Source organism: Acetobacter ghanensis, assembly GCF_001499675.1.
GTDB classification, from domain to species: Bacteria; Pseudomonadota; Alphaproteobacteria; order Acetobacterales; family Acetobacteraceae; genus Acetobacter; species Acetobacter ghanensis.
Window position 1 is genome coordinate 1,196,435 of record NZ_LN609302.1, and the last position, 230,686, is coordinate 1,427,120.

General features: G+C 58.1%; 201 protein-coding genes, 1 tRNA gene and 8 pseudogenes (2 of these 210 cut by a window edge). 129 read left to right on the forward strand and 81 right to left on the reverse strand.

The features are described from left to right. Both AGA_RS05805 and gltX read right to left on the reverse strand, forming a co-directional pair. On the reverse strand, positions 1 to 616 hold the 5' portion of the coding sequence (locus AGA_RS05805; RefSeq protein WP_025827260.1) for an aspartate carbamoyltransferase catalytic subunit. The gene continues 326 nt to the left of window position 1, outside the view; the window shows 616 of its 942 coding nt (coding positions 1-616); the start codon lies at positions 614 to 616; the stop codon falls past the left edge of the window. Further along, a complete protein-coding gene (gltX, locus tag AGA_RS05810) occupies positions 609 to 2,015 on the reverse strand; it encodes a glutamate--tRNA ligase (RefSeq protein ID WP_059023445.1) in 1,407 nt (468 codons plus the stop codon). The genes AGA_RS05805 and gltX overlap by 8 nt, the downstream gene beginning before the upstream one ends. Positions 2,016 to 2,053: 38 nt before the next feature. Between gltX and AGA_RS05815 the strand changes: the two genes are divergently transcribed. Then, positions 2,054 to 4,249, forward strand: coding sequence for a ComEC/Rec2 family competence protein (locus tag AGA_RS05815; RefSeq protein WP_059023446.1), 2,196 nt, complete (start codon positions 2,054 to 2,056; stop codon positions 4,247 to 4,249). A gap of 117 nt (positions 4,250 to 4,366) precedes the next feature. Then, positions 4,367 to 4,933, forward strand: coding sequence for a cupin domain-containing protein (locus tag AGA_RS05820; RefSeq protein ID WP_373319890.1), 567 nt, complete (start codon positions 4,367 to 4,369; stop codon positions 4,931 to 4,933). Between the two features lie 35 nt (positions 4,934 to 4,968). Here the strand turns inward: AGA_RS05820 and AGA_RS05825 are convergent, their stop codons facing one another. Next, positions 4,969 to 5,307: a carboxymuconolactone decarboxylase family protein gene (locus tag AGA_RS05825; RefSeq protein ID WP_059023447.1), complete on the reverse strand. Its 339-nt coding sequence runs from the start codon at positions 5,305 to 5,307 to the stop codon at positions 4,969 to 4,971. Positions 5,308 to 5,391: 84 nt separating this feature from the next. On the opposite strand from AGA_RS05825, the gene zapE reads away from it, so the two are divergent. The 5 genes from zapE (at position 5,392) to AGA_RS05850 (ending at position 13,962) form a co-directional block, all read left to right on the forward strand. Further along, the gene (zapE, locus tag AGA_RS05830) at positions 5,392 to 6,660 is read left to right on the forward strand and encodes a cell division protein ZapE (RefSeq protein WP_408735968.1); all 1,269 of its coding nucleotides are present in this window, start codon (positions 5,392 to 5,394) and stop codon (positions 6,658 to 6,660) included. A 204-nt stretch (positions 6,661 to 6,864) separates the two neighbouring features. Further along, the gene (locus tag AGA_RS05835) at positions 6,865 to 9,732 is read left to right on the forward strand and encodes a 2-oxoglutarate dehydrogenase E1 component (RefSeq protein ID WP_059023448.1); all 2,868 of its coding nucleotides are present in this window, start codon (positions 6,865 to 6,867) and stop codon (positions 9,730 to 9,732) included. Between the two features lie 109 nt (positions 9,733 to 9,841). Continuing rightward, positions 9,842 to 11,059, forward strand: a complete 1,218-nt coding sequence (gene odhB / locus AGA_RS05840; protein WP_059023449.1) for a 2-oxoglutarate dehydrogenase complex dihydrolipoyllysine-residue succinyltransferase — start codon at positions 9,842 to 9,844, stop codon at positions 11,057 to 11,059. An 89-nt stretch (positions 11,060 to 11,148) separates the two neighbouring features. Next, positions 11,149 to 12,867: a dihydrolipoyl dehydrogenase gene (lpdA, locus tag AGA_RS05845; protein ID WP_059023450.1), complete on the forward strand. Its 1,719-nt coding sequence runs from the start codon at positions 11,149 to 11,151 to the stop codon at positions 12,865 to 12,867. A 63-nt stretch (positions 12,868 to 12,930) separates the two neighbouring features. Next, positions 12,931 to 13,962, forward strand: coding sequence for a L,D-transpeptidase (locus AGA_RS05850; RefSeq protein WP_231946067.1), 1,032 nt, complete (start codon positions 12,931 to 12,933; stop codon positions 13,960 to 13,962). 96 nt (positions 13,963 to 14,058) lie between these two features. On the opposite strand, the gene AGA_RS05855 is transcribed toward AGA_RS05850, so the two are convergent. Further along, positions 14,059 to 14,454, reverse strand: coding sequence for a DUF3597 domain-containing protein (locus AGA_RS05855; protein ID WP_059023451.1), 396 nt, complete (start codon positions 14,452 to 14,454; stop codon positions 14,059 to 14,061). A gap of 296 nt (positions 14,455 to 14,750) precedes the next feature. Next, positions 14,751 to 16,040: an adenosylhomocysteinase gene (ahcY, locus tag AGA_RS05860; protein WP_059023452.1), complete on the reverse strand. Its 1,290-nt coding sequence runs from the start codon at positions 16,038 to 16,040 to the stop codon at positions 14,751 to 14,753. 181 nt (positions 16,041 to 16,221) lie between these two features. On the opposite strand from ahcY, the gene AGA_RS05865 reads away from it, so the two are divergent. Continuing rightward, complete coding sequence (locus tag AGA_RS05865; RefSeq protein WP_059023453.1) at positions 16,222 to 16,926, forward strand: lysophospholipid acyltransferase family protein; 705 nt, start codon at positions 16,222 to 16,224, stop codon at positions 16,924 to 16,926. Positions 16,927 to 17,277: 351 nt separating this feature from the next. Next, on the forward strand, positions 17,278 to 18,348 hold the full coding sequence (locus AGA_RS05870) for a DUF2125 domain-containing protein (RefSeq protein ID WP_059023454.1): 1,071 nt from the start codon (positions 17,278 to 17,280) through the stop codon (positions 18,346 to 18,348). Positions 18,349 to 18,357: 9 nt separating this feature from the next. Here the strand turns inward: AGA_RS05870 and gloB are convergent, their stop codons facing one another. Next, positions 18,358 to 19,083 (reverse strand): hydroxyacylglutathione hydrolase, encoded by a 726-nt coding sequence (gene gloB / locus AGA_RS05875; protein ID WP_059023455.1) that lies wholly within the window; start codon positions 19,081 to 19,083, stop codon positions 18,358 to 18,360. A 72-nt stretch (positions 19,084 to 19,155) separates the two neighbouring features. Between gloB and AGA_RS05880 the strand changes: the two genes are divergently transcribed. From AGA_RS05880 to AGA_RS05915, 8 genes are read left to right on the forward strand one after another with little or no spacing between them, the layout of a single operon-like run. Continuing rightward, the gene (locus AGA_RS05880; protein WP_059023456.1) at positions 19,156 to 19,905 is read left to right on the forward strand and encodes a class I SAM-dependent methyltransferase; all 750 of its coding nucleotides are present in this window, start codon (positions 19,156 to 19,158) and stop codon (positions 19,903 to 19,905) included. Between the two features lie 44 nt (positions 19,906 to 19,949). Continuing rightward, on the forward strand, positions 19,950 to 21,686 hold the full coding sequence (locus AGA_RS05885; RefSeq protein ID WP_059023457.1) for a hypothetical protein: 1,737 nt from the start codon (positions 19,950 to 19,952) through the stop codon (positions 21,684 to 21,686). Further along, entirely contained in the window at positions 21,683 to 21,901 is a 219-nt protein-coding gene (locus tag AGA_RS05890) for a hypothetical protein (protein WP_059023458.1), read from the forward strand. The genes AGA_RS05885 and AGA_RS05890 overlap by 4 nt, the downstream gene beginning before the upstream one ends. Further along, entirely contained in the window at positions 21,853 to 22,695 is an 843-nt protein-coding gene (locus AGA_RS05895; RefSeq protein ID WP_157065312.1) for a hypothetical protein, read from the forward strand. The genes AGA_RS05890 and AGA_RS05895 overlap by 49 nt, the downstream gene beginning before the upstream one ends. Further along, positions 22,692 to 23,276 carry a hypothetical protein gene (locus tag AGA_RS05900; RefSeq protein ID WP_059023460.1) on the forward strand — a complete coding sequence of 195 codons (585 nt, stop codon included), beginning with the start codon at positions 22,692 to 22,694 and terminating at the stop codon, positions 23,274 to 23,276. The genes AGA_RS05895 and AGA_RS05900 overlap by 4 nt, the downstream gene beginning before the upstream one ends. After that, positions 23,273 to 24,406: a hypothetical protein gene (locus AGA_RS05905; RefSeq protein ID WP_059023461.1), complete on the forward strand. Its 1,134-nt coding sequence runs from the start codon at positions 23,273 to 23,275 to the stop codon at positions 24,404 to 24,406. The genes AGA_RS05900 and AGA_RS05905 overlap by 4 nt, the downstream gene beginning before the upstream one ends. Beyond that, a complete protein-coding gene (locus AGA_RS05910; RefSeq protein ID WP_231946069.1) occupies positions 24,343 to 25,902 on the forward strand; it encodes an NADH-quinone oxidoreductase subunit D-related protein in 1,560 nt (519 codons plus the stop codon). Before AGA_RS05905 ends, AGA_RS05910 begins: the two co-directional genes overlap by 64 nt. Before the next feature lie 38 nt (positions 25,903 to 25,940). Then, entirely contained in the window at positions 25,941 to 26,438 is a 498-nt protein-coding gene (locus AGA_RS05915; protein ID WP_059023463.1) for an NADH-quinone oxidoreductase subunit B family protein, read from the forward strand. Here the strand turns inward: AGA_RS05915 and AGA_RS05920 are convergent. From AGA_RS05920 to aroB, 7 genes and pseudogenes are all read right to left on the reverse strand, one after another. Then, the gene (locus AGA_RS05920) at positions 26,427 to 27,317 is read right to left on the reverse strand and encodes a CDP-alcohol phosphatidyltransferase family protein (protein ID WP_083503563.1); all 891 of its coding nucleotides are present in this window, start codon (positions 27,315 to 27,317) and stop codon (positions 26,427 to 26,429) included. The genes AGA_RS05915 and AGA_RS05920 overlap by 12 nt on opposite strands. A gap of 8 nt (positions 27,318 to 27,325) precedes the next feature. Beyond that, positions 27,326 to 28,015 (reverse strand): phosphatidylserine decarboxylase, encoded by a 690-nt coding sequence (locus tag AGA_RS05925; RefSeq protein WP_059023464.1) that lies wholly within the window; start codon positions 28,013 to 28,015, stop codon positions 27,326 to 27,328. Positions 28,016 to 28,107: 92 nt separating this feature from the next. Continuing rightward, entirely contained in the window at positions 28,108 to 30,753 is a 2,646-nt protein-coding gene (gene alaS / locus AGA_RS05930) for an alanine--tRNA ligase (protein ID WP_059023465.1), read from the reverse strand. Between the two features lie 152 nt (positions 30,754 to 30,905). Further along, on the reverse strand, positions 30,906 to 31,403 hold the full coding sequence (locus AGA_RS05935) for a GtrA family protein (RefSeq protein ID WP_059023466.1): 498 nt from the start codon (positions 31,401 to 31,403) through the stop codon (positions 30,906 to 30,908). Between the two features lie 96 nt (positions 31,404 to 31,499). After that, positions 31,500 to 32,637: pseudogene (locus tag AGA_RS05940) on the reverse strand (OmpA family protein). A gap of 521 nt (positions 32,638 to 33,158) precedes the next feature. Further along, positions 33,159 to 34,262: an OmpA family protein gene (locus AGA_RS05945; RefSeq protein ID WP_059023467.1), complete on the reverse strand. Its 1,104-nt coding sequence runs from the start codon at positions 34,260 to 34,262 to the stop codon at positions 33,159 to 33,161. Between the two features lie 348 nt (positions 34,263 to 34,610). Continuing rightward, a pseudogene (gene aroB / locus AGA_RS05950) lies at positions 34,611 to 36,343 on the reverse strand (3-dehydroquinate synthase). A gap of 65 nt (positions 36,344 to 36,408) precedes the next feature. On the opposite strand from aroB, the gene AGA_RS05955 reads away from it, so the two are divergent. The 3 genes from AGA_RS05955 (at position 36,409) to AGA_RS05965 (ending at position 38,636) form a co-directional block, all read left to right on the forward strand. Continuing rightward, entirely contained in the window at positions 36,409 to 36,669 is a 261-nt protein-coding gene (locus AGA_RS05955; protein ID WP_059023468.1) for a hypothetical protein, read from the forward strand. A gap of 17 nt (positions 36,670 to 36,686) precedes the next feature. Next, positions 36,687 to 37,598 carry a site-specific tyrosine recombinase XerD gene (locus AGA_RS05960; protein ID WP_264811420.1) on the forward strand — a complete coding sequence of 304 codons (912 nt, stop codon included), beginning with the start codon at positions 36,687 to 36,689 and terminating at the stop codon, positions 37,596 to 37,598. Between the two features lie 81 nt (positions 37,599 to 37,679). Beyond that, positions 37,680 to 38,636, forward strand: a complete 957-nt coding sequence (locus AGA_RS05965; protein ID WP_059024691.1) for an acetyl-CoA carboxylase carboxyltransferase subunit alpha — start codon at positions 37,680 to 37,682, stop codon at positions 38,634 to 38,636. Positions 38,637 to 38,695: 59 nt separating this feature from the next. Here AGA_RS05965 and AGA_RS05970 read toward each other — a convergent pair whose 3' ends face one another. After that, complete coding sequence (locus AGA_RS05970) at positions 38,696 to 39,451, reverse strand: competence/damage-inducible protein A (RefSeq protein WP_059023469.1); 756 nt, start codon at positions 39,449 to 39,451, stop codon at positions 38,696 to 38,698. A 155-nt stretch (positions 39,452 to 39,606) separates the two neighbouring features. On the opposite strand from AGA_RS05970, the gene AGA_RS05975 reads away from it, so the two are divergent. Genes AGA_RS05975 through AGA_RS05985 form a run of 3 tightly spaced genes read left to right on the forward strand, consistent with a single transcriptional unit; the run spans position 39,607 to position 44,100 of the window. Continuing rightward, complete coding sequence (locus AGA_RS05975) at positions 39,607 to 41,226, forward strand: lysine--tRNA ligase (protein ID WP_059024692.1); 1,620 nt, start codon at positions 39,607 to 39,609, stop codon at positions 41,224 to 41,226. Positions 41,227 to 41,246: 20 nt separating this feature from the next. After that, positions 41,247 to 43,313: a lysylphosphatidylglycerol synthase domain-containing protein gene (locus AGA_RS05980; protein WP_059023470.1), complete on the forward strand. Its 2,067-nt coding sequence runs from the start codon at positions 41,247 to 41,249 to the stop codon at positions 43,311 to 43,313. Between the two features lie 52 nt (positions 43,314 to 43,365). Beyond that, the gene (locus tag AGA_RS05985) at positions 43,366 to 44,100 is read left to right on the forward strand and encodes a MarC family protein (RefSeq protein WP_059023471.1); all 735 of its coding nucleotides are present in this window, start codon (positions 43,366 to 43,368) and stop codon (positions 44,098 to 44,100) included. 51 nt (positions 44,101 to 44,151) lie between these two features. Here the strand turns inward: AGA_RS05985 and AGA_RS05990 are convergent, their stop codons facing one another. Beyond that, a complete protein-coding gene (locus AGA_RS05990; protein ID WP_059023472.1) occupies positions 44,152 to 44,973 on the reverse strand; it encodes a 23S rRNA (adenine(2030)-N(6))-methyltransferase RlmJ in 822 nt (273 codons plus the stop codon). Beyond that, a pseudogene (gene tsaD / locus AGA_RS05995) lies at positions 44,970 to 46,075 on the reverse strand (tRNA (adenosine(37)-N6)-threonylcarbamoyltransferase complex transferase subunit TsaD). The gene AGA_RS05990 and the pseudogene tsaD overlap by 4 nt, the downstream one beginning before the upstream one ends. A 146-nt stretch (positions 46,076 to 46,221) precedes the next feature. Between tsaD and hemC the strand changes: the two are divergent. Both hemC and AGA_RS06005 read left to right on the forward strand, forming a co-directional pair. After that, a complete protein-coding gene (gene hemC / locus AGA_RS06000; RefSeq protein WP_059023473.1) occupies positions 46,222 to 47,298 on the forward strand; it encodes a hydroxymethylbilane synthase in 1,077 nt (358 codons plus the stop codon). Positions 47,299 to 47,312: 14 nt separating this feature from the next. After that, positions 47,313 to 48,032 carry a uroporphyrinogen-III synthase gene (locus AGA_RS06005; protein WP_083503564.1) on the forward strand — a complete coding sequence of 240 codons (720 nt, stop codon included), beginning with the start codon at positions 47,313 to 47,315 and terminating at the stop codon, positions 48,030 to 48,032. Between the two features lie 64 nt (positions 48,033 to 48,096). On the opposite strand, the gene secB is transcribed toward AGA_RS06005, so the two are convergent. Further along, positions 48,097 to 48,594: a protein-export chaperone SecB gene (secB, locus tag AGA_RS06010; protein ID WP_059023474.1), complete on the reverse strand. Its 498-nt coding sequence runs from the start codon at positions 48,592 to 48,594 to the stop codon at positions 48,097 to 48,099. Positions 48,595 to 48,731: 137 nt separating this feature from the next. Continuing rightward, the gene (locus AGA_RS06015; RefSeq protein WP_059023475.1) at positions 48,732 to 49,250 is read right to left on the reverse strand and encodes a histidine phosphatase family protein; all 519 of its coding nucleotides are present in this window, start codon (positions 49,248 to 49,250) and stop codon (positions 48,732 to 48,734) included. Positions 49,251 to 49,432: 182 nt separating this feature from the next. On the opposite strand from AGA_RS06015, the gene AGA_RS06020 reads away from it, so the two are divergent. The 4 genes and pseudogenes from AGA_RS06020 to AGA_RS06035 all read left to right on the forward strand — a co-directional run bounded on the left by AGA_RS06020 (position 49,433) and on the right by AGA_RS06035 (position 53,293). Further along, positions 49,433 to 50,113 carry a Tim44/TimA family putative adaptor protein gene (locus AGA_RS06020; RefSeq protein ID WP_059023476.1) on the forward strand — a complete coding sequence of 227 codons (681 nt, stop codon included), beginning with the start codon at positions 49,433 to 49,435 and terminating at the stop codon, positions 50,111 to 50,113. Further along, a complete protein-coding gene (locus AGA_RS06025) occupies positions 50,110 to 50,964 on the forward strand; it encodes a DNA-methyltransferase (RefSeq protein ID WP_059023477.1) in 855 nt (284 codons plus the stop codon). Before AGA_RS06020 ends, AGA_RS06025 begins: the two co-directional genes overlap by 4 nt. A gap of 122 nt (positions 50,965 to 51,086) precedes the next feature. Beyond that, entirely contained in the window at positions 51,087 to 52,505 is a 1,419-nt protein-coding gene (locus tag AGA_RS06030; protein WP_059023478.1) for a cytochrome-c peroxidase, read from the forward strand. A gap of 160 nt (positions 52,506 to 52,665) precedes the next feature. Next, a pseudogene (locus AGA_RS06035) lies at positions 52,666 to 53,293 on the forward strand (Smr/MutS family protein). On the opposite strand, the gene AGA_RS06040 reads toward AGA_RS06035, so the two are convergent. Together AGA_RS06040 and hemF are read right to left on the reverse strand one after the other, a co-directional pair. After that, positions 53,270 to 54,400 (reverse strand): hypothetical protein, encoded by a 1,131-nt coding sequence (locus tag AGA_RS06040; protein ID WP_157065313.1) that lies wholly within the window; start codon positions 54,398 to 54,400, stop codon positions 53,270 to 53,272. The pseudogene AGA_RS06035 and the gene AGA_RS06040 overlap by 24 nt on opposite strands. Before the next feature lie 101 nt (positions 54,401 to 54,501). After that, on the reverse strand, positions 54,502 to 55,416 hold the full coding sequence (hemF, locus tag AGA_RS06045) for an oxygen-dependent coproporphyrinogen oxidase (RefSeq protein ID WP_059024694.1): 915 nt from the start codon (positions 55,414 to 55,416) through the stop codon (positions 54,502 to 54,504). Positions 55,417 to 55,581: 165 nt separating this feature from the next. Here hemF and AGA_RS06050 point away from each other — a divergent pair, with 165 nt between their 5' ends. Genes AGA_RS06050 through AGA_RS06060 form a run of 3 tightly spaced genes read left to right on the forward strand, consistent with a single transcriptional unit; the run spans position 55,582 to position 58,389 of the window. Continuing rightward, positions 55,582 to 56,760, forward strand: coding sequence for a cytochrome b (locus AGA_RS06050; protein WP_059023480.1), 1,179 nt, complete (start codon positions 55,582 to 55,584; stop codon positions 56,758 to 56,760). Then, positions 56,727 to 57,515, forward strand: coding sequence for a cytochrome c1 (locus AGA_RS06055; protein ID WP_231946073.1), 789 nt, complete (start codon positions 56,727 to 56,729; stop codon positions 57,513 to 57,515). Before AGA_RS06050 ends, AGA_RS06055 begins: the two co-directional genes overlap by 34 nt. Beyond that, complete coding sequence (locus AGA_RS06060) at positions 57,502 to 58,389, forward strand: S-methyl-5'-thioadenosine phosphorylase (RefSeq protein WP_059023482.1); 888 nt, start codon at positions 57,502 to 57,504, stop codon at positions 58,387 to 58,389. The genes AGA_RS06055 and AGA_RS06060 overlap by 14 nt, the downstream gene beginning before the upstream one ends. A gap of 354 nt (positions 58,390 to 58,743) precedes the next feature. Here AGA_RS06060 and AGA_RS06065 read toward each other — a convergent pair. Next, a tRNA-Tyr gene (locus AGA_RS06065) sits at positions 58,744 to 58,829 on the reverse strand. Between the two features lie 213 nt (positions 58,830 to 59,042). On the opposite strand from AGA_RS06065, the gene panB reads away from it, so the two are divergent. Next, on the forward strand, positions 59,043 to 59,861 hold the full coding sequence (gene panB, locus AGA_RS06070) for a 3-methyl-2-oxobutanoate hydroxymethyltransferase (RefSeq protein WP_083503565.1): 819 nt from the start codon (positions 59,043 to 59,045) through the stop codon (positions 59,859 to 59,861). 74 nt (positions 59,862 to 59,935) lie between these two features. Here panB and AGA_RS06075 read toward each other — a convergent pair whose 3' ends face one another. Continuing rightward, positions 59,936 to 61,027: an NADH:flavin oxidoreductase/NADH oxidase gene (locus tag AGA_RS06075; protein ID WP_059023484.1), complete on the reverse strand. Its 1,092-nt coding sequence runs from the start codon at positions 61,025 to 61,027 to the stop codon at positions 59,936 to 59,938. A gap of 96 nt (positions 61,028 to 61,123) precedes the next feature. On the opposite strand from AGA_RS06075, the gene AGA_RS06080 reads away from it, so the two are divergent. After that, on the forward strand, positions 61,124 to 61,444 hold the full coding sequence (locus tag AGA_RS06080) for an ArsR/SmtB family transcription factor (RefSeq protein WP_059023485.1): 321 nt from the start codon (positions 61,124 to 61,126) through the stop codon (positions 61,442 to 61,444). Here AGA_RS06080 and AGA_RS06085 read toward each other — a convergent pair. The 5 genes and pseudogenes from AGA_RS06085 to argH all read right to left on the reverse strand — a co-directional run bounded on the left by AGA_RS06085 (position 61,441) and on the right by argH (position 68,439). After that, positions 61,441 to 62,423 (reverse strand): annotated as a pseudogene (locus AGA_RS06085) (zinc-dependent alcohol dehydrogenase family protein). The gene AGA_RS06080 and the pseudogene AGA_RS06085 sit on opposite strands and share 4 nt — an antisense overlap. 192 nt (positions 62,424 to 62,615) lie before the next feature. Next, positions 62,616 to 65,405, reverse strand: coding sequence for a DUF4175 domain-containing protein (locus tag AGA_RS06090; protein WP_059023486.1), 2,790 nt, complete (start codon positions 65,403 to 65,405; stop codon positions 62,616 to 62,618). Between the two features lie 3 nt (positions 65,406 to 65,408). Beyond that, positions 65,409 to 66,752, reverse strand: coding sequence for a diaminopimelate decarboxylase (lysA, locus tag AGA_RS06095; protein WP_059023487.1), 1,344 nt, complete (start codon positions 66,750 to 66,752; stop codon positions 65,409 to 65,411). 95 nt (positions 66,753 to 66,847) lie between these two features. Further along, the gene (locus AGA_RS13820; protein ID WP_172793722.1) at positions 66,848 to 66,988 is read right to left on the reverse strand and encodes a hypothetical protein; all 141 of its coding nucleotides are present in this window, start codon (positions 66,986 to 66,988) and stop codon (positions 66,848 to 66,850) included. Positions 66,989 to 66,993: 5 nt separating this feature from the next. Beyond that, positions 66,994 to 68,439 (reverse strand): argininosuccinate lyase, encoded by a 1,446-nt coding sequence (gene argH / locus AGA_RS06100; RefSeq protein WP_059023488.1) that lies wholly within the window; start codon positions 68,437 to 68,439, stop codon positions 66,994 to 66,996. 246 nt (positions 68,440 to 68,685) lie between these two features. On the opposite strand from argH, the gene AGA_RS06105 reads away from it, so the two are divergent. The 6 genes from AGA_RS06105 to AGA_RS06130 all read left to right on the forward strand — a co-directional run bounded on the left by AGA_RS06105 (position 68,686) and on the right by AGA_RS06130 (position 72,598). Then, the gene (locus tag AGA_RS06105; protein WP_059024695.1) at positions 68,686 to 68,994 is read left to right on the forward strand and encodes a hypothetical protein; all 309 of its coding nucleotides are present in this window, start codon (positions 68,686 to 68,688) and stop codon (positions 68,992 to 68,994) included. Between the two features lie 87 nt (positions 68,995 to 69,081). Next, on the forward strand, positions 69,082 to 69,852 hold the full coding sequence (locus AGA_RS06110) for an N-formylglutamate amidohydrolase (protein WP_059023489.1): 771 nt from the start codon (positions 69,082 to 69,084) through the stop codon (positions 69,850 to 69,852). Then, positions 69,849 to 70,718 (forward strand): shikimate dehydrogenase, encoded by an 870-nt coding sequence (locus AGA_RS06115; RefSeq protein ID WP_059023490.1) that lies wholly within the window; start codon positions 69,849 to 69,851, stop codon positions 70,716 to 70,718. Before AGA_RS06110 ends, AGA_RS06115 begins: the two co-directional genes overlap by 4 nt. A 38-nt stretch (positions 70,719 to 70,756) precedes the next feature. Next, positions 70,757 to 71,344 carry a dephospho-CoA kinase gene (gene coaE / locus AGA_RS06120; protein ID WP_059023491.1) on the forward strand — a complete coding sequence of 196 codons (588 nt, stop codon included), beginning with the start codon at positions 70,757 to 70,759 and terminating at the stop codon, positions 71,342 to 71,344. Then, complete coding sequence (gene dnaQ, locus AGA_RS06125; RefSeq protein ID WP_059023492.1) at positions 71,341 to 72,015, forward strand: DNA polymerase III subunit epsilon; 675 nt, start codon at positions 71,341 to 71,343, stop codon at positions 72,013 to 72,015. The genes coaE and dnaQ overlap by 4 nt, the downstream gene beginning before the upstream one ends. 94 nt (positions 72,016 to 72,109) lie before the next feature. Beyond that, positions 72,110 to 72,598 carry a hypothetical protein gene (locus AGA_RS06130; protein WP_059023493.1) on the forward strand — a complete coding sequence of 163 codons (489 nt, stop codon included), beginning with the start codon at positions 72,110 to 72,112 and terminating at the stop codon, positions 72,596 to 72,598. A 13-nt stretch (positions 72,599 to 72,611) separates the two neighbouring features. On the opposite strand, the gene AGA_RS06135 is transcribed toward AGA_RS06130, so the two are convergent. From AGA_RS06135 to purM, 6 genes are all read right to left on the reverse strand, one after another. After that, entirely contained in the window at positions 72,612 to 73,742 is a 1,131-nt protein-coding gene (locus tag AGA_RS06135; protein ID WP_059023494.1) for a glycosyltransferase family 4 protein, read from the reverse strand. An 8-nt stretch (positions 73,743 to 73,750) separates the two neighbouring features. Continuing rightward, positions 73,751 to 75,628, reverse strand: coding sequence for a heparinase II/III family protein (locus AGA_RS06140; RefSeq protein WP_172793723.1), 1,878 nt, complete (start codon positions 75,626 to 75,628; stop codon positions 73,751 to 73,753). A gap of 103 nt (positions 75,629 to 75,731) precedes the next feature. Beyond that, a complete protein-coding gene (gene rpe / locus AGA_RS06145; protein WP_059023495.1) occupies positions 75,732 to 76,394 on the reverse strand; it encodes a ribulose-phosphate 3-epimerase in 663 nt (220 codons plus the stop codon). Between the two features lie 93 nt (positions 76,395 to 76,487). Continuing rightward, positions 76,488 to 77,813, reverse strand: a complete 1,326-nt coding sequence (locus tag AGA_RS06150) for an RsmB/NOP family class I SAM-dependent RNA methyltransferase (RefSeq protein ID WP_059023496.1) — start codon at positions 77,811 to 77,813, stop codon at positions 76,488 to 76,490. A 41-nt stretch (positions 77,814 to 77,854) separates the two neighbouring features. Continuing rightward, a complete protein-coding gene (gene purN, locus AGA_RS06155) occupies positions 77,855 to 78,478 on the reverse strand; it encodes a phosphoribosylglycinamide formyltransferase (RefSeq protein ID WP_059023497.1) in 624 nt (207 codons plus the stop codon). Beyond that, entirely contained in the window at positions 78,475 to 79,557 is a 1,083-nt protein-coding gene (purM, locus tag AGA_RS06160; RefSeq protein WP_059023498.1) for a phosphoribosylformylglycinamidine cyclo-ligase, read from the reverse strand. The genes purN and purM overlap by 4 nt, the downstream gene beginning before the upstream one ends. A gap of 106 nt (positions 79,558 to 79,663) precedes the next feature. On the opposite strand from purM, the gene AGA_RS06165 reads away from it, so the two are divergent. From AGA_RS06165 to AGA_RS06205, 9 genes and pseudogenes are all read left to right on the forward strand, one after another. Beyond that, the gene (locus tag AGA_RS06165; protein ID WP_059023499.1) at positions 79,664 to 80,440 is read left to right on the forward strand and encodes a P-loop NTPase family protein; all 777 of its coding nucleotides are present in this window, start codon (positions 79,664 to 79,666) and stop codon (positions 80,438 to 80,440) included. Positions 80,441 to 80,572: 132 nt separating this feature from the next. Beyond that, positions 80,573 to 82,882: an RNA degradosome polyphosphate kinase gene (locus AGA_RS06170; protein WP_083503566.1), complete on the forward strand. Its 2,310-nt coding sequence runs from the start codon at positions 80,573 to 80,575 to the stop codon at positions 82,880 to 82,882. A 90-nt stretch (positions 82,883 to 82,972) separates the two neighbouring features. Further along, positions 82,973 to 84,463 carry a Ppx/GppA family phosphatase gene (locus AGA_RS06175; RefSeq protein WP_059023501.1) on the forward strand — a complete coding sequence of 497 codons (1,491 nt, stop codon included), beginning with the start codon at positions 82,973 to 82,975 and terminating at the stop codon, positions 84,461 to 84,463. Positions 84,464 to 84,634: 171 nt separating this feature from the next. Next, a complete protein-coding gene (locus AGA_RS06180) occupies positions 84,635 to 86,953 on the forward strand; it encodes an adenylate/guanylate cyclase domain-containing protein (RefSeq protein ID WP_059023502.1) in 2,319 nt (772 codons plus the stop codon). After that, complete coding sequence (locus AGA_RS06185; RefSeq protein ID WP_059023503.1) at positions 86,950 to 87,849, forward strand: MlaE family ABC transporter permease; 900 nt, start codon at positions 86,950 to 86,952, stop codon at positions 87,847 to 87,849. The genes AGA_RS06180 and AGA_RS06185 overlap by 4 nt, the downstream gene beginning before the upstream one ends. A 1-nt stretch (position 87,850) precedes the next feature. Next, positions 87,851 to 88,552 carry a P-loop NTPase family protein gene (locus tag AGA_RS06190; RefSeq protein ID WP_059023504.1) on the forward strand — a complete coding sequence of 234 codons (702 nt, stop codon included), beginning with the start codon at positions 87,851 to 87,853 and terminating at the stop codon, positions 88,550 to 88,552. Further along, positions 88,552 to 89,501 (forward strand): annotated as a pseudogene (locus tag AGA_RS06195) (MlaD family protein). The gene AGA_RS06190 and the pseudogene AGA_RS06195 overlap by 1 nt, the downstream one beginning before the upstream one ends. Further along, entirely contained in the window at positions 89,498 to 90,433 is a 936-nt protein-coding gene (locus AGA_RS06200; RefSeq protein WP_059023505.1) for a tetratricopeptide repeat protein, read from the forward strand. The pseudogene AGA_RS06195 and the gene AGA_RS06200 overlap by 4 nt, the downstream one beginning before the upstream one ends. 248 nt (positions 90,434 to 90,681) lie before the next feature. After that, entirely contained in the window at positions 90,682 to 91,689 is a 1,008-nt protein-coding gene (locus tag AGA_RS06205; RefSeq protein ID WP_083503567.1) for an ion channel, read from the forward strand. Positions 91,690 to 91,699: 10 nt separating this feature from the next. On the opposite strand, the gene AGA_RS14445 is transcribed toward AGA_RS06205, so the two are convergent. The 3 genes from AGA_RS14445 to AGA_RS06220 form a co-directional block, all read right to left on the reverse strand. Further along, positions 91,700 to 92,782, reverse strand: a complete 1,083-nt coding sequence (locus AGA_RS14445) for an FUSC family protein (RefSeq protein ID WP_059023507.1) — start codon at positions 92,780 to 92,782, stop codon at positions 91,700 to 91,702. Further along, complete coding sequence (locus AGA_RS14450) at positions 92,671 to 93,903, reverse strand: FUSC family protein (RefSeq protein WP_059023508.1); 1,233 nt, start codon at positions 93,901 to 93,903, stop codon at positions 92,671 to 92,673. The genes AGA_RS14445 and AGA_RS14450 overlap by 112 nt, the downstream gene beginning before the upstream one ends. Positions 93,904 to 93,986: 83 nt before the next feature. Then, positions 93,987 to 96,170 carry an FUSC family protein gene (locus AGA_RS06220; protein ID WP_059023509.1) on the reverse strand — a complete coding sequence of 728 codons (2,184 nt, stop codon included), beginning with the start codon at positions 96,168 to 96,170 and terminating at the stop codon, positions 93,987 to 93,989. A gap of 240 nt (positions 96,171 to 96,410) precedes the next feature. On the opposite strand from AGA_RS06220, the gene AGA_RS06225 reads away from it, so the two are divergent. Together AGA_RS06225 and AGA_RS06230 are read left to right on the forward strand one after the other, a co-directional pair. After that, entirely contained in the window at positions 96,411 to 96,782 is a 372-nt protein-coding gene (locus AGA_RS06225) for a YidB family protein (RefSeq protein ID WP_059024696.1), read from the forward strand. Positions 96,783 to 96,858: 76 nt separating this feature from the next. Continuing rightward, positions 96,859 to 97,389, forward strand: coding sequence for a hypothetical protein (locus AGA_RS06230; protein WP_059024697.1), 531 nt, complete (start codon positions 96,859 to 96,861; stop codon positions 97,387 to 97,389). An 18-nt stretch (positions 97,390 to 97,407) separates the two neighbouring features. Here AGA_RS06230 and ccmI read toward each other — a convergent pair whose 3' ends face one another. From ccmI to AGA_RS06260, 6 genes are all read right to left on the reverse strand, one after another. Continuing rightward, complete coding sequence (ccmI, locus tag AGA_RS06235; RefSeq protein WP_059023510.1) at positions 97,408 to 98,139, reverse strand: c-type cytochrome biogenesis protein CcmI; 732 nt, start codon at positions 98,137 to 98,139, stop codon at positions 97,408 to 97,410. Between the two features lie 4 nt (positions 98,140 to 98,143). Then, positions 98,144 to 98,617 carry a cytochrome c-type biogenesis protein gene (locus AGA_RS06240; protein ID WP_059023511.1) on the reverse strand — a complete coding sequence of 158 codons (474 nt, stop codon included), beginning with the start codon at positions 98,615 to 98,617 and terminating at the stop codon, positions 98,144 to 98,146. Further along, the gene (locus tag AGA_RS06245; protein ID WP_059023512.1) at positions 98,614 to 99,189 is read right to left on the reverse strand and encodes a DsbE family thiol:disulfide interchange protein; all 576 of its coding nucleotides are present in this window, start codon (positions 99,187 to 99,189) and stop codon (positions 98,614 to 98,616) included. The genes AGA_RS06240 and AGA_RS06245 overlap by 4 nt, the downstream gene beginning before the upstream one ends. Beyond that, entirely contained in the window at positions 99,186 to 101,171 is a 1,986-nt protein-coding gene (locus AGA_RS06250) for a heme lyase CcmF/NrfE family subunit (protein ID WP_059023513.1), read from the reverse strand. Before AGA_RS06250 ends, AGA_RS06245 begins: the two co-directional genes overlap by 4 nt. Positions 101,172 to 101,205: 34 nt before the next feature. Continuing rightward, positions 101,206 to 101,736 (reverse strand): cytochrome c maturation protein CcmE, encoded by a 531-nt coding sequence (ccmE, locus tag AGA_RS06255; protein WP_059023514.1) that lies wholly within the window; start codon positions 101,734 to 101,736, stop codon positions 101,206 to 101,208. 63 nt (positions 101,737 to 101,799) lie between these two features. Beyond that, positions 101,800 to 102,663 carry a heme ABC transporter permease gene (locus tag AGA_RS06260; RefSeq protein WP_231946079.1) on the reverse strand — a complete coding sequence of 288 codons (864 nt, stop codon included), beginning with the start codon at positions 102,661 to 102,663 and terminating at the stop codon, positions 101,800 to 101,802. A gap of 183 nt (positions 102,664 to 102,846) precedes the next feature. On the opposite strand from AGA_RS06260, the gene AGA_RS06265 reads away from it, so the two are divergent. Both AGA_RS06265 and AGA_RS06270 read left to right on the forward strand, forming a co-directional pair. Beyond that, positions 102,847 to 103,140, forward strand: a complete 294-nt coding sequence (locus AGA_RS06265) for a YciI family protein (RefSeq protein ID WP_059023515.1) — start codon at positions 102,847 to 102,849, stop codon at positions 103,138 to 103,140. A 1-nt stretch (position 103,141) separates the two neighbouring features. Then, complete coding sequence (locus AGA_RS06270) at positions 103,142 to 103,561, forward strand: EVE domain-containing protein (RefSeq protein ID WP_059023516.1); 420 nt, start codon at positions 103,142 to 103,144, stop codon at positions 103,559 to 103,561. Between the two features lie 92 nt (positions 103,562 to 103,653). Here AGA_RS06270 and AGA_RS06275 read toward each other — a convergent pair whose 3' ends face one another. Both AGA_RS06275 and AGA_RS06280 read right to left on the reverse strand, forming a co-directional pair. After that, entirely contained in the window at positions 103,654 to 103,989 is a 336-nt protein-coding gene (locus tag AGA_RS06275) for a TIGR01244 family sulfur transferase (RefSeq protein WP_059023517.1), read from the reverse strand. Between the two features lie 107 nt (positions 103,990 to 104,096). Continuing rightward, the gene (locus AGA_RS06280) at positions 104,097 to 104,795 is read right to left on the reverse strand and encodes a hypothetical protein (protein ID WP_231946081.1); all 699 of its coding nucleotides are present in this window, start codon (positions 104,793 to 104,795) and stop codon (positions 104,097 to 104,099) included. Positions 104,796 to 105,042: 247 nt separating this feature from the next. On the opposite strand from AGA_RS06280, the gene AGA_RS06290 reads away from it, so the two are divergent. Beyond that, the gene (locus tag AGA_RS06290) at positions 105,043 to 105,867 is read left to right on the forward strand and encodes an EcsC family protein (RefSeq protein ID WP_059024699.1); all 825 of its coding nucleotides are present in this window, start codon (positions 105,043 to 105,045) and stop codon (positions 105,865 to 105,867) included. A 67-nt stretch (positions 105,868 to 105,934) separates the two neighbouring features. Here the strand turns inward: AGA_RS06290 and AGA_RS13705 are convergent, their stop codons facing one another. Both AGA_RS13705 and AGA_RS06295 read right to left on the reverse strand, forming a co-directional pair. Next, a complete protein-coding gene (locus AGA_RS13705) occupies positions 105,935 to 106,105 on the reverse strand; it encodes a hypothetical protein (protein WP_157065315.1) in 171 nt (56 codons plus the stop codon). 23 nt (positions 106,106 to 106,128) lie between these two features. Next, complete coding sequence (locus AGA_RS06295; protein ID WP_059023519.1) at positions 106,129 to 107,103, reverse strand: 2-hydroxyacid dehydrogenase; 975 nt, start codon at positions 107,101 to 107,103, stop codon at positions 106,129 to 106,131. 175 nt (positions 107,104 to 107,278) lie between these two features. On the opposite strand from AGA_RS06295, the gene aat reads away from it, so the two are divergent. The 4 genes from aat to AGA_RS06315 all read left to right on the forward strand — a co-directional run bounded on the left by aat (position 107,279) and on the right by AGA_RS06315 (position 110,184). After that, positions 107,279 to 107,920 (forward strand): leucyl/phenylalanyl-tRNA--protein transferase, encoded by a 642-nt coding sequence (gene aat, locus AGA_RS06300; protein WP_059023520.1) that lies wholly within the window; start codon positions 107,279 to 107,281, stop codon positions 107,918 to 107,920. Positions 107,921 to 108,001: 81 nt separating this feature from the next. Continuing rightward, entirely contained in the window at positions 108,002 to 108,784 is a 783-nt protein-coding gene (locus tag AGA_RS06305) for a DUF4412 domain-containing protein (RefSeq protein ID WP_231946083.1), read from the forward strand. After that, positions 108,784 to 109,449: a hypothetical protein gene (locus AGA_RS06310; protein ID WP_059023522.1), complete on the forward strand. Its 666-nt coding sequence runs from the start codon at positions 108,784 to 108,786 to the stop codon at positions 109,447 to 109,449. Before AGA_RS06305 ends, AGA_RS06310 begins: the two co-directional genes overlap by 1 nt. Positions 109,450 to 109,494: 45 nt before the next feature. Continuing rightward, the gene (locus AGA_RS06315) at positions 109,495 to 110,184 is read left to right on the forward strand and encodes a hypothetical protein (protein ID WP_157065316.1); all 690 of its coding nucleotides are present in this window, start codon (positions 109,495 to 109,497) and stop codon (positions 110,182 to 110,184) included. Here the strand turns inward: AGA_RS06315 and AGA_RS06320 are convergent. Next, on the reverse strand, positions 110,142 to 113,405 hold the full coding sequence (locus AGA_RS06320; protein WP_059023523.1) for an AsmA-like C-terminal region-containing protein: 3,264 nt from the start codon (positions 113,403 to 113,405) through the stop codon (positions 110,142 to 110,144). The two genes, AGA_RS06315 and AGA_RS06320, sit on opposite strands and share 43 nt — an antisense overlap. Positions 113,406 to 113,443: 38 nt before the next feature. On the opposite strand from AGA_RS06320, the gene AGA_RS06325 reads away from it, so the two are divergent. Then, positions 113,444 to 116,554, forward strand: coding sequence for a bifunctional [glutamine synthetase] adenylyltransferase/[glutamine synthetase]-adenylyl-L-tyrosine phosphorylase (locus AGA_RS06325; RefSeq protein ID WP_059024700.1), 3,111 nt, complete (start codon positions 113,444 to 113,446; stop codon positions 116,552 to 116,554). A gap of 38 nt (positions 116,555 to 116,592) precedes the next feature. Continuing rightward, complete coding sequence (gene bcp / locus AGA_RS06330) at positions 116,593 to 117,081, forward strand: thioredoxin-dependent thiol peroxidase (RefSeq protein WP_059023524.1); 489 nt, start codon at positions 116,593 to 116,595, stop codon at positions 117,079 to 117,081. A gap of 12 nt (positions 117,082 to 117,093) precedes the next feature. Here the strand turns inward: bcp and AGA_RS06335 are convergent, their stop codons facing one another. Both AGA_RS06335 and AGA_RS06340 read right to left on the reverse strand, forming a co-directional pair. After that, entirely contained in the window at positions 117,094 to 117,480 is a 387-nt protein-coding gene (locus AGA_RS06335) for a hypothetical protein (RefSeq protein ID WP_059023525.1), read from the reverse strand. A gap of 125 nt (positions 117,481 to 117,605) precedes the next feature. Further along, a complete protein-coding gene (locus tag AGA_RS06340; RefSeq protein ID WP_059024701.1) occupies positions 117,606 to 118,874 on the reverse strand; it encodes an MFS transporter in 1,269 nt (422 codons plus the stop codon). Between the two features lie 195 nt (positions 118,875 to 119,069). Between AGA_RS06340 and AGA_RS06345 the strand changes: the two genes are divergently transcribed. From AGA_RS06345 to AGA_RS13440, 47 genes are all read left to right on the forward strand, one after another. After that, positions 119,070 to 120,341, forward strand: a complete 1,272-nt coding sequence (locus tag AGA_RS06345; protein ID WP_059023526.1) for a DNA recombination protein RmuC — start codon at positions 119,070 to 119,072, stop codon at positions 120,339 to 120,341. 21 nt (positions 120,342 to 120,362) lie between these two features. Further along, positions 120,363 to 121,076 (forward strand): response regulator transcription factor, encoded by a 714-nt coding sequence (locus AGA_RS06350; protein ID WP_059023527.1) that lies wholly within the window; start codon positions 120,363 to 120,365, stop codon positions 121,074 to 121,076. Then, on the forward strand, positions 121,063 to 122,436 hold the full coding sequence (locus AGA_RS06355; RefSeq protein WP_059023528.1) for a sensor histidine kinase: 1,374 nt from the start codon (positions 121,063 to 121,065) through the stop codon (positions 122,434 to 122,436). Before AGA_RS06350 ends, AGA_RS06355 begins: the two co-directional genes overlap by 14 nt. A gap of 118 nt (positions 122,437 to 122,554) precedes the next feature. Then, a complete protein-coding gene (locus AGA_RS06360; protein WP_059023529.1) occupies positions 122,555 to 125,728 on the forward strand; it encodes an efflux RND transporter permease subunit in 3,174 nt (1,057 codons plus the stop codon). Next, positions 125,725 to 127,032: an efflux RND transporter periplasmic adaptor subunit gene (locus tag AGA_RS06365; protein WP_059023530.1), complete on the forward strand. Its 1,308-nt coding sequence runs from the start codon at positions 125,725 to 125,727 to the stop codon at positions 127,030 to 127,032. Before AGA_RS06360 ends, AGA_RS06365 begins: the two co-directional genes overlap by 4 nt. A 41-nt stretch (positions 127,033 to 127,073) precedes the next feature. After that, on the forward strand, positions 127,074 to 128,642 hold the full coding sequence (locus AGA_RS06370; RefSeq protein ID WP_231946085.1) for an efflux transporter outer membrane subunit: 1,569 nt from the start codon (positions 127,074 to 127,076) through the stop codon (positions 128,640 to 128,642). A gap of 106 nt (positions 128,643 to 128,748) precedes the next feature. Continuing rightward, a complete protein-coding gene (gene rplK, locus AGA_RS06375) occupies positions 128,749 to 129,183 on the forward strand; it encodes a 50S ribosomal protein L11 (protein ID WP_059023532.1) in 435 nt (144 codons plus the stop codon). Positions 129,184 to 129,187: 4 nt separating this feature from the next. Then, positions 129,188 to 129,880, forward strand: coding sequence for a 50S ribosomal protein L1 (gene rplA, locus AGA_RS06380; protein ID WP_059023533.1), 693 nt, complete (start codon positions 129,188 to 129,190; stop codon positions 129,878 to 129,880). 279 nt (positions 129,881 to 130,159) lie between these two features. Further along, complete coding sequence (rplJ, locus tag AGA_RS06385; RefSeq protein ID WP_059023534.1) at positions 130,160 to 130,678, forward strand: 50S ribosomal protein L10; 519 nt, start codon at positions 130,160 to 130,162, stop codon at positions 130,676 to 130,678. 99 nt (positions 130,679 to 130,777) lie between these two features. After that, positions 130,778 to 131,152 (forward strand): 50S ribosomal protein L7/L12, encoded by a 375-nt coding sequence (gene rplL / locus AGA_RS06390; protein WP_059023535.1) that lies wholly within the window; start codon positions 130,778 to 130,780, stop codon positions 131,150 to 131,152. A gap of 213 nt (positions 131,153 to 131,365) precedes the next feature. Then, positions 131,366 to 135,538 (forward strand): DNA-directed RNA polymerase subunit beta, encoded by a 4,173-nt coding sequence (rpoB, locus tag AGA_RS06395; RefSeq protein WP_059023536.1) that lies wholly within the window; start codon positions 131,366 to 131,368, stop codon positions 135,536 to 135,538. 93 nt (positions 135,539 to 135,631) lie between these two features. Beyond that, the gene (gene rpoC, locus AGA_RS06400; RefSeq protein WP_059024702.1) at positions 135,632 to 139,807 is read left to right on the forward strand and encodes a DNA-directed RNA polymerase subunit beta'; all 4,176 of its coding nucleotides are present in this window, start codon (positions 135,632 to 135,634) and stop codon (positions 139,805 to 139,807) included. 336 nt (positions 139,808 to 140,143) lie between these two features. Further along, positions 140,144 to 140,515 carry a 30S ribosomal protein S12 gene (rpsL, locus tag AGA_RS06405; protein ID WP_003622698.1) on the forward strand — a complete coding sequence of 124 codons (372 nt, stop codon included), beginning with the start codon at positions 140,144 to 140,146 and terminating at the stop codon, positions 140,513 to 140,515. Between the two features lie 14 nt (positions 140,516 to 140,529). Beyond that, entirely contained in the window at positions 140,530 to 141,006 is a 477-nt protein-coding gene (gene rpsG, locus AGA_RS06410) for a 30S ribosomal protein S7 (RefSeq protein WP_059023537.1), read from the forward strand. A gap of 90 nt (positions 141,007 to 141,096) precedes the next feature. Beyond that, entirely contained in the window at positions 141,097 to 142,287 is a 1,191-nt protein-coding gene (gene tuf / locus AGA_RS06415) for an elongation factor Tu (RefSeq protein ID WP_059023538.1), read from the forward strand. A 105-nt stretch (positions 142,288 to 142,392) separates the two neighbouring features. Further along, positions 142,393 to 142,701 carry a 30S ribosomal protein S10 gene (gene rpsJ / locus AGA_RS06420; protein WP_007282720.1) on the forward strand — a complete coding sequence of 103 codons (309 nt, stop codon included), beginning with the start codon at positions 142,393 to 142,395 and terminating at the stop codon, positions 142,699 to 142,701. A 10-nt stretch (positions 142,702 to 142,711) separates the two neighbouring features. Then, the gene (rplC, locus tag AGA_RS06425) at positions 142,712 to 143,392 is read left to right on the forward strand and encodes a 50S ribosomal protein L3 (RefSeq protein WP_059023539.1); all 681 of its coding nucleotides are present in this window, start codon (positions 142,712 to 142,714) and stop codon (positions 143,390 to 143,392) included. A gap of 4 nt (positions 143,393 to 143,396) precedes the next feature. Beyond that, on the forward strand, positions 143,397 to 144,011 hold the full coding sequence (gene rplD / locus AGA_RS06430; RefSeq protein WP_059023540.1) for a 50S ribosomal protein L4: 615 nt from the start codon (positions 143,397 to 143,399) through the stop codon (positions 144,009 to 144,011). Further along, the gene (locus AGA_RS06435; RefSeq protein WP_059023541.1) at positions 144,008 to 144,343 is read left to right on the forward strand and encodes a 50S ribosomal protein L23; all 336 of its coding nucleotides are present in this window, start codon (positions 144,008 to 144,010) and stop codon (positions 144,341 to 144,343) included. The genes rplD and AGA_RS06435 overlap by 4 nt, the downstream gene beginning before the upstream one ends. A 16-nt stretch (positions 144,344 to 144,359) precedes the next feature. Next, positions 144,360 to 145,190, forward strand: coding sequence for a 50S ribosomal protein L2 (gene rplB, locus AGA_RS06440; RefSeq protein WP_059023542.1), 831 nt, complete (start codon positions 144,360 to 144,362; stop codon positions 145,188 to 145,190). Between the two features lie 13 nt (positions 145,191 to 145,203). Beyond that, positions 145,204 to 145,482 carry a 30S ribosomal protein S19 gene (rpsS, locus tag AGA_RS06445; RefSeq protein ID WP_012812769.1) on the forward strand — a complete coding sequence of 93 codons (279 nt, stop codon included), beginning with the start codon at positions 145,204 to 145,206 and terminating at the stop codon, positions 145,480 to 145,482. Between the two features lie 8 nt (positions 145,483 to 145,490). Then, positions 145,491 to 145,901: a 50S ribosomal protein L22 gene (rplV, locus tag AGA_RS06450; RefSeq protein WP_048852981.1), complete on the forward strand. Its 411-nt coding sequence runs from the start codon at positions 145,491 to 145,493 to the stop codon at positions 145,899 to 145,901. Positions 145,902 to 145,904: 3 nt separating this feature from the next. After that, positions 145,905 to 146,582: a 30S ribosomal protein S3 gene (gene rpsC, locus AGA_RS06455; RefSeq protein WP_048852982.1), complete on the forward strand. Its 678-nt coding sequence runs from the start codon at positions 145,905 to 145,907 to the stop codon at positions 146,580 to 146,582. Positions 146,583 to 146,599: 17 nt separating this feature from the next. After that, positions 146,600 to 147,016 carry a 50S ribosomal protein L16 gene (gene rplP / locus AGA_RS06460; RefSeq protein WP_048852983.1) on the forward strand — a complete coding sequence of 139 codons (417 nt, stop codon included), beginning with the start codon at positions 146,600 to 146,602 and terminating at the stop codon, positions 147,014 to 147,016. 1 nt (position 147,017) lies between these two features. Then, the gene (rpmC, locus tag AGA_RS06465; RefSeq protein ID WP_059023543.1) at positions 147,018 to 147,254 is read left to right on the forward strand and encodes a 50S ribosomal protein L29; all 237 of its coding nucleotides are present in this window, start codon (positions 147,018 to 147,020) and stop codon (positions 147,252 to 147,254) included. A gap of 13 nt (positions 147,255 to 147,267) precedes the next feature. Then, positions 147,268 to 147,537, forward strand: a complete 270-nt coding sequence (gene rpsQ, locus AGA_RS06470) for a 30S ribosomal protein S17 (RefSeq protein ID WP_059023544.1) — start codon at positions 147,268 to 147,270, stop codon at positions 147,535 to 147,537. 18 nt (positions 147,538 to 147,555) lie between these two features. Continuing rightward, the gene (gene rplN, locus AGA_RS06475; protein WP_025826951.1) at positions 147,556 to 147,924 is read left to right on the forward strand and encodes a 50S ribosomal protein L14; all 369 of its coding nucleotides are present in this window, start codon (positions 147,556 to 147,558) and stop codon (positions 147,922 to 147,924) included. Then, complete coding sequence (gene rplX / locus AGA_RS06480) at positions 147,924 to 148,244, forward strand: 50S ribosomal protein L24 (protein ID WP_025826949.1); 321 nt, start codon at positions 147,924 to 147,926, stop codon at positions 148,242 to 148,244. Before rplN ends, rplX begins: the two co-directional genes overlap by 1 nt. Positions 148,245 to 148,254: 10 nt before the next feature. Next, entirely contained in the window at positions 148,255 to 148,824 is a 570-nt protein-coding gene (gene rplE, locus AGA_RS06485) for a 50S ribosomal protein L5 (protein ID WP_059023545.1), read from the forward strand. 71 nt (positions 148,825 to 148,895) lie between these two features. Then, entirely contained in the window at positions 148,896 to 149,201 is a 306-nt protein-coding gene (gene rpsN, locus AGA_RS06490) for a 30S ribosomal protein S14 (protein ID WP_059023546.1), read from the forward strand. 9 nt (positions 149,202 to 149,210) lie between these two features. Beyond that, entirely contained in the window at positions 149,211 to 149,609 is a 399-nt protein-coding gene (gene rpsH / locus AGA_RS06495; protein WP_025826943.1) for a 30S ribosomal protein S8, read from the forward strand. Positions 149,610 to 149,619: 10 nt separating this feature from the next. Further along, positions 149,620 to 150,153: a 50S ribosomal protein L6 gene (gene rplF, locus AGA_RS06500; protein WP_059023547.1), complete on the forward strand. Its 534-nt coding sequence runs from the start codon at positions 149,620 to 149,622 to the stop codon at positions 150,151 to 150,153. Continuing rightward, positions 150,153 to 150,515 (forward strand): 50S ribosomal protein L18, encoded by a 363-nt coding sequence (gene rplR, locus AGA_RS06505; protein ID WP_059023548.1) that lies wholly within the window; start codon positions 150,153 to 150,155, stop codon positions 150,513 to 150,515. The genes rplF and rplR overlap by 1 nt, the downstream gene beginning before the upstream one ends. Positions 150,516 to 150,530: 15 nt before the next feature. Further along, positions 150,531 to 151,106: a 30S ribosomal protein S5 gene (rpsE, locus tag AGA_RS06510; RefSeq protein WP_048852990.1), complete on the forward strand. Its 576-nt coding sequence runs from the start codon at positions 150,531 to 150,533 to the stop codon at positions 151,104 to 151,106. Continuing rightward, on the forward strand, positions 151,099 to 151,284 hold the full coding sequence (gene rpmD, locus AGA_RS06515) for a 50S ribosomal protein L30 (protein ID WP_059023549.1): 186 nt from the start codon (positions 151,099 to 151,101) through the stop codon (positions 151,282 to 151,284). The genes rpsE and rpmD overlap by 8 nt, the downstream gene beginning before the upstream one ends. Before the next feature lies 1 nt (position 151,285). Then, positions 151,286 to 151,774: a 50S ribosomal protein L15 gene (rplO, locus tag AGA_RS06520; protein WP_059023550.1), complete on the forward strand. Its 489-nt coding sequence runs from the start codon at positions 151,286 to 151,288 to the stop codon at positions 151,772 to 151,774. 139 nt (positions 151,775 to 151,913) lie between these two features. Continuing rightward, positions 151,914 to 153,266 carry a preprotein translocase subunit SecY gene (gene secY / locus AGA_RS06525; protein WP_059023551.1) on the forward strand — a complete coding sequence of 451 codons (1,353 nt, stop codon included), beginning with the start codon at positions 151,914 to 151,916 and terminating at the stop codon, positions 153,264 to 153,266. Next, positions 153,263 to 153,931 carry an adenylate kinase gene (locus tag AGA_RS06530; RefSeq protein WP_059023552.1) on the forward strand — a complete coding sequence of 223 codons (669 nt, stop codon included), beginning with the start codon at positions 153,263 to 153,265 and terminating at the stop codon, positions 153,929 to 153,931. The genes secY and AGA_RS06530 overlap by 4 nt, the downstream gene beginning before the upstream one ends. Positions 153,932 to 154,052: 121 nt before the next feature. Beyond that, the gene (gene rpsM / locus AGA_RS06535) at positions 154,053 to 154,430 is read left to right on the forward strand and encodes a 30S ribosomal protein S13 (protein ID WP_048852995.1); all 378 of its coding nucleotides are present in this window, start codon (positions 154,053 to 154,055) and stop codon (positions 154,428 to 154,430) included. Between the two features lie 63 nt (positions 154,431 to 154,493). Further along, a complete protein-coding gene (gene rpsK, locus AGA_RS06540; RefSeq protein ID WP_025826926.1) occupies positions 154,494 to 154,886 on the forward strand; it encodes a 30S ribosomal protein S11 in 393 nt (130 codons plus the stop codon). A gap of 110 nt (positions 154,887 to 154,996) precedes the next feature. Then, positions 154,997 to 156,016, forward strand: coding sequence for a DNA-directed RNA polymerase subunit alpha (locus AGA_RS06545; protein WP_025826924.1), 1,020 nt, complete (start codon positions 154,997 to 154,999; stop codon positions 156,014 to 156,016). A gap of 31 nt (positions 156,017 to 156,047) precedes the next feature. Next, positions 156,048 to 156,473 carry a 50S ribosomal protein L17 gene (rplQ, locus tag AGA_RS06550; RefSeq protein ID WP_025826922.1) on the forward strand — a complete coding sequence of 142 codons (426 nt, stop codon included), beginning with the start codon at positions 156,048 to 156,050 and terminating at the stop codon, positions 156,471 to 156,473. 195 nt (positions 156,474 to 156,668) lie between these two features. Further along, positions 156,669 to 157,709, forward strand: a complete 1,041-nt coding sequence (locus AGA_RS06555) for an ABC transporter substrate-binding protein (RefSeq protein ID WP_059023553.1) — start codon at positions 156,669 to 156,671, stop codon at positions 157,707 to 157,709. A 107-nt stretch (positions 157,710 to 157,816) separates the two neighbouring features. Beyond that, the gene (locus tag AGA_RS06560) at positions 157,817 to 158,470 is read left to right on the forward strand and encodes an ABC transporter permease (RefSeq protein WP_242008485.1); all 654 of its coding nucleotides are present in this window, start codon (positions 157,817 to 157,819) and stop codon (positions 158,468 to 158,470) included. Next, complete coding sequence (locus AGA_RS06565) at positions 158,458 to 159,276, forward strand: ABC transporter ATP-binding protein (RefSeq protein WP_083503568.1); 819 nt, start codon at positions 158,458 to 158,460, stop codon at positions 159,274 to 159,276. Before AGA_RS06560 ends, AGA_RS06565 begins: the two co-directional genes overlap by 13 nt. Positions 159,277 to 159,361: 85 nt before the next feature. Further along, the gene (locus tag AGA_RS06570; RefSeq protein ID WP_059023555.1) at positions 159,362 to 159,595 is read left to right on the forward strand and encodes a hypothetical protein; all 234 of its coding nucleotides are present in this window, start codon (positions 159,362 to 159,364) and stop codon (positions 159,593 to 159,595) included. Between the two features lie 54 nt (positions 159,596 to 159,649). Beyond that, a complete protein-coding gene (locus AGA_RS13440) occupies positions 159,650 to 159,826 on the forward strand; it encodes a DUF1328 domain-containing protein (RefSeq protein ID WP_083503569.1) in 177 nt (58 codons plus the stop codon). Between the two features lie 93 nt (positions 159,827 to 159,919). On the opposite strand, the gene AGA_RS06575 is transcribed toward AGA_RS13440, so the two are convergent. From AGA_RS06575 to AGA_RS06595, 5 genes are all read right to left on the reverse strand, one after another. Then, entirely contained in the window at positions 159,920 to 161,473 is a 1,554-nt protein-coding gene (locus AGA_RS06575) for an efflux transporter outer membrane subunit (protein WP_059023556.1), read from the reverse strand. Further along, on the reverse strand, positions 161,474 to 164,779 hold the full coding sequence (locus tag AGA_RS06580) for an efflux RND transporter permease subunit (RefSeq protein ID WP_059023557.1): 3,306 nt from the start codon (positions 164,777 to 164,779) through the stop codon (positions 161,474 to 161,476). Continuing rightward, complete coding sequence (locus tag AGA_RS06585; RefSeq protein ID WP_059023558.1) at positions 164,776 to 167,955, reverse strand: efflux RND transporter permease subunit; 3,180 nt, start codon at positions 167,953 to 167,955, stop codon at positions 164,776 to 164,778. Before AGA_RS06585 ends, AGA_RS06580 begins: the two co-directional genes overlap by 4 nt. Then, positions 167,952 to 169,160 (reverse strand): efflux RND transporter periplasmic adaptor subunit, encoded by a 1,209-nt coding sequence (locus AGA_RS06590; protein ID WP_059023559.1) that lies wholly within the window; start codon positions 169,158 to 169,160, stop codon positions 167,952 to 167,954. The genes AGA_RS06585 and AGA_RS06590 overlap by 4 nt, the downstream gene beginning before the upstream one ends. 179 nt (positions 169,161 to 169,339) lie before the next feature. Beyond that, on the reverse strand, positions 169,340 to 170,734 hold the full coding sequence (locus tag AGA_RS06595) for an MFS transporter (protein WP_059023560.1): 1,395 nt from the start codon (positions 170,732 to 170,734) through the stop codon (positions 169,340 to 169,342). 112 nt (positions 170,735 to 170,846) lie between these two features. Between AGA_RS06595 and AGA_RS06600 the strand changes: the two genes are divergently transcribed. From AGA_RS06600 to AGA_RS06610, 3 genes are all read left to right on the forward strand, one after another. Then, positions 170,847 to 171,152: a CsbD family protein gene (locus AGA_RS06600; RefSeq protein ID WP_059023561.1), complete on the forward strand. Its 306-nt coding sequence runs from the start codon at positions 170,847 to 170,849 to the stop codon at positions 171,150 to 171,152. Between the two features lie 124 nt (positions 171,153 to 171,276). Next, positions 171,277 to 171,906 carry a ribonuclease HII gene (locus tag AGA_RS06605; RefSeq protein ID WP_059023562.1) on the forward strand — a complete coding sequence of 210 codons (630 nt, stop codon included), beginning with the start codon at positions 171,277 to 171,279 and terminating at the stop codon, positions 171,904 to 171,906. Next, the gene (locus tag AGA_RS06610; protein ID WP_059023563.1) at positions 171,903 to 173,006 is read left to right on the forward strand and encodes a site-specific DNA-methyltransferase; all 1,104 of its coding nucleotides are present in this window, start codon (positions 171,903 to 171,905) and stop codon (positions 173,004 to 173,006) included. Before AGA_RS06605 ends, AGA_RS06610 begins: the two co-directional genes overlap by 4 nt. Before the next feature lie 79 nt (positions 173,007 to 173,085). On the opposite strand, the gene AGA_RS06615 is transcribed toward AGA_RS06610, so the two are convergent. From AGA_RS06615 to AGA_RS06635, 5 genes are all read right to left on the reverse strand, one after another. Continuing rightward, a complete protein-coding gene (locus tag AGA_RS06615) occupies positions 173,086 to 173,679 on the reverse strand; it encodes an ankyrin repeat domain-containing protein (RefSeq protein WP_083503570.1) in 594 nt (197 codons plus the stop codon). A 69-nt stretch (positions 173,680 to 173,748) separates the two neighbouring features. Then, on the reverse strand, positions 173,749 to 175,908 hold the full coding sequence (locus AGA_RS06620; protein WP_059023565.1) for a hypothetical protein: 2,160 nt from the start codon (positions 175,906 to 175,908) through the stop codon (positions 173,749 to 173,751). Continuing rightward, positions 175,905 to 178,670 carry a DUF4159 domain-containing protein gene (locus tag AGA_RS06625; RefSeq protein ID WP_059023566.1) on the reverse strand — a complete coding sequence of 922 codons (2,766 nt, stop codon included), beginning with the start codon at positions 178,668 to 178,670 and terminating at the stop codon, positions 175,905 to 175,907. Before AGA_RS06625 ends, AGA_RS06620 begins: the two co-directional genes overlap by 4 nt. Further along, the gene (locus tag AGA_RS06630) at positions 178,667 to 179,665 is read right to left on the reverse strand and encodes a DUF58 domain-containing protein (RefSeq protein ID WP_231945726.1); all 999 of its coding nucleotides are present in this window, start codon (positions 179,663 to 179,665) and stop codon (positions 178,667 to 178,669) included. Before AGA_RS06630 ends, AGA_RS06625 begins: the two co-directional genes overlap by 4 nt. A gap of 4 nt (positions 179,666 to 179,669) precedes the next feature. After that, a complete protein-coding gene (locus AGA_RS06635; protein ID WP_059023567.1) occupies positions 179,670 to 180,689 on the reverse strand; it encodes an AAA family ATPase in 1,020 nt (339 codons plus the stop codon). Positions 180,690 to 180,880: 191 nt separating this feature from the next. Between AGA_RS06635 and AGA_RS06640 the strand changes: the two genes are divergently transcribed. The 5 genes and pseudogenes from AGA_RS06640 (at position 180,881) to AGA_RS06660 (ending at position 187,357) form a co-directional block, all read left to right on the forward strand. Further along, on the forward strand, positions 180,881 to 181,390 hold the full coding sequence (locus AGA_RS06640) for a DUF1285 domain-containing protein (protein WP_408735971.1): 510 nt from the start codon (positions 180,881 to 180,883) through the stop codon (positions 181,388 to 181,390). Further along, positions 181,377 to 182,600 (forward strand): CCA tRNA nucleotidyltransferase, encoded by a 1,224-nt coding sequence (locus AGA_RS06645; protein ID WP_059023569.1) that lies wholly within the window; start codon positions 181,377 to 181,379, stop codon positions 182,598 to 182,600. Before AGA_RS06640 ends, AGA_RS06645 begins: the two co-directional genes overlap by 14 nt. A 47-nt stretch (positions 182,601 to 182,647) precedes the next feature. Continuing rightward, positions 182,648 to 184,431: pseudogene (locus AGA_RS06650) on the forward strand (ABC transporter ATP-binding protein). A gap of 332 nt (positions 184,432 to 184,763) precedes the next feature. Beyond that, complete coding sequence (locus tag AGA_RS06655) at positions 184,764 to 185,783, forward strand: efflux RND transporter periplasmic adaptor subunit (RefSeq protein WP_231945728.1); 1,020 nt, start codon at positions 184,764 to 184,766, stop codon at positions 185,781 to 185,783. Then, complete coding sequence (locus tag AGA_RS06660) at positions 185,780 to 187,357, forward strand: DHA2 family efflux MFS transporter permease subunit (RefSeq protein ID WP_059023570.1); 1,578 nt, start codon at positions 185,780 to 185,782, stop codon at positions 187,355 to 187,357. Before AGA_RS06655 ends, AGA_RS06660 begins: the two co-directional genes overlap by 4 nt. 79 nt (positions 187,358 to 187,436) lie before the next feature. Here AGA_RS06660 and AGA_RS06665 read toward each other — a convergent pair whose 3' ends face one another. From AGA_RS06665 to carA, 9 genes are all read right to left on the reverse strand, one after another. Further along, the gene (locus tag AGA_RS06665) at positions 187,437 to 187,943 is read right to left on the reverse strand and encodes an RNA pyrophosphohydrolase (RefSeq protein ID WP_059023571.1); all 507 of its coding nucleotides are present in this window, start codon (positions 187,941 to 187,943) and stop codon (positions 187,437 to 187,439) included. Beyond that, a complete protein-coding gene (locus AGA_RS06670; protein ID WP_059023572.1) occupies positions 187,943 to 189,058 on the reverse strand; it encodes a divergent polysaccharide deacetylase family protein in 1,116 nt (371 codons plus the stop codon). Before AGA_RS06670 ends, AGA_RS06665 begins: the two co-directional genes overlap by 1 nt. 26 nt (positions 189,059 to 189,084) lie before the next feature. Then, positions 189,085 to 190,533, reverse strand: coding sequence for a S41 family peptidase (locus tag AGA_RS06675; protein ID WP_059023573.1), 1,449 nt, complete (start codon positions 190,531 to 190,533; stop codon positions 189,085 to 189,087). 182 nt (positions 190,534 to 190,715) lie between these two features. Next, complete coding sequence (locus tag AGA_RS06680) at positions 190,716 to 192,134, reverse strand: murein hydrolase activator EnvC family protein (protein ID WP_083503571.1); 1,419 nt, start codon at positions 192,132 to 192,134, stop codon at positions 190,716 to 190,718. Further along, positions 192,135 to 193,673, reverse strand: a complete 1,539-nt coding sequence (gene gpmI, locus AGA_RS06685) for a 2,3-bisphosphoglycerate-independent phosphoglycerate mutase (protein ID WP_059023575.1) — start codon at positions 193,671 to 193,673, stop codon at positions 192,135 to 192,137. 166 nt (positions 193,674 to 193,839) lie between these two features. Continuing rightward, positions 193,840 to 195,036, reverse strand: a complete 1,197-nt coding sequence (locus tag AGA_RS06690) for a threonine ammonia-lyase (RefSeq protein ID WP_059023576.1) — start codon at positions 195,034 to 195,036, stop codon at positions 193,840 to 193,842. Between the two features lies 1 nt (position 195,037). Further along, a complete protein-coding gene (gene greA, locus AGA_RS06695; protein WP_059024705.1) occupies positions 195,038 to 195,511 on the reverse strand; it encodes a transcription elongation factor GreA in 474 nt (157 codons plus the stop codon). Positions 195,512 to 195,657: 146 nt separating this feature from the next. Further along, positions 195,658 to 198,912 (reverse strand): carbamoyl-phosphate synthase large subunit, encoded by a 3,255-nt coding sequence (carB, locus tag AGA_RS06700; protein WP_059023577.1) that lies wholly within the window; start codon positions 198,910 to 198,912, stop codon positions 195,658 to 195,660. A 16-nt stretch (positions 198,913 to 198,928) separates the two neighbouring features. Next, complete coding sequence (carA, locus tag AGA_RS06705; RefSeq protein WP_059023578.1) at positions 198,929 to 200,335, reverse strand: glutamine-hydrolyzing carbamoyl-phosphate synthase small subunit; 1,407 nt, start codon at positions 200,333 to 200,335, stop codon at positions 198,929 to 198,931. A gap of 212 nt (positions 200,336 to 200,547) precedes the next feature. On the opposite strand from carA, the gene AGA_RS06710 reads away from it, so the two are divergent. The 8 genes from AGA_RS06710 to AGA_RS06745 all read left to right on the forward strand — a co-directional run bounded on the left by AGA_RS06710 (position 200,548) and on the right by AGA_RS06745 (position 208,399). Next, the gene (locus AGA_RS06710; RefSeq protein ID WP_059023579.1) at positions 200,548 to 201,003 is read left to right on the forward strand and encodes a GatB/YqeY domain-containing protein; all 456 of its coding nucleotides are present in this window, start codon (positions 200,548 to 200,550) and stop codon (positions 201,001 to 201,003) included. Between the two features lie 24 nt (positions 201,004 to 201,027). Further along, positions 201,028 to 202,857 carry a DNA primase gene (gene dnaG, locus AGA_RS06715; RefSeq protein ID WP_059023580.1) on the forward strand — a complete coding sequence of 610 codons (1,830 nt, stop codon included), beginning with the start codon at positions 201,028 to 201,030 and terminating at the stop codon, positions 202,855 to 202,857. Positions 202,858 to 203,011: 154 nt separating this feature from the next. Further along, positions 203,012 to 204,991 (forward strand): RNA polymerase sigma factor RpoD, encoded by a 1,980-nt coding sequence (gene rpoD, locus AGA_RS06720; protein ID WP_059023581.1) that lies wholly within the window; start codon positions 203,012 to 203,014, stop codon positions 204,989 to 204,991. Continuing rightward, positions 204,981 to 205,559, forward strand: coding sequence for a GNAT family N-acetyltransferase (locus tag AGA_RS06725; RefSeq protein ID WP_059023582.1), 579 nt, complete (start codon positions 204,981 to 204,983; stop codon positions 205,557 to 205,559). Before rpoD ends, AGA_RS06725 begins: the two co-directional genes overlap by 11 nt. A gap of 158 nt (positions 205,560 to 205,717) precedes the next feature. Continuing rightward, a complete protein-coding gene (gene rpsF / locus AGA_RS06730; RefSeq protein WP_059023583.1) occupies positions 205,718 to 206,170 on the forward strand; it encodes a 30S ribosomal protein S6 in 453 nt (150 codons plus the stop codon). 5 nt (positions 206,171 to 206,175) lie between these two features. After that, positions 206,176 to 206,451, forward strand: a complete 276-nt coding sequence (gene rpsR / locus AGA_RS06735) for a 30S ribosomal protein S18 (RefSeq protein ID WP_025827191.1) — start codon at positions 206,176 to 206,178, stop codon at positions 206,449 to 206,451. 11 nt (positions 206,452 to 206,462) lie between these two features. Continuing rightward, complete coding sequence (gene rplI / locus AGA_RS06740; RefSeq protein ID WP_059023584.1) at positions 206,463 to 207,053, forward strand: 50S ribosomal protein L9; 591 nt, start codon at positions 206,463 to 206,465, stop codon at positions 207,051 to 207,053. A 119-nt stretch (positions 207,054 to 207,172) separates the two neighbouring features. Continuing rightward, positions 207,173 to 208,399 (forward strand): SAM-dependent methyltransferase, encoded by a 1,227-nt coding sequence (locus AGA_RS06745; protein WP_059023585.1) that lies wholly within the window; start codon positions 207,173 to 207,175, stop codon positions 208,397 to 208,399. Here AGA_RS06745 and rsmA read toward each other — a convergent pair. From rsmA to AGA_RS06775, 6 genes are all read right to left on the reverse strand, one after another. Continuing rightward, positions 208,389 to 209,204 carry a 16S rRNA (adenine(1518)-N(6)/adenine(1519)-N(6))-dimethyltransferase RsmA gene (rsmA, locus tag AGA_RS06750; RefSeq protein ID WP_231945729.1) on the reverse strand — a complete coding sequence of 272 codons (816 nt, stop codon included), beginning with the start codon at positions 209,202 to 209,204 and terminating at the stop codon, positions 208,389 to 208,391. The two genes, AGA_RS06745 and rsmA, sit on opposite strands and share 11 nt — an antisense overlap. A gap of 14 nt (positions 209,205 to 209,218) precedes the next feature. Further along, positions 209,219 to 210,583, reverse strand: a complete 1,365-nt coding sequence (locus AGA_RS06755) for a peptidylprolyl isomerase (RefSeq protein ID WP_059023587.1) — start codon at positions 210,581 to 210,583, stop codon at positions 209,219 to 209,221. Between the two features lie 81 nt (positions 210,584 to 210,664). After that, positions 210,665 to 212,992: an LPS-assembly protein LptD gene (locus AGA_RS06760; RefSeq protein WP_059024706.1), complete on the reverse strand. Its 2,328-nt coding sequence runs from the start codon at positions 212,990 to 212,992 to the stop codon at positions 210,665 to 210,667. 6 nt (positions 212,993 to 212,998) lie between these two features. Next, positions 212,999 to 214,111 (reverse strand): LPS export ABC transporter permease LptG, encoded by a 1,113-nt coding sequence (lptG, locus tag AGA_RS06765; protein ID WP_059023588.1) that lies wholly within the window; start codon positions 214,109 to 214,111, stop codon positions 212,999 to 213,001. A gap of 16 nt (positions 214,112 to 214,127) precedes the next feature. After that, entirely contained in the window at positions 214,128 to 215,276 is a 1,149-nt protein-coding gene (gene lptF / locus AGA_RS06770; RefSeq protein WP_059023589.1) for an LPS export ABC transporter permease LptF, read from the reverse strand. A 92-nt stretch (positions 215,277 to 215,368) separates the two neighbouring features. Further along, positions 215,369 to 217,063, reverse strand: a complete 1,695-nt coding sequence (locus AGA_RS06775; protein WP_059023590.1) for a porin family protein — start codon at positions 217,061 to 217,063, stop codon at positions 215,369 to 215,371. A 590-nt stretch (positions 217,064 to 217,653) separates the two neighbouring features. On the opposite strand from AGA_RS06775, the gene AGA_RS06780 reads away from it, so the two are divergent. Continuing rightward, positions 217,654 to 219,486 (forward strand): ABC transporter ATP-binding protein, encoded by a 1,833-nt coding sequence (locus tag AGA_RS06780; protein ID WP_059024707.1) that lies wholly within the window; start codon positions 217,654 to 217,656, stop codon positions 219,484 to 219,486. Next, positions 219,483 to 220,175, forward strand: coding sequence for a GntR family transcriptional regulator (locus tag AGA_RS06785; RefSeq protein WP_059023591.1), 693 nt, complete (start codon positions 219,483 to 219,485; stop codon positions 220,173 to 220,175). The genes AGA_RS06780 and AGA_RS06785 overlap by 4 nt, the downstream gene beginning before the upstream one ends. A gap of 116 nt (positions 220,176 to 220,291) precedes the next feature. Here the strand turns inward: AGA_RS06785 and minE are convergent, their stop codons facing one another. From minE to minC, 3 genes are all read right to left on the reverse strand, one after another. Beyond that, complete coding sequence (minE, locus tag AGA_RS06790; protein ID WP_059023592.1) at positions 220,292 to 220,576, reverse strand: cell division topological specificity factor MinE; 285 nt, start codon at positions 220,574 to 220,576, stop codon at positions 220,292 to 220,294. Continuing rightward, on the reverse strand, positions 220,573 to 221,388 hold the full coding sequence (gene minD, locus AGA_RS06795; protein ID WP_059023593.1) for a septum site-determining protein MinD: 816 nt from the start codon (positions 221,386 to 221,388) through the stop codon (positions 220,573 to 220,575). Before minD ends, minE begins: the two co-directional genes overlap by 4 nt. Before the next feature lie 148 nt (positions 221,389 to 221,536). Continuing rightward, positions 221,537 to 222,226 (reverse strand): septum site-determining protein MinC, encoded by a 690-nt coding sequence (minC, locus tag AGA_RS06800; protein ID WP_083503573.1) that lies wholly within the window; start codon positions 222,224 to 222,226, stop codon positions 221,537 to 221,539. Positions 222,227 to 222,409: 183 nt separating this feature from the next. Here minC and AGA_RS06805 point away from each other — a divergent pair, with 183 nt between their 5' ends. Both AGA_RS06805 and AGA_RS06810 read left to right on the forward strand, forming a co-directional pair. Continuing rightward, positions 222,410 to 223,078 carry a glutathione S-transferase family protein gene (locus AGA_RS06805; protein WP_059023595.1) on the forward strand — a complete coding sequence of 223 codons (669 nt, stop codon included), beginning with the start codon at positions 222,410 to 222,412 and terminating at the stop codon, positions 223,076 to 223,078. A gap of 28 nt (positions 223,079 to 223,106) precedes the next feature. After that, positions 223,107 to 224,284, forward strand: a pseudogene (locus tag AGA_RS06810) (NAD(P)/FAD-dependent oxidoreductase). Between the two features lie 39 nt (positions 224,285 to 224,323). Here AGA_RS06810 and rsmI read toward each other — a convergent pair. Beyond that, a complete protein-coding gene (gene rsmI / locus AGA_RS06815) occupies positions 224,324 to 225,289 on the reverse strand; it encodes a 16S rRNA (cytidine(1402)-2'-O)-methyltransferase (protein WP_059024708.1) in 966 nt (321 codons plus the stop codon). Between rsmI and AGA_RS06820 the strand changes: the two genes are divergently transcribed. Next, positions 225,277 to 226,695, forward strand: a complete 1,419-nt coding sequence (locus AGA_RS06820) for a penicillin-binding protein activator (protein WP_059024709.1) — start codon at positions 225,277 to 225,279, stop codon at positions 226,693 to 226,695. The genes rsmI and AGA_RS06820 overlap by 13 nt on opposite strands. Before the next feature lie 73 nt (positions 226,696 to 226,768). On the opposite strand, the gene AGA_RS06825 is transcribed toward AGA_RS06820, so the two are convergent. The 3 genes from AGA_RS06825 to AGA_RS06835 all read right to left on the reverse strand — a co-directional run bounded on the left by AGA_RS06825 (position 226,769) and on the right by AGA_RS06835 (position 230,048). Continuing rightward, positions 226,769 to 228,373 (reverse strand): tetratricopeptide repeat protein, encoded by a 1,605-nt coding sequence (locus AGA_RS06825; protein WP_059023596.1) that lies wholly within the window; start codon positions 228,371 to 228,373, stop codon positions 226,769 to 226,771. Between the two features lie 143 nt (positions 228,374 to 228,516). Further along, complete coding sequence (locus tag AGA_RS06830) at positions 228,517 to 229,107, reverse strand: CarD family transcriptional regulator (RefSeq protein ID WP_025827163.1); 591 nt, start codon at positions 229,105 to 229,107, stop codon at positions 228,517 to 228,519. 65 nt (positions 229,108 to 229,172) lie between these two features. Further along, complete coding sequence (locus AGA_RS06835; RefSeq protein WP_059023597.1) at positions 229,173 to 230,048, reverse strand: bestrophin family protein; 876 nt, start codon at positions 230,046 to 230,048, stop codon at positions 229,173 to 229,175. Positions 230,049 to 230,200: 152 nt separating this feature from the next. Here AGA_RS06835 and fghA point away from each other — a divergent pair, with 152 nt between their 5' ends. After that, on the forward strand, positions 230,201 to 230,686 hold the 5' portion of the coding sequence (gene fghA, locus AGA_RS06840) for an S-formylglutathione hydrolase (protein WP_059023598.1). The gene runs 378 nt beyond the window's last position; 486 of the gene's 864 nt are visible here — the first part of the coding sequence; it begins with the start codon at positions 230,201 to 230,203; its stop codon lies beyond the right edge, outside the window.

Below are 230,686 nucleotides of genomic sequence, written 5' to 3' on the forward strand. Positions count from 1 at the left end.
CAAGCTGGCCGAGGTTGCCCGGAACCAGTGTGGGCGGGCCCACAAGGCGCACGGAACTGCCCATTGTAGTGAGCAGATGAATATTGGAGCGCGCCACGCGGGAATGTGCGACATCCCCACAGATAGCGACTTTAAGCCCCCCCAGAGTGCCGTGGTGGCGGCGGATGGTCAGCGCATCCAGCAAGGCCTGCGTGGGGTGTTCGTGCATGCCATCGCCAGCATTCACGACCGAGGCTTCCACCTTGCGGGCCAGCAGGGCTGGTGCGCCCGACTGGGAGTGGCGGACCACAAGCAGGTCCGTACGCATGGCGTTAAGGGTCGCTGCGGTGTCCAGCAGGGTTTCCCCCTTGTTCACCGAGGACTGGGCGACGGACATGTTGATCACGTCCGCCCCCAGCCGCTTGCCTGCCAGTTCGAAGGAGGTACGCGTGCGCGTACTGTCTTCAAAAAACAGGTTGATCAAGGTGCGCCCGCGCAGCACATCGCGCGGGACCTTGCGGGAGCGGTTGAGCAGGGCATAGCTCTCGGCCAGATCCAGCAAAGGCTCGATCTGGTCTGGCGTCATGCCCTCCAGCCCGAGCAGATGCCGGGTGTGGCGGCCGGGAAAGCTAGCCATGCAGGACGGCTCCTATTCTGGCCAGTGTTTCATCCCGGCCCAGCGCTTGCAGGGTTGCATCAATCCCCGGAGAGGAGTTGGAGCCGGTTACGGCTGCGCGCAACGGCTGGGCAACCTGACCAAGCTTGTGGCCGCCACGCTCGGCAAAGGCGCGCAGGGCGGTGTCTATGTTTTCGGGGCTGAAGGGTTCCACCACGGCCAGATCCCGCGCCAGTTCACCCAAAAGGGCACGCCCTTCGGGGGTAAGCAGCTTTTCGGCCTTGGCGTTCATGGGCAGGGGCACATGGCGGCCAAGGAAGGCGGCATTCTCGGTCAGTTCAACCAGTGTGCGTGCGCGTTCCTTAAGGCCGGGCATAAGAGCCAGCACACGGGCACGGGTGGTTTCGTCCACATTAACGCCTTCAACTTTTTTCAGGCGTTCCATCACGTCATCCGTCAGGCGCACGTCATCTGCCTGCCGCAGCCATACGGCGTTGATGTGGTCGAGCTTGGCGTAATCCATGCGCGAGGGCGCGCGGCCCACACCATCAATGTCGAACAGCTTGATCTGTTCTTCGCGCGAGAGGATTTCCGCATCCCCATGCCCCCAACCCAGACGGAGCAGGTAGTTGCACAGGGCTTCGGGCAGGTAACCCATATCCCGGAATTCCACCACGGACTGCGCGCCATGGCGTTTGGACAGCTTGGCACCATCGGGGCCATGGATAAGCGGCAGGTGGCCAAAACGCGGCAGGTCCCAGCCCATGGCGCGGTAGATCATGGCCTGACGGAAGGTGTTGGTCAGGTGGTCATCACCACGGATCACGTGGGTAATGGCCATGTCGTGGTCATCCACCACCACGGCGTGCTGGTAGGTGGGGGTGCCATCGGAACGCAGGATGATCATGTCATCCAGTTCCACATTGGCCACGCGGACTTCGCCCTGCACCAGGTCGTCAATGACCGCATCCCCTTCACGCGGGGCTTTAATGCGGACGGCAAAAGGAGCGCCTTCGGGGGCTTCGGCCGGGTCCCGGTCACGCCAGAGGCCATTGTAGCGCGGGGGCTTGCCATTCTTCATGGCGTCCTCACGCATCTGCTTGAGTTCTTCTGGCGTGCAGTAGCACTTGTAGGCCAGACCTTTTTCAAGCAGTTCCAGTGCGACCTCGCGGTGGCGTGCCTCACGCGTGGACTGGAAGACGGGTTCCTCGTCCGGCGTAATGCCCATCCAGTCCAGTCCCGCAAAAATAACATCTACGGCCTGTTGGGTGGAGCGTTCGCGGTCGGTATCTTCAATACGCAGGAGGAATTGACCGCCATGGTGACGGGCAAAGAGGAAGTTGAACAGGGCTGCGCGGGCGTTGCCAATATGCAGCAGGCCTGTCGGACTCGGAGCAAAGCGTGTGCGGATGGTCGTCATGGGGCGTTTCTTTATCACGCGCGGGCGCAGGGAGCCATATGCTGAACCCGATGTCTGTCATGGTGTTGCTGGAGGGGGAGTTCCGGCGGCTTGTGCTGTGGGGGCCTGTGCTGCTGGCGCTGGGGGCTCTGGCCTATTTTGTATGGCCCTATGAGCCGGGGTACGGGGCAGGGTTACTGCTGCCTGCCTGCATTGCTGTGGTGGGTTTGGGGGCCTGTTTTTATTGGCGTGGCAGCCTTGCCGCGCGGCTGGGCGGTGGTGCAGGCGTGGCGTTGGCTGTTGGGTTTGCTGCGGCATGGCTGGCGGCCCACCGTCAGCCCCCCATGCCCGAATTGCCGCGTAGGGCCACTGAGCTTACGGGCATTGTGCAGGATGTGGCCTATTTTCCCGCCCTATCTGGGCAGGGAGGACCGGTGCGGCGCGTCACACTGGCGCATGGTGTGCTGCATGATTTTGTAGATGACGGCATGGCCCCGCTGCGCCGGAGTCTGAGCATCCGCCTTGCACCGCAGGACGAGGGGAGTGTGGCGCCGGGGGACGGGTTGCGTGTGCGCGTGGTTTTGCAACCTCCCCCTTTTCCTGCCTTACCGGGAGGGCGGGATAAACAGTTCGAAGCATGGTTTTCTGGTCAGGCTGGCGGTGGTTATGCCTTGGCAGGTGCGCAGGTGGAGCCGGGTCAGCCGCAGAAACTATTTGGGTATCAACATGCACTGACAATGCTGCGCCAGCGGGTGGATGCGCGGATACGCCAAATTCTGCCCGGTTCATCCGGCACGGTTGTGGCGACTCTGTTGGCGGGCAGGGCTGAGTCTGTGCCGCAAAATGTGCGGGAGGACTTTGCCGCATCCGGGCTTGCACACCTGCTGGCGGTTGCGGGGCTACACCTTGGCATTGTTATGGGGGCGGCCATGCTGGTCTGCCGTATGGGGCTGGCAGCGTGGGAGTATGCGGCCCTCCGGTGGCCGTGCAAGGCCATTGCCGCAGGTACCGCATGGGTGGTGGGAGGCGGATATGTGCTGCTGACGGGGGCACACCTGCCTGCCGAACGCAGTTGGATGATGTCCAGCGTTGTGGTGCTTGGGCTTGTGGTGGGGCGTAGGGCCGTGTCCATGCGGGGGCTGGCACTGGCTGCAACCATTATGCTGCTTGTGGCGCCACAGGTTGTGCTGGATGTGGCTTTTCAAATGTCCATGGCAGCGGTTATGGCGCTTGTGGCGGGGTATGAGGCCCTGCAACTGCGCATCTTACGCTGGGTTTCCGGTATGAGTGGTGCAAAGCACACACTTGCCCGGCATGGCGTCATGCTGGTGCTGACCAGCCTGCTAGCTGGCACGGCCACTCTACCGGTGGTCATGGCGCATTTTGGTGTTGTGCAGCCGTTTTTTGTTTTGGCCAATCTAGTTGCTGTGCCGTTAATGGCGCTGTGGATTATGCCGTTGGGGCTGGTCGCGCTGGTTGCCATGCCTTTGCATGTTGATGCGCCGTTTTTACATCTTATGAGTGGTGGCGTGCGCGTTGTGTTGTGGTTGGCGCACTGCGTGGCTGGCTGGCCGGGTGCGCGTATTGCCGTGCCCGCCATGCCGGGTTGGGGGCTGGCTGCCGTTTTGCTGGGGTTGTGCTGGCTGTGTCTCTGGCGAGGGGCATGGCGGTGGTGGGGAATGCCCGTTGTACTGTTAGGCACCATAACCCCGTGGCTGGTGACGCAACCTGATATTCTGATCAGCCCGGATGGGCAGTTGATGGGTGTCAAAGACGTGGCCACCCTGCGTGTTATGGGGCATGCGCGGGATGAGCGCGCCCTAAAGGCGGCATGGGCGCAGGCTTTGGCTCTGCCTGTATCCGATTTTTCCGGCACAGGTGAGAACAGGGCAGAAACAGCCGATGGCAGCCTGCTCTGTGGTGAAAGCGAAGTGGCAGGTACCTGCGCTCTGCTGCGTTACGGGCAGGAAGTGATTTTGCGCATTCATGATCCATCGGACGGGCGTATTCCCCTGCCGGATGATGTGTGTGCACAGGCTGCGGCGGTGGTGAGTGTTGCCCCGCTTCGGGTATCCTGCCCTCATGTGCCTGTCAGGCTGGATCGTTTTTCTGCGTGGCGTGGTGGGGCGCAGGCTGTTTTTCTGGCGCATGGTGTGCGGGTGACCAGCGACCGGCAAAAACAGGGAGAACGCTTGTGGGTGCTCAAACCCGGCGGCCACGGTATGCCTACGCTGCCCTTGGCACAGGCTGAATAGGGCGAACGCATGTCAGACAAACACGTTATGTAGAGTGCTAGACAGGGAACGTTGAGCAGGAGTTTTTAACTGTTTGCTCAACAGGTTTTTGGCTTCTCATAAATAAAAGGCCTGATCATGGACATCCCCCCAATTATTCCCGGAGTTTTGGCCAGAAAAGCTCGCAAGTCGCCTATGGCCCTGCTCTTGTGTTTGCTTGTGGGGTTGCCGTTGCTTTTGCCTCAGACCCATGCGCGGGCCGAGCAGGCTCCCACCATGTGGTACTGGCATAACTGGGCGGATAAATCCGGGATTAGCCACATGACCAAATGCCCAATACGGAATTTTGATCTCAAAACAATGTCGCGCCCGGCTGGGCCTCAATGGCAGGACCGACAGACCCCCGGTGCGGCGCAGATGATTTTTACCGTCCAGCCCGCGCATTGGAATGGCACGTGGCACCCCGACCCCAAGGTCCAGTGGATTATTCCCTTGAGCGGGTCATGGTATGTGACCGCCATGGATGGGACAAAGGTGGTCATGGGGCCGGGAGAAATATCGCTCGGCGAGGACCAGCGGAGCGTGCGCGACGGCGCTGGTCGCATTGGGCACTACGCCGGTAATGTGGGGGATGGACCGGTGCAGCTTCTGGTGATCCAGACGGATGAGGTGCCCACCATTGGGCAACCCTGCCGCTTTAGGTAGGAGGCACCCGGCTGCACGCACCCGCTTGGCGGGTTTTAGCCCTCCGCGCTGTCAAACGCTTCCATAACCCGGCTGGAGTAAACGAGGGCCGCGCCCGCGTTTAGCGCCACGGCGACACCCAGAGCCTCGGCAATTTCCTCCTTGCTTGCGCCAGCTTTGCGCGCGGCGGCGGAATGGACGGCAATGCACCCATCGCATCGGGTGGTTACGGCCACCGCCAGCGCAATGAGCTCACGCGTTTTAGCGTCCAGATGCTTCAGTTCGGGCAGTGGAGTTTCCAGCGTTTGCAACCCCTTGAGTGTATTGGGGGTCAATTGGGCCAGTGTTTTGACATTTTTTTGCATATTGGCGCGATAAGCGTTCCAGTCGGTCATGACGTGGACTCCGATATGGGTATGATGGACCCCAGAACAGCACCAGAGCACTTCGGCCTTGTCACGACACGGTTAGGAGAGGTGATGGCGCTTGCAGAAAGAGCCTTCAAGCCGTTATCGGGCAGAATTATGACAGATATGAACATGAGCGGGGCCTCCGCAGCGACCAGGCAGGGGCCTCTGGCAGTTTACCAGCAGCGTATTGCCACTGGTGACATAAAGAGTGATCCGGATCAGGCTCGTGTGGTCGAGCGCCTGGACCAGTTGTGGCGCGAACTGGCCGCCATGCCCGAACGCCCGCCACAGGCCGCAGCGCCCGCCAGCAAAGGGCGCGGTTTTCTGGCAGGGTTGGCCAAAAGGCTAATGAACCAGCCAGCCCAGACTGCGCAGCACCGCCCGCGCGGTCTTTATATTGTAGGGCGGGTCGGCCGTGGCAAAACCATGGTCATGGATCTGTTTTTCGGGTGTGCGCCTGTCAGGCTCAAGGAGCGTATTCACTTCCTGCGCTTCATGCAGGATGTGCATCAGAAGCTCCATGCCCTTAAGGCTGCCAACCCCGGTATGACGGACCCTATTCCGCCGCTGGCCAAAGCCATTGCAGCGCGTGTGCAGTTGCTGTGCTTTGACGAGTTCCAGGTCAACGACATTGCAGACGCCATGATTCTGGGGCGACTGTTTGAAGCTCTGTTTGCAGATGGGGTGGTTATTGTGGCCACCTCCAACACGGAACCCTCGCAACTGTTCCAGAACCGTCCGGGGGCAGACGCCTTTAAGCCCTTTATTGCCATTATCAAGCGCGAACTGGATACGATCGAGCTGGATTCGCCAAGGGATTACCGGCGTGGGCGCGAGCAGGACCGACAGACATGGCTTGTCCCGGCGGATGCGCAGGCCCATGCCACGCTGGACCGGATATTTGCGCATCAGGCGGGTTCCGCCAGCCCTGCGCCAGTCACGCTGGAATTTATTGGGCGCAGTTTTGTCGTGGAGCAGGCGGCAGGTCCGGTGTGCCGTTTCGATTTCAACTCTTTGTGTGGAAAACCGCTGGGTCCGAACGACTATCTGGCGTTGGCCAAGCGTTTTCCCGTTGTCGTGATCGATAACATACCCTGCATGGGGCAGGACGAAGCCAACCTCGCGCGGCGCTTCATCACGCTCATAGATGCCTTGTATGATAACGGAAATCTGCTGTTTGCCTCAGCTGCGGCCCCACCTGACAAACTGTTTACCGAGGGTGAAGGATCGGACGCTTTTGCCCGCACAGCCTCCCGTCTGGCTGAAATGGGCAGTGAAAGCTGGCTCGAACACGGTGCGCAGGCGGCACAGGCGGCGCACAGCCTCGCTAGAGCGTGACAGGTGGTGCCCTTGTTCCGGCCCCATGGCCGGTCTAGCTCTTGAGACAGAAAGAGGCCGGGGGCTGTCTGCTTCTGGCAAGGGATATCAAGGGCACTCCACGAATGGGTGGGGTGAAGGAAAAGATGGTCCGGCTTACGTTGGAGTGTGACACAACATCTGGTCTGCGGCGCGAGATCACCCCGCGACAGGGAGGAATGTGAGATGGCGGTATCTGATATGCTGGCAACCGCTCTGAACGGTGCCAATATCGCGTACCTTGCGGATTTGTATGCCCAGTGGGCCAAGGATCCAAAAAGTGTAGATCCCTCCTTCGATATTCTCTTCAGTTCGTTGGGGGATGATGAGACCGCCGTGCTGCATGATGCGCTGGGCGCATCATGGGCGCCGCGCCCATCCATTATTACGGGGGAAGAGCCGCCACCACCCGCCAAGGGTGGCCCGGCGGGTGGTCTGGCCGCGCAGGACAGTCTGGGTATTGCCCGTCTGGTGCGTGCCTACCGCGAGTACGGTCATCTGGAAGCCACGCTGGACCCGCTGGGCCTTAAGGTGCCAGCCAAGCGTGAGGAACTGGACCCACAGACTTACGGGTTTGGCCCCAAGGATATGGACCGTGAGGTCTTTATTGGCTCGCTGCTGGACCCTCTGCTCAAGGGGCGTAATACAGCCAAGGTCAAAGACGTGGTTGCGGCGCTGCGAGCCGTGTATTGCAGCAATATTGGCGCGGAATACCTGTATGCCCGTAATGCTGAGCAGCGCGAATGGTTCCGCCAGCGGCTGGAAGGGGACAACTGGCAACAGAATGTCAGTGTGGCAGAACGCAAGAGCATCCTGAAAAATCTGGCGGAAGCCGAAGGGTTCGAAGCCTTCTGCCAGAAGCGTTATGTGGGTGCCAAGCGTTTTGGTCTGGAAGGGGGCGAAATCTCCATTCCCGCCCTGCACGCTATTGTGGACCAGTCTGCTGCTCAGGGTGTTGGGTCTGTTACCATTGGTATGGCGCACCGTGGCCGCCTGAACACGCTGGTTAACGTGGTGCGCAAGCCTTACGTTGCAATCTTTAATGAATTTGCCGGTGGTTCTTTCAAACCTGACAATGTGGAAGGCTCGGGGGACGTTAAGTACCATCTGGGGTCTTCGGCTGATGTGGAAGTGGGCGGTCGTTCTGTCCATATTTCCCTCCTGCCTAACCCCTCCCATCTGGAAGCGGTCGATCCGGTTGTGCTGGGCAAGGTCCGCGCAACGCAGGATGATACCGGCGATACGGAAAACCGCAGTGGCAGCATGGGCATTATCATTCATGGTGATGCAGCGTTTGCCGGGCAGGGCATTGTTTACGAAACATTTGCCATGTCCCAGTTGCCGGGTTACCGCACGGGCGGCACCATTCATATGGTCGTCAACAACCAGATCGGGTTTACCACCAACCCCGAGTGCGGACATTCTGGCGTATATGGCACGGACCTTGCCAAATCCATTGAGGCACCGGTCCTGCATGTGAACGGGGATGACGCGGAGGCGGTTATTTACGTCTCCCGCCTTGCCGCAGATTACCGGCAGAAATTCGCCAGCGACATTGTGCTGGATATTGTCTGCTACCGGCGCCATGGCCATAACGAAACGGACGAACCGGTCTTTACCCAGCCCGTCATGTACAAGGCCATTGCCAGCCACGAAACACCACACACCCTGTATGCCCGCCGGGTTGTGGAAAGCGGCGTGATGACCGAAGCCGAAGCGCAGGCCCAGTGGGATGCGTTTCAGGAACGGCTGGAAGCTGATTACAAGGCGGCAGAGTCCTACAAGGTCAACAAGGCAGATTGGTTGGAAGGCGGCTGGAAAGGGTTAAGCGCGCCGGGGCAGAAGCCCGAGCAGGCATGGCCCGAAACCGGTGTGGCGCTGGATACGCTGCGCAAAATTGGTGCTGCAATCACCAAGGTTCCAGAAGGGTTTAACCTTAACTCCAAAATTGCCCGCCAGCTCAAGGCCAAGGCAGGCATGTTCAGTTCGGGCGAGGGTTTTGACTGGGCAACGGGGGAAGCGCTGGGCTTTGGCTCCCTGCTAGTGGAGGGGCACCGTGTGCGCCTGTCTGGTGAGGACTGCCAACGTGGTACGTTCAGCCAGCGCCATGCTACATGGACTGATCAGGTCAACCAGACCCCCTGCACACCTCTGAACCATATTCAGGCAGATCAGGCTCAGATTGAAATCTGGAACTCGCTGCTGTCCGAATACGGCGTGTTGGGTTTTGAGTATGGGTATTCCGTACGCAATCCGCAGACGCTGGTTCTGTGGGAAGCCCAGTTTGGTGATTTTGCCAACTGCGCACAGGTCATTATTGACCAGTTCATTGCATCGGGTGAGACCAAGTGGCTGCGTATGTCCGGTCTGGTGCTGCTTCTGCCCCACGGGTACGAAGGGCAGGGGCCGGAACATTCTTCCGCCCGTCTGGAGCGTTACCTCCAGCTCTGCGCTGAAGACAACATGTTCGTGTGCAACATCACCACGCCAGCCAACTACTTCCATGCGCTGCGCCGTCAGCTCAAGCTGGATTACCGCAAGCCGCTGGTGCTGATGGAGCCCAAGTCCCTGCTGCGGCACAAGCTGGCTGTTTCGTCTCTGGCAGATTTTGGGCCGGGCACGCGGTTCAGCCCCGTTCTGCCCGAAGCGGATGCGCTTGGGCCAGATGCCAAGGTCAAGCGCGTGGTGATCTGCTCCGGCAAGGTCTATTACGACCTGCTGGCAGCGCGTCGCGAAAAAGACATCAAGGATGTTGCCATCCTGCGTGTGGAGCAACTCTACCCCTTCCCCGAAGCAGCACTTGCAGCCGAGCTGAAGCGTTATCCTGATGCGGACATTGTCTGGTGTCAGGAGGAAACGGAAAATGGCGGTGCATGGCACTTTGTGGACCGGCGGATTGAAAAAGCTCTGGCACGGGCAGGCCATAAGGCAGGTCGTCCGCAGTATGTGGGGCGTGCGGCGGCTGCCAGCCCCGCTACTGGTCTGGCCCGCATTCATGCGGCCGAGCAGGCGGACCTTGTGGAACGGGCACTTGGGCTTAAGGCTGCACGCTGAGCACGGCCTGAAATTTTAGAAGAATTGTCCGCCTTACGCGGAAGAAAAACCCTGTGTGGAAAAACCATTGCCCCACACAGGAGATTTCTTGAGAAGAATGGGGAACAGGATGTCAGTCGAGATCAAGGTGCCAACACTGGGCGAGAGCGTGACCACGGCAACCATTGCCAAATGGCTGAAGCAGCCGGGCGATGCCGTAAAGGAAGATGAACCGGTCGTTGAACTTGAAACTGATAAGGTCAGTGTGGAAGTAGCCGCCCCGCAGGCTGGCGTGCTTGGCCCGCAGGCCGTGAAGGAAGGGGACGAGGTAGAAGTAGGTGCCCTGCTGGCTACCGTTGAACCCGGCAAGGCGGGGGCCGCCCCAGCAGCGCCCAAGGCCACAGCACCGGAAAAGAAGGTGGAAGCCCCCGCCGCCCCGGCAGCAAAACCAGCAGCGCCTGCAGTGGATTCCGCTGCGGCCCTGCCAGCAGCACGCAAGATCATGGCTGAAAATGGCCTGAATGCAGGGCAGGTTGGTCAGGGTACAGGCCTTGGCGGGCGTATTACCAAAGGCGATGTTCTGGGCTTTTTGTCCCAGCCGCAGGCAAGTGCGCCAGCAGCAGCACCAAAGCCCGCCCGTAAGGACGACCCGCGTGAAGAACGCGTGAAGATGACGCGCCTGCGCCGCACCATTGCCCGCCGCCTGAAGGAAGCGCAGAACACGGCGGCCATGCTGACCACGTTTAACGAAATCGACATGTCCGGTGCCATGGCGCTGCGTGCCGAGTTTCAGGAAAACTTTGTTAAAAAGCATGGTGTGAAGCTGGGTTATATGTCCATCTTCTCCCGCGCGGTTATTGCCGCCCTTAAAGAATTCCCGGCCATTAACGCCGAGATTGACGGGGAAGACGTGATTTACCGCGACTTCGTCAACCTTGGTATTGCCGTGGGTGGCCCCAACGGTCTGGTCGTGCCGGTTATTCGCGATGCGGATAAAATGAGCTTTGCCCAGATTGAAAAAACCATTGCCGGGTTTGGTAAGGCCGCGCGTGAAGGTACGCTTAAGCTGGATGAACTCTCCGGCGGTACGTTCTCCATTACCAACGGCGGCATCTATGGCTCGCTGCTGTCCACCCCGATCCTGAACTCCCCGCAGTCCGGTATTCTGGGCATGCACTCCATTCAGGAACGCCCGGTTGCCGTAAACGGGCAGGTGGTCATTCGCCCGATGATGTATGTGGCCCTGTCCTACGACCATCGCATCGTGGACGGTAAGGAGGCGGTCAGCTTCCTTGTAAGGCTCAAACAGAATGTGGAAGACCCCCGCCGCCTGCTGATTGACGTCTGATCTGACACTGGCACAGGCCGGAGGCTGCCTATGCGCTGCTCTCCGGCCTTTCCTTTTTTGCAGAACCCAACGTGAGCGAGACAATACCCATGCCGACCGAAATTAAAGTACCGACCCTTGGAGAAAGCGTAACCACCGCCACGGTAGGGAAGTGGCTCAAGCAGCCGGGTGAAGCGGTTAAGGAAGACGAACCGGTTGTAGAGCTGGAAACAGACAAGGTAAGCGTTGAAGTGCCTGCCCCAGCCGCCGGTCGGCTGGAAAACCATGCCGTGAAGGAAGGCGATGAGGTTGAAGTGGGTGCCGTGCTGGCCCTGCTGGAAGCCGGAGCCGCAGGCAAGGCCGCAGCCCCGGCAGCACAAGCCGCTCCCACGCAGGCTGCCCCTGCTCCCAAGGCGGAAGCACAGGCTACTCCCCCGGCTGAGACGGATTACGATGTTGTGGTCATTGGTGCGGGGCCGGGTGGGTATGTCTGCGCCATTCGCGCCGCCCAGCTCGGCTTCAAGGTTGCCTGCGTGGAAAAACGCGCAACCCTTGGTGGCACGTGCCTGAATGTCGGCTGCATTCCCTCCAAGGCGCTGCTTCAGTCCTCCGAAAATTATCACGCTGCGGGGCATGACTTTGCCGCCCATGGTGTGCTGATTGATAGCGTAAAGCTCGATCTGGCCAAGATGCAGGCCCGCAAGGCCGATATTGTTGGTGCTAACGTGAAGGGGGTTGAATTCCTTTTCAAGAAAAACGGCATCACATGGCTTAAAGGTCATGGCAAGGTGGAAGGCACGGGCCGCCTGAGCGTGGATGGTAAGCCGGTAACAGCCAAACACATCATAATTGCCAGTGGCAGCGACAGCGCAAACCTGCCGGGCATTGAGATTGATGAAAAAGTTATTGTCACCTCCACCGGTGCGCTGGAACTGTCCGAAGTGCCCAAGCGCCTGGTGGTTATTGGTGGCGGCGTAATCGGTCTGGAACTGGGCAGCGTATGGCACCGCCTTGGTGCGGAAGTGACCGTGGTTGAGTTCCTGGACCGTCTGGTGCCCGGTACGGATAACGAAGTGGCAGCACAGTTCCAGAAACTGCTGACAAAGCAGGGCTTCAAGATGAAGCTGGGCCACAAGGTGACCAAAGCCGAAAAAACCAAAAAAGGCGTTGTGCTCAGCATTGAACCCTCTGCCGGTGGTGCAGTGGAAACGCTGGAAGCCGATGTGGTTCTGGTTGCAGTTGGTCGTACAGCTGCCAGTAAAAACATGGGGCTGGAAGAAGCCGGTATTGCGCTGGACAAGCGTGGCCGTGTGGAAGTGGACGCCCATTACGCTACCAACGTGCCGGGTATTTACGCCATTGGGGACGTAATTGCTGGCCCCATGCTGGCCCACAAGGCGGAAGAGGAAGGTGTGGCTCTGGCCGAACTGCTGGCAGGGCAGGCCGGGCACGTCAATTACGATGCCATTCCCGGCGTTATTTATACATGGCCGGAAGTTGCTTCCGTCGGCTTTACGGAAGAGCAGCTCAAGGACAAAGGCGTTGCTTACAAGACTGGCAAGTTCCCCTTCCTTGCCAATGGCCGCGCACGTGCGCTGGGCATGACGGATGGCTTTGTTAAAGTGCTGGCCGACAAGCAGACAGACCGCGTGCTGGGTGTGCACATTATTGGCCCCGCAGCAGGTGAACTGATTGCCGAAGCAACGATGGCGATCGAATTTGGCGCCTCTGCGGAAGATATTGGCCGCGTCTGCCACGCGCATCCAACCCTGAGCGAAGCCGTAAAAGAAGCCGCGCTGGGTGCTGACAACCGCGCGATCAACATCTGATAATTTTCATCCTGTCAGAACTGGTGTCATACTCTCTCCCGTAGTTCCATACGGGAGAGCGTTATGTGCGCGACAAGGAATCTGGCAGTCTGGTCAGCCATGGCTGGCAGTTTTCTGGCTTTCCCCAGTATGGTCTGGGCACAGGCGGTATGGCAGCGCCCAGACCATACCGCCACCTTGCCCACGCCAGAGCAGACACGCCCTGCTCATGTAGATGATAGCGCTTTGGACCCTGCTTTTGCTGGTGTGTCCGGCGCGGCTCCCATACATTCCGATACCCCTGAAGAGCAGGCATTACCGCCCATTCCTGTTGTTTCGGAAGATGAAGCACGGCAGGAGGCGGAGGCCCTTACCAGAGCCTTCCGGCATGAGGTGCCGGTCGCTCTTCCTGTATCCTCTGCATATAAAACGGCATGGGTTGCATTAGCGCGCCAGCAGCTTGAGCAGGCGGGGTATGTGCTGGACCGACCACAGGTGCTTGTGGTGGTGGATCGTAACCCCAGAGTGCAGCGTCTGTGCCTGATTCTGGCTTTGCCTTCCAGCCCGGACTGGCAGGTTATTGGCAGCGCCAGAGTCTCTACCGGCACAACGGGGCGCAAATATTATTACATTACCCCCACGGGCGTTTTTCCCAATTCGGCAGATCGGCTTGGGTACCGTGCTTTAGGCACCAAGAATGAAAACGGCATTATGGGAAATGGTACAACAGGTATGCGCGTGTGGGATTTTGGCTGGCAGTGGGCGGAAAAAGGGTGGTTACTCAGCCACGATAAGGTGCAGATCCGTTTGGAAATGCACGCCACAGACCCTGTATATCTGGAACAGCGTTTGGGGCATACTGCATCGGAAGGATGTATCCGTATTCCGTCCTCGCTGAATGTGTTTATCGACAGGCACGGGCTGCTGGATGTGCAGTATGAGCAAAAAGCGGCCGTAGACCGTCGTTTTGCTGCCTTGTTACGCAAAGACCGCGTTGCCTCACCCATAGCCGGGTTGGTTGTTGTTGTGGTGGATACGGCTGATTATGCCTCTCCGCTGCCTTTGGCGGTGCTTAAAAACACCGATATGCTGCATAAGCATGATGCGCGTGGCTAGTGTGCGGATAGTACGTTGGCGAGCTGCATATAAATAAAGCGCAAGCTGTTGGGCTTGCGCTTTTGTTTGTCTGGAGTGTGGTTATCCAGCGGGGAGTTAGAGGTCCGCTGGAACTTTGCCACCGTTTTCGGCCAGTTTCTGACGCACTTCCTTAATCAGCCAGACATTCATGCTTGCGCTGTCTTCTGTGTTGCCTGTGTAGCCCAGTTCAGCCGCCAGTTTTTTGCGGGCATCCAGCGAGCTGTCCAGACCCAGTAGTTTGAGCAGGTCAACAATGGATTCTTTCCAGTTCAGGTTCTGTCCGTTCTGGGCGGCAAGGCTGCTCAGAACCGCATCAACATTCACTGGGGACCCTGCGGGGGGAACTGTGCCAGGTGCAGAAACTGCCGCAGCAGACGGCTGGGCGTTGGCATTGGCGGGGGAGGTCGTATCGGGCGTTGCGGCTTTAGCGTGATGAAAAATGGCGGATAGAATGGAACCAAAAATGCTCATGTGGAAATTCCCTTTCATAAGATGCCGTCGATGACTGTCTGCCAAGGTAACATGACAAATCTGTCAGAAAAGAGACAGTTCTGTGCAAAGCAGAGCCAGCGCGTTGCCATGTGCATGGTAACGGTTTGTCTGCCTGCGGGTTCAGACTAAAAAATATCCTGAACCGTTGATGTTTTTTTGGGGGGGGAGTGGGCAGCCCATGCCGTGGTTGCGCGCTGGCGCCAGCATGGGCTGAACCCGAAGGGATGCTGGAGGGTGCCCATGTGGCGCCCCCTCCAGCATCCGGTCATGGTAACTTAGTAACGGTATTCTTCGTGCTTGAAGGGACCGTTAACCGGAACGTCAATGTATTTGGCCTGTGTTTCGCTCAGCTTGCTCAGCTGCGCGCCAACTTTGGCCAGATGCAGGGCTGCAACTTTTTCGTCCAGCTTTTTGGGTAGGGTGTAAACCTTGACCTCATACTTACCTTCCGGCGCAGTCCACAGTTCGATCTGGGCCAGCGTCTGGTTGGTAAAGGAAGCGGACATAACAAAGGACGGATGACCGGTTGCGTTGCCCAGATTGACCAGACGGCCTTCGGACAGAACAATCAGGCGCTTGCCATCGGGGAAGATGACTTCATCAACCTGCGGTTTGATGTTTTCCCACGTGAAGTTACGCAGGCCGCCGATCTGGATTTCGGAGTCAAAGTGGCCGATGTTGCACACAATGGCGCGGTTCTTCATGGCGCGCATGTGGTCAACGGTAATCACGTCCACGTTGCCGGTTGCGGTCACAAAAATGTCCCCACGCGGTGCAGCGGCTTCCATGGTGACCACTTCGTAGCCTTCCATGGCGGCCTGCAGGGCGCAGATCGGGTCCACTTCCGTTACCAGCACGCGGCAGCCTGCATTGCGCAGGGAAGCAGCGGAGCCTTTGCCCACGTCACCATAACCGGCAACAACGGCAACCTTGCCGGCCATCATAACGTCGGTGCCACGGCGGATTGCGTCCACCAGGCTTTCGCGGCAGCCGTACAGGTTATCAAATTTGGATTTGGTAACGCTGTCGTTCACGTTGATGGCCGGAACCTTCAGCGTGCCTTTTTTCTGCATTTCCCACAGGCGGTGCACACCCGTTGTGGTTTCTTCCGACAGGCCTTTTACCTTGGCCAGCAGTTCGGGGTACTTGTCGTGCATCATGACGGTCAGGTCGCCGCCGTCATCCAGAATCATGTTCGGGGTCCAGCCATCGGGGCCCTGAATGGTCTGTTCAATACACCAGTTGAATTCGTCTTCCGTCAGGCCTTTCCATGCGAAGACGGGAATGCCAGCGGCGGCAATGGCGGCTGCGGCATGGTCCTGCGTGGAGAAAATGTTGCAAGAAGACCAGCGCACGGTTGCGCCCAGAGCGACCAGTGTTTCAATCAGAACAGCGGTCTGAATGGTCATGTGCAGGCAGCCTGCAATGCGCGCACCCTTGAGGGGCTGGCTTGCGCCGTATTCTTCGCGCAGCGCCATCAGGCCCGGCATTTCGCCTTCCGCAATGGAAATTTCCTTGCGACCCCAATCGGCCAGCGAGAGGTCCTTTACCTTATAGTCGCTCATATCATCCTGTTCTTTCTATGCAGAGTGCCGCTTTCTATACAGCCATAGCGGCCCATAGGCCAGTCAGAACAGGTCTGGCGGATTTGGGTGTGTGTTGTTTTCCTTGCAAGGATGGCTGTTTTCTGGTGTCCAGCATGACTGATCTAAAGACTGCTATGCTGGCTGTAACGGGTTTGTTCTGATGGCTGTTGTGCGTTCCGTTCTGTTTAATGTTGTGGCTTTTGTGCTGACCGGGGTTATGGGGGTTGGGGCATTGCCCATCCGCTGGTTCATGCCTGCGCAGGCGCTACCGTATGCCAAGTTGTGGTCGCGGTTGGTCCTGTGGCTGTTCCGCACCATTTGCGGGGTGCGCGTCAGCGTGAGTGGTCTGGAACATTTGCCCAGTTCGGGGGCGGCTCTTATTGCCTCACAGCATCAGTCTGCGTTCGATACGCTGGTATGGATGCTGCTGTTGCCTCGGCCGTGTTATGTGATGAAAGGGGAACTAACCCGCATTCCCCTGCTGGGCCCCATGCTGGTGCTGACGGGTATGATGCCGGTGGAACGGGCTGCTGGTGCGCGCGCCCTACGGCTGCTGTTGCAGGGTACGGACAAGGCTGTGGCCGACCAGCGGCAGATTATAATTTTTCCAGAAGGAACGCGCACCATGCCGGGCGAACATGTTGCGCTCAAACCCGGTATTGCGGCCATGTCCAACCATACCGGGTTGCCGGTTATTCCTGTGGCCACAAATTCCGGCCAGTTCTGGGGGCGCAATGCTTTTGTCAAACGCTCGGGCGTACTGCATGTGTGCATAGGCCCGGCCATAGGCCCTGCAAAGAGAGCCGTTCTGCTGGATGAGATTGAAAAAAGCTGGCGGACGCTGGAAGAGCATGCCGGTTTGTAAACCCATAGACCGGCTGGGCAGGGAAGGGGATAAAACGCACCGCGCTGTGGATAACTTTGTGGAGTATACGGCCCGTCATAAAAGGGTCATATTAGTAATGGTGCGTGATTTACTGCATTGTATGGAGTAAATTAGGGTCTCATGCCTGATTGATCTTGTGGGTTTTGTGATGTTGAATTTAAAAATATCCTTTGTTTGAAAGGATATTTTTTGTTTCATGTTGCTGGGTGTTTTACTGGAAAAACTGGCTGTGTCATGCAATAAGCGCTTGGCAAGAACGCGTTGCTGGTGAGGAAATCAGGCTGTGGATAATTTTACGCAGCAGGCGGAAGACAGCCATTTGGGGTGGGGATGACACGTTTTGTAAAGCAACTCCTCGGCGCAGTGGCAGGCACGGTCATGCTGGTTGGCGGCGGTGTAGAAGTCTTCCGTTGGCAGGGGCAGCATTACCTGAACCAACTGGTCACGCATCCAACCGGTTTATGCCAGATTACGTATCAGGGTAGGCAGAACGCTGGTGGTGTGCTGGCTGCCGGTGTGGTGTTACAGGGTGTGCATGTGGCCTGTACGCCTTCCACGCATGAAGGGACTACGCCACATGCTATAGAATACGCGGCCAGTCATGTGGTGCTGGAGGTGGTGCCGTGGCACCCATTGCAGGTTCATATGCGGCTGGATGGCCCGCAGTCTCTCGCCGTTCCGTATGAGCAGGATGGCGTGGAAGACAGGCGTTTTCTGGTGCTTGAAGGTAGCCCGGTCGAGGTTTTCTGGCCAGCGCGCGCCATGCCCGCAGGGAGAGCCGCCTTTACGGCCTCGTTTGTCCATTTGCGCGGGTTAGGCGTGAGCCTGAAAAATATGCAGGGTGAATGGCTATGGAACACACAGGCTACGTTTCAGGCCAGTGTGCTCGGGCTTTCCCTGTCGGTCGAGCAGGTCACCATGCCCGCGTGGCCCCAACATCTGGAAAACGTCAAAGCAGCCTTCTCCATGCCCGGCCCTTATGAACGTCTGCGGGTGTTGGAACAGGAGGAAGAAAGTGGGCAGGCCATCTGGCCCGAACTGCTTGTGCAAAAGGCATCGGGGGACTGGAATGGCCTCAAACTGGGCATAACCGGGCATGTGCGTGGCGGCCACGCCACCCGTGTTACTGGGGACTTCTGGCTGACGGTCAAAGACTGGCGGCCCTTTGTCGAGCGTCTGCAACCCGATAAAATTCTTCCTCCCCTACAGGCGGCAGCCTTTAAATCCACACTGGAAGATATGATTGCTCGAGGAGACAGGGCGGGCGGCAAGCTCGTGCTTTCACTGTCCGCGCGCAACGGGGCCGTGTATCTGGGGGCTGTGCCACTGGAGACCATTCTGCCCGTCATGCGGCTGGTGCAGCCAGAGGAACAACCCGTCGCAGCCGTGGCGACCCAGTAGCCGGGCCGTCTAGAACACGTCTTTCTGTTTGCGCAGGGTAGCTAGGACATCGGCATTGGCTGCCCGCAGGAACGGGTTTGTCGCCCGTTCAAGCCCTAGTGTGGAGGGCACGGTTGGCAACCCCTTATCCCGCAGGGCACTTACCTCCTCCGCCCGTGTCCTAAGAGCCGGGTTTTCGGGGTCCACATGTGTCGCGAACAGACTGTTGGATAACGTATATTCGTGCCCGCAGCAGACAAGTGTCTGGTCTGGCAGGTCGCGCAGTCTGGCAAGGCTTACAAACATCTGCTGCGCTGTTCCTTCAAACAGGCGGCCACAGCCAAGGCTGAACAGCGTATCTCCACAGAACAGGGCGGGAGGCTGATCAAAATAATAGCTGATGTGCCCCAGCGTATGCCCCGGCATGGCTATGACCCGCCCAGTACTCTGGCCAAGCTTAACGCGGTCATTGTCATTGAGGGGGAGGTCCAGATGAGGCATACGGTGTTGCTCTGCCGCGGGGCCTGCAACCGCGGCATGGTAGCGGGTCCGCAGGGTTTCGGTGCCCCCTATATGGTCATGGTGGTGGTGGGTTAGAAGAATAAAATCCAGCCCGCTTCCTTCCTGCTCCAGTGTGCGTTCTATGGGGGCAGCCTCTCCGGGGTCCACAACTGCCGTTATGCCGGTGGATTCATCCCGCAGGAGCCACGCGTAATTATCGCTTAGCACCGGAATGGCGCGCACGGTCAGGGGCATGGCAGGTCTCCTGCTGTTCTGGGGTATGGCAGGTCATGGCTTTGGCCTGTAAACTTATGATAGGCATGAACCATGCAGGATGCCATGTCGCGCGAAGAAAGTTTTTACAGGACTCCGTCGGGCAAGGTGTGCGTAGGCCTGTTGGGCGAGCGCATGCGCTGGTTCTGGCCGGAGTTAAAAAATCTGGCCGTTCTGGGGTTGGGTGGGGCCACGCCTTACCTCCATGCCATTGGGGATGAGACAACACTGCGGATAGGCGCATGTTTTGCGCGATCGCAGGCAGATACGTCTTTTTTGCCGGGGCGTTGCTGTGTGGCGGACCCTGCCAGCCTGCCGTTTGAACCGCAGAAGTTTGATCGCATCGTGCTGGTGCACACCTTGCAGGGGCGAGAAAACCCCGTATCACTCCTGCGTGCCGCAGCGCGTGTTTTAAAAGATGATGGACGCCTGCTTATGGTCGTGCCCAGCCGTCTGGGTGGCCGGGCACGGTTACGCCGAACACCTTTTGCGCGGGATATGGCTTTTACCCGGCCCAAGTTACGGCAAGTTCTGGCTGCTGCCATGCTGCGGGCCGAGCAGTGGGATGAGGCCGTGTTTTTGCCCGTCAGTCAGGCCTGCCGCACGATACGGAGGGGAAGGCAGATGGATATAGCGGGCAAGGTGCTATGCCCCGGAGGCGGAAGTCTGATTCTGGTGGAGGCGGTGCCAGATATGTATTCCGCCCTGCCTTTGTCCGTGCAGCGTAAAAAGGGGTGGCTGTCCCGTATGGGCATGTCCACGGCAGGTACAGCAGCGACCTCCCGCTCGGGAAAAGCGCTTTAGCCAGCACCCAGCAGAGCTGAACAGATTGTATTCAGCCCGCGCTCATGGTGTTATCCGCCGGTTTTGTGTTCACTGTCTTGGGGCCGGGTTCCATTCTTCTCTCTTCTGTTCTTTGTGGTCTGTTGCTGGTGCTGGTTGCGCTGGGTGTTTTTGCCGTGGTGCCGGATCGTATCCTGCGCGGTGTGGCATTCTGGCGGGCCGAAGTGCTGGTCAGTTTGTGGGCCATGGCAGGAGTGCTGGCCCTGACCGGGGCATCCTTCCGGGTGGAAGGGGAGTTGGGGTGGTTCCCCGTGTTTGGGGCGGATGGTCCATCTTTGCCCATGCTAGCTATTCTGGCCTGCGTAGGTGCACTGGTTGGCCGGGGCCGCGCAGGTGTTGCCTGTGTGCTGGCCTGCTTGGGGGTGTTGGCTCTCTCGCCTCTGGTTTTTGGCCTGTTTACCGGTACGGCCCTTGTTCTGCTGGCAGGGCGGGGTAAGCGCGGGCTGTGCCTGCCATTTGCGGTGCTGCCCGCCTGTATCCCAGCAGATAGCACTTTGTCCGTTCCGTTGCTGGGGGTCATGGTTCTGCTTATTGGCTGGGCGGTGTCCGTTCAGCGTGGACCGCTTGCGGTTTTGCCCGCCTGCATTGGCCTGTTTCTGCTTGGGCGTCTGCTGGCGGAAGTGGGAGAACTGCCCCTGTTCCCGCAGGCCGTGCTGTTGCTGTGCGGTGGCGTGGTGGCGTGTGCGGGGCTGGTGCAGGCCATGCGTAGCCCGCAGGGTACGTCTCTGGTCGCCGGGTTGGCGGCCGGATGGTACGGTATGCTGGTCTTTGCACTGGTGCTTGCTCTTTCTTCCCCTCTGGGCGGGGCAGATACGTTCCGTACAACGGTCATTCTGGGTATGGGGGCACCGGTGGTGGCGCTGCTGGGTGCGCTCTGGCTGGCCCGACGGTGGGAGCAGGAAGAGGGCGCTGGGCTGCACGCCCTTTCTGCCAGATGGTTAGCGGGCGTTGTGCTGGCGCAGTGTTCTGCTTTGCCGCCCTGTGGTGGCTTTTCGGTTTTATGGGCCGCGCTGGCAGGCGGGAATTATTCGGTCGAGGCCACGCAGCCTGTCATGGCTCTGCTTGCAGTTGTGCTGGTGGTGTTCTTTGTCGGTCTGGGTGTGGTGTTCAGTGCTGGGCTGTTACGTGCGGCCGTGCTGTTTCTGCCTGCTTCTGGTGGGGGAGGTGAAGCAACGCCGGCTATGGTTCTGCCTCTGTGGGTCTGCGCCGTGCTTGCGAGCGTGCTGGCTTTTTTGCCCGGTATCTGGCTGTTTGTCGCGGATCATCTGGTGGTGGGGCCGCCGTTACCGCCGACGACATGGCATGATGTAACAACCGTGCATTTTGTTGGGCACGTTGCCCGGTTGACGCCGCTTCTGGTTCTGCTGGGTGTTGCGCTGGCGCTGCTGGGGGTTGGCCTTTTGGTCCGGCTGTTTGGATTTGCGCCGTTTGCACCTCCTACCCGTACGGTTGCTGTGTGGCGGCAGGGTGCGCCTGTATGGAGCGGGGCCGAGACCAGCACCGAGGATGACGGTCTGCCGTTATGGTCTGCATGGAGCAATCTGTTTTCCACACCCGTGGTAGCTACGGTTTTGCGCAGGCCAGAGCGCGGCGGGGCTTTGCTGCGCAGGGGAACTGTTTTGTGGCGATATGCGCGCAGGTGTCTGTTTGTAAGCGTTGGCTGGTGCGAAGCGCAGGGCATGGTGCTTATTCTGGTTCTTATGGGGGTCGGTCTGCTTGCGGGACTGTTTGTGGGTAAATGACGCATTTTCTCACATGGAGTTGGATCCTTGCTTATCTGCCACTCATTGCGCTGCAAACGCTGGCTATGGTGTTTGCAGCGCCGTGGTTAAGCGGCTTGGTTGGGCGGGTGGCAGGGCGCCTGTCTGGCGTTTCGTCCTTTCCAGTTATGGGACGCTGGCAGGATATATGGCACCAGTTCCGTCGCCCGCGCCTGCGGTCGGAAGGGGGGCATTAGGGGGCGTTGCGTGTGCAGGCGCACTTGTGCTGGCTGTGCTAGGGTGTGCGCTGGTTCCCGCCTTTACGCTGGCTGTTCCGGGTTTTCCCGCACCGGGGTTGCTGCTGATCTGCTGTGTGCTGGTCATGGCGTTGGTGTTCCTGCACGTTCCTCTTTTGCTGAACGGAGGGCTGGGGGCGGAGCAGGGAGCACGTGGCGTGCTGGGTATTCTGCTGTTGCTGCCTGCGCTGGTGCCGGTGTTTTTGCTCGCCGGTGCGCGTGATTTTTCAGATTTTCTGGCTGTAGTGCATGGGCTTTCTCCCGTAACGGATGGAGCCCCTTTTGTGCTGGCTGGTGTGGCCCTGTTTTTGGTGCCTGCACTGGCATGGCCTGCACAGGACAGCAAGGTGGCAGCTTTGGCTGGGCCGAAACGCGCCATGTGGCTGTGGGCTGCAGATTGTGTGCAGATTGCATGGGTTATACTGGCGCTGGATATGGCATGGCCCGGTAGCCTTGCTCTGCCAGATGAAGGCGGCATTGAGCCGTGGTTGACCCAGTGCATGGCCGGGTTTGTCTTTTGGGGCGGTAAACTGCTGTTGGCCGCTGTTCTGCTGGCGTTGGTCAGGCTAGTGGTGTTGCCCCCCTTGCGGCTGCTGCGTGTTCAGTTGGTCAGCATTTTTTTGCTCGGAGTGCTTGCCTTGCAGGTTACATGGTCCGTCCACCCCCTTCAGGCGGGGTTGGATGATGGCAGCGTGTCGGCGGCAATGCCCTTGGGGTCACAGGTTTCCACTACGGGAATGGAGGAGGTGCAATGACCCTTGTTGCCATTCTGGTACCGTTGGTGGCGCTTTGCGTTGTTGCGCGTGGGGTGGGGTTTTTGCTGTTGACTGGCATTGTTACGGCACTTGCCATGCTGGTGGATGGTCTGACCCCTCTACAGGAGGCCGGGGCCGGTCTGGCATTGCTGTTTGCCGTGGTGCCGCCCGTGTTTTTAATGCGCTACCAGCATGATGGGGCGCATGAGCGGAGTGGTGTTGCCGTCCCATTTTTTGCGCTTGGGTTAATGGTTCTGCTCCTGCTGGCATGTGAGCGTGCGGGGAGTACGGTTTTTCCGGCCGGGTTGTGTGCCATGGTGGCAGGGCTGGTGGCTGTTGTGTGCCGCCAGAGCATGGTGTGGCAATGGGCTGGACTACTGACCTGTATAGAGGGCGTTCTGCTATCTGCCGTATTGGGGCGGCAGCCGGTGGTGCTGGGTGTTACAGCGTTGGCCGGGGTTGTGGTTCTGCTGCTTGGCGGAATGTGTATTCACCGGATTATGCCGCGGGTCGTAGCCGTACGGGCAGCAGGGCAGCGTGGCAGACGGGCAGGCCCGATTGATGGGGGAACAGACGCATGAGTGCGGGCACGGAAGTGGCCGTCTTTTTGGCCGCTCTTGCGTTTGTATGGCCTTTTGTGGGGGCTGTTGTGGTTGCGGTCCTGCCTGCTCTACGGAGCCGGGACGTTGCAATATGGATGGCAGGCATTGGTTGCCTGCTCTCGGTCGTGGTGTTCATGTTTCCCACATTAGGGGGAAATGCCAGTGGTTGGGATGATGACCCGGTGCAAAGGGCTGGCAGGGTCATGCTGGCATTTGGCCTGCTGTTGCTGGTATTGGAAAACGGTATTCTGCCAGACCGCCTGCTGCGTAGTCTGCCCCATGTGTGTACGGCACTGGCGGGCCTTGCCTGCGTTGCGCCCGAACCGGCTGTGGGGTTGGGTATTCTGGAACTGGCGCTGGCTTGGGGCGTGTTTGTATTTACGCGCCCTGCCGGACAGGCCAAGACTGGCTGGGGATTAATCCGCACGGGCTCGGTGGGCACAGTGCTTGTGCTCTCTGGCCTGCTGTTGCCTCAGGGAAGCGTTGTTTCTGGCCTGATGATGGCCTGCGGCCTTGTCATTCTGACCGGGCTGGCCCCGTTTGGTCAGTTCTGGCGGGATGAACAGGACAGTTTTCTGTTTCTGCCTTTTGCCGGGGCCTCCATTCTGCTGGCCATGCGTTTACGCGGGCATGGCGGTATGGCGTTTGAGATGGCTCTGGTGGCTGCCGGGCTTGTCTCGGTCTGGTTAACGGCCTGCGCGGGCCGCTCGCGCGATAGGCAGAGACTTTTCCGTACGTTTCCATCCGCTCTGGCGCTTATGGCGGTTGGGGTGGAAGCGGATGTTGCAGCTCTTCTCTTTTTGTGTGGTTGGTGCCTTGCCGGAGGGAACCGGAGCGGCCGGGGCTGGGCGGTTAATGTTCTGGCCTGTTTTCCGCCCGGTGCACCATTTGTGGGCTGCCTGCTCCTGCTGTCGGTTATGACCGACTGGTCATGGCTGGTTGCGGTGCTGACTGTGTGTGGAATTCTGGCTGCGGTGCTGCGTGCCGTGCCAGACCGGGAGGCCGCACGCCTGTTCTGGCCGGAGGACATGGCGGGCAGAGTGGCGTGTTCCGTCTTGACGGTCATGGGCTTTCTGGTGCCGCTGGCCATGATGCTGGGAGCGTTCTGATGGATGTTGTGTCCCTTATCTGCGCGGGCGAACAGACATCTACCCAATGGCGCTTTCGGCTGGATGAACTGGCATGGCGCGATATGGTGGATATGCTCCGCCAAGATGACCTGCCTTTTGTCGGCCTGTGGTGCGATGGGGCGGATGTCCATGCCCTGTTTCTGCCCGATGGGCAGCCTCTGGCCGCAACGTTAGGGCTTGAGGGGGGGCGTTATCCCGCTCTTTCTCCCGCGCGGGCTGTATCCAGCCTGTATGAGCGGGCGATTTATGACCTGTATGGCGCAGAGGCCATGTGGGCGGTTGATGTGCGGTCCCTGCTTGACCACGATGTCTGGTCGGCTTCTGCGCCCCTTTCGGCAGCGCCGGGGGCGGCAGGGCAGCACAAAGGTCTCATCACCTTTCAACCATCCGACGCCATGCAGGCGGCACAGGGACGGGTGGAAAGTATAGGCCCGGCAACAGGGAGCAGGGTTCCGCCTTTTTATACGCGGCTTGTTCTGTCCAACGGTCTTGTGGCCTGTGCGGAAACACAAACAGGCTATGCCCACCGGGGCATTGCCGCACGTGCACGCAACGCAAGGGTCGAAGATGTTTGCCGCCTGACAAGCCGTGTTGCCGCAGGCAGTTCTGTAGCGCATCAGGTCGCCTTCTGTCAGGCAGTCGAGAATGCGTGCGGTGAAAATGTGGGGACTGAGGTCTCGCTGCTCCGGGTAGCCCTGCTGGAGATGGAGCGGTTGTTCCACCATTTGTACAGGCTGGCAGATCTGGCGCGGCTGGCCGGGGCGCATCTGGTCGCATCGCACTGTATGGCGCTGCGTGAAAAACTGGTGGTGGAAGCGGCTCCAGTCACCGGCTCGCGGTTGCTTATGGATGTTTGCGTACCCGGTGGCGTATCCGTGCGGGAGGCAACCCAGATGGGTGACCTGTGCGCTCGGCTGTACGAGCTTGGTCAGCAGGCTTATCCACAACTGGTCTTGCTATGGCGGGAATACCCGGGGCTGGCCGCGTTATTGGGCGGCATAGGGCGTGTGCAGGCTGATGAACTGGAACGCGTAGGGCTGGATGGCCCGGCAGCCCGTGCTGCGGGGTGGGATTGTGATGGCCGACGCATTATTCCGGCTTATGAAGGGCTATGGCGTTACACGTCGGGCAGAACAGGTGGCACGGCGGAAGACCGTGCTTTGCTCCTGCTGGACGAAGTGGAAGAAAGCCTGCGGATGCTTGATCTGGCCTCTGCCCGTATTGGGCTAACTGCTGGTGGAACGGTGCCCTTGTCCATGCAGGATGGAGAAGGGGTGGGTTTGGTGGAAGGGCCGTGGGGTGGCGTGCTGTACTGGGTCCGCCTTGCGCATGGGCGTGTGGCCGAAGCCTTCTGCCGTAGGCCCGAAATCTCCGCCCTGCTGATGTTTGAGCAGACTCTGAACAACCATGCGGCGGAAGATGCGGCTCTGCTGGCCTGTTCTCTCGGCATGAATGCCGCAGCGTTGGACGGCTAAGGGGCTGGGATGAACAGGTATAAGGCAGGACGGCTGATATGGGGTTGATCCGCGCGGTCATGAATACGGTGTTCTGGAAAGAACGGCAGAAACGCAAACCACTTGGTCCGCGCTGGCCTTTGCTGCTTTTTCATGTGGACACAGGCGGCTGCGGTGGTTGCGGTATGGAACTACAGGCCATGACCAGCCTGCCTTACGATATGCAAGGGGCTGGCTTTGGGTTTGTCACCTCTCCCCGTGCAGCAGATGTGCTGCTGGTAACAGGCCCTCTTACACGCACCATGGCGCCGGTCTTGCAGGCGGCATGGGAGGCCATGCCAAACCCCAAAGGGATTATCAGCATAGGTGCCTGTGCGCTGGATGGTGGCGTGTTTAGCGAAAATTATGCCGTCATGGGGGGGCTGGAGCGCCGGGTATCTGTCGATCTGGCCATTACAGGTTGCCCCCCTAGCCCGCAGGAAATCCTGAACGGCCTGTGTTCCTTATTAGGAAGTGCAGCGCACGGCGGACAAAAGGAAACGCCCTCAAGGGGATGAGGGCGTTTCGATGTCTTCTTTCTGGAGGTCTTCAGCGGCTCTTTTCAGCTTGAGAAAGCTGCGCCGGCTAAGTGGCAGCAGAACCATGTAAATAATCCCGGCCGCTGCCAGTGCCGCCCAAGGGTCAGCAACCAGAATAACGGCATAGATGCCGGTTCCCAGCATAAGGGGCAGAACAAACTGGGCTGGCACCTTGAAGTTCTTGAACGACCACACTGGCAGGGTGGAAACAAGAAGCAGAGCCGTGCTGGTGAGCGTAAAGTCCGGCAGCCACGGCAGGCGGGTCAGGCGGTATAACCAGTCTATACCCAGCTTTTGCGCTTCAAGTCCCAGGAAGAGAGGGAAAAGTGCCAGACCTGCTCCAGCAGGCGCAGGTACGCCGGTAAAAAAGTTGCTGGCATATTTGGGTTTAAGCTCCTCCCCATCCAGATTGGCGTTAAAGCGGGCCAACCGGAGCGCCATGCAAACTGTAAACAGCAGGCAGGGCAGAAAAGCGTAGCGATTGCTGTCCTTAATGGCCCAGAAATACAGAAGGAATGACGGGGCAACGCCAAAGCACAAAAAGTCGGACAGGCTGTCAAATTCCGCGCCAAAACGCGTAGCGCCGCGCAACATGCGGGCAATACGCCCATCCAGCCCATCAATAAAAGCGGAAATAAGCAGCGCAGCCGCAGCAGCCTGAAAGCGCCCTTCAATGGCAAAGCGCATACCGGTCAGGCCTGCGCACAGCCCCAACATTGTCAGAATATTGGGGATTAGCCGGTTAAAGGAAGGACCACGGCTTTTGTTGCGCACCCGCCGCTTGCGGCGGCGACGGTGCTGGGGGTCCTTGGGTTCGGTCAGAACTGTCGGGGGGGATGTTGGTGCGGGAAGTGTCACGGTCTTGATCAGAGACGCGCCATGACGGTTTCACCGCCCACCATGGTCTGGCCAACAGCCACCAGCGGTTCAACGCCCGGTGGCAGGTACAGGTCGGTTCTGGAGCCAAAGCGGATCAGGCCAAAACGTTCACCGGCTTCCACTTTGGTTCCTTCATCAACAGAGCAGACGATCCGGCGCGCAACCAGCCCGGCAATCTGCACCACCGCCAGCATCCGGCCATCTGGCAGGGTCAGGCTGAGAGCGTTGCGTTCATTCTGTTCAGACGCCTTGTCCAGGCTGGCATTCAGGAACAGACCGGGGTGGTAGGCAATACGGGTGACCGTGCCTGCGGCGGGCATACGGTTAACGTGCACGTCCAGCACGGACAGGAACGTTGCAATCCGCCACACCGGAGTTTCATCCATTCCCAGTTCCTTGGGAGGTGCAATTTTTTCTATGGAGACAATGTGTCCGTCAGCCGGGGCAACCGCCACATCGTTGCGGGCAGGAGTGACGCGTTCCGGGTCGCGGAAAAAATAAAGACAGAAGCCAAAAAAAGCCAAGCTTGCATGGCCAAGCAGGCGCAGTTTTGGGCAGCGCAGCTTGCGGCCAAGCAGGTAGCTGACGGCGGAAGCCGCGCCAGATGCCAGCAGAAAGGGCCGGGCCTCCGGATGGGGGCGTGCTACGACAAGTTTAAGAGATGCAAGTAAAGACATAACGCAATCCTTACGCCAAAGGCCGACCAAGGGGAAGCGGCAGAACGGGAACACGCGCTCCTATTCTGCCCTTCGTTATCAGAGCGTCTGTGTCAGACTATCTCTTTAAGCACATCACGCACGGCGGCAAATGCAGCATCGGCTGCCTGCCCATCGGGGCCGCCAGCCTGAGCCATGTCGCGGCGGCCACCGCCACCTTTGCCACCCATGGCCACACTGGCCGCCTTGACCAATGCTACGGCATCCACCTTTTCGGTCAGGGTTGGGGCAACTGCTGCCACAACGCTCCCTTTGCCATCCACGCAGGAGATCAGCACGACCACATCGGCCTCACCCTGTTTAAGAATGGTTTCCGCCAGTCCTTTTAATTCACGCGCGGGGGTTTCACCCACATTGCGTGTGGCCAGACGGGCTGCGCCTACTTTTTCCACCCCTGCTGCGGCAACACTGCCTGTGGCCATCTGGCGTTGCAGGTTGGCAATCTGGCGTTCCATGGCGCGCCGTTCTTCCAGCAACGTTGCCAGACGTTCGGGCGCTTCGGCCACGCTAACCTTCATCATGCTGGCAATCTGGGCCAGCCTCTGCTCGTTTGTTGCCGTCAGGGCTTCAGCGGCCTTGCCTGCCACGGCCTCAATACGGCGCACCCCGGCGGAAACACCGTTTTCGGCCACAATGCGGAACTGGCCAATATCCCCCGTGCGGTTCACGTGTGTGCCCCCGCAGAGTTCCATGGACCATGCGCCTTTGCCATCCTCGGCAGGCCCCATGGCAACAACGCGGACTTCATCGCCATATTTTTCGCCGAACAGGGCTGTTGCCCCTTCAGCAATCGCTTCCTCCGGTGTCATCGACCGGGTGGTTACGGCGGCATTCTGGCGGATGCGGTGGTTTACCTCGGCTTCAATATCGGCCAGTTCTTCCGCCGTAATGGGGCGCGGCTGGCTGACGTCAAACCGCAGGCGGTCGGGTGTGTTCAGGCTGCCCTTCTGTGCGACATGCGCACCCAGTCGGCGGCGCATGGCCTCATGCAGCAGGTGCGTGGCGGAATGGTGCGCCCGTATGGCCGAGCGGCGGTCATGGTCCACTGTGGCTGTAACAGCCATGCCGGGTTTGACCGTGCCTTCGGTCACTGTGCCGTAATGCACAATCAGGTCCCCAGCTTTTTTCTGGGTATCACTAATCGCGATTTTCAGCCCTTTGGCGGTCAGAAAACCCGTATCTCCGGCCTGTCCACCGCTTTCGCCATAGAAGGGGGTCTGGTTCAGCAGAATGGCAACTTCCTGCCCGACGGTCGCTTCTGGCAGAAAAGCATTGCCTGCAATAACAGCCTGCACCTCACCATCGGCCTGCTCGGTTGAATAACCAAGGAACTCGGAGGCACCGAACTTGTCCCGGGCTTCAAACCAAACGGTTTCTACCGCGGTATCGCCCGAGCCGGTCCATGCTGCGCGGGCACGCTGGCGTTGGATGGTCATGGCTTCTTCAAAGCCAGTGACATCCACATCGTGGCCACTGCCGCGCAGGGCGTCCTGCGTTAGATCCAGCGGGAAGCCAAACGTGTCGTACAGACGGAAGGCCACATCGCCGGGAAGTGGCGCGCCAGAAGCCAGTTTGCTTTTTTCGTCCTCCAGCAGGTGGAGGCCACGGTCGAGCATGGCTTTGAAGCGTTCTTCTTCACCACGCATGGTTTCACGGATCAGCGCTTCGCCGTGAACCAGTTCTGGGTAAGCTGTGCCCATCTGCTGGATAAGGGCGGGAAGCAGTTTGTAAAAAACGGGGTCTTTGGTGCCCATCATGTGCAGGTGGCGCATGGCGCGGCGCATAATCCGGCGCAGGACGTAACCACGACCATCTTTGGCGGGCAGAACGCCATCGGCAATCAGGAAGGCGGTGGAGCGCAGGTGGTCAGCCACAACGCGGTGGCTGGCCTTGAACGGTCCATCCACGGCCTGATGGGTAAGCTCCGACGATGCATTGATGAGCGATACAAACGTGTCTGTATCGTAGTTGTCACGCTTGCCCTGCATAATGGCGGCAAAACGTTCCAGACCCATACCCGTATCAATGGACGGGCGCGGCAGGGGAGAGCGGGTGCCCGGCGGGTCTTCGAAATACTGCATGAACACGAGGTTCCAGATTTCGACAAACCGATCCCCGTCTTCATCTGGGGAGCCGGGAGGGCCACCGGGGACATCCGGTCCGTGGTCATAAAAAATTTCGGAGCATGGACCGCAGGGGCCGGTATCACCCATCCGCCAGAAGTTGTCGGAGGTGGGAATACGGATAATGCGGCTGTCATCCAGCCCGGCTATGGAGCGCCACAGGCTGGCGGCGTCCTCATCCTCGGCATAAACGGTAACAAGCAGCTTGTCTTTGGGCAGGCCAAAGCCTTTGGTAATCAGGTTCCACGCCAGTTCAATGGCCTGCGGCTTGAAATAATCCCCAAAGGAGAAATTCCCCATCATTTCAAAGAATGTATGGTGCCGGGCTGTATAGCCTACGTTGTCCAGATCGTTATGCTTGCCCCCAGCGCGTACAACTTTCTGTGCCGTTGTGGCGCGTGAGTAAGGGCGTGTTTCCTGCCCTGTAAACACGTTTTTGAACTGGACCATCCCTGCGTTTGTAAACAGCAGGGTTGGGTCGTTGCTTGGCACAAGCGACGACGAGGGAACGATCTGATGGCCCTTGCTGGCAAAATAGTCCAGAAAAGCGGTACGGATTTCATTTGTTGTCAGCATGGCGTGAGGCAGCAAAGTCCTGAAACTGGTTGGGCGCGCAACACCACCCCGCAAAGCGGAAAACGATGCCCACGGCCGGGTGAAACGCGCAGTATTCTCTTAACCTGAAGCCAAATGTAGCGCACCCCGCGTTTCTCTGAAAGAGGGCAGGATTAAGGCTCCGTATTGCGTGTGTGGTCTGTGGAGGGGATTTCCACAGTCATCTCCGCCAGTTCCAGTGCAGAGGTGGGTGGTTTTTCGCGAAAAACCATTTTTTGGCTGAGGTTGAAATTGGCTAGCGCCCCAGCCACGCAGCCCGCAGCGAGGGCCAGAACCGGGTAGTGGACACAGAGCGGAAAAGCGTAAAACAGGGTGTAAACCACACCACGGTTCAGAAAGAACCCCAGACTGTTGGCGGAGAGGAATCGTAACCATTGCAGGATTGGATGGTCATGGTGCCCCACGCCCCTGAATGTCCATAAACGGTTTAGAATCCATGTGAAGGTAGCGGCAACAAAGTAGGAAACCAGCGTAGCAGCACTTAGCCCGAGCACAGAGCGTAGGCCGTAAACCGTTCCCGTATCACATAAAAAACCAAAACCGCCGACAATGCCAAATTTTAAAAAGCGGCGTAGATGCTGGAGGAGTGTTGGTGGGGGTGTGGAGCACATATGCTGCACAATTCAGAAAAAAAGCGGCAGGGCAAGGGCGAAAAAGAGAGGTGCCCGAAGACACCTCCTTTTCTGCACCGTTGCTGTTCCGCGCACTTAGTGGAGAATGATTTCCACACGGCGGTTCTGCGGTTCGCGAGTGTTGGGGCCGGTTGGCACAAGCGGGTGGGCCTCGCCATATCCATGAATATCGATGGCAGAGGCCGGAACACCATCATGGACCAGTTCAGCCTTCACACTTTCAGCACGGCGTAGAGACAGCCCCAGATTGTATTTTTCGCCACGTGGGCCGGGGTGTGCAGCGGAGTTGTCGGTATAACCGTTAACCTCGATACGGGTGGTCTGCACATGGGTGGAGGCCTGAGCCGCCTGAGCCACAATCTGGCGTGCGCGTGCGCTTAGGACCGATTTGTCCCAGTCAAAAAAACACGAGGTAGGAACGCGCGGGCAGCGGAGCCGGCGCAGCCACAACAGGTGCGGGCGGTGGCGGAGGAGGGGCTGTGTCAAACGCATAGCGCAAACCCAGAATGAACTGATGGTTGAAGCGGTGGTCAAAACCCACATGCCCAGCATATTGCTGGCCCCCACCATTGGCTGTGTAATGGTAAGCACCATCCATAAAGGAACCCGGCTGGCCGATCATGCGGTATTCTGTGGTGACCTGAAAACCGGGAATGCCCGTGTCATAAGCAGCACCGACAATGCCTTGGTAGGCAAAGCCTCCGTTTGTGCCTGTAATGCGGCGCGATCCTTCATTGTTGGCATATACGGTCGTAACCGGGTTGTAATGCTGCCACAGGTAGCCAGCACCTACACCGACAAAGGGTGTAATTGGCGCGTCAATTCCAAACTGCTTCAGGTCAATGTCATACAGAACATTGATAAACCCACCATAAGACTGGTCTGAGCCATGCGTGCGACCGGGCGCGCTGCTCCCCGGATTATGGTCAATGTTGGAATAGTTATAAACGCCTTCTATTTCAGTGCGCAGGCCATTGCCAAAACCCCAGCCAAATGCACCAAAGCCAGTAAAACCGGTGTTGTGACGGAGCTGGGACGAGGTGCCGCCCGGTGGTGTTGCTCCCGGTGCAGCGGCAAAGTGCGCATGTTGGTTTTGAACCAGATTGTAGCCACCAGCTATGTTGACATACGGGCCTGTAATTGTGGTTGCAAATGCGGCCGCTGGAGCCGCCACGGTCAATGTCGTTGCAAGTAACGCCGAGCGGAAACGCATTGTAAGGTCCTCAACATTTCATCTGTTAGACTTGCCCGCCAACCGTTTGGCCTGCGCAGGGTTAGTCAGATGGCTAATACGAGGATGCATGGCTGGGGGTTTCAGAACGCGGGCCGTTGGCTATGCGTAAGGGAAGTATAGTGATGTATTTGCAACAATACGATGGAGGCGCTTGGTAAGGCCTGAAGGCCGAATGTGATGGAATGAGTTTTTATTTGGTTAAGTCAGGAAATACTTAACTTAGGGTGAGGCATCGCGGGATGTTTCTGAAAAAATCTTGAGAAAACAACCGCATCTAATTTTGGGTGTGGGGTTTTGCACGCCATATCCCGCAGGGAATTAAGTGACGTGAATGCCCTTTTCTTGGAAGCATTGTAATAAAGCGAAGGAAATAGTGGGGTAAAGTTCCCTCGGGAAATAACAAAATATGCGCAGCGGGAAATTAAGCTGCAAGGCATAAAAAAAGAGGTGCCCGAAGGCACCTCCCTTTTTTTGTTCCGAAGTAACCCGGAGCAGACCGATTAGTGGAGGATGATTTCCACGCGGCGGTTCTGCGGTTCGCGGGTGTTCGGGCCGGTCGGGACCAGCGGGTGAGCTTCACCGTAACCATGGATGTCGATGGCAGCAGCCGGAACACCGTCATGGATCAGTTCAGCCTTCACGCTTTCAGCACGATGCAGGGACAGGCCCAGATTGTACTTTTCGCCGCGCGGGCCGGGGTGTGCTGCGGAGTTATCGGTGTAACCGTTAACTTCGATGCGGGTCGTCTGAACGTGGGTGGAAGCCTGAGCAGCTTCAGCCACGATCTGGCGTGCACGTGCGCTCAGGACAGATTTGTCCCAATCGAAGAACACGAGGTAGGAACGTGCTGGCAGCGGAGCCGGAGCAGCAACGATCGGAGCAGCCGGCGGCGGGGGCGGCGGAGCCGTGTCGAACGCATAACGCAGGCCAACCATGAACAGGTGGTTGAAGCGATGGTCAACACTAGTTTCGTTGGTCGGTACGCTGGCGTCCGTGAACTGACCGTTACGGAAGGAGCCCGGCTGACCGATCATGCGGTACTGAGCGGTAACCTGGAAGCCAGGAATGCCCGTATCGAATGCTGCACCGACGATGGCCTGGTAAGCAAAGCCACCTTTTGTGCCACGGTAACCAGCAGCGGTTTCACCACCACCAGTGAAGCTGTGATGTTCCTGCGTCCACAGGTAACCAGCACCGGCACCAATGAACGGCGTAACCGGAACATTGTTGATGCCGAACTTCGTCAGGTCGAAGTCATACAGCACGTTGACGAAACCGCCGTAGGAAGAATCCTTACCACGGTTGCGGACGCCATCACCAAAGGAGCCGCTCAGGTTGGAACGCAGGTAGGTGCCTTCCACTTCAGCGCGCAGGCCGTTGCCGAAGCCCCAACCGAAGGAGCCGTAACCGGTCCAGCCGCTTTTGTGACCAACTTTGCCGGAATAAACATTGTCCGGAGCAGCTTTGGTTTTGAACGTCTGGGTCTGGGTCAGGTCGTAGCCGCCGCCAAGGTCGACATACGGGCCGGTAATGGTGGTGGCGGATGCGGCCGCCGGAGCCGCTGCCATCAGTGTTGTTGCGAGTAACGCCGTGCGGAGACGCATTTTTTGCCCTCAATATTTCATCTAGGTGATTCTGTTCTACCAACTACTGGCGAACAAAGCCACCCGATGCACCAAAATTCGTATCGAGCGATTGCTGTCCCCGAACTGGGTAAGCGAACCGCTCATACTCTTGTCGACTAAAAGACACAGCAGTGCTTTCGTTGCAACAGATCATTTCGCAGCATGAATATGAATTTGTTGCATGTGCCATGCTGCGGTTTTCGCCCATTGTGTCCAATAGCTCTGCAATAGCAGATGTGAGCCCTGCTCTCGCGCCAGAATAAGGCGGAATTGAGGCTAAGTTGCAAAAATGCAACTTGCCCGCAATAAAATTACAAACCCCAGATTTCAGGCCTGTGCACCGTCCTCAATGAGAATTTCCCTTACAGTATCGGCCGGTACATCCTGCGTTGTGAATGCTCGGCCGATTCCGTGGACAAGAACAAAAGATAGCCGCCCGTCCTGCATTTTTTTGTCACGCTGCATGTGAGCCATCAGATCGTCCACGCGGAAAGTCTGGGAAAGGTCGCGAATATGCGCAGGCATATTCAGATTCTCCAGATGCCGGGTTACGCGGAGTTGATCTTCTGCCGGGCAAAGACCAAGCCGGACGGAAAGAACAAAGGCCAAGTGTAACCCAATAGACACAGCTTCGCCGTGTAGCAGGCGGCCATCGTAACCCAGCTCTGCTTCCAGTGCGTGGCCAAAGGTGTGGCCGAGGTTGAGTAAGGCCCGGCCATTACTCTTCTGTTCCTCACGCTCATCCCCCGCCACAACGCGGGCCTTGAACGCGCAGGCCTGCCGGACGGCTTCGGCTAGTGCTTCAGGCTCCTGTTCCAGAACAGCGGCGCCGTGTTTTTCGCACCACTCAAACAGAGCGGGGTCGCCAATCAGGCCAGATTTAACAATTTCCGCATATCCTGCGACCAGTTCGCGCCGGGGGAGCGTGCTGAGGGTGGTGACATCCGCCAGCACACACAGAGGTTGGTGGAAGGCCCCAAGTAGGTTTTTGCCCCAGCGCGTGTTGATGCCGGTTTTGCCGCCGACCGAAGAATCGACCTGCGAGAGCAAGGTGGTGGGAATTTGTACAAAGGGCAGGCCGCGCAGGGTGGTGGCCGCCACAAATCCGGCAAGGTCACCTACTACGCCACCGCCGAGGGCAATAATGGTTGTCCGCCGCTCCACGCCCTGTTCCAGAATCGTGTCTGTTAGAGTCTGGTAAACTGTCAGGCATTTACTCTGTTCGCCGGGTTCTACGCGCAGGCTGCGGGTGCGTACGCCCGTTTCGTGCAGCGAATCCTCCAGCTTTTGCAGGTAAAGCGGCGCTACATTGTTATCAGTGATGATGATAACGTTTTTCTGCGGCAGAACAGGGGCCAGTAGCGCACCCGCCCGGCTGATCAGATCCGTGCCGATCACCACATCGTAGGCGGCGCGGGCCAGAGAGACAGGTAAGCGCAGCGGACGGCGGGACAGGGCAAGGGCTTCCATAACGCGAGTTGTGGTGTGTTCCACGTTGTTCTCTCCACAATCGACAATAATCTCGGCTTCGGCGTAGATCGGGTGGCGAATGGTCATCAGCCTGTCCAGCACATCCCTTGGCGATGCGGTGTTGAGCAGGGGGCGGTGCGTACGCCCGGCAACACGGCGGAGAAGGACAGGGAGCGGGCAGCGCAACCAGACCGAAACAGCCTGCCTGCGCACCAGCGCCCGCGTCTGGGAATCCATGAACGCACCCCCACCGGTGGCCAGCACCATGGGGGGGCCTTCCAGCAGGCGGCGAATCACACGGCGTTCACCGTCACGGAACGCGCTTTCGCCATAAAGTTGGAAAACATCGGCTATGGAGCAGCCAGCAGCCCGTTCAATCTCGACATCGGCATCAACAAAAGGCAGGCCGAGTCTGGCGGCAAGGTGGCGGCCAACGGTTGTTTTGCCAGCACCCATAAGGCCAACCAGCACAATGCTGCGCCCAGACGTCATGCCGTTATGGGAGTGGTTGCGGACAATCCGCTCCAGATCAAGCGGGATGGGTGGCGGGTCCGCGGTTTGGGGGAGGGGGAGGAGATACGTGATGACATGAGGCCTAGCTTAACATAGAGCAGAAAGAACACACCTATATCTGTTGTTAGGGGAGCCAACCCGTATGAGCCGTATGGTTCTGATCGTTTTTGCCGTTGTTGTTCTTGGTGCGCTGGGAGGTTTTGCCGCTCTGGGGCTGACCGGCCACCCTCCTGTGCAGCAGGCGGTGCACCATGACCTGCCATTTGCGGCAGATACGGCGGTTACGGCCCCTTCTGTTGCGGTGCCACCCCCACCTGCGGCCCCGGTGGTCACACCGGTTGTGCCTATGGCACCTGCGCAGCCCACTATTTCTCCCACGGCACCGGCTCCTGCACATCCGTAAGATAGTGGAACCGGGGCGTGGAACTTTTTCTGGAGATGCAGGCTGCTGAACGTGCAGCAGCCCCAAACACTCTAGCGGCCTATCAGGCAGACCTCGACTCCTGTGCCCAGAGTTTGCAGCGTGTGGGGCAGACTTTGCACACCGCTACAACCGATGGTTTGCGCAACTGGCTGGCGGATCTGTCGGCTCAGGGGCAGTCGCGCCGGACGGTTGCGCGCCGTCTGTCGTGCATAAGGCAATATTACCTGTTTCTGTTGCGGGAAGGGATGCGGACGGACAATCCGGCAGAGCATCTCGATTCTCCACGCGCTGAGCAGGCTTTGCCGCGTTTTTTGTCCGAATCGGAAGTTCTGGCGTTGTTGGATGCCTGCGCGGAGCCGGAGGGTGCCTCTGCTGCCAAAAAACATCGTGCACTTGTCGCACGGGCGGCATTGGAGCTGCTGTATGCGTCCGGTCTGCGCATTTCCGAACTGCTGGCTCTGCCCCGGCAGGCTCTGGCAGGAGACCAGCGGATGTTGAGCGTGCGCGGTAAAGGGGGGCGGGAGCGGCTTGTTCCCCTGTCCGACAGTGCGCGTCAGGCGGCGCAGGCGCTTGTGCAGGCCGATAGCGGTTTGAACAGCCCTTATCTTTTTCCCGGGCGAGACCCCTCTCGCGCCATGACTCGTCAGGCGTTTGACCGGATCCTGCATGATGTGGGGCTTAAGGCGGGGCTGGACCCGGCTCGTTTGTCTCCCCACGTGCTCCGCCATTCCTTTGCGACCCACCTGCTGACGCATGGGGCGGACCTGCGGGCGCTACAAATGTTGCTGGGACATGCGGACATCGCCACTACCCAGATTTATACGCATGTGCAGACCGAGCGGCTGAAGCAGGTTGTGGCGCAACACCACCCTCTGGCAGCCAGTCAAGGGGACGGTTCGGGCGTCTGAGAGCTAAAAAGCACACTCCGAACACATTTGGATGCACGAAGTGACTTGGCTTTAAGCGCCATTGTGCTATCGGCTTTGCTCATGCGTCAGTTCCTGGATTTTGAAAAGCCCGTCGCCGAACTTGAGAACAAGATCGACGAACTGCGGCAGATGACCGACCCCGAAGGGGTCAACATTGAAGAAGAAACGGCCCGCCTTTCTGAAAAGGCGGAAAAGCACCTGCGCACGATCTACGCCAAGCTTACGCCATGGCAGAAAGTGCAGGTGGCCCGTCATGCCCAGCGTCCGCATACGCAGGACTATATTGGTCGGCTCATAACGGATTTTACGCCGTTGGCAGGTGACCGGCTGTTTGGTGATGACAAGGCCATTATTGGTGGTATTGGCCGTTTTGACGGTATGCCCGTTGTTGTGATCGGGACCGAGCGTGGCTCGGACCTTGAAACACGGCTGCAGCATAACTTTGGCATGGCCCGGCCAGAAGGCTACCGCAAAGCCCAGCGGCTGATGAAGATGGCTGGCCAGTTCAAGCTGCCGATTCTCACCTTTATCGACACCGCAGGCGCATGGCCGGGGATTGATGCCGAGCAGCGTGGGCAGGCCGAGGCCATTGCCCGCTCTATTGCCACCTGTTTTGACGCACCCGTTCCGCTGGTTGCCACCGTTATTGGCGAAGGTGGGTCAGGTGGGGCTGTGGCTCTGGGCGCGGGTGACCGGGTGCTCATGCTCGAGCACGCTATTTATTCCGTTATTTCGCCCGAAGCCTGTGCGTCCATTCTGTGGCGTGACCCCAAACAGGCCAGCACAGCGGCGGAAACTCTCCGTCTGACGGCGCAGGATCTTAAGCGTCTGGGGCTGATCGACCAGATTATTCCCGAGCCTGTGGGTGGCGCACAGCGTGACCCGGCTGCTGCAATGGACGCTGTGGGTGGCGCACTGGCGGCAACCCTCAAGGAACTGCTGCCTCTGACGCCAGAACAGTTGAAGGAACTGCGGCGCGAGAAGTTTCTGGCAATGGGGCGCGAAGCCCTGCACTGACCGCCCATAACAGGGACACGGCCAGTGTTTGGCGGGCAGTGATGACAGACTGACCGGAATCAGACGGGCGGTTCACCTTCCACGGGTGAGCCGCCTTTTTCTTTTAACAGGTCATGAATAGCCTGAGCCGCCTCGTTAACGTGCTGAACATCCTGCCCCTTGGCAACAAGCGCTACGCCGTGGCGACCGTCCTCGCGGTGGAAGGGGTAGGAGCCAAGGTCGAGGTCTGGAAAGCGGTCCTGAATGGCCTCCAGCCCATCGGCCAGTGCCCCCTCATAGAGCGATGTGGTGTGCCATGTGCGCGAAAAAACGGGCGCCCCTTTTTGTAATGTTGGGGCCAGTTCCTCAAACATGGCGCGCATAATGCGTGGCACCCCTGCCAGCACATGCACGTTGCCTATGGTAAAGCCCGGCGCAATGGATACGGGGTTGGCAATGGGGGTTGCCCCTTTTGGCAGTTTGGCCATGCGCTGGCGGGCCGGGTTAAAGTTTTCCCGCCCAAAGCGGTCTTCCAGCAGGGTAAATGTGGGCGGATGAATTTCCCACGGTACGCCAAAGGCTTCGGCCACGCAGGGGGATGTGATGTCATCATGCGTGGGGCCAATACCGCCGGTCGTAAACACTTCATCAAAGCGGGCCCGCAGTTCTGTGACCGTGTTGACGATGGTCTCTCGGATATCGGGAATAACGCGGATTTCAACCAGCGGAATCCCCAGTTCTCCCAGTCGGAGTGCTAAAAACTGGATGTTGTCGTCCCGTGTGCGGCCAGAAAGGATTTCGTTACCAATAAGGATGAGTGCGGAGGTGCGGCGCATGACTCGGGTTTGACCTTTTGTTATGGGCGTCTTGAATGGGAAGGAGGATGGAGCGGAGTGTTTGCGGGGTCAATGGTGGTAAAAATTACACTCCAAAGGGTGCCCTGCGCGTTTTTGCATTGACCGGGTGCCACGCAATTCATAGCTTCCCGCGCATGTCAGATAGCCAAACAGCACCCGCTTCCGATCTTCCGCGCGCGTGGCCTTTTGAAGAGGCACGCAAACTGGCCGATCATGTTGCAACTCGTAGCAGCAACGGCGCCGATGAGCGTCCGGCTCTGCTGGAAACCGGGTATGGTCCCTCGGGCCTGCCCCATATTGGCACCTTTGGTGAGGTGGCCCGTACATCATGGGTGCGTCAGGCCTACACGGCGCTGACTGGCCGCCCCTCGCGCCTGCTGGCTTTTTCGGATGATATGGACGCGCTGCGCAAGGTGCCGGACAATGTGCCCCAGCGCGACATGCTGCAAAAGTATATTGGGCAGCCCCTCTCCCGCGTGCCGGACCCATTTGGTACCCACGAGTCGTTTGCTGCGCATAACAACGCCAGACTGTGCGCTTTTCTCGACAGTTTTGGGTTTGAATACGAATTTGCCTCGTCCACCCAGTATTATACCTCCGGGCGGTTTGATGCCGCACTTAGGCGCGTGCTGGAAGTGCATGACGAGATTCTGGCGGTTATTCTGCCAACTCTGGGGCCAGACCGCCGGGCAACGTATTCCCCGGTCCTACCGCTGCACCCGCATACGGGTGAAGTCATGCAGGTTAAAATGGACGCCATTGATGCCGCAGCCGGTACCGTACGCTGGACCGACCCTGCAACGGGTGAGGTGTTTGAAACACCGGTAACCGGTGGCCATGCCAAAATGCAGTGGAAGGCCGACTGGGCCATGCGTTGGTATGCGCTGGGCGTTGATTACGAAATGTCGGGCAAGGACCTGATCGACAGTGTGCGTTTGTCTGGCCGGATTTGCAAAATTCTGGGCGGCACCCCGCCAGCAGGTCTGACATACGAGCTGTTTTTGGATGAGCAGGGGCAGAAAATCTCCAAGTCCAAGGGCAATGGTCTTTCGGTTGAGGAGTGGCTGCGTTACGCCCCGCCCGAAAGTCTGGGCCAGTTCATGTTCAACCAGCCCCAACGCGCCAAGCGGCTCTATTTTGATGTGATCCCCAAAACGGCGGATGACTATCTGACCCACGCGGACAAGGCGCGTGCGTTGCAGGCAGAAAACCCGACGGGGAATGACCTGCGGGCAAACCCCGCGTGGTTTATTCACAAAGGGACCGTGCCCGCTAACGCAGGTAGCCCCGTGCCGTTTGGGATGCTGCTCAATCTGGCCAGTGTGGCCAATGCGGACACGCCAGAAGTGCTGTGGGGCTTTATCCGCCGGTACGATGCTGCCGTCTCGCCCGAAACGCACCCCATGCTGGCCAATCTGGTCAAACATGCCATTGCCTATTACGCGGACTTCGTCCGTCCGGCCAAAACCTTCCGTGCCCCGACGGACAAAGAGCGCGCGGCACTGGTGGATCTGGCGGAAACCCTGCGGGGTTTTGAAGGCGAGCCTGCCGATGCTTCAGCTTTGCAGAATCTTGTCTTTGAAATTGGCAAGAGACATGCGTTTGAACCGCTGAGAAGCTGGTTTGGCTGCCTGTACGAGGTCCTGCTTGGGCAAAAAGAGGGGCCACGTTTTGGTGGGTTTGTCGCGCTGTACGGTGTGCCCGAAACCATTGCCCTTATTGATGCCGCCCTCCTGCGGGAAGCGCAGGCTTAAGCAGGGGCTGGTAGCAGCAGATGACGCAGAAGGTTCAGTCCTCCAGCCCGCAGCCTGACCTCCATGCAGGAGAAACCGGGTGGAAAAAACGGCTGAAGCACCTGCCTCATCTGGTCGGACTGCTGCTCATGGTCGCCGCCATTGTTGTGGTGCTGCACGAAGTGCGACATCTGAAAATGGCGGATATCCGGCAGGCCATGGAGGCTATTCCTGCTATTCAGTTATGGGCTGCCGTGGGTTGTACCCTGCTGTCCTACTTCATTCTCTCTTTTTACGACCGGCTGGCCGTCATACAGGTCGGTTATGACCAGTTGCCATTCCGCCGGGCTGCTTTTGCGGCCTTCTGCTCGTATGTGTTGTCGCATAATCTGGGGTTTTCCGCCGTTTCTGGTGCCGCGGTCAGGTATAGGCTGTACCGGAACTGGGGCGTAAACGCCTTTGCCATTACCCAGATCATAGCCTTCTGCTCCGCGACCTATTTGCTGGGTGCAGCGGTGCTGATTGGCGCCGTGCTTATTCTGGAACCTGCTGTTCTGCCGGGTATTGGCAACCGCGTGCCGCAAGCGGTGCTGGCCTTTGTGGGGGGACTGTTGTGGCTGGCGGTGGCCGGGTATATCGGGCTGGCATTCCGGGTGCGGGAGTTCCGCTTTCGGAAATGGGTGATCGAACTGCCCACTCCCCGTATGGCCATCATGCAAACCTTGGTGGCAGCGGCAGAGGTGGCCGCAACCGCCAGCATAGCCTTTGTGCTGCTGCCCAAAGGATGCGGGGTGGATTTCGGCTCTTTTCTGGCCATCTATATTGCGTCGTACACGGCAGGGCTGGTTGCCAGCGTACCCGGTGGGCTTGGTGTGTTTGATGGTGCCATGCTGTTAGCCCTTGGTCCCTATATGCCCGCCCCACAGATTTTGGGCATGGTGCTGATCTTCCGGCTTTTTTATTACATCATCCCGCTCTTTCTGGCGGGGATCATGTTTGCCGGGCATGAGCTTTTCCTGCGTGGGGATGCGGCTCTCGCTAAAAAGAAAAACCGTAACAAGACTGTGGATGCGCAGGTTGTACGTCGCAGGCCCAGCCAGGTTGTGCGCGAGAGCGAAGCGGCTTTTTCCGTTGCCGTGGCAACAGGAACGGTCTCGCTTTGTGGGGTGCTGCTGCTCTGCCTTGTGCTGATGGAGCCTGTGCCCAAATTCTCCATGCTGCCCGATACGTTCGCCGGGTTAGTGCATATGGGTGGGAATTACCTGCTCTCCCTTATGGGGGTTGCGCTGATCAGTCTGGCTATTGGCCTTTCGCAACGGGTCACGTTGGCATGGCGGGGGGCTTTGGGGCTTCTGCTGCTTGCAACGGTTATGACCTTCCTGCGCGGCAACACTATTTTTGTGCCGTTTATGCTGGGCCTGTCCGCCCTGTTCATCGCCCCGTTCCGGAACTGCTATTACCGGCGGGCCAAGCTGTTGAGCGAACCGCTCTCTTTTTCCAATCTGTTGTGTCTGTTGCTGCTCTTTGGGTGCGTTATAGCGCTGGCGACACGCCATGCTGGCATGGGGAGCTGGTGGCAGCTTATGCTCTCGTCCCCCGCGCATGGGGCGGTGCGTTGGACGGTCGCATTGGCCGTGCTGTTGGCGCTGGTGGTGCTGGCGCGCCTTATGTGGCCAGCACGTATTCCCATCCAGATATGGACGGAAGATGAGGCCAAGCATTACGGAACCCTCGAACATGCCCTGCCGGACATAGCCAGCATGAAGCCTGAAGGCTTTGTGGAAGGTGAGGCGGGAGAGGCGGTTATCCCCTTTATCTGCCGGGATAATGTGCTGATCGGGTTGGGTGACCCCGCCGGTGAGGAAGATGACAGTATTTCTGCCATCTGGCGTTTGCGTGACCTGGCGTTGCAGCAGGGGCTTCGGCTGGCCTTCTGGCATGTGGGGGACAGCTTTGTCCGAATTTACAATGATATCGGGCTGAACGTGTGGCCATTGGAAGATGGCAGCAATGCTAACCTGTGCTATCCGCCGGGAGATATTGCTCTGGTTTCGCGTTTTGTAAAAACCTATAAGGACAGCCGGGACGTCACAAACGTTCCTCTTTGACCCGTTTTATAGTCGGGCGCTGTTTTTCCCCATTGGAGTTCTGGGCAGGGTTATGTCGGTTCATCTCCCCGAAATTCTGCTAAGCGGTAATGTTATCAGAACTGCGGCTTCTTCCTTTCTGCTCGCGTTTCCTGCTCTTTTTTCCATCGTAAACCCGTTTGGCGCAGCGCTTATTTTTGCGCAGGCTTCTGCTGGTCGTTCCCAGCAGGAGATTATGGCGCTGGCGCGACTGGTTTCGTTTTACTCTTTTATGCTGGTCATTGTTTCGCTCTGGCTGGGGAGCATTGTACTGGCGTTTTTTGGCATAACCGTGAATGCCCTGCGTGTGGCGGGTGGTCTGGTTGTGGCCGTACGGGCTTGGGCTTTGCTGCAAAGCCCCGAAATTGTGGAAGCGCAGAAGGAAAAGCAGGCGCTACAGGGCGGGCGCACGGTTATGGCGCCCAACTGGGCGGATTCTGCATTTTTTCCGCTGGCCATGCCGTTTACTGTGGGACCGGGCACCATTGCGGTCGCCATTGCCCTCGGCTCTGGCTGTCCGTCGGGCCAGTCTTTTTGGGCCTATACGGTTGGCACAACAATTGCAGCCATTTGCGTGGTGCTTATTGTTTGGGCCGCTTATTCCAGTTCCGAAAAACTAGTGTCCATGCTGGGGGTTACCGGTACGCGCATTGTCAGCCGGTTGGCGGCTCTGGTTCTGCTGTGCATCGGGGTGCAGATTCTGGCAGCGGGCGTGCAAGGGTTTGCAACGGATATGTGGCACAACCTGCTTAAAGGTGAGCACCACTAATTTTGGCGAGCGCGCTGTTGGATGCCCCGCCGGTTGGGCGGGGCGTGGACGTTATTCCGCTACGAGTTCGCTCACAATGGCTTCAAACGCACCAAGCGCCGTTTTCAAGCGGTCCAGTTGCAGTTGTGCCTGCTCGGCAAACCCATAAGGTGGTTTGATCACCAGAAGCCCCGCGCCATTCAGCATGTCGGGGTTATGGGGCGGGCGCATCAGGAGCTCAGCAACCAGTACGTTACGGTGCCCGGCCAGTTCCACGTTGGTATGGAACTGGCGCACCGGCGTTCTGTGTTTGATGGGGTACCATACGGCAACCATCCCCGTAGCAAAGCGGGAGCGAATGGTCTGGAGTGCCTCTGCCAGCCGGTCAAACTCGCCGGGTTCTTCAAACGGTGGATCAATCAGCACAAGGCCGCGTCTGGCGTTTTTGGGGGGTAGGAGCGCACGCAGGCCTTCATACGCATCACGTTCGTGCACGGACACGTTGGTCTGGCCTGCAAACAGGCGGTAGAGGGTACGTTTATCCTGCGGGTGTTTTTCGCAGCAGATCAACTGGTCCTGTGGGCGCAGCATCAGCGATGCCAGCAACGGCGAACCGGGATAATAGCGTGGGCCTCCCGCTTTGCGGACCAGTTCCAGCCATGGGCTCAGTGGGCTGTCTGGCGCTTCGGACCAGAGTTTTCCAATGCCCTCGCGGTATTCGCCGGTTTTTTCAGCTTCGGGGCTTTCAAGGTCGTATCGGCCAAGACCCGCATGGGTGTCCATGACCAGAAAAGGCGAGTCCTTGCGCAAAAAATGCTGAAGGAGAGTGACGAGCAGGGTGTGCTTCATGCAGTCGGCAAAATTGCCAGCGTGGTAGATGTGTCTGTAGTTCATGCAGGGGTCTGACCGGGTTCAAAGCGTTGGGCCATTTCTTCCAATGGCCAGCGTGGGCGTGGGCGCAACGTGGTGTTGTTGAGAGGCGGCAGGCCGCGCTCGGCATTTTCGCGCCATGTTTCAAGGGCAGCCCAGCCAACCATGACGGCGTTGTCCGTGCAGAGTTTGAGCGGTGGTGCGGCAAAGCGTAGGCCTCGCTGCTGGGCTACGGCCTCTAGGCGGGCGCGCAGCGTGGTGTTGGCGGCAACACCACCCGCGGCGACCAAGAGGTGTGCTTGCGGCATCATATCCAGAGCATGGTTGATGCGGTCGGCCACAACATCGGCCACCGCCTGCTGAAAGGACGCGGCAAGGTCGGCGGCAAACTGGTGGGGTAGCGCGCTGGAGCCAAAAGGTGCCAGTTTTTGTGCAATGGCGGTTTTTAGCCCGGAAAAGGAAAAGTCACATCCCGGTCGGTGCAGGAGTGGGCGGGGGAGGGCTATGGCATCCGGGTTGCCTTGGCGGGCCAGTTTTTCCACCGCCGGTCCGCCGGGCCAGCCAAGGCCAATCATCTTGGCTACCTTGTCAAAGGCCTCACCCGCCGCATCATCTATGGTGCCGCCCAGCTTGCGGTAACGACCGACCCCTTCCACCGCAATGCACTGGCAGTGCCCGCCTGAGACCAGCAGGAGCAGGTAGGGAAGGGCGCGCCACCGGGCACAATTCCGGGTAGGCGGGCTGTCAGGGCGTGGGCTTCTACATGGTTGACGGCTACAAAGGGGATGTTCAGGGCCAGAGCCAACCCCTTGGCAAAACTGGTGCCAACAATCAGTCCGCCAATCAGGCCCGGCCCGGTGCTGGCGGCTATAAAGGCAAGGTCCGTGGCGTCCATGCCAGCATCCTGCAATGTTGCCTGCACCAGACCGGGCAGCAGCGCCAAATGGGCGCGCGCGGCTATTTCTGGCACCACGCCGCCAAAATCCGCATGTCCATCCTGCGAGACAACGCGCTGGGCAAGGCAGGTGCCATCGGGAGACAGAATCGCACAGGCTGTTTCGTCGCAGGAAGATTCAATGGCCAGAACTGGCCCGGCAGGCTGAGTCGTGGCGGAAGAGACACTCATGGACGCACCATAAAAAAAGCGGTATTCTTGCACGGATGCAACGGATGGGGAGGGGCGGAATGTTTTTCCGGTCGCGCAAGTTTTTCAGACCAGCCGGGCTTCATCGTATCTTGTCCTTTCTCCATTCCCGGTAATAGACACATCTTATGGATTCAGCCTACCCTTCCTCAACCGTCCTTTCTCCCGCTTTGCAGGAGGTTGCGGCGGAAGCTGCTGCACGCCAGAAAAAGGCAGGCAGCCATTCGGGACGTCACTCCCTGCCTTTACGGGTAGGTACGCGTGGGTCACCGCTTGCGCTTGTTCAGACACGCGCATTCCTGACAACGCTGACACGCTTCTGCCCCATATTGCGGGATATGAACGCGTTTCAGGAACACCAGATCAACACCACAGGTGATCAGGTGCAGAACCGGCGTCTGGCGGAAATTGGCGGTAAGGGGCTGTTTGCCAAGGAAATTCATGAGGCACTGGCTGACCGGCGGATTGATTTTGCCGTGCATAGCCTCAAGGATCTGGAAACAACATTGCCGCCGGGGCTGGTGCTTGCCTGCACGCTCAAGCGGGAAGATGCGCGCGATGCCCTGATTCTCGGCCCCCGGTTGGAGCAGTCCAACCCGGACGACCCCTATTCGGCCCTTCCGCAGAATGCACTGGTCGGGTGCGCCTCTGTGCGTCGTCAGGCACAGATGCTCCATGTCCGACCGGACCTTCGGTTTGGCCTCCTGCGTGGCAACGTGCAGACCCGACTCGACAAACTGGCCGCCCGCCAGTGTGATGCCACACTGCTTGCGCTGGCTGGCCTGCGTCGGCTGGGTATGGCTGAGCGCGCCAGCATTGTTCTGTCTCCTACCGTTATGGTGCCAGCCGCAGGGCAGGGTATTGTCGGGGTGACAGTACGTGAGGACGATATTGAACTGCGCGAACTGCTGGCCGCGATAGAAGATTACGAAGCACGGGCTGTTGCTACTGCCGAACGCGCTCTGCTGGCAGAGCTGGATGGGTCATGCCGTACTCCCATAGGAGGGTATGCGCAGATGATTCCCGTTGTGGCGGGGGATGCCCCCAAACTGCACCTGACTGGCCTTGTAGCGCGGGAGGACGGCTCCTTCCTGCTCAAACGGAGCATCAGCGGTGCACCAGAGGATGCCGCACGGCTTGGGCACGAACTTGGGTGCAGTCTGCGTAAAGACAGCCCGGCCGATATATTTGAGGAAAACGCGTAACAGGCCAGAGGCCCATGCCGCTGCGTGGTGTTATTATCACCCGGCCCGAACCGGGATTGAGCGAGACGGCGTCTGCCGTTGCCCAGTCTGGGTGGGTGCCGGTTCGGGCCCCAGCTCTACGCATAGAGCGCTGTGCTGTAGGGCATTTGCCTAGGCACCCTGCCGCCTTGTTGTTGACCAGCGGGCAGGCTGTTGGCGCAGCGGCAGAGGCCGTCAGTTTGTCGGTGCCAGTTTTTGCCGTAGGGAACCGTACAGCCCAAAAAGCACAGGCCGCTGGTTTTACAACTGTATGGAGCGCTCGTGGTGATGCGCAGGCGTTAGCCCTGCTGGTGGCTGGGCGCTGTAAGTCGGGGCAGGGGCCGCTTCTGCTTTTTTCTGGTGCCGGTCAGGGAATGGATCTGGCGAATACCCTGCGGGCGCATGGTTTTAAAGTCGTGCGTAGGGTGGCATATCGGGCTGAGGCCGTGGCCGATTTTCCCGCAACGCTCAGGCAGGCACTACACGCCCGTCAGATTGCGGCCATTCTGTTTTTTTCTGCCCAGAGCGCGCAAAACTGGCTGGCTGGTGTGCCACGTGGAACACTGCGCGCGCAGGTACGGTCCTTGCGGGCTGTGGTTATATCCGATGCCGTAGCGCAGGCCGTCCGTGAGGCTGGCTGGCTGGGTCCTGTTGACGTTGCTACAACGCCAGATGCCCCGGCCATGCTGGAAGCTTTGGGGGCTTTTACCTCATAACAAAAAACCCGGCGCCACAGGGGAGCCGGGTTTTTTGCAAGCGGTGCCGTAGTGGCCAGTGTGCTTATGCGTGGCCTGCTGCTTCGGGGAATTCAGCGCGGCGGGCCTGCCACAGAGCCACAAAGTCGATCGGCTGCAACACGATGGGGGGGAAGCCGCCGTCCCGCGTAACATCGCTGATGATGTTGCGTGCGAAGGGGAAGATCAGACGGGGGACTTCAACCAGCAGGATCGGCTCCACCAGTTCGGCGGGCGGGTTGGTCAGGGTTACAACCGCAGCATAGACCAGCTCCGTCAGGAAGACGGTGCGTCCAGCGGGGCCGTTTTCCGTTTCCGGGGCTTCCTTGGCTTCAGCCTTGATGCTCAGGGTGACCTCGTAAATCATCTGGTCATCCTGCAGGCGGTTGGCCTGCACATCAATGTTCACACCGATCTGGGGCTGGGCACGCAGGGTGGCAAAAATTTCTGCCCCAACGGGCACTTCAAAGGAAAGATCGCGCGTGTACTGGAGGTTAATGGCCAGTGGCAGGGCGGGCGGAACGGACTGGGCAGTATCGGACATTGATGACAGCTTCCTGCTCTCAAACGTATTGGGTTCTCTTAGGCGGTAGCATGACCCGCCGGGTTAGCCAACACTCCAATCGGGCGGAACCGGGCAGGAATGTGCGTAGGGCAGACGCTCCAGCGTAGCTTGGGTTTTTACGGAGAAAGGGGAAGCCAGTCCCCGTTTTCCAGACTTTGGCCACTGAGTTCGAGCAGGAACCACCAGTGCGAGACCACCAGAGTCTGACCATCCTGTGCTTCCCGCCGCATTTGCTGGCGAAAGTGCTCTGCACGTTGGCTTAGGGCATGGTCTGGCTCCGGCAGGGGAGACCACCACTGTTCAGGCAGATGCGAAAAATCGAGGTGCGGCCAGTCCTGCGCCAGAACCGATGCAGGAGAACCTACATCGCACGAGTACATGCCCCGTTCACGCACAAGGGGTGTAATTTGCGGTGTCAGCCCCAGAGCGCGGGCTATGGGAGCCGCCGTTTGTAAGGCCCGCGTAAAAGGGGAGACCAGAATACGGCTGATTCCCTTATGGCTCAGCTCCTCTACCAAAGCATAAGCATGGTCCTGCCCGTGGGCGGAGAGCGATGGGTCCGTAACAGCAGGGTCCCGCCCGCTCAGGTTATACAGGCGGTTGAACTCACTTTCGCAATGACGCAGTATGATCATGGTTGCCTGACTGGTTTTAAAAAACAGGAATGGTCTTTTACAAGGGCGGGCGGGCTGGTATTCATTGTATCCGCAGTCCGTCGTGACTATGTGATAAAGAGAGCCCAAGGGAAAGCGGGTTTCCCTTACAATATACAAACCTGCAAAAGCTTTGTGCAGGCAGCTTGGTGGACGTTCAACAGATGGATTTTTCTCTCGACCACTTTCCGGTCGATCTGGTTCTTCTGGCTTTGGTAGCCGCTTTTCTGGCTCTGCGGTTGCGGAGTGTTCTGGGTAAGCGCGTTGGTATTCAGCCCCCCACCATGCCGATGCCCCCCCGTGCGGAAGTTGCCCCGCGTGCGGTGGAAAGCAAGGTTGAACCCACAGGTCCCGCAGTTGAGTACGATGTGCCCGCTCCCGGCACCCGTGTTGGCCAGTTGCTGGCTGACATCCATCAGCAGGATGCAACCTTTAACCCGCAGCAGTTCCTGATGAGTGTGCAGACCGTGTTTACCCAGATTGTTGGTGCGTATGCACAGGGGAACCGGGATGTGCTCAAAACCTACCTGACCCCCGCAGTTTATGCCTCGTTCGATGCCGCCATAACGGCGCGGGAAGCCGCAGGACATAAGCAGCGGACCGATATTCAGGCTCTGCGCTCACTGGCTATTGAGGATGTGCGCCTGACCCAGCTGGATGTTGGTGTGGGTGCTGCCGTGGATGTGCGTATTGTGTCCGACCAGATCAGCCTTGTGGAAGATCAGGATGGGCAGCCAGTGACTGGAACAGATGCCGTAACCGAGTTTTCCGATTTGTGGACGCTGGAACGCCTGCTGGGTGTAAGTGGCAGTGGCTGGCGCCTTGCGGCGGCACGTAGTGCGTGAGTGCGGACACACTGGCTGCGGGTTCCGCAACGCCTCCCGTAAGGGCAAAACGCTATAAGGTTGGTCGTCAGGATATAGTTCTGGGCGACTGCCTGCGGGCTCTGCGGCGTATGCAGGCCGAGACCGTGGATGTTATTGTGACATCCCCCCCCTACAATATTGGCCTGTCCTACCGAAGTTACCCAGACCGGCGGGAAGAAAACGACTATCTGGATTGGATGGTACAGGTCGCGACCGAGTTGCAACGGGTGCTCAAGCCCGATGGGTCGTTCTTTTTGAACATTTCCGGCTCATCCGCACAGCCGTGGCTACCGTTTGAACTGGTCGTGCGGCTGCGGGACCTGTTTGTGCTGCAAAACCATATTTCATGGGTCAAGTCGATCTCTGTCGGGGAAGACAGTTTTGGCCACTTCAAACCCATGAACAGCCAGCGGTTTTTGCACAGAGGTCATGAACATCTTTTTCATTTTACGCTCAATGGAGATGTTCTGCTGGACCGGCTGAGTGCTGGTGTGCCGTACAAGGATAAAACCAACATTGCCCGTCGTGGCCACCGGCAGGACCGCCGTTGCCGGGGGGATGCGTGGTTTATTCCCTACGAGACGGTACGTGGACGGTCGGAAAAATTTGACCATCCGGGTACGTTCCCCATAGCCCTGCCCGAACAGTGCATTCTCCTCCACGGCAGGCAGAAGGCCAAAGTGCTTGACCCGTTTATGGGAACGGGGACCACCCTGCTGGCGGCCCAGCGCCTTGGGTGCAGTGGGGTAGGGATGGAAATAGATGCCGAATATGTGGCCATAGCCCGTACACGGCTGATGCAGGATTTGGTGAATAGTCCGCTCGCCTGATCGGTTTTCTCTATTATTACGATAAAAATAATCGCTTTGACATTTTGATGTGCATCAAACACAACAAGCTCAAGAATGAATAAAACGTATAAGAGAAAGAAATAGAACCGGGGGATCGGAGTTTGAAACGTATATTAGTATCTTTGGCCGGGCTGGGTATACTGGCTTACGGCGGTACTGTTGCTTTTTTGCAGCATTATGATCATGTAACGGAAACCGTACTGGTCGCAAATTCACCAACGCATAAAGACCCCGTTGCTCTGGCTGCATTTAACGCCATTAACGAAGCACGGTGTGATTACTGCCACGCAACTGGCCGCGATCTGCCATTTTACTTCCGTCTTCCGGTAGCAAATACCATTATGACCAAGGACCGGAACCAGGGTCTGCGTCACTTCCGTATTGAGCCAGTGCTGCACGCTTTTGAGCATGGCACTCCGCCAACAGAGGAAGAACTGTCGCGCATTGAGGAAGTCATTGTGCAGAACCGGATGCCGCCTGCGCAGTACCTGCTGCTGCACTGGCATGCGCATCTGTCCAATGCCGAGCGGCAGGCTATTCTGACATGGGTGCAGGAAACCCGGCGGAAGTATTATGCCAATACGGGCGCAGCCGAGGCCTTTGCGGCAGAACCCGTGCGCCCGGTGCCTGAAAGCGTGCCAGTTGACCCAATAAAAGTTGCGTTGGGCCGCAAGCTGTTCTTCGACAAAAAACTGTCGGGTGATAACACGCTGAACTGCGCAAGCTGCCATGGGCTGGACAAAGGGGGCGTGGATAATCTGGTTACGGCAACCGGTATTGGTGGCCAAAAAGGCCCGATTAACGTGCCAACCGTGTACGACGCCTACTTTAAGGTCGCTCAATTCTGGAATGCCCGTGCGCCTGATCTGGTCGCGCAGGCTGCTGGTCCGGTTATGAACCCGGTGGAAATGGGGTCGCACGACTGGGCTGAAGTGGCCGGAAAACTGGAGACCGATCCAGATTATGCAGGCATGTTCAAGGCCGCTTTCGGGCCGGATGTGCAGGTTGGCCAGCAGACCATTACGGAAGCCATTGCCGAGTTTGAAAAAACTCTGATTACGCCAGACAGCCCGTTTGATGAGTATCTGAAGGGCAAGCAGGACGCGATCAGCGCGCAGGCCAAACGTGGATACGAGCGGTTCAAGGCCATTGGTTGCTCGGGTTGCCATAGCGGTATTGGTGTTGGTGGCGGCGGTTATGAAGTCATGGGGCTGGAGTCCGATTACTTCAAGGACCGTGGTGGCAAGGAAACGGATGCGGATGAAGGCATTTACGCGATTAGCCACAATGCAGCAGACCGTAACCGCTTTGTGGTGCCCACCCTGCGCAACATTGCCCTGTCGGCACCATACTTCCATGATGGCAGCGTAAAAACGCTGGATGAAGCCGTCCGCAAAATGGCGCACTACCAGACGCCGGACAGCAACCCGTCTGATCAGGATGTGGCGGACATTGTTGCTTTCCTTCAGACTTTGACCGGCAAGTATGACGGCCATTATCTGACGGACATCAAACAGTAAAAATAAGGTCATGCGGGGCGGGCATCTGCGCAGGTGCCCGCTTTCCTGCTTGAATAACGGCTCGCTCACAGGTGATAAAGCCTGCTAGGCGGGCCGTTTGTATTTGCGGCTGACCTTGCTTGGGCCAGATTGGCAGGAATAAAGAAACGGTAGGTACAGGGTGGTCAAAAGGCGGCGTCAGTTACAGGAGGCGGAAAAGCAGCTCTGGGCGCTGGTCGTGCGCGATGTTGCGCCGCTGACAAGCGCCAGTCTTGTCCCCCCTACCGCAGATACGTCTTTTACCGTGGATGTGCCTGCACAGCGCGAGAACATTGCGCCGGTCGCACCCCAAAATTACAAAAAAAAGCAAATCTGTTGGGGTGCGGAACAGCAGCCTGCTTTGGGCAGAGCGCCCGCAAACGCCTGTTCCTGCTCCTGTTACCTTACGGCGCGGTCCTCCCATTGCGGAAAAAATTGGCCAGCGCCAACCTGGTGTGGATGACTATAGCTGGCGGCGTTTTCATCAGGGGGACATGCGCGTGGAAAAGCGTCTGGACCTGCATGGCATGGTGGCGCAGGAAGCCTTTGTTCGTCTTATGGAGTTTATGGACGTTGCCGCCCACCGCGGTTTGCGCTGTGTGGAAATTATTACAGGGCTGGGTACAGGGCAGGAAGGCGGCATTTTACGGCGCGAATTGCCGCATTGGCTGGAAAGGCCGGAAATGCGCTCCCGTATTCTGGGGCTTGCTTACCCGCATGTGGGTAACAAGGGGTCTGTTCGGGTTTTACTGCGCAGGCGTAAGCGGTAAAGGCGGCGCACTTTTCCAGCGTGGCAGGTTAAGCGCAAGCCAACGGCGTAATGCCAAGTTTACATTCACGTCGGGCATAGTCATGCCGTAATAGGCAATACATTTGGCGCCGGACACAAGGGTCTGCCCATTGGCGAGCGCAATCTGTTGTAAATCTAGTTTGCTGGCGCAGGTATCCGCCGCATGACGCCAGCGTGCGACTTTGGCAGGCGGGGTGAGTAAAGGCAGGACCAGAGCGGCTTTCAGGCTGGCGGCAGAGGCAATGGCCTGCCATGCAAGTGGCAGAAACGCAGGGGTAGATGTTCTGCGTTCACGCAGCAATATGGTGGGGAACGTTGGTGGTAGCGTTATCTCTGGCTGCGTAACGGGCTGGGTTGTGGCGCTATTGAGGAAGAGCGGGGTAAACCCTTTGCTGTCCAGCAGGGTTAGCCGCTCCTTGAGTGCTGCATCAACCGGGAGTTGGATTGCATCCACCAGTCCGCCGGTTAGGGCTGCTATGGCGGAATCGGGCGTGGCATAACCGCTTATGGGCCACGGCCGCAGGGCAAGCAGGTCAAAGGCCAGAAGGGTAGGGAGCTCTGGCCCGGTGGGGGTGGAGACCGCCACGCGGGTCGTTTTGTTACCCAGAATGGTGCCAAGTGAGCGGTGGAGGCTGACATGCCCAACAACAACACTGGGTTGGCAGATTGTCAGCACAGGCAACCAGCGTTGGTACGCATAGTGCACTCGGCTGTCCCCCGTCATGGACGCCATAAGTGCTGTGCCGGGCACCAGCAATGTGCTGGAGGCGCTGCTTAGTTGCTCCTGCGCATCAAACAGATTGGCGCCGGTAACGCCGTCCCACCCAGTGGTGAAGGACAGATCAAACGGAGTTTGTCCCAGCTCTTCCGCCATATCGGGCGCTAGACGGCTGGCCCATATGCCGCAGGGCGTTTCCGCGCTGCCAGCCACGATCAGCTTGGTTGTCTGGTCGGAAGTCGGGGTTGCCAGCGGGCCGACCAGTATATCCTCAGCCGCGTGGGCCGTGGCTGCTGCGGTCAGACAACCAGCCGCACCGCCCAGAAAAAGGCGGCGGGACAGGGCGAGGCCTTGGTGTTTACGTGTCACAGCGGGTGTGTGGATGAAAGTAGACAAACACCAAGAGCCTTCATTCTGATTATGACCGTTATATACTATGCGAAATTAACGGCGGAAACACGGCTGTTTTATTACGGCCATTTCACTTCGGGGGGCATACTCATCAGAATGGCTTCCGTATTGCCACCTGTCTTGAGCCCAAAAAGCGTGCCCCGGTCATGCAGGAGGTTGAACTCCACGTAACGGCCCCGGCGTACAAGCTGGGCATCCCGTTGTTCGGGCGTCCATTTTTCCATCATGCGGCCACGGATGATGCGTGGATAGGCATCCAGAAAAGCCAGCCCCACATCCTTGGTAAAGGCAAAGTCCTCATCCACGTTGCCACTGTCCAGCCGGTCATAAAAAATACCGCCAAGCCCGCGTGGTTCGTTCCGGTGCGGGAGGTAGAAGTATTTGTCACACCATGCCTTGAAGCGGGGATAATACTCCGGGTCATGCGCGTTGCAGGCCTGTGCGAACGCGGCGTGGAAGCTGGCGGCATCATCCTGCGCTTCGGCACTCTCTGGGAACATGGGCGTAATATCGCCGCCGCCGCCAAACCAGCCTTGCGTTGTAATGATCATACGGGTGTTAAAGTGGGCCGCAGGAACCAGCGGGTTGCACATGTGCGCAACAAGACTGATGCCGGTTGCAAAAAAGTGCGGATTTTCCGATGCACCGGGGATAGACGCAGCAAAGTCCGGTGAAAAAGTGCCTTCCACGGTGGAGACATTCACGCCCACTTTTTCAAAAACCCGGCCGCGCATCAGGCTCATAATACCGCCGCCGCCGGGGGTTCCGTCCTCGTTTTGGCGGGTCCAGCTTTTACGTTCAAAGTGGCCGGGCTCTTCATGGCCCGCCAGAACCGGGCTGTTTTGCGCGGCGGCATCGGTCTCAATGGCTTCAAATGCAGCGCAGATCTGGTCGCGCAGATTTTCAAACCATGCGCGGGCCGCTTCCTTGAGTTTGTCGTGCGAGGGGACAGAGGCGGGCTTGGTCGGCGTCATGTATAAAGCTCTTTCCATACAGGTCTGCTGCCCGGCAAGCAGAGAATCGGCTTTGGGCATTTTTTCAAGGGGTGCGCCTTAGGGGCGGTCATTGCAAGATCACCCGGTTCATCGTTAAACGGGAGCATTGTTCGTCTGCGTTGGCGGGGATGGGGGAGGAGCACTATGGCTGGCAAGCCAGTCTGCCAAAATGGGCAGAGCACGGGGCAAACGCTGCAAGGCCACCTTGGTGCACGCGCCAGAGCCTATGGCCGCCTGCCATTACCTGCGGATTTAAACTGGTGGTGGACTGTTGGGGCCATTCTATGCGCCATACTGGCCCTTATGCTGCTGACCGGTTTGACGCTGACATTGGCTTACACTCCAGATGCAGGGTTGGCCTTTGGGTCGGTTGAGGGCATAGAGCGCCGCCTGCCAGCAGGGTGGCTGCTCCGCGCCATGCACATGACGGGCGCTTCCTTTTTTATGCTCGCTCTGTATGTCCACGTGCTGCGGGGGCTGTACTACCGGTCTTACCAGTCTCCCCGTATTGGGGTTTGGATGAGCGGCTGCGTGCTGCTGGCCATGGCCATGATAACGGCCTTTGCAGGTTATGTTCTGCCCTGGGGGCAAATGTCCTATTGGGGGGCGGATGTGGCAGGCAAGGCTGTTGGCGCTCTCCCTCTGATTGGTGGCTGGCTGGAAGGTGTGTTTTTGGGCGGAGATGCACCGGGTACGCCCACCCTGCATAGAATGTTTGCCCTGCACTTTGGGCTCGCCTTCCTGATTATAGGTATGGTGATGGGGCATATTGCCGTGGTGCACGCACGGGGAAGTTCCAGCCCATCGGCCCGTCCGGCTAGCGTGACGGGTGTATTGCCGTTCCATCCTTATTTTACGGTGCGGGATATGCTGGCCATTGTGCTGGTGGCGGTCGCTTTTGTTGCCGTGCTGTGCTTCTGGCCAGAACTGATAGCCGAACCCGCCAACTACCGACCGGCCAATCCGCTGCACACTCCGGCCGATATTGAACCTGAGTGGTATTTTCTCCCATTTTACGGAATGATGCAGGCAGTACCTTTCAAACTGGGAGGGCTGCTGCTGTCTGGTGGTGCTGTGGCGGTGCTGTTTGCCGTGCCGTGGCTTGACCGCAAGGTGGGAGACGGTCAGGGCGTGCCCACACTGGCCCGTGTTGCGGCGATGCTGCTGCTTGTCTGTTCTGCCGTGGCAACGGCTTTTGCCGGGGCACATCATATGCAGGGGAACTGGCTGCTGGTGGCCCGCTTGGGCATGGTGGGATATTACGCCTATTTTCTGGCCTACTTGCCCCTGTGTCGCGTTTTGCAGCAGGGGGGCAAGGTATGATGGTCCGGCGGATAATGGCTGTGGGTGCTGGTCTTTTGTGGGCCTGTTCCGCGTTAGCGCAGCCGGGCGCGCCTGCCCGGCCAAAGCCGCAGCAGTGGTCTTTTGCGGGAGCGCTGGGCCATTTTGATCTGGCGGCAGTCCAGCGCGGTTATGCTGTTTTTGCGGGTTCCTGCGCATCCTGCCACAGTTTGTCCCAGCTTCATTTTTCAGATTTTGCAGGGATGGGGCTGCAACCTTCGGAGGTGGCGGCTTTGGCGGCCACATGGCAGGTCCCCGATGGTCTGGATGCGGAGGGGCGGTTGAAGCACCGGGCGGCTCGGCCGGATGACCCCCTACCATCGCCCTATTCCGGCCCAGAGGCGGCTCTAGCGGCTAATCAGGGTGTTGTGCCGCCCGATCTTTCACGCATTCTCAAGGTGTATCCCGGTGGAGCAGACAGGTTGTATGCCCTGCTGACCGGCTATGCCCCGCAGGTTGTAAGGCAAAAAGGGCGTGGTTTTTTTAATCCCTATGCCATTGGCCACTTTACGGCCATGTCCCCGCCGTTGCATGGCAACGAGGTGAAGTATGCAGACGGCACCGTGCCGGATGTGCAAGCAGAGGCGCGGGACGTGACAACGTTTCTGGCCTGGGTTTCTGCCCCGCATCAGGACCAGCGCCGCCGGTTGGGTGTGGGAGCGGGGCTGTATCTGTGCTTTCTTGCTGTGCTGTTTGCGATTTTAAACCGGAGAATCTGGTCTGATGTCAGAAAATGAAGTTGTGGAACCCGTTATCGGTCTTATTGGCGGGTCCGGCCTGTACGATATTGATGGTCTGGAAGACAAGGAATGGCGCACGGTGGAAACCCCGTGGGGCAAACCATCCGACCAGCTCCTGTTCGGCCGACTGGATGGCGTAAAATGCGTCTTTCTGCCCCGTCATGGTCGTGGCCACCCCATTCCGCCCTCACGTCTGAATTACAAGGCCAACATTGCGGCGCTTAAAATCTCCGGCGTAACGGATATCGTCTCCCTGTCCGCCGTTGGGTCTCTTAAGGAAGAGCTGCCGCCGGGCCGTTTTGTGATTATTGACCAGTTTATTGACCGCACCATTGCGCGCGACAAAAGCTTTTTTGATACAGGGTGCGTTGCCCATATTTCCATGGCCGATCCGCTTTGCAACCGCGTGGGCGATGTGCTCAAGGCCGAAGCCGACAAACTGGGGATCGAGGCCACGCGCAAGGGGACCTACCTTGTTATGGAAGGCCCGCAGTTTTCCACACGGGCCGAGAGCGAACTTTACCGCACATGGGGCTGCTCGGTTATTGGCATGACAAATATGCCAGAAGCCAGCTTGGCCCGTGAGGCGGAAATCTGTTACGCCACGGTCGCCATGGTGACCGATTATGACTGCTGGCACACCGAGCATGATAACGTGACGGTGGAAAGCGTTGTTAAAACCATGCAGGCGAACTCTGCAAATGCCAAGGCGCTGGTTAAAGCCGTTATTCCGGCACTGGGGAGCAAAAAGCGCGGCCTGTGCAGCGAAGGCTGTGACCGCGCATTGGAATATGCCCTGATTACGGCACCAGATGCACGTGACCCTGAATTGATGGACAAGCTCAAAACCATTGCAGGCCGTGTGATCTAACGCACAGGTCGAACAGATGGAGTAGCCTTGCAGGGATTATGCGGGCTGTAAAAACAGGCAGGCCTCGGGTCTGCCTGTTTTGTTTGTTGCTTATGCTTGCGTAGGATTTCCGTGCAGTATGGGGTCGTCCCCTCATTTACTCGAAATGGAAGCGGGACCGAACGCTGCATCCTAAAAGGAAAGTACTCGGGGTATTCAGGGAATTTTTGATTTTTAGGTCTATATTTGGGGGTGCCCAAAGGGCTGAAGCAAGCATAACCAGTGCAGTATTGGCACGCTGTAGAACCACACATTTTGTGATCTGTGGTTGAGAAAATACTGCTAATACACAGTAAATTTTAATTTTTAGGAAAATGGTGGAGGGGGTTGGATTCGAACCAACGTAGGCGTACGCCAGCGGATTTACAGTCCGCCCCCTTTAGCCACTCGGGCACCCCTCCGACTTGTTGAGCAATGACCTAAAGCCTGAACCGAGGGTTGTCAATGGCTTTGATGAATATTCTTTACCCGTGGTGTGTTAGGGTGCTTTTTCGCCCGTTCCAGTGGTTACGGAACCGTACAAAATTTACAGGTGTTGGGGTGGACAGATGCGCCAGATAGGGGAAAACCTGCATCCGGTTTTGACCATCCGACAGCTACGGGGAGTTTAGGTTTTGAGCAAACACCATACAGTCCGGCGGCACACGCCCCGTTCGTTGGCTGCGCTGGACACGCCAATAGTCTCCCTGACCGCCTACACAACACCCATGGCCCGCCTGCTGGACCCGCACTGTGACCTGCTGCTGGTGGGGGATTCGCTGGGTATGGTTGTGTACGGCATGGACTCCACGCTTGGCGTCAGTGTGGATATGATGGTGGCCCATGGGCAGGCTGTTGTGCGTGGTAGCCAAAAGGCCTGTGTGGCTGTGGACCTGCCTTTTGGTAGTTATCAGGAAAGCCCGCAGCAGGCTTTTCGTATGGCTGCGGATATCATGGCCAGAACCGGAGCCGGCTGCGTTAAGCTGGAAGGTGGGCAGGAAATGGCGGAAACCATTACCTTCCTTGTTCAGCGCGGCATTCCGGTGGTAGGGCACATTGGGCTTAAGCCGCAGGCTGTGCACGCTCATGGGGGTTTTCGCACTGTTGGGCGAGGGAGTGAGGCCGAGCAGGTTATGGCTGATGCGCTGGCGGTAGAAAAAGCCGGGGCTTTTGCCGTGGTGATTGAAAGCACAATGGAGCCGCTCTCGCGCGCAATTACTGAGGCACTGAGCATTAAAACCATTGGTATTGGGGCGTCGCCCATGTGCGATGGGCAGATTCTGGTCGCCGAGGATATGCTGGGTCTGTTCCCTGATTTTACACCAAGGTTTGTGCGTAAATTTGCCAATCTGGGGCAGGATGTGGACCGCGCGGTGGCCGATTACGCTCATGCGGTGCGCACACGCTCGTTTCCCGGTCCGGCGGAATGTGTGGGTATGGCCAAAGCCGATTGATCTGACGCTAATCGTCGTGTTGGGAACGCCCTGCACAGGTTTTCACCTGTGCAGGGGTCATAAAAGTGGTCGTGTTACTGGTAGCGTGCCAGCCACCAGGCATAGGACGGCGGCAGAACGGCATTGGCATTTTTGGCGTGCAAAATACGGGCTGCTTCGTGCGGCCAGTGCGGGTTGGCCAAAAGAGGCCGCCCAATGGTGGCAAGGTCGAGGATCTCGTTGCGGATGAGCGTATCAGCCTGACGCCCTTCGCTAATATACCACGATGTGGTCACGGGTAGCCCCGCCTCCTGTCGCACCTTGTGGGCAATAGGGGTCATAAATCCGGCACCCCACGGAATAGTGGCTTCAGGGGTGGAAAACCCGATGCTGACATCCAGAAAATCCAGCCCATGGTCTTTCATTTTGCGAACAAGGGTTATGGATTCCTCAAGTGTCTGGCTGTCGTTGCCGTCAAACTCGATGACGCCAAAACGGGCGGTTAGCGGGCGGTCTTCCGGCCATACGGCACGAACGGCATCCAGTGTTTCCAGCAAAAAGCGGCCCCTGTTTTCGGCTGATCCACCATAACGGTCCGTGCGTTTGTTGGAATGCGTGGACCAGAAGCTCTGCGCCAGATAACCGTGGGCAAAGTGCAGCATCAGCCACTCAAATCCGGCGTCACGCGCGCGTTTTGCCGCTTCTACAAAGTCATGTTTAACGCGTTCAATGTCCTCAAGGGTCATTTCATGCGGGACGCGGGGCAGGTTAGGACCAAAGGCCACGGGGGAAGGGGCAATGGGTTGCCAACCGCGTGGGTCGGATGCGGGAATATGGTCATCTCCCTCCCACGGCACATTGGCGCTGGCCTTGCGGCCCGCATGGGCGATCTGAATACCCGGTGTTGCCCCTGTTTTACGAATACTGGCTATAATAGGGGCAAAGGCCTGAGCCTGCTCATCGTTCCACAAACCAAGGCAGTTGGGGGTAATGCGCCCTTCGGGGGAGACGGCGGTGGCTTCCAGTGTGACTAGCCCAGCACCCCCACGGGCCAAAGAGGCATAATGGACACTGTGCCAGTCATTGGGCATTCCGTCCTGCGCCTGATACTGGCACATGGGGCCAACAGCAATGCGGTTGCGCAGCGTGCTGCCTTTTAGGGTATAAGGGTCAAAAAGCGTTGGCATAGTCCATGCTCCTGTTGAGTAGGGCATAACGCCCGTTAGTTCGAGTATATTCGAACTAACGGGCGACGCAAGGAAAGAGGTAGGTCAGATATTTTTATGAAGCAGTATCACCACCCTTCGGCGGAAGACCTGCAACTGTCTTACCTGCTTTACGCGCTCTCAGACCCGTTCAGGCTGGAGGTGGTGCGTAAACTGGCCGTATGCCAGCCTCAGCCCTGTGGCCCGTTACAGGATGGTCGGCCCAAATCCTCCGTGTCCCACCACTTTTCCGTCTTGCGCAAGGCCGGGGTCATTCGCACGGAGGTGGTGGGGGTAACGCATATGAATTCCCTGCGGGAACAGGAGCTGGAAAGCCGTTTTCCCGGTGTTCTGGCTGCTATTCTGGCGGCTGTTAAAACAGAACAAGCCGCAGCTTAGGGGACCAGTACAGCCGCTCCGTCAAACCGGCCATGCCGCAGGTCGTCCAGCGCCTTGTTGGCATCGCGGAGTGCGTAGGTTGTTGTGGTGGTGTGAATGCCGATTTTGGGGGCAAGAGAAAGGAAATCCAGCCCATCCTCGCGCGTCAGATTGGCAACGGAAACAATATCGCGCTCTTCCCACAGGGTATCGTAAGAAAAAGCGGGTATCTCGCTCATATGAATACCGGCGCAAACGACACGCCCACCTTTACGCAGGGTTTTGAGTGCGGCAGGCACCAGAGCACCATCCGGCGCAAAAATAATGGCGGCGTCTAGTTGTTCGGGGGGGAGTTCATCCGAACCTCCCGCCCATTTGGCTCCTAAAGAGCGGGCAAATTCCTGCGTTTTGGTGTCGTTCGGGCGGGTAAAGGCGTACACCTCCCGTTTTTGCCAGACCAGAACCTGCGCAATAATATGTGCCGCCGCGCCAAAGCCATACAGGCCAACCTTTTGCGCGTCTCCCGTTTTGCCGAGCGAACGCCAGCCGATTAACCCCGCGCACAGCAGGGGAGCGAGGGACACATCAGACCCTTCTTCCCCCATGGGGAACGCAAAATGCGCGTCCGCCACGGCCATTGTGGCGTAGCCGCCATCGCGCGTGTAGCCGGTAAAAATGGGATGGTCACACAGGTTTTCGTGGTGGCTGGCACAATAGGGGCAATGGCCGCAGGTATGACCAAGCCAGGGAATACCCACACGCTGCCCAACGTGCAGGGATGTTACGCCGCTGCCCAGCATATCAATCCGGCCAATAATCTCATGCCCCGGTGTAATGGGCAGTTTGGGGTGGGTTAGGTCGCCATCCACCACATGCAGGTCGGTGCGGCATACGCCACAGGCCAAAACCTTGACCCGTATTTCGCCCGGACCGGGGTGGGGTCTGGCAGTTCTTCCCATTGGAGCGGGGTGCGGGGGCTGTGCAGACGCATGGCGAACATGAGGGGTCTCCCTTGGTGGGTTCAGCCGGGCCTGCGGGTCTGGCACCCTGTGCCCTGCCATATGGACCGCGTTCTGGCGGCTCTGTCCTTTATGTGCCGTAGGGGCGTTGTGCGGGAAGACAGCCCCTGTGCATTGCGGGGTCACTGTAGCGGCATATCCCCGCCGTTGCGGGCAAAAAACTCCTGAGATTGTCAGAAGGGTTTAAGCAGGCGGTCCAGATAGTCCAGTTCCTGCTGCGGGCGGGTGCGGTCCGAATCGCGGCGTCTTAGTTCCTGCTCAATTTCACGCGCGCGCTGGCGGGCTACGGTATCGGGAATATGGGTGCTGTCATCGTTGTTCTGGTCCGTTCCTTCGCCTTCCTTGCGGCCGAGTGGGTCCTTGCCAGTCTTGTTTTCGTCATCCCCATTCTCGCCAGCTTGGTCAGACGGCTGGCCAGTACCATCTTCCCCAGAACCAGCACGACCTGAGCCGGACGATCCCTCGCCGTTATTGCCAAAGGAGGGCAAAAAGCTGGGCGTGCTGTTCTGGCCATTGCCTTTCATGCTGTCCTGCATCTGTTTACGGCTCTGGCGCAGGGCTTCGAGGACTTTTTCTTCAGCGGAGGCTGCTGCTGCGTCATCTCCATCGGCCAGCGCCTTGCGGGCGGCGGCCATGTTTTTGCGTGCGTCTTCAAAGGCCGCAGGAGTCTTGCCAGTCAGATCCTTGAATTCGTCTTTCAGTTCATTCAATGCCTGTTCCAGCGCGTGCTGGGTCGCGCGCTCCGTACGGCGGGCGGCTGCCTGCGCCTCGGCCTTGGCCGGGTCCGGCATGGCGGAGGGAGGCTGCGCGCCGCCAGAGCCGGATTGCGCTCCAGCGTCGGGCGGGACAGGCAGGCCCAGTCTGCGTAGGAGTTCAGATGTGGGCAGGTTGGCGTATTCGGCGGCCTCGCCATCACCATCATCAGCAAGATCATTCTGCTGTTGGGAAAGGCTGCGCAGGTGCTCGTCAATGCGGGACTGGGCATGGTCCAGCAGGCTGGTTTCCTTGTTGGTCAGGTCGTGGAGTGCCGCAGCCTGTTCGCGTGCTTTTTGCTGCGCCTGCATTTGCTGCGCCAGAGCGGCCAAGTCCTGCGGGGTGGCGTTGCGCATACGCTCCGTGGCGTTTTCCATTTCCTGTAGGCGCTGCATGGCGTCCCCCGCGCGGCCATTAGCCGCGTCGGACTGCAACTGCTTCATCAACCGGTCAAACGCTTTGTTTCCAGCAGCGGAAAAACCGGGCAGGTCTGGTATGGCCGTATGGTTGCGCAAAGCCGCATTTGCCAGAGCCTGCATCTTGCGGGCAATGGCGTCCTGCAGTTCCTTCAGGCTTTGTTCCAGCTCTTCCTGCGCCTGTTGGCTATGGGTGCCATCGCGCTTCATTTCCGCCAGTTTGCGGGAGACTTCCGCCTGTGCGGCCCGCACATCAATCGAGGCCTGAGCGCTGGCGTTATCGCCCGTGCGCCGGTCTTCTATGTCCAACGCCAGATCCCACAGCAGGTTTGTGGCGCTGGTGCGGGCGGTCTCCGTGTCTATGTCCGCATTATCCAGTAGTGCGACAATACTGGTCAGGTTGAGGAACATGCCCGTATGTTCGCGCACTGGCCCCGGTGCTTCGCCCAGTGCTTCCAAGTCCTGCGCGGTGTCTTCCCGCTTTTCCTGCTCCAACGCAAAACGCCTGCGCACATCCAGAATGGCGCGGGCGATGGGGGAATGGAAAACTCTGGCCCCCAGTGTGAATGTGGCGTCAGGACTCTGCCCTTTGTGGCCGCTGGTGGCAGTGGCAATAACTTGCCCTGTTACCTCCTGTCCGGCCCACGGGTCTTCCGACAGGTCAGGGGCCACAACATTTTTAACGGATTTTGGGTGCCCGCTTAGGGGGAGAGGGATGGTCAGCTCCCGCTTGGGGTTGGCGCCACGGGCAGGATGCGTTGCATGGAGCACGATCTGCAAGCCGGACAGGCCATAAGCATGGCTGGCCTCGTAGGGCAGGCGAGTGTGCCAGTCTCCTTTTTGGCCAGTGGCTCCGGGGTGGTCTCCCCATGCAACCTGCGGAGCCAGATCAGGCAGAACATGAATGGGCCAGTTAGCGAGCGTACGTCCCCGACCTGTTAGCTGGAGCAGGCCACCATGGGTGAGTGTAACGTCCAACTTCCAGCTGTGCGGGTCCAGTTTCTGGCGTTTTGCATCCTGTGCCACCATGCCCTGCAGGCCGCGTAATGTGGGGTGGGAGGCTATGCCGTTGACAATAACAGTCAGCCGCGCCCCTTCCTGCACCTGAGGGATGGTGTGGTTGGGGCTTAAAAAAACAGGGGCGTCCGGCGCATAGGCGGGTGGGGTAATCCACGCATCTATGTGGGGGAGAGGAACATCGGGGTCATCCCGCCCCGGTATGAAGGCGGCCAGAACCCGCCCCGGTGCGGAGGAGCCTGCGACTGCGGCGGAAATGGCAAGGCCCGCAACCAGCAGGCCAGCGCTAACCTGCCGGGCGCGCCCTTGGGGCATAAGGTTGGGCCAGCCTGCCCGCAATGCTCCCAACGAGGCCAGAAGCCGTTGCCGGTGGGCCTGCCATAATACGGCGCTACTGGTATGGGGGAGCGGGGCGGGTGTATCTGCCAGACTTGCAAGGGGGCGGTTATGCAGGCCAGAGGCTTGTTCTATCTGGCGGTCAATCTGTTCGGGCGTGGTGGCGCGTAAACGGCCCAGATCGGTATGGAGCCGCCAGCCGCACAGGCTTAACCAGCCAGCAACGCCTGCAAGGCGTAGTCCATCAGGTAGGTGTTGCGGCAGACGCAGCAGGCCTGCCAGCGTGTAAACCCCAAGCATGGCCAGCGTGGGTTGGAGGGCTGGCCAAAGCTGTTCGATATGCAAAACAAGGTTTGCCTGGCGGCGCACATGGGCCAGACGGGCCGCCAGTGCGCCGTCCTGCGCGGTTGACGCGGTCAGATCAGGTTTCAGACCGCCCATGCGTCATACTTTTCCGGTCGGGTGGGCTGGCATGGCTTCATCCTGCCACAGTTCTTCCAGTGTCTGCCGGTGGCGTATCACCGTCCATTGACCGTCTTCTATCAGAACCTGCGCTGCCAGAGGACGGCTATTGTAGGTGGAACTCATAACTGCACCATAAGCGCCCGTGTCCAGAATGGCTATACGGGATGCACGGCCAAGCGGGGGGAGCTGCCGGTCCCGTGCAAAAGTGTCTCCACTCTCACACACTGGGCCAACAACATGCGTGGGGGTTGCTGGCTGGCCGAAGGCCTGCGGAGCAAGGGGAAGAATACCGTGCCACGCATCATACATGCTGGGGCGGACCATGTCGTTCATGGCGGCATCCAGCACAAGGAATGGCCCCGGCAGCCCTTCTTCCTTGCGCAGGATAACACTGCTTAGCAGCACGCCAGCGGGGCCTATGGGCCAGCGGCCTGGCTCAATGCTTAACCGGACGCCAAGGTCGCCCAGTTCAGCCCGCATGGCGGCGGCCAGTGCTTCTGGCCGGCCTTCCACTTCATTGCGGTAGCAGATGCCCAGACCACCGCCGCAGTCCACAACCTCCACCTTTAACCCACTGGCACGGACCGAGCGCACCAGTTCGGCCACGCGGGCATAGGCTGCGTGATAAGGGGCGGTAGAGAGAATCTGGCTACCAATATGGGTTGCAAACCCCACTGGCTTAAGGCCCGGCAGAGTAAAGGCGCGGGCATACAGAGCGGCTGCGTTGTCAAACGGGATGCCAAACTTGTTGGCGGCAAGCCCGGTTGTAATTTTGGCGTGCGTTTTGGCATCCACATCGGGGTTGATGCGCAGTGTTATGCTGGCCTGCTTGCCAAGGCGCGTTGCAATGGCGGAAATAATGTCCAGCTCTTCCGCGCTTTCCACGTTGATCTGGCCAACGCCAAGACCAATGGCATATTCCAGCTCGGCGTCGCTTTTGCCCACACCGGAAAAAACCACCCGCTCGGCTGGAATGCCAGCTTTTTGCGTACGGGCCAGTTCACCACCGCTTACAATATCCACGCCATATCCTTCCCGCCCGATAAGGGACAGGACGGAAAGATGGTCATTCGCTTTAACTGCGTAATGGATACCCACATCCAGCCCGGCATCGGTCATGGCGGTCTGCATCCGCCGGAGGCGTTGCCGGAGCGTGCCAGCACCCAGCACCCAGCATGGTGTGCCAACAGCATCGGCTATGGCGTTAAGGGGAACGCCCTCAAACATCAGGCCGCATAGCGGGTCTGTTGTCAGATGTGGGTGCGTGGCCAGAAGTTCCGCCAGCGAGGGATCAGCATCGGTATGGACAGGTAAGTCAGCCATGAGGCGAACAGAGCCTTGGAAAAAGAGGTGTGGACGAGGCAGGCGGGAGGTTGGGTATTCAGGCCAGTACGGGCCTGCGTTACCCGGTGCTCCGCTCAGTCAGAGGGGTACATGCGGGGGTAGGTGATCTGGCTCTTTGGGCCGGGAGCCTGATTAGGGCCTTTTTTGCCACAGGCCGCCAGAGGCAGGCACAGAAGAGTTGCCAGAAACAGGCCCATAAACAGACGGGGGGTCATGGCGCTTACCCTTCAGATTTATGGGAGGTTGAAGAGGACAGGGCATCAAGCCAACGCTTTGCCTGAGCGGCAACGTTGGTGCCGGCTGTTCCGCCTTCGCTCGTGCGGGATGCAATGGAGGCATCCACGCTCAGCACGGAGTAGATGTCCTGCGTAATGCCGGGTTCTTCTGCCTGCATTTCTTCCAGTGTCAGGTCCGCAAGACCAATATTCTTGCTTTCGGCACGGGCTACAAGGCGGCCTGTAACGTGGTGCGCGGTGCGGAACGGCACCTTGAGCACACGCACCAGCCAGTCCGCGATGTCGGTCGCGGTGGAATAGCCAGAACCAGCCAGAGCGCGCATCTGCGCGGTGTTGGCGGTCATGTCGCGCACCATGCCGTCACACGCGGCAAGGCTCAGGGCAGCGGCATCGGTTGCGGCAAAAACGGGTTCCTTGTCTTCCTGCATGTCCTTGGCATAGGCCAGCGGCAGACCTTTCATGACCGTCAGAAGCCCGATCAGGCTGCCGTTAATGCGGCCTGTTTTGGCACGGACCAGTTCGGCCGCATCCGGGTTACGCTTTTGCGGCATAATGGAGGAGCCGGTGGTAAATGCGTCCGACAGCCGGATGAAGGAGAACGGGGACGAACACCAGATGACAATCTCTTCCGCCATGCGGGAGAGGTGCATGGCCAGAATGGAGAGGGCGGACAGGTATTCCAGCGCAAAATCCCGGTCCGAAACCGCATCGAGCGAATTGGCGGTTGGGCGGTCAAAGTGCAGAAGTTCCGCCGTCATCTTCCGATCAATGGGGAAGGAGGTGCCTGCAAGGGCGGCAGAACCTAGCGGGCATTCGTTCAGGCGGCGGCGCGTGTCGGCCAGACGTCCCCGGTCGCGGGCCAGCATTTCCACGTAGGCCATAAGGTGGTGGCCAAAGGTTACCGGCTGGGCGGTTTGCAGGTGTGTAAAGCCGGGCATGGGGTCTGCCGCATGTTCCAGCGCACGCTGCGCCAGTGCCCGCATGAGCGAGGCCACCTGCTGGTCCAGCCCGTCTATGGCGTCTCGCACCCAAAGGCGGAAGTCAGTTGCAACCTGGTCATTGCGTGAGCGGGCGGTGTGCAGGCGCTTGCCTGCTTCTCCAATCCGGTCAGATAGGCGGGCTTCGATATTCATGTGAATATCTTCCAGCGCTTCGGAAAAAGGAAAATCGCCCGCGGCAATTTCCGCGCCAATCTCGGTCAGCCCTTTGCGGATGGCCGCTTCATCATCCTTCGAGATAATACCCACATGCGCAAGCATGGCGGCATGGGCCAGCGAACCCGCAATGTCCTGCTTCCACAGCGCCTTATCAAAGCTGATGGACGCGTTGATGGCCTGCATAATGTCCGAAGGGCCGCCCGCAAATCGTCCGCCCCACTGCACATTGGCGTTGGGGGCTGATTGGGCCGGGGGCTGGTTCTTCAGAGACATGGTTGGCTGACCTGTTCGTTTGCTTGGTATTGTTCTGCCGCAGCCATAATACCGGTGCGGGCTGAATGCAAAGCCCATCCTACTGGCGCATCCGCTGGCGCGCAAACTGGCATGGGGGCGTCTTATCATGCCAGCGCTGCGGTACGGGCGGGCATTTTATGGCGCATTCCCTGTTTGCGGGGGTGGCTGCCTGCGCATTTCTCTGCTTATAAAGTGTGTAAATTACAGGGAGTTCAGGAAAAGACCATGTCTCACGAACTTGCAACTTTTGGTGTTGTCGATCCGGGGGCCAACGTGCTGCTGGAAGTGATCAAGGCAGAAAACCCGATTGCCGCTGTGCGTCGGCTGGAAGAAAAGATGCGTGGCCCGGAATACGTGACCGCGCGCAGCTATGCTGAAGGCGGCGAAGAATCGCTTGATGGCACGGACCCCGCTTATCTGGTCTATGCGCTGGATGGCAGCGGGCTGGATGCGGAAGGCCTGAGTGGTGAAGACGCAGGCCGTGTGCGCGCAGAGGCTGATCTGGCTGCCATTATCGTCTCGTCGGTTAAATAAGACGCTCTTATGTCGTCTCTGGGCAGGAGGGGGCTTGTGCTGGCCTCCTTCTGCCCGTTTCAAAAACAGGCAAACGCGTAACGGCGGATGACAAACGTTTTGGCAGAAAGTTTTAAGGTTTACGGGCAGGATAACGGCGGCCCTTTTGTTCTGGTCAGCGACCACGCCGGGCAGGCCATTCCTCCCGAACTTGATGGTCTGGGGTTGAGCGCGCAGGAGCGGGCACGCCACATCGGGTGGGATATAGGGATAGATGGCGTTGGTCGCAGACTGGCCAATACCTTGCCCGCAGTGCTGATTGAGCAGGTTTATTCCCGTCTGGTCATTGATTGTAACCGTGCTCCCGGCCACCCTACATCTATTGTAACGCAAAGCGATGGGACGCCAGTACCCCGCAACCAGAACCTGAGTGCGGAGGATGTGGCATGGCGTGAGCAGACCATCCTGCACCCCTACCACCAGCGTATTCGGCAGGAACTGGATGCCCGTGTTACACAGGGGCGGCAGGTGGTCGTAGTGGCGCTGCACAGTTTTACGCCTGTCATGCGTGGGGTTAAGCGGCCGTGGCATGTGGGGCTGCTGCACAACCACGACCCGCGGCTGGCCCATATCATGATCGACCTGCTTCGGGCGGAAGGGCTGGTTGTGGGGGATAATGAGCCGTATGCCTTGACCGATACATCGGACTACACAATTCCCATACATGGCGAGCAGCGCGCTCTGCCGCATATTGAAATTGAAATCCGTCAGGACCTCATAGCCCACCCCGATGGGCAGGCAGAATGGGCCGAGCGGCTGGCCCGTCTGCTTCCCAGAGCATGGCAGATTTTTTGCACAAGGTACGAGCAGCGTTCATGAGCACATCTTCCAGCCTCCTTCCTCCGCAGATCATCACCGGCAAGGCCAGACTGGCCGGGGTGCTGGGGTGGCCGGTTGCCCATTCCCGCTCACCCGTGCTGCATAACTACTGGCTGCGCCAGTATGGGGTGGACGGGGCTTATGTGCCGCTGCCAGCCGACCCCGAATCTTTTGTTGCGGCTGTGCTGGGGTTGCAGGCGGCTGGTTTTCGTGGCGCCAACGTGACCATTCCTCACAAGGAGGCGGCCTACAAGCTGGCTGATGTGCTGGATGAAACGGCTAAACGAGCAGGAGCCGTTAACACACTGGTTTTTCGTGAAGATGGCAAAATTCTGGGACTTTCCACCGATGGGGGCGGCTTTGTCGCCAGTCTGGAGGCGGCCAGCCTTCCTCCGCAACCTCGCACCCGTGCCCTTTTGCTGGGTGCAGGTGGAGCGGCCCGCTCGGTAGCCGCAGCGTTGCAGGATAAGGGAATGCAGGTTTCCATAACCAATCGGACACAGGAGCGGGCCGAGGCACTGGCCGAGGCGCTGCCCGGGGCGGATGTGGTGCCGTGGTCTGTATGGGAACAGCAGTTGGGAGACTTTACCCTGCTGGTCAATACAACCTCATTGGGGATGGAAGGCGGGCCGGACCCGTTGTTCTGCCCCTCTCTGGCGCAGGCTACCCCACAACTGGTCGTGGCGGATATTGTATATGTTCCCCGTGTAACGCCTTTGCTGGCCAGCGCACAAAAGCATGGCCTGCGCACGGTAGGGGGGCTGGGTATGTTGCTGCATCAGGCCCGGTTGGGCTTCAGGGAGTGGTTTGGCGTTGACCCGCAGGTGGATGACGCAACACAAGAGTATGTGCTGAACAGTTTCTGACATAACGCCATTCCCATGGATCAGGACAAGGTTTTGTCATGAAGATACTGGGCCTGACCGGCGGTATGGGCATGGGCAAAAGCACGGTCGCAAATATGCTGCGCCATGCTGGCTTGCCCGTGTTTGATGCGGATGCAGTGGTCCATCGGCTACAGGCACCCGGAGGGGAGGCGCTGCCTGCCATAGCCCATCTTGTGCCAGAAGCCGTTAAAGGTGGGCGGCTGGAGCGTGGCGTGCTGCGGCAGGCCGTATTGGGCCATCCAGCAATGTTGAAAAAACTGGAAGCTATTATGCATCCCTTGGTGCGTAAGGCGCGAGGGCAGTTTTTGCAGCAGCATTGCCAGCTTGGTACGCCTTGGGTTGTGCTGGATATTCCCCTGTTGTTTGAAACAGGGGCCGAGCGTCTGTGTAACAGAGTTGTGGTGGTATCAGCCCCGGCCTGGGTGCAGCGTAGACGTGTGGCGCAAAGGCGGCATATGCCGCCCGCACAGGCGCGACGACTGATTGCCTGTCAGATGTCCAATGCCCGCAGGGTGCAGGGTGCAGACGTTGTTATCCATACCGGCTTGTCCATGAAGGAAACAGAGCGGCAGGTCCGCCGCTTTATCAGGAGTTTGAGGGCGTGAAACGAACCATCCTGTTTGATACGGAAACAACAGGGCTAGACCCTGCCACCGGGGACCGGGTGATTGAAATTGCGGCTCTGGAACTTGTGGGGGACCTGCCAACGGGTAAGGCTTACCATGTTCTGCTCGACCCTGAGCGGGATGTGCCGGAAGAGGCAACACGCGTACATGGCTTTACGCGGGCCGACCTTGAGGGGAAGCCAAAATTTGCGGAAGTAGCGGACGACTTTCTGGCCTTTGTCGGGGATGATGCGCTGATTGCACATAATGCCCGGTTTGACTTTGGTTTTTTGAATGCCGAACTCAAACGTGCTGGCCGCAAGCCGTTGGATCTGGGGCGTATGGTGGATACGCTGGATATGGCGCGTGAGCGTTTTCCCGGTATGCCCAATAGCTTGGATGCGTTGTGCCGCCGCTTTGGCGTGGACCTATCCGCCCGTACGACCCACAATGCACTGCTCGACTGCAAACTGCTGGCCGAAGTGTATGTGGAACTTATGGGGGGCCGGCAGCATGGCCTTGGGCTTGTGGCGGACGGAGAGCAGGCGCCCGTTGTGGTGTATGATGGGCCAACAGAACGCAAAGTTGTGCGGGTCTGCCCCACCGAGGCCGAACTGACCGCCCACGCCGGTTTTGTGGAAAAGCTGAAAGACCCGATCTGGAATACCTGATTTGTTCGGCCATGCCTGAACGCACCCGAAAAGGCTATGCAGCGGCAAAAGCCTATGCCATGTTTTGGTTATCCCGAATACAAGGAGCATTTTGATGCGTTCAGCATCCCGTCGTTTTCTTGCTGCTCTGGCCCTGTCCGGTACATGGGCCTTGCCCGCAGGAGCAGAGACCGTGCTGGGTCCTGCCATGGCGGAGGTTACGTTCAAAACCCGTTCTGCTGATCTGGGGCTGGGCTATACGTGGGGCAAGGGTGTGCTGACCTATGGCGGGCATACGTATCCCTTTGAAATTAATGGTGCTTCGGCGGCAGCCATTGGTTTTTCTTCCGGTAATAGCGTGGGCAAGGTTTATAACCTCCAGCGGCTGGAAGATTTTGCTGGCACGTACTGGTCTCTTTCGGGCGAGACAACGGTTGGCAAGGGCGTTGCTGGCCACCTGATGGAAAATGACTCGGGCGTACGCATTCGGCTGGATGAAACGCGCACGGGTGGTCGCCTTGCCGCATCACCATCTCGTCTGACCATCCGCTTTTCGCCAGAAACGCAAAAAGCTCTAACGGACGTCCCAGCCAAAAAAGACTGAGCCGGATACGGTATTAGTCAGTTGGCTGGGTTTGAGACGCGGTCAACAGACGGACTGTTCTGGCCAGAACGTCGCGTTCTTCAAACAGTGACAAGGCGCGTGCCCGTCCGGCCTGTCCCATCCTGCGGCGTAGGGTGGGCTGGCTGACCAGTTGCCGCAAGGCGCGCGCGAGTGGCTTCCTCTGTGCCACAGGGACCAGAAGGCCAGTCTGCCCATCCACAATCTGCTCACGCGGACCACGAATATTCGTGGCAACTACGGGCAGGCCGCTCAACATGGCTTCAATAATAGACATGGGGAGCCCTTCAAAGTGGCTGGGCAGTGTAAAAATATCCGCAGCAGCCAGGAGAGCAGGAATATCTGCCCGGTAGCCCAAACACTTCAAGCGTGGTCCTAGTATCTGCTGCGCCTGTGTTAGCGCGTTGTCCAGCCGGGCGCCGTGGTCGCTTGCAAGCCGCTCCCCTACAACCCAGAGTTCGGCATCTGGCACGTTCTGCATGGCGGCCAGCAGTTCGGGGTAGCCTTTGTGGCGCACAAGGCGGGAGACAACAATAATTACCACGGTTTGGGATGCTGTGCCCAGTTCCGTACGAACACGGTGCCGTGCGGCCGCATCGGGGTGGAAAACAGAACTGTCACGCCCATTCCCTATGGCAATGGGGTGTGGGTGAATATGCAGGCGTGCCGCATCATCCGCTTCTTCTTTTGAAACTGTCAGATAGATGTCTGTAATGTGGCCACATCCCCTTTCCAACAGTTTGGCCAGTTGGCGTTTTGCGGCTGAACCGGGTTGGTTGAACAAGAAGCCGTGGCATGTGTAGGCAATGCAGGGCACGCCGCAGAACTTGGCCGCCACGCGGGCCAGAATGCCGCTAATGGGCATATGTGCGTGCACCATATCGGGTTTTTCACGCCGGATCAGGCGTATGAGCGCCCATAAGGCACGTACCTGTGCAATGGGAGAAAAGGAACGGGCTAGGGGCGGTGTCTCAATACGAAACCCCTCTTCCCGTGGTGTTTTTAAGAGTGGCCCGTCCGCACAGACGCCAACAACTTCGTGCCCGTTGGCGCGCAGAACCCGCATGAGAGGAAGCAGGAAATGGGTGAGTGAAAAATCGACGTTTGTAACTTCGAGTATCTTCACAACACGGTTTATTCGCTGATCAGGGTCATGGCCCAATGGATTGGCTTGGGTGGAGGCTGCGCCATGGCGTGGCTTAACGCGGCATGGGGGAGCGTAGGTGCATGGGCCTGCTCATGCGGTATTCCGTCCGGCATGGGCGCGGCTGCCTCTTCCACAAGGTCGGGAGCGGTCAGCACAATGCTCTCATCGGGGAGGAGGTCTGGTGTCTGTTCAGCGGCTTCCGTTAGGGCGGGGAGGGGAGTGGCTGCTTCTTCCTGCGGTGTTGTAGTTTGCAGCAAGGGGGCCCCGCCATCTTCTTCCACATCGTCTTCAGGAGGGAGTGGGGTGGGAGATGTGTCTTGTGGTGGTGCGGCGGCGGGGGTCAACACAAGCTGGAGTGTAGCCATGCGGCGGCTCCCGCCAAGGTAAACACTTTCCTCCACACTGATCTGCCCATCGGACTGGAACAGCCAGCTTTCCTCCTCGCTGTGCAAAAGATAGCCGTTTTCGGTCGGTTCCACCATGATGTCCGGGTGGAGGTGAAAGCGTACACACGGGGAGCGGGCGAGTGTTGCCCCCTCCAGTCTTTCTTCCCCACGCAGTGTCCGGCCATCTTTGCCCAGATAAAGCTGGCGATGATAAACGCCCCCTCCCTGACTTTCGTACCCGTTATGGGTCATGTCCAGCCAGTGTGCGCCATCCTGTGTTGCATGGGTGCGCGTTACCTGCGGCGGTCTGCTGGTAGTGCCGTTGGCTTCGAACGTTATGGGGGACATGCCGCCAAGTTCCAGCACGGAATGGGCCGCAGGGTAACGCAGTGCTTCGGCCCAGCCTTTTTGTTTGCTGGCGCCACAATTTACGATCAACCGCTGTTTGCCGGATGAAAATTCAAACGACAGCATTCCAGCGTGCGCCGTGTGGTCAAACCCATTGGGGGCCGGGGCGGCGGCATCGGCAATAAGCAGGGCACGGCCGCTGCTTAGCCGTGCAAAACCGCTTTCTGGCAAGCCTGCCGCGACAACCCGTGAACGGGACGCACGGTTTAGAACAAGTTCCACCAGTTGCGGGTCACGCTCACGGCTACCGTTGAACAAGGCCAGCCCACCATCCGCATGGCGCATGGCCCGCAGGGCAGGGACAGTACGGTTGGCGGCATCCACCAGTGTTGTGGGCAGAGGCAGGCGCGCGACCTGAAGAATGTAAAGCATTTCGGCCAGTTCCTTCACAGTCAGGAACAGGTCTTCAGGGCTGCGGGTGATGTGGCCGCCATCGGGCAGAATCTGGCTTGTGATGACTTCGTCAATCAATCGCAGATACCGGGTCAGAAATTCCGGGTAGTCCGGGATGGAGACAGCAACGGCCAGAAGGCCCTTAAGCGCGCACAGGGCCTGCCAGCCGTAAACGGCTTCTGGCATAAGCGCCATAATGGACCGTGCTTCCATCATAAGTGACGCCATCAGATGCTGGCGAAAAGTGTCATCCGCCGAGGCGGCAAAAAATTCGTAACAGCCTAGCCATGCACATAGCCGCGCCCCGGTTATGGAGGGGTCAATAACGGCCCGCTCCGCCGCAGGCTGGCGGATCCAGTGGGAAACAAGGGTCCGGGCTTTGATCCGGGCGGATTCGGCTCCCAGTTCCCGCAGGTCCTGTAGCCAGCAAAAACTCTGTAACCACCGGCGGTAAGCCGCAGGCCATGTGGGGTCATCCCATACGTTCGACTGGAGCGAGCGGGATACGCCCTCAAATTCGGTCCGGTTGCGGACCAGTTTTTCGCCTACCGTGGCGTTACCCGGCCATAAATCGCGCAGCACAACGGCTGGAGCAGCAGGAACACGCGCAAACCCACCAAGCGGGTTGCGCATGGCATAAGCAAGGCGGGGTCCACGGGTCCAGCGGCGAAGGGGCATCAGATTAAAGGTAACTCCATGCTGGGGCTTTAGGGCTGGTGATTTCTAATAGAACTTTATGACATCATTTGGATCAATTTGACTTCTCTCTCCGCGCGGTAGGTCATGCAGGGCGGAGGGAGGCAATGGCGGCAGCGTAATCCGCCTTGCCGTACACGGCACTCCCGGCAATCAGCACATCTGCTCCTGCCTGCGTTGCCAGTGGGGCTGTCTGCGCGTCTATGCCACCATCGACCGCCAGCCGGATATCGCGGCCGCTCTGTGCGATCATGTCCCGGATACGGGTAATTTTGGGCAACTGGCTTGTCAGGAACTTCTGCCCACCAAAGCCGGGGTTCACCGTCATGACCAGTATGACGTCTACAAGGTCCATGACCTCGGCAATGGCCTCTGCCGGGGTGGCTGGGCACAGTACAATACCGGGTTTGGCCCCAAGCTGGCGAATAAGCTGAAGTGAGCGGTGCGTATGCGGGCCCGCTTCTATGTGAATGAGAATCTGGTCAGCCCCGGCTTTGGCAAAAGCCTCTAGATAAGGGTCAACAGGTGCAATCATCAGATGCACGTCAAAGGGCAGGGAGGTGCGCCCACGGAGTGCCTTGACCACGGCTGGGCCGAAGGAAATGTTCGGCACAAAATGGCCATCCATTACGTCCAGATGGATCCAATCTGCCCCGGCCTGGGCAACGGCTTCTACTTCTTCTCCCAGCCGCGCAAAATCCGCAGCCAGAATACTCGGGGCGATCAGGGGGAATGGTGCAGAACTCATTCTCCGTTTATCCGCAATAGCAGCCGCCTGCGCAACTGGAGAAAACGGTTTGTGCGCTTTTAAGTGGCAACTGCCTGCATATGGGGCAGTGGTTTATGCCGTGCGGGTAAAGCGTGCTGCAAAAAAACCATCCATGCCGCCTTGTTCCGGCCATAGTCCGGGGTGCGTGCGGAGCCAGCCTTCAGGGGTTAGTGCTTCGGGCAAAAAGGCAAGTTCTTCGGGGGTAAACGGCATGGGCACAAGCCCCATGGCCTGCGCTGCGCGTGCGCGGTCCGGCCCTTCTTCCTGCTGCAAAGAGCACACGGCGTAAACAAGCCTGCCGCCGGGTTTGAGCATGTCTTTGGCGGCGGCCAGTAGTTTGTCCTGCATGGCGGTCAGGTTGGTCAGGTCCCGTGGGCGTTTGACCCACAGCACATCCGGGTGGCGTCGGGCTGTGCCGGTGGCGGAGCAGGGGGCATCCAGCAAAATGGCGTCCAGCGGGGCATCCGGGCGCCATGTGGCCGCATCCGCCTGAAAAGCGCGCACGTTGTCCAGCCCAAGCCGGGCCATGTTTTCTTTTAACCGGAGCAGACGCGCGGGGTTGTTTTCAACCGCCGTTACTGTGGCGCCTGTTATGGCAAGCTGCGCTGTTTTGCCGCCGGGGGCTGCACACAGGTCAGCAACCTGCTCGTTGGCCTGTACGTTCAGAAGGCGTGCGGGCAGGGTTGCTGCGGCATCCTGAACCCAGAAAGCGCCTTCTTCATATCCGGGGAGTTCTGTTACCCGGGTGCCAGCAGGCAGGCGGATAGAACCGTTGGGGAGTAGTACGCCCCCTTCTGGAATCTGCGCACCCGGACGCAGGGTAATATCCAGCGGGGCTTCGTGGCTTATGCCCAATGCAATAGCGCGCGGGACGCCTTTGCCCAGCCCCGACCAGGAACTCCACAGCCATGCCGGAACATCCAGCCGCGGCTGGTCCAGTCCTTCCAGCAGTTCCGTGCCACTGGTGGCAACCCGGCGCAGTACAGCGTTGGCCAGCCCCGCAAAAGGTGCCAGCTTGCGCCTGCGTAGAAGGGAAACCGTGGTGCCAACGGCTGCATGGGGTGGTGTTTCCAGAAACAGCAGTTGTGCGCAGCCCATCATCAACGCGACCCGCACAGGTTCGGGCGGTTCTTTTTTCAAAAAAGGTTCCAGCACCGTGCGCAGTGTGCCCATGTGGCGTAGCGTTGCCGCCGCCAGCCGATGGGCTGCCGCCCGGTCCCGCGCTTCGGCCTGATGGGCCGCCGCCGAGCGGGAAAGGCTGTTCTCCAGCATACGACGGTGCTCCACAACGCCGCACAGGATATCAAACGCCACATCCCGTGTTGGATCGGGTTGGGGCGGAGCGGGGCGGAACTTGCCACGCTGTTTGGAGGAGGACGGGCGCGCTGGTGTGGTCATGGGGGCAGAAAAACCGTTCGGAAAGCAGGGTATAAGGTAGCTTATGCCACCAGAAGCGCGGCGCCATTGGCCGCTGTTGCCGGGTTTTGCGTCAAAAAGTGCTGCAAGGCCAGAGGATAAAGCCGGTGCTCCTGCTGCAGAACGCGGGCGGCGAGTTCATCCGCCGTGTCATTGGGCAGAACAGGGACGGCAGCCTGCCCCAGAATAGGCCCCTCATCCATGCCTTCGGTCACCAGATGCACCGTGCAACCGTGTAGCCGGACACCGGCTTCCAGCGCGCGTTCATGCGTATGCAGGCCGGGGAATGAGGGAAGGAGGCTGGGGTGAATGTTGAGCATCCGCCCCGCCCATGCGTTGGTCAGGTAGGGGGTTAGCAGGCGCATGTACCCGGCAAGGCAGACGGCCTGCGCTCCGGCTTCCACTAACGCTGCGTGGATGGCGCGTTCGTGGGCTTCGCGGTCCTTGCCGAATGTACGGTGGTCGATAGCCAGTGTTGGCAGGCCCGCTTTGCGGGCCATGTCCAGCCCCGGCGCATCCGGTTTGTTACTGAGAACAAGGCAGATACGGGCGGGAAAAGCAGAGTCCTGCGCCGCTTCAATCAGAGCCGTGGCATTGCTGCCACGACCACTGAGTAGGATGGCAACAGGTGTTTTTTCTGTGCTCATGCTGCGCGAAAATCCGGAGTTGCCTGCATTTTAAGGTCAGGCTTGGCGTCAGAGCTTTCGGCCTTGGCAATGGAGCCGATGCGGAAGGCCTGTTCTCCCTGCTCGGCCAGCATGGCCAGAACTTTTTCCGGCTCGGGAGTAATCAGGATCATGCCAATACCGCAGTTGAACACGCGCAGCATTTCCGCACTATCCACATTGCCCGTGCGTGCCAGCCACTTGAACACAGGTGGCATGGGCCATGCCTGATCAATAACAGCATCCAGCCCATCGGGGAGCACGCGGGGCAGGTTGCCCGGCAGGCCGCCACCGGTAATGTGGGCTGCACCATGCAGCAGGCCAGCTTTATGCAGGGCCAGCACAGGGCGCACATACAGGCGCGTGGGTTCAAGGAACGCCTCGCCCAGTGTCTGGCCCGGCGCAAAGGCTGCGGGGTCGGTCCATGTCAGATGGGCATCGGCCACAATGCGGCGCACGAGCGAAAAGCCGTTGGAGTGCACACCGGAGGAAGGCAGGGCGATCAGTGTATCACCCGCGGCAATGCCAGAAGGCAGCAGGGCCGTGCGTTCTGCCGCACCAACGGAAAAACCAGCAAGGTCATAATGACCATCGGCATACATGCCGGGCATTTCCGCCGTTTCGCCGCCAACAAGGGCGCAACCGGACTGTTCGCACCCTTGGGCGATGCCCCGCACGACCTTGGCGGCCGAGGCAACGGACAGGCGGCCGGTGGCAAAGTAGTCGAGGAAGAACAGCGGCTCGGCGCCCTGAACAATCAGGTCGTTCACGCACATGGCCACAAGGTCGATCCCCACGGTTTCGTGCAGGTCGTTATCAATGGCTACGGTCAGCTTGGTGCCAACGCCATCGGTGCAGGAGACCAGCACGGGGTCGGTAAAGCCTGCGGCCTTCAGGTCGAACAGAGCGCCAAAGCCGCCAAGGCCTCCCATGGTGCCGGGCCGGTCCGTGGCTTTGGCAGCAGGGCGAATGGCGTCAACAAGGGCTTCGCCTGCTTCAATGTCCACGCCGGAATCACGGTAGGTGAGGCCGGAAGAAGGGGTATTAGAAGAAGACGTCATGGGTGCGCTCTTGGTCCGAATGAGAGTAAGGTCGATGCCGGGAACAGGGTGAGTTAGGATTCCCGCGAACAGTCTTTACGGCAGGAGACGCGGCGCGCAAAGCGGCATGACACGGATTGATGAAACAAAAGCGTCTTCCCATGACCCAAATGTGGGCAGGAAGCGGCGCATAAACGAAGGTGACGGGGTGGCGCAGATAGCTTTGCCATTTGTGTACCGCCCCCGATTCGGGCGGTCAGATTTTGTTGCAGCGCCGTCTAATGCCGCCGCACGCGCCTGGGTGCTGGATGCGGAAGCCCCTTACCGGTGGCCCGAAGGCCGTATGGCGTTGTGGGGGGAAGGTGGTACGGGAAAAACGCACCTGCTCTCCATATGGGCGGGCCGCTATGGCGCACCTGTTATAGCGGGGGAGAGGCTGAACGAGCGGGAAGTGGGCGCTCTGTTTGACGAGGGCGGGTTTAAGGCCGTGGCGCTGGACAATGCGGACCATGTGCCCAGCGAACATGACCTTCTGCACCTTATCAACCTTGTGCGCGAGCGGCGCGTGCTGTTCCTTATGGCCGGGCGGCTGCCGCCTGCGCGCTGGCCGGCCGCGCTGCCAGATCTGGCTAGCCGGTTGCGGGCGACGTCCTCCGTACCATTGGGGCATGCAGAGGAAGACCTGCTGCACCGCCTGCTGTTGCGTTTGCTGGCGGAACGGCAGATTGTTGTGGCGCCGCAGGTTACGCGCTGGCTGTTGCGCCGCCTGCCACGCCGCGCCAGCGCTGTAAGGGACTGCGTGGCTGCGCTGGATCAGGCTGCCATGGCCGCGGGGGGCAAGGTCACGCGGGTGCTGGCTGCCAGTGTGCTGGAAGGACTTGTGGCGCAGGATGGTGAGGCGTGAAAAGTATATTTCAGTTTTATGACATGATGGCGATTTGGGGCGTCTGAACATTCCGGGGCTATCGTGTTTGGGATATAACGGCGGCGTATCTGGCTTTTGGCGGTCTTTGGTGGCCCAATTGCCGGGTGAGTGATGCAGGAGAGGGAGCACAAGCAAGTGGCGGCACAGGATAAAAAGAACACAACCCCCGTCAGTCGCGCCCGTGCGCCAGCCAAACGCACCCCCTCCCGTGCCAGAACCACAGCTAGCAGCCGCGCTAAAAAAGTGGTTGAACCAGAAGTTACGCTGCAAACGCCCTCCCGCTTCATTAATCGGGAACTGTCTTGGCTCGATTTTAACCAGCGTGTGGTGGAGGAAGCGGATAACGCCCGGAACCCGCTGCTGGAACGCCTGCGCTTTTTGTCCATCAGCGCCAGTAATCTGGATGAGTTCTATTCCGTCCGTGTGGCAGGGCTTGTTGGACAGATTCGTGAAGGGCTGACCACAATCTCGCCCGATGGACGGACCCCGGCCCAGCAGCTTGATGCCGTGCGTGAACGCTGCGCCCGCCTGCTCCGTGAGCAGCAGCGCATATGGGTGGAACTGCGTGGCCTTCTGGCCAAGTCGCATGTGACCCTGTGCGAAACGCAGGACCTGAATGACGCGGACCGCGAGTGGCTGCAAAAATGCTTCATGGACCGTATTTTCCCCGTGCTGACGCCACTGGCGGTTGATCCGGCGCATCCGCTGCCTTTTATCCCCAACATGGGCCTCGCTCTGGGGCTGCGGCTTTTGTACGAGGGCACGGGGCTGTTCGCCATGAACGCCCTTATTCTGCTGCCTGCGCAGGTTGAGCGTTTTATTCGTCTGCCTGCTTCCGCGCCACAGGCGGCGGGGGAACCTGCCCGCGTACGCTTTATCCGGCTGGAAGACCTGATCTCCCTGTTTATTGATCGGCTGTTTTCCGGTCTGGTCGTGGGCGAGAGCGGGGTGCTGCGTGTGGTGCGCGACACAGACGTAGAGTTTGAGGACGAGGCGGAAGACCTTGTTCGGTCTTACGAGAGCGCGCTCAAGCGCCGCCGCCGTGGTGTGGTTATCCATCTTGATATGGAAACGCGCGTGCCCGCCGAACTGGCAGAGGCCATTGCCTCCGACCTGGACCTGCCATCGGACGAAATTGCCGTGCATTCAGGCATGATCGGGGTGGCTGACCTCAAGCAGATGATTGTGGATGACCGGCCCGACCTGCTCTTCCCGCCCTACACGCCGCGCTTCCCCGAGCGGATACTGGACTTTAACGGGGACTGCTTTGCCGCCATCCGGGCGAAGGACCTGCTGGTTCACCATCCGTTTGAAAGTTTTGATGTGGTGGTGCAGTTCCTGCGTCAGGCAGCGCTGGACCCCAATGTTATCGCCATCAAGCAGACCCTGTATCGCACATCGCGCGATTCCCCCATCGTCAAGGCGCTGATCGAGGCGGCGGAAGCTGGTAAGTCGGTTACGGCTATGGTGGAACTACGCGCACGGTTTGACGAGGAAGCCAATATCCGCCTTGCCCGTGCGCTCGAAGCCGCCGGGGTGCAGGTGGTGTTTGGCTTTGCGGACCTGAAAACTCACGCCAAACTCAGCCTTGTGGTGCGCCGCGAGGGGGCGCAGGTGCGCTCTTACGCTCATTTTGGCACGGGTAACTACCATCCCATTACCGCGCGAATTTATACCGACCTGTCCTTCTTTACCTGCAACCCGGCACTGGCGCGGGATTCCGCGCGCCTATTCAACTATGTGACAGGCTACGCCATGCCGGCGCAGATGGAGGAAATAGCGTTTTCCCCCATGACCATCCGCAGCACCCTCAAGGAGCTGATTGAGGAGGAAATGGCGCACGTCAAAGCCGGGCGTCCGGGTACCATCTGGCTCAAGATGAATGCGCTGGTTGACCCGGATCTGATTGACTGCCTCTACCGTGCGTCCTGCGCGGGGGTTAAGATTGTTGGTGTCATTCGCGGGATCTGCTGCCTGCGGCCGGGTGTTGCCGGGCTTTCGGAAAATATTCGCATTAAATCCATTGTTGGGCGCTTTTTGGAGCACTCCCGTATTTTTGCCTTTGGCAACGGGCACCGCGTGCCCTCGCGTCATGCCAAGGTCTTCATTTCCTCTGCTGACTGGATGACCCGCAACATGGACTGGCGGGTGGAAAGCATGGTGCCCATTACCAACCCCACGGTTCATGCTCAGGTTCTGGACCAGATCATGGTCTCCAACATGCGGGACACCCTTCAGTCATGGATGCTGGAGCAAACGGGCGTGTGGCGCAGGCTGCCTGCCGGGGCCAAGCCGTTTTCCGCTCATGAGTGGTTTATGACCCATCCATCACTCTCCGGGCGGGGGTCTGCTGCGCATGAGACCCTGTCCAGAGCACCTGCATCCTTGTCCCAGACCAAAGACCTGATGCTGGATGACTGAAAACGGGGTTTCTTTTTCCGGTATGTCGCGTATGTCTGTCTGCTTTCATGCTGCCGGGCAGTGTAATGGTCTGTTCGGGAACGGCTGGTAATGGAGACGGGCATGCAGCGTCGTTCAGCGGTGGTTGATCTTGGGTCCAATTCGGTCCGTCTGGTTGTGTTCGAAGGGGTTTCGCGCAATCCGCTACCCATTTTTAACGAAAAGGCCGTGCTACGGCTTGGTCGTGGGTTAACCGCTACAGGCCGCCTGAATGATGAGGGCGTGGGGATGGCCATGGAGGTGCTCAGTCGCTTCCATGCTATTGCGCGGGCCATGCAGGCAGACCCGTTCGAGGTGCTGGCCACGGCGGCTGTGCGGGATGCCTCCAATGGCCCAGCCTTTGTGGAAATGCTGCGCCAGAGCATGCCGGGCGTGCCCGTTCGCATTCTGTCTGGCAAGGAGGAGGCCGATCATTCCGCCATTGGCGTTATGTGTGGCATCCCCGGTGCAGATGGGCTGGTGGCAGATGTGGGCGGCGGCTCGCTGGAGCTTATTCACCTGACAGAAAGTGGGCGGCATGACGCCACGACCCTGCCCTTGGGAATGATCCGGCTTGCTGACCGCTCCGGTGGCGATCTGGATGTCGCCAAGCAGTTGACCGATCAGGATATTGATGGCGTGGAGTGGCTGTCCGGCGTTAAGGGGCGGCCGTTGTATCTGGTTGGCGGGGCCTTCCGCGCTCTTGCACGGTTGCAGATCGCCCGGACCCAGTACCCGCTCAATATTGTGCATTACTATACGCTGGATGTGCAGGAAGCCCGCGAGATGACGGGCTGGCTCCAGAACAGTTCCCGCCGGAGTCTGGAACGGTTGCCCGGCGCACCACGCAAGCGGCTGGATGATATACCGTTTGCGGCAGTTGTCCTGCGCCGGTTGATGAAGAAGCTTCAGCCCAGCAAGATCGTGTTCTGCGTGGATGGCCTGCGTGAAGGCTGGTACATGATGAACGTCGCCCCAAGCTGCCTGTCGCAGGACCCGATGGAAAGTGTGGCGCGGGATATGTGCGCCCGCTTTGGCCGCAGCAACACCCTGCCGGAAATTCTGTGGACGTGGACACGCTGCATCAAACCGGAGGAAACGGCGGAAGAGCAGCATTTGCGTCGCATCGCCTGCTGGCTGTCCGATATTGGGAGTCATGACCATCCGGAATACCGGGCCGAGCAGACTTACCTGCGCATTCTGCGCGTGCAGGGAGCGGGGTTTGACCATCGCGCTCGTGTCTGGCTGTCTCTGGCGCTTGCCGTACGGTACTCGGTGGATATGAGCGCACCGGCCCTTATGCCGTCCTTTACGCTACTGACCGAGGAGGAACGGCGAGACGCCGTGGCCTGTGGTCTGGCGCTCCGTCTGGCTTATTCGCTCTCTGGCGGAGCAGGCGGGCTGCTTGAAGGTACATCTTTGGAATGGGAAGGGCAGGAACTGGTGCTGACCTTAACCTCTGCCCGTGTCACCGTGAAAGGTGAGAGCGTACGCCGGGGGCTTGAACGTCTGGGTCAGGCGTTGGGAGTGCGGACACGGTTTGAGGTGGAACTGGCTGTCTGATCAGCCTTCCCCCTTTAGGGGTGGACAACTCCATTGGTGACAGGCACGTTACAGTTTATACATCTCTGTTGTATGGAAAGTTCACCTTTGCCATTGCGCTAGCAGATCTGAGCAGGGCTATGGTGGCAGGGGCGTGAATGTTCGTGACCAACAGGCAGTGGAATTTGGTGCGTGTCTTCTGAAGAGATCATAGACCCGACAGTCCAGCACGATGCATCCGTTCGTCGGGTGCTGCTGCACATGGTCCTCCCCTTTGTGCTGATCATTATGACAGTCGGAGCCATTGCGTGGGTAGGTATTACCTCATACCGCACCACGACCGAGGGCGTGTCTGTGCTTACGCGCGAGCTGCTGGAGGCAACGCAGCAGTATATCGGGCAGGAAGTGGGGGATTATATTGCGCCTTCCGCTGCGGGGAACCTGATTGCTGGCGGCATGATCGAACATGCTCCCCCGCTTGTGTCGGACAAAGTGTTCTATTCCTACGGCAGCACCATGCTGCAAAAAATTCCGCAGTTGCAGTCTTTTTATCTGGCGGACGATCAGGGGAATTTCACGCTCATTACCCGTTCGTCCGACAAGGACGTGCAGGATCATGTGCGCCTTGTTACTGGAGCCGATGGCAAAAAGGTTTTCCAGCACACCCTTTACAATGCAGCCGGGCAGCAGGTCGGACAGCATGATGTGCCTGCTAACGATTATGACCCACGGACCCGGCCATGGTACAAAAACACGGAAAAAAAGGACGGCATCCAGTGGACAAAGCCTTATCTTTTTCCGTCTGACAAACAGTTTGTCATGACCAGTTCCCTTCGTTTTCGGAGGGATGATGGTCATGAAATGGTTTTTGCTACCAATATTTCGCTTAATGAACTGAGCGCATTTCTGGATAAAATCAAAATTGGCAAAACCGGCAGCGCCATGATCGTGGATGCCAGTGGTAAGGTCATAGCCGGTCGTAACCTGATGCAGCACGCAGAGGCGGCAGGGTGGGACCCGGATAAAATGGTGCTGGACCCCAAGGTGTATCCTGTATTTGCCTTGGGTTATGACCATTATCGCGTGCGGGGCTTTGGTCCCAAACATGTGGAATGGGATGGCAAAACCTATATTGCCATGGCATCCGCCTTGCCGCGGTATTCGCAAGGCTGGATTTTGCTGATTATCGCCCCGGAAAACGACTTTGGCAGCTTTGCGCATCAGAGCAGCCGCCAGAGCCTGCAATTTGCAGGTATTGTAACGGTCTTTTCGCTCCTTCTGGGGGCGCTGTATATTCGCCAGATGCGCAAGACGGAGGCCAGCAACCGCCGGTTGGCCGTGCAACAGGCGCAGGTGGCGCAGGAAAGTGGCGCCTTGCAGCAGGTTGCGGTGGCCCCCCATCTGTTCGACCCCACGGCGGAACCGCTGGTTATTACGGAACAGCTTGCGCAGGTAACGGGTGCGCGCCGTGCCAGCCTGTGGCGCTTCCTGCATGACGGCGCGGCCATGGTTTGTGATGATACCTACGACCGTACCCAGAACACCCATTCCGGTGGGTTTGAAATGGGGCGGGAGGAACTGGGCAAGTTCTTCGCAGCTGTAGAAGAAGGCACGCCCTTTTTTGTCAGCAATGCCGCAACGGATGAGCGGACAACCCGGTTTGAACGACTTGTCATGCGTGAGGCCGGTACCCACGCTCTGGCGGTTTATCCTGTGCATGGGCCACATGGCGCTTTGGGTATGCTTGCGCTGGAAGAGCCGGTCATGCTGCCGCACCTGCTTTATTTTGTGGAGCTGATGGCCAGCATTGCGGGAACGCGCTTTGCCGCGCAGAGTGCCATTGAGGCCCAGCAGCCTCCTGCGCTGGAAGGCAAGGTGGCGAATGCTGTTGTGCCAGCAGAGGCTCCCAAGTCCGATAATCTGCTTATGCGCGCAGAGGAGATGGCTGCCGTTACGGGCGCCAGCATTTACCCCAGTGTTGCCGTGTTGGTTGTTAGCTTCTCCGACCCGGTTGTGGAAGGGGATAAGGAGACCACAACGCTCATTGACCTGATCAACCAGTTGGCTACTCAGGTGCAATCCGTGGCGCAGGAAGAACATCTGTTTGCGGTGGAAGTCGCCGGGCATCGTATGATCTGCATGGCAGGCTGCACGACTGAACCAGACCCGACAGCCCTGTTCCGCTTGGCGAATGCTGCGCTCAAAATGCGCGAAACATTTATGGGCGCGCTGGCGGCGGCTGACCTTGAACCCGTGTTTACCATGGGTATGGACTACGGTCCCGCGTTTGGTGGAGCTGTTGGGCAGTTGCCCAAGGTGTTTAACCTGTGGGGGCAGACTGTGTCTCTGGCAGAACTGATGGCGGAAAGCGCGGTAGATCCCGGCACTATTCAGGTGACGGAGCGTGTTTATGCCAACCTGCGTGACCGGTACCTGTTCCGTAGCCGTGGTTCGTTCTTTGTGCCGCATCTGGGTCTTGGGCGCGCCTATACGCTGGCAGCACGCAGATGAGTGAGAGCGATTCCCAGTCCCCTCAATCCACGGCACAGCCGACGGATACGACGCGGGACCCCGTTCTGGCCGGGCAGACCGAAGAAAAACGCCGTTTTTCGCCTGTGCAATGGGCGCTGGGGAAGCTGGCGTGGATCGGGCGGTTAACGCGCAGGCAGGCGCGGTTTCTGCTGATTATGCTGGGTGCGTCATGGGGGGTCATTTTTGAGAGTTTCCGCTCTCACTCATGGCGCAGGACAGTCCGGTACGAATTTATTACCACCATGAACAACATCATCCGTGGGGGGCTGGTCGCCACCATGTTTGCAGGGGTGTTGACCGGGGTTGCCGCTGTTTCTCAGGTTATTTACTGGCTGGGTCTGACCGGGCTTGCCACCATGACCGGCTCAATCCTGATTAACGTTGTTGTGCGTGAGATAGCGCCCATTCTTGTTGGGGTGCTGCTGCTGGGGCGCAACGGCATGCTGTCGACTACGGAATTGGGGCTTTTGAGCATTGGGGGGGAAATCCGCTCCATGCAGGCCGTGGGCATAGACCCATTTCTGCTTCTAGTGTTGCCCCGTACGCTGGCCTTTACCGTGGCTGGGTTTACGTTGGGTATTCTGTTTTCGTTTGCGTCCCTCGTCACCGGGTATGTGATGAGCCGTATGTCCGGGGTCATTAACAACCCTGTTTGGGTATTTCTGGATGACGTGGCAACGGCCATGTCCGGCACGGATTACATTATCATTCCACTCAAATTTATTACCGTCGGGTTTGTGGTGGGCCTCGGCGGTTGCCTGACAGGGCTGACCGCCACCAACGAGGATTCACTACGCACGCTGCTCCCCCGAGGCTTTTCCCGCGGGATGCTGATTGTGATGGTGGTGAGCGTTCTGTTCAGTCTGGATATGTAAGATGGATGCGTACACTTCCGGCCCGCTGCTTGAACTGAACAAGGCTATTCCATCGTTTGATGAGAGTGGTTTGCCCCCTGTGCCCTTCAGCATGAAAGTCATGCCCGGTGACTGCATGGTGGTGGAAGCGCGCGATGTTGGCCACGCCACCATGTTTGCCGACCTGTGCAGTGGTCTTGTTCCACTAGATGATGGCGCCGTGCGGTTTATGGGGCTGGACTGGACAGAGCTGGGTGACCGCGAGTTGAACGCCCTGCGTGGCCGTATTGGCCGCGTAACGCACAGGGCAAGCTGGCCAGAGTTTGTGCCAATACACCTTGCGATTGTGCTGCAACAACTGCACCATACAACACGTCCGATTGATGCGCTGGTGCAGGATGCGGCCAATCTGGCGGAAGAGTTTGGCTTGCCCGGCCTGCCAACGCAAAATCCCAGTTTTCTGTCCGAGGACGACCTGCTGCGCGTAAGCTGTGTGCGGGCGTTTTTGGGGCAGCCCCATTTGTTGCTGCTGGAAGACCCGCTTGAGGGTGGTCCGGCAGAATTGAGCAGTTCTTTTCTGGCTGCAATAACCGAGGCGCGCGACAGAGGTGCCGGGGTTATCTGGCTGGTAAGGAATAACGCGGTCTGGCAGGAATATCGGCAGGGTGTTACGGCAACCTGGCGGCTGGCGGATGATGGTCTTGTAGCAGTACGGATGGGATAATGTTCCAACTCCGCTTACGACAGAAAGTAAAACCACTGATTTCTCTGCGTTATGCAGATGAATGGGTGGGTTTTCTCGTGCTTCTGAGCATACTCATTTTTGGGGGCGCGGTTATCGAAGCTGGCGTGCTGCGTGACTGGCTGACACCTCCGGCCAAGCTGCGCGTTGTGCTGCCTGCATCGGGCGTTGGCGGGCTGACCGTTGGGGGGATGTGCAGCTTATGGGTGCCCATGCGGGCACCATTCGCAGTATCAAGCTCAATCCATCGGGCAACATGTACGCCATGGTTGACCTGGACCCGCAGGCAAAGCCTTTTATCCGGCGGGATAGCACAGCCATTATTCGCAAACAGCTTATTGTGACCGGTGCATCCTATCTGGACCTTAGCCGTGGGCATGGTGACCCAATGGACTGGAGCTACGCTGTTGTCTCTGCAACGCCCGCGCCCAATCCTGCGGACCAGATTACGGCGACACTGAACAGTATTCAGGCCGAAATCATGCCTGCTCTGGCCAGCGCACGGCATATGATGGCGCAGTTGGATGGTACCATTACGGACATGCACGCCGGTAAGGGCACCATTGGGCAGCTCATGACCAATGACCAGCTTATCCGCCAGTCCGAAGCGACCATTGCATCCCTTGATGCTGTGATCGAACGGCTCAAGCCGATTGAAAAACAGGTTTCGGGGATCATGAACAAAACAGATGCCACAATGGGTAATCTCAAATCCGCTACCAAGGATATGAAGAACGCAACACCGCATCTGCCAGCTATTGCCAGCAATGTGGAAGCCAGCACGGCGGACCTGCCAGCATTGCTTGCACAGGCCCAGACCACGCTTTACGGGTTGCAGCAGCTAACAGACCAGTTGCGTGGCATGTGGTTGCTGGGTGGCAAAAAGGTAACGCATCATAAACGCCTTGCACCGCAGCAGGTGCGGCCATGAGACGCCTGAAACATCTGCTGGTTCTGGCAACACCGCTCGTGCTGGTCGGGTGTGGCGCCAGCCAGACCAAACCCACCGCGCAGGATGATGCCGCGTGGGATCAGGCCATGCTGGCAGGGCGGGATTCGTTTGAACTGGGGCGTTATACGGTTGCTGTCTCCCAGTACCGCAAAGCGGCTAATCTGGCGCTTGTGCGGGATGATGGGGATGCCGTGGCGGAGGCAGGGTATGACCTTGCCGTTTCGCAGCTTGCTGCCAATACACCGGCGGAGGCACTGCAAACTACGCAGGCCACCCGGCAGGCTGTGGCGTTGCGTGGAGGGCATGACCAGTTCTCGCTCGATTTGGTTGAGGCGGCCAGCCATTACCGGCTTGGCCACTATGCGCAGGCTCTGCCTTTGGCAAGCCATGCTATGCAGTCTTCAGACACAACTTTGGCGGCGCGGGCCGCACTGGTGCTGGGGCTGGCGGCAGACGCGCAGGGTGAGCAGAGCGCTTTGCAGGAGGCTGCCTCTTATCTGAATGGCCTTAAACAGCCTCTTTCGTTAACGCAGCAGGCAGACAAGGCCGAAATTCAGGCCCGTATGCTCCGCCGGTCCAGCCCGGCACAGGCCGAGCAACTGGCAGAGGAAGCCGCAGGCTTGCGCCAGAGTGAAGGGGCATACCACGATATGACGCGTGCCCTTGCCCTTGCCGCACAAATCGCCAGCAGTCAGGGCGATCAGGCCAAGGCGCAGGCACTTTGGGCGCGGGCGGCGCAGAGTGCGGCAGCGCAGTCTGGCAAACTCAACCGGATGGATGCACAAACGCTCGTCAACGGTAAGCTGACCAAAGGCGACGCAGCCCCTCCGGCAGATGATGCGCAGGTCTGGGCACGGAATGCAGGCAGCATTGTTCTGCGCCCCTTTGCTGAGCCTGACAGCAGCAACTAACCTGCAATGCGCGGTCTCCCTTTGCTGCGCGTCTTTCTACAGATGTGTGGAAAGGGGAGATCAAGTTGCAGTGTGCTTTTTGTGCGGTTTTTTGGTAACGGCCGCCTGAAAAGTAGGCTTTTTTAAAAGTAACCGAAGTCAAGCAGGTCTTCCATGCAGAATTCGGGGAGGCGTGGACGTCTATCGCTGTGTAACACCGCACCAAGGCGCTGGCTCGTAAGCATGGCTGTGCGCACGGAGCGGTTATAATGAAAAGACTTTTCCAGCATTACAGAAAGCGCAATAGCAGGGAAGAGGCGGAGCGCCATACCAAGCTGGAGGATGTGGCGTTAGAGGGCAGCACCAAAGAGGGGGGGCGCTTCCACCTTAGCACCAAGGAAGCGGTCAGGCGTTTTCGTGCTCATGCGTTGGTTGAAGAAAAAAGCCATCGTGATGTTGTGCGTGTGGGCCTGAAGGACAGCGTATGGAGTGACCTTTACCATCATGCGCTGACGGCAAGCTGGCCTGCTTTTGCGGCCATTGCGGTTGTTTCCTATATTCTGATCAACCTGATTTTTGCCTTGCTGTACATGGTGGCACCCGACCAGATTACAGGGTTGTCGCATGGTATGCTGCTGTCTCTGTTCTTCTTTAGTGTGCAAACACTCTCTACAGTCGGCTATGGCACCATGAGTCCCATTGGGGCTTATGCCAATGCTATTGTTTCCATCGAGGCATTTGTGGGCATGGTGCTGACTGCCCTTGCAACAGGTGTGGTTTTTGCCCGGTTTGCCCGCCCGCGCGCACGGGTAATGTTCAGCAACATGGCGGTTATTAGCAACGAGGGGGGGATTCCTGCCTTATGTATCCGCATCGCCAATTTGCGGATGAGCATTATTTTATCGGTCGATATTGAAGTCGCACTGTCCCGTTTGGTGATGAGTGATAATGGGCATTTGGTAAGGAAGTTCGACCAGCTTCTGCTTATGCAATCTCATGTGCCGGTATTACGGTTTGCGTTTGTTTTGGCTCATGTCATTACCCCCGAAAGCCCTTTGCATGGGCGAACGGTTGCAGAGCTGGAGGCTGAGGAAGCCGAGATTATTGTGACCGTAACCGGCACGGACGAGGCGCTAGGTCAGACTGTGTTCGCCAGAACAGCCTATCGGTTTGACCGGGTGCAGCATAACCATCGCTTTGTGGATATTGTGCTGTCCCGCCCGGATGGCCGTATTACGGTGGATTACACGCGCTTCCATGATGTTGAGGCCCATTAAAAAACAGTGTTTAGACCGGTTTGAAGCGCCGTGTTGTATCCATAAAAATAGCGTTGGTTTCAAATTCAGCCTGCATGACTTCCAGCGCACCAATGGCGCGGCCAAGGTCGATTTGGGCGGACAGGTTGGTCATCTGTGACGTTGCCTGGAGCAGAATGGCCAGAGCCTGTTGGGCGGCCTGTGCTGGGGCCAGCGTGTACCCCTGCATATTGCCGATGGTTTGCAGCAGGTTTTTTAACGCATTTTTTTGCGGGGCGGGGAGCAGGTTGTGGAACAGCACATTGTGTAACCGCAGGATGAGGAGGCCTGTCATCATGCTACCAATGGCTCCGGTCAGGTAAGCCTCTGTCAGCCTGTCAGGCGTTGTTTCCATATGTCGGATAATCTGGGCCAGCCGCTCGCCCGAGCGCGCAATCCATTGGGCGGAACTGGGGATCAGGCTGCCGGTCGCAAGGCGTTGCAGGTCACTGACCATTTTGCGGCGGAGCCTCCAGCGCTCGTTTGCGGGATTAAAGGGCAGAACGAGCTGGAAAACCAGAACCCCCAGCCCAATTCCCAGCACAACGGCAGGTGTGGTGTTCAGCCAGTTTATTTCGTCCAGTCTGTGGTGGTTGGCGGGACCAACCATAAAAGGCAGAAAATTGTTGTAAGCTGCCGCTGTGGCGGCCACTGCGCCGGGCGCACGCAATGCTAGGCCGCCAACCAGCATGGGCAGGAACAGCGATTCCAGAAGTGTTTCAATATTCGCCTGATCAGGGAGTATCCAGAACACCAGAAAGAAGGAGACAACGGCAGCCCATACGGCACCGCGCAAAAAACCACTGGCCGCCATGACCGGATTTTCAAATGAAGAAAAACGGGTGCTGGTTACGGCCACAAACATGGCCAGCGTGGACCCTTCGGGCCATGCGGTCACTTCCCACAAAAGACCGCCAAAGCATAAGGCCGCAGCCGCACGCAAACCATTGTTGAAGGCAAGCGTCACATCTTTTTCCGGGTGGCGGTCAAAGCGGAAGTGGTCTTTGGGGGTATCTGTCTCAGCCGCAACAATATGCGCCAGCACCCGGTCCAGTTCGACCAGAAGCTTGACCATGGCAGCTTGCAGAATGCGGCTTTCCAACAGGGCATGGCTGGCGGGTGTGGGGCCGGGATGTTTTTTTGTAAAATCTGGAACTGGCCCAGTATGTCCATGCCATGTTGTTTGCTGAGGGTAATGTGGGTGCGCAGCACATCACGCGCCTGCAAAGCCGTCTCGATGGAAGGCGCTTTTGCAAGCTTGTCAGCCAGATTGGCAAGCAGGGTGAGTATGCCATCCAATTGGGGCTGAAACCCCGCAGGCAAAGGGGATGTGGCCTGCATATGAACATTCAGGGCGATACCGCGGGCCAGAAAAGCGGAAATGGCAGCCAGCCCCGCGCGCGCATGGTCGCCCGCATGGGAGTAGGGGCCCATTTCTATTTCGCTGAACTCGGTCTGGTCCGCCATGCTGGGAATACTGCTTAACAGCGCACGGGAGCGGAGCAGACCATCGGCCTGCCCACGGAGCAGATCGCTCACCCCTATGCAGGCACCATGCAGCGCGTCCAGCAGGTGGGAGCGGATGTGCTCGTGGGCGACTGTTTCCAAGCGCGGGGCAAACAGGGCGGCCAGAAAGCTCTCGCAGACAATACCAAGCGTAATATACGTGGCGCGTGAAAGCGCGATCATAAAAATATTGTCGGGTTGGTTGGCGCCGCTAAGCACAATAATGGTGGTTGTAAACGCGACCAACACCAACGCGTAGGAGCGGAAGTTCCGCAAAAACGTTGCAAAAGCGCAGCAGCCACCGCTCCATAAGGCCAGAATGGGAAAAAGCACCCATGGCTCCTGCGGCAGGGCGCACAGCAGAGCAACACCGGCACATGCGCCAATACACGTGCCAATTAACCGCCATTTGGCTTTGGAAAGACTTTGCCCCCGAGAGTTCTGCGCCACAATCCATGTGGTCATGGCAGCCCATTGTGGACTGTCCATTTCCATCCACAAAGCCAGTGTAAGGGCCAGAAACGCAGCGCAGGTTGTGCGCAATGCAAAGCCCAGATCCGAAGCTTTGGGGGCAAAAAGCCAGCGAAGCGGTCCATCAAGCGGCCGGTATGGGCCTAAAAATCCGGCAGATGTGCGGAAGATGGAGGATTTAAGGGATGAAAATGCAAGGGAAAGAGACACCGTACCCACAAGCCCTCCTCAGGTGAGCTTGTTATAACACCGGACGCCCCATTGGTAAAAAAGAAAGTACGGTGGGGACCTTAAAGGTTTTTTCAGACAGCCCGGTAAGGGCGGGAGGCGTCCAGGAATACGGCGTTGGCGTCTAGCTCGTGGGAGACAACAATCAGGTAGGCAATGGCGCGGGTGAGTTCGATACGGGTGGAAATATTGGGTTCGGCCGCTTCCATCCGGCGCAATGCACTTGTGGCCACGCGGGCGGCATGGGCCGTGTGGCCGTACTTGCCGGTAAAGTGGCTCATCCGTTTCATCACAATTTCAATGGCCCGGCGTGCTGGAGGCGGAATCTGGTTGCGCTGGAGGAGGGCGCGCAGGCGGATGATGTTCAGCCCGATGGTCATGGCCGCCAATGTGCCCTGTAGGCAGCCCTCGATTGTAGGGGAGGGCGTGGGGCCAGCATGGCGGATTAGGCGGGCAAAACGGTCAATGTTGCGGCCAATCCAGTCGCGCGTCATAGGCATGGGGTCGGCCGAGGCCAGTGTGCGCAGGTCGCGCAGCAGGGTCCGGCGCATACGCCAGCGCTCACCCGCACTATTGAACGGCAACACGGCGCGGAAAATCAGCACCGCAAAAAACACCCCAAGCAGAATGGCCCATGTGGAGTTAAACCAAGTGACTTCGTCCACGCGGCCCTGATTGAGCGGATGCACAAAATTGGGCAGCAGCAGGGTATAGGCTGCGGAATGGAGTGCAGTGCTGGCATTACGTGCAGCAAGGCCGCCAGCAAACATGGGAATGGCCAGTGTGGCCACCAGCATTTCGTAATTGGCCTGTGTTGGCAGCACAAAAAAGACCAGAAAAAATGCGACCAGTGCAGCCCATACGCCGCCAATCATAAACTGTGTTGTAGCAACAACCGGATTTTCACGCGTGGCGAACAGACCGCATACAATGGCGACAAACGTAATAAACCCAAGCCCGGTCGGCCACGCCGTGCATTCCCATACCAGCCCGGCGGCGCTCAGTGCGACTGCGGCGCGCACGCCATTATAGGCGGCCTCGCGCTTGTCCACATGGGACTGGAGCCGGAAGTGAAAGTGGTCGCCCCGAATAAAGTGCTGGCTGGCATCGTATTCACGAATGGCCTGTTCCAGCTCGCCCAGCAGTTCATCCATGGCGTTGTGCAGGATTCGGCCATCCAACAGGGCAGAAATCTGGGCGTGTTCATCTTCCAGTGTAAAGGCGGACCCGATTTCGTGCGTTAGGGCGTCCACAATCTGCTGGTGGCATTCCGCACGGAGCAGTTGCAGGTCCCGCAGAATGGTACGTACGCCACTTTCCGTATTCAATCGGGCGGGAAGGCCGCTTAGAAATGCGCTAACCTTGGCAGCCGTCTCGCGGAAGATGGGCTGGTCGGTCTGCACATATTGCAGGCGCACGGTCATGCCCAACCCGCGTGAAAGCAGGACGGAAACCGCCGCCAGTGCAGCACGCGCATGGTCCCCCTCATGCCCGTGGGGGCCCATTTCGGCCTCGGAAAACTCAATCTGGTCGTTAATAGACAGGATCGGGCCAAACATGGCGCGTGAGCGGATCAGCGCCTCGTCATCCCCCGCCAGCAGGCTGGATACGGCTTCGGACACGTTGCTTAGGGCGGTACGGAGTTTGTCACGGATGTTGCGGCGGGCCGTTTCCGCCAGATTATGGGCGAACAGGCCCGCAACGGTGCTCTCGCACACAATGCCCAGCACAATATATGTTGCGCGGGACATAGCGGTCATGAACACGTTTTCGGGGTGGGGGATGGCGCCAATGGCAATAATGGCCGTTGTGTAGCCCGCCAGCACCAACGCATAGGAGCGGAAGTTACGGACAAGAGTAGCCAGACTACAGCACAGCCCCAGCCAGATGGAGAGTGCGGGGAAGAACAGCCACGCAGTCTGGTTAAAGGCAGAAATAAGGGTGATGGACATGATCACCCCAATGGCTGTGCCGACCAGACGCCAGCGCGCCTTGGACATGCTCTCCCCGCGAGAACCCTGCGCCACAATCCATACGGTCATGGCGGCCCATTGCGGGTCGTCCAGCTCCATCCACAAGGCAATGACCAGAGCAATCAGGGCGGCAGCCGTTGTGCGCAATGCAAACCCGATGGCCGAAGGCGTGGGCGCAAGCAGCCAGCTCATGGGCAGTTTACGCTGTACTCCGGGTGGGCCTAGCGGGCGGAAGGTGCGCAGGCGACCGATCCTGTCAAGCAGGGGAAAAGAAAGACTGGGCACAATGGCTACTTTGTTGCAACAGAGGAATATCGGGATTCTGTATGTAACCGTAGCCCCTTTTTCCCTTTTTTCCTTGTGGGTTCAGACGCATATCAGCTATCGCTTCTCAAACGGGAAATGGGCAGTCTGGCACCGGTTTTCGCTTATAACTATCGCATAGAACAGTTATCCGGTCTATGGTGGAATAAGCCGCGCCACAATGCTGGTCGCTCTGACGCCGTATATGGGAAGATGATGGATATGTCTGACTTTTTTCAGAATATTGTGGGTAAGGTGGAGAGTGTTCTGGGGGGAGAAGTCCAGACGCTTGTCAAACAGCAGCTCCAGTCTCTGACGCAGCCGCAGACAATTCAAACCCTACTGGATCGGGCCGATCAGGTCGGGTTGGGTGACAAGGTGCGTTCGTGGATCAGCCAGAGCGGCAATGTGCCCGCCACCCCGGATGAAATTCGCGCCATTCTGGGGAGCTCCACCGTGCATGATCTGGTGGAAAAAACAGGCCTGCCCGCAGATGCCGTGGTGACGGCGCTGGTGCATTTTCTGCCCGATGCTGTGGACAAACACACGCCAGAAGGCGTGCTGCCTGCAGCCGATACCACCAAGAGCGCCTGAACGGGCAAGAGGCTGCACGTGTGTGATGCATGGCAAGTTCGTGCATCACCACGCACAATCCGTTATAGATACTGCCATGACATTGGGTGAACGTATAACGCGGATGGATAGCTGGCTACTGGATGAGGTATGCCAGCCTATTGCAGACAGGCTGCCTGAGCGCTTTTCTGCTTTTGATGCGGGGATGAGCTGCCAGCTTGGCTCCCTGCTTCTTTCGGCGGTTTCCATCATTGCCGTGTTTGTGCTGACGGGCATGAACGACTTTGGCAATATGATTTTCAATGTGCTGATATGGTGCCTGTGCGTCAGCTTTTTTATAGGGCTTGGCCGCCTGCGTGTGCTGGTTAAGCCGGGTAAGCCCAACCCGTTACGGCATATGCTTATCAGCGTGCGTATTGTTTCCATCCCTTTTGCGTTGTACGTCGTGTATCAGGCGTTCACGTCTCCCACGTCGTTTGGAACGGCTGTGTGGTTCAACGCTTTTTCAAATATTGTTTTTGTGGTGGGGCTGTATCTTATTTCATGCCAGCCGCGTCCCCCGCGTGTGCGCACGAGGGAAGACGTCTGGGGGCATAATTTTGCCCCACGGCCGGGTGGTGGCTTCTAATTTAAAACGCCAGTTGGATCAGGGATTTTCCTGATCATGCTCGCCTTGTGCAATGCGGCCCTGTACCGCAGGCCGCCAGTCCGCATCCTTGGGGGCTGCATCCAGCGCCTTGCGGAAGAGGGCAAGAGCTTGAGCTGTTACGTGGTGGTTCGCCCGCGTCATGGCCTCTGCCGTGCGCGCGGCTAGTTCGGGGTCAAACCCCAAAGCCAACGCCTGATTCCATGCCTCTGCTGCCTGCGCATAATGGTCGCTCGATGCCTGTAGCTGGCCAAGCAGCAGGTAGCCTTGCCGCCGGTTCGGGTCATCGGCAGGTAAAGTTGCCATTGCCTGCTGAAGCTGCGCAATAAGCGCATCCGTCTTACGGTTTTGCATATGTTGAGCAGCCAGCCGAGGCCCCAGAGGTTGGGCAGGCAGGCCGGGTGCACCGTTGGTCAGGTAAAGTCCAATGGCAAGGGCAGGTGTTGCCGCCAGACCAAACCACCCCAGCATGGCTGAACTGTTTGCCCGTGCCGTAGAGGGTGCTGCATCTGCCGAGAGAATACGGCGCTGGATTTCCAGTATGGCCACATCATGTTCGGCGGGTGCTATGAGCCCGATGGCAAGGTCACGGTCCACTTCGGCTAACTGGGCTTCGTGCAGGGCAAGTGCGGTACTGCGTTCATCCCGAATGGCGCGGGTACGTTTCCAGAGTGTAAAAATGGCAGGTGCCAGTGCAAGCAGGCTGAGCAGCCCTATGGAAAACCAGATCATGCTCTCAGTCCTTTGTCAGTCTGGCCAGACGGGCCTTTTCTTCTTCGTTCAGAGGCGGGGGCGGTGGTGCGGTAGCCCTGCGACGGTAAAACATGAAGGCCGTGCCACACCCCAGTAGCAAGGCCAGCACCGGCATGGACCAAAGCAACAGCGTCCCAGCAGAAAAAGCAGGTTTGAGGCGGATAAAATTACCATAACGGGTAACCATCCAGTCCATGATCTGCTTGTTGTCCTCCCCCTTCGCGACATGCTCACGCACAACGCGGCGTAGGTCCCGCGCCAGTCCTGCGCTGCTGTCCTCAATGGATTCATTCTGGCAGACTAGGCAGCGTAGCTGGGCGCCAATGGCCTGCGCACGGGCTTCCTGCTGTGGGTTTGCCAACATTTCGGATGGGTCGTCCACCGCCAGCACCAGTGCCGGTGTTGCCATAAGGCATAGGCCGAGCAGGCAGGCGGCCAGTTTGCGGAGGGGCGTCATGGTGTTTGCAGCCTGTGCACCAAAGGAAGAAGAACCTTGTTAATGGTCTCGTCCGTTAACGGGGCAGCGGTATGCCAGCGGATAACGCCGCCGGGGCCAATTAGAAAAGTTTCAGGCACACCGGAAATGCCCCATTCAATGCCAGCCCGCCCATCATGGTCATCACCCAGACGGGTAAAGGGGTTGCCTGAGTGCCGCAGGAAGCTGGCAGCATTCTCTGGCTTGTCCTTGTAGGCTATGCCCCACATGGTCAGCTTGTCCTTGAGCGTCATGAGAGTTGGCATTTCTGCCAGACAGGGAATGCACCATGACGCAAAAAAGTTGACCAGCACGGGTTTGGTAATCTGTTGCAGGTCCTGTGCGGTAAAACCATCAGCCGGAGGGAGAGGGGCAAGCGTAAAGTCTGGCACGGGGCGGTCCAGCACCGGGGCATTGATGTCGTGCGGGTTAAAGGACCCGTGCTCCATGCCGTCCAGCATTTTCCAGAACGCAACACCCGCAATGCCAGCTCCAGCCAGCGGCAGGGCCATAAGCAGGCGGCGGCGGGTCAGATTGTCCGAAGGTGTGGTCATGATACGCTCGCGGTTGCAGAGGAAGACTTGGCCCGTTGGGGAGCGCCAACCCGCACGCGCCGGTCAGAAAGGGACAGAGCGCCCCCAAATGCCATAATCAGCGCGCCCAGCCACATCCACGGGGCCAGTGGGTTGTAATGCAGGCGCAGCACGTAGGTCGGGTTGTTGTCCGGGCCATGCTTGTCACCCAGAACCCCATACAGGTCGGCCAGCATGTTGGTATGAATGGCAACGTCCGTTGTGGTTTGGTTCTGGCTGTTAAAGCTGCGTTTTGAGGGGTGCATGACCGTAACAACCTGACCATTGCGCCGGACTTCCAGCGTTGCAACCATGGCTGTGTAGTTGGGTCCTGGTTCCTGTTCTACGCCTTTGAGGGTCCATTCGTACCCCGCCAGTTGCTCCGTAGTGCCAATGGGGACTTCCACAATTTTGTGCTGGGCCTGAGACATGGCGGCAAGGCCCAGTACCGTAATGCCGACACCCGCATGGGCTATGGCCGTGCCAATAATGGCGCGCGGCAACATGCGGGCGCGCTGGATGCTGGTGCTTAAAGGCGCGCGGAACAGCCGTGTGCGTTCGGCCAGATCGGTAACGCTGGCGGCAATAACCCAGATGGCCGCCGCCGCACACAGAATGGCCAGTGCGCCAGAAAGTTTGAAAAGAGCCACGGCACAGGCCAGAGCAGCCACAATGGCCGCAACCCACAGTTTTTGAAGCACCGGCCACAACTGCGCACGCTTCCACGGTAGCATGGGGCCGAACCCCATGAAGATGAACAATGGGAGAGCGAGCGGAATGGTTGTTGCATCAAAGAACGGTTTGCCAACCGAAATTGTGCGGTCGAACAGGAGGGACATAAAGGGCGGGTACATGGTGCCGGTCAGCACAACAGCACATAGCGAGCAGAGCAGAATGTTGTTCAGCACCAGCGCTCCCTCGCGGGAGATGGGGGCAAACAGACCGCCAGCAGTAAGGGACGGTGCCCTGTAGGCGAACAGGGCGAGGGAGCCGCCAATAACAACGCCCAGCAAGCCCAGAATGAACACGCCACGTGCCGGGTCATTTGCAAACGCGTGAACCGAGTTCAGAATCCCTGAACGTACAAGGAATGTTCCGGATAGGGAGAATGAGAACGTGGCAATGGCTAGAAGCACGGTCCAGATTTTAAGGGCTTCGCGCTTTTCTACCACAATAGCAGAGTGGATGAGTGCTGTGCCGGTCAGCCATGGGATAAGCGAGGCATTTTCCACCGGGTCCCAGAACCAGTAGCCGCCCCAGCCCAGCACGTAATAGGACCACCAGGACCCCATGGCGATGCCGCAGGTCAAAAAGCACCACGCAGCCACGGCCCAAGGGCGCACCCAGCGCCCCCATGCCGCATCCACCCGGCCTTCAATCAGCGCAGCAATGGCAAAGGCAAAGGGGACGGCAAACCCCACATAGCCCGTGTAAAGAATGGGCGGATGAAAGGCGAGGCCGGGGTCCTGCAACAGGGGGTTCATGCCCTGCCCATCCATGGGGGCAGGCCAGATGCGGGCAAACGGGTCTGATGTCGTCAGGCAGAATAGTTCGAACCCTGTGGCCACAAGGCCCAGCACCGCAATAACGCGTGCGCGCAAAGCAGAGGGCAGGTTACGCCCAAAGGCCGCAACAGCCGCACCACACAGGCCCAGAATAAGCGCCCAGAGGAGAATGGACCCCTCATGGTTCCCCCATACGCCGGTTATTTTGTACAGGAGTGGTTTGGAAACAGCGCTGTTTTCCGCAATGTTCTGGACCGAAAAATCGTCTGTGACAGCGGCGTAGATGAGACTCAGAAAGGAAACGCACAGGGCGATCATCTGCCCCAGAGCCAGACCGGGAGCCAGCGCCATAAGTCGCGCATCGCGGCGGGATGCGCCAATAAGGGGAATGATGCCTTGCACGGCAGCCAGCACACAGGCCAGCGCAAGGGCGTAATGTCCTAGTTCGGGGCTTAACATATCTGGGGGGAGGCTCCCGTCTTTTTCAGGCTGTTCAGTTTGCCGCAGCGGGGGCGGAAAGGTTCTTGCGCGCGTCTTGCACGGTCATGCTGTTCCAGCTTGCCGCACTTGGGGGCGGGCCAAAGCGTGGGTCCCATTTGCCGGACTTTTTAAGGGCTTCGGCCACTTCCTTGGGCATGTAGGTTTCATCATGCTTGGCCAGAACTTCTGTCGCCATGAACTCATGCGGCGGCTGAACCGTGCCAATAGCGACAACGCTTTGTCCCTCGCGGAACAGGTCGGGCAGAATGCCTTCGTAATGGACGGTTACGGCGGCCTGACCATCGGTTACGGCAAAAGTGGCAACAGGTGTTTCGCCATGTTTTTCACGCGTGACGGACCCGGCTACAACCATACCACCCAGTTTGACCGTGCGGTCCTTGGGTGGAGGGGAGGCTTCTACCTGAGACGGCGTTACAAAGAAAACAATGTCAGATGAGAAAGCCCGCAGGATCAGGGCTGCCGCAGTGCCAAGGCAGGCAACGCAGGCAATGACAAGCCAGAGGCGACGGGTCTTGCGGGTCATGGCGTAAAGGGTGTTCCTGCGTTGCGGTTATGGGTCTGTTCCAGAGCGGCCAGTCTGGTCCGGTCACGCCGGAGCCGCAGCGCCGCACCAATGGAGAGAACAAGCGCCATAAGGGCAGCCAGCCCGTAGCTGGCTGCAATGTAGGGAAGGTGGGTCATGCAGCACCTCCACCCCGGCGGGGGAGGACAGCAGGGCCCGAATACGGCTTTCCATCACAGCGGCCCGTGTGCGCGCCACAACAATGGCTGCAAATCCGAGGGAAAATCCGATGGTAGATAGTGCCAGCGGCCACAGCATGGAGGCGGACATGGTGGGCGCTCCGGTCAGGGTAATGCTGTCTGGCTGGTGCAGGGTGTTCCACCATTGCACACTAAACTTGATGATTGGCAAATCCACAGCGCCAGCTAAAGCCAGAATGGCAGCGGCCCGATAACCGCGCTGGGGGTCATCAAACGCGCGGATCAGTGCAATATGGCCAAGGTAGAGAAAAAACAGGACCAGCACAGAGGTCAGGCGTGCGTCCCACACCCACCATGTGCCCCACATAGGCTTGCCCCACAGGGAGCCTGTGGCAAGGCATAGCGCGGTAATGCAGGCACCGACCGGCCCTATTTCCACAGCCGCGAGGTCCGCCAGTGGGTGACGCCAGACCAGTGAGAGCAGGCCACACACGGCAAGCCCGGCATAACCGCCAGATGCCAGCATGGCTGCGGGCACATGCACGTACATAATGCGCACGGAATCTCCCTGCTGCCAGTCAGCCGGGGAATAGAAGAGCCCCCACCCCAGACCGGCCAGAGTAAAGGCGATGGCCGGCCAGGTTAGCCACGGCTGGAGGCGTGCGCCCAGCTTGAGAAACCGGCCGGGGTTTGCATACCGGTGGAAAAAACTGCCAGTACGCGCGACAAAGGTCGGGGAGGCGCTCAAAAGTTGGTCCGCTCCGTTAATCTGGTCTAAGGCAAAGGGGGCTTACCCCCTGCCCATAATGGGCGTGATGTCTCAAAAGTGGGACTGCTCCTGTCTCCTTTATAGCATTATAAGCGTTCTGACACGATGCAGTTCTTCATGGGCGACCATGCCCGTAAGACACAACAGAAGGAAAAATGAGGCATGTTGTTCGCCATTATCTGTACGGATCGCCCCGGTTCTCTGGACCTGCGCATGGCTACCCGCGCGCAGCATCTGGCCTTCTTGGAAGCAAACAAAACGGCCATTCAGTTTGGTGGCCCGCAGCTTGATATGAACGGCAAACCCTGCGGCAGTCTGATCCTGCTGGAAGCAGAAGATCGCGCCAGTGCGGAAGGGTTTGCCGCAGCCGACCCCTACGCCAAGGTGGACCTGTTTGAGAGCGTGGTTGTGCGCCCGCTGCGCACGGTTTTCCGCGATGGGCAACTGGCTGAATAACATGGCATTCTGGCTGATAAAGAGCGAGCCTGACGCGTTCAGTTGGGACGAGCAGGTTGCCAATGTTGTAGAGCCGTGGACGGGAGTTCGGAATCACCAGGCCAAAAAGAACCTTGCCGCCATGCAGGTGGGGGACAGGGCATTTTTTTACCATTCCAACGTACAGCGCGCGATTGTTGGCGTGGTGGAGGTGGTGCGGGCGGCCTACCCGGACCCCACGGCGGAAAGTGGTGCGTGGGTCTGTGTAGATGTTAAGGCGGTTGCTCCCATGCCAACCCCTGTAACGCTTGCGCAGATCAAGGCGGAGCCGGCGCTGGAGGAGTTGGCGTTGGTCCGTCAGTCCCGCTTGTCTGTCTGCCCTGTTTCGGCTGATCACTGGCAGATGTTATGCCAGATGGGTGGCTGGAAAGAAGGGCGCTAAAGCAGCCTGAAATAAGGCACTATCAAAATATTGTGAAAAAGGCCGCCCGATCCGGGCGGCCTTTGCCATGACGTGGTGCGTAAGGCGGAGGGTTAGCCCTGCGTGGCCAGCGCCCAAGCCTGTGCAGACCGGTTGCCGGAGCGACAATAGGCAAAATATGGCCCCGGCAGCGTGTTGAGCACTTCCTGCGTTTCAATCTTCACGTCAGAGCTGGGGGCCGCACCAGATGCCACGGGGATGGCAATAAAGGTCAGCCCTGCCTCACGCGCAGCAGCGCCAATGGATTCTGCCGTGGGCTGGCCTGCTTCCTCGCCATCGGGGCGGTTGCAGATAATGGTTTTGAACCCCGCATCCTTGATGGCAGGAATATCGTTGGCAGTAATCTGGGCAGATACTGCAAAGTCGGGAGCAATGGCTTGATACTTCATGAGTCCTGAAATCCTGTAAACAGTCAGCCTGATGCGTGCAGGATGCGACTTTTCAGCCGCAATGCAAGGGCTGTGCAGGCATACGGTTGCCGTTTGAGCCGTGGGTTTTAGCGGTGAATGAAGTACATGTCGGAATACAGGTTTTTAAGAGCCGCGTGGTCTGCCAGACAATGGCGGACAAGCAGGGCGCGCAGGCTTACGGCAGCCTGTTGCACGGCTGGGTCGGGGCTGTTGGTCTGCAAGGCAGGGTAGTGCGTCATGCAGGCCTTGAGGGTGGGGTTGTTCATATCCACACCGTTGCGGATTTTTGTCTTCAGCTCATCATAATACTCGGACACTTCGGTATCCGAGTTCCATTTGACCAAAGACGTGTCCACTTTGCCATTGTGCATAAAGTAGGCCACGGTCAAAAAACCGGTTTCCGGCGCATGGCTGCCAGCTTGAACCGTCATGCGGCAAGCGCGTTGGGAATAGGGAGGAAAGCTGACAGCGGGCATGGCCGAGGAGGCCGTAACCTTGATGTGCGGCAGGGTGCCGGGCGCTGGAGCAGAGGCATCCTGTGCATCGGGGTCACCCCCCATGTGGGCTTTCTGCCATGCTTCTGCCAGAAGTGGGTAGTAACGGATGGACTGGCACAGCCCCGGGTCCGTGCGGGCGTCAGCCAGAGCCATGTCGTAGGCTTTCTGCTCTGGTGTGGCGCATGCAGTCAACGCCAGAACGGATGCAACGCAACTCAGGCGGGCCAGACCAATGCCCGGTTTGGAGGTGTTTGCACGCGGGGAGAATAGACGGAAAAGACCAGCCATGAGGAAAGCTCCTTAAAAGCGGCGCGGCATAAAGCCGGATTCTTCCATAGCTGTGTAAGGGCTTCGTGCCATGCTTACAACGCTGTTTGCATGGGCATGGGGGGCGCGTTGTAACAGGTCATCTGTTTTTCGTGGGATCAGCCTGTTATGATCAGCCCGAATACATATCATACGGCGCTCTGGCAGCGCCGGTTGTCGCATTTGCTGTAAATGAGGCAGGTAGCAGACAGGAAAGGCACGTATGAGCATGAAGGAAACAGCAGGTAACGCCCTGACTCCGTTGGCACTGAGCAGCCGGGATCTGGGGGAGCTGGAGACCGCACTTGTTGCGGTTGAATCCGGGCGTGGTGTTCTGGTGCGTCTGGCGGACCTGATGGGCGGCGCTGTTGGCCATGCGGCCCGGTTGGGTATGCGCGGTCTGGGTATGGCTCCCAACATGGAGCAGAAGCTGCGTGGCTTGGCGGAAACCGCCATTACCCGTGCGTTCGATGTAGCCGTTCTGGGCATGAAAGGCTCGGCAGACATGGCTATGGAGGAACCACGGTGGCGCACACCGGGTTTGCAGGCGGCGGTTGCCGTTTCTGGCGCGGTGGGTGGTTTTGCCGGGTTGGCAGGGCTGGCCCCGGATGTTGGTTTTACAACCCTGACGATCATGCGTGAGATTGCCCGCATTGCCCGGGAGGAAGGGGAAGACCTGTCGGACCCCGATGCCCGGCGCGCCTGCCTGGAAGTGTTTGCGCTTAAGGCATTCCCTAATCGCAGGAACGGGGAAGAGAGCGAGTTGGGGTATTTTTCCGCCCGTGCCGTGCTCCGCGGACGCCCGGTTGTGATGCTGATTGCCGAAGTGGCGTCCCATTACGGTCTGGCATTAGGGCAGAAGATTTCTCTCCAGCTTATGCCGGTTGCTGGCGCATTGTGTGGGGCATCTCTCAATACAGCATTTTTCAACCATTACCGCGCACTGGCGCGGGCGCATTTCACCATTCGCAGGCTGGAGCGCGAGCATGGCCCGGTGGTGCGTGATACGGCGTTGGCTCTGCGTGACAGCCTTGAAGGGCGTGAGCGGCTCTGAGGCTGCCAGTCAGCTAGAAGAGGGTACGGAAAAGGCCGCATTATGCGGCCTTTTTTGCGCTCTGTAGTTATTTTTTGGATGGAACAGGAGGGCCGGATTTCTCCAGAAATGTTGCCATCACGGCCATGCTAAGAAACGTGACGCCAAGCACCTGAAAAACGCCCTGATAATGGAAGGCTGGGTACCAAAGCAGGGCGCATATGGCGATGCCAATAATGCAGAACAAACGCATGGTCATGGGCAATGGCTCCTTTTTCAGCTTCAGGCGCTTACGCCGGAGGGGAGGGGTTTACCTGCCGCCATGGCGCTTACGTTGTCCAGCGCAAGCATCCCCATAGCGGTGCGGGTTTCCACCGTGGCGCTGCCAACATGGGGGGTCATGAACAGGTTGGGAAGGGCAAGCAGAGCCGGGTTAGGGTTGGGCTCATTGCGAAAGACGTCCAGACCTGCGGCAAAAAGCTGACCGGATTTGAGAGCCGCAATAAGGGCGTCCTCGTCAATCAGGGAGCCACGGGCCGCGTTAACCAGCACGCTCCCGCGTGGCAGTAGCCCCAGAGTATGGGCATTGATGAGCGGCGGCGCGGAGGGGGAGCCGGGCATGTGCAGGGTCAGAATATCGCAGTGCGGCAGCATGTCCTCCAGCTTGTCAAAATAGGTGGCGCCAGCTTCTTCCGCCGGGTCAAGCCGACGCCGGTTGTGGTAAAGGATGGGCATGTCAAACCCACGGGCGCGCTTGGCAACGGCCTGCCCTATGCGGCCCATGCCGACAATGCCCAGCCGTTTGCCGGTTACGCGGTGGCCCAGCATCTCGCCCATGCCCAGTGTTCGGCCCCATCCAGCTTTCATGAGCGTATAGTATTCAGCCGCCCGACGGCTGGCGGCCAGAATGAGCATAATGGCAAGGTCGGCGTTGCAGTCGGTCAGAACATCCGGGGTGTTGGACACCGCAATATCGCGCGCAAGCAGGGCTGGCACGTCTAGGTGGTCCAGTCCAACGCTGACTGTGGCAACCAGCTTAACGCAGGCAGGCAGGGCGTCCACATCGGCCCCTTTAAGGGGAGATGTGTGTGTGACCAGTATGGCAAAGGGCTGGTACGCGTGCGCAAGCTCCAGCAGTTCCGCCGTGTTAAGGGCGTGTTCTGGAGGAGGAGGGGCCGTAAATTCGGAACGGATACGCGCTTCCACATCATCCAGCAGACGAGTGGAGCGGATCAGGCGCGGGGCTTGGGCTGTCACAAAAAATCTCCATGATGCGGCATGGTCGGCCAGACGGGGATGTGTTTATTTCGCGGGCAGGGTAGCATACCGTGCCGGGTGCGCCACATTGCATTGGACCCATATTTGTAACGAGTGTGGGAAACGCCGGTTGCTTGGGAACAGGATAAGGAAACACCGTGGAAGCAGGCACAGCATGTCCGATGGTCTGACGCCAGAACTCATGCTGGCGGCTTATGCCGCTGGGCTGTTCCCCATGGCGGAAGGGGAGGATGACCCGACCCTGAGCTGGTATGACCCCGACCCGCGTGGTGTGCTGCCGCTGGATACATTTCATGTACCTCGGCGTTTGCGACGTACCGTGTTGTCGGGCAGGTTTGAGGTCTGTGTTGACCGCGACTTTCCTGCCGTCATGCGCGGGTGTGCGGCTCCCGCCAAAGGGCGGGAAAGCACATGGATTAACAGCCGTATCTACGCACTGTTCTGCGAACTCCATACCATGGGGTTTGGCCATAGTGTGGAATGCCGCCTGAATGGCGAACTGGTGGGTGGTCTGTACGGGGTTGCTCTTGGTGGCGTCTTTTTTGGCGAGAGTATGTTCAGCCGGGTAACAGATGCCTCCAAGGTGGCGCTTGTCCATCTGGTTGCGCGTATGCGTCTTGGGGGTTTTATTTTGCTGGATACGCAGTTTGGTACGGAGCATCTAGCCCGTTTTGGTGGGGTGGAAATACCGGCGGCCACGTATAAACAGCAGCTTGAGCGCGCTGTATGTATGCAGCCCTGCTGGCCCAATACGGTTGCGCCAGATATGCTGGAAGCCGAAATTCGTGGCATGTAGTGCGGCCATTCATCAGAAGACCGGCTGCCAGGGTTCTGCGCTTGCGTGGAGGCTGGCTGGGAAAAAGTGGAGAGAGACTTGGTGACAGACAATTTTTTACAGGCCTGCAAACGTAATCTGACCAAGCTGGCTCTGTGTGCTGTTAGCCTTCCAGCCATGTCTGCCCTTATGGCGCTTCCTCTCCACGCACAGCAGGCAACCGACCACCCACGCCTGACCCCGGCGCGGGATGCCGTGATTGACTACGTTTTTCAGCCTAAGCCAACGGAGCAGGACCTAAAAGCAGGTGCCAAGGCGGATACGCCCGTGGCCAACCGCCATGTGCAGGTCCTGTATTCGGGCGATGGTGGCCTGATGCGCATTAATTATATGACCAGTATGGATGGGGATCAGAGCCGCGGTGCGGTTATCATCAACCGGGCTGCGCAGGAAGTGCTGGTTATTATCAATGACAGTCGCATTTTTACGCGGCTGGTGCAGCAGGAGGGGGTGCGCAATCCGTTTCTGCTCGATATGTCCATGCAGTTTACTAAAATGGGGAGTGATGTGGTAGCAGGTCAGCCCTGCACTACATGGCAGGCTGTCTCCGCTCAGGGCAAGGCTTTGACCTGCGTGACGGATGATGGGTTTGTGCTCCAGCAGGACGGTGTGGATGTGGATGGGCTGAATGGCAGCCTGCGTGCCATGAAGGTCGCGTATGACACCATTCCGGTCAGTGCGTTTGAACCGCCAGCGGGCTTTCAGGAAGTTACCCCCCACTCCCCGCGTTCGGATGTGTCGCAGCCCTCAACGCCCGGTGCAGGGGTGGGGCCAACGTCGTCTTTCCCCACAAGCAATGGCAATCCAGAAGGTGAGACCCGGTAATGGTTGTTTGGTCCAGAGTATTGCAGCAGAGTGGCCTGCTGGCCGCAGTTCTGGGGCTGGTGTCTGTTAATGTGCTGGGGGGTACCGCCCAGGCAGAGCAGACGGAAACCCCAGCGGTACAGGGCAGCGCCCAAACTCCGGCAGATGGAACGCCTGCGGAGGCTCCGGCCATTACCCCCTCTACGGATGTGGATGTGGAGTATGAACTGGCGTCTCCTCAAGGGGATGTCAGCACCCGCCAGCGTATGCGTTGGCAGGTTGCAACCCTCCGCCAGCGGCTGGACCCGGATAAGTCTTCCGTCTTCATGATTACCTCATGGCGGGACAGAACCCTGAGCGTTGTGGATATGGGGCGCAAGCGGGTGAGCATTATGCCTGTGCCGGGCACGCAGCAGCTTACACCACCCGGACAACCCGCAATGGTCGGCTCCTATGCACGATTGGGGAGTTCCGTTGTAGCCTCCGAACAGTGCACAGTGTGGCGGACAAAAGATACGGATGGCCACCAGACGGATGCCTGTTACACGGCAGATGGGTTGCTGCTTCAGGTCGCGCAGGGCGGCCAGATTACGGTGCGGGCACTTAGCGTGCAGCGTACGCCGCAACCAGATAGCCTGTTTGTTATTCCAGACGGTTTGAAGCGGGAGGCTCCGGCACACCCGTAACACCGGGGTATGAGGCCATTGGTGGAAAGGCAGGAAAGGAATGGAATGCAGAACACAACCTATGGCCGCACCATGTTGCTCCTTGCGTCATGCGCAGCGTTTGCAGTGTTCTCCAATACGGCGCACGCTCAGGCTGTGGATGGACCAACCACCGTTTGCATAACGGCACAGGCCGCACAGCAGCCGCAGACGCTGGTTGTGGTGCCCTCTGGCACAGTGTTTGCGACAACGCCGGGGACAGAAAAACCGGCAGAACATACCCCCACGGCTCTGGCTATTGTCACAACCGAGACCATTACCCTTACGCATATGCAGCCTTGCATGGTGGCGGATGCCTCCAGCGTTGTGTCTCACACCCGCCACTGGCTCCGTCAGAAGATCAAACCGCATACCGGTGTAAGCCTGCACGCCGTAGGGGAGGTTAGTGGGAATGGGGTGGATACGGATATGCAGGATGAGGACGCATCCTTCCGGGATCTGGTGCATTCAGGAGCGTTGAGCGCCACAATTAACCACACCGTGCAGGACCCTGTTTTTTTTGCAGGAAAGCGATGCCGATCTGCCAGATATGGGGGAGGGGGTGGACCCCGCCGCATCCCGCGATGCGGCATCGGACCTGCCATCACAAAGGCACCCGCAGGCACGGTAGCCTGCACCCCTCCGGCCTGTCCGCCGGCGGGGTGTTTGGATGTTCAGAACATCTCGCGCAGGGCGCCGGGTAGGAAGATGGAATAGGGGTTGATATGCAGGGTTGGGTCTTCCAGCTTGCCTGTCACACCAAATGTTACCGCCAGCAGGCCCCCATTTTTTTCCGGGCTAAACAGTTTGCCAATGCCCGGTAGCTTGCCGGGCAGGGTGTTAATGGCAAAAACCGGCACCACGGTGCCGTGCAGGTCTATGTGGTTGTGGTCAAGGTCCACCTTGCCCTCCAACGTAGCGCCAAGGGCACCGTTGCCGGTGGTGCCATCATGAATTTGCAGCACCCCATCTTCAAAAGTCACCGGCATGTTCAGATGCGTGACCAGAAAATCGTTGGCGTCCTGGGCATTAAGCCAGCCGTAGAGCGAGATATTGCGTGCGACCTGAAGGGTGGTTGGCGCTTTTTTAAGTGTAAACGGGGTGACGCTCAGCGTGCCACTAAACGGTGCGGCAGGGAGTGTGTCATCAAACGTGCCATCCAGTTTGGCCTGCCCGCCTTTAACATCGGGGAGGATACCAAAGGCGGCCAGAAACGCCCCCATGTCAGGAATATGCGCATGTAACGCGCGGTTTGCCCCTGTAGGAACAAGCGTCATACTGGCGGGAACAGGGCCCTTCATGGTGAAGTGCATTCTCTCCAGCCTCAGGCCGTTATCTTCAAAGTAGGCCTGAACAGTGCGTAAGGGTTGCTTGTTCTTGCTGTACCAGAGCTGGTTGGCGGTCAGGTCAATGGCCCATGCAGCACCGGGAGGACCGTGGAGCTTGCCCGTGGCGGCTTCGGGTACATGATAACCGCTTTGTTTTTTGGTTTCCTGCGGGCTTTGGTCATGCTCGTCCCGGCTCATAAGGGGGGAGAGGTCGAGCGTATCGGCATAAACGCCAACATGGATCATGTTGCCAGACTGGCTCTGGGGCAGCATCAGGCGGGCATGGCCGTTTGAGCGGGCAATTTTAAAGGACGAGATAATCAGTTCCGGCGCCTTGCCGGGCCGCAACTGTGCTTTGCCGGTCACGCTCAGGTCCGGGCCGGAAGCCTTGAGGTGGTCAACATTGGTAATCCGTCCCTTGTCCAGATCAAGGGTGGCAGAGGCCTGTGCGGGCTGCCCTGCGGTTTTGTGCCACATGGGAATACGAATGTCCGATCGGCCCATGTCCAGATTAAGGCCAACCGTGCCGGTATGGTTGGCAAGTTGCTGGTAATCCACGGCAAGGTCGGCGCTGCCGCCAAAATGTTCACCCGTGGCAATGCCTGCGGCCAACGCTGTTTCCGGCGTTATGCGTGATGTCAGATGTGCTTTTTCCGAAACTGCGTCGGGCGGCAGGGAGCGGAAGTCCATATCGTATGTCAGGTCGGAGGGGAGGCCGCCAATAACACCGTGTCCAGCAAGGGCAAGACCATCGGTTGTGACATCCAACCCAAAGCGGGCATTGGCAACGTCCCGCCCAGCCACAACATTGCCGATTGAGGCATGGGTAATGTCGGCATGGCTCTGAATGGTCATGTCGTTAATCGTCACGCGGCTGACCAGTGGCAGGCTCAGGCCCAAATGCAGGCTGGCCTTGCCGCGTGGGCGCGTGAGGGTGAGCGGATGGCGTGAGAGCAGATGCAGGCGCTGTTCCGCCAGCAAGGCCATAACGTCCTGCAAACGGCCATTCAGGTTTGTTTCTATAATGCCGGTCTGGTCTTTTTTGGTCAGGCCAACAATATCCATGCTGCCCGGGCCAACTTCAATTCGGCCTGTACCAGTCTGGCCTACATTTTTGTCGGCCAGATCTACAAGCTGGTAGCCATGGTCAAAATGGATACTCAGCTTGTCCGGCCCCATAATGTCCAGCCGGGCATCCAGCCCCTGTATGGGGTTAATGGGCCGCAGCCAGTGCACGGTCAGGCCCGTTGCATCAATACCCCCCTGTATGTTGGTCAGCTTTATGCCGCTCCAACCTTTTTTGCTGCCTAGGTCAACCGTGGTGGCAAGGTTGGTCGCCATGCCGGTTGTAATGTTTTCGGTCACCCATTTTTTGCCGCCCTTGGCGGCAAGGGTGGGCCAGTAATGGGTGAGGTCCTCAAAGGCGACATGGGGGATGGTGGCGGTCAGTCGTGCGTCTATGCCCTTGGGTTGCACAAGGTCCGATGCGTTCAGGCTGCCAGCTAGGTTCAGCGTTAGCGCCCGCGAGGCATCGTCAGGGATGCCGGGGTTGCGCAAAAGCAGACTGACGGTGGGAATGGTAATCTGGGCCGGCGTTGTGTCTGCCTTTGTCTGGTCCAGGAGCAGGTTAATGTTGGCTGTGCCGTGGTCCACCTCATAACGCGACCCTCCTGCATCTACATGCCCCTCGCCGAGGTTGGCTGTTAATTCCAGCGCATTGGGGAGCATCCATGGTGTTTTTGTAACGGGCGTAAAATACGTATCCGCAGCCACACTCAACGGGAGGTCAAACTTGGCCAGTTCCGGGCGTAGGGGGGCAAACGAGGCGGGGTTGATGCTGTTGGTTTTAAGGTGCCAGACAATCTGCCGACCGTTTTCGGCTGGTGTGCCCTGTGCGCTTAACACCAGTTTGGAGCCGGTTGTGTCCAGCGGACTGATGCTCAGCTTTACAAAGCCAGTTACACCTGCACTTCTCTTAATGGTGTGCAGGCGTAGATCCACCCCAATGTCGGATGCCAGCCAGTGGGTGCCGGTCAGCCGGTCATCCATGCGTATGGTGGCGTCCTCTATGCGGGCATGTTCCAGCCCATAGGTCTCTATGCCGCCGCTTTTTTCGGTTGGAGAGGAAGGGGGCAGATCAAGGTCAAACCCCACGCTGCCATTTTTGCCCCGGCGGAGTGCCAGACGCACGCCTTTGATGTTGACTGTCCGCAGTTTTATGCTGCCGTGTAGGAGGGCCAGTGGGTCAAGCGTCAGATCCGCTTCCTGCACGGTGTTGGGCTGGGTGCTGTTGGGGGCTGTAAAGCGTAGGTCCTGCAAAACAACGGCAATAGGAACGCCCATACCTTCGCGCAGGCCATTCCAGCGGAGTTCGGCATGGCCAAGGCGCAGGCTGACCGCAGGCGGCTGTGCGCGCTCGCCTTTAACAATGGTAATGGGCAAAAAAGGCCGCACAACAGGTGTTATGTCGAGTGGGCCAAACGCCATGCAGCCCAGCAGGGCAGCCGTTCCCACAAATGGCAGGGCAACCAGCACACAAGCCCCCACGGCAAGTGCGCGGGGAATTTTTGTTCTTGTGAGGGGGGGGATGTCTTGACCGTTGGGAGTCAACGCAGCAAGCCTTTATGGTTCACAGTACGGGCCATATCATGACGCAGGCAGATCATTCTCTCTTCCGTGACGTAAGGCAGACGCGCAGGCAAGGCCCGCGGACGTGGCCTGATGCAGATTGGCCTGCTCCGGCCGACAGGCACAAGGCCACTGTTTTTGTTGAGGACATGCTGGAGCTTGCCCGTCAGAATGGTGTTGCCGCATCTGTTATGGCATTGCCCGGCGCGCAGGAACTGATGCTGTGCCTTGGCGGCAACAGCCCGTACCTGTCCGATCTGGCGCGGGAGGACATTCAGGCCTTTGCCGCCCTGCTGGACAAAGGGCCGGACATCTGTGTGCAGGATGCGTTTGCAACATGCGCACAGTTTGACGCCACATCGGGGCGAGAGTATGTCGCCGCGTTCCTTCGTCATGCAAAAAAACGCATAGCTTTTATTAGTGCTATTGCAGACCTCGGCGGCGTATGGTCGTTGGAGGATGTAACGCAAACCCTCAGCCGTCTGGCTGAAACCGCGCTCGAAATCGCCCTCAGACATCTGCTGTGGAGTGCGCATGATATCGGGTCGCTCGTTCTGCCATGCCCAGAAAACCCCACTCACGGGTGCGGGCTGGTTGTGCTGGCCATGGGCAAACTTGGCGCGCGTGAGCTGAATTTTTCATCCGACATCGACCTGATAGTTTTGTACGACCCCACAACGTACCCTCAGTCAGACGCGGTGCGACGTGTATTTGTGCGTATGACTAACGATCTTGTTAGCCTGATGGAAGCGCGCGATGCGAATGGCTACGTTTTTCGTACGGATTTACGGCTGCGGCCAGACCCGTCTTCCACGCCGCCAGCCGTAACCGTGCAGGCCGCCACGCTGTATTACGAGAGCTTGGGCCAGACATGGGAGCGCGCCGCCATGATCAAGGCGCGGCCCGTGGCGGGGGACCTTACGTTGGGGCGGCGTTTTCTGGCCGCTATCAGGCCCTTTATCTGGCGCAAACATCTCGATTTTGCCCTGATCGACGATATTCATGACATGAAGGCCCGCATCGACCGCTACCGCAAGGCAGGGCGGACCGATCTGGCGCACTTGCCCGATTCTGTTCTGGCCGACCCGGAGGCCAGCCGCGCATGGCTTTTGGGCCATAACCTCAAGCTGGGGCAGGGCGGCATACGCGAAATTGAATTTATTGCGCAGGCCATGCAACTGGTCTGGGGTGGGCGTGAACCCGGATTGCGGGACAAAACCACCTTTGGCGCACTTAAAAAACTGGTCGGCTCGGGCCGCTTGCCCCGGTCAGAAGCGGAAGTGCTGGCTCGGACATACCGTTTTTTGCGTGATGCTGAACACCGTTTGCAGATGCGCGCCGACCACCAGACCCATAGCCTGCCCGATACGGTCGAGGCGTTTGAGGCGTTCGCCATTTTTATGAACTACCCGGACGGCGAGGCGCTGGCGCTGGATGTGCTGCCACGTATGCGCGAGGCCCGGCGTATATTTGAGCGTCACTTTGTTATTCAGCCCGCCGCTAATGGCATGGTCGCCAGCAGTGTGCTCGTGCCCGGACCTGAAGATGGGCAGGTTGCCGAACTGCTGGAAAAATACGGTTTTCCGCCTGCTCAGCTTGTGGAGGCGGCGCAGGTTTTGGAACGGTGGAGCGGGCATAGCCTACGTGCGTTGCGGTCCGAGCGGGCGCATGCCCTGTTGCGGGCGCTTATGCCAACCTTGCTGGCCAATTTTGGCCAACGTGGGAACCCACTGGCCTGCCTGCGGCGGTTTGATGCTTTGTTGGCGCGCCAGCACGCCGGGGTGCAGTTGCTCTCCCTCTTTGAACGCAACCCGGAACTGATTGACCGCATTGCCAGCATTTTTGATGCCTCGGCTTTTCTGGCCGACCATCTGGCAGACAAACCCTCGGCGTTGGAAGGGCTTTTGGCTCCAGAGCCGGAGGAAGGCCGCAATGTGGTGGCCCGGCTGAAAATACTGGCCGAGGAAGTGGCTGATGTAGAGGAACTTCTGACCACCCTGCGGCCTTTGCTGCGGGGGGAGGAGTTCCGCCTTTCCGTTGCCTTGCTGGAAGGCCGGATAAGCGAGGATGAAGCCGAGCGCGCACGGACCCTGCTGGCCGATACGATTATGATCGTCATCAAACAGGCTGTGGAGCGGGACCATATCCGCCGGTATGGCCGTGTGCCCGGCGGTGGCATGGCCGTTATTGCCATGGGTAAGGCAGGCTCGCGCGAGATGATGCCCGGCTCAGACCTCGACCTGCTTATGGTATTTGATCACCCCGAAGAGGTGCAGGCCAGTCATGTTCCGGCCCGCCATCAGAGAGGGGCAGACGGGCTGGCTTTTTCCCGCCCGCGTTCCGTTGCTGTGGGGCAGTATTATACGCGTCTGGCTCATGCCTTTATTGCCGCCCTGACCGCTCCGGGGCCAGAAGGGCCGCTTTATGCGGTGGACATGCGCTTGCGGCCATCGGGGGCTGCGGGGCCTGTTGCGGTCTCTCGCACCGCATTTTTGCGCTATCACGCGGAATCTGCGTGGACGTGGGAGTGCATGGCCCTGACGCGTGCCCGTATTGTGGCGGCACCCCAAAAGCTACGGCGTGCTCTGGCGCAGGATCTGGAGCGTGTTCTGGATGGAAGCATCCGCCCGGTACCGCCTGCGCGCGCCACGCTTCTGGCTGATGCCCGAACCATGCGGGAACGGCTGGCGCGTGATTTGCCCGCAAGTTCCATATGGGACATCAAACGCCGTGCGGGTGGTCTGGTGGAAGTGGAGTTTATAGCCCAGATTCTTCAACTGGTTGCCGCAAGTCCAACGGCACGTAACCCTTCGACCCGGCTTGCTCTGGGGCGCTTGGAGCGGTGCGGATTGCTGGATGCGGCAGATGCCAGAATGCTGCGGCAGGCGGATTTTTTCTGGCGTCGTTTGCAGGCGCTGCTGCGTTTGTTGTGTGGGCCAGTGCCACCTAAGGAACTGGAGGTGGATATGGTGCCCGCTGCGTTGAATATTTTGCTCAGGAATATGAAGGCCCGTACCCTGCCCGAACTGATGGAGCGGACCAACCTGCTGGCGCGGGATGTGCGGGCCTGTTTTGAGAGGCTGGTCGGCCCGGTTGGACAGCATGGCGAGGCCGAACGGCCCGGCAGTTAAACCCCGGTGCAGATGGTAAAAGCATAATGGAGAGAGACATGGAAACAACACACGCCCTGCAAGTCGGAGACAAGGCCCCCGCGTTTACAATGCCCGCCAGTGGTGGACGCACGGTGGACAGCGCAGCCCTGAAGGGAAAGCCCTTTGTGCTGTATTTTTATCCTAAAGCGGATACCCCCGGCTGCACCAAAGAGGCCTGCGGTTTTAATGAAGCCTTGCAGGCTTTTGACCATGCCGGGCTAACTGTAATCGGTGTCTCGCGCGATCCGGTTAAAAAGCTGGATGCGTTTGCAACCAAATACGGTCTGACATTCCCCCTCGCATCAGACGAGGCTGGGCATGTGACCGAGGCTTATGGCGTGTGGGTGGAAAAATCCATGTACGGCCGAACTTATATGGGTATCGAGCGCACAACGTTTTTGGTCGATGCCAAAGGGCACATTGCCCATATATGGCCTAAGGTCAAAGTGACCGGCCATGTGGAGGATGTTCTGGCTCAGGCCCGCACCCTGTGTGGCGCGGGCTGAACAGACACACCCTTACCAGCCGGAGTAATACCCGCCTGGAGCAGCGTAGTAATACCCCGGAGGCCCAACCGGGACGGCAGGCGCCACGGGCACCATATATGCACGAGGTGGTGGCGGAGGCGGTGGTGGCGGAGGAGGGGCATACCCGTAACCGTAATAACCACCGGGGCCGCTGTTCATGGCCGCACCAGCCAGTGCGCCCACGGCCAGCCCGCCAATAAGGGCCCCGGCAATTGCGCCACCTTCGCCGTGGTGGCGGGGGCCGCCCCAACCGGGACCGCCTCTCCCCCAACCGGGGCCACCCCACCGACCGGGCTGCGCCTGAGCAGCGGGCAGGGCGGCAAGGCTCATGCCCGCAATAACGGGCAGGGCCATCAGGAATTGTGTCATGCGGCGCATGAAGTGCCTCCTTGGAGCAGGGTGTCAGATTGCTCCATGTTTTTTGTTCTCCCTTAAATATCGATCCGCTTGTGGCAAATTAAAGGCTGTTCCCTGTCCTTTTGTTGAAAAAAGTACCGGGGTGGTCAGGATGCGGTTTCGTCCATTTTTGCGGTTTTGGGCAGTGTCAGCGCGGTTGTCAGCGTGGCCAGAGCACAGGCGGACACATACCATGCAAACCAGTTTTCATGCCCGATATGCTTGCACCACAGGGCAATATACTCGGTTGTTCCGCCAAAAATGGAGACTGTCAGCGCGTAGGGCAGGGCGACCCCCAATGCGCGAATACGGGTGGGGAAAAGCTCAGCCTTAACAATGGCATTGATGGAGGTGTAACCCGAGGCCACAAACAGGGCCAGAACAATAAGCCCGAAGGCCATCCAGCCCGATGTAGCGTGGGAGAGGGCGGTAAGGAGCGGTACGGTGCCAAGGCTTGCCCCCACGCCAAAAAACAGTAGCAGGGGCTTGCGTCCGACCCGGTCAGATACCGCGCCAAACAGCGGTTGCATGGCGGCGAATACAAACAGGCTTGCAGCCGAAATGAGAGTGGCAGTCTCCTTTGGAAAACCAAGGGAGTTGGCAAGGTATTTCTGCATGTAAATTGTGTAGGTGTAAAAGGCGACCGTTCCGCCAAGCGTCAACCCGCAAACCCTCAGGACGGAGGGCCAATGCTGGAGCATGACGCGCACGCCGCCTTTTGTCTGCTTTTTGCTGGTGCTCTCAAAGCTTTCGCTCTCAGCCATCTGGCGACGGAGCCAGAAAACCAGTACCGCGCCGCCCGCCCCGATAAAGAAGGGAATACGCCAGCCCCATGCGGCAATCTGCTCTGGTGTCAGCAACGCATATTGCATGACTAGCAGCACGCACAGCGCAAGCAGTTGGCCCATGACCAGAGTGACATACAGGAAACCGGACCAGAAGCCGCGGTGCTGTGGGGTGGAGACTTCGGCCAGATAGGTGGCGGAGGCACCATATTCTCCACCAAGGCTTAACCCCTGCACCAGCCGGGCCAGGACCAGTATGACCGGGGCAACAACGCCGATCTGCTCGTAAGTGGGGCAAACCGCAATGGCCAGAGACCCCACGCACATAGCCAGAACCGAAAAGGTAAGCGCCTTGCGCCGTCCGTACCGGTCAGCCGCCATGCCCAAGAGCCACCCACCAATGGGACGCATAAAAAAACCAACGGCAAACACGGCGGCAGCGTTCAGCAACTCGGCTGTGGGGCTGCCATGCGGGAAAAACGCATGGGCAAAGTAAATGGTAAAGGAAGAATAAACGTACCAGTCAAAATATTCGAGCAGGTTCCCGGCAGACCCTGCCAGAATACCACGAATGCGTTGTGCCGTGTTCAAGCTGTGCTTCTCCACTCTTGGGCTTTTTTGTCATGTTCATGAACAGGACACCGAGGGCAAGGGTAGTATCATTACGGACACGATCTTGTCATTACGTTCTCGTCATGAGGAATGACGTATGGTTGCGCGGGTTTTTGTTCAAAAACAAAGCTCAGAGGCGCTTGCTCTTGGTGTAAACATAAGACACAACAGGGCATGAGTTCTGTAATTGTTCTTGTGTGTGTCGCAGTCTCGGCCCTTCTGATGGGGGGGCTGCTGGCCTATACCTTGCGTAGACCCGCGCCAAAGGGGGCAGATAGTGATCTGCTGGCGCGCCTGTATGTTATGATGGAGCGTGAGGCGGCCGCTGCCCGTGCTGATTCGTCCGCCCAGAGAAGCGCGATGATCGAGATGGAGCGCGCGTTTGGTGACCGTCTGGAGCGTATGCGGGCCGAACTGTCGGAGCAGTTGGGTAGCTTGTCGGGCGGTCTGGGGCGGGAGCAGGCAGAGGCGCGGGCGGCGCAGGCAGAGGCCTTGCGGAACATGGCGGAAGCATCCGCCCAGCAGTTGGCCGCAATCCGCCACGCAGTAACCGAGCAACTGCACGAGGCCGTGGAACGGCAGATGCACTCATCGTTCCAGCGCGTGCTGGAGCAATTTACCGCCATGCAAAAGGCCATGGGCGAAGTGCGGGCCATGACGGCGCAGATCAGCGACCTCAAACGCCTGTTTAGCAATGTCAAAACACGGGGTGGTTGGGGGGAGGCGCAGCTTCGCGCCATTCTGGACGATGTACTGCCTCCGGGAACATATGAAAGCAATGTAAGGCTGGGGCCGGGGAACGATGTGGTGGAGTTTGCCATTCGTATGCCGGTCAAAACCGAAACACCGCCCCTTATGCCCGTGGACAGCAAATTCCCGACCGAAGCATATGAAAAACTGCTGAACGCCGCAGAGGAAGGAGACACGGTTGCAGAAAAGGCCGCACGTAAATCGCTGGAAAACACGGTGCGCTCGGAAGCCCGTAAAATTGCCACCAAATACATCCAGCCTCCCGCAACTGTTGAATTTGCCGTGCTTTATCTGCCAACGGATGGACTCTACACTGAGGTCGCCCGCATTCCGGGGTTGATAGATGATGTGGGGCGGCAGTTTAGGGTTATGGTCATGGGGCCAGCCCTTATGCCCGCCATGCTGCGCACCATTCATCTGGGTTATGTAACCCTCGCGCTGGAAGAACGGACGGAAAGCATTGCACGCCTGCTGGGAGCTACACGGCAGGAGATGTTGAAAATGGATGGAGTGCTAGACAAGCTGGCGCGGAATGCTCAGGCTATGTCCTTCTCCATTGAAGAGGCGAGACGGCGCACCAGAGTGGTCACACGCAGGCTTAAGGAGCTTGATAATCCAGTCGGCGCCGAGGACGAAGGCGAAGAGTCTGAAATTGAATTTAGTGGCCATGCGAAGGGTAGCACTGCAACAGGGTAGAACACGAACACGAGGGCAGGTATGGCTGAAGACGATACGCTCCCCCCTTTTCTGGAAGGGCGGACGGTTCTCCTTATTGAAGATGACGGCAGAATTGCCGAAGAAATTGTAGGAGAACTGACAGGTCGCGGTTTTAACGTCCACCATGAGGAAACCGGCAATGCCGGGCTGGAAGCAGCCCTGAAGGGCGAGGCTGATGTTATGGTGGTGGACCGGCTTCTGCCGGGGTGCGATGGCCTGTCTGTTATAGAGGCCATGCGTCAGCAGGGGATTCGTGTGCCTGTGCTGGTTCTTTCTGCCCTGTCCGCGGTGGATGACCGCGTAACGGGGCTGAAGGCTGGCGGGGATGACTACCTTACCAAGCCGTTTGCCATGGAAGAACTGGTCGCACGGATTGAGGCTCTGCTCAGGCGGCCGGATGATACGCGCAATACTAAGCTGCGTGCTGGCCCGCTGGAAATGGATCTGATCGAACGGCGTGTCTGGCGAGATGGGCGCGAGGTTGACCTGCTGCCCCGGGAGTTCAGGCTGCTGGAATACCTCATGCGCAGGCCCGGTCAGGTGCTGACACGGTCCATGCTGCTGGAGGATGTGTGGCAGTACCGCTTTATCCCCCGTACCAATCTGGTTGATGTGCATATTGGAAAACTGCGCAGAAAAGTGGATGCGCCGGGCGAGGAGCCGCTGATCCAGAGCATTCGAGGCACAGGGTTCCAACTGCGTGTTTCTGACTGAGGTTTTTCGGACTGCCACGTTCCGCATCACCCTGATGGCGCTGGCCGCAATGGCTGGCGTTATGCTGATGCAGTTCGGGCTGGTTTATGCCCAGATGGAAGCCGTGGAATCCCGCCGCTCGACGGAACTGCTGCAAGGGGAGGCGGAATTGCTGGCCCAGATGTCTCCCGAGCATCTGGAGTATGTTATTCGCCGGCGCGCAACGGATGACCTGCGGTTGATTATTAACAGCGCGGGGTTGTTTGATGCGGGGCACGCGCTTATTGCTGGGGACCTGCATACATGGCCCCATGGGCTGAGGGCCGACGGTAAACCGCACAACATCGAGATATATCCCGAAGAAGGGGCAGCCTACCCGCTGCGACTACTGGCCGTAACCTTGCCAGACCACACCATTCTGGTGCTGGGGCGCAGTTTTCATCTGTTGGCGGAGCAAAAGCTCATGCTCCGCCATGCCATGCTGGTGGCAGCAGTTCCAACCTTTTTGTTCGCGTTGTTTCTTGGGGTTGCGCTCAGTCATCGGGCGTTGTCCCGAGTGAAGGAGATGCACGAGGCCATAGACCGTATTATGGCGGGGGACATTCACGAACGCCTGCCCGCCAACAGGGAGCGGGATGATCTGGAGCGGCTGGCGGGAAGCGTGAATCGTATGCTTGACCGGCTAGAACATCTGATGGACGGAATGCGCGCAGTGGGGAACGATATTGCGCATGATCTGCGCACACCGCTGTCACGCGTAAGGGCAAAGCTGGAGCGTGCGCAGTCGGGGGAGCGGGACCCCGAGCAACTGGAAGCCGCCATAGGGCGGGCGGTGGATGATCTGGACCAGTGCCTTGGTATTATTACCGCGTTGCTGCGCATTGCGGAAATAGAGAACAGCCGCCGTATGGCAGGCTTTGCGCAGGTCAGACTGCGCGAGTTAATGGACGATGTGTTCGACCTTTACGAACCCATTGCCGAAATGGAGAGCAAAAAACTACAGGCTCTTCCGTGTGTTGCGGAAGGACTTGTATGGGGGGACCGGCACCTTCTGATCGAACTTCTGGCCAATCTGGTTGATAATGCTATCAAATTCACCCCCGAAGGCGGTAGTATCGTAATGGATGTGCAACAAACAGACGATGCGGTTATGCTGGTCGTTACAGATACGGGTACGGGTATTGCCCCCGAGGAGAGGCAGAGTGTGCTGTCCCGGTTCTACCGCTCGGACAAGAGCCGGCATGTGCCGGGGAGCGGTCTGGGGCTAAGTCTTGTTTGCGCCATTGCTCATTTGCATGATGCAGACGTCAACATCGAGAGCGGCCCCGATGGTCGGGGGACGCGCTTTAGCATTGCTTTTCCGGCTTTGGCTTTGGCCTAGAGTAATGTTTGTAAAGATAATGTCACAAGCGGGAGAAAGATGTGCGGGTATCTACTGGCAAAATGACGACCATTTCCAGAATGATTGCCGGGCCCGTTGTTAGCCAAGGGCACGGCGCATGAACCAGATTGTTCTTATAGCACTTAAAAAGCCGTACACTTTTGTTGTGCTATCCATCCTGATTCTTGTTTTTGGAATTAAGGGTATCTTTTCCACCCCCACAGACGTTTTCCCCAGTATCCGCATCCCGGTTGTGGCTGTTATCTGGCAATATACGGGGCTTATGCCCGAGGATATGTCGGGCCGTGTGGTCTATTATTACGAGCGCGCACTGACTGCGACCGTCAATAATATCGAACACATAGAAAGCCAGTCCTATTACGGGCGCGGGATTGTCAAAATCTTTTTCCAGCCCGGAACGAACACAGCGGTTGCACAGACGCAGATTACCTCCGTCTCCCAGACCGTTATCAAGCAGATGCCAACAGGGTCCACGCCGCCACTTGTGCTGGCGTATGACGCATCCTCCGTGCCGGTTATTACGTTGCAGGTTGCGTCCACCTCCATGACGGCGTCCGAAATTTACGACATGTCGTCCAACCTCATCCGTCCCGCGCTGGTGTCCGTGGCGGGGGCGGCTATTCCCAACCCGTATGGGGGTAAGCCGGGCAACGTTATGGTGGATCTGGACCCGGTCAAGCTGTTGGCGCACAGCCTTTCTCCGGTGGATGTCTCCCGTGCGTTGAACAGCCAGAACATTGTGTTGCCGGCGGGGGATCAGCGCATTGGACCATTTGACTGGATGGTGCAGACCAACGCCGCCCCGCGTGAGCTGGATGAACTGAACGATATTCCCATCAAGCAGGTTGGGCACGCCGTGGTCCGCCTGCGCGATGTGGCGTGGGTGCATCAGGGTGGCCCGCCCCAGACCAACCTTGTGCTGGTCAAAGGGCAGCAGGGCGTTCTGATTGTGGTCATGAAGAGTGGGGATGCCTCCACACTGGATGTGGTGGCAGGCATTAAAAAGCTCTTGCCCGGCATTGTGCAGACGCTCCCGCCCGGTGTGAGCATCCGTGTGCTGAATGATGCCTCCACCTTTGTGAAGGAATCCGTGCAGGACGTGGTGCGGGAAATGATAACCGCCGCCTTCCTGACCGGGCTGGTGGTGCTGTTGTTCCTCGGGTCGTGGCGGTCCACGGTTATTATTGCCACGTCCATCCCGCTGGCCATGCTGTGTTCGATTATCGGTCTGGGCTGGGCTGGGCAGACCATCAATGTGATGACTCTTGGCGGTCTGGCGCTGGCCGTTGGTATTTTGGTGGATGATGCCACCGTTATGATCGAAAACATTGATGCGCATCTGGAGATGGAAAAGGATCTGGAGACGGCCATTGTGGACGCGGCCAACCAGATTGTTATTCCAACATTTGTCTCCACCTTGTGTATCTGCATTGTGTGGATGCCACTGTTCCAGCTTACGGGTGTTGCTGGCTGGCTGTTCATGCCTATGGCCGAAGCCATTATTTTTGCCATGATGGCGTCGTTCATTCTCTCTCGCACATTGGTGCCGACCATGGCCAAGTACATGCTGGCGGCGCAGGTGGCGGCCCATGCGCATGGACCACAGGAACCGCGCACAATTTTTGGCCGCTTCCAACGCGCCTTCGAGCGGGGGTTCGAGAATTTTCGGCATCGTTACCATGCTCTGCTCAATTACCTGATCGAGGTGCGGAGCACCTTTATTCCGGTGTTTGTGCTGTGCTCGCTAGGGTCACTCGGGCTGCTGTTTTTTGTCGGGCAGAACTTTTTTCCAGAGGTGGATTCAGACGTTATTGCCCTGCATATGCGTGCGCCTGTTGGTACACGTCTGGAGGAAGCGGGAAAAATTTCTCAACTGGTGGATACTGAAGTTGAGCGCACTCTGCCCGGGCAGGTGGAGGGAATGGTCAATAACTGCGGTCTGGCGTTCAGTCCGCTCAATATGGCTTATATTCCCACGCCAACTGTTGGCACGCAGGATTGCGATATTACCATCTCGCTCAAAAACGAGGCTGCGCCCGTTGCGGAATATCGGCGTTTGTTGCGCCACAACCTGAATGAGAAGTTCCCCGGCACACAGTTCTCCTTCCTGCCGGGGGATCTGACGGCCAAAATCCTGAACTTTGGTCTGCCATCCCCGATTGATGTGCAGGTGGTCGGGCGTGACCTGCCAGCCAACTTCCGCTTTGCCAACCGTATTGCAGAACGGCTGCGGCATGTGACCGGCCTGACCGATATTTCGGTGCAGGAACCCATGACCACGCCAACCCTGCGTGTGAATGCACGCCGCATGTACGCGCTGGGGACTGGCATTCGCGAGGCGGACGTGGCCGATAACGTGCTGGTCTCACTCTCGGGGAGTTCTCAGGTCGGACAGGTTTACTGGCTGGATACAAAAACCGGGGTCTCGCATCTGATCGACATCCAGACCCCGGCCTCGTTCCTCCAGACCATGAATGATCTGGAAATTACCCCGATCGACAAGGGTGATGGCAATCCGAGCGGGCAGACACCCCAGATTCTTGGGGGGCTGAGCCAGATTGAGCAGGTCGGCACACCAGCCGAAGTTGCGCATTACAACATCATGCCCGTGTTTGATATTTATGCTTCGAATGAGGGGATTGATCTGGGAACAGTCTCACGCGAGGTCGAGCGGATTGTGGATGAACTCCGGCCGGATCTGCCGCGCGGGTCATCCCTTGCGGTCCGTGGGCAGGCGGTCACCATGAACAGCGCCTATGTGCAGTTGCTGGCAGGGTTGGCTATGTCTGTTCTGCTTGTTTACCTGCTGATTGTGGTCAACTTTCAGTCTTGGCTGGACCCGTTCATTATTATTACGGCCCTGCCCGGAGCGCTGGCGGGGATCGCATGGAGCCTGTTCCTTACGCATACAACCCTGTCTGTTCCTGCCCTTACGGGGGCGATCATGTGCATGGGTACGGCCACAGCCAATGCCATTCTGGTTGTAGCATTTGCGCGTGAGAGGCTGGATGTGCATGGAGATGCCATTAAGGCTGCTCTGGAAGCCGGGTTTGAGCGTATTCGCCCGGTTATGATGACGGCGTCCGCCATGATTATTGGCATGTTGCCTATGTCCCTAAGTAATTCGCAAAATGCGCCGTTGGGTAAGGCGGTTATGGGGGGGCTGCTGGTGGCTACAGTGGCGACCCTGCTGTTTGTTCCCTGCGTGTTTGCGCTACTGCACAACAAAAAAGAACTGCCGACGACAAAAGAAGAGGAAGCTGGCGTATGACCCCGGAACACGACAATACGGGTGGCGTGGACGCCAAAGCCACGGCATCCGCTCGTAAAAGAAGAATGGGGTTTGCTATTGTCGCTGGTGTGGCAGGCTTCCTTGTTATTATGGGTCTTGTGCAAAGGCATTCGGCCTATGTGCAACTGGCGCAGGAAACGGCGAATGACGCCGTGCCCGTTGTGCAGGTTATTTATCCGCAGCATGGGCCAGACGAACGCGAGCTGTCCCTGCCAGCCAATATCGCGGCATGGTATCAGGCTCCGATTTATGCGCAGGTCTCTGGCTACGTAAAAATGTGGTACAAGGACTTTGGCGCGCGCGTTAAAGCTGGCGACGTGCTGGCCGAAATTGATACGCCCGGACTGGATGCGCAATATGCCGCCGCCAAGGCCAATTATAACGTGGCGGTAGCGCGCTATAAACTGGCGCAGATCACGGCGCGGCGCTGGAAGGCATTGCAGGGAACACAGGCTGTTTCCCAGCAGGAGGTGGACGTGCAGGCCGCCAATGCCGAGGCCGAAAAAGCACAGGTTGAGGCGGCCCAGCATGATGTTGAGCGTTATGCCGCTCTTGAAGGCTTCAAAAAAATTGTCGCCCCTTTTGATGGCATCGTAACGTCCCGTATGGCTGATGTGGGCGATTACGTTAACGCAGGGCGGGGAGACGTGGACTCACGCGGGAACGCCACGGAACTGTTTAGTGTGGCGGATGTTCATGCCATGCGTGTGTTTGTGGCTGTTCCGCAGGATTATGCGGACATTATCTCACCCCGTTTGCAGGCCAATCTGGTTGTGCCCCAGTACCCCGAACGCACGTTTAAGGCCCGTTTTCTGGCCACGGCCACGGCCTTCAACCCCAATACGCGTACTGTGACAACCGAGCTGGTGCTGGACAACAAGAGCGGGGAGCTGTGGCCCAACTCCTATGCAACAGCCACGTTCCGCGCGCCCGCCGACCCAGACCAGCTTATTCTGCCTGAAGGGGCTATTGTTTTCAGGCAGGAGGGTACGCAGGTCGCTCTGGTGGATGACAGCAACCATGTGCATCTGGTCAATGTGGCTCTGGGGCGTGACTTGGGGACCACTGTTGAGGTGCAGCGCGGGGTCAAAAAAACCGACAGAGTAATCAATAACCCTTCTGCTGGCCTGCTGGACGGGCAGTTGGTGCGTATTGTTAAAGGGACACCGGGTTACAACGTACCACCAGTTGCTCCCAAAAAAGCAGAAGACACCAGCAAGGACGATACGCGCGCCATGCCCGAAGATAACCGGCCCATGCCGGAATCCGGGGGACGCCAATGAAGGGGAGAGGGCAGGGCTACAGGCTTTTTGCATCACGGTTAATGTTGGGGGGGAGCATTCTGTCCGTGCTGGCAGGGTGCGATATGGCGCCACGGTATAAACCAGCTACGTTTGTTTATCCGGACAACTGGCGTGGCAGTGGTGTTATGCAGCCCGCCGGTGGGGCTGACACAACCCTCAACCAGAACTGGTGGACCGTATTTGGGGACCCGGTGCTGAATGATCTGGAGGAGCAGGCCATGCGCCTGAACCCCGATTTGCAGGCGGAGGCGGAGGCTTTCCTTCAGGCGCGTGATCTGGCTATGGAGGCCAAGTCGAAGCTTTACCCGCAGGTTGGTGGTATGGCTGGCGGCGCAAAGTACAAAGGTTCCGCGCACCGTCTGTGGCGCGGGGCTGGGTCCACGGGGCCAATGTATATGTCGTCCGAACAGTATTCAGGCACGGCAACGTGGGAGCCGGATTTCTGGTCTGCCATCCGCAATAAGACCCGTATGGCCAAGCAGAATGTGCAGGAGCGTGCAGCAGATTATGCCGCAGCACGCTTGAGCCTGCAGGCCGAACTTGCGAGCGATTACATTATTCTGCGTGGGTTGGATGCGCAGGATGCGGTCTATCAGGATTCCATCCGGTACTACAAAACGGCCGTGCAGATTACCAATATGCGTCTGGCCGGGGCGATTGCGCCGGGGATGGATGTCTCCCGCGCGGAGGCGCAGCTTTACACCACGCAGGCGCAGGAAACTGACATAAAAACCCAGCGGGATGTTATGGAGCACGCCATTGCAACGCTGGTTAATCAGGCCCCGGCGGTATTCCACATTGCACCTGTTAATGGCCTGAACTTTGCACAGACCCCGTTGCCTGTTGCCCTGCCGTCCACCCTGCTTGAAAGGCGGCCGGATATTGCTGCGGCGGAACGGCGCATGGCGCAGGCCAACAGGGCCATAGGGGTGTCCCGTGCAGCATTTTATCCGCATGTGACCTTCAATGCCATGACGGGGTTTATGGATAACGGGTTCGATCTGGCATCGCTTTCCAACGCCATGTACCAGTTTGGCGCTCAGGCGTTGCTTCCGTTGTTTCAGGGCGGCTTGCGGCGTGCGGATCTGCAACGCGCTTGGTCGCAGTACCGCGAGCATGAAGACCTGTATCGCAGTGCTGTTCTTGATGCCTTTAAGGAGGTGGAGGACGGTTTGACGCGTGTAAACCGCCTTAAGGTGCAGGTGGGTCAACAGTCCAATGCGGTGGACGCCGCCGTGCGCACACAGGGTATGACCATGGCGCTCTATACCGGTGGTCTGACCAATTATCTGGATGTGGTTGTGGCGCAGGTTGCGGCTCTGAATGCACGTATTGCTCTGGTGCAGACCTGTACCCGTGCCATAGACGCCCGTGTGGAATTAATTCGGGCTTTGGGTGGTGGCTGGTCGCGGGATCAGCTGCCGCAGGGTGATAGCGTGCTGATGCCCTTCAAGCCTCTGCAATACAGCAATCTGCGGCAGGCTCCTGCTGCGGGGGGTATTACAACCGTCCGCGACCCTGCCAGCATGGACCTGAGTGGAGGCGCAAAAACATCCGTGCCTCTTGACAAGGGCGCTGCACACCGGTAAGCGCGCCTTTCCTGATCGGAACGCGGGAGGTCCCTGCCAGCATTTTATGTGTGGGTAGGAATCGTTAATAACCGCGGTCCGGGTACATTTTTGAGGAGTCCCGGATATGGCCAAAAAAGTTGTTGGCTACATCAAGCTTCAGATTCCCGCTGGTAAAGCCAACCCTTCTCCGCCGGTTGGTCCGGCTCTGGGTCAGCGCGGTCTGAATATCATGGAATTCTGCAAGGCATTTAATGCCAAGACCCAGGGCCTTGAGCCCGGTATGCCGATTCCTGTGGTGATCACCGCTTATGCTGACCGTACGTTCAGCTTCATCACTAAAACTCCGCCGAACACCTACTTCCTGCTCAAGGCCGCCAAAATTTCCAAAGGCAGCCAGACGGTTGGTAAGGGCGGTTCCGTGGGTAAGGTGACTATGGATCAGCTGCGTGAAATTGCTGCTCAGAAGCAGCAGGACATGAACGCAAACGATCTTGATGGCGCTGTGCGCATGTTGGTCGGCTCTGCCCGTTCCATGGGTATTGATGTGGTGGAAGGCTAATATCATGGCACAGAACAAGCGTCTTACAGCTGCTCGCGCCAAGGTTGTTGCCGGTAAGGCATACGCTCTGGACGAAGCTGTTGCTCTGGTAAAAGACAACGCGACCGCAAAGTTTGACGAAACGGTTGAAATTGCCCTGAACCTGGGTATTGATCCGCGTCATGCTGACCAGATGGTCCGTGGTTTTGTGTCCCTGCCGAATGGTACGGGCAAGACCCTGCGCGTTGGTGTGTTTGCACGTGGCCCCAAGGCTGAAGAAGCCAAGGCTGCTGGTGCAGACGTTGTTGGTGCGGAAGACCTGATGGAGCAGGTGCAGGCTGGCGAAATCGCTTTCGACCGCTGCATTGCTACGCCGGACATGATGGCTCTGGTGGGGCGTCTGGGTAAGATCCTCGGTCCGCGTGGTCTGATGCCTAACCCCAAGCTGGGTACCGTGACCATGGACGTTAAGGGTGCCGTTCAGGCAGCTAAGTCCGGTCAGGTTGAATACCGTGCTGAAAAGACCGGTATCGTCCACGCTGGTGTTGGTAAGGCATCCTTTGGTGCAGACAAGCTGGCTGAAAACGTACGTGCATTTGTTGATGCCGTGCAGAAGGCCCGCCCGACTGGCGCAAAAGGCACCTACCTGAAGAAAGCTGCCCTGACCTCCACAATGGGGCCGGGTGTGCAGCTGGACGTCTCTGCCTTCGCAGGCTGAGTAAGAATGCTGTCGGGTTGGCTCTTGTAGCTGGCCCGATGCATGAAAGAAGTGGTTTACTGCTTCTTATACCTGTCCGAGACCACACGTGGTTTATCCTTAAACGGCTCTTGTGGCTGGCGCGTGGTAAGACGGGGATGCTGGTAGCAGGCTGAATTTTCGGCAGTGCCAGATATTCCGTTTATCAAGGACAGGCGAGCGGGTTCTGTTTGTTGCAGAACCTAAAGGGCAACCCGTTCTGTCAGGTTTATATCTGATGGAACAAGACGGAGACGGGATTTGGACCGTACGGAAAAGAAGGCCCTTGTTGCCTCTCTGGCCGCCGTGTTCGCCGAAACGTCCATGGTTGTGGTTACCCGTAATAACGGGTTGACCGTGGCTGATGTGACGGATCTGCGACGCAAGGTGCGGGCAGCGGGTGCAAACTACAAGGTTGCTAAAAACCGGCTGGCAACTCTCGCCCTGGATGGGACCCAGTTCAGCGGTATCGCACCGTTGCTGACGGGGCCGACCGCGCTTGCGTGGGCGGATGAACCTGTATCAGTGGCGAAGGTGATCGTTGAGTTCGCCAAAACCAATGACAAGCTTGAGCTGCTTGGTGGTTCTCTTGGTTCTCAGGTACTTGATGTAGCTGGGATCAAGGCTCTTGCCGAGCTGCCGTCGCTCGACACGCTGCGCGCGCAGCTCGTGGGTCTTATCTCCACGCCTGCTACGCGCATTGCTGGTGTTGTTCAGGCGCCGGCTGGCCAGCTTGCTCGTGTTTTTGGGGCCTATGCCAAAACGGGTGAAGCTGCCTGACCACGCACCCCATATCTGGGAGTGTGTACAAGAAATACACGTAGCCTCTGTGTGGAGGTTGCGTTTTGCTAACCAGTGTTTATATTAGGAAGTCTGACTATGGCTGATCTTGCTAAGCTTGTTGACGAACTGTCCGCTCTGACCGTTCTTGAAGCTGCTGAACTTTCCAAGCTGCTCGAAGAAAAATGGGGCGTTTCCGCTGCTGCTCCTGTAGCCGTTGCTGCTGCTGCTCCGGGCGCTGCTGCTGCTCCTGCTGAAGAGCAGACCGAATTCACGGTTGTTCTGACCGCCGCTGGCGACAAGAAGATCAACGTGATTAAAGAAATCCGTGGCATCACGGGTCTGGGTCTGAAAGAAGCTAAGGACCTGGTTGAAGGCGCTCCCAAGACCGTTAAGGAAGGCGTCAGCAAGGACGAAGCTGCTAAAATCAAGAAGACTCTTGAAGATAACGGCGCAAGCGTCGAAGTTAAGTAAGATTGCCTTGATCTCGGCTTTTGTGGCTGAGGTAAAGGAAATTGAGGTTCTCGGGTGGGGGTGTATGCCTCTGCCCGTTTGCCTGTTTCAGGTTGATCTGGGGCAGGTTGCCGGGTAAATCCGGTTTGGTTTTGGCCGAAATAGGTCGGACCATCAGGCTCGCGGCTGACCACGAGCCTGATGGTCCGAGATAAGGGCGGGGCAGGAGCGACGATGAACGCAATCACCAAATCGTTCACAGGACGGAAGCGGATTCGCAAGAGTTTCGGGCGGATTCCCGAAATCGCCCCGATGCCGAACCTGATAGATGTGCAGCGTGCGTCTTACGAGACGTTTCTTCAGGCCAATGTGTCGCCTGATGCGCGTATGCCTACGGGTTTGCAGGAGGTTTTTCGCTCCGTCTTCCCAATTAATGATTTTGCCGGGCGTGGGCGTCTTGAGTTCGTCAGTTACGAATTTGAAGAGCCGAAATACGACGTTGAGGAATGCATTCAGCGCGGGCTGACATTCTCTGCGCCACTCAAGGTTATTCTGCGTTTGATCGTATGGGATGTGGACGAGGACACTGGCTCCCGTTCCATTCGCGATATCAAGGAGCAGCCGGTTTATATGGGCGACATGCCGCTCATGACCGATAATGGTACGTTTATCGTTAACGGTACCGAGCGCGTTATTGTCAGCCAGATGCACCGTTCTCCCGGTGTGTTCTTTGACCACGACAAGGGTAAGACGCATTCTTCCGGCAAATACCTGTTTGCCGCGCGCGTCATACCTTACCGTGGTTCGTGGCTTGATTTTGAATTCGACGCCAAGGATCTGCTGTACGTTCGTATTGACCGTAAGCGTAAGCTTCCCGTTACAACTCTGCTTTATGCGTTGGAAGGAGCAGCCTCTGCTGCTGCCCGCAAGGCGAAGCAGGCTGAAGGTGGGGACGTTGATGCTCTGGATATTCAGGGCATGGATGCCAATGAAATCCTCGGTTATTTCTACGATACGGTCACTTTCACCAAGTCTGCCAAAGGTTGGGCTCGTCCGTTCGATGCGGACTCCTTCCGTGGTCTCAAGCTGCTGGCCCCTCTGGTTGATGCGGAAACAGGTGAAGTTGTCGCTGACGCTGAAACAAAGCTGACAGCGCGCCTTGTTCGCAAAATCGCAGAAAAAACACGTGAAGTGCTGGTTGGTGACATTGACCTGATTGGGCGCTTTATTGCGCGCGATATGGTGAATATGAACACCGGCGAAATCTATGGCGAGGCTGGTGAGGAAATCACCGAGGCCCGTCTGGCTGCGCTGGAAGAAGCTGGCATCACCGAGCTTCCTGTTCTGGCAATTGATGCTGCCAAAGGGCCGTGGATCCGCAACACTCTGACCGTTGATAAGAACAGCGGCCGTGATGAAGCGCTGATCGACATTTACCGCGTTATGCGTCCGGGTGAGCCGCCAACGGCCGAAACTGCGGAAGCCATGTTGCAGGGTCTGTTCTTTGATCCTGATCGTTACGACCTGTCCGCAGTCGGGCGCGTCAAAATGAACATGCGTCTGGACATTGATGTCCCAGACACCGTGCGCGTCCTGCGTAAGGAAGACATTTTGCGCACCATCAAGGTCCTGTGTGACCTTAAGGATGGCCGCGGTCAGATCGACGATATTGATAACCTGGGTAACCGTCGTGTTCGCTCCGTGGGCGAACTGATGGAAAACCAGTACCGCATTGGCCTGCTGCGCATGGAGCGCGCCATTCGCGAGCGTATGGGGTCTGTGGATATTGATACGGTCATGCCGCATGACCTGATCAACGCCAAGCCTGCTGCGGCTGCTGTGCGTGAGTTCTTTGGGTCTTCCCAGCTGAGCCAGTTTATGGATCAGACGAACCCACTGTCGGAAGTGACGCATAAGCGTCGTCTTTCAGCACTTGGTCCGGGCGGTCTGACACGTGAACGCGCAGGCTTTGAAGTCCGTGACGTTCATCCAACCCATTATGGTCGTATCTGCCCGATTGAAACGCCAGAAGGTCCGAACATCGGTCTGATCAACTCACTGGCGACATACGCCAAGGTGAACAAATACGGCTTTATCGAAACGCCGTATCGTCTGGTGAAAGACGGTGTGCTGCAGGACGGCTGGAAATACCTCTCCGCTATGGAAGAGGAAAAGCTGGTCGTTGCGCAGGCTGATGCCAAGGTGAACGAACAGGGCGCTTTGACGAGCGACCTGATCTCGGTTCGTCGTAACGGTGACTTCCGTCTGGTGCCGCCTGTGGAAGTCACCGCATGTGACGTATCGCCCAAGCAGCTTGTGTCTGTTGCCGCCGCACTCATTCCGTTCCTCGAGAACGATGACGCGAACCGCGCACTCATGGGTTCCAACATGCAGCGTCAGGCTGTGCCGCTAGTGCGCTCTGATGCGCCGCTTGTCGGTACAGGCATGGAAGCTGCCGTGGCCCGCGATTCCGGCGCTACGATTGTTGCCAAGCGTAACGGTATTGTGGACCAGATTGACGGTGCCCGTATTGTGGTGCGTGCAACGGATGCGAGTGGTGCTACGCAGGGTGTCGATATTTACCGCCTGCGTAAATATTCTCGCTCCAACCAGTCCACCTGCATCAACCAGCGTCCGCTGGTGCATGTCGGGGATCAGGTGAGCGCAGGCGACATTATTGCCGATGGTCCTTCCACGGAGCTGGGCGAACTGGCTCTGGGTCGTAACGTGCTGGTCGCATTTATGCCTTGGAATGGTTACAACTTCGAAGACTCCATCCTGATCTCTGAGCGGATTGCCAAGGATGACGTGTTTACCTCGATTCATATCGAGGAATTCGAAGTCATGGCGCGTGATACCAAGCTTGGGCAGGAAGAAATCACCCGCGATATTCCAAACGTTGGTGAAGAAGCCCTGCGCAACCTCGATGAAGCTGGCATTGTCTATGTTGGCGCTGAGGTGAACCCCGGCGATATTCTGATCGGTAAGGTTACTCCCAAGGGCGAAAGCCCGATGACGCCGGAAGAAAAACTGCTGCGCGCCATCTTTGGTGAAAAGGCATCGGATGTTCGGGATACGTCCCTGCGTCTGCCGCCTGGCACCACGGGGACCATTGTTGATGTTCGTGTCTTCTCCCGCCGTGGTGTGGATAAAGACGAACGTGCAATGGCCATTGAACGGGCGGAAATCGAGCGTCTGGCTAAGGACCGTGATGATGAGCGCGCCATTCAGGAACGTTCCTTCTACAGCCGTCTGCGTGAAAAGCTGCTCGATCAGACCGCAGGTGCAGGCTACAAAGGCATCCGTTCTGGCACGGTGATCACGCAGGAGGTTCTGGACGAACATCCCCGCGCAACGTGGCGCCATATTGTTGTGACGTCTGACAGCGTTATGGCTGAACTCGAAACCCTGCGGCGTGAGTTTGATGCGGCTATTGCCCGTATTCAGGCCCGTTTTGAAAGCAAGGTTGAAAAGCTTCAGCGTGGTGATGAACTGCCGCCTGGCGTTATGAAGATGGTCAAGGTTTTTGTCGCGGTTAAGCGTAAGCTTCAGCCGGGTGACAAAATGGCCGGTCGTCATGGGAACAAGGGTGTTGTCTCCCGCGTGGTGCCTGTTGAAGACATGCCGTTCCTTGAAGACGGAACGCCTGTTGATCTGGTTTTGAACCCGCTGGGTGTGCCGTCTCGTATGAACGTCGGTCAGATTCTGGAAACGCATCTGGGCTGGGCTTGCGCCAACATTGGCCGTGGGATTGGTGATCTGGTTGATGACTACCAGCGCACTGGTGAAAAACGTCAGGAACTGCTGGACCGTCTGAAGGATGTGTACGGTAACAAAGTTTATGACGACGCCATTGCAGATATGAGCAACGACGAGTTGGTCGAACTGGCAAATAACCTGCGTAAAGGGGTGCCTATCGCTACTCCTGTGTTCGACGGTGCCTCCATCCCTGATATTGAAGCCATGCTGGAAAAGGCAGGTGTCAATAAGTCTGGGCAGTCGCAGTTGATTGATGGACGGACTGGCGAGCATTTCGAGCGCAAGACGACCGTTGGTTACATCTACATGCTCAAGCTGCATCACCTTGTCGATGACAAGATCCATGCACGTTCCATTGGTCCGTATTCGCTTGTTACGCAGCAGCCGCTGGGTGGTAAGGCGCAGTTCGGTGGCCAGAGGTTCGGTGAAATGGAAGTGTGGGCGCTGGAAGCTTACGGTGCTGCCTACACGTTGCAGGAAATGCTGACCGTGAAGTCGGATGACGTGTCTGGCCGAACAAAGGTTTATGAAGCGATCGTACGTGAACAGGATGACTTTGAAGCCGGTATTCCGGAAAGCTTCAACGTGCTGATCAAGGAACTCAAATCCCTTGGTCTGAATGTGGAGCTGGAGCAGGGGGCAGACTAACGGTGACTTTCCCCGCCACAATCCGTTCTTATTTCAAGAAGGAGGCTGGAGCGTTTGCTCCAGCGCTCCATTTCCCTTTGGGGGCTTCTGCACATGAATGAACTCATGAAAATTCTTGGCCAGACCGGCCAGGCAATGACCTTTGACCAGATCAAGATTCAGCTTGCTTCGCCCGAGCAGATCCGGTCCTGGTCTTTTGGTGAAATCAAGAAGCCCGAGACCATTAACTACCGTACGTTCAAGCCGGAACGTGATGGCCTGTTCTGCGCTCGGATCTTTGGCCCGATCAAGGATTACGAATGCCTGTGCGGTAAATACAAGCGGATGAAGTTCCGCGGTATTATCTGCGAAAAGTGCGGCGTTGAAGTGACCTTGGCCAAAGTTCGCCGTGAGCGTATGGGCCATATTCAGCTGGCCAGCCCGGTTGCCCACATCTGGTTCCTGAAATCCCTGCCCAGCCGCATCGGCCTCATGGTCGACCTGACGCTCAAGGATCTGGAAAAAGTTCTGTATTTTGAGAACTATCTGGTTCTCGAACCCGGTACGTCTCCCCTCAAGCAGTATTCTCTCCTGACCGAAGAGCAGTATCTCGACGCGATGGATGATTATGGCGAAGAAGGGATTGAAGTCGGTATTGGTGCGGAAGCGATCAAGAAGGTTCTTGAACGCATTGAGTGCGATGCCGAAAAAGTAGAGCTCCGCCAGGCTCTTAAAGAAACAACGTCTGAAGCCAAGCGCAAGAAGCTCGTTAAGCGTCTTAAGCTGATTGAAGCATTCTCGGAAAGTGGTGCCCGTCCGGAATGGATGATTCTGGATCTGGTTCCGGTTATTCCGCCAGAACTGCGTCCGCTGGTGCCGCTCGATGGTGGCCGTTTTGCAACGTCCGATCTGAACGACCTGTATCGCCGCGTCATCAACCGTAACAACCGTCTCAAGCGGCTTATGGAACTGCGTGCGCCTGACATTATCGTGCGTAACGAAAAACGCATGTTGCAGGAAGCTGTGGACGCCCTGTTCGATAACGGTCGTCGCGGTCGCGCCATTACCGGCGCCAACAAGCGTCCGCTCAAGTCTCTGTCCGATATGCTTAAGGGTAAGCAGGGGCGTTTCCGTCAGAACCTGCTGGGTAAGCGCGTCGACTATTCCGGTCGTTCGGTTATCGTGGTGGGGCCTGAGCTCAAGCTGCATCAGTGTGGCCTGCCCAAGAAGATGGCGCTTGAGCTGTTTAAGCCCTTCATTTACGCCAAACTGGAAAAGTACGGTCACGCAACCACCATTAAAGCTGCAAAGCGTATGGTGGAAAAGGAACGTCCGGAAGTCTGGGATATTCTCGAAGAGGTTATCCGCGAACATCCCGTTCTGCTGAACCGTGCGCCTACGCTGCACCGTCTGGGTATTCAGGCGTTTGAACCTGTGCTGGTCGAAGGGAAGGCGATTCAGCTGCATCCGCTGGTCTGCACCGCCTTTAATGCGGACTTTGACGGCGACCAGATGGCTGTACACGTGCCGCTCAGTCTGGAAGCGCAGCTTGAAGCACGCGTGCTGATGATGTCGACCAATAACATTCTCAGCCCTGCAAACGGCAAGCCGATTATTGTGCCTTCTCAGGATATCGTTCTGGGGCTGTATTACCTCAGCCTCGAAACACCTGAGTTCAAGGTCACGCCTGATCGTAATGAATATAATGAAACGACGGGTGAACTGGTTAAAGCTGGCGCGGCATCTTTCTCCTCTATTGGAGAAGTGGAATACGCGCTTAGCGCCGGTGCACTTAAGCTGCACGACAAGATCCGTGCACGGTTTGAAAAGATCGGCGCTGATGGAAAGCCTGTTTACGAAACAGCAGTTACAACGCCTGGTCGTGTGCTGATTGCGCAGATCCTGCCGCAGCATGAAGCCGTGCCGTTCTCTCTGATCAACCGCCAGTTGACGAAGAAGGCTGTGTCTGACGTGATTGACACGGTTTATCGTCATTGCGGGCAGAAAGAAGCCGTGATCTTCTGTGACCGTTTGATGGCTCTTGGCTTCCGTCATGCTGCGAAGGCAGGCATTTCCTTCGGCAAAGATGACATGATCATCCCAGCCGAAAAGAAAGAATTGGTTGATCGTACTGCCGCTGAAGTGAAGGAGTTTGAACAGCAGTATCAGGACGGTCTGATTACCGCTGGCGAACGTTACAATAAGGTGGTTGATGCTTGGTCGCGCTGCACGGACGAAGTGCAGGCAGCGATGACCAAAGAGATTTCGCGTCAGGAAGTCGGTAAGCCCATCAACTCTGTGTGGATGATGAGCCACTCCGGGGCTCGTGGGTCGCCGGCGCAGATGAAGCAACTTGCTGGTATGCGTGGTCTGATGGCCAAGCCGTCGGGTGAAATTATTGAGCAGCCGATTATTGCCAACTTTAAAGAAGGCCTCTCGGTTCTCGATTACTTCACATCCACCCATGGTGCACGTAAAGGGCTAGCGGATACCGCGCTTAAGACCGCCAACTCCGGTTACCTGACCCGTCGTCTGGTCGACGTGGCTCAGGACAGCATCATCATTGAAGAAGACTGCGGTAGCGAGCGCGGCCTGACGGTTCGTGCCGTTATGGATGGTGGCGAAGTCGTTGCTTCGTTGTCCGAGCGGATTCTGGGTCGTACTCTTGCGTCCGATGTTGTGGATCCGGCTACGGGTAAAGTCATTGCGACCCGTAACCAGCTTGTTGACGAAGCTGATGCAGAACGCATTGAAGCATCGGGTGTTGAAGTCATTCACATTCGGTCCGTGCTGACATGCGATAGCCGTGTTGGTGTTTGCGGCCGTTGCTATGGGCGTGATCTTGCTCGTGGTACGCCGGTTAATATCGGTGAGGCTGTTGGTGTTATTGCCGCGCAGTCCATTGGTGAACCAGGCACTCAGCTGACCATGCGTACCTTCCATATTGGTGGTGCGGCGCAGCGTGGTGCCGAGCAGTCCATGATCGAAGCATCGCGTGATGGTAAAATTGTCATCCGCAATCGTAACGTGGTGCAGAACAGTCAGAACGTGCCGATCGTCATGGCGCGTAACTGTGAAATTCTGCTGACAGACGAAAAGGGCGCGGAAAAGTTCCGCTATCGTGTGCCTTACGGTGCACGTCTGTTGACCACGGAAGGTGCGACAGTCGCCCGAGGTCAGAAACTGGCTGAGTGGGACCCCTACACACTGCCAATTATTACGGAAAAAGCCGGTAAGGTTGAATATCTGGACCTGATTGACTCCATTACGCTTGTTGAGCGTATGGATGAAGTGACCGGCCTGACTTCCAAGGTTGTGGTGGACTACAAGCAGGCAGGGAAGGGTGTTGACCTACGTCCTCGTCTGCAGCTGAAGGACGCCAATGGCGAAGTGGTCAAGCTGGATAACGGGGCTGAAGCCCGTTACTTCCTGTCGCCTGAAACACTGCTGTCCATCGAAAATGGTGCGGAAGTGAACGCTGGTGACGTGCTGGCCCGCCTGCCGCGTGAAGGTTCCAAGACGCGTGATATTACAGGTGGTCTGCCGCGTGTGGCCGAACTGTTTGAAGCACGTCGTCCCAAGGATCACGCGATTATTGCGGAAATGGAAGGGCGCGTTGAGTTTGGTAAGGACTACAAGTCCAAGCGCCGCATTATCGTTAAGAATGATGAAACAGGTCACGAGCAGGAATACCTGATTCCCAAAGGCAAACACATTTCCGTTCAGGAAGGTGACTTTGTGGAAAAAGGCGATCCGTTGGTCGATGGTCCTCGCGTTCCGCATGATATTCTGAAGGTCATGGGGGTCGAGGCGCTGTCTGACTACCTGATCAATGAAATTCAGGATGTCTATCGTCTGCAGGGCGTGAAGATTAACGATAAACACATTGAGGTTATCGTTCGTCAGATGCTTCAGAAGGTTGAAATTCTGGAGCCGGGTGACACCACTTATCTGATCGGCGAGACGGTTGACCGGCTTGAGTTCGATATGGAGAACACCAAGTGCCTCAATGCGGGTGAACGTCCCGCATTGGCCATGCCGGTGCTGCAGGGTATTACTAAAGCATCTCTGCAGACTCAGTCGTTTATCTCCGCAGCCTCCTTCCAGGAAACGACACGTGTCCTGACCGAAGCAGCAACGGCAGGTAAGGTCGATAAGCTGATGGGGCTGAAAGAAAACGTGATTGTGGGTCGTCTGATCCCTGCTGGTACTGGGAGCGTTATGAAGCGCCTGCGTGCTATTGCAGCGGAGCAGGACAAGCAGCGCGTTAGCCGAACTGCGGCCGAGTAAGCGTCTTTATCGGGATAAGGAAAAGGCCGGGGCATTGCTCCGGCCTTTTTTATGAGTATGAGCTGGACCTGCGGAGAGAATCGTAGGGTAAAGCTTGACTTCCTGTGGGGGGAGCGTTAGTTAGCAGCCCTCAGCTTTACTCATCTTTGCTGATGGGTGGGGCACTCAGGTTCTCTGTATGAGTTTTAGCATGCGGTTGGCTTCCGGGGGGAAGTGGAGCCGGATGCCGATATAGCCCCATTCGGGTTGCCACCTGATGGGATCTTTTTTAATGAAAGTCGGCAGTTGCAGGAAATGCAACCGTCGGCCGAACTGTGTAAGGATCGGGAAAGGCGCATGCCGACCATCAACCAGCTCATTGCCAAAGGGCGTAAGCCTGCAGTTAAGCGGAACAAAGTGCCCGCTTTGCAGGGTTGCCCTCAGAAGCGCGGTGTTTGTACCCGCGTTTATACGACGACACCGAAGAAGCCTAACTCCGCACTGCGTAAAGTTGCCAAGGTGCGTCTGACGAACGGCTATGAGGTGGTTAGCTATATTCCTGGTGAAGGTCACAACCTTCAGGAGCATAGTGTTGTGCTTATCCGCGGCGGTCGTGTGAAAGATTTGCCGGGTGTTCGTTACCACATCCTTCGCGGTGTTCTCGATACGCAGGGTATCGCCAAGCGGCGTCAGCGTCGTTCGCTGTATGGCGCCAAGCGTCCGAAATAAGAGGAAGTTAAGGTATGAGTCGCCGTCATCGTGCTGTTAAGCGCGAGATCCTTCCCGATCCGAAGTTCGGAGATGTCGTCATTACGCGTTTTATGAACGCGCTGATGTTCGACGGTAAGAAGTCCACTGCGGAAAAGATTGTCTATGGCGCTATCGATGCCATGGCTCGCCGCAATGGTGCAGCGTCTGATCCGATCGCGCTGTTTCACAACGCTCTGGACAACGTAAAGCCGGCTGTTGAGGTTCGTTCCCGCCGTGTTGGTGGTGCAACCTATCAGGTTCCGGTTGAAGTGCGTACAGACCGTCGTCAGGCTCTGGCTATCCGCTGGGTCATCGACGCGGCGCGTAAGCGTGGTGAAAACACCATGCAGGATCGTCTGTCCAACGAACTTCTGGATGCCGTGAACAATCGTGGTGCGGCTGTGAAGAAGCGTGAAGACACGCATCGTATGGCTGAAGCCAATAAGGCATTCAGTCATTATCGCTGGTAATCCGTGAAAGTTCTGCTTTCCCTCTTGTCGAGGGATTGGGGCGCTTATAACAACTGCATCCCGGATATTTTTTGGGGCATGGAGTAAACAATGGCTAAGGCTAAATTTGAGCGGAATAAACCGCACTGCAACATCGGCACCATTGGTCACGTTGACCATGGTAAGACGTCTCTGACGGCTGCCATTACGAAGACCCTGGCGAAGGCTGGTGGTGCTGAGTTCAAAGCATACGACATGATCGACGCTGCTCCTGAAGAGCGCGCTCGTGGCATCACCATTTCCACGGCTCACGTGGAATATGAAACCGCCAACCGTCACTATGCTCACGTCGACTGCCCCGGACACGCTGACTATGTGAAGAACATGATCACCGGTGCGGCTCAGATGGATGGCGCCATCCTCGTGGTGTCCGCTGCTGACGGCCCGATGCCGCAGACCCGTGAGCACATCCTGCTTGCTCGCCAGGTTGGTGTGCCGGCTCTGGTGGTCTTCCTGAACAAGGTTGATCAGGTTGACGATCCGGAACTGCTTGAACTGGTTGAAATGGAAGTTCGTGAACTTCTCTCTTCCTACCAGTTCCCTGGTGACGATATTCCGGTAATCAAGGGCTCCGCTCTGGTTACTCTGGAAGATGGTGATCCGGAAGTCGGTGAAAACCGCGTTAAAGATCTGATGGATGCGGTTGACACCTACATCCCGCAGCCGGAACGTCCGGTTGACCGTCCGTTCCTGATGCCGATCGAAGACGTGTTCTCGATCTCCGGTCGTGGTACGGTTGTGACGGGTCGTGTCGAACGCGGTGTTATTAACGTAGGTGACGAAGTCGAAATCGTCGGCCTGAAAGACACCGTTAAGACCACCGTTACCGGCGTTGAAATGTTCCGCAAGCTGCTTGATCGCGGCGAAGCTGGCGACAACATCGGTGCTCTGGTTCGTGGCACGAAGCGTGAAGATGTTGAGCGTGGTCAGGTTCTGGCTAAGCCCGGCTCCATCACGCCGCACAAGAAGTTCAAAGCGGAAGCCTACATCCTGACGAAGGAAGAAGGTGGCCGTCATACGCCGTTCTTCACCAACTATCGTCCGCAGTTCTACTTCCGTACGACTGACGTGACGGGTGTTGTGCACCTGCCGGAAGGCACGGAAATGGTTATGCCTGGTGACAACTGTGCCATGGAAGTCGAGCTGATTGCTCCGATCGCCATGGACGAAGGTCTCCGCTTCGCTATTCGTGAAGGTGGCCGTACCGTTGGTGCAGGCGTTGTTGCCTCCATTATCGAGTAATCGATAAAGGATTAAAGACTGAGTGGCCCCGGCCGGTTTTTCGGCTGGGGTCTTACTTGGCGGCCGGGATAACCCGGACAAGTAAAGTGTTGGACTAAGAAACAGATGGACAACCAGAACATCCGCATTCGCCTGAAAGCGTACGATCATCGGGTGCTTGACAACAGCACGAAAGAGATCGTGAATACGGCGAAGCGTACGGGTGCGCGGGTTCGGGGTCCTATCCCGCTGCCGACGCATATCGAACGGTTTACGGTTAACCGTTCTCCTCACGTTGACAAGAAGAGCCGCGAGCAGTTCGAAATTCGGACTCATCGTCGTTTGCTCGATATTGTTGAGCCCACTCCGCAGACCGTGGACGCTCTCATGAAGCTCGACCTCGCCGCAGGCGTGGATGTCGAGATCAAACTTTAAGGTCCAGACGATGCGCACCGGATTGATCGCAAAAAAGTTGGGCATGTCCCGACTGTTCAAGGAAGACGGCACGCATGTGCCTGTCACCGTTCTGCACGTTGATGAAGTGCAGGTGGTAGACGTTCGTACTCAGGAGCGTGATGGCTACGTGGCTGTCCAGCTGGGTATGGGCAACGCCAAGGTGAAAAACGTAACAAAACCCAACCGTGGCCATTTTGCCCGTGTGAAGGTTGAACCCAAGAAGGCGGTTCGTGAATTCCGTGTGGCAGATGATGCTACGCTGGAAGTTGGCGCTGCTCTTTCTGCTTCGCACTTCGTTGTCGGCCAGAAGGTTGACGTAACGGGGACAAGCAAGGGTAAGGGGTTTGCTGGCGCCATGAAGCGCTGGAATTTTGCTGGTCTTGAAGCCTCGCACGGTGTGTCCATTTCGCATCGTTCGCATGGTTCGACCGGTAACCGCCAGGATCCCGGCAAAACCTTCAAAAACAAGAAAATGGCTGGTCATCTGGGTGATGAACGCGTGACCACCTTGAATCTGGAAATCGCAGCGGTCGATCCGGAAAAGAATCTGATCATGATTCGTGGCTCCGTTCCGGGAGCAAAGAATGGTGTCGTTCTCATTCGTGATGCGATCAAGAAAGCCCGCCATAGCGATGCGCCGTATCCGGCAGCTGTGAAGGCGGAGGCCTGAGATCATGGAAATCGAAATCAAGACACTTGATAACGGCACGGTTGGTTCAGCTACGCTTCCGGAAGAACTTTTCGGCGCAGCACCCCGGGCGGATGTAATGGCACGCGTTGTGCACTGGCAGCTGGCAAAGCGCCGCGCTGGTACGCACAAGGTCAAGGGCATGGGCGAAGTGTCCGGCACGACCAAAAAGCCGTATCGTCAGAAGGGTACAGGTAGTGCACGTCAGGGCTCCCTGCGCGCTCCCCAGTACCGTACTGGTGGTGTGGTGCATGGTCCGGTTGTGCGTGATCATGGCTACGACCTGCCTAAAAAGGTGCGTCGTCTGGGCCTGATCTCCGCTCTGTCGCAGAAAGCTGCCGAAGGTAAGCTGGTTGTTCTGGATGCCGCCTCTGGCGTGACCAAGACCAGTGATCTGGCCAAGAAGCTGCAGGGGCTTGGGTGGGGTTCTGCCCTGATCGTGGATGCATCCGTGGACGAAAATTTCGTGCGCGCTGCTCGTAACCTGCCAAAGATCGACATTCTGCCGACCATTGGCGCGAATGTTTATGACATTCTGAACCATGAGGTGCTTGCTATTACGCAGGCAGGCCTTGAAGGACTGAAGGAACGCCTGGCATGACGAATATTCTTGCTATTCGCAAGAAAGCCGAGCGTCTCTCTCGGGAGGCTCTGTACGACATCGTGCGGACGCCTGTCATCACCGAGAAGGCGACTGCGCTTTCTGAAAAAAATCAGGTTGTTTTCAAGGTCGCGATGACGGCTAGCAAGCCTGAAATCAAGGTTGCGGTGGAAACGCTGTTCGGGGTCAAGGTTGTTGGCGTCAACACCCTTGTCCAGAAAGGTAAAACCAAACGCTTTAAAGGGCGTCTGGGTCAGCGTTCTGACGTTAAGAAGGCGTTCGTTCAGCTTGCAGAAGGTCAGTCCATCGACCTGACCGCGAAGCTGGCGTGACCAAGGGTAGAAACTAATGGCACTGAAGCACTTTAATCCTGTCACGCCGAGCCTGCGTGGTACGGTTCTGATTGATCGTGCTGACCTCTGGAAGGGCAAGCCGGTCAAGCAGCTCACCGAAGGTAAGAGCAAGTCAGGCGGTCGTAACAATAACGGCCGTATTACTTCTCGCTTTCGTGGTGGCGGTCATAAGCAGTCCTATCGTTATGTAGACTTCAAGCGTCGTAAATTCGACGTGCTGGGTACTGTGGAGCGTCTTGAATACGATCCCAACCGCACGGCCTTTATTGCGCTGGTGAAGTACGAAGACGGTGAGCTGGCTTATATTCTTGCTCCCCAGCGTCTGAAGGTCGGTGACAATGTCATCGCCGGCACGCGCGTGGACATCAAGCCTGGGAATGCTATGCCGCTTGCTTCCATTCCGGTGGGTACGATTATCCATAACATCGAACTGAAGCAGGGTGCTGGTGGTAAGCTGGCCCGTTCCGCTGGAACGTATGCTCAGTTGGTTGGTAAGGATTCCGGCTACGCCCAGATCAAGCTGCAGTCTGGTGAATTGCGTGTTGTTCGCGGTGAGTGCATGGCAACTGTAGGTGCCGTGTCCAATCCGGACAACATGAACCAGCATATGGGTAAGGCTGGTCGCTCTCGCTGGCTGGGTCGCCGTCCGCATAACCGCGGCGTGGTGATGAACCCGGTTGATCATCCGCATGGTGGTGGTGAAGGCCGCACATCTGGTGGTCGTCATCCGGTTACGCCGTGGGGCAAGCCCACCAAAGGTTACAAAACTCGGGTCAACAAGCGGACGGACGGTCTGATTATCCGTCGTCGGAAGACCGGCAAGTAAGGGGCAATAGAAGATGGCACGTTCCGTCTGGAAAGGTCCGTTCGTCGACGGGTATCTGCTGAACAAGGCTGAAGTATCCCGCGCATCGGGTCGGAATGAAGTGATCAAGATCTGGTCGCGTCGTTCAACGATTCTTCCGCAGTTCGTTGGTCTGACGTTCGGTGTTTATAACGGTCAGAAGTTCCTGCCTGTGCAGGTGACGGAGAACATGGTTGGCCATAAGTTTGGCGAATTCTCTCCCACCCGTACGTTCCATGGGCATGGTGCTGACAAGAAGTCTAAGCGGGGCTAAGAGCACAGATGAGCAAGCCGAAGCATCCGCGCACGCTCGCGGAAACAGAAGCGCAAGCTATCACGCGTAACATTCGGGTTAGCCCCCGCAAGTTGAACCTTGTGGCAGGCCTGATCCGTAATAAACCTGCATCTCAGGCAATTGCGACGCTGACATTCTCCAAGCGCCGTATCGCTCAGCAGGTTAAGAAAACGCTGGAAAGCGCGATCGCTAATGCTGAAAACAATCACCAGCTGGATGTTGACCAGCTGGTGGTGAAAACGGCCGAAGTGGGCAAGTCCATTGTCATGCGGCGTTTTCACGCACGTGGCCGTGGTCGTTCCGCACGTGTTGAGAAGTTTTTCAGTCACCTGAAGATTGTTGTAGCCGAACGGGCCGTTGTGTCTGACGCGGCTTCTTCCGAGCAGAAGGCGGCCTGAGATATGGGGCATAAAGTCAATCCGATCGGGCTGCGGCTCGGTATCAACCGCACGTGGGACAGCCGCTGGTACGCAGACGCAGATTATTCCCGTCTGCTGCACGAAGACCTTAAGCTTCGTGCATTCCTGCGTCGCAAGCTGGCTGGGGCAGGTGTGTCTCGTGTTGTGATCGAACGTCCGGCCAAAAAGCCGCGTGTTACGATCTATGCGGCACGTCCTGGCGTGGTTATCGGCAAGAAGGGTCAGGACATCGACGCTCTGCGTAAAGAGCTGACCCGCATGGCTGGCACCGAAGTGGCGTTGAACATTGTTGAAATCCGCAAGCCGGAAATCGATGCAACGCTGGTGGCAGAAAACATTGCCCAGCAGCTGGAACGCCGTGTGGCTTTCCGTCGTGCCATGAAGCGCGCCGTGCAGTCCGCTATGCGTCTGGGGGCCCAAGGTATCCGGATCAACTGCTCCGGTCGTCTGGGTGGTGCCGAAATCGCACGTATTGAGTGGTATCGCGAAGGTCGTGTGCCTCTGCACACTCTGCGGGCCGATATCGATTATGGTACGGCAACGGCTATGACCACCTATGGCACCTGCGGTGTGAAGGTATGGATCTTCAAGGGTGAAATTCTTGCTCATGATCCGTTGGCACAGGATCGCCGGGCGGCCGAACAGGCTCCTCAGCGCTGAGGAGAGGATAAAAAATAATGCTTTCCCCTAAGCGGACAAAATTCCGCAAAGCACATAAAGGCCGTATCCACGGTCTTGCAAAAAGCGGTACCACACTGAACTTTGGTACGTTCGGCCTTAAGGCTCTGCAGCCGGAACGTATTACGGCTCGCCAGATCGAGGCATCCCGTCGTGCCATTACCCGCGCCATGAAACGCGCTGGTCGAGTTTGGATTCGTATCTTTCCGGATATTCCGGTCTCGACAAAGCCCGCAGAAGTGCGTATGGGCTCCGGTAAGGGATCGCCTGAATACTGGGTGGCCCGTGTGAAGCCTGGTCGTATTTTGTTTGAGATCGAAGGTGTTCCGCCGGAACTGGCGCGTGAAGCGCTGGCTCTTGGTGCCGCCAAGTTGCCGATCAAGACCAAATTTGTGACCCGAATTGGAGATGCGTGAGATGGTAAAGGCAGTAAAGCCAGCTGATTTGCGCGCTAAAACGCCGGACGAGCTTGAAGCTCGTCTGGTTGAGCTTAAGCGTGAGCAGCTCAACTTGCGTTTCCAGCAGGCCACCGGGCAGACAGAATCGCAGAGCCGAGTCCGTGCGGTCCGTCGTGAAATTGCGCGCATCAAGACAATTGCTGCGCAGAACGCAAAGAATGCAGCAGGTGCAAAAACATCTGCTGCCAATGCCTGAGGAGAGGTAGCCGATGCCGAGGCGCGTCCTGACCGGACGTGTGACGAGCGACAAGATGGACAAGACCGTAACGGTTCTTGTCGATCGTCGCGTCATGCATCCCGTTTATAAGAAGTTCATCCGTCGTTCCAAGAAATATGCGGCGCATGATGAAGAAAACATCTGCAAGATCGGTGATTCTGTGCGGATTGTTGAATGTGCACCTATTTCGCGGCGTAAGACGTGGACCGTGATTTCCCGCAACGGTGAAGCCGTGGGCGCGGAAGCAGCTGCGTCGGCCTAACGTAAGGATTTCTAGGTTATGATCCATCCCGAGACCAACCTCGATGTGGCCGACAATTCCGGTGCACGTCAGGTGCAGTGCATTAAGGTGCTGGGCGGTTCCAAGCGGAAGTCTGCCTCGGTCGGCGACGTGATCGTCGTTTCCGTCAAGGAAGCCATCCCCCGTGGGAAGGTGAAGAAGGGCGATGTTCACCAGGCCGTTATCGTGCGTACCTCTTACCCGGTTCGTCGTCCCGATGGCAGTGCCATTCGGTTCGACCGCAATGCGGCTGTGCTGATCAACAAGCAGCAGGAGCCGATCGGTACCCGTATTTTTGGTCCGGTCGTGCGTGAACTGCGTGCGAAGAAGTTCATGAAGATCATCTCTCTCGCGCCGGAGGTGCTGTAATGGCTGCCCGTATTAAAAAAGGCGATACGGTTGTCGTCATCACCGGCTCTTCCAAGGGTGTGCAGGGTGAGGTTCTGGAGGTTCGTCCTTCAGAAGATCGTGCTGTTGTGCGTGGTGTTGCGATTGCTAAACGTCACCAGCGCGCTCGTCGCATGGGTGAAGAAGGTGGGATTATTGCCCGTGAGGCAGCCGTCCACCTCTCCAACCTGAAGCTGGTCGATCCTGCTTCCAAAAAACCGACACGCGTTGGTTTCCGGGTGCTTGAAAACGGCAAAAAAGTTCGCGTTGCCAAGGCGACTGGCGAAGTGATTGAAGGTTGAGAGGCCAGGTATGAGTGCGAATCAGGAAGGGCGTTCCCTCCCGCGCCTTCACCAGCGCTATGAGAGTGAACTTCGTGCCAAGCTGCGTGAGCAGTTTGGGTATAGCAACGAAATGCAGGTGCCGCGGCTTGAAAAAATCGTCCTGAATATGGGCGTTGGCGAAGCCGCGGGTGACCAGAAGAAGCTGGATGCAGCTGTTGCGGAAATGACCCTTATTGCAGGTCAGAAGCCGGTTAAGACGGTTGCTAAAAAGGCAATCGCTGGCTTTAAGATCCGCGAAGGGCTGCCGATTGGCTGTAAGGTTACGCTGCGTCGGGCTCGGATGTACGAATTTCTCGATCGTCTTGTGACGATTGCGATGCCGCGTATCCGTGACTTCCGTGGTCTCCCTGCGACGAAAGGCTTTGACGGTCGGGGCAATTTTGCTCTTGGCCTGAAAGAGCAGATCGTTTTCCCGGAAATTGAATACGACAAAGTGGATGAAATCCGCGGTATGGATGTCGTGTTCGTGACCAGCGCGAAAACGGATGCCGAAGCTAAGGCTTTGCTGAAGGCGTTTGATCTTCCCTTCTTGGGATGATACAGGCTGCTTTATTGTGTGATCTTGGAAAACCGTCGAAGGTTTTCGAAGGGTTCCGGAGGTAATGTTGTATGGCTAAAACATCTGCCATCCTGCGTAATGCTAAACGCAAGCGCATGGCGGCACGGGATAATGAGAAGCGTACCGCTCTCAAGAATATCGTGATGGATCGTTCTCTGCCCGTGGAAGATCGGTTCGATGCGTCTCTCAAGCTGGCAGAACTGCCGCGCAACGGTTCTCGTGTGCGCGTGCGTCTGCGTTGCAAGCTGACAGGTCGTTCTCGCGGTAACTACCGCAAGTTTGAGCTGTGTCGTATCGCTTTCCGTGATCTGGCCTCTGAAGGTCAGATTCCGGGAGTCGTGAAAGCTAGCTGGTAAGGGCTCGAGATGTCGCTTTCAGATCCTTTGGGTGATATGCTCACCCGCATTCGCAACGCTCAGCGTGCGCGTCACAACTCTTGTGTTGCTCCGGCATCCAATCTGCGTGTGAACGTGCTGGAAGCTTTGCAGCGCGAAGGTTACATCCGTGGTTACAAGCGTGAAGAAGTGCGTAAGGGTATTGCCCAGCTGCACATCGAGCTGAAGTATGCGGAAGGTGAACCGGTTATTCGTGAAATCCAGCGCGTTTCTCGCCCTGGCCGTCGCGTCTATTCCAAAATTAAAGAACTGCCGCGCGTCTGTGCTGGTCTGGGTGTTTCTATCCTTTCCACACCGCGTGGTGTTCTGTCCGATGTAGAGGCCCGCGCCGCCAATGTTGGTGGTGAAGTCCTTTGCCGCGTATTCTGAGGAGGGATAAATGTCACGAGTAGGCAAGTATCCCGTCGAAGTGCCGGCAGGGGTTACAGTTTCCATCGCGGACGGTGTTTTCAAGGCCAAGGGTAAGCTGGGTGAGCTTTCTCTGCCGATCTCCAGTCACGTTACGGCTGAAGTTAAGGACAGCTCGGTTGTTGTGCAGCCGAACGGTACTGAAACTCAGGCTCGCATGATGTGGGGAACAACACGCGCACTCATCGCTTGTGCGGTCAAAGGTGTTTCCGAAGGGTTTTCTAAGACTCTGGAAATTACCGGGACAGGTTATCGTGCTGCAGTGCAGGGTTCTAACCTTGTTATGAACCTTGGTTTCTCTCACGACGTTATCTATCCGATTCCGGCTGGCATCAAAATTTCTACCCCGCGGCCGACCGCGATTGTGGTGGAAGGGATTGATAAGCAGCGTGTTGGCCAGGTGGCTCTGGATATTCGTAGCTACCGTAAGCCTGAGCCCTATAAAGGCAAAGGTGTGCGGTACGATACGGAAACTATCCGCCGTAAGGAAGGCAAGAAGAAATAATGAGCACTCAGCAGGAATTGCGGAATCGGCGGCGCGCGCGTCTCCGTTTTCAGCTTCGCCGCAAGGCTGGTGGCCGTCCTCGTCTGTCGGTTTTCCGGTCTGGTAAGAACATCTATGCTCAGGTGATTGATGACGCGCAGGGTGTTACCTTGGCTGCAGCATCAACGCTCGATAAAGAACTGCGTGAAGCTCTGAAGAGCGGTGCTACGCGGGAAGGCGCAGGTGCTGTTGGCAAGCTGGTTGCTCAGCGTGCTGTGGCTGCTGGCGTATCTCAGGTCGTATTCGACCGGGGATCTTATCTTTATCACGGGCGCGTCAAGGCCCTGGCGGAGGCGGCCCGTGAGGGCGGTCTCTCCTTCTGAGGAAAGGATCACGGAATGGCTCGTGAACCAAGAGAAGGCGGTCGAGGCGGCCGTGAGCGTGAACGCGAAGGCGATGAACTGGTTGATAAGCTGGTAACCATCAATCGCGTTGCTAAGGTTGTTAAGGGTGGTCGGCGCTTTGCGTTTGCTGCTCTGGTTGTGGTTGGTGACCAGAAAGGTCGTGTGGGCTACGGTGCTGGTAAAGCACGTGAAGTTCCCGAAGCTATCCGCAAGGCAACTGAACGCGCCAAGCGCGGCATGATCCGTGTCCCCATGAAAGAAGGGCGCACGCTGCATCATGACGTTGCTGGTCACTTTGGTGCTGGTAAAGTTGTGCTGCGCTCAGCTGAAGCCGGGACTGGGATCATCGCTGGTGGGCCAATGCGTGCGGTGTTTGAAAGCCTTGGCATTAACGATGTTGTTGCCAAGTCTCTGGGAACCCGGAACCCGCATAACATGGTTAAGGCTACGTTCGACGCTCTGACCCGTTGTGCCAGCCCCCGCGCTGTGGCGAACCGTCGTGGCAAGAAAGTGGCGGAAATCTTTGGCAAGCGCGACCAGGCTGCTGGTGCGGAGGCTGCAGATGTCTGATAAAAAGACCTTTAAGGTGATTCAGGTTGCGTCCGGTAACGGACGTAAGCCAGGTCAGCAGGCAACCCTGATCGGGCTTGGTCTGAATAAGATCGGGCGCGAAAAGGTTCTGGAAGATACTCCGTCTACTCGGGGTATGGTCCGCAAGGTGGCCCACCTGGTGAAGGTGGAGGACTGAAATGAGACTTAACGAGCTTCGTGATAACGAAGGCGCTCGCTACCGCAAAAAGCGGCTAGGGCGCGGTATTGGTTCCGGTAAGGGCAAGACGTCCGGTAAGGGTGTGAAAGGCCAGAAGGCACGTGAGGGTGTTTCCCTCAACGGGTTTGAAGGTGGTCAGCTCCCGATTTATCGTCGTCTGCCGAAGCGGGGCTTTAAAAATATCTTCCGCAAGGTCTATGCACCGGTTAACCTTGGTGCGGTAGAACAGGCTTTGGCTGATGGTAAGCTGGAAAATGGCGTTACCATTACGGAAGAAGCGCTGAAAAAAGCTGGTCTGGTTGGGACTGGTAAGTATGCAGGCGTTCGTATTCTGGGTGAAGGCGAACTGACCAAAGGCGTTTCTTTTGAAGTGTCTGGTGTTTCTGCTTCTGCTAAGGCTGCTATTGAAAAAGTTGGCGGCAGCATTAAGCTGCTGGTAGCAGCGCCTGTGGAAGCTAGCGCCTCCTGATTGCGTTGGGGAGAGAACAGTGGGAGGCCCTGTTCTCTCTTCTTTGCCTAGATCAGAAAAGCTGTCTGAAATTTTTCAGGCAATCATGCCAGCGTCTCCACTTTGTGTGGCGGCGCTGTTTGTGTGAAAGGACGGATGCATGGCTTCCGCGGCCGAACAACTGGCTGCCAATTTTAACGTAGGCTCTTTTGCTAAGGCAACGGAACTCAAGAAACGGATCTGGTTTACGCTAGGTGCGCTGATTGTTTACCGTTTGGGAACGTATATTCCTGTGCCTGGTGTGGACGCTACGGTTATGGGGCAGCTTCTGGCGCAGCATCAGGGCGGCATTCTTGGAATGTTCAACATGTTCTCGGGGGGCGCCCTTGGGCGCATGACCGTGTTTGCGTTGAACATTATGCCCTATATCTCTGCGTCTATTATTGTGCAGCTGATGTCTACGGCTGTGCCTTCTCTTGAGGCTCTCAAGAAGGAAGGTGAGCAGGGGCGCAAGAAGCTTAACCAGTATACGCGCTACCTTACGGTACTGATTGCGGTTTTTCAGGCTTATGGCATCGCGATAGGGCTGGAGAATGTCCAGAGTGGTGCTGCGGTTGTGAACCCTGGTCCCCTCTTTCTGGTGACGTGTGTTACAGCGCTGGTGGGCGGTACCATGTTCCTGATGTGGCTTGGTGAGCAGATTACGTCACGTGGTGTTGGTAATGGTATTTCTCTCATTATCTTTGCCGGGATCGTTGCAAACCTTCCACATGCTTTGGTCAGCCTTTTCCAACTGAGCTACACTGGGGCGCTGTCTTCCTTTTTTGTCCTGCTATTCCTTGTTCTGGCCGGCCTGACAATTATGTTTATTGTCTTTATGGAGCAGGCTCAGCGACGGGTGGTTATTCAGTACCCCAAACGTCAGATGGGGCAGCGCATGTTTGGTGGAGACACCACGCATATGCCTCTTAAGGTGAATACGGCTGGGGTCATTCCTCCTATCTTTGCATCCTCCGTGCTTTTGATTCCTGTCACGCTGGCGGGGTTCATGAACGGCAAATCTTTGCCCGGATGGCTATCATTTCTGGGTGAGTCGCTGGGGCAGGGGCAGCCTCTGTATCTGCTCTTTTATGCATTGATGATTGTCTTCTTTTCGTACTTCTACGCAGCGGTGACGTTTAATCCGTCAGAGACGGCGGACAACCTGCGTAAGCAGGGGGGGTTTATCCCTGGTGTGCGTCCGGGGGCTTCAACAGCTTCTTATTTCGATAAGATCCTGACGCGTCTGACGACGATTGGGGCGGCATACATGGTTGCAGTCTGTCTTCTGCCGCAGATCTTGATCAGCCGTTACAACGTGCCGTTTTATTTTGGCGGGACCAGTCTGATTATTATTGTATCAGTGACAATTGATACGGTGACGCAGGTGCAGTCTCATCTGGTGGCGCACCAGTATCAGGGGTTGATGCGCAAGTCCCGTGGCGGCAGGAAACAGAGGATCATCAGACGATGAACATTATTTTTCTGGGCCCGCCTGGGGCTGGAAAAGGCACCCAGTCCAAGATTCTGGAAGAACGTCATGGTCTGGTGCAGATTTCCACAGGGGATATGCTGCGCGCAGAAGTTGCGCGTGGGTCCGATGTCGGGAATCAGGCAAAAGCGCTGATGGTTGCTGGTAAGCTGGTGCCGGATGCGTTGATTATTGCCATGCTGAAAGATCGGATTGCCCAGCCCGATTGCCAGAAAGGCTTCATACTGGATGGTTTTCCACGGACCTTGGCGCAAGCCGAGGAACTGGATACTATGCTGGCTGCTGATGGGAAGAGCATTGATGTTGTGCTCTTTCTGGACGTGGATGAGGAAATTCTGGCCGACCGTATTTCAGGACGTTTCACCTGCGCTAAATGTGGGCAGACCTATAATGAAGCGTCCAACCCTCCTGCCAAGGAAGGTGAATGCGATGCTTGCGGGAGCCATGAGTTCAAGCGCCGGGCAGACGATAAGCGTGAGACGGTTGTTGAACGTTTGAAAGAATACCGCAATCTTACCGCACCGATTCTACCGTTTTATGAAAAAACGGGGCGTTTGCGTAAGGTAAATGGCATGCTTCCGGCTGCTGAAGTGACAGCAGAAATTGAAGCAGCGCTTGAAGATAGCGGCGCGATCACGAAGAAGTGATCAGTTTTCGTTGACTTGTAACGGTGGTCGGTATATTTCGCGGCCACCAAGTGAAATCCGCCCAGTCAAAACAGGGCTATGAGCCGTTCGCTGTAAAAGCGGGCGAACAGGAGTATAAGGCGTGGCACGTATTGCCGGCGTGAATGTCCCGACAAACAAGCGGGTTGTGATCGGGCTTCAGTATATTTATGGAATTGGCGCATCTAAGGCGGCAGAAATCTGCAAGACCTTAGAGATTCCGGAAGCAAAGCGGGTTAACGAACTCAGCGACGATGAAATCATGAAGCTCCGTGAGCTGATTGATGGCACCTATCGCGTTGAAGGCGACCTGCGTCGTGAAATTGCGATGAACATTAAGCGCCTGATGGATCTTGGTTGCTACCGCGGCCTGCGTCATCGTCGTGGTCTGCCGGTTCGCGGTCAGCGGACGCATACCAATGCCCGTACCCGTAAGGGTAAGGCAGTGGCTATTGCCGGCAAGAAGAAAGCAACGCGTTAATCCAATTCGCTAAGGCGGCCAGCCTGCATATGTAGGCTGGACAGGGACTGAGGTAGAAAAGACATGGCGAAAGCCGCAACACCGCGTGTTCGTAAAAAAGAGCGTAAGAACATTATTTCGGGCGTGGCGCATGTGCTCTCCACGTTCAACAACACCATGATCACCATCTCTGATGCCCAGGGGAATGCTATTTCCTGGTCTTCTGCTGGTGCACAGGGCTTTAAAGGCTCGCGGAAGTCTACGCCTTATGCGGCGCAGGTTGCGGCTGAAGACGCCGGTCGTAAGGCCCGTGAACACGGCATGGAAACGCTGGAAATCGAAGTTTCCGGTCCTGGGTCGGGGCGTGAAAGCGCGCTGCGTGCCCTGCAGGCCGTTGGTTTCACCATCACGTCTATTCGTGATATGACACCCGTCCCGCACAATGGCTGCCGCCCGCGCAAGCGTCGCCGCGTCTGAGCTTACGAGCGGAAAAGCGGCCTGTTAACACGCTGCTTTTCCATTTGTTGTGTCCACTTCAGAGAAATCGCTGCGTTGGCAGTGGTTTTTCGTATTGAAAGGCCGGTCCATTGGTCCTTCAGAAAAACTGGCAATCTCTGATCAAGCCCGAAAAGCTTGAAGTTGAATCCGGAGTGGAGCCCGCTCGTATCGCAACCGTAGTGGCTGAGCCGCTGGAACGCGGTTTTGGTATGACGCTCGGTAACGCTCTGCGTCGGGTTCTGCTGTCTTCTCTTCAAGGCGCGGCGGTCACGGCGGTTCAGATTGACGGCGTTCTGCACGAGTTTTCGTCTGTTGCAGGTGTCCGGGAAGATGTGACTGACATCGTCCTGAACATCAAGCAGCTGGCGTTGCGCATGCACGGTGAAGGGCCGAAGCGTATGGTGCTGACGGCCACTGGCCCCGGCGAAGTGCGCGCAAGCCAGATCCAGACAGGTCATGACATTGAAATCATGAACCCTGATCTGGTCATCTGCACGCTTGATGATGGCGTTAAGCTGGGTATGGAATTTATTGTTAATACCGGAAAAGGCTATGTTCCTGCGGCGGCTAACCGTCCGGAAGATGCCCCGATCGGCCTGATCCCGGTTGATGCAATTTATTCGCCTGTAAAGCGTGTGTCCTACAAGGTTGAGCCGACCCGTGTTGGTCAGGTTACCGACTACGACAAGCTGCTGCTTACGGTCGAAACCAATGGTGCGGTGACACCGGAAGATGCAGTGGCTCTGGCCGCACGCATTCTGCAGGATCAGTTGCAGCTGTTCATCAACTTTGATGAGCCGCGTCCTGTGCAGGCTGAAGAGCCTGAGGATGACCTGCCGTTCAACCGTAATCTGCTGCGCAAGGTGGATGAGCTTGAATTGTCTGTTCGTAGCGCAAACTGCCTGAAGAACGACAACATCATCTACATCGGGGATCTGGTTCAGAAGAGTGAGCAGGAAATGCTGCGCACACCGAACTTTGGCCGTAAATCCCTGAACGAAATTAAGGAAGTCCTGACCTCCATGGGACTGTCCTTGGGTATGAATGTGCCGGCTTGGCCGCCGGAAAATATTGAAGAGTTGGCAAAGCGGCTTGATGAGCCGTTTTGATCTGACTTTTCTCGATACTAGGAACTGAACCATGCGTCACCGGATTGCCGGCAGAAAGCTCGGCGTTACCTCTTCTCACCGTGCAGCCATGTTCCGCAACATGGCTGTGGCTCTCATCAAGCATGAGCAGATCACCACTACGCTTCCCAAAGCGAAGGAACTGCGTCCGTTTGTTGAAAAGCTGATCACCCTTGGCAAGCGTGGCGATCTGCATGCACGTCGGCAGGCTTTTGCTGTGCTGCGTGACGATGTGATCGTGAAAAAGCTGTTTGCTGCTGTGGCAGAACGCTACAAAGCACGCAATGGCGGTTACACCCGCGTTCTGCGTGCAGGCGTTCGCTATGGCGATGCCGCTCAGATGGCCGTGATCGAACTGATCGACCGCGATGTGAGCGCAAAAGGGCAGGACAGCGGTCCCCGCCCGGAAGTGGAAGATAAGCAGGATCTCGCTGCTTAATTTTTTGCTTTCAAGCAGAATGAAGAAAGCTGGCCTTCCGGGGCCAGCTTTTTTTATGTCGTTTTATTGAGACTGATATGTAGATAAATCTACGTGAAATAAAATCATTTCATGCACGTGTGTGAGTGATTGACAAAGACGCGAATATATCCACTATTATTTTTGATAAAATATTTCATCGGAAGAGATCTCATCATGAAACGTGCGTTGCTAAAAATGCTCACGCTTGCCGCCGTGGCATTCGGCTGGGCAGCAAACCCGGTTCAGGCGGCTGAGAGTATCCGCATTGGCTATATTCCTGTTCTTGGGTCTTCTGCATTGTTTGTGGTGGATGGAGAAGGATGGGCCAAGCAGGCTGGTCTGGATGTCCAGCTTGTGCGGTTTACATCTGGCCCTCAGGCTATTCAGGCGCTGGTTTCTGGGCGGATTGATGGCTACGTGGCCGGGGTTCTGCCTTTGTTGCAGGCGCGTGCACATGGTGTGGATGTCAAAGTCGTGGCCACGGCTTCTATCGAAGAGCTTTCTGTTATTGCGCGCGGCGCTTTGGCGGATGGCATCAAACCCGATGATACTAGCGGGCTTACGCCTGACGCGGTTAAGGCGATTTTTGCGCGCTTCAAACAGGATCAGAAGCGGTTGCCGCGCTTGGCTGCACAGCCGGCTGGTTCCGTGCCAGATACATTGCTGCGCTACTGGCTGCAAAAACAGCTTGGTTTTGAGCAGGTCAACACGGTGGCATCCATTGTTGGCGTCGATATTGATGCCGCACAGCAGGCTTTTCTGGCAGGTGCTGTAGATGGTGCGGTGTTGAGGGAACCGGCTCTAACGGTTGTTAAAACCCGTCTGCCCGATGCCCGGATACTGGCTTCTGGCCACGATATGATGCCTGACCAACCTGGGTCAGTGCTGGCAATTGTTAAACCAGATGCGGCTGAACATAAGGCATGGGTAGGCACACTGACAAACCTGTTTGTGCGCGCCACAACCCTGCTGGCCCAACACCCGGATGAAGCCGTGCCATTTGTGCAAAAGGCGCTGGGTGGTGGTATGTTGAATGACGATGTGATGAAAACAGCATTGGAACATTCGGCATCCCGGTTTGTCAGTGATCCGGCGCGTATTGTGGAAAGCGTGAGGCAGTTGCAGGATTTTGAAGTGTCGGCCGGCTTGCTGCGTAAGGCAGAGCCAGTTGAGGATCTGTTTGAGATGGGACTGTGGCAGCAGGCCAAACCGTGAGCAGAAAACTGTCTGGTTCTTTGCGTCTGGGGCTGGGGCTACTGGGGCTGGTTCTGTTTTTCGGTTTGTGGGAGGCAGCGGTCCAGTCTGGGTTGCTGCCTGCCGGTATGGTTCCGGCGCCATCCTCACTTGGTCCAGCGTGGCTGGATGAGGTGCGCGGCGGGTTCTGGCAGCAGGCTATTCTGGATAGCCTAAACCATTACCTTCTGGGACTTTTGATCGGGTCCATACTGGGGGCGGGCCTTGGCATATTGTGCGGTATGCTTGGCTTGCTGGATGGTCTGCTGGAAGGCGTTGTACGCCTTTTGCGCCCCGTGCCTGGTCTGGCATGGGTGCCGTTTGCCATCCTCTGGTTCGGCCTGAGCACGGCCGGGGCAACCTTTGTTATTGCGATATCGGTTTTCTGGATCAACTTTTACGCAGCCCATAGTGCGGTAAAAGGGGTGGACCCCGAACTGTATGAACTGGCCTCCGCCTTTGGGCATGGCAGCTTTTTGGGGCGGCTGTTCAAGATTGTTCTGCCCGCTTCTGCTCCCGGTATTATGGCTGGCCTGCGGACCGGGCTGGGGCAGGGATGGATGTCCGTTGTCGCGGCGGAGCTGTTCGGTGTGCCGGGTATTGGGGCACGGATGATGCAGGCATCAAGCCTTTTGGCAACGGATGTGGTTGTTGTTTATATGCTGACCATGGCCATGTTGTATGCCATTACCGATTTTCTTTTTGGGTTTGTACGTAAATGGGTTCTCAGATGGCAACCATGATGCAGGCGGATATGGTTGCGTCTTTGAATGATGTTGGTCTTTCGCACGATGGTGGCAACAATTTTGTGTTGCGGCATGTTAGCCTGACGCTTGCCCGTGGGGAGTTTGTGGCTCTTCTGGGGCCATCCGGTGTAGGTAAATCTACGCTACTGCGTGTGCTGATGGGACTTATGCATCCAACCGAAGGACAGATTGGGGGCAGTGCCTGCGCCTCTGGCGCCAGTAAGGCGGATACAACGCGGCGCAGTCGGGCCATGGTGTTTCAGGATGCACGATTGCTGCCGTGGCGTTCGGTCCTACGGAATGTCATGTTCGGGCTGGAAGGCCTGCACCTGAATAAAAATGAGAAAAAAGCCCGTGCGCAGGAAGCTCTGCGACTGGTCGGGCTGGAAGAGGCGGCAGACCGGCTGCCCCGCCGTCTGTCCGGTGGGCAACGGCAGCGGGTAGGGGTGGCGCGTGCGCTGACCGTAAACCCGGACCTGCTGCTGATGGATGAACCCTTTGGGGCATTGGACCCCATTACCCGGACAAGCCTTCAGGAAGAATTGCAGCGCATATGGCAACAGACGCACAAAACTGTTCTGTTTGTTACGCATGACATAGAGGAAGCCCTGCGGTTGGCCACACGTGTTGTGGTGCTGGCAGGCGGCCCCCCTGCGGGGATCACGGGTGAAATTGTGGTGGATATGCCTGAACGGAACCCGGATAGCCCAGCATTCCGTACCTATGCCGCCCGCCTGCGCGCCATGATTGCAGGAGAGCCAGATCCGGGTGGTGAAGCGTATTGGCGCTCGGCTGAAATCTAGTCTTGAGCGAAAAAATCGTTCACACATGCATCTTTAGGGGTGCGACACGCGTTAACCCTCAATCCAGTATGGAGGACATCCTCGTATGAGTGATGAGATCAAGGCAGACTACAGTCTTGAAGACGGTATTGGCAGCCTTCAGGACGGTGCCGATGGCCTGTTTGGTAAACTGCCCAGTTACGACGCCCTTAATCCGGGGCAGCGGAGTGCCGCAGCCGAAGCATTGCGGGATGTTGTTATCGACCAGCCGTTGTTTGCGGTCACCGTAGCAGGGCTTGCCGGTCTGCTTATTGGAATTTTTCTGCGTCGTAGGGCGTAACCCGTTTCAGGCTTTTTGGCTCTGGTCGGGATTTTAAATGCAAGGGAGTTCATTATGCTGAAACTGGCGCTGTTTTTTCTGGTTGTGTCTATTGTTGCAGGGCTGTTTGGTTTTGGCGGAATTGCCTCTGCCTCGGCTGGTATGGCTAAAATTCTGTTCTTTATTGCGATTGTGCTGTTTGTCGTGTTCCTGGTGGTGGCCCTTCTGGCCGGTCGTGCGGTTATGAAGTAACCGCTGGTACGACAAGACACGGCATATAAAAAAACCTCCGGGGCCAAAAGCTCCGGAGGTTTTTTGTTGGAGAGATGCCTCTTTCCGCCCGGTTCAGTTTTTATCCTTCTGGATAAAAGAAGGCAGGAAGGGGTTATCCGTCTGCATGGAGTCTTTGCTGGGCAGTTCGGAAGCATCCCAGCCGCCGCCCAGTGCTTCCACCAGACTGACAGAGTCCAGAATACGGCTTTGCTGGATTTGCAGTGCGGTTTCCGCGTTGGAAAGGGCCGTGACTTCTGCAGTGATGACGGTCGTATAGATTTGTGTGCCAGCCATGTACTGGTTGAATGCAACCGTAACGGCCTTGTTGGCGGCTTCCAGCGCAACATGCTGCTGGTCGGCCTGTTCGGCCAGAATGCGCAGGTTAGAGAGTTGATCTTCTACCCCCTGTAGCGCGGTTAACACGGTCTGGCGATAAGTGGCCACGTAGGCATCGTAATTGGTATCGGCTTCCCGGACCGCAGCCGTACGGGCGCCACCTTCAAACAGAGTTTCTGTCGCTGAGGCACCAAGGGTCCATATGCGGTTGGCCACCTGCACAAGGGAGCCAACAGGGTCACCACTATAGGAGTAGGTCGCGGTCAGCTTGACGTCTGGGTAGAAGGCCGCCATAGCCGCGCCAATCTGGGCGTTATATTCCTCCATCCGGCGTTCGGCCGCTGCAATGTCCGGGCGACGCTGGAGCAGGCTCGCAGGAACCATGACCGGGATGGCAGGAATAGCGCGAGGGAGCGCCCCATGGGGGATAGAAAGCTCCGCAGGGGCTTTGCCCATCAGCACGGCAATGGCATGTTCGTATTGGGCGCGGGCTATGCCGGTTGCGGTGGCCTGAGCCCGGGTCTGCTCAAGTTGTGTCTGGGCTTGGAGCAAGGTTGTGGGGTCTGCTGTGCCTGCATCGTACTGATTTTTGGTAATCTGGTATGACCGCTCATAAAATGCGACGTTTTTTGTCAGCAGGTCGTACAGACTGTCCTGATACCGCAGGTTGAAATAGGCTGTAGCCAATTGCGCCTGATAGGATAGGCGCGCATTGGCAAGGTCTGCCGCTGTAGCCTGCGCCTCGGTGACCTGCGCCTGAATTTGCCGTCTGATTTTGCCCCACAAGTCCAGATCCCACGATGCGGTTGGTCCCATGGAATAGGTGTTTTCGGTCGTGTTGGACGGGGTGTAGGACGAACTGCTGCTGCCGTCAGACCCGTAATTGATAATGGTGCCGCTGGAGCGGGAGCCTCGCCCCGAACTCTGGCGGTTGAAGGCCAAAGACCCGCTGAGGGTCGGATAAAGCTGCGCCCTGACCGCATTAATGGTGGCGCGGGCGTTGCGGTAGCGCGCCTCGTACTGGACGACGTTCTGGTTGTTGATGTCCACCTGTGCTTCCAACTCGTTCAACAACGGGTCGTTATAGATGGTCCACCATGAGCCTTTAGGGAGCGCCGCCAAATGCGGGCTTGCGTAGTCCCACCCCGGAGCAGGGCGAAGTTCCTTGAACACGGGCGAAATAATGGGGGTGGGACGTTTGTAGTTAGGGCCCACCATGCAGCCCGTCAGAATGACGGGAGCCAGCAGTAAGGATAGGCGAAGGGAACGGAAGGAACGGGAAGAAGGCATTCAGCTATCCTGCCTGGAGCTGCGGGAAAACGAAAAAGAGCGGAGAAAAGCGTGTGTGCGCAACCGCCATGTATCAAATGTCAGATAAATGACGGGTGTTGTATAAAGTGTAAGAGCCTGACTGACGATTAGCCCGCCCACAATGGCAATGCCCAGCGGGTGCCGCAGCTCTGCACCGTATCCGTTGGTGACCATAAGCGGTGCGGCGCCAAGTGCGGCTGCAACCGATGTCATCATAATAGGGCGGAAGCGGAGCAGGCAGGCGGTGCGAATGGCATCATAAGGGGACATGCCATGTTCCCGTTCGGCCATGATGGCAAAATCCACCAGCATGATGGCATTTTTTTTCACAATGCCAATCAGCAGGATCACACCGATCATGGCGATAAGGGAAAATTCTTCCCCCGCCAGTTGCAGGGCCAGCAGTGCGCCCACGCCAGCGGATGGAAGGGTGGAGAGAATGGTCAGGGGGTGTACATAACTTTCGTACAGCACGCCCAGGGTAATATACACCGCCACAAGGGCCGCCAGAATAAGCAGCGGTTCATCGCTGACAGCTTTCTGGAATTGGGCGGCGTTACCAGCAAAACTACCATGGATGGTGGTGGGCATGTGCAGGGCAACTTGCGCCGTGTTGATGATCTGCGTTGCCGTACCGAGTGAGACCCCCTTGGCCAGATTGAACGAGAGCGTTGCTGCAACAGCCAGCCCCTGATGGTTGACGGAAAGCGGGGTACGGCTGGGAACCAGACGCGTGACCAGCGTAAGGGGAACCATTGATTCGGATGAGGTACTAACGGCCGACCCGTTGGAGGCCCCAGATCCTCCCGCCAATGCGTTGGCGACTTGGTTTTTGAAGGACAGGGTGCTTTGCGTGGATTCCGTATCGCCTGTGGATGAGGTGCTGGAGGCATTTCGGACCCGTATGGTGTTGGATGCGGTGCCCCCTCCGGCGGTCCCCCCGGCAACACTGACCCATACTTGCATCAGGCTTTCCGGGTTTGACCAGTTTTTGGGGTCGGCTTCCATAATCACGCGGTACTGGTTGAGCCGGTTGTAAATAACGGAGGCAGACCGCTGACCAAACGCATCGTACAGCGTGTTGGAAAGAAGCTGGGGCGTAATGCTCACACGGGCAGAAGTATCGCGGTCAATCTCGGTGCTGATGGCGGACCCGCCGAGTTGTACGTCGGAGGAGAGGGAGGTCAGCTCCGGGTGGCGGCGCAACTCCGCTAGCAGGCGGGATGTCCAGCTATAAAGTTCGGAAGAGTTTTCGCCCTCCAGCGTATATTGGTAGGAGGCATTGCTCTGCCGCGCACCGGCACGGATAGCGCCGGGTTGCATGAGGAAAAAGTTGGCGCCAACCAGATTGCGCAGCTTGCGGTTTACGCGGGCTATCAGGTCGGTTGGTGTGTCTTTGCGCGCACTTTTGTCCTTGAGTTGCAAGAACAGCCCCGCCTCGTTGGAGGAGCCACGCCCACCAATAAAGGAGGAGACACTTTCCACGTCCTTGTCGTGCATGAGCACGTTTTGCACGTCTGTCAGTTTTTTGGCCAAGGCCCCGAAGGAGATCGACTGATCCCCCTGTAAATGCCCCATGAGCATACCGGTATCTTCCACCGGGAAAAAACCTTTGGGCATGAGGGCAAACAGTGCCCCCGTGAGCACCAGCGTAAAGGGCAGGCTGAGTAGCACGGTTTTGTGGTAGCGCAGTGCAATGTCCAGCGACCGGGCATAGCCTGCCTGCATCCGGTCCAGAAAAAGGGTCATGGCCGCAATGGCGTGGCGCAGGAGGCTGCCAGAGCCTGCCGGGGCCGTTCCCGCCGTGTGGGGGACCAGAAGGTAGGCAGCCATCATGGGGGTGAGCGTGAGGGACAGCACCATCGAAATCAGGATGGTAATGGAGACTGTCATGGCAAATTCATGGAACAGCCGCCCCGCCAGCCCGCCCATAAGCAGGATAGGCAGGAAGACGGCAATCAGGGAAATGGAGATGGAGATAACCGTAAAAGCCACCTCGCCACTGCCTTTTATGGCCGCGTCACGCGGGTGAAGTCCCTCCTCAATGTAACGGGCAATGTTTTCCATCACCACAATGGCGTCATCCACGACAAAACCGGTAGAAACCGTAAGCGCCATGAGAGACATGTTGTCGAGCGAAAAGCCCAGCAGACGCATAACGCCAAACGTGGCCACAATGGAGGTGGGTACCACCACGGCGGGAATAAGCGTCATCCGGACAGAATGAAGGAACAGCAGCACAACCAGCACAACCAGTATGACCGAGATCAGCAGGGTTAGCTGTGTATCCACAAGGGCTGCACGGATGGTCAGCGAGCGGTCCAGCCCAACATGCAGTTCCACGCCCCCCGGTAGGGCGGATTTGAGCATGGGCATTTCCGCATTGATCTGGTCCACCGTGTGAATCACGTTGGCCCCCGCCTGTGGAAAGACAACGGCAATAACGGAGGGCTGGTTGTTATAATACCCGGCGTTGCGTAGGTCTTCCACGCTGTCCTGCACGCTGGCGACATCAGCCAGCCGGACAGGGCGGTTGTTGCGCCATGCAATAATCAGGTCCCGATAATCCTGCGCGGTACGGACCTGGTCATTCGTATCCAGCGTGTAGCGTGCGCCGTTCTGGTCAATAATCCCTTTGGGTGTGTGGGCATTGGCAGAGGCCAGAGCTGCACGCACGTCTTCAAACCCAATACCGTATTTAAAGAGTGGGAGAGGGTTGATTTCCGCGCGGATGGCGGGCAGCGCACTCCCGCTGATTTCGACCTGTCCTACCCCCTGTATGGCGGAAAGATGCTGCACCAGTACGTTGGTTGCGTAGTCATACAACTGGGGGCGGGTGTGGGTGTCTGATGTCAGCGTCAGAATCAGAATGGGCGCGCCGTTGGGATTGGCTTTGCGGTAGCTGGGGTTCTGCCGCAGGGAGGAGGGCATATCCGCATGGGCTGCCTGCAAGGCGGCCTCCACATCCCGCGCTGCACCATTAATATCGCGCGAGAGGGCGAACTGGAGCGTAATGCGTGTGCTGTTCTCGGTAGATTGGGATGTCATTTCCGTAACATCCGCAATCTGCCCCAGATGCCGCTCTAGTGGAGCAGCAACCGCGCTGGCAATTTCCTCCGGTGACCCACCAGCCTGCCGCGCCTGTATCTGAATAACCGGGAAGTCTACATTGGGCAGGTCCGCCACAGGTAGGCCGCGGTAGCCCAGCAGGCCCCCAAGAAACAGGGCTATGGTCAGCAGAATAGTGGCAACAGGCCGGTCAATAAAAATCCGGCTTATGTTCACAGCACGGCCTGCCCGTCAGGAGGGGAGGGTGTGCGCGCATGGCGGAGGTTGCTCCATTTATGGGCCCACGTGTCCAGCGTAAGATAGATGACTGGCGTGGTAAACAGCGTTAGCAACTGGGAGAGGGCAAGCCCGCCAATAATAGCCAGCCCCAGCGGGTAGCGCAGCTCCGACCCTGTGCCGTGCGAAAGCACCATGGGGACAGCCCCCAGCATGGCAGCCAGTGTGGTCATGAGAATGGGGCGAAAACGCAGGGTGGCCGCCGTGCGGATGGAACGCAGGCTGTCCATGCCATGCTCACGCTCCGCCTCCAGTGCGAAGTCGATCATCATGATGGCGTTTTTCTTGACGATGCCAATCAGCAGCACAATGCCGATAATGCCCATGATATCGAGGTTCACCCCCGCAATCATCAGGGTCAGCAGTGCGCCAATGGCGGCCGAAGGCAGGGTGGAAAGAATGGTGACCGGGTGGATGAAGCTCTCATACAGAATACCCAGCACAATATAGACGGCAATAATGGCCGCAGCCACCAGAAACAGCTCGTTGCTGAGTGAGCCTTCAAACGCCGCAGCCGTACCCTGAAAAGAGGTTTGGAAAGCGGAGGGGAGGTGAATATCCGCCTCAGCCCGCCGGATGGCGGCCGTGGCATCCCCCAGTGCATAACCGGGCGCGAGGTTGAAGGAGATGGTTGTGGCCGGAAACTGCCCGAAGTGAGTTAGCAGCAGGGGGGCTGTCTCCTGCGTAACCTGTGTGACGGCAGGCAGCGGCACCAGCCCGGAGGTGGGGGAGCGTGTGGGGCCGGAAGTGCTCTCGCCCGAATTGCCGCTTATACCCGGCAGATACAGCTGGTTAAGGGAGGACAGGTCAGCCTGAAAACGTGGGTCGGCCTCCAGAATGACGCGGTACTGGTTGGACTGCGTATAGATTGTGGAAATCTGCCGCTGGCCAAAGCTGTCATACAGCACGTTATCCACCGTTTGAGGGGTGATCGAGTATCGAGCCCCCGTCGCGCGGTCCAAGGTTACGCGGGCCACCAGCCCGGCAGCCTGTAGGTCGGATGTTACATCTGTAAGGGAGGGCTCCTGCTGCAACCGTTCTATCAACTTGGGCACCCAGACCGTAAAGGCGTTGTAGTCCGGGTTTTCCAGCAGGAACTGGTACTGCGTTGCAGAGACGGTTGTATCCAGCGAGAGGTCCTGAACGGGTTGCAGGTAGAGTTTGATCCCCGCAACCTGTGCCGTTTCCTGCTCCAGCCGGGCCGCAATCTCGGTGGCGGAGGAGGAACGGTCATCATGCGGTTTCAGGTTGATCAGGAAGCGCCCTTGGTTGAGCGTTGCGTTCTGCCCGTCCACCCCTACAAAGGAGGACAGAGAGGCCACATCCGGGTCCTTCAGGATAACAGCGGCCAGTTCCTGCTGGTGCGTCTTCATGCTCTCGAATGAGATGGATTGGGCCGCAACAGAAATGCCCTGAATGACCCCCGTATCCTGTACGGGGAAAAACCCTTTGGGAATGTACCAGCCCAAAAGGCCTGTCAGAACCAGTGTGCCAACAGCAACGGCTAGGGTCAGCTTGCGCCATTCCAACACCACATCCAGCATCCGGTCGTAGGCCGCAATCAGCTTTTCGGTTGCGGTTTCCATTCGGGCGGACCAGCGCAGGAAAGGCGTTGCCGCCGTCTGGGCATCATGCGGGCGCTCGGACAGAATACGGGCGCACATCATGGGCACCAGCGTAAGCGATACCACTGCGGAAATGATGATGGTGGTGGCCAGTGTAAGCGCAAATTCGTGGAACAGTCGCCCCACCACATCGCTCATGAACAGGAGCGGAATCAGCACGGCAATGAGCGAGATGGTTAGGGAGATAATGGTAAAGCCAATTTCTCCCGCACCTTTTAGCGCCGCACTCATGCGGTCTTCGCCCGCTTCCACATAGCGCGAGATGTTTTCGATCATCACAATGGCATCGTCCACCACAAAGCCGGTGGCGATGGTCAGAGCCATGAGGGACAGATTGTCGAGCGAAAAACCAAGCAGATACATGATAGCCAGCGTGCCAATAATGGAGAGTGGCACGGAAAGGCTGGGAATGATGGTGGCGGGAACGTTGCGCAAAAAGACAAAAATAACCGCCACAACCAGAACAAGAGCCAGAAAAAGCTCAAACTGCACATCAGATACAGAGGAGCGGATGGTCGTTGTGCGGTCTGTCAGGGGGACAATATCAATGCCCGGTGGCAGCGTCTGGCGCAGGGTGGGCAGGGTGGCCTTAACATTGTCCACCACGGCAATCACATTCGCACCCGGCTGGCGCTGCACGTTCATGATCAGCGCCGGGGTCTGGTTGGACCACGCAGCAAGCTGCGTGTTTTCCGGGCCAATAACAACGGTGGCGACGTCCCGTATGCGTACCGGCCCGCTGCTTTGGTAAGCAATAACCTGATTAAGCAGCATCTCGGGGCTGGTTATCTGGCCATCAACCCGCAATGTGGCCGAGCGTTGTGCACCGTCAAATGTCCCGGTGGGGGAATTGACGTTGACGTTGCCAATGGTGGTGCGCAGCGTATCCAGGTCAATGCCATAGGACGTGAGTTTGGGAATGTTCACCCGGACCCGGTAGGCCTTGCGGTTCCCGCCTGAAAGCGTGACCAGCCCCACGCCAGAAATCTGGCTGATCTTTTGCGCCAGTCGGGTATCCACGTAATCTTCCACTTCCGGCAGCGGAATGGTGGAGGATGTGATGCCCAGCGTCAGCACGGGTGTGTCCGCAGGGTTGACCTTGGCATAAACCGGAGGGGCAGGCAGATCGGTCGGTAGGAGCGAGTTGGCCTGATTGATGGCGGCCTGCACCTCCTGCTCCGCCACGTCCATGGACATGGAAAGGTCAAAACGCAGGGTAATGACCGACGCCCCGCCGGATGAGCGCGATGTCATCTGGTCCAGCCCCGGCATCTGGCCGAGCTGTGTTTCCAGCGGTGCGGTCACCGAGGTTGCCATAACATCCGGCCCGGCGCCGGGGTAAAAGGTCTCCACCGTAATGGTGGGGTAATCAACCTGAGGCAGGGCGGAAATGGGCAGAAAATGGTAGCCCAGTAACCCGGCCATAAAAATGGCCAGCATCAGCAATGTGGTTGCGACAGGCCTGCGGATGAAAATGGCAGATGGGTTCACGGCGTGGCATGGTCCGGTGTTGGAGTGGGGGCCGTGGCGGGGATGGTTACTTTAATGCCTGCGCGCAAATGGTCCGTGCCGTCTGTAACCACACGGTCACCCTCTTTGAGGCCGGATGTCACAACGCTGAGTGTGCCGTTGGAAATGCCGGTTGTAACCGGCTGCACGCTTACCGTGTTATCGTCTTTTACTACATAGACAAACAGACCGGAGGGGCCGGTCTGCACGGCGGTTGTGGGCAGGAGCAGCACATGGTCCAGCGTTTTAACCAATAGGCGCGCGTTAACAAACTGGTTGGGGAACAGGTGCTCGTCTTCATTGGTAAAAATGGCACGCAGGCGCACTGTGCCTGTGGCGGTATCAATCTGACTGTCCAATGTGCTGACGGTGCCATCCGCAATTTTTTGCGTGTTGGCGCTGTTCCAAGCTGAAACTGGCAGGGACTTGCGCGCCTGCAACTGCTCGAACACCTCTGGTAACTGGTCCTGCGGAAGCGTGAAAATAACAGAGATCGGCTGCATCTGGGTCAGTATGGCCAGACCGCCGGACTGCCCTGCTGCAACATAGTTCCCCTGATCCACCGCGCGGATACCAATACGGCCATCCACAGGTGCAATAATGTGACAGTAGATCAGTTGTAGCTTCTGGTTATCCACCAGTGCCTGATCGGCTTTGACCGTGCCTTCAAGCTGTTTGACCGTAAACTGCTGGTCGCGGGCGGTTTTGGCGTCAATACTGTCCTGCTTTATCAGGCGCTGGTAGCGGGCACTGTCCACTCTAGCCTGTTCAAGCTGGGCTTTGTCCTGGGCCAGTTGGCCCTCATACTGTTCCAGCAGAACCTGATAAGGGCGTGGGTCAATCAGCGCCAGCAGGTCACCTTTGTGCACATGCTGGCCTTCCGTAAAGAGCACCTGCGTCAGGTAGCCCTCTACACGCGTTTGCACCGTTACGTTGGTAATGGGCACAACCGTGCCCAGCTCCGTCAGTTCCACGGGCATGTTGCCAGCATGAACGGTTTGTACCGCCACGGGCTGGCTCTCGCTGGAATCAGCGGTGCTGTGGCGTGATTTGTGGCTTGCATGGGGGCGCAGAAGCGCAAAGCCCAGAATGCAGGATGCCACCACTATACCCCCCACCATAAGCAGGCGTTTTTTGGAAGACCGTGGTTTGGAGGGAGTGGCGGAAACCGGAGAGTTATCGTCCATGAGGTGCGCTGTTCGTTAACCTAAGTTGCGTCAAAAAAATCAGGGGAACGCTGTGCATAGGGGCACCCTGCCTGTGGTGGAGAAGTGTGCGGAACTCTTTACGCAAGTGCAAGCCTCGTCATTGAAACTGTGCATAAAATAACATTTCTTTATGTAATCTGTGCGTTAAAAACGTGCCGTTAACGGCGGTTCCCGCTCATGTTTGCCCCCGCAGAAGGCGAAAGTGTGGCGCACACTGGCACGGCCAGAAGGGAAATGGCGCCCGTAACCACAAAGCCCAGTGCAAAGTCGGTCATGTTGGCTGGTGTGTTGTGGTGTAGCTTGCTCAGCAGCGTAAGCGTTCCGGCCGCAATGCAGATTCCGGCCGAAAGCATGATCTGCTGCATGGTGGAATACAGGCTGGTGGCGGCGCTCATCCTGTCTGCTGGAATATCCGCATAGGCAACCGTGTTATAGGCGGAAAACTGGAGAGACTGCGCAGCCCCTGCCAGCGTAAGCACAAGGGAGAGCAGCCACAGCGGGTAAGAGGGACGGAATGCGGCAATCAGCCCAAAAACCAGAGCGGCAGAGGAGCCGTTGGCAATAAGAATGGTGCGGAAGCCCCAGCGTTTGAGCAGGGCTGGCACAAAGGGGCGCATGGCAATGGCCCCAAGTGGCGCCACAAACGTAACCAGCCCGCTCTGAGCCGCAGTCAGCCCCGCCCCGATCTGGAGGAAGGAGGGGAGCAAAAAGGGGAGAGAGCCAACTGCAATACGAGATGCCGCGCCACCAAAGACGGAAATACGAAACGTCTGGAACCGCATCAACCGCAGGTCCAGGAGTGGAAAAGAGGTACGGCCAGCGTGGTAGGTATATATGCCAAGCAGCATCAACCCCGTGCCCAGCAGGCCTGCAACCAGAGACGTAGAGCCGGTACCGTGGCTGAACAACTCCGCAAAGACGGAGAGAATAGCCAGCCCACCGCCTGCCAGCAGGAGACCTTTGACGTCAAAGGGAGGGGGCGTTGCCTCGCGTACTTCGGGAATAAAGCGGTACGTCAGAATTAGCCCGATAATGCCTACAGGAATATTGAGGTAAAAATTCCACCGCCATGACAGCCATGTCGTGATGTATCCCCCCACAACGGGGCCCAGCAGCGGGCCAAGGGTGGCGGGCAGCATCATCCACGTCATGGTGCGGACAAGCTGGTCCGCTGGCGTGCTGCGAATAACAGCCAGCCGCCCCACAGGCACCATCAATGCCCCGCCAATACCCTGTATTGTGCGCATAACAGCCAAAAACAGCAAAGAATGGGCTGTGCCGCAAAAAATTGAGCTGCCAACAAAAATGCAGATGGCCAGCATCAGGATCGTTCGGCTGCCCAGACGGTCCGCCAACGCCCCGGATGCGGGAATGAAGATGGCCAGACCTATGATGTAGGACGTCAGGGCAACGGAGGTGGCGACCGTATCCACATGCAGGCTGTGGGCAATGGAGGGCAGGGCAGTTGCCAGAATGGTGCCATCAAGCTGTTCCATAAAAAACATGGAACCAACAATGAGTGCAGTCAGTTGTGTGGACGTCGGAGAAGGCATGCCTAGTCAGAGACGCGTTTTTGCGGTCTGATGCAACAGGCGATCGTGCAGATCTCCGGTCGCTTTCATGCGCGGACCGCTACAAAACGGTTCAGAAAAGGAGAAAGTCGTCATGGCTAAAGATAAAATCGACAATATCGAAAACAAGATTGAAGCCAAGGCCCGGGACGTTCAGGGGCATGTTAAGGATGCCGCAGGTGGTCTGACGGGTGATATCGGCCTTCAGGCTGATGGAAAGTTCGATCAGTTCGCTGGGCACGTGCAAGAAGATTTTGCAGACCTGTATGAAGAAGGTGAAAGCGCGCTTGAAAAAGCAGTGACCTTTGTGCGTGATAAGCCATTGCTTTCATTGGGTATTGTGTCCGTTGTGGGCGTTCTGCTCGGCTGGCTCTTCTTCCCCCGTCGCAGCGGTTCCTAAAAATCATTTGACCGGGACTCTTGCGCTCCCGGGTAAAAAAATGCTTTTCCTTCCCTACGGAGTCGCGATTGCTGCGACTCGGTAATTTTAACCGAGTCGTTTCAAGCGGACGGGAAGGGATGCAATGCCGGACTTTAGGCGGGAACAACAGCATGGCGGTCTGGTCGCCGGAGTGGATGAAGTGGGTCGTGGCCCGCTTGCCGGTCCGGTTGTGGCTGCCGCCGTGGTGTTTGCCCGTGGCGTGCCAGATGACCTTGCCGCCGTTATTGATGATTCCAAAAAATTAAAACCCGCATTGCGCGAGGCCATTGCCGAGCGTCTGCCCCATGTGCCCGGTGTGGCCATTGGCGTGGGTGCCGCCTCCACGGCGGAAATCGACCGTATCAACATCTATCATGCGTCCCACCTTGCCATGCAGCGTGCTGTTGCGCGTCTGCCGGTCAGGCCAGACCATGTGTTGGTCGATGGTAATAAAATTCCGGATTTTGGGTGTAGTGCTGAGGCCATTGTAGGCGGGGACGGGGTTAGCCTGTCCATTGCCGCAGCCTCCATTGTGGCCAAGGTGGTGCGTGACCGCATCATGGCGCGGCTGGATGTGCGCTGGCCCGACTACGGATGGGAGAAAAATGCAGGGTATGGCACGGCGGTTCACCGTCAGGCCCTCATGCATGTAGGCGTGACCCCGCATCACAGAAAAACATTCGGCACCGTACGCCGGCAGATGGAACATTTAGTAACGGAGACCCCGGCATGAGCGGCGCAAAAGCAGTTTCCATGGACCTTCCGCTTGATCAGATCCTGCGTGGAGAATGTGTGGAGACCATGCGCTCCCTGCCAACAGGCTCGGTGGACTGTATTTTTGCTGACCCGCCGTACAACCTGCAACTGCGTGGCGAACTGCGCCGCCCGGACGACAGCGTTGTAGATGGCGTGGATGATGACTGGGACAAGTTTTCCGACCTGCAGGAATATGACCGGTTCACGCGGGAATGGTTGAGCGAGGCCCGCCGTCTGCTGCATAAAGATGGCACGATCTGGGTTATCGGTTCCTACCATAACATCTTCCGCCTCGGGGCCATTTTGCAGGACCTCGGGTTCTGGATTTTGAACGACGTGGTGTGGCGCAAATCCAACCCCATGCCCAACTTCCGTGGCCGTCGTTTTACTAATGCGCACGAAACGCTCATCTGGGCTGCTCGCAGTCAGGATAGTCGTTATCGCTTCAACTATCAGGCCATGAAGGCACTGAATGATGACGTGCAGATGCGCTCGGACTGGTACCTGCCGCTGTGCACGGGCAACGAGCGCCTGCGTAACGAGCACGGGCTGAAGCTGCACCCCACCCAGAAGCCCGAAAGCCTGCTGCACCGTGTGCTGCTGGCCTCCACAACGGTGAATGATGTGGTGCTCGACCCGTTCTCGGGTTCTGGCACAACGGCGGCTATGGCCCGTCGTCTGCGCCGCCACTTTGTGGGCATTGAGCGGCACCCGGATTATGTGGAAGCTGCCATGGCACGCGTTGCCCGCGAAGTGCCGCTTGATGATGACGCCATACAGACCACGCAGGACAAGCGCGAGGCTCCACGGGTGCCGTTTGGTAGTCTGGTGGAGCAGGGGGCGCTGGTAGCCGGTACGGTCCTGAGCGATAAAAAGCAGCGTATTCAGGCTACCGTTGCCGCCGATGGCACGCTGGTGAGTGGTGCCAAGCGTGGCTCAATCCATAAAATGGGCGCCATGCTGACCAACGCACCGTCCTGCAATGGCTGGACATTCTGGCATTTTGAGCGTGAGGGCGTCTTGCTGCCGCTTGATGTGCTGCGTCAGGAAAGTCTGGAAGCCGCTGCGGCCCGGTAGGGCTGGGGGTACACAGAGTAATAAAAAGTGGGGCGCATTATGCGCCCCTTTTTTTATGCTGTTATTTTAAATGGGCAGTTTAGCTGCCACCAAAGCCGAGAAAGCCAATGGCAGGCTGGGCTGTGCCACCCGTGCGGTCATAATGCGGGTCATGCGCCTTGTCGGCGGGTTCTTCCCCAATATCCGCGCTGCCACCACCGACATGCAGGCCGGAAGTGGTCACACTCCCCAAGCTGTCACCACCCTGAATGCTGGTTGAATTCCGGAGGGACAGCAGCAGGAAGGTAATGGGGTTGCGGTTCAGGTCGATGGACATATCAAGAGGTGTCTGCCCCAGAATGTTCCGGCCATTCAGGTCCGCACCACGGTTGATGGCATCACGCGCGGAGGAGACGCTCCCCCGGTTGATGGCTTCGAACAGTGCTACTGTGGGTTCCACATCCTTGTTGGGGTGTCCGCCGCCTTCACCAGCTTCATCATCGCCTCCTTCAGCACCGGGAATGGCTGTGGGGGGGGCTGCCCGTTTGGCGGCCTTACTGCTTTCCGATTTTTCAGCAGCTTCTGCGGCCGCAGCCTGCTCTTCGGCCTCATCAGCCAGTGCCGGAACCGCAACAAACGTGGCAAGGCTGCTGAACAGCAGAGCGGATGAAACAAGGCGTGAAAAACGGGTCATTGTCTGTCCATTAATACAGGTGACCTTTAGCGTATCACACCGCACGGGAGTGGAAAAGACGGCCCGGTTCTATCGGGTCCGGCCTTCCCGCCACCACGCGGCAAACAGCAGCGCCAGAGCAAGCAGCATAGCGAGGGGAGCGGGGAGCAACGGCACAGGCGTTCTGCCCGTTACCAGATGCGCGTCCCGTTGGGCAAAAGCCAGCCAGTTTGTTCCATGTAACGAACCAGACGAAGCCAGACGGGCGCTTGGCGTCTGCATGGCGGCACTGGTGTTACCCAGCCAGAAAATGCCGCCTCCCGTCATTTTGGCTATGTCTGCAACACGGGTTGCAGTGGCGCGGAGGTCGGTCATCTCCCGCGTGTTGTCCTGCTCCGGGGCGGCATAAGTTGTATGTGTGCCATCGGAAATACGCCAGATGCCGGATTCTGTTACGGGGACACTGGCCGTTTGTGTGCCCGCCACATCACCCGGATGCAGGGCCACGGTGCGGCTTTGCCCGGAAGGGGATGTGAGCGTGACACTGGCGGTGGATTGCGCGTCTATGCTGTGGCGGGTTATCCGCAGCGTGTTGGCGGTCATGCTGGCTGTAAGCTGCTCCTCTTCCAGCTCAGGTTCCTTCATCAGCCAGTGTGAAATGCGCCGGAGGAGTTCCGCCTGTGGGCCGCCTCCGTCCTCACCGCGTGACCATAGCCAGATCTGGTCGGATAGCAGCAGGGCAATCCGACCCTGTTCGACCCGGTCCAGCACCAGCAGGGGGCTGTTGTCCGGGCCGCTCATCAGCACTTCACCATGAGTGGTGTCCGGGTGCAGAGCGCGGTACCATGGGCCCCACATGCCCGGTACGGCCGTGGCGCTGGTCAGGGCGTCCTGTCCGGCGGTGGTTCCGGGTGCGCCGGGCAAAGAGGCGGTAACAGGGTGCCTGCGCCCGGTATCGGTCAGCGTAGGGCGGAAGCGGTTGACGAGCATACTGCTCTGGTCCGGCACCACATGGGCAGGCAGGACATCCCCCACCGGCGTATCCTGCAAGGAGCCGGGACCAATGAATTCCGGACCGGCCGTGAGCAGAAGCCCCCCACCGCGGCGTACAAAATTGGCAATGTTTTCCAAGTAGCTGTGGGGCAGAATGTGCCTGTTTTCAAAACCATCCAGAATGATCAGATCAAACTGGTTGATCTTTTCCTGAAACAGCTCCCGCACCGGGAAGGCAATAAGCGCCAGATCAGACAGGGGGGTGCCATCGTCTTTTTCTGGTGGCCGCAGGATGGTGAAGTGAATCAGATCGACCGATGGGTCAGCCTTGAGCAGCCTGCGCCAGACCCGCTCGCCTTGGTTGGGCGTGCCTGAAATGAGCAGCACCCGCAGGCGGTCCCGAATGCCGGTAATATGCGCCACGGTCTGGTTGTTAAGCGGGGAGGCTTCTCCCGGTAGGGGAGAGACGGAAAGACTGACAAGCAAAGGCCCCGGCTGGGTCACGGGCACGGTAATTTCCTGCGCGGTGCCGCTGGTGACGGGAATATGCTGTGGTTCTTCTCCGTTAATCCGCACAGTCAGGTCTGCTGGTGTGCCGGTTTGTGTGCCCGGTCCCATATCATCCACCTGAACGCGTAGCTTGGCGGTCTGGCCTGCAATGGCGTAGGGCGGGGCTTCCAGAATACTTAGCTTGCGGTCTTTTTCTTCCCCACTGGCGGTCAGCAGAACGTGTAAGGGAAGTGTGGCGCGGTTCCCATTGTCCAGCACAGGGCGCAGGCGCTCCGGTATGGTGGTGGGGACATCCGCAATTTCGCCATCCGTAACCATCATCGCCCCGGCAAACTGGGCGGCTGGAATATCTGCCGCAGCCTGATCAAGCGCGTCAAACAGCCGTGTGCCATCATGCCCGTTACCGCGCACCGTTACGGTGCGGATGCTCAGCCCCGGCACCTTGGTGTGGTCAAGGGCATCGGCTGCCTGCCGGGCAATGGCGGCACGCTGGCCAAGCGCCATGGAAGGCGACTGGTCAACGACGAGCAGGGCCGTCTGGGGGAGTGAGCGTTTTTGCTCATGGTAATGTTGCGGCCCAACCAGCCACAGCAGCACAATGCCCACGGCTCCCAATCGCAGGAAGGCCCCTTTGCTCCGGCTGAACAGACCCCAGCTACACAGAAGCAGCGCCAGAAGCCCCAGTATGGCCAGCAGCCATAAAGGCACCAAAGGTGCCACACCAAGGGAGGCAGGAATGGCGCTCATGGTCTGTCCTCCAGCCGTTTGAGGAGCATGGGCACGTGTACCTGATCAGCCTTGTAGCTCCCGGTCAGGGCGTAAATAACGGTGTTCAGCCCAAACCGGTAGGCCTGCAACCGTTGGTCGCTCCCGCCGGGAATAACGGCAAACGGTGTGTTGCCCGTGCCGTCCACAGCCCATGCGTGCGCCCAGTCGGCAGAGCCAATAATGACCGGGCTGACATCATCATTTTCGGCATCGCCTTCCTTGGCGACCCATATGGGCTGGCCTGCATACCGGCCGGGAAAATCGTGCAGGAGGTAAAAGGTGTGGGCCAGCAGGTGGTGATCGGTCATGACCACTAGCGGAGGAACCAGCAGACCGGTTGTGACCCGGCGTAGCGCCGCACTGGTGCCCGGTGCATCCGCTGTAAATCCGCTATCGGCATTGCTGTTGCTGCTATCCTGCCCCTGCGTGTCTATCAGCAGAATACCGCCGTGGGCCATAAAGGTGTTCAACGCTGCGGTCATAGCCGGGGTGGTGGTGGCGTCTGCCGTAATTGGCCAATACAGCAGGGGGTAGTAGCTCAGGTCATCCGTGCCGGGGTGCACGGCATCCGGATGGCCCATAACGGCGGATGTACGGGCATTTACAAAGTCAGATAGGCCTTGCAGCCCTTGGCGGGATGCTTCGTCCACATCCTCATGCCCGCTAACAATGTATCCGAGCCGGGTTTCCAGCGCAGCGGCGGGCACCCGGTTTGTTACGCTGGTATCAGAGTTCTGTGCGTGCGCGGGGTGGGGTGTTGCACACAGTGCGGCAAACAGGACCAGCAACGGTGCGGCCCCCCGATGTACGGGGAGTTTTCCCGCCCGCATAAGGCCCACTGCCAGACCATCCAGCAGCAACAGCAGCAGGGCGACCAGCAGGCAGTAGCGGCCTAGCGGCTTATCTGCCTGCTGGCCGGAGGAATCCGTAATGGTGCCGACCGGTGCGGCAGGTTGTAGGCTATCTATCCCGCTGGCGGCATTAAGTGCCCTGCGTCCATCCGTGGGGCCATACAGGCCGGGAGGGTGAGTGGGAGAGACGGATGTTGTGGCAAACACATTGCCCGGTATGCCACGCGCTGTTGGGGGAGGCGGTCCCGCCATGCCTTCACCATCCAGTGTTATGGCCGGGGCCAACATGGCGTTGTCTGCCGGAATGCTCAATCCGTTGGCGTGTTCGGTCAGGCGTTGGAGCATGGCAACAAACAGGCCGGATAGAGGCAGGTTGGACCAGTCCGCAGTACTGCTGACATGGAACAGAATAACCTCCCCCTTGCCCAGTTCGGCATGGGTTACCAGTGGTGTGCCATCCGCCAGCCGCGCCCATACGTGTTGCTCCAGATCTGCAGATGGGCTGGCCAATACCTGACGTGAGACCGTGACATCGCCGGGAATGCTTAACCCTCTGAACGGGGATGTCTGATCGAACGGAGCCAACTGCTGTGGGGTGCCCCACGTCATGGAACCACCAAGCTGGCGTGCACCATCTAGCAGGGGGATGGGCAGGAGGTTCTGCGTTGTGTCCGATGGGGCCGGGGTGTCTGCATCATGCTGGCTGCCAGCAAGTGCTGGTCCTGCAAAACGGATGAGTGTTCCGCCGTTTTTTATCCATTCCAGAACGGTTTTCTGGCTCTGGGCGCCAGCCAGTGTTCCATCAGGTGCAATCAGCACGGATAACGGGCGGCTGAGCAAGGATTCCAGATTACCTTCATGCAGGTCGGAGAGCGGGGCCAGTGCGCGACGAAGGTAGAAGATGGAACCGATCAGAGGCGTATCTGCTCCCCCCGTGGACAACAGGCCAACCGGGCGCAGGCGCGTATTTTCGTCCAGCAGGACGGTTGTGGCCGCACTGGCAACACCCTGCACGTTGAGAGTGTCTATCCGGTTGCGTACGGCAACGGGCAGATTGACCTTTACATCCGCCTGCGTGGCGTTGGCGGCAACTGGTACGGGGACCACGGCCAGCGTGCCACCATCCGTTGCACGGGCGGCTACGTGCAAAAGGCGAGGTTGGTTGAAAGGCTGCACAATCAGACGCGCCATCACACCATCCGTTGTCACGGGGGTGGGTACAAGCGCCATGTTTGCCTGTGCGGAAAAACGGATTTCCTGCACAGCCCCACGTGCATGAAGGGCCTGTGCAAAAGCATTATCCCCTTTTGTGGCCACGGTATCAGCCAGATACACAATCCGGGCAAAGGGTATGGCAGGCAGGTGCAGGATATGCTGTGCAGCCTGTTCCCGATCTGTTGGCCACGGGTTGGGGTGGCGGCTGTTAAGCATCTGCCGTACGGCGGCGGCCGGTTGTGGGGCAGGAGCGGTCGGGCCTGCGGCCTCATCCGCCTGAGGCGCTGTCCCCATGACAAGCAGGCTGGAGCGTGTGCGTTCAGCATCATCCACAATGCTTTGCGCGGTTGCCATGCGCTCGGCCCAGTCCACAGCACTCAACATGCCATCATCCAGAACCAGCAGAACAGGCCCTTGGGTTAGCACCTGTTCACGGTTGCCGGGAATAAACGGGCGCGCAAAACCCACAATCAGCAGGCTGATGGCCAGAAGGCGGAGCAGCAGAAGCCACGGGGGAGAACGTGCCGCCTCTGTTTCCTTCGGGTGCAGTCTGGCCAAAAACGCAATGGGTGGAAAAGCCTGCTGGCGTGCGCGCGGAGGTGTGGCGCGGAGTAGCCACCAGACTAATGGCAGGCAAATCAGGGCAGACAGCAGGATGGGGGACTGAAAAATCATACGCGTTGGCTCATCTGGGCATGGAGTGCCAGTAGCGTGGGAAGCAGGGCCATATCGGTCTGATGGTGCACAATGGAGTGGCCGGAGCGGCTTGTGGTTTGGTCAAGCCAGTGGGTGCGGGCGGCAACAAGGTTTCCATAATCGTCCCGCAGGCTCTGCACATGGGGCAGTTCCAGCGGTGCCTCCTGCTCAAGGCCCGAAAATTCGGTGCGACCGGAATACGGCAATGTGTTTTCTGCCGGGTCGGTCATATGGAGCAGGTAGGCGCGGGCCGGGTGGGCCGCCAGTTGGCGCAGGCAATCCTGCAACGCAGCTTCGGGGCAGAGCAGATCACTGGCGAGGAGCAGCCGTGCACGCCGTGGAACCAGAATGGGGGCAGGCAAAGCCGCATCTGTTGCGTGGCTGTTGGTCGCTAGTGTGCAAAGCCCAAGAGCCAGACGTTCTAGCGCAGAAGAGGCAGGCGGCAGAGGTGTAATGCCGGTAGGGGAGAGAAGCTGCACCCGCTCACCATTGCGCAGCAGGAGTGCGGCCATGCTGAGCAAGAGCAGAACGGCACGGTCGAGCTTGCCGGGCAGCGTGTTGGTGGACCGCCACTGCATGGAACCTGAAAAATCGCACCACAGCAGGATCGTTTGCGCGGCTTCGGCTTCTGTCTCACGCACATGGGCGCGGGCGGTGCGGGCGGACTGGCGCCAGTCGATCCGGTTAACCGGTTCCCCCGGCTGTGCGGGCCTGTATTGCCAGAATGTATCTCCCCACCCCGCGCGGCGCTGGGGGTGCAGGCCAGAGGCAAGGGTGGTGGCCATCTGGCTGGCATGAAGCAGCAGGTCTGGCATACGGGTGGCCAGTGTCTGGGCTTGGCACGCTATGTCCGCCGTGGCGGCAAGCGGGGTTGCTGTGTTTTGGCCCCCTCCTGCGTACCCGCCAGCCTCAGCGTTATGTTCGCCAGAAAGCCAGCGCCACACAGTGTTGGGGAACGATCTGGACCGGCTCACAGGGTCAGCCCAGAGTCTTGACCAGCCGGGCCACAATATCTTCCGGTGTTACGCCCGCGGCCCGGGCGGCAAAAGTTAGCGCCATACGGTGGGCCAGTACGGGGCGGGCCAGTGCCGCGACGTCTTCCAGACCGGGGGAGAGCCTGCCGTCCAGCAGTGCGCGGGCGCGGGTGGCCAGCATGAGTGTCTGTGCTGCACGGGGGCCGGGGCCCCATGCAATCTGCTCACGCAGGGTGGCGTCGGGCGTGCTCTGGGGGCGTGCTGCGCGGACAAGGTTGATAATAGCGTCCAGCACTTTTTCCCCTACCGGCATACGGCGGACGAGGTCCTGCGCCTGCATAAGGGTTGCCGCATCTATAACCTGCTGGGCGCGTTTGTCCTGCGCGCCGGTTGTTGCCAGCAGCATGGCGCGTTCGGAACCGGCATCGGGGAAAGTCAGCCCGATCTGGAGCATGAAGCGATCAAGCTGCGCTTCGGGGAGCGGGTAGGTGCCTTCCTGCTCCATGGGGTTTTGTGTTGCCAGAACGTGGAACGGGCGGGGCAGCGGGTATTCCACCCCCGCTACGGTGACGTGGTGTTCCTGCATGGCCTGTAGCAGGGCGGACTGGGTGCGTGGGCTTGCGCGGTTTATTTCATCCGCCATCAGCAACTGACTGAACACCGGCCCCTGCACAAAGCGGAAGCTGCGGTGGCCGCTGGCATCCTCATCCAGAATTTCGCTGCCCGTAATGTCGGAGGGCATCAGGTCGGGGGTAAACTGTACGCGACGGGCGTTTAGCCCCAGTACGGTGCCAAGGGTGGTCACCAGTAATGTCTTGCCCAGACCGGGAGCCCCAACCAGCAGGGCATGGCCACCAGCCAGAACAGTGGTCAGAGTCTGGCGGATTGTTTGATCCTGCCCGAAAATGACGGTTGAAATTTCCTGCTGGACGGCGGCAAGCCGTTCACAGATACGATCTGCCTCCCTTACTTCTGGGGGGGAGGAAGGCTGTTGTGCCGGGAACGGTGCGTCTGATGTGGTCATGGATCCAGTCTGAATTACATGCAGGGCTTACATCAAGCGGGGTAAGCTCCCTATATCATTGTGCACAACACAAGGACACGCATTAACAGGATGGTGAGTCAGTGAAAGGTGAACAGGCGGGCAACGCGCAAGCCCTTTCGTGCCACGATAAGCACGGGACCGATAGCCCCGATGAGGCGGAAAACAGGCGTCTGCCGTTTTTGGTCCGGCGGGATGGCGTGTGGCTTTACCGTGGCTCCGAAATCAAGCGGAAGGCTATGTCCTGCCTGTTTGGCTCCCTCCTCACGCGGGACAAGCAGGGTGCGTACCTGCTGCGTACACCGTTTGAGAGCGGGCTGATTGAGGTTGAGGATGTTCCTTTTCTGGCGGTGGAGCTGGACTGGAGCGGTGTGGGGCGGATGCAGCGCCTCTGTTTCCGCACCAATATGGACGAGGTGGTGGTGGCGGATGCCGAACACCCGATTCGGACCTTGTGGGATGTTCCAGCCGAAGCCTGCCCGGAGGGATGCCCGCCATACTTGACCGTGCGACAGGGGGATGGGCGTTACCCGCTGGAAGCACGTCTGTCCCGCGCGGTATGGTACGAACTGGCTGCCTTGGCCGAGCCGGGAGCCTGTCAGGGTGTGCCCTGCATGGGGGCCTGGAGCTGCGGCCGCTTTTTCCCCATTGCGCGTATGGCGGTCGATGATGGAGACGCATAATCCCATTATCAGCAGGCTGAACGCACAGCAGCAGGCGGCGTTGGCGCGGCTATGGACGGTTTTGCCCGCCATGCGGCTAGTCGGCGGCGTTGTGCGTGACCTGCTGGCTGGGCGACCCATTGCCGATATTGATCTGGCTACGCCTGAACCACCCACGCAGGTTATGGAGCGCCTTCAGGCGCACGGCATCCATGTGGTGGCGACCGGCCTGCAACATGGCACCGTTACAGCCGTGCTGGAGGGGATTCCTTACGAAATCACCACCCTCAGATGTGATGTGGAAACCGATGGACGACATGCCGTTGTGCGCTGGACGCAGGACTGGCGGCAGGATGCCGAGCGGCGGGATTTTACCATAAACGCCATGTCGGTCGATCAGGCCGATGAGCTGTACGACTATTTTGACGGGCAGGCGGATCTGGCGGCCGGGCAGGTGCGTTTTGTGGGGCAGGCAGCCACGCGAATAGAAGAGGATGCGCTGCGTATCCTGCGTTTTTTCAGGTTTTATGGTCGCTACGGGCAAGGCGAGCCGGACCAGCAGGCCATGCAGGCCATAGCATCTGGCGCTGCCTTGCTGGATGGCCTGTCCGTCGAGCGGATATGGATGGAATTGCGGCGGATTCTGACCGGGCCAAACGTGGCGGCTATTCTGCACTATATGGATCAGACCGGTGTGCTGGCGCGTATTCTGCCGGAGGGGCGGGCACTGGCGCGGTGCCTGCGTCTGTTGGACTATGGCGCACCAGCCAACGCAGTGCTCAGGCTGGTAGGGTTGAGCACGGACGCACCCGCTGTGGCCCGTCGTCTGAAGTTCTCCCGCGCTGAAGCCGGGCAGGTCCGGGCATTTGGTCAGGCTACTCCCATGCCCGAACCGGGCATGGCGGATGATGATCTGCGGCGTCTTCTGGCGGATGAACCCTATGATGTGCTGGAGGGGCGGGTATGGCTGCATCAGGCGGAACAGGTCAGAACGCCTGATGAAAATACGGCGTTTGCACAGCTTAGGCAGAGGTTGCAGCACATTGCGCCACCGATTTTCCCTGTTGCCGGGCGGGATGTTGTCGCCTTGGGTGGGCAGGCTGGGCCAGAAATAGGGCGGGTTATAGGGCTTGTCCGCCAGTGGTGGCTGGACGGAGGGTGCCGTGCAGGGGCGGAAGCCTGCCGGATGCAGATAAAGCACCTTCTGGGCGCAAAAGCGGAACAAAGCTGACCCCGGCCTCTTACATGCAGGGCAAATAGACTGGTAGAGAAAGAGGCATGACGTCCCAGCCACATGCCTCCCGTTCCCTGCCGTCCAGCACAATAACGCCGAATGATACGCAAACTTTGCTGAAAAGGCTGTGGCGTACGCAGGTGCGCCAGCATTCCGGGCTTATTGTTGCTGTTATTGTGCTTACAGTGCTGACGGCATCGCTTACCGCGCTTTATCCGCTGGTTATCCAACGGGCGTTGGATATGTTTGCAAGCCGGGATTCCCGTATTCTGTATCAGGTGCCCATGCTGGTGGTGGTCATCACCTTCGCCAAGGCCCTGTCGCAATATGCGCAGACATTGGCAACGCAGGGGTTGGTGCTGCTGGTGATCCGTGGGTTGCAGGAGCAGATGTTTGAACATCTGATTACGACCGATATCGCCCATGTGGAGCGCGAGGCTCCGGCCAAGCTTGCCGCGCGGTTTACCACGGATGTCATTTCCATCCGGGACACCATGATTCGGGCCGTTAATTCCATGGGGGATGTGGTTACGGTCGTGGGGCTGATTGTGTCCATGCTCTATATGGATTGGGAACTCAGCCTGATTGCCGCCATACTGTACCCCGTAGCGGCTGTGCCGATCCAACGGTTAGGCAAGCGCGTACGGCGTGCTTCGGGTGGGATGCAGGAGCGGGTAGGGGAAACGGCGGCGTTTCTGACCGAAAGTTTTGCGCAGGCTCGTACCGTGCGGGTTTACAGGCTGGAGGAAAGCGAGCGGGCCCGGGCCGTGCTCTCGTTTGGTCATCTGTATCATGCCATGCTGCGGATTACCCGCGGTCGCGCCAAAGTAGAGCCTCTGCTGGAGGCGCTGGGTGGGGCCGCTGTTGCCGCCGTGCTGGGTTTTGCTGGCTGGCGGGCTGCTATGGGTGGTGCAACGCTGGGTGATTTTCCGGTTTTGTGGCTGCGTTGCTGCTGGCGTCCCGCCCATTACGTGCGCTTGGCGCACTAAACGCCGCTTTGCAGGAAGGGCTTGCAGGGCTTGCGCGCGTGTTTGCGGTGATGGATGAACCCCCAGCGGTAACCGACAGCCCTCATGCCCGCCCTCTTCCCGCCGGGGATGGCCACCTTGTGTTTGATAACGTGGGATTCGTTTATTCCGATGGTCGCGTGGGTCTTGATCATCTGAGTTTTGATGCGCAACCGGGGTGTACAGTGGCGCTGGTCGGGCCATCGGGGGGCGGTAAGTCAACGGCTCTTTCCCTTGTGCCCCGCCTGCATGATGTGACATCCGGGCGTATTCTGCTCGACGGCATGGACCTAAGGGATGTGCAGTTGGAAAGTCTGCGGGGCAGTATGGCCTATGTCAGCCAGGACCCGCTTCTGTTTGATTTGTCCGTGCGGGAAAATATTCTAATTGGCCGCCCCGGCGCATCGGAGGCGGAGGTTGCCGCTGCGGCACGTGCAGCAGCGGCGGAGCGGTTTATTCTGGCGCTGCCTAATGGGTACGATACGGTTGTGGGGCCGGGCGGGCAGCGCCTGTCTGGCGGGCAGCGGCAGCGTGTGGCTCTGGCGCGCGCCCTGCTACGCAACCCACGCCTGCTTTTGCTGGATGAGGCCACAAGCGCGCTGGATAGTGAAAACGAAGCACTGGTGCAGGATGCGCTGGCTACGTTGCGCAAGGGGCGCACGACTCTTGTGGTCGCGCACCGTCTGTCCACCGTGCGCTCGGCAGATATGATTGTGGTGATGAAGGACGGGCACGCAGTGGAATGTGGTACGCATGATACGTTAATTCAGCAGGATGGTTTGTATGCCCGGCTGGTCCGCACCCAAGGGTTGGAACGCTAGGATTCGGGCCGGGGTTTTGCATTATAAAAAGAATTTATCGGCATCTGGTGCACAGTGGCGCTTGATGCGTAGGTATGAACGTGCCACATACTGACCGAACTGGTCGGTCAGCGGTGCTGGCCGAAAAAAAACGCTGCGCAGGATGTGTTTGAGAGGGCAAGGAACAGAATGGCCGACGACCATAACGAACAGTCTTTTTCATCATCCGGCACGGAGGAGCAGAACAACGCTCAGGAGCAGCAGCCGCAGGCCAAAAAAAGAACGGCCGGGGTAAGGCTATTCTAACAGGCGTTGTGGGCTGTCTGGTTGTTGCGGGGGGCCTTTACTGGTTCATGACCCGTAATGAGGTGGAAACGGATGATGCCTTTACCGCAGGCCGGGCCATTACCATTGCGCCGCATGTGAGCGGTTATGTGACCGAACTGCTGGTGAACGATAACCAGTTTGTGCGCAAAGGGCAGGTTCTTGCCCGTATTGACCCGCGCGACTGGGAAGCGGATAGGGACAAAGCTGCCGCTCAGTTGGCCAATGCACAGGCTGCGGCCCAGGCGAGCGATATGATGCACCGTGTCGCGTTGCTGGAATTCCCAGGTAAGCTGTTGCAGGCTCAGGGGCAGTTGGCCGATGCTAAAGCCCAGTTGTTCAAGGCGGAGACGGATTACCGCCGCCAGCACGGTGTTGAGCGTGCTGCAACGTCCCAGCAGGCGATAGATTACGCCAAGGCTGCGTTGGAAACAGCGCAGGCGCGCGTTATGGCATCCGAAGGTGCCGTGCAAATGGCGGAACCTGTGCAGCCGAATATTGAAAACGCAGCTGTGCAGATTTCGCAGCAGGAAGCGCAGGTCAAGGCGGCGCAGGCCGCTCTGGTGTCCGCCGCACTGAATGTGGAATGGACCGTTATCCGTGCCCCGCATGATGGCTGGATTTCGCAGCGTAATATTGAACAGGGCAACTATGTCCGTCAGGGGCAGAGCCTGTTTGCTATTGTTGAGCCAGAAGTCTGGGTTGTTGCTAACTATAAGGAAACACAGGTCACCAGAATGCGCCCCGGCCAGAAGGTGGACATTCGGGTTGATGCTTACCCCAGCCTCAAGCTGCACGGGCATATTGATTCCCTGCAAAAAGGCACAGGGGCAACGTTTAGTGCGTTCCCGCCCGAAAATGCGACTGGCAACTACGTCAAGATTGTGCAGCGCTTACCTGTTAAAATCCTGATTGATGAAGGTCTGGACCCTGACCAGCCGCTGGCTCTTGGTCTGTCTGTTGAACCGACTGTTCATGTGGATACGCAAGGCCATTCCGATGCCCCGCCTCGTGGTGGTGAGGATAACGGCGGGCAGGTTGCTCCATGAGCGGACAGGCTGACGCAGCAGCAGCAGGGTGGAAGCCAAAGCATAATCCGTGGACGGTTGCTTTTGTGGTGACCATGGCGGCGTTCATGGAAATTCTGGACACCACCATTGTCAACGTTTCCCTGCCGCATATCGCGGGCAGCCTTTCCAGCACGTATGATGATGCAACGTGGACGCTAACGGCCTATCTGGTTGCCAACGGCATTGTGCTCACCATTTCGGGCTGGTTGGGAAAAGTGTTTGGCCGCAAACACTATTTTCTCATCTGTATTACCATGTTCACCGTGTCGTCCTTTTTGTGCGGTATGGCGACCAGTCTGGGTGAGCTGGTTGTTTTCAGGCTTATGCAGGGGTTTTTTGGTGGGGGGCTTCAACCTAACCAGCAATCCATTATTCTGGACAGCTTCCCTCCCGCTAAACGTGCCGCAGCTTTTGGGCTTACAGCCATTGCTGCGGTTGTGGGGCCGGTTATTGGCCCAACCTTGGGCGGGTGGATTACGGATAACTTCTCATGGCGGTGGATCTTTTTCATTAACGTGCCATTTGGTTTTTTGACCACCCTTGGGGTTATGGCCGTTGTGGAAGACCCGCCGTGGGCGCGGAAGCAGAAGGCCCCCGTGGATGTTATTGGTATCAGCCTGATTACCCTTGGGTTTAGCTGCCTTGAAGTTATGGTGGACCGCGGGGAAGATGCGGACTGGTTTGGCTCCAATTTTATCCGCATTATGGGCGTTCTGGCTTTTCTGGGTCTGACAGGGGCAGTTTTCTGGCTGCTTCATACGGATAAACCCGCTGTGGACCTGCGGGTTTTTAAAGACCGGAACTTTGCTGTCGGTACGGCTCTTATGGGAGCCATGGGGGCACTGTTGTATGCCTCGGCCATTGTGGTGCCGCAGTTTGCTCAGCAGGTTATGGGGTACACGGCGACACTGTCCGGCCTGCTGCTGTCCCCCGGTGGTATAGCCGTTATTGTGCTTATCCCCATTGTGGGCAGGCTTATGACCATGACCAGCGTGCGCAATGTTATTGCCATAGGTTTTGGACTTATGGGGATAGCCCTGTTCTATTCTGCCCAGTTGCTGCCGTTGCTGGATTTTCAGCACCTTATGCTTTTCCGTATGAGCCAGACGGCCTGCCTTGCCTTCCTGTTTGTGCCTCTGTCCACCATTGCGTATTCGACTATTCCCGAGCGGTTGAACCCCGATGCTTCAGCCATGTTCAGTATGGCGCGTAACGTTTTGGGGTCTTTGGCTATTTCGGGTGCAACGGCGCTGCTGATGGAGCGCAAGCAGGCGCACCAGTCCTACACAGTGCAGTGGATGACGCCGTTTCATGAGCCATTCAATGCGTATCAGGATCAGGTGCGGCAGGTTGCTCTGGCCCGTGGTGCGCCAGAAGGCTTGGCGGATTCCGTAGCGCAGCACACTTTGTTTAAGGAATTTACGCGGCAGGTTGCCATGTTGTCCTACAATGAGGTGTTCATGATTTTGGGGATTGGCGCATTTTTGTGCGTGCCGCTGTGCTTCCTGCTTTCTCCTTTGCGTGGAGATGGAAAAGCACGTGGAGCACACTGAATAAAAACGAAGTAAGACTGTACATAAAAAAAAGGCGGTTGGGAGAGATATGCCTCTCCCAACCGCCTAAATTTTTGTTTTAGCCCGCAACAGCAAACTGGCCAAAATCTTTGACCAGTCTCTCATAGATGGGTTTTTTAAAACCGACAGAGTGGCTAGGCAAAGATGCCAGATCTACCCACATCCATGCGTCAAATTCAGCAGGGAGGTGGCTATCTAGCTGAATGTCGGATTCTGTGCCGGTAAACCGCAAGGCAAACCACTTTTGGGTTTGTCCACGGTAACGGCCACCAAGGGCATGGCCAATCAGGGCATCAGGAAGGTCGTATTGAATCCAGTCTGGGTGTTCGGCCAGAATGGTAACACGGTCCGTGCCGATTTCTTCCCCCACCTCGCGCAATACCGCAGTGCGGGGGTCTTCCCCTTCGTCTATCCCACCCTGTGGGCACTGCCATGTCCCTTCCGAAAGAGGGCCGCCAGCACCCGGCATATCCGTACGACGGGCAATAAAAACACGGCCCTCTGCATTAAAAATCAGAGCGCCGACATTGGGGCGGTAAGGTAGGCTGTTCGGGTCCACTGGCATTAACGGTGCGCCCCCATGTTAGGCATTGGGTTGGAAAGGTTGACGCGCATCTGCCCATTATTGGCCGGCTGGGGCTGACTGGCCGGGTCTGGCGGCAAAATAAGCTGGCTGACTGGCACCAGTGTTATGCCAACGTCCTTGAGGTGCGGCAGCCATGCCCGCAGGCAAGCCAGCGCAACGGGGCGCAAGGGGCCCAGCACACCAATGGCGCGGCCATTCTGGCGGGCAAGCTGCTGGAGTTTGAGCAACTGGATATCAATATTGACAATATCTTCGTCGGTATTGATCGCAACATCAGCGGAGCCTACCGCATCGCTGCTGTCCATCCGCGTTTCAGGCGTTGCATTCAGGTACAGCAGACCACGCTGGTCCAGCACGGTCAGGATAGGTTTGAAGCCGCTGGAATTGGGGAAGCTTCCGCCATTCTGCCCATCAAACGCATTGGTCACGCCAACATAACCCGCCAGATGAGACAGGGACCAGTTCAGGTTATCCATGTTCTGCTGGGCAGAGAGCAGGAGGCCCAGAGCTTTAGGGCCTTCACTGTCTGTTGGAGCGTCTTTGCTGGCATCAGCGGCTTTACCACTTTCGCCCTGCATAGGCAGGGAGAGCAGGAGTTCGTGCTGGTGCTGGCGTGCAGCTTCCATAATGGCATCGGGGTCAGCCACGTAGGGGGAGACAGCGAGGGATATTTGACCGGGGAGGGAGGAAATGGCTTCTTTGGTCAGGTCGTCAGACTGCCCAACACCGTCAATCAGCAACGCCACCATGGGTGTGCCGGGCGGAACTTCTACATGAGGAGCCGCATAAACCTGCCGGGGCAGGGTGTTATGTGGTCCCCGTTTGGGCAGAGGAAAGCCGCCCGGTCCGGCAGCTTTTTCCAGCAGGCTGGCCTGTGGTGGCGGAATGTTAACCAGATGCGCAACTCCGGCCTCGCCCCGGTTTCCGTTTTCTGCGGAGACGTCAATGTCCTCCCCGCCAGCAATCTGGTGGGGAGGACCCATAACCTGTAGGGCAAGGGCCAGTGCAGCGGTAGCCGTAAGGCAGCCCCCCCAGAAGCGGATGAACAACCGGCCGTTAGCCGGAAGCTGCTGCCATAGGCTGGGAGTACGCATGACCACTGCCTTTTACCTGCTATGCGTTAGTTGTGAGCCGGACAATCGGCCTTGGCTGCGGGTTTGACCGGTGGCAGGGAGGCCGTGGGGTCAGGGGCAGGCAGACCAGCCATAGAGCGCACAATCCGTAGACCTTCCTGAAGCTGAAAGTCCGTAGCCGGTTTGTTGTACTCGAACTCTGGCCAGTTAGCCGGGGGCTGGTCAGGAATGATCTTGGCAATGGCGGGCAGGTCCGTGCGTGGCTGCGCCTTGGTCTGGTTGCCCCCCTGATTTTTGAGGATATGTTCCAGATCAGCTTCACGCAGGCTGAACGCCGGGTCCTCACGCGTTTCCTTGACAATAATGTCAGGGGTAATGCCCAGCGCCTGAATGGAGCGGCCAGATGGGGTGTAGTAGCGCGCGGTGGTCAGACGTACAGCGCCGTTACCCGGAATGGGGATAATGGACTGGACGGAGCCTTTACCAAAGGTACGCGTACCAACCAGTACGGCGCGGTGGTGGTCCTGCAATGCGCCAGACACAATTTCCGACGCGGAGGCGGAGCCGCCATTGGTCAGCACAACCATGGGCAGGCCATCTGTAATGTCCGTTCCATGGGCATCCCAGCGCTGGCTATCCTTGGCATGGCGTGCGCGGGTGGACACAATCTCACCCGACCGAATGAAGCTGGAGGAAACCTCTACCGCCTGATCCAGCAGACCACCGGGGTCGTTACGCAGGTCAAGCACAAGGCCGCCCAGTTTGCCGCCAGCCTGCTGTTTGAGGCTGTTATACCCCTTGAGCAGCTCTTTTTCCGTGGTTTCGTTAAACTGGGCAATACGCAGGTAGCCAATGCGGTCGTACAGGGCGGATTTAACCACATCAATATGGATAATTTCCCGCGTGAGCGTGACCGTAATGGGCTTGGGCGTTTTTTCCCGCACAAGGGTCAGGGTAATTTTGGTGTTGGCTTTGCCGCGCATTTTTTTAACGGCTTCATCTAGCGGGGTGCCATCTATGGTGTGGCCATCCACGGCAATAATGTAGTCGCCCGGCTTGATTCCAGCGCGGAAGCCCGGTGTGCCATCAATGGGGGAGACCACCCGGATGTGGCCGTCCTGCTGCTGCAATTCCAGCCCAAGGCCGCCAAACTCGCCTTTCATCTGGACCATCATGTCATCATACTGCTTTTGCGTCATGTATGAGCTGTGGGGGTCCAGACCGCTGAGCATACCATTCAGGGCGTTGGTGATCAGGTCCCGGTCGGAAACGGGCTCAACATAGTCAGCCCGGACCAGATCCAGCACCGTGCCAAACAGCGTTAGCAGGCGATAGGTTTCGGCATGGTTGGTGGTGGGGGAGGCATCCGGGGTAGCGTTTTCTGCCTGAGCTGGTGTGCCCAGGAATCCAGCGCCATTGTTGTGTCCGGGATGAAAAGTCAGGGCAAGGCCGGTCATGGCTGCGGCGCCGAGCATCAGACCTGTGCGGAACTTCATGCGATCTTGTCTCCTGTCGCAGGGCTGTGGCCCGTGCGCTTGTTCTTCCTGTCTTTTCAAATGCGCGCGCCGGTTGGGGCCGGGGGCATTGCGAACGGTGCCTAAGCAACCGGCATAATGCGCAAGACTAGCGTGTTCCGCAACAGAGGGAAACTACTCCAGAACGCAACCCGCCTTACTCTTTACAGAAACGGAGCCGGGTTGACGGTTTTCTGCCCATTGCGCAACTGGATGAAAAGTGTGGCGGAACTGCCTGTGGCATTCATGTGTCCCAGCGGAGCGCCTTTTGTCAAACTCTGCGCGGTATCCACACTCAACTCGGAAAGCCCGGCAAGAACAAAGCGATAGTGGCGCCCGCAATTCAGAATGACCATCTGCCCGTAGCTGCGGAAGGCCCCCGCAAAGTCCACACTGCCCGAGCAGGGAGCCCGCACGCTCGCACCGGGCGGGGTGCGGTAAGTCATACCTGTGGCAGGCCCGGAATCGCTGGGGGCGCCCCAGCCGGAAATCAGGCGGCCAGCAACAGGCTGTGCGCCGGAGCCAGAGCTGCGTGCGGCAAGCCCCGGCCCTTCGTTTCCGTTCAGGCTGGCTTCCTGCTGGCGGGCTGCACGGACCCGCTCGGCCTGATGGGCCTGCTCGGCTGCCGCAATCTCGCGTTGCAGGGCATCACGGGCCTTGTTTTCCAGCGCATCTAGCCGGGCAATGGCATCCTGTAGGCTGGAAGCGCGCTGGGTGGCCGCCTGTAGTTGCTGTGCGGCGCTCAGGGCGACCTTGCTGGCCTGTTTTTGGGCAATGCGGGCCTGCGCGGCCTGCTGGCGCACGGCATCACGTTGCTGGCTCTGGGTCTGTTTTAGCCCGGCAAGGGTCGCGTACTGGGCGGAAAGTTCCGTATCTACCGCACTCAGTCGCGCCTGCTGTGCTCGCATGGCCTGTGCCTGCACCTCCATTTGTCGGGACAGCCCGCGGAGGACCAGAAACCCCGTTACGGCGTCCCCTTGGGGTACCGGGGCAGCAAGAAGTGTATCGGACGGATAGAGCGACAGGCGCTCGGCCAATGGCAGAATAGGGACAAGGGCACGCGCGTTGTTGCGCAAGGAGGCCTGAAGCTGCGTCTGTTCATCCCGGATCGAACTAATGCGGTCGCTCAGGTCGGAAATTTGCTGCTCCGTATCATGGAGTTGGCTTGTGGCCGTAACCGATGCAGCCGACAGAGCCAAAGCCTGATTGCGGGCCTGTGCGGCAGCGGCCTGCGCTGCGTTGTTTTTTAGTCGGGAGGCCTCAATGGCAGCGGCTTGCCGGGCCTTTTCCATTTCCATGGCTTTGTGTTGTGCGCGTGCAGCTTCCACCGCAGCCTGTGCCTGCTGGACGGAGCGGACCTGCCTGCCGCGTACAGGCAGATGGTCCATCTGCGGGGTGCTCGGAGCGTGTGTGTTTTTTGTGCTGGTGGTGTGGCTTTTTTTATGGGCCACTTCCTTGTGTTCAGCGCACCAGACCGGGGAGGCCAGAAGCATACAGCTCCCCAGCCATAATGCAGCCCCGGCCAGCCTTTTGCCAGAAGATGGACGTATAGCGGGAGGAAAAGGTGGCCGGGGGGTGGTCATTCAGTGTGCAAGCAGGGACACGCCCGTCATCTCGGCTGGTTTGGGCAGGTTCAGAATATCCAGCAGGGTAGGGGCAAGGTCTGCCAGTTTACCGCCATCGTGCAGCTTGGTGGTGTTGGCACCCGCTACAATGAGCGGCACAAGGTTCAGCGTGTGCGCGGTGTGCGGGCCACCCGTCTGCGGGTCTTTCATGGTTTCGCAGTTGCCGTGGTCGGCTGTGACCAGCAGCACACCGTGCTGCTCTTTGAGTGCCTGCGCAATACGTCCCAGCCCGGTATCGACGGTCTCCACTGCTGTAATGGCCGCAGCCAGCACGCCGGTATGACCGACCATGTCCGGATTGGCAAAGTTGAGCACAATCAGGTCGTATTCCCCGCTGTTAATAGCGGCTACGGCTTTGTCGGTCAGTTCCGGGGCGGACATTTCGGGCTGTAGGTCGTAGGTGGCGACCTTGGGAGAGGGCACAAGAATACGGTCTTCACCCTCAAACAGTTTTTCGCGCCCGCCATTCATGAAGTAGGTGACGTGCGGGTATTTTTCGGTCTCCGCCATACGGAGCTGGCGCAGCCCGGCGTGGGCGACAACCTCACCCAGCAGGTTGGTGAGTTCCTCCGGGGGGAAGAGGACGGTCAGGTAATCCGTTAGCGCATCGCTGTAATGGGTCATGGCGAGGGCAGCGGCAAACCTTATGACCTTAGTGCGCACAAAACCGGCAAAGTCCGGTACCAGTAGGGCATCCATAAGCTGACGGATGCGATCCGCACGGAAGTTGAAGGACAGAATACCGTCCCCGTCCCGCATACCCGTATAGCCAGCAAGAACGGTTGGAAGAATAAATTCGTCCGAAATATCCTGCGCGTAAGCGTTGCTTATGGCATCTTCTGGGGTTGGGGCCTGCGGGCCGGTGGCGCAGACCATAGCGTCGTAGGCTTTTTCCACCCGGTCCCACCGTTTGTCGCGGTCCATGGCGTAATACCGGCCAGAAATGGTGGCAAGCTGCACGCTGGCTGGCAGGGCCGCGCGGAGGTGTTGCAGGTAGGTTGCCGCCGAGCGGGGAGCGGTGTCTCGCCCATCCGTAAACAGGTGGAAAGAGACCGGCACACCGGCATCGCTGACAATGCGCGCAAGAGCAGCCGCATGGTCCTGATGGGAGTGCACCCCACCGGCTGAGACCAGCCCCATAAGGTGGCATGTGCCCCCGGTTTTTTTGAGCGTGGCAATAAAATCGGTCAGGGCTGGGTTGCGCGCCAGACTTCCATCCTGAATGGCGCTGAAAATGCGGGGCAGTTCCTGCATAACAACCCGTCCGGCCCCAATGTTCAGGTGCCCAACTTCCGAATTGCCCATCTGCCCATTGGGCAGGCCCACATCCTCCCCACTCGTGCGCAGGAAGCTGTGCGGATTGTTCTGCCATAGCCGGTCAAAATTGGGTGTTCTGGCCAGTTGGACGGCATTGTCCGACGAGTCTTCGCGCCAGCCAAAACCGTCCAGAATGACAAGCATGGCAGTGCGCTTTTGCGGCGTAAGGGTGGATGTCATGGAGTTGGGCCTCTTCTTATGTTTTTTGGTTATGGCATGAATAATGCCACCAAAATGCAGGGAAGATAAAGAGGCCAGAAGACCGGGGGGATACGGGTACCAAAAAGGGGGTGTGGAACAGGCTCCACACCCCCTTTTTGCACCAAGCTGTCAGGCCAGAAAAGCCTCAGGCCCGCCGGACGATATAAGACAGGCCAAGAGCCTTGGTAATAAGAGCCGCGTGCTCAGGGTCTCGCGCTTCAATCATGACTTCAAGCTGAGCCGCCTGCACGGAGGGCGCCGCAAAAAGCCGCTGGTGCGAGACTTCGATAATATTGCCGCCAGCCTCTCCAATGGTTTTGGAAATATCGGCTAGAACGCCGGGGCGGTCGGGAATTTCCATGACCAGGCGCAAAATGCGCCCGTCGCGCAGCATGGCGCGTAGGAGGGTATTGGCCAGAATCCGGCTATCAATGTTTCCGCCAGAAATCGGCAGAGCCACCTTTTTACCGCGGAACAGTTCTGGGTAGGTCAGAATAGCGGCAAGAGCCGCAGCACCTGCGCCCTCGCTAACCTGCTTTGCCCCTTCCGCCAGCAGGGTAATGGCGTTCTCAATCGCACATTCGGAGACAACGAGAACCTTGTCTACCTGCTTACGAATAACCTCGTCCGTCTGCTTGCCAATCTGTAGAACGGCAATACCTTCGGCAATGGTGGAGCCACCATTGGGGTGCGTTGCTGGGCCGGGAAAAGCTGCAAGGGAATCATAGGATTCAACCTGTACGCCAATCAGTTCCATGCCCGGGCGCATTGTGCGGGCCGCAACGGCGCAGCCTGCCAGCAGGCCACCACCACCAATGGGGGCAACCAGCATGTCCAGCGGACCTGCATCTTCCAGCAGTTCCAGCGCGCAGGTGCCCTGACCCGCCATTACCGCGGGATCATCATACGGGTGCACAAACGTCCGGCCCTCCCGCGCCTGAAGGTCCTGCGCAAACATCAGGGCTTCGGCAAAGGTTTCGCCCTCCAGCACCACGCGCGCACCCCAGTTACGGGTCCGGATAACTTTGCCCGTCGGTGTGAACTTGGGCATGACAATAACCGCATCAATGCCCAACAGACTGGCATGGCGTGCAACGCCCTGTGCGTGGTTGCCAGCGGATACAGCTATCACGCCGCGTGCGCGTTCCTCTGGCGTTAGCAGCGCCAGTTTATTGGCTGCCCCTCGTTCCTTGAAGGAGCCGACAGCCTGAAGGTTTTCCAGCTTGAGCGTAATTTCAGCCCCCGTTGCGCGGGAGAGCGCATGGGAGGGCAGCGTAGGCGTGCGAATAACCTTGCCACGAATACGTTCGGCCGCGGCCGTGACATCTTCAAACGAGATCATATCAGATGAATTTGACGGACAGGATTTCGTAAGTCCGGTCGCCACCAGGGGCGGGTACGGACACGGTATCGCCTTCCTGCTTGCCAATCAGAGCTTTGGCGAGAGGGGAGGAGATGGAAATTTTGCTCTGCTTGATGTCCGCCTCATGCAGGCCGACGATCTGGTAGGTGATTTCCTTGTCCGTATCCTCGTCAACAAGGCATACGGTGGCGCCAAATTTGACGTGGCTGCCAGACAGGGAGGAAGGCTCGATTACCTCTGCGGTGGAGATCAGCTCTTCCAGTTCCTGAATACGCCCTTCAATAAAGGACTGGCGCTCCCGCGCGGCATGGTATTCAGCATTTTCTGAAAGGTCGCCATGGCTGCGTGCTTCCGCAATGGCGCGGATTACAGCCGGGCGTTCTTCTGATCTCAGTTTGCGCAGCTCATCTTCAAGCTGCAGCAGACCCTTGCCCGTCATCGGAGTTTTCTGCAAGACGTGTCCCCAGAATAAAAGCTGCCGGACCAGCCGGCCCGGCGCAGTAGTTACATCAATAATCGCGTCGGGTGACGCCTCACGCATGTGGGGTTTGGCCCGGCATGGAGAACGGAGGGATGGCCGGTCAGGCCACCCCTGTGCGTTCAGAACGAACCACTAAAGTATGACTGAAGTGGCGCAACATCAAGCGGTCCTTCACGCATTGCCGCAATCGCATGGATTGCAGCCCGTGCGCCCGCCATGGTGGTGTAGTGGGGCACGCCCAGCACAAGGGCGGAGCGGCGGATGTCAAAACTGTCCGCCACCGACTGTGCACCCTGCGCTGTATTAATGACCATCTGCACTTCGCCAGAGCGAATGGCGTCCACGCAGTGCGGGCGGCCTTCCAGCACCTTGTTGACCACGTTTACCTCAATGCCGGACTCACGCAGCTTGCGTGCGGTGCCCCGTGTGGCCACGATCTTGAAGCCCATGGAAGCCAGCAGGCGGCCAAGAGGCGGCAGTTGTGGCTTGTCGCTTTCGCGCACGGACAGGAACACCGTGCCACTCATGGGCAGGCGTACGCCAGCGCCAAGCTGGGACTTGGCAAAGGCCCGCTCGAACGACGTATCCAGCCCCATGACCTCACCCGTGGAGCGCATTTCCGGCCCAAGGATGGTGTCCACTTCCGCAAAGCGGTTGAAAGGGAACACCGCTTCCTTAACCGCAACATGCGGCACTACGGCCCGGTCATCCAGATTGAAGGTGGAGAGCTTGCTGCCCGCCATAACGCGTGCGCCAATTTTGGCAACCGGAACACCCGTCGCCTTGGCCACGAACGGTACGGTGCGCGAGGCGCGAGGATTGACCTCGAGCACAAAGATCTCCTGATCCTTGATGGCGTACTGGACGTTCATCAGCCCCACAATGCCAAGCTCGCGGGCCATGGCTTCGGTCTGGGCCTTAAGCTCGGTCACAATGGCGGGGGAGAGGGTATAAGGCGGCAGGGCGCAAGCGCTGTCGCCCGAGTGAATACCCGCTTCCTCAATGTGCTCCATAACCCCGGCCACGTACACGTCCGTGCCATCGGCAATGCAGTCCACGTCCGCTTCAATCGCTTCGTTCAGGTAGCGGTCAAGCAGGATCGGGCCAGAGGAAATTTCGTGCCCGGCCACCCGCAGCACGTCACGCATGTAACGCTGGAGGGAGGCGCGGTCGTAAACAATTTCCATGGCCCGGCCGCCCAGAACATAGGAGGGGCGTACGACGACGGGGTAACCCACCTGTTCGGCTACCTGTTCGGCTTCTTCAGGCGTGCGGGCAATGCCATTTTCAGGCTGGCGGAGGCCAAGCTTGTGCAGCATGGCCTGGAAGCGCTCGCGGTCTTCTGCACGGTCAATAGCGTCTGCAGGGGTGCCCAGCAGCGGAATACCCGCAGCTTCCAGCGCGCGGGAGAGCTTGAGCGGGGTCTGCCCACCATACTGCACGATGCAGCCTTTGACCGTCCCCTTACGCTGTTCGCAGCGGATAAGGGAGATCACGTCTTCCGCCGTCAGCGGTTCAAAATACAGACGGTCAGATGTGTCATAGTCGGTCGAGACCGTCTCGGGGTTGCAGTTGACCATAATGGTTTCATACCCGGCCTCACGCAAAGCGTAAGCGGCATGAACGCAGCAGTAGTCAAACTCGATGCCCTGACCAATCCGGTTGGGGCCACCACCAAGGATGACAATCTTTTCGCGGTCAGTCGGGTCCGATTCACAAATCGGCGGCGCAAAATGCCCTTCGTAGCTGGAATACATATAGGGCGTGGCCGAGGCGAACTCACCCGCGCAGGTGTCAATCCTGCGGTAAACCGGCGTAACGCCTGCTTCCGTGCGGAGCAGGGCAACCTCTTCAGGCTGTGTGCCGGACAGGCGGGAGAGCTGCACGTCTGAAAAGCCAAGGGCTTTAAGGCGGCGCAGGCTCTGGGCATCCTTGGGCAGGCCGTGGTGTTCGACTTCGCGCTCGGCATGGATGATTTTTTCCATCTCACGCAGGAACCACGGCTCAAACTTGCAGGCTTCGTGAATGGCCTCAACCGACAGGCCAGCCCGCAGTGCCTGTGCAGCCATGAGAATACGCTCCGGCCGAGGCTGGGAGAGTGCTGCGCGGAAGGCATCTTCACCCCCATCGCCGGGAACTTCCACGGGGTCCAGTCCATGCAGGCCGGTTTCCATCGAGCGCAGGCCCTTCTGGAGCGCTTCGGGGAAGGAGCGGCCAATGGCCATGGCTTCCCCAACCGACTTCATGGAAGTGGAGAGCAGGGCCGGTGCGCCGGGGAATTTTTCAAACGTAAAGCGCGGAATCTTGACCACAACGTAGTCAATGGTCGGCTCAAAGGAGGCAGGAGTTGTGCGCGTGATGTCGTTTTTCAGCTCATCCAGCGTGTAACCCACGGCCAGCTTGGCAGCGACCTTGGCAATGGGGAAGCCGGTGGCTTTGGATGCCAGAGCCGAGGAGCGCGAGACGCGGGGGTTCATCTCAATCACAACCATGCGGCCATCGGCGGGGTTTACGCCGAACTGCACGTTGGAACCGCCCGTTTCCACCCCAATGGCACGCAGGCAGGCCAGCGAGGCATCGCGCATACGCTGGTATTCCTTGTCGGTCAGCGTAAGGGCAGGGGCTACGGTAATGGAGTCACCCGTATGGATGCCCATGGGGTCGATGTTTTCGATCGAGCAGATGATGATGCAGTTGTCCGCCGTGTCGCGCACAACTTCCATTTCATACTCTTTCCAGCCCAGTACGGATTCCTCAACCAGCACTTCCGTGGTGGGGGAGGCATCCAGACCGGACAGGACAATCCGCTCGAACTCTTCACGGTTGTAGGCAATACCACCGCCCGAGCCGCCCATGGTAAAGGAAGGGCGGATAATGGTGGGGAAGCCAATCTGCTTGAGCGCTTCGTGCGCTTCGGCCAGCGTGTGGGCAATAAAGCTGCGCGGGCTTTCAATGCCAATGGCGTCCATGGCCTCGCGGAATTTCTGGCGATCTTCCGCACGGTCGATCACCTCGGCCTTGGCGCCAATCAGCTCAACATTGTGTTTTTCCAGAAAGCCCGAAGCATGGAGTGCCATGGCTGTGTTCAGGGCCGTCTGCCCGCCCATGGTGGGCAGCACTGCGTCGGGTTTTTCCTTGAGGATAATGCGCTCGACCACTTCCGGCGTAATGGGCTCCACATAGGTGGCGTCCGCAAGGCCGGGGTCGGTCATGATGGTGGCGGGGTTGGAGTTGACCAGAATAACCCGGTACCCTTCTTCCCGCAGGGCCTTGCAGGCCTGTGCGCCGGAATAGTCGAACTCGCACGCCTGACCGATAACAATGGGACCGGCGCCGATGATGAGGATGGAGCGGATGTCTGTCCGTTTGGGCATGATGCGTTCGGTCCTGTTAGTGCTTGACGCCGTTGGTGTCGATCAGGGTGACAAACCGTTCAAACAGATAAAAGCTGTCCGACGGGCCGGGGCTTGCCTCGGGGTGATACTGTACGGAAAAGGCCGCGTATTTGTCGGACGCTAGTCCTTCGTTTGACCCGTCAAACAGGCTGACATGGGTGACGTGTGCGTTCTCGGGCAGGGTTTTGGCATCCACGGCAAAACCGTGGTTCTGGCTGGTAATTTCCACCTTGCCGGTTGCAAGGTCCTGCACAGGCTGGTTGGCACCGCGGTGGCCGCGTTCCATCTTGTAGGTTTTGGCCCCAAGAGCCTGCGCCAGCAGCTGGTGGCCAAGGCAGATGCCAAACAGCGGTATGCCTGCTTCCAGTACGGTGCGGATGGCAGGCACGGCGTAGGTGGCGGTGGCTGCCGGGTCGCCCGGACCGTTGGAGAGGAACACGCCTTCGGGCTTAAGGGCGAGGATCTGCTCACCCGTGGTTGTGGCGGGCACTACGGTCACGTCGCAGCCAGCGCTTACAAGGCAGCGCAGAATGTTGCGTTTTGCTCCGTAATCCACGGCCACAACCTTGCGGCGGCGGCCTGTGGGGGTTGCGGTGCCGTTGGGCCACGACCACACACCTTCCGACCAGTCATAGGGCGCTGCACAGGTGACTTCCTTGGCAAGGTCCATGCCTTCCAAGCCCGGCCATGCGGCCACTTCTGCGGCAATGGCGTCCAGGTCGAACTTGCCATCAGCAGGGAATACGAGGGCTGCGGTCTGTGCGCCACCATCACGGATTTTCAGGGTCAGGCTGCGGGTGTCCACGCCGGCAATGCCGGGCATTCCGTTCTGCTTCAGCCATGCGTCAAGGCTGCTGGTGGCGCGCCAGTTTGCCTGTTCGGTCGGGTCTTCCTTGACCACCAGCCCAAGGGCGAAGGGGCGCGCAGCTTCGTCATCTTCCGCATTTGTGCCGACATTGCCGATATGCGGGAAGGTGAAGGTAATGATCTGCCCGGCAAAGGAGGGGTCGGTCAGGGTTTCCTGATACCCGGTCATGCCGGTGGAAAAGCAGATTTCCCCAATGGCGGGCTTGGGTGTGAAGGCGCCAAAGCCTTTCCCCCACAATACGCTGCCATCTGCGAGAACAAGAGCGGCGGTCGCGCCATCCGGGCGGGCTTGAGGCATGGATGATCCTGTCTGGCTGCCTCCCGCAAGCGGGGAGGGTCTGTCTGTAACTGCGGGTGCGGGCTGGAGGTCCTGAAGGGAAAGACCCGTGGCGTGGGCAATGGCCGGCCAGTGGCGGGAGGGAATGGCCTGCGCCTGCCGCCATTTGCGAATGGCCTCGGTGCCAACGCCGGTCAGTCGCGCTGTGGCTTCCGGACCGCCTATGCGGGCGATAATGGAGTCGATTGACATGGGCATGTGCGAACTGGTTCCTCCCGGAGCGCTCTTTTAGCAGCATGTCATGCGGGTGGGAAGAAATTTCCCACATAGCGCGTAGGGACAGTGCGTCCGGTGGGAAGTTTATTCCCAGAAGGCTGCGTGCCGTATCACGGAGTACCTGTTTTTTGCCGTGGCGAGTGATATGGTGCCGACCGAAATACCAATACAGCAGAGATGGAGCGTAGAGAAGTATGACCCTTCGTGAAAGCCTGATGGCAGATCTGAAAACGGCAATGAAGGCGGGCGAAAGCGCGCGTGTTGCTACCATTCGCATGATTACGGCCAAGCTCAAGGACGTGGAAATTGCAGGCCGTGCGAAGGGGAACGAAGGGCTGAGCGAGGACGAAGGCATTTCCGCCCTGCGCGGGATGATTAAGTCCCGCACGGAATCCGCCAACCTCTACCGCGAAGCCGGGCGTCCGGAACTGGCGGATAAGGAAGAAGCGGAAATTGCCGTTATTCGCGCTTACCTGCCGCCTGAACTGGATGAGGCAACCCTGAACAGCGCAGTAGAAGAAGCCATTGCCAGCACCGGTGCAGCCTCCATGAAGGACATGGGCAAGGTCATGGGTGTGCTCAAAGGTAAATTTGGCGCAGCGCTGGATATGGGGCGCGCCAGTGCTGCCGTAAAAGCACGGTTGGGCTAAGGCGTAGTGTGACGGCAGACCCCAATGGCCATTGATTCCAATTTTTTGGATGAACTGCGGGCGCGTACTCCCATAACGTCCGTTATCGGGCGTAGGGTCAAACTCGCCCGCTCTGGCCGTAACTGGAAGGGGTGCTGCCCGTTTCATGGGGAGAAGACCCCCTCTTTTTACGTGTATGACGATCATTTCCACTGCTTTGGCTGTGGGGTGCATGGAGATGTCATCTCTTTTGTCATGCAGATGGAGGGGAAGAATTTTCCCGAGGCGGTGGAGGAATTATCCGCCGCTGTAGGCATGGAGGTGCCCAAGGATAGCCGTGCCACGCGTGAGCAGGTGGCGCATGTCCGCTCTTTGGAGGACGTGTTGGAGGCCGCACAGGCCGTATGGTCTGCCGCACTTTACAGGCCGGAGGGCCGGGCCGGGCTGGAGTATCTGCTGGGACGGGGACTAACGCGAGAGACCATAACCGCCTTTGGGTTGGGCTGGGCCAGCGCGGGCCGTGGGCATTTGGTTGAAGCCTTGGCGCCGCAGGGTATTACGTCCGAGCAGATGGCCGAAGCCGGGTTGATGCGGATTGATGAGGAGGGGCGGCCCAAAGGGGAGTTGTTCTGGGGGCGCGTGACCTTTCCCATTCGGGACCGCAAGGGGCGTCTGGTCTCTTTTGGTGGGCGTATTCTGGGGGATGGGCAGCCCAAATATCTGAATGGGCCGGAAACGCCGCTTTTTTCCAAGCGGCGGTTGCTGTTCGGGCTAGATCGGGCCCGTGCGGCCGTGCGGGCGCCAAGACCCAAGGGTATGGTGGCCCCGGACCTGATTGTGGTGGAAGGGTATATGGATGTCATAGCCTTGCATCAGGCAGGGTTTACGGGGGCTGTGGCGCCACTGGGTACGGCCCTTACGCCGGAGCAGCTTGAGGTGCTCTGGCAGGTCGATCGTGCACCCATTCTGTGTTTTGATGGGGATGGCGCAGGGCGTCGGGCAGCGGTTAAAGCGGCGGAAACCGGTCTGCCTTTGCTGGCGCCAGACCACACATTGCGGATTTGCCTGCTGCCAGACGGGGAGGACCCGGATAGTCTGGTGCGCCAGCGTGGTGCGCAGTTTGTTGCTGAATTTTTTGCGGAAGCCTCTCCCCTGTCTAGCGTGCTGTTCGATCTGCTGGTCGGAGGTGTGACCAACCCGGGGCCGGAGGAGCGGGCAGCCCTGCGGCGCAGACTGACGGATGTTGCCGCCCTCATTCCGGACAAGGCTCTTGCCTCGGAATATCGTGCAACGCTGTTGGATCGTTTTTTTGCAACGTTCCGCTCAAAGGGAAAAGGGCGGCAGAAGGGAGGTTCTCCCAGTTTTGCTGCGCCGGGCGCTGTGCAGGACACGCACACGGTGGATATGGACCATGTGCGGGAGTTGCAGCGGCTCATGCTGCTCCTGCTGGTGGACCACCCGCAACTGGTGGCAGAAGTGGAAGAAGCCCTGTGCCGCCTTGACTTACCAGTGGATTTTGCGCCATTGCGGGGTGTGCTTCTGGATTTGTCGGCCGATGGTCAGTTGCCCGCAACGGGTGATGACCTGCGAACATGGCTGGGGGAGCACGGACAGGAAGCAACTCTGGCCCCGCTCATGCGTGTTGATGGCACGGGGCTGAGCCACGGGGACGTGGAAACTGTTGCTGCCAGAACACGATGGTGGCATTTTTACGGCTTGTTGTACCGTGACCAGTTTGTGCGTGAGGTGACGGACGATGTGGCCCGTTTTTTTTCGGAAAAAACGGGAGATACCGGCCAGTGGCAAAGATTACAGGCGCGGCTGGAGGCCATGGAGCGCCTGCGCCGTGGCGGTCTGGATGATGCGGATATCTGAACTGAGATTGAATGTTCCTGAGCGTGTTCCTCTTGACTTCACGCTCAGTATATCCCACGTCCTGCCCGCCCCGAATAACGTGAACAGTATAGTGTGGTAAACTGGTCGTTCTGTATCCCGTCAGGATACAGATGGGGGGAGGAGCAGGTCTGGCATGGCGACAAAAACGGCATCAACGAACGCAGCGCAGGAACAGGATGGTGATGCCAACCTGTTGGATACTCAGTCATCCGCGGTCAAAAAGCTGATCGCAAAGGGGCGCGAGCGCGGATGCATCACGTTTGATGAGCTGAATGCCGTTCTGCCGCAGGATAAAATGTCCTCCGAACAGATCGAGGACATTATGGCCGTCCTGTCCGAAATGGGCATCCAGGTTGTTGAAAACGAAGAGAGCGAAGAAGGCGAAGCTCAGAAACCCGTCGAAGAAGACGAAGAATCGGACGAGGACGAGCCCGAAGCCGAAGCTGACGCCGAAAGCCCTGCCGCAGGGAATGTGAACGAAAGTGCCGGTCGTACGGATGACCCGGTTCGCATGTATCTGCGCGAAATGGGGACCGTCGAACTGCTTTCCCGCGAGGGCGAAATTGCCATTGCGAAGCGGATCGAGGCTGGCCGGGACGAAATGATCGGCGGCCTGTGCGAAAGCCCGCTGACCTTCCGCGCCATTATCTCGTGGCACGAAAAGATCCGTAACAATGAAATGCTGCTGCGTGACATTGTGGACCTTGAAGCCATGCAGAGTGGCGGCCCGATGGAAGAAGGGGCTGAAGGCGGTGAAGGCTTTGCCGACTCTGAAGCCGAAACCGAAGAGGCGGAAGAGCCGGATACCGAATCCGAAGGCGATATTGAGGGCGAAGGCAGTGGCCTTTCCCTTTCTGCGCTGGAAGAAAAACTGAAGCCGGAAATTCTCGCGCATTTTGCTGAAATCGAACCGCTGTATGAAGCCCTGCGTAAATTGCAGGTCCAGCGCATTGAAGCCCTGACTTCGGGCGAAGATGTGGATGGTGCGTTCGAGGAAAATTATATCGCGCTGCGTGACCAGTTGGTGAGCAAGGTTGAGCAGGTTCACCTGCACAACAACCGGATTGAAGATCTGGTGGCTCAGCTCAAGCAGATGTTCCAGCGGTTGAACATGCTGGAAGGGCGTATGCTCCGTCTGGCGGAAAGCTGCCGCGTCTCCCGTGATGACTTCCTGCTGAAATACCGTGGTCGCGAGCTGGATCCGGGCTGGATGGACATGGCTTCCGCCCTGCCGGGACGGTCCTGGAAGAATTTTGTGGCCAAGCATGCCGCAACTGTTATTGACCTGCGGAACAATGTGGCCGGTCTGGCGCAGGAAACCGGGCTGCCAATTGGTGAATTCCGGCGTGTTTATGCGACGGTCGCCCGTGGTGAGCGGGACTCTGCGCGCGCCAAGAAGGAAATGATTGAGGCCAACCTGCGGCTGGTTATTTCCATTGCCAAAAAGTACACCAACCGCGGCCTCCAGTTCCTTGACCTGATTCAGGAAGGCAACATTGGCCTGATGAAGGCGGTGGACAAATTTGAATACCGCCGTGGCTACAAGTTCTCCACTTACGCCACATGGTGGATCCGGCAGGCCATTACGCGCTCCATCGCCGATCAGGCCCGCACCATTCGTATTCCGGTGCATATGATCGAGACCATCAACAAGCTGGTTCGCACCTCGCGCCAGATGTTGCATGAGATTGGTCGGGAACCTGCACCGGAAGAGCTGGCCGAGAAGCTTGGTATGCCGCTTGAAAAAGTGCGCAAGGTGCTCAAGATCGCCAAGGAGCCGATTTCTCTCGAAACCCCAATCGGGGATGAGGAAGACAGCCATCTTGGTGACTTTATCGAAGATAAGTCAGCGGTTATCCCCTTGGATGCCGCTATTCAGACCAATCTGCGTGAAGCCACAACGCGTGTTCTGGCGTCTCTGACGCCGCGTGAAGAGCGCGTTCTGCGTATGCGCTTTGGTATTGGTATGAATACCGACCATACGCTGGAAGAGGTGGGGCAGCAGTTCAATGTGACCCGCGAGCGTATTCGTCAGATTGAGGCCAAGGCGCTGCGTAAGCTCAAGCACCCCAGCCGTAGCCGCAAGCTGCGTTCCTTCCTGGATGATAACTGATCTAGGTTTTCTTCAGCCTGTTACGCGCATGAAAGTGCTGGTCACTTTCATGCGTATGGGCCACCCACCTGCAACGCCCGCATTGGCTTTGCCGCAAGGGTGGGTGCTTGAAGATGATGTGCATCTTTCCGTTACTCAATATCGTACCCTGCATTACGGCGTTGGCCGGAACTGTTGTTGGTGGATGCGGCAGGTTCTGTCCGACAAGGCGTTGGGGCGGCTGCTGGCAACTGCTCCCATAAAAATTGGCCTGTTGCGGGAGCGGGGACTCATCCGTGGGTTCTATGAACTCAATCTGACTGACCCGCAGGATATTAATCTGGCCTACTTTGGTCTGCTGCCCGAAGCCATAGGGCAGGGTGTCGGCCGGGCTTTTCTGGATGGGGTTTTGCGCCGGGCATGGGCTTATGGCCCCAAAACAGTCCGGGTTAACACCTGTACCGCCGACCATCCCCGCGCTCTGCCCCTGTATAAACAGATGGGGTTTGAGGTTATCCGGCGCGTGGAGGAGGAATGGGATGTGCCAGACCGCCTTGGTCTGGATATTCCGGCACATCTGCGCTGCTAAAATTCTTGCATTTTTGGGCAGGGTGTGGTTGACACTCCCTTTCCCTGCCGGGCTCAGGCATTGGTCCGGCTATACCCTTGGTTTCTGGCCTGTTCAGGAACCCCGCTGTCCGAAAGGGTTCGGCGCGGAGGGGTTGATTGTATCCGAAGGGAGCAAACATGCCACTTTATGAAAGCGTGCTTATTGCACGTAATGATATTTCTCAGCAGCAGGTGGACGCGATTCTGGACGGTATTGCCGCTCAGATCGAAGCAGACGGCGGTGCCGTTCGCAAGCGCGAATACTGGGGCCTGCGTAGCCTCGCTTACCGCATCAAAAAGAACCGCAAGGGCCACTACGCCCTTCTGGGTCTGGAAGTGCGTTCCGAGCTGCTTAAGGAAATTGAACGCCAGCTTTCCCTCAATGAAGACATCCTGCGTCTGCTGACGCTGCGGGTGGATGAAATTGACGAAGCTCCGTCCCCCGTTCTGTCCCGCAAGGGTGATGATCGCGGCGAACGCGGCTTCCGTGGTGGCGCCAAGCCGTCCGGTGGTCGCTTTGAAAGCGGTCGCGGTGGCCGTCGCGGTGGCGACGACCGGCCTGCTGAACAGTCCGAAAACGCAGCGGAGTAATCTAGATGTCTGAAACCACAGAAATCAATCCCGCCGCCCGTCGTCCGGCTGTTGGCGCTCGTCGTCCGTTCTACCGTCGTCGCAAGTCCTGCCCGTTCTCCGGCCCCAACGCGCCGAAGATCGACTACAAGGACGTGCGTCTTCTCAGCCGTTTCCTTTCCGAACGTGGAAAGATCGTGCCGAGCCGTATTACGGCGGTTTCCGCAAAAAAGCAGCGTGAACTGGCACAGGCTATCAAGCGTGCCCGCTTCCTGGCTCTGCTTCCTTACGTTGTAAGCTGAGGGGAACAACCATGGCTGCTACAGAAGTAATCCTGCTCCAGCGCGTTGCGCATCTGGGGCAGATGGGTGACGCGGTTAAGGTTCGTCCGGGTTATGCCCGTAACTACCTGCTGCCGCAGGGTATGGCTATTCGTGCGAACGAAGCCAACCGTGCCCGTTTTGACCGCGAACGGGCTCAGCTCGAAGCGCAGAACATCAAGAATCGTGAAGAAGCAGAACGTCTGTCCGAACGGATGGAAGGTCTGGCTGTTGTCCTGATCCGTCAGGCTGGTGACAGCGGCAGCCTGTATGGCTCCGTGAGCACCCGCGATGTTGCGCAGTCCGTGTCGGAAGCTGGGTTCACCATCTCCCGCCAGCAGGTCTCCCTTGCACACCCCATCAAGTCTCTGGGGCTGTACGAAGTTAAGGTTGCCCTGCACCCGGAAGTGGTGGTGTCTGTTATCGTTAACGTTGCCCGTTCGCAGGAAGAAGCTGAACGTCAGGCACGTGGCGAAGCGACCTCCGTGGAAGAAGAAGCAACTCTGGCTGGCGACGAAGCTTTCGTTGAAGGCGAAATTGTTGCTGACGCAGAAGATGCCGAAACTCAGGACGCAACTGCCTGATTTTTCGCTCTTGCGAGGTTATAAAAAGAGGATCGGCTTTTGGCCGGTCCTTTTTTTTGGCCGTTTGCCCGTTTCGTTCTATGTAGTCACAGGACATTCAAACATAGGGAAACTTTTGCATGAAACGCCTTCTAGACCCGATCTTACGGCATTTTGTGGAATCCGGTTCCCTGCGTGTGATGTGGCCGGATGGCACAACCACCGCCTACAGGGGTACAAAGCCCGGCCCGCAGGCAGGCGTGCATTTAAAAAACACGGCAGCCGTCCGCTCTCTGGTTTTTAATCCGGGGCTTGCTTTTGGCGAGGCCTACATGAACGGCTTGCTGGAGCCGCTGGATTGTACGCTCTACGATCTGCTGGATCTGCTGATGCTGAACGCCATGAACCCCTCTGGGCATGTGACTGAGCAGCTTTCTGCAGCATTGCGCTATGTGCGGCGTGGCTGGATTCAGTTCAACTCGGCGTCTCGTTCCCGGCAAAATGTGGCCCACCATTATGATCTGGGTAACAGCCTGTACGCATTGTTCCTGGATAAGGACTGGCAATATTCCTGCGCCTATTTCCGCACCGGGCAGGAAACTCTGGACGAGGCGCAGGAAGCCAAGAAGCACCATATTGCCTCCAAACTCAAACTCGACCAGCCGGGGCTGGAAGTGCTGGATATTGGCTGCGGTTGGGGAGGGATGGCGCTGACACTGGCCAAAGATTATGGCGCAGTTGTAACCGGCATTACCCTCTCGGAAGAGCAGTTGTCTTTTGCACGCAAGCGGGCACAGGATGCGGGGCTGGAAGATCGTGTTCGTTTTGAACTGCTGGATTATCGCCATTTGCAGCGTAAGTTCGACCGGATTGTTTCGGTCGGCATGTTCGAACATGTTGGCGTCGGACACTACAAGACGTTTTTTGAGACCCTTCGCAAAAGTCTGAAAGAAGATGGCATAGCCCTGCTGCACTCCATTGGCCGAAGCGATGAGCCGGGTACGACCAACCCGTGGATGAACAAATACATCTTCCCCGGTGGGTACTCCCCCGCGCTGAGCGAAGTGTTTTCTGCCGTTCAGCAAACCGGTCTATGGGTGACGGATTGTGAGATCCTGCGCCTGCATTACGCCAGAACAATCGCGATCTGGCGTGAGCGGTTTGAGGCCAAACGTGCGGACGCCGTGGCGATGTATGATGAACGCTTTGCCAGAATGTTTGAATTCTATCTGACGGCGGCGGAACTGGCCTTCCGCGTGCAAGGGCACATGAACTTCCAGTTGCAGCTTTCGCCTTCCATCAGTGCTGTGCCTTATACGCGTGATTACATGGTGGATGCAGAACGCGCCAAAACGTCTAGCTGCTAAGGGCCAGATGTGCGTTTGCAAGCCGGTCGAACTCTGCAATGGTCAGGGTTTCGGCACGGCGGGTGCCGTCAATATCGGCTGCGGCCAGCAGCTTTTCACCATTCAGGCTTTTTAGAGAGCCACGCAGCATTTTGCGGCGCTGCCCAAATGCTGCTGCCGTGACGCGTTCCATGGCTTTGAACAAAGCCGGGGAAGGCTGGTTGGCATGGGGGGTAATGCTGGCTACAGCAGACCAGACGGCAGGCGGCGGGGTAAAAGCCCCCGGCGGCAACTTCATGACAACGGCGCAATCTGCGCACCATTGGCTTAACACGGCCAGACGACCATAATGTGCGCTATCCGGGGCTGCGCAAATGCGTTCGGCCACCTCAAGCTGGAACATAAGGGTCAGTCGTTCCCATGCTCGGCCTTGCCGTAGCCAGCCTATGAGCAAGGGCGTGGCAACATTGTAAGGCAGATTGGCAACGACCTGCCGTGGGGCAGGGCATAGTGTTGTCAGGTCACGCTTGAGGGCGTCTGCCTCAACCACGCGTAACCGATCAGGGTAAAACTGGGCGAGCTCCTGAATAACCGCCACGGCGCGCGTATCCAGTTCCACAGCCGTAACCGTGTTGGCACCGGCAGCGAGCAAAGAGCGTGTGAGTCCCCCCGGACCCGGACCGACTTCCACTACATGCTTGCCAAGCAGGGAGCCAGCAAGGGCCGCAATATGGTCAGTAATGCCCGGATCTAGCAGGAAGTGCTGGCCAAGAGCCTTGCGGGCATCCAACTCGTGCCGGCGAATAACGTCGCGCAGGCTTTCCAATTCAGGAGGCAGGGTTATGCCCCTTTCAGTTTTACGTGCAGGTCAATCATGGCGCGGCGGTGCAGGTCGCTATCCAACTGGCGGGCTGCCTGCTCCACGCGTTCGTTCATTAACTGATCTGCAATTTCGCTGGGGGAGCGGTTGGAAAAGTTCTTCTCCGTTTTGGAGCAGACCATAAGCAGATCAATCCCGTCGCGCGAGACCATGGGGCGGGAAACCTGACCAATAGGCAATTCAGCCAGAACAGCCTGCATCTGAGGGTTCAGGCGTTCAAGCGGCAGTTCACCCGGATCAGAGGGGCGTTTTTCCCCTTCTGCTTTATTCACCGCTTCCATGGCTTCGCAATTATGGGTGGACTGAATGACCTGCATGGCCTTCTGCAGGGCGGCCTCCTGCTGCGGCGTGACGTGCTGGGGGTCCAATGGTGTTTCAAACGGCAGGAAGGCCTGCCGAATGTTAATCATGTGGCCCATTTCCTTACCGATGATCCGCTTGCCATTCAATGTGACAATAAGGAACCCACCGGGGACGGTAATGGGGTTGGAAACAGCGCCAACGCCCACAGGCATCTGCCGGACAATATCGACCACGCTTGGGTCCAGTTCATCCTCCTGCACCCAGCCCATGGAGCCGCCATCCAGTGCAGTCTGACTTTGGGAGAACTGCGCCGCAACAATGGGGAAGGGGGCCCCTTTGCGGAGTTCCTCAATAACCGTGTTGGTAAAGGCCAGTTCTTCTTCCGCATGGCGGGGGTCGTCTACCTTGACGAAAATTTCGCTAATTTCGTACTCGGTGCGGCCTTCTTCACGCTTCAGGGCGGCCTGACGCTGGGCAATATCACCAGCGGAAACGCGCGAGCGTGGTCCCAGCTCCTGCCGCAGAACCTGAATCCAGCCGATCTGCACGCGCAACTGGTCGATGAGCGTGGTGAGAGAAACGCCGTCCTGCGCAAGGTGGCTGCGCAGGGTGCCTTCGGGCATACCGTTGCGTTTTTCAATATTCCCAATGGCGGCGGCTATCTGCTCGGGGGCGATGTTGATGTGGCGGCTCAGGATTTCCTGCGTGCGCAGTTTTTCATCAATCATCTGGCGGATAATCTGCGGACGCAGGCGGGCCATCAGATCATCGGATACAGGTAGGCCCGTTGAGAGCGCAAAGAGTTTGCCACGGTTGTCCACGTCTCTTTTGGTCAGTGGAATGCTGTTTACAACCGCAATGATCATATCATCCGGTTCTGGCTGCGCTGGGGCCGCCGGTGTTTTGGCGGCGGGGGCGGCACGGTGGTGGGTCGCCGCCTGCACGGCGGGAGGAGCCACACAGACCGGGAGGGTCAGCGCAGTAAGAGAACAACAAGCCAATGTTAAGGAGCGCAGACGCATACGGAACGGTCTTTCAGCTTTCTGCCATATCAGAACGATCTGTTTCTGATACCGGAGATGGCACTATTTTTGAAGCAGTTCTTACTTAAGCCCAAAAGCCCCGAGTGTTTTGAGGCTGACGGTGACCAGATAGGTCGAGTTACGCTGCTCCCCACCAATGGTGGTGTATTGCTTCATGTATAGGAAGTCGATACCGAAACAGTCGTTCACATATCCGAAGTCCCCACCCAACGAGACGAAATCCTTGCGGGACAGGCTGCGCCGGGCAAAGCCGGAAGCGTGCCAGTTGTCCCAGTCCACGGAGACACCACCACTCAGTTCGCTGGTTTTGGTCGTGTAAAGCTGGTTGGGGGAATAGGCCCGGTAATTGGTTGCAAAATAATAGTAGGGGGTCACGGGTTCGTACACATAACCGCCGCGTAGGCGGAAGTGCGGAATACCGGCGCTGAAGAGCGCATCGCCAAAGTTGATTTTGGTTGTATGCGGGTCCAGCCGCATACGGGCCGTAAAGTCAAAATACTGGTTAGGAATGACGCGCGCGCGGGCCACTACATCCGACGCATGGTGGTTCAGGCCGGAATAGGGGAGCATGTCACGCGTTATGTGTTCCTGAAAACTTTCCCCGGCCAGCAGGTCTACAATATGCCCGTCCCATGTCCAGTTGGCATGAATACCCACGTTGCCGCGTAACCCGCCATCCAGCCTGTCCGTGCCTTGGTAGCGGTTGAGGGAGAACAGCGTGCTGTCGGTAAATTCGTAGCTCATGCTGTCTTCGTTGGGGATCAGATCGTTTAGCCCGCCGCCCGTGTTGGGCGCATAGATTCCCTGCACGATCGGTTCGATAAGCTGTGTGCCACGGCCATGTTCGAAGGTGCGCACAAAAGGCCAGTTGGTTTTAAGCGCAATGGTTGGCAGAACCTGCCCGCTCACGGAGGTGCGGGCTGTGTTGTAATATGTTGGCTGCTGGTACAGCTTGCGCGCGCGATACACCATTGAATCCAACCGCAAGGTCAGCAGGAACTGCTGGCCCATTTTGGTGTGGAATGGGCGGTTCCAGTTTAGCTGGAGTTCCCCGCGCTGGTCGGACACCCCGTTATCACGCTTGACGTTGAAGTCTGTTGTGTTGACGCTCAGACGCCCACCCAGAATATCCGGCTGCCCTGTAAAGTTGTACGTAAAACGCGGCAGAACAAGCGGCAGGTCCGCGTTGTGAATGACACCCTGGTTCAGCCCTTGATAGTACTGTCCATCCAGACGGGTGTAGGAGCCGGTGCCAAAACCTTCCAGATAAGCGTTGGAATTGAGGGTATCCGCCCCATATCCCTGCACGCGGTAGTCACGCATATAGTTGGCCGAACTGGCGAGGTTGATGTTGGCCCCACCCCGCCAGTAGCGGTCTATGGAGAAGTTGCCGCTGGCAAACACATGGCCCTGTACACCGTGGTTGCCCCCACTGCGTTCTTCTACGCCAAAGCTGTTGGTGTAGGTCTGTGCTCTGTGGGTGTCATACGCAATGCCCCCACGGATGTTCAACTGGCCAAAATTGAGGCGGTTGCGATACAGCGCACTGAGCTGAGGCCCCGTTTTGGTGGCGAACAGGCCCTGAACAGTCATGTCAGACTGGTTGTTGATGACCCAGTAATAGGGAATGGTGAAATACGTCCCCAAGTAGCGGTCATGCGGGGTGATGCCGGGCATGAGAAAACCGCTACGCCGCTTGGCGGAAGGGTCGGTCATAGAAAAATAGGGAAGATAGACGACCGGCACACCCATGATGTCCAGATAGGCATCGCGGAAGTCTATTTTCTGGTGTTCGAGGTCCTGCGTGCCATTAAAGGCGCGGAACTGCCAGAAGGGCGGACGGGTTTTGTCTTTTTCGCAGATTTCGCAGGCCGTGTACACAACGCGGCTCAGGTCGTTAATCTTGCCGCCTGTACGCCGCACGCCGTTGGCCGCCATTTTGGCATTGTCCGGCATGTTGGCGTTGACGTGCAGCATGATGCCATCCTTCATGCCGCCCGTCAGTTCCGCATAATGGGCGTACATGACTGAACCATCGGACTGAATGGTCGCCACATGTCCACGGGCCGCCATGACACCCGTATCTTTATCATACACAATCTTGTCGGCCCGCAGAACACGGTCACCCTGCCAGACCTGCACGTTCCCGGTCCACGTAACGGTGTGTTCTACGTCGTTATAATCAACCTTGTCGGCCTGAAAGGTGGCCGGGTCGTTGGAGGAGGTCGGCCGCCCGGTATTGAGGTGCATGGGCTGTGGTCTGAACTGGGCGAAGGCCGTTTTGGGGTGGCTGACCACCAGACATGCCGCAACACTCCCCAGTGCGGTTGCAGCACTAAGGGCAGAGCGGCGGCGCAGCAGGGCGCTGCAAAAAGGCCGGAGCGCCACGATCAATCAGCCATCCTCCAGATGAAGAAGTAATGCAATAGCAAGGCAAAGCCCGGCAAGGGTAGGCGCCCACGCAGCCAGTACCGGCGGCAGTGCCCCTGACTTACCAAGCTGTTCAGCGACTTTGGATATGGTGAAAAGCAGAAAACCCGCCAGAACACCAGACCCAACCATTTTGGCCACGCCACCCCGGCGTGAAGGACGCATGGAAAAGCCAGCGGAAACCAGCGCCATGGTGCCCGCAAGCATAGGTAATGCCAGAAGAGATTGAAAATGAATACGGTGACGTATTGACGAAAATCCTGAATGTTCCAACTGGGTTATAAAGCCCGGCAATGTCCAGACGGAGAGCGCATCGGGGGAGGCAAAGCTCTCTTGCACCCGTTCCAGCGTCAGCGTTGTGGGGAGGGTAACGGTGCCAACGGGGTGCAGAACGCTGTTAGGCCTGACCTCGGAGGCGTATCTGAGCTCCCACCCGGCATTTTTCAGATACCCATCGGGGGCTTCGATTCGCATCATCAGCTTGTCGTCATGATCCAGCCGAAAAATGCTGACATTGCGAATATGCAGTTCCCCCTCTTTTACCTGTACGCCGCCCGCATGGAGTATGGCCTCTCCATGCGGGTCATATTGCGTATCTGCCTGCCGGAGCCAAAGGGAGCCGCTGGACAGGCTGAGTGGCCCCCCGCCTGAACGCAAATACTGCTGGTCCAGTTCTTCGGCCCGGCGATACATGGCGGAGGAAAGGGGGGAAACCATGCTGGTGGCGACCGTGCCAATAAGAATGGCGCACGCCAGTGGAGCGGCAAGAAACTGCCATGCCGAAATACCAGACGCCCGCGCTACAATCAGTTCGGACGAACGGGTTAGCCGCCAGAAGCAGATAATGCCCCCCAGCAGAATGCCGAATGGCAGGATTTCGATCATGAAGTAGGGAATATGGAGCCCTGCAATTTCCGTCACGATGTTGGTGGACACATCAGGGCGGGTCGCAACCCGGCGGAGCAGGTCAATAAAGTCGAACAGGCACACAATGCCGGTGAGGGAGGCGATTGTGGCCATTATGGACAGCATGAATTGCCGCGCAATATAGCGCGAGAGGGTCACGGCAACGATCATGCGGGGCTATGCTCTCTCATGCCTGCTTGCGCACGCGCAGAGAGGTTTTTACTTCCGGGGCGAACAGCAGGTAGGAGCAAATAACCCCCGGCAGGATGGCAACAAGCGGAATAAGCGGAATAAGGCGCATGTTGCGCCCGGCCAGATTTTGCAAAAGCAGCGTAATGGCCAGCAGACCAACAACACTGAGCACGGCAACCAGTGGACGCTTGATGTTGCTATGGCGGGAGAACGCCCCGCTCAACACGGCAAACAGGCCAACCATGGCAAAGGAAAAGCATGTGAGGGGGGAGGTCAGGCGCCGCCAGCCTTCCACTTTGAACTTGCCTGTATCCCGCGCGGAGACTTCCTTGGGGTTGGGGGAGAGCAGTTCGGACAGAGACATCTCGGCAGAATCCCTGTCTCGCTGGCCGGTCTGATGTACGGTTGAAAAATCCATGGTGTCCTGTTTGAAAACAAGCATGTTCAACCGCCCCGTCTTGCGGTCGATAACCTGACGGGAGCCATCATAAAGCACCACGCGGGGCACGTCATTGACAATGACCATATTGCCGTGGTTGGCCAGAATTGTGGCGTGGCTGTCGGGTTGCCGGTCATCTTCCACCAGAATACCCCACAAAACCCCATTCTGGTCGCGGGACCGGATATACACGGTCATAGTGTTGGACACTTTGGTAAAAACGCCATCCTGCAGCAAAAAAGCCGCCATCTTGTTCCTGATCTGGAATTCGTACTGCCTGAACGCATGGTAGGAAGAGGGCACGATCCACATATTCAGCACAAAAACAACCAAGGTCGAAAAAGCAGCACAGATCAGCCCCGGTCGCGCCAGAGCAAGGGGGGACATGCCAGAAGCCTGCATGACCGTTAGTTCACGGTCACTCGCCAGACGTTGGTAAATGAACAGGCAGACCACAAAGGTTGTAATGGGCATGACAACCGCCACAAAGGACGGCATCAGCAGGCTGGTCAGGCCGATAAAGACGCGTAGGGAAAGGCCACGGTCCACAACCAGCGAGACAAAATGCAAAGACTGCATAAGCCAGATGAGCGCAGCTAACCCTCCCGTTGTGGCTGCCAGTGCAATCAGCAACTGGCGAAGCACATAGTGGTCCAGCGTCAAAAATTGACGCCTGTACCACAGAAGGAGGGAGCGGGCAGACATAGTGTCGGTTATCTACCTCTGCGATGCCAGAGGCAACAGGCGCACGTGTAATCCTTCTATAAAATCGAGACTACAAAACGCTTTGACCGGAACTAGAACATAAGCATCACGCCGCCGGAAGCGGTGTTGTCGCTTTCCTTATTCCCCCCATGCGCGGAGGAGGAGGTGTGGGCATATTCCCCAATTACGGTCAGCCAGTCGGTCAACTGGTAGTAGGCAGCACCAACTTCGGACTGGTTGCGGCGTACCAGTCCGGCGGCAGATTCCTGTTCCGCGGCAAGGTTTTCGCCCGATGCCAGATACAGGTTGCTGACGCCGTAACTGCCAACAATTTTGAGCTTCTTGGTGGCATGGTAGGCGGCTTGAACGTAATAGCCTTCCGATGCGCGTTTGCGCCCGTTATCGGCCACGCCATCAAAGAACAGGCCTGTCGTGCCCAGCCCGCTGCCACGGTAGTAGTAGGCAACGCCTTCCAGCGGGCCATAAGTCAGCTTGGTGCCAATATCGCCCGCTTCCACCATGGTGGAAACATGCTCGTTAGCGGTCAGGCTGGCGCTGGTTAGCGCCTGCATATGCTGGATCAGGAAGCTGGCCCAGATATGGACCTGCACATCGGAGACCGAGAAGTCATACACCGCACGCCCCTGAATCATAGGGGAAGAATGCTGGGTGGAAGCCGCAGAGTAGTGGCTGGGCGCATCCGTGGTGGCTGTGGGGTTGGTGGCATCGGCGTAACCGAACTCATCCAGCGGCTGGAAGATGCCAACAGATCCCTGAAACCCGCCAATTTTGGGGGAGGTGTAGGAAATCTGTGGGATCCAGTCAGCATAAACATAACCGACGCCAATACGGCCAAGAGATGTATTGCCGGGGGCGGAGTTGCTGCCGGTGGAGCCTACACTCAACAAGGTTGCGTCATTCAGGATGGCGTCACTGGCGAACAGGGCAAGGTCACGACCGATTTTGAATGTCCCCATGTCCTTGTTGCCAAAGGTCATGTAAACCTGACGAAGGTCGATGCCAGCCGTACCAAGGCCCACCGGACTACCACCGGAGTTGGCGTTAAAGGCGCTGGGCTTGGCGTTATCCAGCCCCGGATACATGCCCAGAACGGCGGAAATATCCATGCCCTGCTGGACGGTGTTCATCTTGAGAATAAAGCCAGCAGGGAGCAGGCCGTTCCGTACGGCCGATGAGTCAAACCCGCTGGAGCCGGAAGAAACACCCCCAGCCACCGGTCGGCCCCCAGCAGGGCTGTTGTAAGAGTAAAAACCGTTTACAAAGCCGGACAGGTTGATGTTGATTGGCCCTGCCTTGAAGGTCAGCCCCTTGCCCGGCACATATTTGGCAACGCGCACAAATTCACCACTGTTCAGCGCCGCCGCCGCCGCCGCAGCCTGAGCAGAGCGCGCGCTGGCTTCCGCCCGTGTGGCGGCATCTTCTGCCCGCATGGAAACGTCTTCCTCACCCGCGCCGGGGTCGAAGCGAATACCGGGTTCGTAACCGGACTGCGCGCCGTGTGCGGCATGGGCCATGGCTGTCCGCGTGCCGCCAGACGCAACATGCGCGGGATGTCCCGCATGGGGTTCGGCTGTAAGGGCCGCATGACGTACGTGCTTGGCCAGAAGTACGTCGTATTCATGCTTGGTCAGGCTGCCTTTTACGCGCAGCACATCCAGCAGGTCTGCGTAGTCATCTGCGTAGGCTGGCGCAGGGAGCAAATGCGGCATCCCGGCAACTGATGCAGCCATGACAGTAGCAAACAGTGCCTTTTTTCCCGATGCCATGAAATGTGTACTCCCTTGAATTCCCTTGTTCTCTCTGGGAGCCAAGGCCCGCTGTCGTCAATATGTGGATAGGGGGCGGCAAGCCTGTGTTCTGGTGGCAGAGCTATCGGATTTACTGGTGTCTGGTCTGCATATTGGGCGCGGATGAGGGGTATTGTGGAACGGGCTGTTTGCCGCGCATGGCATTCCTACAGTTAAAATAGTGTAATAAATTCAGTTATTTATAAAGTTTTTGGCATATGTGAGGGGTAAAAAATTCGCTTTAAGGATGAGTGGTTCACGCGCCCGCCAAAAGGAAAACAGAGGCGTGAGAGTTGAAAAACAAGTGAGCAGTTCAGATTTTGTGAGGGCTGAGATCACGTAATATTTATCGTTATAACAAGGGGTTCTGGCAGTTTGAGGGGGGTGAATCACGCAATGGTCATGGGGCCAGCAGCGTGTTGCCGCGTTGAACAGACCGTTTGGGGTGCGCCCAACGACGCGTATTGTGGAGGTCCGGGCCTGTCCTGTAACAGGGATTACAGGGTGCCTGCCGGTGTGGCCGTGGCACAGTCAGGCGGCATCCGCCGGGGAAGATAGAACGCGTGTTGGTGGACGAGAAAGACAAGGCTGCAAGGCCCGCCGATGAGCCGCCCGTATTAGGGCATGTGACCGTGCCGGACGTGGCGCTACCAGCCTATGCAGGGCGGCCTGTAAGCTTTTTGCTGCGGTATATGCGCGCCCGCCTGCTGGGGCACGTGCTGGTTTTTGGGGCCGTGGGAGGGGCAATTAGCAGTATTGTCCTCTCATCCTATGGTATTCGCCATCTGGTGGACCTGATGACAGGCCATTCAGGTGCTTCCGCTGTGTCCGCCGTATGGAGCGCGGTGGGGGTGCTGATCGCGCTGATCGTGGCGGATAACATATGCTGGCGTATTGCGGGCTGGTTTGCCGCCCGTACGTTTGTGGCGGTCACAGGGGATATACGGCAGGATCTGTTCCGTTTTCTAACAGGGCATTCCCCTGCCTATTTTGCCGACCGTATGCCTGCCTCTCTGGCAGCCCGCATTGCAACGGCGGGAAATGTCAGCTTCACCATTGAGAACATGCTGGCGTGGAATGTGCTACCACCCAGCCTGAATGTTCTGCTCTCTGTTGTGCTCATGCTTTCGGTGAGCTGGACCATGGGAGGCGCAACCGTCCTGCTGGCAGGTGGGTTGTGCCTGATTATGTTCCGGCTTGCGCTCAAGGGGCGCCGCCTGCACGGCCATTATGCGGTGGCTGCCGCCGGGCTGGAAGGGGAAACGCTGGACGTTATGGGCAATATTGCCCTTGTGCGGGCGTTTGGTATGCGCAACCGGGAGCGGCAACGCTTTAACGCTCTGACCGAGCTGGAAATGGGCGAACGGCTTAAATCCCTGCGGTACATGGAGCGGCTCCGCATGATTCATGCGGGTATGACGGCGGTGCTCACTACGGGGCTACTAGTTTGGGCAGTTCTGCTCTGGCAATGGCAGCAGGCCAGTGTAGGGCAGGTGGTTATGGTCATTACGCTGGGTTTTGCCATTTTGCATGGTACGCGGGACCTTGCCTTGGCGTTGGTGGAAACCATCCAGCATAACGCGCGCCTGTCGGAAGTCTTGTCCTCCCTGCTGGTGCCGCATGATATGCCTGACCCGGAAGACGCCGTGCCACTGCCCAACCCGGTGCGGGGGGATGTGCGTTTTGGTGATGTAACGTTTGCTTACCCCGGAGGGGAGCCGGTTCTCTCGCATTTCAATCTCCATATTGCTGCCGGGAGCCGGGTCGGGTTGGTGGGGCGCTCGGGTTCGGGCAAAAGTACTGTGCTGGCCCTGTTGCAACGGATGCGCTTTGTGCAGTCTGGTTCCATATTGATTGACGGGCAGGATATTCGGGACCTGACGGATGATGCCCTGAGGGCGTGCCTGTCTGTTGTGCCGCAGGATGTCTCTCTCCTGCATCGCAGTGTTATGGAAAACATCCGCTATGGTCGGCCAGAGGCGAGTGATGAGGAAGTCCGGGCGGCGGCTGCCGCGGCAGGCTGTGCCACGTTTATTGAGGCCCTGTCCGAAGGGTTCCGAACCATAGTGGGGGATAGGGGCGTCAAGCTATCAGGCGGTCAGCGGCAGCGTATTGCCATTGCCCGCGCCTTTTTGCGCAACGCGCCCATTCTGATACTGGACGAAGCAACCAGCGCACTGGATACGGAAAGCGAGGAACACGTCCAGCAGGCGCTTGACCGGCTTATGGTCGGGCGTACGGTTATTGCCGTGGCGCACCGCCTGTCCACCTTACGAAATTTTGACAGAATCGTTGTTATGCAGGATGGCAGAATTGCTGAGGACGGCCCACCTGCGCAACTTGAACGGCAGAATGGTCTCTACAGCCAGTTTCTGAACAGGCAAATGGCACATGCGCAATGACATTTAATTCCACCACCATACCAGCGCAGGGTGAGAGCAGGCCCGAAGGGCGGGGCGCTCTGGCAGCGTATGCCTACCAGCAGATCCGTGACCAGCTTATTTATTGTCGCTATCAGGGTGGGGAGCGGTTGGTGCTTCGGCCTTTGGCGGCCTCCCTTGGGTTAAGCCCGACCCCCGTGCGTGAGGCGCTGCTACGCCTTGTGTCCGAGCAGGCGCTGGTGCTGGATGAGCGGAACACAGCGTGTGTACCGCTTACATCTCGCTCTGTGTTTCTGGACATTCACGGTGTGCGGGAACTGCTGGAGGAGCGGGTGACCCGTGAGTTGGCGGCCCATATTACACCTGAGCAGATTGCCGTGATGGAAGAAAGGCACAAAGCCTTTATTGCAGCTTATGAGGCAGGGGAGCCTCATGCCACAGCTATTACCAATGTCTATTTTCACAGCACAGGGGCCAGTTTTTCCAAGCTCTCAGTGACTGTGGGGCTAATCCGTGGTTTGTGGACCCGTATGGGACCAATTTATGCGGCGGCAAATGGGTTGCCCACCATAAGCCCCGCCAACCCGGACCATCCTCATTTGCAACTGCTGGAAGCCTTCCGGGCCGGAGATGCCGATGCTGCGGTTAAGGCATTGAAGCGGGACTTCACGCAGGCCAAGGAATGGCTGGAGCCTTTGCTGCCAAACTAGGCGCGGGGTGGAGAAGGGGCTCCATAAAAAACGCCCTGTTCATGCCATAGTATCTGGCATGAACAGGGCGTTCGTTTTTTTGGGCCGTCTGCCTTGTTTGCAGGGCTTGAGGCTGGTCAGCTCTTTTTGGAGTTTTCCAGCTTGTCGGTCAGGCCGGGAACTTCAACATCAATTTCCAGAACAGAGCACTGGGCACCCCGGTCCATTTTGATCTGAACCTTGTCCTGATCGACCGCGACATGCCGCTTGATGACTTCCATAATCTCGCGGTGCAGCTTGGCCAGCAGATCGTCCTTGCCGTCACCTACCGCAATACGTTCATGCGCCAGCAGAATCTGTAGCCGGTCGCGCGCGACCGGAGCCGATGAGCGGCGCTTGAAGAGGTTGGAGAGAAATGTCATGCGACTCTCCGCTTAAACAGCCAGTCAAACAGGCCCTTGCGTTCCGTGGGGATGGTGACTTCCACCTTCTCACCCATCAGGCGGCGTGCGGCTTCGGTATAAGCGCGGGCTGGCGCGCTTTCCGGTTCCGCAATGGTAACAGGCGCCCCTACGTTGGATGCTTTGAGCACATCCGGGCTTTCTGGAATGATGCCCAGCAGCGGGATGGACAGAATTTCCAGCACATCGTCCGTTCCCAGCATGTCCCCCCGGGCAGCGCGCTGCGGGTCGTAGCGGGTGATCAGGAGGAATTTCTCCATTTTTTCACCGGCTTTGGCCTTTTCCGTCGTGCTGTCCAGCATCCCGATAATGCGGTCACTATCACGCACGGAGGAGACTTCGGGGTTGGTCACAATGACGGCCATATCAGCATGGTGCATGGCCAGTTGTGCGCCGCGTTCAATACCCGCAGGGCTGTCGCAAATGACCCAGTCAAACTTCTTGCTCAGATCGGCAATAACCTTGGCAACACCTTCCGGCGTCAGGGCGTCTTTATCCCGCGTCTGGGAAGCAGGAAGGAGGGAGAGGGTATCAACCCGCTTGTCCTTGATCAGGGCCTGCGCAAGGTTGGCATCGCCCTGAATGACATTGATCAGGTCAAACACAACGCGGCGTTCGGCACCCATGACCAGGTCCAGGTTGCGCAGACCAACGTCAAAATCAACCAGAACGACATTCTGGCCCGCCTTGGCCAATGCTGCCCCAAGAGCTGCGGTGGTGGTGGTCTTGCCGACACCCCCCTTGCCTGACGTGACGACCAGAACCTTTGCCATCAGTCTTCCTCTTCCTTCGTAAGCCGGTAATGCCAACAGCTTTATGCTGCGGCGTAATCTGGATGAGACATTACAATCTGTACGGGAAAATGAAACTTATAATCTGACATAAATACGGTTTTTATAGCATGTTTTATACAAACCCCCATCAGGACAGGGGTTTGAAAACCAGCGTTTCGCCAGCAAGCATCACCTGTGCAGGGTTGCCCGTGCATTTTGCATCCATTTCTTCCGCCGTGGCGTAGAATCCATCAATGGCGACAAGTTCGGCCGCGAGGTTGCGCGTAAAAATACGGGCGTCCGCATTGCCGCCAATTCCGGCAATGGCTCGGCCACGCAGGGCGCCGTAAACATGTACGGACCCGCCAGCGGTCACTTCCGCCCCGGAGGACACAGCTCCCAGAATAACCACATCCCCATCAGGCCAGATAATATGCTGCCCCGAGCGCACGCTTTCCTCAATGACAAGGGTAGGCGGGGGCGCTTTATCATCTTCCGGCACAGAGAGCGGGCCGGAGGCGCGGCCGCCTAGCGGGCTTTCGCGCCAGTCCCATTCTGCCACGGCGGGCCATGACTTATCCCCCCCTTCAATACCCAGCACATGGATGCCACGCTCCTTGAGAGCGGGTAGGAGGTGGGGCAGATCGGGCGTGTCCGCCTGCATCATGCTGAGGTCAAGAATGACTGGCTTGCCAGCAAAAAAGCCCATGGCGCGCTTGATCTGGTGGTCCAGTGCCGCCAGCCAGTCAACCAGCGGCGCTTCAGGCGTGAGGGTCAGCGCCAGAAAGGAACGTCCTGACATACGAATGCGGGAGGAGGGGGAATGTGTGCCGGACAACGAACAGATGCTCTCTCAAAAACAGGAACGCCATTAGCGTGTAGAATAACAGGAGCGTATTGCAACAGGGAAGACTGTGTGGCGTGTCGGATTTTCTACGTAAAGGGGGTATGTGGAAATTGATGGTCGTTGCCCGGTTTTCCCTCTGGCGTGGCTGCATACAATGGCATAAAGCACTAGAACATGCGTACCCTCTTCCATTTCCCCCTTTCGCCAGCCAGCCGCACGGTGCGCCTTGTGCTGGGTGAAAAACGCCTGCCGTTTGAAGCTATTGTTGAACGCGCATGGGAAAAACGCCCCGAATTTCTGGCTCTTAACCCCGCGGGCGATGTACCTGTGCTGGTGGAAGACAACGGGTTGATTGTGCCGGATGTGTACGTGATCTGCGAATATCTGGAAGAAGCATATGCGGACATCCCCCTGCTGGGCCGCACACTGGCCGAGCGGGTGGAAGTGCGCCGTGTTGTGGCGTGGTTTGAAACCCTGTTTGCCAAGGAAGTTTCCGGCCGGTTTATTGATGAACGGGTGATGAAGCGCCTGAGCGGCCGGGGTAACCCCGATGGCGGTGCGCTGCGCGAGGCCTATGCGTCCATGCGTCCGCTTATGCAGTACGTTAATGATCTGGCGGAAAACCGGAACTGGCTGGGCGGTCACTTCCTCTCCCTTGCCGACTTTACGGCTGCGGCTCATCTCTCCTGCCTCGATTTTATTGGGGACATAGACTGGGCAAAGGTGCCCGCCGTGCGGGACTGGTACGCCAAGATGAAGTCTCGCCCGTGCTTCCGGCCCCTGCTGGGCGACCGTGTTTCCGGCATTACGCCACCTGATTACTATACCAATCTGGATTTCTGAGATTTTGACACAAAAAAATACGGCACCGATGTTTGATGTTCTCGTGATCGGTGGCGGGGCCGCTGGGTTGATGGCGGCGCTGACGGCAGGCCAGCGTGGCCGCCGCGTGGCGGTTTTGGAACATGGGCCAGAGGTTGGGCGTAAAATTCTGATTTCTGGCGGTGGTCGGTGCAACTTTACCAACCAGACCATGCGGGCGGATCGGTTTTTGTCCGCCAACCGGCATTTTGTTAAATCTGCCATTAGTCGCTACCAGCCCAGCCATTTTCTGGACCTGCTCGCCCGTCACAGAATTGCATGGCATGAAAAAAGCTGGGCCAGCTTTTTTGCGATAATTCAGCCCACGACATTGTACAAATGCTGCTGGATGAATGTGCAGCGGCCCATGTGCGTATTCTGACGGATGTGCGGGTGTACGGCGTGGAAAAATGCGACGTTTTTCGGGTGCAGACTTCCATGGGGGATTTGACGGCCCGTGCCGTGGTCCTTGCAACCGGTGGGTTGTCCATTCCCAAACTGGGGGCCAGCCGGTTTACGTATGAAGTGGCCCGGCAGTTCGGCCTTGCAATCGTTCCGCCAGAACCGGCCCTTGTGCCGCTAACCTTTAGCGGCGAGAGCGAGGAATGGGTGCGCTCACTGGCCGGGCTTTCGCTTCCCGTGCGTGTGACCTGCGGCAAAACATCGTTCGAAGAAGCCCTGCTGTTCACGCACAGGGGGATGTCCGGTCCGGCGTTGTTGCAGATTTCGTCCTACTGGTCAGCCGGTCAGCCCCTGTTTGTGGATTTTCTGCCGGGGCAGGATATTGCCGCGCTGCTGGCCAAGTTGAAAAAAGAAGGTTGCAAGGCAAAAGGGGCTGGTGCGCTGGCCCGCTGGCTGCCGCAACGTCTGGCTCATGCTTTGGTCGAATTGGGTGCGCCTGAGCGAACACTGGCGGAATGGGCCGATAGAGACATCCGGCTTATGGCAGAGCGTGTCCACCGTATGGAATTGCGACCACAGGGGACCGAGGGCTTTGCCAAAGCGGAGGTTACGCGCGGTGGTGTGGATACCAGAGGCCTTTCCTCCCAGACCATGGAGGCCCGCACAGTACCGGGGCTGTATGTCGTGGGGGAAGCGGTGGACGTAACCGGTTGGCTTGGGGGCTATAATTTCCACTGGGCATGGGCAAGCGGCCATGCCGCGGGGGAAGCCTTGGGCGCGGCTTAATGCGTTATATGCGCTAAGCCTGCCCTGGCGGTTCCAGCATTATTTTCCTTTGATCTCTGCCGCCAGTTCCAGCGCACGTGCGTAAACCGTGCGTTTGGGCAGGCCAGCCGCTGCTGCGGCCAGTGCTGCTGCATCCTTGACCGAATGTGTGTCCAGCAGGGAGCGCAGGGTGGTGTCCAGATCATCAGCCGAGGTTTCGACTTCTGGGGCAGGCCCCAGCAGCACCGTGATTTCTCCCCGTGGTGGGGTCTGGGCATAAAATGCGGCCAGTTCCCCTGCCGTGCCACGTTTGACGTCTTCAAAGCGTTTTGTCAGTTCCCGCGCTACGGCTGCCGGGCGCTCAGGACCAAAAACACTGGCCATGTCCGCCAGTGTTTCGGCCAGACGGTGAGGCGCTTCATGCCAGATCAGCGTGGCACTCAGCCCTGCGCGTTCAGCAGCGTGCAGTTTGGCGAACGTCTCCTTGCGGGCGGCGGAACGAGGCGGAGGAAAGCCGACAAACAGGTATGGATGCGGCGGCAGGCCAGACAGCACAAGGGCCGTTAGTGCCGCATTGGGGCCGGGTATGACGGTTACAGGGATGTCGGCATCTATGGCTGCACGCGTCAGCCTGAAGCCGGGGTCCGAGAGCAGGGGCATGCCAGCATCGGAGACAAGGGCAATATGCGCTCCTTCGCTTAGGCGGCGGATCAGGTTGGGTACGCGTTGGCGCTCGTTGTGTTCATGCAGAGCTTCCGTGCGGACGGAAATCCCCCTGTCGGACAGGAGCCGGGCCGTCATACGCGTGTCTTCACACAGTACCAGATCAGCCCGTGCCAGAGCCTCGGCCCCTCTGGGGCTGAAATCTCCCAGATTGCCTATTGGGGTTGCAACCAGAACAAGCCCTCCCGAAGAAGGCACATGACTTGGCGCATTTCCTTCGGTATGCAAAGGTTCAATCCCATTGGAAGACGACGCCTCGGACGGGCTGTTGGTAGAGGATGATCTGGATGATGACGCGTGCATACTCGCTCCTGTCAGGGCTTTCCCGTCAAGGTCTGGCGGCAAACCGGGCATTGCGCAAGACCGGAGTGGCTGCTCTTGGTGTAACGGGGCTGATCCTTGCAGGATGTGCCGATCAGTCCGGGCCAACAGGGGCAGGCGGCGCACTGTCCCCCTCTGGTCAGGTTGCTAGCCATAAGGTTGGTGTTCTGCTGCCATTAAGCGGCACCAACGCCGCCCTTGGGCATGAGCTTCTGGCAGGTGCGCAACTGGCCCTTGGGGGGGAAGGACTCCCTGCTGACCTGCAAATGGATGTGCATGATACGGCTGCAATAGGCGGTGCGGCTTCGGCTACGTCAGCCGCCCTTCAGGCTGGTGATGGTATTCTGCTGGGGCCACTGACGAGTGGTGATACCGCCGCCGCAGCCCCCGCAGCGCAGGCAGCGGGCGTTCCTGTTCTGGCTTTTACCAGTGACATTGGGCAGGGTCGTCCGGGTGTGTGGGTTATGGGGATTACCCCCGAGGAGCAAGTGCAGCAGCTTGTAGCGCAGGCCAAGCGGGAAGGACGGCAGCATTTTGCCGCCCTGCTGCCGGACAATGCGTTGGGTCACGCCATGGGGAATGGTCTGGTCAGCGCCTGCCGGGATCAGGGGCTTGCAGCACCCAAAATTGCTTTTCATTCAGGTACGGCAGACAGCATCAGCCAGACTCTGCGCCAGTTGTCTGATTATGATGCGCGGGTTGCGGCTGTAAAACAGGCCATGCCCACAACTCCCGTGCCGGATGCAACCACGACCAGTGGCAACCCGGCCGAAGTTGCCAGCCTGACCCAGCCACCGCCGCCACTGCCGTCCGGTCTGGCAGCGGCCCTTGGGCAGAATGGTGCCCAGCCAGCGCAGGCCGATGGCACCACCCCAGCCCCGGCACCGCAGATAACATTGGGCAGCCCGCCGTTTGATGCGTTGGTGCTGGCTGATATTGGGCTGGGGTTGAAGAACGTGCTGGATGCGCTGGCCCAGACACAGGTTAACATGCCGGATGTCCGCATTATGGGGCCGGGGCTATGGGCTTCCTTTGCCTCCAAGCTGGGGGCTATTAAAGGAGCGTGGTACGCAGCGCCAGACCCGACCTCCCGTCAGGTTTTTGTCAATCACTTCATGGCGCGTAATCACCATATGCCCAAGCCGCTGGCTGATATGTCCTACGATGCGGCTATGGTGGCCCTGACCGTGGCGCGCAGCGGCGTGCCCGGCTACCCGGCGGATGCTCTGACCCGCACAGGTGGCTTTGCTGGGGTGGACGGCACATTTACTCTGTTGCCCGATGGGCGCGTACGCCGTGCTCTGGGTGTGTTTGAGGTGATTGGGAACGGGAGCGATGCCCGGATGATCTCAACGCCCGCGCAGGCGCGTTCAGCCGTTTCTGGCTAAGCGCGCGTTCGGGTAAAAGCGCATGAAAAAAGGCGGCCTGGCATGATGCTGGCCGCCTTTTTTGTGGGGCTGATCAGGCCCGTTGCCTGACCATAGTGGCCAGAGCTTGCGCAACCCGCTCCACAACATCTGTCCATTGCCGTGGGGTTGTCTGGCGGAAGATGCGTAGCGTGGGGTACCAATGGCTGTTGTCGCTGTTGTGGAGCCACCGCCAGCAGTTGTCGTAACGATCCATGAGCAGAACAGGCTTACCCAGTGCGCCTGCCAGATGCACGACCGATGTATCGACAGTCACCACCACGTCCAGTGCCATCATCAGGGCTGCTGTGTCGTCCATTGTGTGCAGGCTGTCTGTGGGGTCGTACAGCCGCATACCATCAGGCGGGTCCATCATCTGCTCGGCATAGTAACCTTTTTGCAGGCTGATGAAGTTGATGCCTTCTAGCTGGCCCAGCGGCGCCAGTGTGTGCAGGCTCATGGACCGTCTGCGGTCGATCATGTGTGCAAAGTGCGAGGTCGGGCGGGGGGCGCCGCCCCATACTAATCCCACATTCAATTGGCCATTTTGCGGCACAAGCGGAGCTAATGCCGAGACTTTGTGGCTGTTGGGTTTGATGTAGGGTACGGCAGCTCCCCAAGGCTGTGCGGTTTCTGCAAAAACCCGAGGAAGGCTGATAAAGGGGCAATGCCAGTTATACGCCGGTGTTGTGCCGCCAACCTGCACGGTATGCACACCCGGTACGGCGCGGCACAGGTCGGCCAGTGCCTCTGGCACCCACAGGTGCGTTATGGCGCCACGTTCTGCCAGAGGGCGAACGTACCGTAGGAACATGAGGGTATCGCCCAAGCCTTCCTCATGCGTAATCAGAATACGCTGCCCCTCCAGGTTGGTAGTGGGGCCAAGGGTGGGGAGCAGGCGCTCTATGGGCAGGCTTGTATGGCCGGGCAGGCGGAAGCGCCATTCATGCTCGGTCCAGCCCTGTGCAAACCGCCCGGCCTTAAGCAGGGCTATGGAATGGTTAACACGTATTCGCGCATCCTGCGGGCGGAGGGTCAGCGCTTGCCGATAATACGGAAAAGCCTGTTCCATCTGCCCTCGTGCGGCCAGAACAGAACCAATATTGGCCAGCGTTCCCACATGGTCGGGTTCATGATGCAGGCAGTCCGTCAGGCATTGCAGCGCTGTGTCCAGCGTCCCCTGTTCCGTGTGCGCCATGGAGAGCAGGTTATGGGAGAGCATGTTCTCCGGCTGCTGTGCTGTTGCCTGTGTTAGCGTGGCAATGGCGGCGTCAAACTGTCCGGTCTGTACCAGCAGGTCGCCCAGAACATTGTGGATGCGGGTATCGGCTGGCGCGTAGGGCATGGCTGCACGGCAGACAGCTATGGCGGCTTCACGCTGGTTGAGGGCCGCCATGAGTTCGCTCAGGTCCTGCAGAGGGTGCAGGCTCTCCGGGTTGCGCAAACCAATAGAGGCCAGAATACGGGCGGCTTCCTTTACGCCTCCTTCACCACACAGGCAGAAGGCGTGCAGAATAAGGGCCTGCTCGTTCTGTTGCGCCACAAGTGGTGCAAGCAGGGCTTGTGGCTGACGGAAGCGGCCTGCCTGAATGTCCTGCATGGCCTGCCGCAGGGTTGTCAGCTCATATCTGTTTGCAGAGGGCGGAGGAGGCGTTTGCATGGTTACGGTCTGTATGGTTTGCAGGGGCGCGGTTTATGCACCCACCGCACATGGGGGCATATAAAAAACCCGGCATAGCTGTGCGCCATGCCGGGTTGGAATGTAAAGCGGAGCAGAAGGAAAGCGCCTTTGGCCAAAAAACCTCAGGCGGCTTTCATAACCGCAGTCAGTTCTTCCAGAACTGCGTTGGGCTCTTTCTTTTCCAGCACGGCAACTTCAGCCACAAAACGCTCCTGTGCGGCTTCAAAAAGTTTACGTTCGCTAAAGCTGCCGTCCAGGCTGTCCACATTGCGGCGCAGGTCGCGCAGGACTTCTGCAATCTGCACCAGATCGCCAGAGTTGATTTTTTCCTGATAGGCAACAGCACGCCGTGCCCACATGCCTTTGCTGACATGCGGCTTGCCTTTGATGATGGACATGGCTTTGTCCACAATCTCGCGCGAGACAATTTTGCGCAGGCCGGACTTACGGGCCTTGGACAGGGGGATGCGCAGTGTCATCTGGTTACCGGGGAAGGAAATCTGGATGACTTCCAGCTTGGTCCCGGCAATTTCGTCAATCCCGATCCGGTCTACACGCCCGACGCCGTGAGCGGCGTAGACAATAGCATCCCCTTCCTGAAAAGGATCTTCGTCTTTCACCTTGGTTTTGGCCTGGGCCGCAGTTGTGGCGGCAGCGGTGCGTGCCATTGCATCTGTCACGCCGCCTTTTGGAGGTGTTCTAAACGTGTTCATGGTGGAGACCTGTAGCATAAAATGGGCTGTTTGTCTGCAACATAAAGAATAGGGCGGGAATGCTCCTACTGCTGGACACCATTATGCGTCTTGAGCGGAGGGGCCGTCTGGTCACCCGTGGGTTGGACCACATCAATCTCAATATTGCGGGCCATGGTTGCCATGGGGAGCGCATGGGGCGTGCCGGAAAAGGGGTTTTGCAGGTCGTCCGCACTCTTGTCCAGAATAAGGAACAGACACCCGACGAGGGAGGACCCAAGCGGTGTAATCCATTCCAGTGTCTGCACCATGGAGAGCGGGAGAACAATGCAGAAGACATTGACCAGCGCCCGCGGCAGGGCAGAAAATTGCATGGGCAGGGGGGTGTTGCGAATACGCTCAAGCCCACCCTGTGCATTGGCTATGTCGGATAGAATGCGGTCAATCTGCCCATGGACTGCGCCATCTATGCCCTTGCGCGTAACTTCCTCGGTCACGCCCAGACCAATCTGGTAAAGAATGGCATTGGGTTTGTTGCGGTATGGCGCAATGGCCTCCAGCATTTTTGGGGGGAGCAGGCGTTCAACATCCTCGGTCGCATCCACTGGGCCAAGGGCCATGCGCAGGGCGTGAGGGTAGGCCGCTATGGCGTACATCAGGTCGTGCCGGTCTCCCAGCAATGTACCGGCCTGACGGCCAAAGGAGCGGCAGTTGTTGGTAATGGAACCCCATAATGTACGCGCTTCCCACCAGCGGGCATAGGCGCTGTTGCTGCGGAACCCCATAAATAGCGCCAGAGCGGAACCTATGAGCGAGACGGGCAGGCTGGGCTGTTCCATCCATTCCTGATGGAAAATCTGAAAAAGAATGACAACAACCAGATCCCACGCAGCCATAAGCAGGACAACTGTCAGAATTTCCCGCGTGATAATGCGTAAGCCGACCTTCTGGTCAACAATCATTCAAAAATCTCCACTCTGTGCCGGGGCGGATGCCCGGTGTGATTTTAACACACAACACATCACAGGGTTGCCTGCGAGTTTATGGTTTGTACATGCTGCGCAATGGTAACCATGAGCAGGCTGGGCTGACCAGATAATAAAGGGATGCGGGCATGACTGAGGCAACTGGACTGAAACTGCTTGAGGAGCATTACGCACACGGTGGGCGCGTAAGGTTTTACGAACATCAATCCAGCGTGCTGGGGTTGCCCGCACGGTTTGGAGTGTTTTTGCCGCCAGCAGCGTGTCAGGGCAGCAGGGTGCCGGTTGTGTACGCGCTGGCCGGACTGACCTGTACGCACGAGACCTTCCTTATCAAGTCTTGTGCTCTGGCGGAGGCGGCGCGTTTGGGCATAGCCCTTGTAACCCCGGATACGTCCCCACGGGGCGCGGGGGTTGAAGGGGAAGCGACGGACTGGGATTTGGGCACAGGAGCCGGATTTTATCTGGACGCCACACAGCAGCCTTGGGCGCAGCATTACCGTATGGGGAGCTACATTGCGCAGGAACTGCCCCTGCTGGTGGAGGAAGCCCTGCCGCTGGATGGTGCAAAGCGTGGCATCATGGGCCATTCCATGGGAGGGCACGGTGCGCTGGTG

Bases quoted from the DNA above. Each gene is read 5' to 3' on its own strand.
- lptF (WP_059023589.1), bottom strand. From the start codon at position 215,276: ATGTCTGCCCGCTCCCTCCTTCTGTGGTACAGGCGTCAATTTTTGACG.
- AGA_RS06775 (WP_059023590.1), bottom strand. From the start codon at position 217,063: ATGGCATCGGGAAAAAAGGCACTGTTTGCTACTGTCATGGCTGCATCA.
- AGA_RS05895 (WP_157065312.1), top strand. From the start codon at position 21,853: ATGGCACCAGTTCCGTCGCCCGCGCCTGCGGTCGGAAGGGGGGCATTA.
- AGA_RS05825 (WP_059023447.1), bottom strand. From the start codon at position 5,307: ATGACCGACTGGAACGCTTATCGCGCCAATATGCAAAAAAATGTCAAA.
- coaE (WP_059023491.1), top strand. From the start codon at position 70,757: ATGAAGATACTGGGCCTGACCGGCGGTATGGGCATGGGCAAAAGCACG.
- AGA_RS06615 (WP_083503570.1), bottom strand. From the start codon at position 173,679: ATGACCCGTTTTTCACGCCTTGTTTCATCCGCTCTGCTGTTCAGCAGC.
- rplC (WP_059023539.1), top strand. From the start codon at position 142,712: ATGCGCACCGGATTGATCGCAAAAAAGTTGGGCATGTCCCGACTGTTC.
- rpsE (WP_048852990.1), top strand. From the start codon at position 150,531: ATGGCTCGTGAACCAAGAGAAGGCGGTCGAGGCGGCCGTGAGCGTGAA.
- AGA_RS06785 (WP_059023591.1), top strand. From the start codon at position 219,483: ATGACATTTAATTCCACCACCATACCAGCGCAGGGTGAGAGCAGGCCC.
- AGA_RS06435 (WP_059023541.1), top strand. From the start codon at position 144,008: ATGACGAATATTCTTGCTATTCGCAAGAAAGCCGAGCGTCTCTCTCGG.
- gpmI (WP_059023575.1), bottom strand. From the start codon at position 193,673: ATGACATCCACCCTTACGCCGCAAAAGCGCACTGCCATGCTTGTCATT.
- AGA_RS05935 (WP_059023466.1), bottom strand. From the start codon at position 31,403: ATGTGCTCCACACCCCCACCAACACTCCTCCAGCATCTACGCCGCTTT.
- minE (WP_059023592.1), bottom strand. From the start codon at position 220,576: ATGACATTTCTCTCCAACCTCTTCAAGCGCCGCTCATCGGCTCCGGTC.
- AGA_RS06565 (WP_083503568.1), top strand. From the start codon at position 158,458: ATGGCAACCATGATGCAGGCGGATATGGTTGCGTCTTTGAATGATGTT.
- rplQ (WP_025826922.1), top strand. From the start codon at position 156,048: ATGCGTCACCGGATTGCCGGCAGAAAGCTCGGCGTTACCTCTTCTCAC.
- AGA_RS06105 (WP_059024695.1), top strand. From the start codon at position 68,686: ATGTCTCACGAACTTGCAACTTTTGGTGTTGTCGATCCGGGGGCCAAC.
- AGA_RS06360 (WP_059023529.1), top strand. From the start codon at position 122,555: ATGAACCAGATTGTTCTTATAGCACTTAAAAAGCCGTACACTTTTGTT.
- AGA_RS06005 (WP_083503564.1), top strand. From the start codon at position 47,313: ATGCCGCTGCGTGGTGTTATTATCACCCGGCCCGAACCGGGATTGAGC.
- AGA_RS05985 (WP_059023471.1), top strand. From the start codon at position 43,366: ATGTCGGTTCATCTCCCCGAAATTCTGCTAAGCGGTAATGTTATCAGA.
- AGA_RS06140 (WP_172793723.1), bottom strand. From the start codon at position 75,628: ATGCCCCTTCGCCGCTGGACCCGTGGACCCCGCCTTGCTTATGCCATG.
- AGA_RS06825 (WP_059023596.1), bottom strand. From the start codon at position 228,373: ATGCAAACGCCTCCTCCGCCCTCTGCAAACAGATATGAGCTGACAACC.
- AGA_RS06265 (WP_059023515.1), top strand. From the start codon at position 102,847: ATGTTGTTCGCCATTATCTGTACGGATCGCCCCGGTTCTCTGGACCTG.
- AGA_RS06150 (WP_059023496.1), bottom strand. From the start codon at position 77,813: ATGACCACACCAGCGCGCCCGTCCTCCTCCAAACAGCGTGGCAAGTTC.
- hemC (WP_059023473.1), top strand. From the start codon at position 46,222: ATGGATTCAGCCTACCCTTCCTCAACCGTCCTTTCTCCCGCTTTGCAG.
- AGA_RS05850 (WP_231946067.1), top strand. From the start codon at position 12,931: ATGTGCGCGACAAGGAATCTGGCAGTCTGGTCAGCCATGGCTGGCAGT.
- gloB (WP_059023455.1), bottom strand. From the start codon at position 19,083: ATGCCCCTGACCGTGCGCGCCATTCCGGTGCTAAGCGATAATTACGCG.
- AGA_RS05925 (WP_059023464.1), bottom strand. From the start codon at position 28,015: ATGTCTTTACTTGCATCTCTTAAACTTGTCGTAGCACGCCCCCATCCG.
- AGA_RS06635 (WP_059023567.1), bottom strand. From the start codon at position 180,689: ATGACCACATCAGACGCACCGTTCCCGGCACAACAGCCTTCCTCCCCC.
- AGA_RS06240 (WP_059023511.1), bottom strand. From the start codon at position 98,617: ATGACGCCCCTCCGCAAACTGGCCGCCTGCCTGCTCGGCCTATGCCTT.
- AGA_RS06335 (WP_059023525.1), bottom strand. From the start codon at position 117,480: ATGCGCCGCATGACACAATTCCTGATGGCCCTGCCCGTTATTGCGGGC.
- AGA_RS06325 (WP_059024700.1), top strand. From the start codon at position 113,444: ATGACGCAGGCAGATCATTCTCTCTTCCGTGACGTAAGGCAGACGCGC.
- carB (WP_059023577.1), bottom strand. From the start codon at position 198,912: ATGCCCAAACGGACAGACATCCGCTCCATCCTCATCATCGGCGCCGGT.
- AGA_RS06370 (WP_231946085.1), top strand. From the start codon at position 127,074: ATGTTGGGGGGGAGCATTCTGTCCGTGCTGGCAGGGTGCGATATGGCG.
- AGA_RS13705 (WP_157065315.1), bottom strand. From the start codon at position 106,105: ATGACCATGCGTTTGTTCTGCATTATTGGCATCGCCATATGCGCCCTG.
- tuf (WP_059023538.1), top strand. From the start codon at position 141,097: ATGGCTAAGGCTAAATTTGAGCGGAATAAACCGCACTGCAACATCGGC.
- rplD (WP_059023540.1), top strand. From the start codon at position 143,397: ATGGAAATCGAAATCAAGACACTTGATAACGGCACGGTTGGTTCAGCT.
- rplE (WP_059023545.1), top strand. From the start codon at position 148,255: ATGAGTGCGAATCAGGAAGGGCGTTCCCTCCCGCGCCTTCACCAGCGC.
- AGA_RS06315 (WP_157065316.1), top strand. From the start codon at position 109,495: ATGCAGAACACAACCTATGGCCGCACCATGTTGCTCCTTGCGTCATGC.
- AGA_RS05890 (WP_059023458.1), top strand. From the start codon at position 21,683: ATGACGCATTTTCTCACATGGAGTTGGATCCTTGCTTATCTGCCACTC.
- AGA_RS06245 (WP_059023512.1), bottom strand. From the start codon at position 99,189: ATGACCACACCTTCGGACAATCTGACCCGCCGCCGCCTGCTTATGGCC.
- AGA_RS06620 (WP_059023565.1), bottom strand. From the start codon at position 175,908: ATGAGCGCCATTCCTGCCTCCCTTGGTGTGGCACCTTTGGTGCCTTTA.
- AGA_RS06670 (WP_059023572.1), bottom strand. From the start codon at position 189,058: ATGCGTACTCCCAGCCTATGGCAGCAGCTTCCGGCTAACGGCCGGTTG.
- AGA_RS06225 (WP_059024696.1), top strand. From the start codon at position 96,411: ATGTCTGACTTTTTTCAGAATATTGTGGGTAAGGTGGAGAGTGTTCTG.
- AGA_RS06660 (WP_059023570.1), top strand. From the start codon at position 185,780: ATGAGCGGACAGGCTGACGCAGCAGCAGCAGGGTGGAAGCCAAAGCAT.
- AGA_RS06205 (WP_083503567.1), top strand. From the start codon at position 90,682: ATGAAAAGACTTTTCCAGCATTACAGAAAGCGCAATAGCAGGGAAGAG.
- rplA (WP_059023533.1), top strand. From the start codon at position 129,188: ATGGCACAGAACAAGCGTCTTACAGCTGCTCGCGCCAAGGTTGTTGCC.
- AGA_RS06290 (WP_059024699.1), top strand. From the start codon at position 105,043: ATGAAGGAAACAGCAGGTAACGCCCTGACTCCGTTGGCACTGAGCAGC.
- AGA_RS05870 (WP_059023454.1), top strand. From the start codon at position 17,278: ATGACACGTTTTGTAAAGCAACTCCTCGGCGCAGTGGCAGGCACGGTC.
- secY (WP_059023551.1), top strand. From the start codon at position 151,914: ATGGCTTCCGCGGCCGAACAACTGGCTGCCAATTTTAACGTAGGCTCT.
- rpoD (WP_059023581.1), top strand. From the start codon at position 203,012: ATGGCGACAAAAACGGCATCAACGAACGCAGCGCAGGAACAGGATGGT.
- AGA_RS13440 (WP_083503569.1), top strand. From the start codon at position 159,650: ATGCTGAAACTGGCGCTGTTTTTTCTGGTTGTGTCTATTGTTGCAGGG.
- AGA_RS06745 (WP_059023585.1), top strand. From the start codon at position 207,173: ATGAAACGCCTTCTAGACCCGATCTTACGGCATTTTGTGGAATCCGGT.
- zapE (WP_408735968.1), top strand. From the start codon at position 5,392: ATGGCGCTTGCAGAAAGAGCCTTCAAGCCGTTATCGGGCAGAATTATG.
- AGA_RS06060 (WP_059023482.1), top strand. From the start codon at position 57,502: ATGTCAGAAAATGAAGTTGTGGAACCCGTTATCGGTCTTATTGGCGGG.
- AGA_RS06090 (WP_059023486.1), bottom strand. From the start codon at position 65,405: ATGGGCGGTCTGAAACCTGATCTGACCGCGTCAACCGCGCAGGACGGC.
- rpoB (WP_059023536.1), top strand. From the start codon at position 131,366: ATGAACGCAATCACCAAATCGTTCACAGGACGGAAGCGGATTCGCAAG.
- AGA_RS06130 (WP_059023493.1), top strand. From the start codon at position 72,110: ATGCGTTCAGCATCCCGTCGTTTTCTTGCTGCTCTGGCCCTGTCCGGT.
- AGA_RS06280 (WP_231946081.1), bottom strand. From the start codon at position 104,795: ATGGCTGGTCTTTTCCGTCTATTCTCCCCGCGTGCAAACACCTCCAAA.
- AGA_RS06365 (WP_059023530.1), top strand. From the start codon at position 125,725: ATGACCCCGGAACACGACAATACGGGTGGCGTGGACGCCAAAGCCACG.
- AGA_RS05945 (WP_059023467.1), bottom strand. From the start codon at position 34,262: ATGCGTCTCCGCACGGCGTTACTCGCAACAACACTGATGGCAGCGGCT.
- argH (WP_059023488.1), bottom strand. From the start codon at position 68,439: ATGTCTCTGAAGAACCAGCCCCCGGCCCAATCAGCCCCCAACGCCAAT.
- AGA_RS06350 (WP_059023527.1), top strand. From the start codon at position 120,363: ATGGCTGAAGACGATACGCTCCCCCCTTTTCTGGAAGGGCGGACGGTT.
- rsmI (WP_059024708.1), bottom strand. From the start codon at position 225,289: ATGCACGCGTCATCATCCAGATCATCCTCTACCAACAGCCCGTCCGAG.
- AGA_RS06675 (WP_059023573.1), bottom strand. From the start codon at position 190,533: ATGAAGTTCCGCACAGGTCTGATGCTCGGCGCCGCAGCCATGACCGGC.
- AGA_RS06690 (WP_059023576.1), bottom strand. From the start codon at position 195,036: ATGATCTCGTTTGAAGATGTCACGGCCGCGGCCGAACGTATTCGTGGC.
- AGA_RS06345 (WP_059023526.1), top strand. From the start codon at position 119,070: ATGAGTTCTGTAATTGTTCTTGTGTGTGTCGCAGTCTCGGCCCTTCTG.
- AGA_RS06570 (WP_059023555.1), top strand. From the start codon at position 159,362: ATGAGTGATGAGATCAAGGCAGACTACAGTCTTGAAGACGGTATTGGC.
- AGA_RS06050 (WP_059023480.1), top strand. From the start codon at position 55,582: ATGGCTGGCAAGCCAGTCTGCCAAAATGGGCAGAGCACGGGGCAAACG.
- rplN (WP_025826951.1), top strand. From the start codon at position 147,556: ATGATCCATCCCGAGACCAACCTCGATGTGGCCGACAATTCCGGTGCA.
- rpsH (WP_025826943.1), top strand. From the start codon at position 149,211: ATGTCGCTTTCAGATCCTTTGGGTGATATGCTCACCCGCATTCGCAAC.
- AGA_RS06625 (WP_059023566.1), bottom strand. From the start codon at position 178,670: ATGATTTTTCAGTCCCCCATCCTGCTGTCTGCCCTGATTTGCCTGCCA.
- rpsG (WP_059023537.1), top strand. From the start codon at position 140,530: ATGAGTCGCCGTCATCGTGCTGTTAAGCGCGAGATCCTTCCCGATCCG.
- secB (WP_059023474.1), bottom strand. From the start codon at position 48,594: ATGTCCGATACTGCCCAGTCCGTTCCGCCCGCCCTGCCACTGGCCATT.
- AGA_RS05885 (WP_059023457.1), top strand. From the start codon at position 19,950: ATGGTGTTATCCGCCGGTTTTGTGTTCACTGTCTTGGGGCCGGGTTCC.
- AGA_RS06190 (WP_059023504.1), top strand. From the start codon at position 87,851: ATGGATGCGTACACTTCCGGCCCGCTGCTTGAACTGAACAAGGCTATT.
- lysA (WP_059023487.1), bottom strand. From the start codon at position 66,752: ATGGCTGACTTACCTGTCCATACCGATGCTGATCCCTCGCTGGCGGAA.
- rplI (WP_059023584.1), top strand. From the start codon at position 206,463: ATGGCTGCTACAGAAGTAATCCTGCTCCAGCGCGTTGCGCATCTGGGG.
- AGA_RS06605 (WP_059023562.1), top strand. From the start codon at position 171,277: ATGCCGGACTTTAGGCGGGAACAACAGCATGGCGGTCTGGTCGCCGGA.
- AGA_RS06185 (WP_059023503.1), top strand. From the start codon at position 86,950: ATGAGTGAGAGCGATTCCCAGTCCCCTCAATCCACGGCACAGCCGACG.
- rpsR (WP_025827191.1), top strand. From the start codon at position 206,176: ATGTCTGAAACCACAGAAATCAATCCCGCCGCCCGTCGTCCGGCTGTT.
- AGA_RS06710 (WP_059023579.1), top strand. From the start codon at position 200,548: ATGACCCTTCGTGAAAGCCTGATGGCAGATCTGAAAACGGCAATGAAG.
- AGA_RS06755 (WP_059023587.1), bottom strand. From the start codon at position 210,583: ATGCGTCTGCGCTCCTTAACATTGGCTTGTTGTTCTCTTACTGCGCTG.
- rplK (WP_059023532.1), top strand. From the start codon at position 128,749: ATGGCCAAAAAAGTTGTTGGCTACATCAAGCTTCAGATTCCCGCTGGT.
- AGA_RS05900 (WP_059023460.1), top strand. From the start codon at position 22,692: ATGACCCTTGTTGCCATTCTGGTACCGTTGGTGGCGCTTTGCGTTGTT.
- rplP (WP_048852983.1), top strand. From the start codon at position 146,600: ATGCTTTCCCCTAAGCGGACAAAATTCCGCAAAGCACATAAAGGCCGT.
- AGA_RS06080 (WP_059023485.1), top strand. From the start codon at position 61,124: ATGAAGCAGTATCACCACCCTTCGGCGGAAGACCTGCAACTGTCTTAC.
- purM (WP_059023498.1), bottom strand. From the start codon at position 79,557: ATGACGTCTTCTTCTAATACCCCTTCTTCCGGCCTCACCTACCGTGAT.
- AGA_RS05880 (WP_059023456.1), top strand. From the start codon at position 19,156: ATGCAGGATGCCATGTCGCGCGAAGAAAGTTTTTACAGGACTCCGTCG.
- AGA_RS06610 (WP_059023563.1), top strand. From the start codon at position 171,903: ATGAGCGGCGCAAAAGCAGTTTCCATGGACCTTCCGCTTGATCAGATC.
- AGA_RS06805 (WP_059023595.1), top strand. From the start codon at position 222,410: ATGCGTACCCTCTTCCATTTCCCCCTTTCGCCAGCCAGCCGCACGGTG.
- rpe (WP_059023495.1), bottom strand. From the start codon at position 76,394: ATGAGTTCTGCACCATTCCCCCTGATCGCCCCGAGTATTCTGGCTGCG.
- AGA_RS05975 (WP_059024692.1), top strand. From the start codon at position 39,607: ATGTCAGATAGCCAAACAGCACCCGCTTCCGATCTTCCGCGCGCGTGG.
- AGA_RS06575 (WP_059023556.1), bottom strand. From the start codon at position 161,473: ATGCCTTCTTCCCGTTCCTTCCGTTCCCTTCGCCTATCCTTACTGCTG.
- rplL (WP_059023535.1), top strand. From the start codon at position 130,778: ATGGCTGATCTTGCTAAGCTTGTTGACGAACTGTCCGCTCTGACCGTT.
- AGA_RS06835 (WP_059023597.1), bottom strand. From the start codon at position 230,048: ATGATTGTTGACCAGAAGGTCGGCTTACGCATTATCACGCGGGAAATT.
- AGA_RS06250 (WP_059023513.1), bottom strand. From the start codon at position 101,171: ATGTTAAGCCCCGAACTAGGACATTACGCCCTTGCGCTGGCCTGTGTG.
- AGA_RS06560 (WP_242008485.1), top strand. From the start codon at position 157,817: ATGGTTCCGGCGCCATCCTCACTTGGTCCAGCGTGGCTGGATGAGGTG.
- AGA_RS06820 (WP_059024709.1), top strand. From the start codon at position 225,277: ATGACGCGTGCATACTCGCTCCTGTCAGGGCTTTCCCGTCAAGGTCTG.
- AGA_RS06665 (WP_059023571.1), bottom strand. From the start codon at position 187,943: ATGCCAGTGGACCCGAACAGCCTACCTTACCGCCCCAATGTCGGCGCT.
- AGA_RS06015 (WP_059023475.1), bottom strand. From the start codon at position 49,250: ATGATCATACTGCGTCATTGCGAAAGTGAGTTCAACCGCCTGTATAAC.
- AGA_RS06310 (WP_059023522.1), top strand. From the start codon at position 108,784: ATGGTTGTTTGGTCCAGAGTATTGCAGCAGAGTGGCCTGCTGGCCGCA.
- AGA_RS06275 (WP_059023517.1), bottom strand. From the start codon at position 103,989: ATGAAGTATCAAGCCATTGCTCCCGACTTTGCAGTATCTGCCCAGATT.
- minD (WP_059023593.1), bottom strand. From the start codon at position 221,388: ATGGCAAAGGTTCTGGTCGTCACGTCAGGCAAGGGGGGTGTCGGCAAG.
- AGA_RS06655 (WP_231945728.1), top strand. From the start codon at position 184,764: ATGACCCGTAATGAGGTGGAAACGGATGATGCCTTTACCGCAGGCCGG.
- AGA_RS06270 (WP_059023516.1), top strand. From the start codon at position 103,142: ATGGCATTCTGGCTGATAAAGAGCGAGCCTGACGCGTTCAGTTGGGAC.
- ccmI (WP_059023510.1), bottom strand. From the start codon at position 98,139: ATGATCTGGTTTTCCATAGGGCTGCTCAGCCTGCTTGCACTGGCACCT.
- AGA_RS05990 (WP_059023472.1), bottom strand. From the start codon at position 44,973: ATGAACTACAGACACATCTACCACGCTGGCAATTTTGCCGACTGCATG.
- aat (WP_059023520.1), top strand. From the start codon at position 107,279: ATGTCCGATGGTCTGACGCCAGAACTCATGCTGGCGGCTTATGCCGCT.
- AGA_RS06725 (WP_059023582.1), top strand. From the start codon at position 204,981: ATGATAACTGATCTAGGTTTTCTTCAGCCTGTTACGCGCATGAAAGTG.
- AGA_RS06020 (WP_059023476.1), top strand. From the start codon at position 49,433: ATGGATTTTTCTCTCGACCACTTTCCGGTCGATCTGGTTCTTCTGGCT.
- AGA_RS05855 (WP_059023451.1), bottom strand. From the start codon at position 14,454: ATGAGCATTTTTGGTTCCATTCTATCCGCCATTTTTCATCACGCTAAA.
- ahcY (WP_059023452.1), bottom strand. From the start codon at position 16,040: ATGAGCGACTATAAGGTAAAGGACCTCTCGCTGGCCGATTGGGGTCGC.
- AGA_RS06830 (WP_025827163.1), bottom strand. From the start codon at position 229,107: ATGAACACGTTTAGAACACCTCCAAAAGGCGGCGTGACAGATGCAATG.
- rplF (WP_059023547.1), top strand. From the start codon at position 149,620: ATGTCACGAGTAGGCAAGTATCCCGTCGAAGTGCCGGCAGGGGTTACA.
- AGA_RS14445 (WP_059023507.1), bottom strand. From the start codon at position 92,782: ATGGTCAAGCTTCTGGTCGAACTGGACCGGGTGCTGGCGCATATTGTT.
- lpdA (WP_059023450.1), top strand. From the start codon at position 11,149: ATGCCGACCGAAATTAAAGTACCGACCCTTGGAGAAAGCGTAACCACC.
- AGA_RS06600 (WP_059023561.1), top strand. From the start codon at position 170,847: ATGGCTAAAGATAAAATCGACAATATCGAAAACAAGATTGAAGCCAAG.
- gltX (WP_059023445.1), bottom strand. From the start codon at position 2,015: ATGACGACCATCCGCACACGCTTTGCTCCGAGTCCGACAGGCCTGCTG.
- AGA_RS06555 (WP_059023553.1), top strand. From the start codon at position 156,669: ATGAAACGTGCGTTGCTAAAAATGCTCACGCTTGCCGCCGTGGCATTC.
- lptG (WP_059023588.1), bottom strand. From the start codon at position 214,111: ATGATCGTTGCCGTGACCCTCTCGCGCTATATTGCGCGGCAATTCATG.
- rpsK (WP_025826926.1), top strand. From the start codon at position 154,494: ATGGCGAAAGCCGCAACACCGCGTGTTCGTAAAAAAGAGCGTAAGAAC.
- rpoC (WP_059024702.1), top strand. From the start codon at position 135,632: ATGAATGAACTCATGAAAATTCTTGGCCAGACCGGCCAGGCAATGACC.
- AGA_RS05905 (WP_059023461.1), top strand. From the start codon at position 23,273: ATGAGTGCGGGCACGGAAGTGGCCGTCTTTTTGGCCGCTCTTGCGTTT.
- rplB (WP_059023542.1), top strand. From the start codon at position 144,360: ATGGCACTGAAGCACTTTAATCCTGTCACGCCGAGCCTGCGTGGTACG.
- AGA_RS13820 (WP_172793722.1), bottom strand. From the start codon at position 66,988: ATGACCCCCCGTCTGTTTATGGGCCTGTTTCTGGCAACTCTTCTGTGC.
- AGA_RS05980 (WP_059023470.1), top strand. From the start codon at position 41,247: ATGACGCAGAAGGTTCAGTCCTCCAGCCCGCAGCCTGACCTCCATGCA.
- AGA_RS05865 (WP_059023453.1), top strand. From the start codon at position 16,222: ATGGCTGTTGTGCGTTCCGTTCTGTTTAATGTTGTGGCTTTTGTGCTG.
- AGA_RS06530 (WP_059023552.1), top strand. From the start codon at position 153,263: ATGAACATTATTTTTCTGGGCCCGCCTGGGGCTGGAAAAGGCACCCAG.
- alaS (WP_059023465.1), bottom strand. From the start codon at position 30,753: ATGCTGACAACAAATGAAATCCGTACCGCTTTTCTGGACTATTTTGCC.
- AGA_RS06115 (WP_059023490.1), top strand. From the start codon at position 69,849: ATGAGCACATCTTCCAGCCTCCTTCCTCCGCAGATCATCACCGGCAAG.
- hemF (WP_059024694.1), bottom strand. From the start codon at position 55,416: ATGACGCCGACCAAGCCCGCCTCTGTCCCCTCGCACGACAAACTCAAG.
- rpsJ (WP_007282720.1), top strand. From the start codon at position 142,393: ATGGACAACCAGAACATCCGCATTCGCCTGAAAGCGTACGATCATCGG.
- AGA_RS05915 (WP_059023463.1), top strand. From the start codon at position 25,941: ATGGGGTTGATCCGCGCGGTCATGAATACGGTGTTCTGGAAAGAACGG.
- AGA_RS06645 (WP_059023569.1), top strand. From the start codon at position 181,377: ATGGAGACGCATAATCCCATTATCAGCAGGCTGAACGCACAGCAGCAG.
- AGA_RS06590 (WP_059023559.1), bottom strand. From the start codon at position 169,160: ATGGACGATAACTCTCCGGTTTCCGCCACTCCCTCCAAACCACGGTCT.
- AGA_RS06170 (WP_083503566.1), top strand. From the start codon at position 80,573: ATGCAGGAGAGGGAGCACAAGCAAGTGGCGGCACAGGATAAAAAGAAC.
- rpmC (WP_059023543.1), top strand. From the start codon at position 147,018: ATGGTAAAGGCAGTAAAGCCAGCTGATTTGCGCGCTAAAACGCCGGAC.
- rpsC (WP_048852982.1), top strand. From the start codon at position 145,905: ATGGGGCATAAAGTCAATCCGATCGGGCTGCGGCTCGGTATCAACCGC.
- AGA_RS05820 (WP_373319890.1), top strand. From the start codon at position 4,367: ATGGACATCCCCCCAATTATTCCCGGAGTTTTGGCCAGAAAAGCTCGC.
- AGA_RS05955 (WP_059023468.1), top strand. From the start codon at position 36,409: ATGAGCCGTATGGTTCTGATCGTTTTTGCCGTTGTTGTTCTTGGTGCG.
- AGA_RS06075 (WP_059023484.1), bottom strand. From the start codon at position 61,027: ATGCCAACGCTTTTTGACCCTTATACCCTAAAAGGCAGCACGCTGCGC.
- dnaG (WP_059023580.1), top strand. From the start codon at position 201,028: ATGGCCATTGATTCCAATTTTTTGGATGAACTGCGGGCGCGTACTCCC.
- odhB (WP_059023449.1), top strand. From the start codon at position 9,842: ATGTCAGTCGAGATCAAGGTGCCAACACTGGGCGAGAGCGTGACCACG.
- rpmD (WP_059023549.1), top strand. From the start codon at position 151,099: ATGTCTGATAAAAAGACCTTTAAGGTGATTCAGGTTGCGTCCGGTAAC.
- rpsL (WP_003622698.1), top strand. From the start codon at position 140,144: ATGCCGACCATCAACCAGCTCATTGCCAAAGGGCGTAAGCCTGCAGTT.
- AGA_RS06175 (WP_059023501.1), top strand. From the start codon at position 82,973: ATGGAGACGGGCATGCAGCGTCGTTCAGCGGTGGTTGATCTTGGGTCC.
- AGA_RS05970 (WP_059023469.1), bottom strand. From the start codon at position 39,451: ATGCGCCGCACCTCCGCACTCATCCTTATTGGTAACGAAATCCTTTCT.
- AGA_RS06110 (WP_059023489.1), top strand. From the start codon at position 69,082: ATGACAAACGTTTTGGCAGAAAGTTTTAAGGTTTACGGGCAGGATAAC.
- AGA_RS05815 (WP_059023446.1), top strand. From the start codon at position 2,054: ATGCTGAACCCGATGTCTGTCATGGTGTTGCTGGAGGGGGAGTTCCGG.
- purN (WP_059023497.1), bottom strand. From the start codon at position 78,478: ATGAGCACAGAAAAAACACCTGTTGCCATCCTACTCAGTGGTCGTGGC.
- AGA_RS06200 (WP_059023505.1), top strand. From the start codon at position 89,498: ATGAGACGCCTGAAACATCTGCTGGTTCTGGCAACACCGCTCGTGCTG.
- rplR (WP_059023548.1), top strand. From the start codon at position 150,153: ATGAGCACTCAGCAGGAATTGCGGAATCGGCGGCGCGCGCGTCTCCGT.
- rplV (WP_048852981.1), top strand. From the start codon at position 145,491: ATGAGCAAGCCGAAGCATCCGCGCACGCTCGCGGAAACAGAAGCGCAA.
- rpsQ (WP_059023544.1), top strand. From the start codon at position 147,268: ATGCCGAGGCGCGTCCTGACCGGACGTGTGACGAGCGACAAGATGGAC.
- bcp (WP_059023524.1), top strand. From the start codon at position 116,593: ATGGAAACAACACACGCCCTGCAAGTCGGAGACAAGGCCCCCGCGTTT.
- rpsS (WP_012812769.1), top strand. From the start codon at position 145,204: ATGGCACGTTCCGTCTGGAAAGGTCCGTTCGTCGACGGGTATCTGCTG.
- AGA_RS06230 (WP_059024697.1), top strand. From the start codon at position 96,859: ATGACATTGGGTGAACGTATAACGCGGATGGATAGCTGGCTACTGGAT.
- carA (WP_059023578.1), bottom strand. From the start codon at position 200,335: ATGCCCATGTCAATCGACTCCATTATCGCCCGCATAGGCGGTCCGGAA.
- rpsF (WP_059023583.1), top strand. From the start codon at position 205,718: ATGCCACTTTATGAAAGCGTGCTTATTGCACGTAATGATATTTCTCAG.
- AGA_RS06680 (WP_083503571.1), bottom strand. From the start codon at position 192,134: ATGACCACCCCCCGGCCACCTTTTCCTCCCGCTATACGTCCATCTTCT.
- rplX (WP_025826949.1), top strand. From the start codon at position 147,924: ATGGCTGCCCGTATTAAAAAAGGCGATACGGTTGTCGTCATCACCGGC.
- rplO (WP_059023550.1), top strand. From the start codon at position 151,286: ATGAGACTTAACGAGCTTCGTGATAACGAAGGCGCTCGCTACCGCAAA.
- AGA_RS06165 (WP_059023499.1), top strand. From the start codon at position 79,664: ATGACACGGATTGATGAAACAAAAGCGTCTTCCCATGACCCAAATGTG.
- AGA_RS06595 (WP_059023560.1), bottom strand. From the start codon at position 170,734: ATGCCTTCTCCGACGTCCACACAACTGACTGCACTCATTGTTGGTTCC.
- AGA_RS05835 (WP_059023448.1), top strand. From the start codon at position 6,865: ATGGCGGTATCTGATATGCTGGCAACCGCTCTGAACGGTGCCAATATC.
- AGA_RS05965 (WP_059024691.1), top strand. From the start codon at position 37,680: ATGCGTCAGTTCCTGGATTTTGAAAAGCCCGTCGCCGAACTTGAGAAC.
- ccmE (WP_059023514.1), bottom strand. From the start codon at position 101,736: ATGACCCGCAAGACCCGTCGCCTCTGGCTTGTCATTGCCTGCGTTGCC.
- rpsN (WP_059023546.1), top strand. From the start codon at position 148,896: ATGGCTAAAACATCTGCCATCCTGCGTAATGCTAAACGCAAGCGCATG.